Below are 229,270 nucleotides of genomic sequence, written 5' to 3'. Positions count from 1 at the left end.
CCCTGTACCCGTCGGCCACAGTGGGCTACGTGGTCGACCCGAACGGCACCACCGGTACGGTCGCCGACCCGTGCGCCGGCACCCGCGTGGTCCGGGGCAGCCTCACCCTCGGCGGCACCACCGTCGACACCGCCGCCACCTACCGGGTGACGGTGAACAACTTCCTGGCCGGCGGAGGCGACGGCTTCAGCGCCCTCACCGGCGGCACGAACCTGGTCACCGGCCAGATCGACCTGGACGCCTTGGTCGACTACCTGACCGCTCAGTCGCCGGTCTCCGCACCGACGCTGGACCGGATCCGCACCACCGCCGAGGTCCCCGCCGCCTGACGGCCGACCCCGCGACATCGGGCCCCGGAGCACCAGCTCCGGGGCCCGACCCGTCCCAGCCCTCGCGAGGCCGCGCTTCTGCTTACCTGCGCCCGCTCCGCCCGTCTGCCCGCCCGCTCCGCCCGTCTGCCCGCCCGCGCCGCCTTCGCGCGCTGCCCGCCCGCGCCGCCTTCGGGCGCTGCTCGCGCCGCCCGGGCGCTGCTCGCGCCGCCCGGGCGCTGCTCGCGCCGCCCGGGCGCTGCCCACGCCGCCCCCGCGCCGCGCGGCCCGCGCCACCCGCGCACGCCCCTTTAGGCAAGATCGCGCTCGAACATGGATGTAGTGGCATCGGTGCGGCGGGATACCACTACATCCAGGATTGAGCGCGATCTTGGTCCGCGACAGAATTCTGGCGGGTTCGATCAGGTAGATCTGCGCAACTTCTCCGATGTTGCTGTCTCCCGCGCGCCCGAGGCACCAACTTCCGGGAAGTTGTGCGCCTCATGGTGCGGGGTGCGGGGTGCGGCGGGGCGGAGCGGGGTGCTTGGTGAGGGCGGGCGGGGTATGTCGCGGGCGGTGCGACGACGCCGACGGAGGGGGCGGTGAGGGTCAGGCGGGGGCGGGCGTGGGGGTGGGGGATGCCGGGTTGGTCGTCGCGAGACCGTCCTGCTCCGTGGTGAGCAGCCGGCGCAGGGAGAGCGCGACCAGCGAGGCGACCAGGCAGCCGCCGACCACCGTCGCCACCCAGACCATGCCGTTGGCGGCGCCGATGAGTGGGCCGGCGGTCACTGGGCCGATCACACCGCTGATTCCGAAGATCATCGAACTCATGGCGTTGTACCGGCCGCGCAGCTCGTCGGTGGCCAGCGCGTTGGTCAGTGCGGGCATCACCGGGGACAGCATCGTCTCGCCGAAGCCGAAGATCGCCGAGCAGAGCACCACGCACAGGGCGGCCAGCACGGCGTTCTCGGCACTGACCAGGCCGGCCACGCCGAGGACCAGCCAGGCGGCGGCGAACACCGCTCCGACCACGGCCAACGCCCGGGTGCGGCTGCGCCCCTCGATCCGGCGGATGACCACCAGTTGCGCGAGCACGATCATCACCGTGTTGGCCGCGAGTGCCCAGGCCACCACCCGGGGGTTCACCTCCGCCACGCGCACCGCGTACGCGGCGAAGCCCACCTCCACCTGCGCGTAGCCGCAGGTGGTGAGGATCAGACCGAAGATCACCAGTCGTCGGAACGGGCGGTCGCGGAGCACCGTCAGGTAGCCGCCGGGCGACGGTTCGTCGACGCCTCGACGTTTGCCGAGTCGGTGGCCCACCCCGGGCAGGGTGAGCAGGATCAGCGCCGGCATCAGGTATGTCACCGCGTCCAGCAGGTAGATAGCCTGGAAGGTGCCGGGCCGGGCGGTGTCGACGATCGCGCCGGAGGTCATGCCACCGATGCCGATGCCGAGGTTGAGCAGGGCGAAGTTCAGCCCGAAGACGCGTTGCCGTTCATCGTCGTCGGTCAGCGACGCGAGGATGGTGTTCTGCCCGGACCAGATCGCCGAGCTGCCGATGGCGATCACCGTCATTACCAGTAGGGCCGAGCCGGTCGAGTGGACCAGCGCCAGCGAGCCGGTGCCGATCGCCTCGATCAGCAGGCAGGGCACCACCACCCAGCGGGCGCCGACCCGGTCGATCAGCGTCCCGCCCAGCGGCGACAGGGCCAGGGTGACCACGCCGTACCAGCCGATGACGAGCCCGGCGCGGGTGTCGGTGAGCCCGCGCACGTCGGTCAGGTAGATGAACAGGAACGGCAGGGTCAGACCCCGCCCGATCGCCGACAGCAGTGTGCCGAGGAGGATCCGGCGAGCTTCCGAACGGCGGGGCAGGACACGACGCAGCATGCCGGCATTCTGTTAGGTGGGTCCGACGCCGCGCGAACCGTTTTGGCCACGACTCGCGTTCACCGGGACCGGTCGGTGACCAATCCCACGTTGATCCACTTGCCGTGATCGCGGTCGGTCGGTGTCCGTCGGGTCTGCGATGCTGGCGCGATGACCGGCACCTGGCGACATCTGCCCGCTACCGCCCGCGCCATCGCGTTGACCGCGACGACGGCCGTCGCCGCCGCCCAGGCACGCGACGGTCAGGCGTACGACGAGGCGGTCGGCGGTCTCGCCGCGGACGAGCGTTCCGGCCTGGTGCTCGGCGCCGTGGTCCGGTTGCTGCTGGAGGAGAGCCATCCGGACGGGTTGACCGGCGACGACATCCGCCAGGTGTTGACCCGCTGCGTACAGGAGTCGACGCGGTGGCGAACGGACGTCGACCCGCACGTGGTGCTCGTCCTGCTGGCCGGCGCGTTGGGCGTGTACGACCCCGACAGCGACGAGTCACCGCCGGACGCTTCGGCGCTGGCCCGCCACGCTCCGCTGCTGGTGGCCGACCTGTTGACGGCGACCAGCGTGCCGTTGGACGACTACCTGGCCGCCGCGTTCGCGGAGATCGAGCGCACCGAACGGCAGGACTGACGAACGGGGGCGGCCACATCGATGTGTGGCCGCCCCCGTATTTGGGTGGGTCAGGAGGCGGAGGCCGCCACCTCGAAGGAGTACCAGTTGGGGTAGTCGCTGATCGTGCCGTCGCCGCGTACGGCGTAGACGGTCAGGTCCATGTACCCGGTGGCGGTCGGCGTCCAGGTGATCGTGGCCCGGCCGTTCGCGTCGGCCGGCACCTCGGTCGGCTCGGCACCGTTGAAGCTGTACTGGTAGGCCGTGGTGTCCGTCCAGCCCGGCGGTGGGGAGAAGGTGAAGGTGCCCTCGATCCCCACTCCGCCGACAGCTGAACCGTCCGGCGAGGAGTAGACGTCGGACTTCACCCCGGGGCCGGGATAGAAGGACGTGGACCAGTTGCCCTCCGGCGAGACGAACCCGTTGTCACTGCGGCTGCGCACCGTGAGGTGGTGTCCGTTCGGGTTCGTGGCGACGAAGCTGAAGAAGGCCGTGCCCTCCTCTTGGGCGTCCAGGGTCTCCGGCGTTCCCCCGTCCAGGGTGACCTCGTAGTCGCGGACACCTGTGACGCCAGGGGCCGGGACGAACTTCAGGAGAATTTCCTGCCCCCACTCGGGCGTACCGGTCTCCACCCTCACCTCGGGCTCGACCCGCGGCACCAGAGTGCGGTACTCGACGGTCTCGGAGACGTTGCCCGCGAGGTCGATCGTGCGGACGCTCAACTGCTGCGGCCCGGAGCCGATCAGATCGATCGTCACGGTCGCCGCACCGCCGGGGGTGTTCGCCCGAACCGATCCTGACTGGTCCAACGGGTGGGTGCACTCCAACTGGCCGTACTCGCCACTGGCCGAGCAGCCGTGGCCGCCCAGGCTGCGCCACGAGTATTCGAAACCGGCGACGTCCTTGTCGCCGTTCCCGGAGAAGGTGAAGACCGGCGACACGCCGGTCGGCCCCGCCTCGCCCGTGCTGTCCTGCGGATAGTTGGCCGAGGTGATGGTGGGCTCGACGGGAGCGGTGCGGTCGTGGGTGAAGAAGCACTTCTTCGACCAGGGCGAGTAGTCCGCGCCGTCGGTCACCCGGGCCTGCCAGACGTAGGTCTTGCCGTCGGCGAGCGTGCCCTCGGGCAGGTCGACCCGGTTGGCTCGGCCGGTGAGGCCGTGCTCACCGGTGAACACCTGGCGAGCGTCCGGGTTGGCCTTCGGCCAGATGACGACCTCGGTCTTGACCGCGCGCTCGTCGTACTCGTCGGCGTCGCTGCCGACCGCCTCCAGGATGCCGGCGAACCCGCCGATGCGCGGATACGGCGTCAGTTGGGTGCAGGGCAGACCCCCGTTGTACAGGTGGGCGTTGTCAATCTGCGGCACCGAGTTGAACTCGACGTTCAGGTCGACGCTGCGGTACGGGTGCAGCCCTCGGCTGTAGGACGCGTCGCTCTCGTACTGCTCCGGCACCCGGATCTCGAAGGTGATGTGACGCTGCCGGTGTGCCACCGCATCCTGCACCGCGGCGCCCACGTCGACCGTGATGGTGGCTCCGGGGCAGAACTGCACCGGAGTGAGGACCTCGCCGAGCTTGGCGAGCGGTTCAGGTGCTCGGTTCCAGGTCGGCGTCGTGGTGACCGGCTTCGTACGCCAGATCTCGACGGCACGCTTGCTGCAGTCGGCGACGGTGCGTTCCTCGACGAACACCGTGCCGCCGTAGATCTTCTTGCCTTCGTAGGCGGCGAGGTCGAAGGTGGCGTACACCCGCGAGGTGTGGCTCTTGCCCTTGTCGTCCTGCCAGGTGCCGAGCGGGACGTTGGTGTTGCTGTCCACCGGGTATGCCTTCTTCGGCGTCGCCGAGTCGGTCCACCCCACCTGGACCGACGGCGGACCGTCCAAGTGGGGTGCTGCGGTGGCGGCGTTCGCGGTGGAGATGAGAGTGAGCCCGCTGACGCCAAGCGTCAGCGCGAGTGCGCTCACGATGCCACGGCGCGGCCTGGATCTGATCACAGTGGATTGCCCTCCCCGTTCTCACCCGCCGATTGGGCGAATGATCAACCGCATCAGATCGTGCATGAAGCCAGGTGGCAACCACCTTTCGGCCGGCTTGGGGTCCGGTCGAAAGGATCCATGATCTTCGGGTGATGCCGGGTCAGGCGGGAACGGCGACCCGCCGCGCCACGACCTCCAGGTACTCCGCCGGGATGCGGACCGTGCCAGGTCGCGCTACGGGATGCGGTCGCCGTTGGGGACCTGGAGCCGCTGCGCACCGTGGATATGCCGGAGGGCACATCCATGAGTCGGATGTGCCCTCTTGCCTCTGGTCGGGGTGGCCGGATTCGAACCGACGACCTCTTCGTCCCGAACGAAGCGCGCTACCAAGCTGCGCCACACCCCGAGGCGTGCCGACAAATAGTAGCCCACCCGCCCCGATGGTCAAACTCGGTACCCCCACCGCCCGGACCCTGCCCACAAGAGCCAAGATCCGCACAACTTCCGGGATGTTGCTGCCTCACGACGCGCCGAGGCAGCAACATCCCCGATGGTGCGCGAATCTCGAAGCGGCGGCGAAGCGGCAGGGCGGCAGCGCGGGCGTAGCGGTCAGCGGGGGATGAGGGTCAGGATGCTGGCCTCCGGGGGGCAGGCGAAGCGGATCGGGGCGGTCGGGTGGGTGCCGAGGCCGGCGGAGACGTGCAGCCAGGAGTCCGAGCCCGGCCACCGGTGCAGGCCGCGCGCCATCGAGCGGGGCAGGCCGCAGTTGGTCACGAGCGCCCCGTAGCCCGGTACGCAGACCTGACCACCGTGGGTGTGCCCGGCCAGCAGCAGCCCGAAGCCGTCCGCCGCCATCTGGTCGAGCACCCGTGGCTCGGGTGAGTGCGTCACCGCGATGGAGAGGTCCGCCGAGGACGACACCGCGCCGGCTACGGAGGGGTAGTCGTCCCGGTCGATGTGCGGGTCGTCGACGCCGACCAGGTCGAGCTGTCGACCGCCGGCCTTCAGCATGGTCCGGGCGTTGTTGAGGTCCACCCAGCCGGCGCCGGTGAAGACCTGACGCAACTCCTCGTACGGCAGCTCGACGCCCTCGGTGTACTCCCGGTCGGGCAGGAAGTAGGTGAAGGGGTTCTTCAGCACCGGCCCGGTGTAGTCGTTGGAGCCGAACACGAACGCGCCCGGGTAGTCCAGCAGTGGTTGCAGGGCCCGGAGCACCCCGGGCACCGCGCCAGGGTGCGCCATGTTGTCGCCGGTGACCACCACCAGGTCGGGGTCGAGGGCGGCCAGCGATGCCACCCAGCGCTGCTTGCGCGCCTGGTCGGGCATCATGTGCAGGTCCGACAGGTGCAGCACGCGCAGCGGCTCCGCGTCGGCCGGGAGCACCGGCACGTCGTACCGCCGCAGGGTGAACATGTTGCGCTCGACGAGCGACGCGTACGCGAGGGTGGCCGCGCCGATCGTGGCGGTTCCGGCGGCGAGCCGGAATAGTGTGCGCTTTCGCATGGCGTTCAGGGTAGTTTGACCGTCCATGAGCACGCTGAAGGACCGCCTCACTGCCGACATGCGTACCGCGCTCAAGGCGCGCGACGAGCTGACCACCTCCACGCTGCGGATGGCCCTGGCCGCCGTCGGCACCGCCGAGGTCGCCGGCAAGGCCAAGCGCGAGCTCACCGATGACGAGGTGCTCGCGGTGCTGACCAAGGAAGCGAAGAAGCGTCGCGAGGCGGCCACCGCCTTCGCCGACGCCGGGCGCGCCGAGCAGGCCGCGAAGGAGAGCGCCGAGGGCGAGGTGTTGGACCGCTACCTGCCCAAGCAGCTCTCGGACGCCGAGCTGACCGAGCTGGTGTCGGGGGCGCTCGCCGCGGGCGGCTTCACCGGCAAGTCCCAGATGGGCCCGGCGATGAAGGCGGCCCAGGCCGCGGTGGCCGGCCAGGCCGAGGGTGGTCGGGTGGCCGCCGAGGTACGCCGACAGCTCGGTCTCTGACCCGGCAGGGTCAGCGGGGCGGCACGACGTGTCGCAGCCACCCGCCGGTCCCGACAGACGAAACGGGCGGGCACCCACTGAAGGGTGCCCGCCCGTTGTGTCCTACCCGTCGGTTCAGCCGCCGGGGCGACCACCGGGTCGGCCCCCGGGCGGGCCGCCGGGCAGACCGCCCGGATTGCCGTCGGTGTTGCCCGGCGTGCCGCCGCCGCCACTGCTGACCTCGATGGTGACCACACCACCCTTGATCGTCCGTCCGTCCGGGCTGGTGCCGGCCGCTTCACCCGCCTTGCAGGAGGACGGCACCTTGGCGCTGGAGACGACCGGCTCGAAGCCGGCACCCTTGAGCCGGGACTTCGCGGTTTCCACCGAAACGCACTTCACGTCGGGGATGCTGCGCTGGTCACCCTGGGAGATCTTCTGACCCGGCGCGTCGAAGTCGATCTTCGGCTTGCCCTTCATCGCGTCCCGCAGCGTCTCCCAGACCGGCGGGTTGATGCCGTCCTTCTCCGCGTGCTTCATCTTCACGTTGGTCTGCGGCCAGTCCGGGTCGGCCATGATGCCGGCGACGGAGTACTGCTTGGTCATCGCGACCAGCGCGGCGGTCTTCTCCGAGTCGGTGGTACCGGACTTGCCGGCCACCGGGTAACCGACGTCGCCGCGCACGTTTCCGGCGGTCGCCCCCGCGCACCGGGAGGACGACGACTTGTCACCGAGCGGGCACCGGGCCGCGTCCACGGCGGCGCGGGCCACCTCGGTGCTGAACCGCTTCTCGCAGCGCGGGTTGGCGATGTCCAGCTTGTTGCCCTCCGGGTCGCGGATCTCCTGCACCGGGATCGGTTCGCAGTACTTGCCGTCCGCGGCCAGGGTGGCGTAGGCGTTGGCCAGGTCCAGCGGGGTGGTCTGCGAGACGCCCAGGGTGAACGCACCCCACTGGTGCGCGCCCTTCTCCAGGGTCAGATCTTCCTCGGACCGGAAGTTGATGCCCAGCCGCTTGGCGGCCTTGACCACGTTCTCCGCGCCAACCTGCTGTTGGAGCGGCACGAAGTAGGTGTTCACCGACCGACCGAACGCGGTCCACATGTTGTGCGGGCCGGCCATGCTCTCGGTCGAGTTGGTGGGGCAGTAGAAACTGGTCCCCGGGCAGGCCGCCGGACCAGGGCGGATGATGTATTCCGACTTGAACTGCTTCGGCGCGTTCATCGAGTAGCTGAGCGGGATGCCCTTTTCCAGCGCCGCGACGATGGTGAACATCTTGAACGTCGACCCGGCCTGGTAGCCGGTGATGCCGTCACCACCGGTGAGCAGCGGGTTGACAGTCGCCGGGTAGTTGCCCCGAATCTTCTTCTTGCTCTTCGCGGGATCGCTGGAGATCTTGTTCTTCGGGTTCTTCGGGTCGTCGAGCTTGAACTGCCGGTTGACCGCGAGCGCCCGCACCCGGCCGGTGCCCGGCTCGACGACCGCGACCATCGCGGCTTCCTTGCTGTTGATGCTCTTGGCCTTACGGACCGCCTTGTCCGCGGCGCGCTGCGCCTGGACGTCGATCGAGGTCACGACGGTGTAGCCACCGCTCTTGAGCCGGCGCTCCCGGTCGTACCTGGTCGAACCGAACGTCTCCTGATCCATCCACCAGCGGTAGAAGTAGTCGCAGAAGAAGCCCCACTCGTTGACGTTGGCGGCGACGCAGCCGTTCGGGGTGCGCTTGTCCTTCACCACCAGCTTGGCCGCCTTGGCGGCGTCCGCCTCCTGCTGGGTGATGGCCTTGATGTCGACCATGTTCTGGATGACGTAGTCGCGGCGGTCCAGCGCGAGCGGGTAGCCGAGTTCGGTGGTCGGGTCGTTCGTCGTGGGCGCCTTGACCATGCCGGCCAGCAACGCCGCTTCCTCGATCTTCAGCTTGCTCGGCGGCTTACCGAAGTAGACCTGGCTGGCGGCGTAGATGCCGTACGCGCCGTTGCCGAACGAGGCGAGGTTGAGATAGCGGGTGAGGATCTCGTCCTTGGAGAATTCCTTGTCGACCTGGAGGGCCAACCGCATCTCGCGCAGCTTGCGGGCGCTGGTGTCCTCGGTCGCCGCGACGACGTCCGCCGGGTGGGTGGCCGAGTACGCGATGGCCAGCCGGACGTACTGCATGGTCAGCGTCGAGGCGCCCTGTCGGCCGGAGCCTTCGCTCTGGTTGTTGACGAACGCCCGGGCGACACCGTTGATGTCGACGCCGTTGTGCTTGTAGAAGTCATGGTCCTCGGCCGCGATGATGGCCTTCTGCATGAACGGCGAGATGTCGGCGAGCTTGACGTCCCGTCGGTTCTCGTCGTACATCGTCGCGAGCGGTGTCTTGCCGTCCGATGCCATCAGGTAGCTGATCTGTGGCGCGCGGGCCACCGTCAGCTCCGTGGGCAGGGCACCGAACGTCTCGGCGCCGGCCTTCGCGGCCAGGCCGGACATCGCTACCGCGGGGAAGGCCGCCGCAGCGACCACCACGCCGGCCAGCAGGCCACACACGAGTAGCGATGCGGCGTTGGTCAGCACATTGTGGTCACGTTTCCGCATCCAGGTCACCTCGACAGGGTACGCGAGTAGGGAACGAGGGGCGCTGGGGCGTTCTTTCCCCATTTCCTGCGCGCGCTGCCCTCGTTGTGCTAAACGCACGACCCCCGCTACTTGGTTGCGTGTGACCTGGCGTGAGTCTCCTCCGATTCAGTGAGGCGGCGCAGCGTTATCGCTGACCTCGGCGGGGTAACCGGCGGTCGAAGGCCCGGGAAGCCGGGACTGTCCGAAATGATGGATTTCGCCGACAACGTTGCGTAATCAGTCGACTACAGAGCATGATGGGGGCGGCGACAGCGCCAGATGTCGTCCGCGCCGCCTTGGGGAAGGCAGGCCGGGCGATCGGGGGGAATTGCCGGCTGACGTGCATCGACGAGGTCGGTAGGTACTGCAAGGGGGGACGTGTACACATGGGCATGATCACTGACTGGCCGTCACTGGCGGCATGTCAGAACGGGGACCCGGACGCGTTGTTCGTACAGGGCGCCGAACAGAACGTGGCGAAGCGGATCTGCCGGAGCTGCCCTGTTCGGTACGAGTGCCTGGCCGACGCCCTGGACAACCGGATCGAGTTCGGTGTGTGGGGCGGCATGACCGAACGCGAACGGCGGGCGCTGCTGCGTCGTCACCCCCAGGTGACGAGCTGGCGCAAGATGTTCGAGGCCGCGATGAAGAAGAACAGCAAGGACAAGGCCGGCAAGGACAAGATTCTCGTCAGCGCGGCCAACTGACGCCGGTCACGACCGGCTGATCGCCGCGCCGATCGTCCGTAGCCCGTCGACGTCGTGCACGTCGGCGGGCTGCGCCGTGACCGAAACCGCCGGCACGGCCGGGAAGGCCTCCGTGAAGCGCGCGGCGACCTGCTGCTCGCGTACCGCCTGGCGAGCCAAGGCCGCGTGCGCCCGCAACACGTCGGCGGTGGCCTCATGCCCACCCAGCTGGGTCAGCCGCTCGGCGGCGACCTGGCTCTGCTCGGCGTCCAGCGCCGGGACCGCCGGGCGGTGCACCCGGTTGAGCACCAGGCCGGCCAGCGGCATCCGCTCGTCGCGCAGCCGGCCCGCGAAGTAGGCGGCCTCCCGGACCGCGTCCGGCTCCGGCGTCGCGACCAGCAGAAAGGCCGTCTCCCGCGCCTGCAGGATGCGGTACGTCTGCTCGGCACGCTGCCGGAAACCACCGAACATCGAATCAAGTGCCGCCACGAAGCCGGACAGGTCGGTTAGCAGCTGTGCGCCGAGCACCTTCTGCACCACCTTTGAGAACATCCCGAACGAGGCCGTGACCAGGCTGAACATGCTCCGCCCGCCGCTGCGCGCCGGAGCCAGCAGCAGTCGCAGCATCCGGCCGTCGAGGAAACGGGAGAGCCGAGCCGGCGCATCCAGGAAGTCCAGTGCCGAGCGGGACGGTGGGGTGTCCACCACGATCAGGTCCCACTCGCCCCGGGCGTGCAACTGACCCAGCTTCTCCATCGCCATGTATTCCTGCGTGCCGGCGAAGGTCGAGCTCATCGCCTGGTAGAACGGGTTCGCGAAGATCTCCGCGGCCTTCGTCGGGTCGGTGTGCTGCAACACCACGTCGTCGAAGGTGCGCTTCATGTCCAGCATCATGGCGTGCAACTCGCCGCCGCTGCTCTCGACGTCGATCCCCTTGACCTGGCGAGGGGTGTTGTCCAGCTCGGTCAGGCCCAGCGACTGGGCCAGCCGGCGGGCCGGGTCGATGGTGAGCACCACAGTGCGTCGCCCGTGGTGCTCGGCGGCCCGCAGCGCCAGCGCCGCGGCCGTGGTCGTCTTTCCCACTCCGCCGGCACCGCAGCACACGACGATCCGCACGCCTGGGTCGGCGAGGATCTGGTCGACGTCCAGCTGCGGCGCCGCGTCTTCGGAAGGCACCAATCGAGCGTATCGGGCCGGCGGGTCCGCGCGCCCGTGCTGCGCTCAGGTGTGAGTCATTCGGCGCGGACGAGGGCCTGGGCCAGCGTCGCGAGCCCCGCGCGATCCACCCCGTCGGGCAGCAACGGCAGCTCGATCATCGGCAGCCCCAACTCCACCAGGTCGGCGCGGAGCGAATCTTCCAGTTCGCGCCGGATGAGCTGGTCGCGCGCCTCGTCGTGTAACCCGGCCACGATGTCCCGATCGGCCGGCAGCCCGGCCGCGACCAGCCCGCGCTTTAACTCGGCGGCGGTGACCGCCGCTCCGGCGGGCAGCGGCGGTCGGACTCCGTTGACGAGCACCTTTCCGACGCCGAAGCCGAGGGCGGTCAGGTCGGCGATCGCGTCGACCGTCTCCTGGATCGGCATCTCCTCCAGCAGCGTGACCACGTGCACCGCTGTCATCGGGGACCGCAGCAACGCGGCGACCCCCTCGCTCTGGGTCTTGATCGGGCCCACCTTGGCCAGCCGGGCCGTCTCCGCCGTCACGTTGAGGAACCGGCCGATCCGCCCGGTCGGCGGGGCGTCCAGCACCACCGCGTCGTACGCGCGCCGCTGCCCGGTCGTGCGGGTGGTGGCCTCCTTCACCTTGCCGGTGAGGAGGACGTCCCGCAGGCCGGGCGCGATGGTGGTGGCGAAGTCGATGGCACCGAGCTTGCGCAGCGCCCGGCCCGCCGCGCCCAGTTTGTAGAACATGTCCAGGTACTCGAGCAACGCCTCCTCGGCGTCCACGGCGAGCGCGCGCACCTCACCGCCGTCCGGCGCGTCGGCGAGGTGGCGTTCCTCGTAGGGCAGCGGCTCGATGCCGAACAGTTGGGCGATGCCCTGCCGCCCCTCGACCTCGACCAGCAGGGTGCGCCGGCCGCCGGTGGCGAGCGCCATGGCCAGCGCCGCCGCCACGCTGGTCTTACCGGTGCCGCCCTTGCCGGTCACCACGTGGAGACGGGCGGGCCACCCGGTACCGGCCGGGTCGATCGGACGCTCAGCTGCACACACCCGTCGAGCCTATCCAGGCTGGGCGGTCAGGCGACCTCGCAGACCCACCAACCCGTCTTCTGCACCACGGTGAAGCGCAACTCCTGGTCGGCCACCTTCTCGTCGGCGGTGGTCATGGTGAGCCGGGTGGAGACGGTGGCCCGTTCCCCGGTCTGGTTGTCCACCTTCGGGGTGGTCCACCGGAAGCGCGGGTTCTGGTAGGTGGAGGCGTACTTCTCCACCTCGGCCACCTTCGCGGCGATCTTGTCGTCGTCGCGGGAAGCGGCGCAGACGTGACCGGCCGCCTTGGTCGCGTCGCGATCCTTGTAGACCGCGGTCAGGAACTCGTCGACGGCGACCGCCGGCTCCTTGGCGCCCTCGCCGGTCTCGGCATCGCGCAGGGTCAGGAAGGCCACCACGCCACCCCCGACGCAGAGCACCATGATCACGACCAGGGCGATCGCCGCGATCAGCAGACCGCGCTTCTTCTTCGGCGCGGGCGTGCCCTGGTAGGGCGGATAGGACGGCGGGGCCGGGGGGATCGACGAGGAGTTCGGGGCACCCGGCTGCGTCGGTGCGGCCGCCGAGGAGGGGCCGCCAGGCCCGTCCGGCTGCCCGGCGCCGCCCAGTTGCCCGGGGAAGGCGGGCTGGCTCGGGCCGCCGATCTGCCCGGGGAGGGCCGGCTGCCCGGCGCCGCTGGGTTGCCCCGGGAAGGCCGGCTGGCCGGGGCCGCTGGGCTGCCCGGGGAAGGCCGGTGAGGTGGGGGCGGCGGGGAGTGCCGGCTGGGCGGGGGAGGCGGGGAGGGCGAGCTGCCCGGGCGGCGGAGCGGGGGTCGGCTGGCTGGGGATGGTCGGCGCGCCGGGCTGACCGGCGGGATCCGGGTGGGCCGGCGGGTGAGCGGGTGTGCCGGCCTGGTCGCCGCTGGGCGGGTGGGTCATGTCGTTCCCCCAGGGGTGCGGCGCCCGCCGCCACCCCTGGCGCCGAGCGTGATCGAGCGGGCGGCCGGGCGCTGCGCGACCGTCCGACCGGAAGGGTAGCGGTCGATGACCGGATCGGTGTCGCCCCTGCCTGTCGAGTGGGCCGGCGATCCGGTGAGCGGTACCCGCGCCGGTTTCGGTGTCGGGCCTCCGACCTGCGGTGTGTCGCATATGTGACTGTTGATGACCTCTTGTGCGCGTCCTGTTGGCGGGACCGCGGCCACAGACCTACCTTCGTCCCCGTGCGGGGGCCGGAACGGACGAATGGGTCCGGGCCGGAAGCATGGTCCGAGAGGTACGACCGGAGGCAGTGCATGCGCGACGCGGACAACATTCCTCGCACCCAGTTCCCGACGAACGAGCGGCCCCGCCGGGTCGGGTCCGTGGTCGAGGCCGGCGGGCAGGTCACCAACCAGCCGATCAACGAACGGTCGTACCGCCGGATGCCGGAGCAGGCGGAGACAGCCCGGGTGCCGAGCCAGCCCGCCGAGCGGACCCGCGAGGACGACGAGCCGGGCTTCGTCATCCACCTGCCGATCCGGGTGCCGAATCTGGCGGCGGCGACAGTGCTGGCCGGACGGGTCGCGGTGTCCCTGGGCTTCCTGCCCGAGTTGGACGCCGGCGAGACCACCGTCTCCAACGCCGACGATCAGAACAACCGGCACCGGGTCTTCTGTGACCTGCTGCTGCCCGACCGGTCCCGCTGCCCCCAGGGGTACGAGCACGAAGGGTGCTGCGGGGAGCTGCCGGCCGCGCCGGAGCAGCGTCCCGTACCTCGTCCGGCCAGCGGACCGTAGGCTGTCCCTCGAACAATTCCGCACCGAGAGGGAGCCCTTCAGCGATGCAGAAGTGGGAATACTCCACGGTCCCGCTGCTGGTCCACGCGACCAAGCAGATCCTCGACAACTGGGGCGAGGACGGGTGGGAGCTCGTCGCCGTGGTCCCCGGCCCGAACCCGGACCAACTGGTCGCCTACCTGAAGCGGCCCAAGGCGTGAGCAACGGTCCGCACGCGAAGCTCGCCGAGCTGGGTCTCGAACTGCCCGAGGTCGTGCCGCCGGTGGCCAGTTACGTCCCGGCCGTGCAGTCCGGGCAGCACGTGTACGTTTCCGGCCAGTTGCCGATGGCCGAGGGCAAGTTGCTGGCGACCGGCAAGGTCGGCGCCGGGATCTCCGCCGAGCAGGCGAAGGATCTGGCACAGCGGTGCGGGCTCAACGCGCTGGCCGCTGTCGACTCGCTGGTCGGCCTGGAGAACGTGGTCAAGGTGGTCAAGGTGACCGGGTTCGTGGCCTCCGCGCCCGGCTTCACCGGTCAGCCCGCCGTGATCAACGGTGCCTCGGATCTCTTCGGCACCGTCTTCGGGGAGGCCGGCCGGCACGCGCGCAGCGCGGTGGGCGTGGCCGAGTTGCCCCTGGACGCCCCGGTGGAGATCGAGCTGATCGTCGAGGTCGCCTGAGCCAACCGCGATCTTGCACTTGCTGTCGCGACGAAAGCCGTGAAGAGGCATAAATCAGCAGCAGCAAGTGCAAGATCGTGGGGTGTGGCGAGCGGGGTCGTACGATCGCAGCCATGAGCGGGCACGTGACGGGGGCGGTGGCGGCGCTTGCCGACGAGTTGCCCCGCTGGGTTTCACTGCTGCGTGCGCCGAACCCGGGGCCGATGACCCTCGACGGCACCAACACCTGGGTGCTGCGCGCCCCGGCGGCCGAGTCCGGCATCGTGGTCGACCCGGGGCCGGCGGACGAGGGGCACCTGACCCGGATCGCCGAGCACGGCCCGGTCGGGCTGATCCTGATCACCCACGGCCACCCCGACCACACCGAGGGCGCGGCCCGGCTGAGTGAGCTGCTCGGCGGCGTGCACGTACTCGCCGCCAACCCGGCGCACACCATCGGTGGCGAGCCGCTGACCGAGCCGGGCGAGCACGTCGGCGGCTTCGGTCTGCACATCAGGCTGTTGCAGACCCCAGGGCACACCGCCGACTCGATCTGCTTCCTGGTCGAGCACGGCGACGAGCGGGTGGTGCTCACCGGTGACACCATCCTCGGCCGGGGCACCACCGTGGTCGCCCATCCAGACGGTCACCTCGGTGACTATCTGAGCAGCCTGGAACTGCTGTCCGCGTACCGCGGAATCCCGGCGCTGCCGGGACACGGCCCGGCGCTGGCCGACTGCGCCGCCGCCGCCGACTTCTACCTCGCGCACCGCCGGGCCCGGCTCGACCAGGTCCGGGCGGCGGTCGCCGCCGGCGCCCACACCCCCGCCGACGTGGTGGCGACGGTCTACGCGGACGTGGACCGCTCACTCTGGTGGGCAGCCGTTTGGTCGGTTCGGGCCCAGTTGGAGTATCTGGGCGTCGACACCGGGGAATCCGCGCCCGGGGTCAGTGGGTTGGAGCACATGTGACCTGCCCCGTGTGTGGAACCGTTGCCGTTCCCGGCGCGCGGTTCTGCCACAACTGTGGCGCCGCGCTGCCGGCCGCTGCCACGTTGCCGGCGGCCGAGCGCCGGGTGGTGACAGTGCTCTTCGGCGACCTCTCCGAGTTCACCTCCTGGTCGGAGGATCTCGACCCGGAACGCGTCGGCGCCGTCACCGACCGGGTGCTCGCCGCCCTCGCCGGTGCCGTGAAGACGTTCGGCGGGCACGTCGACAAGCTGACCGGTGACGGCATCATGGCGGTCTTCGGTGCCCCGGTCGCGCACGAGGACGACGCCGAACGCGCCGTCCGGGCCGCCCTGTCCATGCAACGGGCCGTCCGCCGGGTGCTCGACGACGAGCGGGGCGGCGGCGCGCCGCTCGGGCTGCGGGTCGGGTTGAACACCGGCGACGTCATCGCGGGCATCCAGGCCGCGATCGAATACACGGTCATCGGCGACACTGTGAACACAGCGGCCCGGCTCGCCGACGCCGCCGCCGTCGGGGCCGTCTACGCCGGTGGACGCACTGCTGCGGCCACCAGGCACGTCTCCTCCTGGCGGGCGCTGCGCCCGCTGCGGCTCAAGGGCAAGCGTGAGCCGGTCGAGGCGTACGAGCTGCTGGGTCTGCTGGACGCGCCGGGCACCCGCTCGGGGCTCGGCGACGAGGCGCCGTACGTCGGCCGGGAGACGGAGATCGGCCGGGTCGCCGGCCGGCTCGCCGAGGTGATCGACCAGGGCGACCCGCGGGTGCTGTTGATGACCGCCGAGGCGGGCATCGGCAAGTCCCGGTTCGCCGCCGAGGTGGAACGCCTCGCCGCCGGTTACGACGTCGGTGCCGGCCGGTACGCGGCGCACACGGGGGCCCGGGTGCTCTCGGTGCGCTGTGCGGCGTTCGGGGAGCGGCGACGGCTCGCGCCCCTGGCCGATCTGGTGCGGGCCGCCGTCGGTCTGCCCAGCGACGCGTCCACCGCGTTGACCCGCCCGTCGGTCGAGGAGCGGCTGCGCCGGCTCGGGCAGCGGCTCGCCCGCTCCGGTTCCGAGACACCACCGATCGCCACGGAGCAGCTGCTCGCACTGCTCGGCTACGCCGAACTTCCGGCGCACACCGGTGGCGACAGCGGCGAGTGGGGCGGCTCGGGCACTCCGGCCGCGGACGCCGAGGTGGTGCCGAACGCGGTCGCCGACCTGCTCAGTGGGCTCGCCTCGGAGGCGCCGCTGGTGATCGTGGTGGACGACCTGCACGATGCCACCGCCGAGACGATCAGTGCCCTCGGGTTGACCCTGTCCAAGCTCACCGGCCCGGTGCTGGTGCTGCTGCTCGGCCGCCCCGAGTTGGTGCGTACCGCTGGGGCGCTGACCCGGGTCGCGGACGCCGAGGTGCACTCGCTACCACCGCTGCGCGGTGCCGACGCGGCCCGGCTGCTCACGAGTTACCTCAGCGGCGGCAAGCTGCCGCAGGCCGACACCGACCGGTTGCTCGCCACCGCGCAGGGCAATCCGTTCTACCTGGCTGAGCTGGTGACCCTGCTTATCGAACGGGGCGCGCTGACCACGGAATCGGTCCGTGCCGCCGCTGACCGTGCAGGCTCCGGCGATCGGGACCAGAGCGGGGCGAGCGGCTGGCGGTTGGTGCCGGGGTCGCTGGGCAGCCGGCTGCTCTCCCGGGACCTCGCCGCCGTGCTCGCGGCCCGGATCGACGCGTTGCCGCCGGACGCCCGGTCGGTGCTGCGTGACGCGGCGGTCACCGGCGACACGGTGCCGACCGGCGCGCTGGAGGCGATGCGGGAGCAGCGCGGTGGCCGCGACGGCAGGCCGTCGGCAGTGGTCGCCGTCGAGCTCGACCGGGCGGTCGAGGAGTTGCTGCAACGCCGCATGCTGCACCGTTCGCGTACCGGCTACTCGTTCGCGACGCCGCTCATGCGGGAGGCCGCGTACGCCGGGGTGAGCAAGGCCGAGTTGGCCGAGCGGCACGCCGCGCTGGCCCGGTGGGCGGCACCGGCGGACGAGGCCACCGTCAGCACTGTCGGCGGGTTCACCGACGAGGCCCGGGACGACTTCGTGGCGATGCACGTCGAGCGGGCCGCCACCCTCGCCGATGCGGTGAAGCTGCGCCCGGACGCGCCGGCCCGTGCGGTGGTTCCGCTCGGCGTGGCCGCGCTCGGACGGGCCGCCCGCCGGTCGCTCGCCGCCGGTGAGCCGGCCATGGCCGTCGAGTACGCCGAGCGCGCCACCGAACTGGCCCGCGACGGGGTGCCGGCAGCCGACCGGGTGGTGCACGCGCGGGCGTTGCTCCAGGTCGGCCGGGTCTCCGACGCGTTGGCGTACGCCGAGAAGATCGCCGCGAACGCGGGAGACGAGGTCACCCGGGTCAGTGCTCTCCTGCTGGCGGGGCAGGCCCAGGAGACCCTCGGCGATCAGGGCCGGGCGGTGACCGCCTGGCAGGAGGCGTTGCAGGTGGCCACCGAGGGTCGACTGCCCACGCAACGTGCCACGGCGATGCGCCGGCTCGGCATGGCCGACTTCGTGGCGGGGCGGCTGAGTCAGGCGAGCAGCCGGTTGGCGGCCGCGTACCAAGTCAGCCTCGGTGCGCAGGACCGACGCGGGCAGGCGTGGTCCCTGCAGAACCTGGCCTGGGTGACCACCACCCGGGGTGACTTCGCCGGGACCGACGCGGTGCTCGGCCGGGCCGCCCGACTCTTCGCCGAGCTGAAGGACCCGTACGGGCGGGCCTGGCTGCGCGGCACCACGGCGTTCGCCCGGCTGCTCGCCGGCCGGCTGCGCGAGGCGTGTCGGATGGCGCAGGTGTTCCTGCCGTTCGGCGAGCGGGTCGGTGAGGCGTGGGCCGTGGGCACGCTGCGGGCGGTGGCGGCGTTCGCCACTGCCGAGCTGGGGGACCTGGCCGAGGCGGACCGGGAGGCCCGGCGGGCGTACCGGGAGTTCGCCGCCGCGTCCGACGACTGGGGGCGCGGGTTCGCCCTGGTGGTCCGGGCGGTGGTGGCGCGCGGCCTGGGCGAGCCGGAGCACGCGGCGGACCTGCTCACCGACGCCCTGGCGTACGCGGAGCGCACCTCGCATCCGCTGCTCACCGGAATGGCCGGCACGCTGCGCGGCTTCGTCGCGTTGGACATGGGCGACTGCGAGACGGCCGAGCGGGTGGCCCGCGCGGTGCTGACCGCCGTGGAGCCGCACAACCCGCAGGCCCCGGCGCAGGTGGCGCCCCGGGTGTTGCTGGCGACGGCCCGTCTCGCCGCCGGCGACTCGGCGACAGCGGTCGGGCTGCTCGCCCCGGTGGCCACGGCCGCCGCGAACGCGCCCTCGCTGCTCTTCTCCCGCCGTCAGACGATGGCTCAGTACGCTGCGGCGCTGCTCGCCTACGGTCAGCGGGAGCAGGCGTTGGACTGGGCTCGTCGGGCGGTAACCGCGCCGGCCGAGGACGTGCGTAGCCAGGTGATCGCGGCGAGTGTGCTGGCCGAGGCGTTGGCTGCCTGCGGTCGTCCGGCGGAGGCGCTGTCCTGTGCGCAGGAGGCGGTCCGCCTGGCGTACGCCACCGAGCAGCGCAGCGAACGGGCCGCAGCCGACGCCCTGCAAACCCGCCTGTCCGCCCTGGTCTGACCCCCGCCCACTGCTGTTGATCAAGAGGTTTCGGTCAGATTCCGGGCCGCCGGTGACCGCAAGCTCTTGATCAACGCGACCCCGGCGGTGCCGGGTTCTGCCGGTTCTGGGGATGTGGTGGTCGGGGGGAGCGGCTAGCGTGTCACCACCGCGTAAGGGTCCACAGTGGTGACCCTCGCCGTGCCTGGGAGGCCCTTCATGAAGCTGCCGCGATCCATCGCGGGCTGGACCATCGCGGTCTTCGGCGTGTTGGCGCTGGTGATGGGCGCGGTCGGGCTTCTCTGGCCGGAGGCGCAGTTGCGCATGCTCGGGTTCGAGGTGCCGGCGACGCGGGCCGTCGGTGATCACACCGGGACGTTCCTGCTGGCGTCCTCGATGGCGGCCTTCAACATGGGCGTCTACTACCTGCTGGCCACCGTGACCGAGTGGCGGGCGTTCTACCGGTTCACGGTGGTCTTCCGGCTGGTCACGTTCACCGTGTTCACCATCGCGGTGCTCGCCGACATAGCTCCCGACCGGTTCTTCGGGGTGGCGGCGTGGGAAGGGCTGGGCGCCGTGGCCACCGCCGTCGGTCTGCGTCTGGATGCCCGGCGGGGCATCCCGGCCGGCGGGGTCGGATCGTCCGAGGGTGCCGGGACGACTGCGGTCGCCGAGGAGGGTACCGGTCCCGCCGGTGCGGCTCCGGCGGACGCGGTGCGCTGAGCCATCGGTCGGGTTGGGTATTTTCGAGCGGTGACCGACACCCCGACCGGCGGCATGCCAGGGCCGATCGTGCCCGGCCTGACTGATTTGCGGGTCTTTGCCCGGGGCGGGTACGCGACCGTCTACCAGGCCACCCAGATCTCCGTGGGTCGCGAGGTCGCCGTCAAAGTGGAGAACCGGACGCTGGACAGCGAGCGCGATCAGGCCCGTTTCCTGCGCGAGGCGCGGGCGGCCGGTCGCATGTCGTCCCACCCGCACGTGGTGGACCTCTTCGACGTGGGGGTCACCGTCGATCAGCACCCCTACCTGATCATGGAGCTCTGCGACGGCTCGTACGCCGAACGGATGCGCACCTCACCGCTCGGCCCGGTCGAGGCCCGCGACCTCGGCATCAAGATCGCGGACGCGCTGGCCCACTCGCACGCCGCCGGGGTGCTGCATCGGGACGTGAAACCAGCGAACATCCTGTACTCGCACTTCAACTCGGCGGTTCTCGCCGACTTCGGGCTCGCCGTCCTCGCCGAGCACCGGGACGCCTCGGTCACCCTGGAGGTGCTCACCCCGGCGTACGCGCCGCCGGAGATGTTCAGCCACAGCCCGCCGTCGCCGGCCGTCGACGTGTACGCGCTCTGCGCCACCCTCTACGCGGTGATGCACGGCCGGCCGCCGCGCTGGCAGTCCGAGCGCAACCCGAGCCTGGTCACCGTGCTGGAGATGTTCAACCAGCCGCTCCCCGCGCTGCCCGGAGTGCCCGACGAGCTGATCGACGTGCTGCGCGTCGGCATGGCCAACGATCCGGGTGAGCGTCCCTCCGCCCTGGAGTTGCACGACCTGCTCAACAACCTGCCATTCGGCTCGCCGGCGGCACCCGTCAGCGGTGCTCCGGTCAGCGGTGCCGCCACGCTCTCCGGCCCGTACGCGGCCAGCCAGCCGGTGCCCCGATCGCCCATTGAGGACACTCAACGGGCGGACCCCACCGGTCGGCGTTGGCGGCGCTGGCTCTTCGGCGGCGCCGGGGTGCTCGCGCTCGCCGCCTCCGCGACCGCCGGTGCCTGGGTCGCCGATCGGGCACCGCCAGCCACCCCGTACCCGTCAGCCACCCAGATCGCCGCACCGGCGACCGGTCCGCTGCCCGGCTGCTCCACCGGCACTGGTGCTCCCACCGCCCTGCCCGAGGGTGCCCGGTGCCTGCCCGAGCTGGAATGCTTCGGCCCGATGCGGATCCGCGGCAGCCGCGCCGAGGCGGCTCGGCTGTCCTGCGCCGGCCGACACACCTGGGAGACGTACGCCGAGGGCATCCTGCCGGTGTCGCTGGTCGGCGCCGACTACGACGAGGTGACCGCCGCCGAGCCGGTGCGGCAGGTGTGCAGCGCCACGACGTTCCGGTTGACCACCGGGATCGGCGAGGCGACCGGCTGGCACCTGGAGGTGCTGCCGCCGATCGACGGCAGCATCGACCGGACCTACCGGTGTCTGGCGGGGCGCGGCGTGGACGCGCTCACCGCGCCCACGCTCACCGGCCGCTGAGCCCGTCCGAGCCGCGTCGGCGGTCACGCACCGCACGCAACGCGTCCCTGGGGTCGAGGGCATCGAGGGTGTCCGCGTCGATCCCGTACGGCATCAGCTCGGGCGGCCCGATGGGCGCCGACCGGTCCGCCGGCTCCGGATCGTCGACCTGACGGGCGGCCGAGACCGCGACCCCGGCGACCATGGTCATTAGCACGCAGAGCAGCGCGAGAACCACGCCGAGGAGGTCCTGTCGGCGCCACACGACCAGCATGACCAGCGGCGCAAGGGCTCCCAGCGCCGCGAGCACCGCCACCGTGCGCGCATCGGGTCTGGACAATCGACTCACGTGTCCAGCATGTCGCGACCTGGCCGGCTGTCAACCGCAGAGCCGACCGCCGCGCCGATCGACGTCGATCCGAGCCGTCCCTTCGACAGGGTCTACCGCGCGCACACGGATTGGACAAGAACCGCTACTCTCGGTGTTCCGCAGGCCCTTCCGGTAGCGAGGTCGCCCATGAACTCAGGCAGTTCGCAGTCCCGGCTCCGCTCGATCGCGTCGACGCTGGCGGTCGCCCTCACTCTCGTGCTCGCCGCCGCGGCCGGCTGCGACAGTCGGGAAGAGCCGGACCTGCCCTCCGTGCAGGAAAAGATGCGCGAGACGCACATCTACGGTCAGTCGAAGCTGCGGATCGGTGTCGCCACCAACGAGCCGCTGATGGGTGAGTTGCGAAACGGCCAGCACGTCGGGTTCGACGTCGAGATCGCCCGGTACATCGCGGCCTCCCTCGGCTACGAGGGGGACCAGCGGCTGGAGTTCGTGTCGGTCGCGACCGAGGACCGCATCCCGTCGCTGCAAGGTGGCACCGTCGACCTGGTCGTGTCCAGCTTCTCCATGACCGAGGACCGTAAGCAGTTGGTCAGCTTCGCCGGGCCGTACTTCGTCACCACGCAGGAGGTGATGGTGCCGACCCGACTGAAGGACAGGATCCGCACCATCGAGGATCTGCGCGACCCGGCGTACAAGGTGTGCACCAGCGGCGGCTCCACCACCGAGGCCGAGTTGGAGAAGCACCAGGTCAGGACATTCGTGGTCAAGGACGTCGGTGACTGCGTCGACGGCATCCGAAAGGGGCGGTACGACGCGGTCAGCTCCGACGAGTCGATCCTCGCCGGTTTCCTGGCCAGCTTCCCGAAGGAGTTCGAGATCGTGGACATGCCGTTCGGCACCAGCGAGTTGCTGGGCATCGGCGTGCCGATCGGTGATCCCGCGCTGCGCGACCTGGTCGCGTTCTTCCTGCAGAAGAGCTACGTACAGGGCCGCGACGGAGACGCCAGCCCCTGGCAGACCGCGTACAACCGGACCCTGGGCCCCTGGCTGAAGGCCGACAAGCGTCAGCCGCAGCCGCTGGAGGTGCCGAAGCTTGTCGACTTCGACGACAAGGCGCCCGCGAAGTGAGCGCGGCGCCGACCGCCACCGGCGGCGACGGGCCGGTCCCGCCGCCCCGCACGTCGGTGCCCGGCGGTGACGCGTCGCCGATCGACGATACGGCCGCAGCGCCGCCGGCCGCCGATCGTCCGGTGTCCGGCGCGGATGGTGACGTTGCCTGGCCGGCCGCGGTGCCGGTCGCCGAACCGGCCGTGCCGATCGTCGCCGCGATTGAGCCGGGGCGGGTCCGCTGGGATCCGGCGGAGCGGCGTGCCCGCGCCAGCCAGTCGTTCTGGACGGCGGTGGTGGGCGTGCCGGCGATCTTCTCGGTGCTCCGCCTCGGCGTGGAGGCCGGCGGGGAGCTCCAGACCACCCTGCTGCTGGTGGCCAACGTCGGGCCGGTGAACCTGCTCGCCGGCTTCCTGACCACGGCGGCGCGGCTGCTCTCCACCGGGCTGGTCGCCGTCTTCGCGCTCGGCGCGGTACTGGCCGTCAGCGCGGACCGGCTTCCGCCCGGCACCCGTCGTCGTCCGCTCTTCGCCCGCTGGGCCGACATCACCCCGGCCTGGGTGGTGCTGGCCAGCTTCCTGCTCGCCCTGATCACCTGGCCGTTGCTCTATCTGCCGTTGCTGCTGCCGGCGTTCGTGGCTGCGTTCCAACTGAGCCCGGCGCGGCTGCACGCGCGGGTCGCGCCTCGGTTGCTGCTGATCGGCGCGTTGCTCGCCGGGTACGGCTGGCTGATGCTGCCGACGATGCGCGACGCGATGCGGCAGGGCGACGAGTGGCTGGTGCTGGCGCTCATCGTGGTGCCCCCGCTGCTCGCGCTCTTCGTCGCGGGGCCGCTGCCGGGCCTGGTGATCCGGCCGCTGGCGTCGGTGACCGAGGTGGCGGTGCTCGCCACCCTGGTCTGGGCGGCGGTGCCGGTGATCACCACACCGGTGTTGCCGCTGACCGTCACCACGGTGGGCGCGGAGAGTGGGCCCACCGAGGACGTTCGCGGGCACGTGGTCACCACCGACGACGTCAACATGGTGATCCTTCAGGAACGGGGCGGTGTCCGGTACGTTCCGGTCGGTCTGGTCCGCGCCCAGGTGCTCTGCCCGAGCGAGGAGGAGCTGCCCCGCCACCAACTGCGCATTCACGACTTCCACGTCGAGGATTCGCTGTTGGAGGGCATGGGGCGTCGGGTCCGCCCGGTCCACCGCATCGACGCCGCCTGCCGCACCCCGGCCTGACGCTCGGCCCGCCCCTCCCCGGCGCGGCGATCTTGCAGTTGCTGTCCCGACGTAGCGGGCATTCCGCGCGTATCGGCGACCGAAAGTGCAAGATCGGCGCGAGCGGGGCGCAGCCGCGGCAGCCCAGCGCGCCGTCAGTACGACTTCTCCTGGCCGAGGACATGTTGGGCCACGAAATTGAGGATCATCTCGCGGCTGACCGGGGCGATCCGGCCGGCCCGGACCGCGCCGAGCAGGGTCGCCACCCCGTACTCGGTGGTCATCCCGGCCCCGCCGAGCACCTGTACGGCGGTGTCCACGGCGAGCGCGGCTGCCTCCCCGGCCGCGTACTTGGCCATGTTGCCGGCCACCCCGGCCTCCAGGTCGCGGCCGGCGTCGTACAGGGTGGCCGCCTTCTGGATCATGAGGCGGGCCAGCTCCACCTGCACAGCCGCATGGGCCAGCGGATGCGACACCCCCTGGTGCGAGCCGATGCTCCGACCACCCCAGACCTTGCGGGTGGCGGTGTACTCACTGGCCCGCTCGATGGCGTACCGACCGGTGCCGGCGCCCATCGCGGCCACCGTGATCCGTTCCGGGTTGAGCCCGGCGAAGAGCGCCGGCAGCCCGGCGTCCAACGACTCCCCGAGCAGCGCGTCGGCGGGCAACCGCACGTCGTCCAGGTAGAGCAGGAACTGGTTCTCCGGAGACACGATCTCCATGTCCAGTTTGGACCGGGTCAGCCCGGGCGCGTCGGTCGGCACCAGGAACAGCGCTGGCTTCAACTTGCCGGTGGAGGAATCCTCGGTACGGGCCACCACCAGCACGTGACCGGCCTCGTCGACCCCGGAGATGTAGCACTTGCGGCCGTTGAGCAGCCAACCGTCGCCGTCGCGGCGAGCCACGGTGCCGAGCCGGTGGAAGTTGGAACCGGCCTCCGGCTCGGTGATCGCGAAAACGATCTTCTGGGAGCCGTCGGCGAGGCCCGGCAGGTGCCGCTTGCGCTGCTCCTCGGTGCCGTGCCGACTGAGCACTGTCGCCGCGATGGCGGGGGAGACCACCAGCAGCAGCAGCGGGCAACCCGCCGCCGCCAACTCCTCGCAGACGATGGCCAGCTCGGTGATGCCGCCGCCTCCGCCGCCGTACTCGGTGGGGATGTTGACCCCCAGGTAGCCGAGCCGTCCGGCCTCGGCCCAGAGTTCGGTGGTGTGCTCCCCCGATTTCGCTTTCGCTACAAAATAGGAGTGACCGTAGCGGCGGCCCAACGCCCGCACGGCGTCGCGCAACTGGTCCTGCTCGGGGGTGAGGTCGAAGGTCATCGGGGGTCCTTTTCGTCGACAACGGCCAACACGGCGCCCGTCTGCACCTGACCGCCGGTTGGCACCGGCAACTCGGCGACCACGCCGTCGATCGGGGCGAGCACGGGATGTTCCAGCTTCATCGCTTCCAGCGTGAGCAGCGGATCGCCGGCCGAGACCCGCTGGCCGACCTCGACGTGCACCCGGGTCACCACGCCGGGCAGCGGCGCGAGCAGCGACCCGGCCGCCACCGCCGTGGTGGGCAGCGGGAGGCGCGGCAGCTCGGTCAGGCTCGCCGCCCCGTCCGGGCCGTCCACGAACACATCCGCCCCCACCCGGTGTACGCGGTACGCGCGGCGGACCCCGTCGACGTCGAGCACCGCCCGGTCCGCTGTGGCCTCGACCAGCGCCACCGTCGGTCGCCCGGTCGGCTCCTCCTCCGCCGACGTGCTGGACCAGTCGGCCAGCCGGCCGACCCGGTCCAGCCGGTAGCGGATCTCGATCTCGTCGCCGTCCGGCCCGAGGAAGCGGGTGGTCTGGGGAACGGCGGGCACGTTGCGCCAGCCGGAGGGGAGCCCGGAGAGCACCGGTGCGGTCGCCCGGCGCTGGGCGGCCGTGGCCAGCGCCGCGGCGAGGGCGGTGACCGGCAGCCGGTCGGCGGGCAGCAGCGGAGTGAAGACCTCCGGGTGCCGGTCCAGGAAACCCGTGTCGATCTCCACGGCGGCGAACGCGGGGCTGCGCAGCACCCGGACCAGCAGATCCCGGTTGGTGGTCACCCCGTGCAGCTCGGCCCGGGCCAACGCGCTGGCCAGCAGCCGGGTCGCCTCCGCGCGGGTACGACCCCAGGCCACCAACTTCGCGAGCATCGAGTCGTAGTGCACCCCGACCACCGAGCCGGCCAGCACACCCGAGTCGAGCCGCAGGCCCGGCCCGGCCAGCCCGCCGAACTCGGTCGCCACAGCGCCGACGCTGAACCGGTGCAGGGTCCCGGTGGCCGGCCGCCAACCCGCCGCCGCGTCCTCGGCGCAGAGGCGCACCTCGATCGCGTGCCCGGTGGTCGCCGGCAGGGCCGCCGGCAAGGGCTCACCCTCGGCGACGAGCAGTTGCAGACCCACCAGGTCCAGTCCGGTGCACAACTCGGTGACCGGGTGCTCGACCTGAAGGCGGGTGTTCATCTCCAGGAAGAAGAACTCACCGCCCGGGGCGAGCAGGAACTCCACAGTGCCCGCGCCCAGGTAGGCGACAGCGCGCCCGGCGGCCACCGCCGCCTCGTGCAACGCCGTCCGCACCCGGTCCGGCACCACCGCCGGCGCCTCCTCGACGATCTTCTGGTGCCGCCGCTGGATCGAGCACTCCCGGTCGCCGAGAGCCACCACCCGACCGTGGGCGTCACCGAAGATCTGCACCTCGACGTGCCGGCCGCGCTCGACGTACCGCTCGATGAAGACAGTGCCGTCGCCGAACGCGGCAGCCGCCTCGCGGCCCGCGGAGGCCACGGCCTCGGTCAGTTCGTCAGCGGTCCGGACGATCCGCATGCCCCGGCCACCACCGCCGGCGGACGCCTTCACCAGCACCGGGAAGTCGCTGATCCCGTCGGTGTCGGTCCAGCTCGGCAGCATCGGCACGCCCGCTTCGGCGAGCAGCGCCTTCGCCGCCAGTTTGTCGCCCATCGCGGCGATCACCTTGGCCGGCGGGCCGACCCAGGTCAGACCGGCATCGGTCACCGCCGCCGCGAACTCGGCGTTCTCGGCGAGGAACCCGTAGCCGGGGTGGACGGCGTCCGCGCCGCTGCGCCGGGCCGCCTCCAGGATCACATCGACCCGCAGGTACGTCTCGGCCGGCGAACTCCCCGGCAGGCGTACGGCCTGGTCGGCCTCGGCCACGAACGGCGCGTCGGCGTCCGCGTCCGAGTGCACGGCAACGGTCTGCACGCCCAGTGCGCGGCAGGTGGCGAAGACCCGACGGGCGATCTCGCCCCGGTTGGCCACGAGCAGTCTGTTGATCATGAGTGGCCCCTCTACATCCGGAAGACGCCGAAACCGTCGGCACCCTTCACCGGTCCGTTGTGGATCGCCGATAGGCAGAGCCCGAGGACGGTCCGGGTGTCCCGGGGGTCGATCACCCCGTCGTCGTAGAGCCGGCCGGAGAGGAAGAGCGCGCCCGACTGCGACTCGATCTGCTGCTCGACCATCAAACGCATCGCCGCGTCGGAATCCTCGTCGTAGTCGCGCCCTCGTGCGGCAGCCGCCTGCCGGGCCACGATCGACAGCACCCCCGCGAGCTGCGCCGGGCCCATCACCGCCGACTTAGCGTTCGGCCAGGTGAACAGGAACCTCGGTTCGTACGCGCGGCCGCACATGCCGTAGTTGCCGGCGCCGTAGGAGGCGCCCATGTTCACCGTCAGGTGCGGCACCGTCGAGTTCGACACCGCGTTGACCATCAACGCGCCGTGCTTGATGATGCCGCGCTGCTCGTACTCGGTGCCGACCATGTAGCCGGTGGTGTTCTGCAAGAAGATCAACGGGGTGTCCGAGGCGTTCGCGAGCTGGATGAACTGGGCCGCCTTCTGCGCCTCCGCGCTGAACAGCACCCCCCGGGCGTTCGCCAGCACCCCCACCGGATATCCGTGCAGCTCGCCCCAACCGGTGACCAGCGCGTCCCCGTACGCCGGCTTGAACTCGTCGAAGTCGCTGCCGTCGAGGACCCGGGCCAGCACCTCCCGGGGGTCGAACGGCACCTTCAGGTCGGCGCTGGTGATGCCGAGCAGTTCCTCCGGGTCGTACTTCGGCGGCTGTGGCACCGCCGTCCGCGGTGACGGGCCCCGCTTGCGCCAGTTCAACCGGCGGACGCACTGCCGGGCCAGCCGGATGCCGTCCCGCTCGTCGACGGCCAGGTAGTCGGCGAGCCCGGACGTGCCGGCGTGCATCGCCGCGCCACCCAGCGACTCGTCGTCGGTGACCTCGCCGGTCGCCATCTTCACCAGCGGCGGACCGGCCAGGTAGACCTGTGACCGGTCCCGAATCATGATCACGTGGTCGGACATCCCCGGCACGTACGCGCCACCGGCCGTGGCGTTGCCGAAGACCACGCTGACAGTGGGGATACCGGCCGCCGAGAGCCGGGTGAGGTCACGGAACACCCGACCGCCGGGAATGAAGATCTCCGCCTGGGTGGGCAGGTCCGCCCCGGCCGACTCCACCAGATTGACCATGGGCAGCCGGTTGGCCAGGGCGATCTCGCCGGCCCGCCGGGTCTTCGCCAGCGACCACGGGTTGACAGCGCCGCCGCGCACCGTCGGGTCGTTGGCAACGATCAGGCACTCCACGCCCTCGACGACCCCGATGCCGGTGACCACGCTCGCCCCGACCGGGAAGTCCGAGCCGTACGCGGCTACCGGCGACAACTCCAGGAACGGGCTGTCGGCATCCACCAGCAGCTCGATCCGCTCCCGGGGGAGCAGCTTGCCGCGAGCGTGGTGCCGGGTCACGTACTTCTCGCCGCCACCCGCTCGCGCCTGGTCCAGCGCGGCGTCCAACTCGGTCAAGCGCTCCAGCAACGCCGCCCGGTTCGCCAGGTACGAGGGCGCCGACGGGTCGACCGTGCTGTCCAGGATGGTCACAGGCCCATGCCTTTCGCGATGATCTCGTTCATGATCTCGGTGGTGCCGCCGCCGATGCCGAGGATCCGTGCGTCGCGGTAGTGCCGCTCCACCTCGGCGTCGCGCAGGTAGCCGAACCCGCCGTGCAGCTGCAACGCCTGGTCGACGACGTGGTCGCAGGCGGCCACCGCCACGTTCTTCGCCATCGCCACCTCGGTCACCACCGGCTCGCCGGCCGCCACCCGACCCGCGACCCCGTGCACGTACGACCGGGCTGCCTCGGCCCGGGTGTGCATCTCGGCCAACCGGTACCGGATCAGCTGCCGGCTGGCCAGCGGACGCCCGAAGGTCTCCCGGTCCCGGCACCAGCGCACCGCCAACTCGACGCAGCGCTGCGCTGTCGCGTACGCCTGGGTCGCCAGCGACAGCCGTTCCGCGGCGAAGTGCTGCATGATCGCCAGGAAGCCGGTGTTCTCCGCGCCGATCCGGTTGGCGACCGGCACCCGCACGTCAGCGAAGGACAGCTCGGCGGTGTCCGAGCAGTGCCAGCCCAGCTTCTCCAACCGGCGTCCCACTGTGAACCCGGGTGACCCCTTGTCGATGACCAGCAGGGTGAGCTCACCGCTGCCGGGGAAGTCGGTACACACCGCGGTGGTCACGAAGTCGGCCCGGTGCCCGCTGGTGATGTACGTCTTCGACCCGTTCACCACGTAGTGGTCGCCGTCGCGGCGGGCGGTGGTGCGGATGCCGGCCACGTCCGAACCGCCGTCCGGCTCGGTGATGGCCAGCGCGCCGATCATCGTGCCGGACAGGGTGGGCCGTACGTACCGCTCGATCAGGCTGTCGTCGGCCGGGGACGCGGTGCCGCCGAGCCGGCCGCCCAGCGAGCCACCGGTGCGGGCACCGGCCGCCGCGACCATGTGCGGCAACGCGATCCCGTGCGTGAACAGGGCCGCCACCAGCCCCGACGAGCCGCCGGAGCGGATCAGCTCCTCGGTCACGATGATCGAGTCGAGCAGGTCCCCACCGCTGCCACCCACCGACTCCGGAAAGCCGATGCCGAGCAGGCCGAGCTTCGCGGCGGTCGCGTGCAGCGCCCGGGGCACCTCGCCGGCCCGCTCCCAGTCGTCCAGGTTCGGCAACACCTCCCGGGTCACGAACGCCCGGGTCAGCTCGCGTAGTTGCCGGCGCTCCGGGGTGTCCACGATGCTCATCGGGATGCCCCCGTCGGAAGGTCCGCCGGCAGGTCGACGACCCGGGCGCGCAGCAGCTCGCCGAGCGCCTTGGCCTGCGGGTCGAACCGGGTGGACGCGGCCACCCCGGCACCGAGCAGGCCCTCGATCACGAAGTTGACAGCCCGCAGGTTCGACAGCTCGTAGCGCCGCACCGACAGCGGGGCGGTCTCCGGCACCAGCTCGGCCAGCCGGTCGACTGTCAACCAGGTCCGCAGCCACGCGTACCCGGCGTCGGAACGCGCCCAGACACCGAGGTTGACGTCCCCGGCCTTGTCCCCGGAGCGTGCGCCGACCACCTCGCCGAGCGCCCCGCGTCGGGTCGGGCCGTCGATGGCCGCCTCGCCACCCGGGGCCGATTCGTCCGGCGAGGTGGGGGAAGTGCGGGTCGGTGGGGCGATCGGCACCCGCTCGCCACCGGGTAGCACAGCGACGTGCGCCACCGCGTCCTGCGGCACCGCGTCGGCGGTGAAGACGCCGTACGGTGTCGCGTCACCGGGCAGGGTGGTCAGCGTGCAGCCCGGGTACGAGGCCAGGGCCAACTCCACAGCGGCGGCCGAGAACGCCCGCCCGGCCCGCGCCTTGTCGCCGTCGCGCAGGTGTACGTGCAGCAGGGCGCTGGCCGCCTCGGTGTCGACGGCGTCCGGATGGTCGGTGCGAGCGAGGGTGAACTCCAGCCCGTCCTTGCCCACCGCCTCCTCGACCTGCGCCCGGACCAGGGCCGCCTTCTCCTCGATCTGCAGACCGCACAGGACGAACGTCATCGAGTTGCGGAAGCCGCCGAGGTTGTTGACTCCCACCTTCAGCGTGGGCGGGGGCGGGGTTCCCCGGACGCCGGAGACCCGGACCCGGTCCGCCCCGTCGGGGTGCAGCGTCACAGTGTCCAGTCGGGTGACCACGTCCGGCCCGAGGTACGACGGCCCGCCGATCTCGTAGAGCAGTTGGGCGGTGACGGTTTCCACTGTGACCGCGCCACCGGTGCCCTGATGCTTGGTGAGCACCGACGAGCCGTCGGGGTGCACCTCGGCGATCGGGAACCCGGGCCGGTGGCCGCCGTCGGGCAGCTCGGTGAAGAAGCTGAAGTTGCCGCCGGTGACCTGCGCGCCGCACTCGACGAGGTGCCCCGCGACGGTGGCCCCGGCCAGCTCGTCGAGGTCGTCGCGGCCCCACCCGTACCGGGCGATGGCCGGGCCGACCACCAGCGACGCGTCGGTGACCCGGCCGGTGACCACAACGTCCGCGCCCGCGTCGAGACAGGCGGCGATCCCGAACGCGCCGAGGTAGGCGTTCGCGCTCAACGCGTCCGGTCGCTGGATCCTGTCGCCCTCGACGTACCCGACCTGGGCCGGTAGCCCGAGCCGGTCGGCGAGCTTCCCGATGGCGGCGGCCAGGCCGGCCGGGTTCAGCCCGCCGGCGTTCGTCACGATCCGCACCCCACGGTCGAGGGCGGTGCCGAGGCAGGTCTCCAGTTGCCGCAGGAACGTCTTCGCGTAGCCCAGGTCGGGGTCGCGCACACGGTCCCGGGCCAGGATCAGCATGGTCAACTCAGCGAGGTAGTCGCCGGTCAGCACATCCAGCTCACCGCCGTCGAGCATCTCCCGCCAGGCGGTGAACCGGTCGCCGTAGAAGCCGGAGGCGTTGCCGATGCGGATCATCCCCGTACCCCGATCCCCCCGGCCGGCTGCCGGCCGTCACCCGGCGGCCCGGCGAAGGCCTGAGCCACGTCGAGCCATTCGTCGGCGACCGGCCCGGTGGCGACCAGAGCGAGGTCCGCGCGGTGCCGGCGTTGGGTGACCAGCAGGCAGAAGTCCCGAGCCGGGCCGGTGACCCGGTCGGCGGCGTCCGCCGGACCCCAGCTCCAGGTGTCGCCGCCGGGCCCGACCAGCTCGACCCGGACCGGCGCCGCCGGTGCCTCCCGGCCGTGCGCGGCGAAACCGTGCCCGAGGGTACGCACGCCCAGGTGCGCCACGTGCCGGAGTCGGTCGCTGTCGGGGCGGACCACGCCGAGGGCGTCGGCCACGTCCGCGCCGTGCGCCCAGGTCTCCATGATCCGGGCGGTGGCCATCGAGGTGGCCGACATCCGGGTGCCGTACCAGGGCAGTTTGCCGCCGGCCGGAACGGCGGCCAGTGCGTCGACGAGCGCGGTTCGCCCGGCCCGCCAACGGGCCAGCAGTTCGGCCGGCGGGGCGAGGAATTCCTCGGCGCCGACGTCGACGAGTCGGGTCACGTCCGGCGCGGTGGTGACCGTCGCGTAGAACGCCTCGGGATCGGTCGCGGCCAACAGTGCGACGTGGTCGGTCCAGGCGAGGTGGGCGATCTGATGCCCGATGCTCCAGCCCGGCGCGGGGGTCGGCCTCGCCCAGTCGACCACGGGCAGTGGCACCACCAGGGCGTCCAGCTGGGCGGACTCGTCGGCCAGGTCGGTGAGCAGGTCGCTGAGGTCGACCATGGTGCCTCCGGTCGGTGGTGGCCGGTGCGGCCGGCGGTCAGGGCGTGAGCAGGGTGGCGAGCTGGCGCTTCCAGGTGGTCAACAGGGCGGCCCGGCGGGCGGAGTCGTCGCTGAGCAGGTTGGCCACCCCGAGCCCACGGAGCAGGTCGAGCGTGGCCTGCACCGCTTCGCGGACACCGGGTCGGCGCTCGTCGACACCGAGGAGGGCGACGGTGAGCCGGTGCATCTCCCGCCCGACCGTCGCCTCCAGCGGCACCAGGGCGTCCCGCAGCTCCCGATCGGTGCGGGCGGCGACCCAGAGCTCAAGCGCGGCCACGAACAGCGGCCCGGTGAACGCTACGGCGAGCAGGTCGACGACCCGGTCCAACCGCTGCGGGCCAGCCGGCAGCGCCTCGGCCTCGGTGCGCAACTCGTCGGCCCGGCGCTCAGCCAGATGGGCCACGGCGGCCGTCACCAGCGCCGCCTTCGTCGGGTAGTGGTGCAGCTGTGCCCCACGCGAGACACCGGCCCGCGCCGCGACGACGGTGGTCGTGGTGCCGGACCAGCCGTGCTCGATGAGGCAGTCGACGGTCGCCTCCAGCAGTCGGGCCTGGGTGGCGCGGCTGCGTTCCTGCTGGGGGACACGCGTCGATGCGGTGGGCACGGGAACAGCCTGCTGCCTACGAAACAAACAGTCAAGACTGACTTTTTTGTGGCCCTGCCGGGGTCGGTACGGGCCCTCGCCTGAACCTGGCCCCCGCTCGCTGACCCCGACGCGCGGTGCCCGCTGCACTCGCGGTGCCCGCGGGGGTTCCGCGGACCCGCTGAAGGCTCGCTATGGAGCTGATGCCGTAAACGAATCACCCGTCGACCTGATCAGTCGATCGGATCCTGATGTCGCAAACGATTCAGCTCCAAAGGGACCCCGACCCACGGTCCTCGGCTGCCACCCCGCCTGCCACCCTCCCGCCTGCCACCCCCCACCTGCCACCCTCGGCCGCCACCCAGGGGTTGCCGGCTCAGCGGCCGTCGCGGGGGCCGAAGACGGTCAGCGCGTCTGCGTCGCTGTGCTGGGAGCGCAGGTACTCGTCGGCCCAGGCTGCAGCGTCGGGGAAGGCCGACTCGGCCGCCACCCGGGCGCAGGCCGCGTCCACGTCGAAGGCGGTGCGGCGTAGCTGGACGCCCGGCCCGAGCAGCGCCCACCACGCGCCCGCGCCCCCGTACGGCATGCCGATGCTGCCCGGATTGACCACCAGGCGCCGATCGACCAGCCGGGTGAAGGGCATGTGCGTGTGTCCGCAGACCACCGTGGAGACCTCGGCGGGAAGACCGTCGAACACCTCCGCCCAGCGCGCCATCCGGGAGTCGACGAGCACGACCTCCTCGTCGTCGCGGGGCGTCGCGTGGCAGAACAGCGTCCGCCCGAGGCCGTCGATGTCCAGCGTCGCCGTCGTCGGAAGTGCGGCGAGCCGGGCCACCTGGTCGTCGCGTAGCTGCCCGGCGGCCCAGTTCGACACCTCGATCGACGCCGGGCGACCGGCCCGGGCCTCGACCAGCTCGCGCTCGCAGTTGCCGCCGACCCAGCACACCCGGTCACCCAGATCGGCGAGCACGTCCAGCACCTCGACCGGTTGCGGGCCGGCGGCGATGTCACCGGTGAGCACGATCAGATCGGCGGCGGCCACGTCCGGCTCGGCCAGGACGGCCTCCAGCGCCGGCAGGACGCCGTGGATGTCGGAGAGCACCGCAACACGATTCACCATGGGCCCACCATCACCGCTGACATCCATCGAGGCCAGCGATTCTGCGCCAGGCAGACGGCAGACGTCCCCGCCTGCGGCCGGTGACGGCAGGCGGGGACGCGTTGTACTGCTCAGACGCGGGCGCGGCGGGCCAGGCGCTCCGGGTCCAGGATGATGATGCTCTTGCCGTCCAACCGCAGCCACCCGCGCGACGCGAAGTCGGCCAGCGCCTTGTTGACGGTCTCCCGGGAGGCGCCGACGAGCTGGGCGATCTCCTCCTGGGTGAGGTCGTGGGTCACCCGCAGAACGCCGCCGTCGCGGGTGCCGAAGCGGCCCGCCATCTGGAGCAGGTTCTTGGCGACCCGGCCCGGCACGTCCGTGAAGATCAGGTCGGCGAGCGAGTCGTTGGTCCGACGCAGCCGCCGGGCGAGCACCCGCAGCAGCTGCTCGGCGATCTCCGGGCGGTTGTTGAGCCACGGCCGCAGCGCCTGCTTACGCAGCCGCACCAGCCGGGTGTCGGTCACCGCGGTGGCGGTCGCCGTACGCGGACCCGGGTCGAAGAGCGACAGCTCACCGACCATGTCCGACGGCCCCATCACCGCGATGAGGTTCTGCCGGCCGTCCGCTGCGCGGCGACCAACCTTGATCTTCCCGGACAGCAGGATGTAGAGGCTGTCACCGGGCTCGCCCTCATTGAAGACGATCTCGCCCTTGCGGACCTCGATCGTCTCCATCTCCTTGGCAAGCGCCTCGGCAGCTTCCGGGTCAACACCCTGGAAGATCCCGCTGCGGGCCAGTACCTCGTCCATTGCGCACCTCCGGTTGCGCGTGCCGTCCGTCGGCCGGGGCCGCCGTCCGCTGATCCCCTCGCGCGCCGCCAAGTCTAGGCGCACGTGAGCACGAATCAGAGGTCGCCCCTGGAATCTTGATCGGTGGGCGTAACCTGCCCGACGTGCTGAGCGAGCCGACTCTGACCAGCCGCGCCGAGGACGGGCGGAACGTCCCGCTGCTCGTCTGGCGTGCGGACGTGCCCCTACGGGCGGCCAGCAGTGCCCCGCTGGGCGGTGGCATCGGCGTCCGGAGGTGGGTGTTGAACGCGACGGTCCCGATGTCGTACGACCGGGAGGACCCCGCCGCGCACCTGGCCTCGCTCGCCGCCGAGCTGACCCTCGACGGGCCCGGGATCGGTCTGCTGACCGGCGTCGATGTGGCCGAGGTGGTGGCGCGTAGCGACGCCGGGGTGCGGGCCTGGGCGACGGTCGGGCTCGGTACGCCGGTGCCCGCTGCCGCGCCGCCGGCCGCGCTCAGCCCACGCGTCGGCACCGTCAACATCGTGGTGTACGTGCCGGCACGACTCGCCGACTCCGCGCTGGTCAACGCGGTGTCCACCGCGACCGAGGCGAAGACCCAGGCGATCGCCGAGCTGGGGTTGCCGGGGACCGGCACGCCCACCGACGCGGTCACGGTGCTCTGCCCGGTGGACGGGCCGGAGGCCGCGTACGGCGGGCCACGCTCCACCTGGGGCGCCCCGCTCGCCCGAGCGGTGCACGCGGCGGTGCTCGCCGGTGGTTCCCGGCCGGTCGTGCCGTGGTCCGACCAGCTCAGGGGCGCAAAGTCCAACCGATCGGCTGTCGTTGGCGCGTTTAACGACCGGTAGGGTCGCGGGCGATGTACGCTCCCGCCCCCCTCGCGTCCCGCCCGCGCCGCCGCGTCGCCCTCGGCCTCGCCGCGCTGCTGGCCGCCCTCCTCGTGGCCGGCTGTGCCGACCCCGGTGGTGAGGCACCCGTCTGGCAGCCCGGCGCGGGAGGTGGTGGCACCGGCGCGCCGGTCTCCACGACCGGCCCGAAGGCAACCGGGCCCGCGTCGTCCGGTCAGGGTGGCGCGATCTCGCTCTCCGCCACCGGCGACATCATCATGGGCAACGCGCCCAGTCGGCTGCCCGCCGCCGGCGGTAAGGGCTTCTTCAACTCGGTCACCGACGCGCTCAAGGCCGACCTGGTGATGGGCAACCTGGAGGAGCCGCTGACGGTCGACACGGGCACCGGCAAGTGCGGGGCGAACTCCACCCGCTGCTTCCAGTTCCGCGCCCCGCCGGAGTACGCCGCCCACCTGCGTGACGCCGGCTTCGACGTGCTCAACCAGGCCAACAACCATGGCTACGACTACGGGCCCAAGGGCTACGAGAACACCCAGAAGGCGCTGAAGAAGTACGACCTGGAGCACACCGGCGCGCCGAACGAGATCACCGTGGTGGAGGTCAAGGGCGTCAAGGTCGCCGTCGCCGGCTTCTCGTCGTACGTCTGGTCCAACAGCCTCGTCGACATCGACAAGGCCAAGGCGGTGGTCGCCAAGGCCGCCACCATGGCCGACCTGGTCGTGGTGCAGGTGCACATGGGTGGCGAGGGTGTCGACAAGACCCGGGTGAAGCCGGGCACCGAGATGTTCCTGGGCGAGAACCGGGGCGACCCGGTGAAGTTCTCGCACGCGATGATCGACGCTGGCGCCGACCTGATCGTCGGGCACGGCCCGCACGTGTTGCGCGGGATGGAGTTCTACAAGGGGCGCCTGATCGCGTACAGCCTGGGCAACTTCGCCGGCGGCGGCAACTCGCTGAGCAACGACGGTCGCCTCGGCTGGGGCGGGGTGCTGAAGGTGTCGCTCAAGCCGGACGGCAGCTGGGCCGGCGGCTCGTTCACCTCCACGTACATGAACTCCTCCGGCAAGCCGACCATGGACCCGGACGACCGGGGCCTGGGCCTGGTCACCGAGTTGAGTCGCGCCGACTTCCCGAAGGGCGGCGCTCGCCTCGACGGGCAGGGGAAGATCACGGCGCCGAGCGCCGGCTGACCCGACGGGGAACGTCTGGGGTGCGACGTAGGCTGACCGTCGTGACCAGTAGCCCTCCCGGTGCCAGCGAGACCGATCTCGGGCGCAAACGCCGTGCTCGCAAGATCGGTCGGGTGCTGGCCGAGACACATCCCGACGCGCATTGTGAGCTGGACCACTCCAACGCCCTGGAGTTGGCCGTCGCCACGATCCTGTCCGCCCAGTGCACGGACAAGAAGGTCAACGAGGTCACCCCGAAGCTCTTCGCCCGCTACCCGAGCGCTGCCGCGTACGCCGGCGCCGACCGGGGCGAGATGGAGGAGTTGATCAGGCCCACCGGCTTCTACCGCAACAAGACCGACTCACTGCTCAAGCTCGGTCAGGCCCTTCTCGACCGGTACGACGGCAGGGTCCCGGGGCGGCTCGTCGACCTGGTGACGCTCCCGGGCATCGGCCGCAAGACCGCCAACGTGATTCTGGGCAACGCCTTCGACGTCCCGGGCATCACCGTCGACACGCACTTCCAGCGGCTGGTCCACCGGTGGCGGCTGACCACCGAGACCGACCCGGTCAAGATCGAGCACGCGATCGGCGCGCTGTACGACAAGCGCGACTGGACCATGCTCTCGCACCGGATCATCTTCCACGGGCGACGGGTCTGCCACGCCCGCAAGCCGGCCTGCGGCGCCTGCACGCTCGCGAAGCTCTGCCCCTCGTACGGCACCGGCCCGACCGAGCCGGCCGCCGCCGCGAAGCTGCTCAAGGGCCCTCGGGCGCGCGACCTCGCGGTGGCTGCCGGGGTCGACCCGGATCTGGTGCCCGCGCAGGCGGTCGCTGCGGAGGTGCCGTGAACCGCCGCCTCGCCCTCGCCGTCCTGCCGCTGCTGCTGGCGGTCACCGGTTGCACCAGCGGCACTGCCGACGACGAGCCAGCCCCCCGCCCGGCCGCCGCTGAGCGACCGTCGCCGTTCCGGGACTGTTCGACGCTGAGCACGGCACCCACGGCACCGTCGCCCGGCTCCGGCACGGCGACCCCGGCAACGGCGGTTCCGCCGTCGCCCGGCGCGAGTGCGACGGCCTCCGGTACGCCTGACACGACGGCCCGCGCCGCTGGTGGGTCGGCGCTGCCGGAGCTGACGCTCGCCTGCTTCACCGGCGGTGCTCCCGTCGCCCTCCGGAACGTGGCCGGGCCGGCGGTGATCAACGTGTGGGCCTCCTGGTGCCCGCCGTGCCGCAAGGAGCTGCCCGCCTTCCAACGCCTCAGCGAGCGGGCCACCGGTCAGCTCCAGGTGATCGGGGTCAACAGTCGGGACAGCCGGGGCGGCGCCCAGTCCATCGGTGAGGACTTCGGCGTCCGATTCCCGATCCTGGTGGACCAGGGCGAGGCGCTGCAGCGCGAGCTGAAGCGCAACGCCATTCCGCTGACCCTCTTCGTCGACGGCGACGGTCAGGTCCGGCACATCGACGCCAGCGGCGCTCTCGACGACACCAAGCTCGCCGAGCTGGTCCGCCAGCACCTCGGCCTGGCGGTGCCGGCGTGACCCGTCGGCCACCCGGGTGGATCGATCCGTTGCTGACCCGGCTGGGCACCGCCCGCGCCGAGGACTTCACCCGGCTGACCACGCCGACCGAGGGCGGTCGGGAGAGCGCCGTGCTGGTGCTGCTCGGCGAGCAGCCCGGCGCGGGTCCCGACGTGCTGGTCCTGCAACGCGCCGCCACCCTGCGCAACCATGCCGGCCAGCCCGCCTTTCCCGGGGGTGCGGCCGACCCGGAGGACGCCGACGTCCGCGCCACCGCCCTGCGTGAGGCGAACGAGGAGGTCGGCCTCGACCCGGCCAGCGTGACAGTGCTGGCCGAGCTGCCGAAACTGTGGATTCCGGTCAGCGACTTCGTGGTAACGCCGGTGCTGGCCTGGTGGCACGACCCGCACCCGGTGCACCCACGGGAGCCGGCCGAGGTGGCACACGTCGCCCGCCTGCCGGTCAGCGAACTGGTCGACCCGGCCAACCGACTGCGGGTCCGGCACCCGAGCGGCTGGATCGGGCCGGCGTTCTCGGCGCGCGGAATGCTCGTCTGGGGTTTCACCGCCGGGGTGCTCGCCACCCTGCTCGAAATGGGCGGCTGGGCCCGCCCGTGGTCGCAGGACCGGGTGGTGGAGCTTCCGTCGACCCGGGCGACACCGGCCCCGTCCGCCGGCACCGACGAGGCTGACGAGACCGCCCTGCGCTGACCGCGCGGTCACCATCCGCAAGCGATGGTCATCCGGCGGGCACACTCCCCGTACGCTTGACCCGTGTCCGTCGTGGATCTCGTCCTGCTGCTGCTCATGCTCGTGTTCGCGATCAGCGGATACCGCCAGGGTTTCGTCATCGGTGTCACGTCGTTGTCCGGCTTCTTCCTGGGTCTGCTGCTGGGTCTCCAGCTCGGGCCGCTGTTCGCCAGACAGTTCGTGGACGCCGGCACCCGTGTGCTGATCTCGCTGGTGGCCATCTTCGGGCTGGCAGTGGTCGGGCAGGCACTCGCCGGTTGGCTCGGCTCGCACCTGCGCAAGACGATCACCAGTGACGTGGGCAAACGGGCCGACGACGTCGGTGGGGCGCTCGTCTCGCTGTTCGCGGTGCTCCTGCTCGCCTGGCTGGTCGCCGTGCCGCTCGGCTCGTCCTCGGTGCCCTGGCTCGCCGCCTCGGTCCGCAACAGTGCGTTGATCACGGTGGTCAACCAGATCCTGCCGGAGCAAGCCCACCAGCTGTCCACGGCGCTGGAGGACACCGTCGACACCGACGGGTTCCCGGATGTCTTCGGTGACCTCGCGCCCACCCGGGCCCGGCAGGTCGACCCGCCCGACCCGGCACTGGCCGGCTCGCAGGTGGTGGTCAGCGGTCGGCAGTCGGTCGTTAAGGTGCTCGGCTCCGCGCCCAGCTGCTCACGCCGGATCGAGGGTTCCGGCTTCGTGTACGCGGACGACCGGGTGATGACCAACGCGCACGTGGTGGCCGGCACCCGGTCGGTCGCCGTGGAACTGGGCGGCGAGCGGTACGACGGCAAGGTGGTGGTCTACGACCCGAGCCGGGATCTGGCGGTGCTGCTCGTGCCCGGGCTGCCCGGGCCGTCCCTGCGGTTCGCCGCCGGCAACGCGGGCAGTGGCTCCGACGCGATAGTGCTCGGCTTCCCGCTCGACGGCCCGTACAACGCGCAGTCGGCGCGGGTCCGGGACGTCGACCGGATCAAGGGCCCGGACATCTACTCGTCCAACGAGGTGACCCGGGAGATCTACACGATCCGGGCGCTGGTCCGCAGCGGCAACTCGGGGGGCCCGCTGCTCTCCGCCAACGGCCTGGTGCTCGGTGTGATCTTCGCGGCGGCGTCCGACGACCCGAACACCGGCTTCGCCGTGACGGCGGCCGAGGCCCGCCCGGTGGCGTTGGCCGGTGCCGAACGCAACAGGCAGGTCGGCACCGGCGAGTGCACCTGAGCGTCGCCGCGGGGTCGGCTCAGCCTCGAGCCGGGGCGGGACGCCCGACGGCCGGTAGCTTCGCCCGGCCCCACCGCAGCCCCCGGTCCAGCACGGCACGGGCCATGATCGCGACGCACGTGCCGCCGTTGACGAAGGACGCCACCACGTCGCTCGGGTGGTGCATGCCCCGGTACATCCGGGTCAGCGCCACGCCCAGCGGCACCATCAGCAGCAGCGTCCACCAGGCGACCTTCGCGCCGGTGCTCCGTGCCCGCAGCGCCAGCAGCACCGCGATGCCGACGTAGAGCGCCACCGCCGCCGAGGTGTGCCCGGACGGGAAGCTCGACGTGGGTGGCGAGACGTCCATGTGCTCCACCGCCGGACGCCGCCGGTCGATCGCCAGCGTGGTCAGGAGGAACACCAGCGCCTGGGCGGTCACCGCCGCGCACAGGAACAGCGGCTCGCGCCAGCGCTTCAGCCAGAGCCGTAGCGCCAACGCCACCAGCACGGTGACCACGACGATCATCTGGGTGCTGGCCAGCGTGCTGAACACCAGTGAGACGTTGTTCCAGCCGCCGGTGCGGTCGGCGGCCAACTCTCGGTTCACCGCGTCCTCGACGGTGAACGGCCAGGTACGGGCGAACACCCGGGTGACCAGCACCCCGAGCAGCACCATGAGCCCCAGCAGGAGGGACACCGGCAGCAGCACCCGCCGGAGGATCTGGACCACGGTCTCGGACATGGGTCGCCCAGTACCCGGCCGAGCTCGTCGTCACTCCTCAGGCAGCTCCCGGGTGCCGCTCGACCTCGGGAGCAACGCCGTCGCGGGTCGGCCGGACCGGCCGAAGACCGGTGTGTGCCCGCCAACTGGTGAACGCGGCGGTGGTGGCAGCGACCACCGCCACACCGAGCAACCATCCACCCACCACGTCACTGGTGAAGTGCACGCCCAGCGTCACCCTGCTCAGCCCGGTCACCACTGTGAGCAGGACCGCTGCCACCCAGAGCGCGGCCCGCGCCACCCCGCGCCCGGCGTAGGGCAGGAGCACCAGCAGCAGCACCCCGGCGGCCAGGGTGGCGTTCAGCGCGTGTCCGGAGGGGAACGAGTAGCCGGCGGCCCGGGCCACCGGGTCCAGCAACTCCGGCCGGTCCCGGCCGACCAGCAACTTGAGCAGCGGACCGACCAACCCGCCGACGACCATTGTGGTGGCCGCCCAGATTGCCAGCCGGCGGGCTCCCCGGCGCAGCAACCAGACCACCAGGAGCAGGACCACGGCGCGCAGTGGCATCGGTGCGAACACCTCGGTCCAGCCTCGCATCAGCGCGACCCAGGCCGGGTGATCCTGGGCGTAGTCGTGCAGCGCGTCGGTGACCGCTGTGTCCAGCCGGTGCAGCGGCGCCCAGGCGCCGAGAACCAGCAGGGTGAGCAGCGCGAACGGCACCAGCACCAGGAACGCCGCGACCGCGGCGAGAGTGAGCCGCAGACCCAGCGCATGGTCCGGGTCGAATCGGCGGCGTCGCCAGGACGGCTGGCCGGTGGCAGCGAGGGTGGGCGTCCGGTGCGTACTCATGGGTCCGTTCTACCCGGCCGGGCAGCCGCTCAGGCCTACCGGGCGGTCGCGATCAACGGGTCCGCTGACGCAACCGGCGCACCATCAGGGCCGCACCGGCGACCAGAGCGACGAGGAGCACGACAGTGATCCACAGCTGCTCCGGCGCGGACGTGTCCTGACCGCCCGCCGCCCGCGCCGTCCAGCGACTCTGCTGACCGGATGCGGCGAGACCGAGTGGATCGGCGCCCGCTCCGGCCACCGGATCGTCATCGACCGAGCCGGGCGCCGGACCGAAACCGGTCACGCCCGGCGACGTCTGGTCGTCCAACGGGTTGGCGGTCACCGGCGGCACCTGAGCGGTCAACGCGGCGACCGGGTCGATCACCCCGTACCCGAAGCGGTCGTCCCGCCCGGTCGGGCCCAGGTCCCGGGCGGTGGCCAACAACCGGTTGACCACCTCACCCGCGGGCATCTGCGGATAGCGGGACCGGACCAGCGCTGCGGTCGCCGCCACCAGTGGCGCGGCGAAGCTGGTGCCCTGCACCCGCCAGTACCCGCTCGGAGGCTTGGCGCCGACCAGGCCGCTGGCGGGAGCGGTGAGCACCGTCGCCCGGCCGGTGATCGAGCCGGACCACAGGTTGTCGCTGCTGCGTTCGAGACCGGACACGGCGATCACACCCGGCTCCCGAGCCGGGTACCACACCTTGGTGCTGGTGGAGGTGGCCAGGTTGCCGGTGCAGGCGACCACGACCACGTCCCGGACGAACGCGTAGTCCAGGGCGGCGGCCAGGGCCGGGCTGTCACCACTGCCGCCCAGCGACAGGTTGATCACACGGGCGCCGTTGTCGACGGCCCAGCGGACCCCCTGGGCGACGATCAGCGCGTCGTCGTAACGGTTCTCCTCGTCCAGCACACGGACCGGCAGGATCCGGGCGTCCGGTGCGAGGCCGACCACGCCCCGCTTGTCGTCGTTGCGCCCGGCGATCAGGCCGGCGACGGTGGTGCCGTGACCCACCGGATCCGGGCCCGGCGCACCACCGGGGCCGACCAGGTCCTTGCCAGGAAGCACCTGACCAACCAGGTCGGGGTGGTTGCCGTCCACTCCGGAGTCGACCACCGCCACTGTCACGCCCCGGCCGGTCGAGTTGCGCCACGCCGTTTCGGCCTGCAACTCGTCGAGCTGCCACTGCTCGTCGCGGACCTGGTCGGTGCGGGCGACGGCGTCACCGGGGGCGAACGCCATCGGCGCGCCGGCGAGTTGTCCACCGTTCGTGGGCGCGGCGACCGGCACGACTGCCGCGGTCGGGGCCGCGACGGCAAGCGCCGCGGCCACGCCGAGCAGCGCCCGGCTGGTCGCTCGTCGGGCCGCCGACGGACCGCTGTGCCGCACCCCAGTCACATACCCAGCCATTCATCCCGACGGAACCATGACGCTCGGAGATTACCGGTTTCCCCACCCGTCACGGGAAGAACCGGCGAGTCAGGTCATTGCGGCGGCAGTTGTGCCAACTGAACGAGGCGTACGCCCTCCCGTCGGGTGACCAGCCGACCACGCCCCGGCGGCAGCGGTCCGGGACGCACCGACCCGACGAGTGCGCCCTCCTCGGGGCTGCCCGCCATCACCAGGCCGGCCGTGGACAGCTCCCGCAGGCGCTGCACGATCGGCTCGTACTGGGCCCGGCTCGCCCCACCGGACCGGCGGGCCAGCACCAGGTGCAGCCCGATGTCCCGGGCGTGCGGCAGATGCTCCTCCAGTGCGCGCAACGGGTTCGCCGGCCCCGCCGCCACCAGGTCGTAGTCGTCCACCAGCACGAACAGCTCAGGCCCGGACCACCAGGACCGGTCCCGCAACTGCTGCGGGGTGACCTCCGGCCCGGGAGCCCGCCGTTCCAGGTACCCGGCGGCCGACTCGACCAGGTCGGCGGTGTGAGCCGCCGCGGTGCCGTACCCGATCAGGTGTGGCGTCTCGATGGCACCGAGCAGGCTGCGCCGGTAGTCGACGAGGATCACCCGGGCCTGCTCGGGAGTGAACCGGGTGATGATCGACGTGGCCAGCGCGCGCAGGAACGACGACTTGCCGCACTCCGAGTCCCCGAAGACCACGAAGTGCGGCTCGGTGGCGAAGTCGAGCGACACCGGGCGCAGGTCCGCCTCCGCGATCCCGATCGGCAGCCGCAGCCCGGTCGTCGAGGTGAGGTCCAGATCGGCGTACGGCAGCACCGGCGGGAGCAGCCGCACCCGGGGTGCCCGAGCACCCGCCCACCCGTCGGCGGCCCTCTTGACCAGGTCGGCGGTGTCTGCGCCGGCGGTACCGAGCTGCGGCAGCGCGGTGAGGAAGTGCAGGCCCTCAGCGGTCACCCCTCGGCCGGAGCGCTCCGGCACGTTCGCGGCCGCACGCCGGGCCACCAACGAGTCGGCCGGGTCACCGAGGCGCAGCTCCAGCCGGGAGCCGAACAGGTCCCGGATCGCCGGGCGGAAATCCAACCATCGCAGCCCGGTGGCGACCACGTGCAGCCCGTACGACAGGCCCCGGGTGGCCAGGTCGGTGACGAGGGGCTCCAGGTCGTCGTACTCGCCGCGGATGGTGGTCCACCCGTCGATCACCAGGAACACGTCGCCGTACGGGTCGGTGCCCGGCTGGCCCACGGTCCCCGCCGCCGCTCGACGCTGCCGGTACGCGGCCATCGACTCCACGCCCAGCTCGGCGAAGCGGCGTTCCCGGTCGACCAGCAGGGTGGTCATCTCGCCGACGGTGCGTCGTACGGCGGTCGGGTCGGCGCGGCCGGTCACCCCGCCGACGTGCGGAAGGTCGCGCAGCGCGGCCAACCCGCCGCCGCCGAAGTCGAGACAGTAGACCTGCACCTCGGCCGGTGTGTGGGTGAGCGCCAGCGCGCAGATCAGCGTGCGCAGGGCGGTGGACTTGCCGCTCTGCGGCGCGCCGACCACCGCGACGTGGCCGGCAGCACCGTCCAGCGCCAGCCAGAGCAGGTCCCGACGCTGCTCCAATGGTTTGTCCACCACCGCCATCGGCACGCCGAGTGCCCCGTGCAACTCAGGGTTGCCCACGGTCAGCCCGCGTTTCGGGTGCACCTCGACCGGACCGAGCAGCTCGTCCAGGGCGGGCGGTTGGCCGAGCGGCGGAAGCCAGACCTGGTGCGCCGGCGGGCCCTGCCCGACGAGCCGGTCCACCAGCAGGTCGAGCAGCGTCCTGGTGCCCTCCTCCTCCGCCACGACGGGCAGGGCCGGGGTCGCCGGCTCGGGCACCGGTACGACGTGGGTGGTGAAGGTGAGCAGCCGCGCGCCTCCCTCGGTGGCGACGCCGCCCGGCGCGGCCCGACGGCGGACGGCACCGGAGACGTACGCGGCCTTGAAGCGGGCCAGCGGGTCGGTGCCGGCCCGCAGGTAGCCGTGGCCCGGTGAGCGGGGCAGCTCGTGCGCGTCCGCCACGCCGAGCACCGTCCGGGACTCCAGCGCCGAGAAGGTGCGCAACCCGATCCGGTACGAGAGGTGGGTGTCCAACCCACGGAGCCGGCCCTCCTCCAGGCGCTGGCTGGCGAGCAGCAGGTGCACGCCGAGCGACCGGCCCAGTCGGCCGATCTGCACGAACAGGTCGATGAAGTCGGGCTTGGCGGAGAGCAGCTCCGAGAATTCGTCGCAGATCAGCAGCAACGACGGCAGCGGGGCGAGAGGGCTGCCGGCCGCCCTGGCGCGCTCGTAGTCGCGCACGCTGGCGAAGTTTCCGGCCCGCCGCAGCAACTCCTGGCGGCGGACCAACTCCCCGTTGATCGCGTCCACCATGCGATCGACGAGGGGCAACGCGTCGGCCAGGTTGGTGATCACGGCCGCGGTGTGCGGCAGCCGGTCGAACGAGGTGAAGGTGGCGCCACCCTTGAAGTCGACGAGCACGAAGTTGAGCTGCTCGGAGCTGTGCGTGGCGGCGAGCCCCAGCACCAGCGTGCGCAGCAGCTCGGACTTGCCGGAGCCGGTCGCCCCGATGAGCAGACCGTGCGGGCCCATGCCGTCCTGGGCGGACTCCTTGAGGTCCAGCTCGATGGCCCCGCCGTCCGCGCCCACACCGATCGGCACCCGCAACCGGTCCCGTGCCGAGCGCGGCAACCAGCCCTGTTCCGCGCTGAAGCTCTCCGGGTCACCGAGGCCGAGCAGCTCGGGGAGGCCCAGGTCGGCCTGGAGTGGGGAGTCCGGCCCGCGGGCCGCGCCGGCGAGCCGCAGCGGTGCCAACCGTCGGGCGACCGCCTCGGCGTCGGCCAGGTCCAACTGGTCGGCGGTGCCCACCTCGGCGTGCCCGTCGGACGAGCGCGAGTGCAGCCGCCGGCCGTGCAACTCCAGCAGCAGCGCGTACCGGTCCAGCAGTCGGGGCGGCGGGGTGTCCAGGTCCAGCACGGTGACGGCGTCGATGCCGCCGTCGCCGGTCAGGTCACTGGCACCGGTCAGGTCGCCGCCGTCGAGGACCACCACCACGTGCTGGCCGTCGGTGGCCGGGCCGGCCGGGCTGAACCGGGACCGGGTGGCCAGGACGTCGGCCAGCAGCGACTCCAACTCGGCGGCCGAGCTGGTGACCAGGCGTACCGGGCCGAGCGCGTCGGCGCGGCCGGGATGGTGGGCGTGCGGAAGCCACTTCACCCACTCCCAGCAGGCGCGGCGCTCCGGCCCGGCGCAGACCGCGACGAGCAGCTCGTCGGGGGCGTGGAAGACGGCCAACTGGGTCAGCACGGCCCGGACCAGCGCCTGCGCCGCCGGGTCGCCGGTGGGTGGCCCGCCGGTGGTCGGGGTGGTCGCGGCCCGGCCACGGGCGGCGGATCGCACGTGCACCCGGGCGAAGCTGCGCAGCGACAGCGCCACCGGCAGGTCCGGCACCACCGAGTACGCGTCCAGGAAGCGGCGCAGCGCGCCGGCGGTCATCGGCTCGAGCTCCTCCAGTGGCCGGGTGACCGGTGGGACCAGCGGGGTGGCCAGGGTCTGCGGCCCGACGGCGACCCGCACGACAGCGAAATCGGGGTCGGCGGGGCGCCGTTCCCAGACCCGGTGGCTGTCCACCGTCGACCAGAGCCGGCCCGGATCCGGGTGCCGGTAGTAGAGCCCGGCCCGTTGCTGGCCCGCGGTGCGCCGTACCCGCCGCCGCAGTGTGGCCAGGTGGCGCAGGTACTCCCTGCGGGCGGCCATCATCTCGGACTTCTTCGGGGTGCCGGAGGCGCTGCCCCAGGACGTCACCAGCATCGCCAACGAGGAGAGCCCGAACATGCCGCCCACCACGTACGAGTAGGCCCCGCCGCCCCGGCCGAACATCATCGCCATCGCCACGGTGCCGCCGAGCATGGGCAGCAGCATGAGCAGTTGCTGCCACCGCCCGCCGGTCACCACGGGGATCTCCGGTGGCGCGTCGACCGACAGCTCACCGCCGGGAATCTCCGGCGCTGGTCGGCGCGGTGGGCGCTTGATGACGACGGTGGACACTCGGCCTCCTGACAGCGCTGGGTAACCCGAGCCTGGCTCATGGTAGGTAAAGTCCTGTCGTCCGCGCAGCCTCCGATCCCAGTCGATATGGAGACCAGTCGATGACTACCGGGCTGGCACGCGTCACCATCAGCGCGCCGCAACGACGGGTGGACGTCGCCCTGCCGGAGCAGGTGCCCCTGGCTGAGCTGCTGCCCGACGTGCTCCGGCACGCCGGTGTCGGGCTCGCCGACGACGGCGAGCAGCACGGCGGTTGGGTCCTCCGCCGCACCGACGGGGCGCTGCTGGTGACCGCACAGGCGCTGCTGCCGCAGGGGGTCCGCGACGGTGAGGTGCTGCACCTCGTGCCGGCCCGCGCACACTGGCCCGAGTTGGAGTACGACGACGTCATCGAGGCCATCGCCGACGGTGCTCGCCGCCGCGGCGGCGCCTGGTCGCCGACCGCCACCCGGGCAGCCGGCCTGGCGGGTGCCGCCGTACCGCTCGCGGTCGGACTGCTCGCGCTGCTCGCCGGCGGTCCGACGCAACGGGCCGGCTGGCTGGCGGCCGCCGCGGTGGCGCTGGTGCTCACCGTGGCCGGCACGGTGGCCTCCCGTGCCAACGGCGACGGCACCGCCGGGGCGACGCTCGGCGGCTACGCGCTGCCGTACGCGTTCACGGCCGGTGCCCTGGCCGTCGGCTCCGGTGATCCGGTCGGGCCGATCGGGCCGGCCCGCTGGGTGGGCGCTCCCGAACTGCTGGCCGGCTCGGTCGCGCTGCTGCTGGTGGCGTTGATCGGTCTCCTCGGAGTGGCCAGTCGGCTGCGGGTCTTCGTGGCCGGCGTCACTGTCGGCCTGATCGGCGCGGGGGCCGCGCTCGGTGGGCTGCTGACGACCACTGCCGGTACGGCGGCGGTGCTGCTCAGCGCACTGGTCTTCGCCGTCGGCGTCATCCCGCTGCTGGCCATCCGGCTGGGCAAGCTGCCACTGCCGCCGATCACCCTGCCGGCCGCAACCCCCGCCGAGGAGCCGGAGCGGGTCCGGGATCTGCCGGACCGGGGCCGGGTGCTCGCGGCGGTGATCCGCACCGAGGAGATGCTCACCGGGATGCTCATCGGCCACGCGCTGCTGGTGGTGGCCACAGCGGTCGTCCTCGTGGTCGCCGGTGGCACGGCGGGCCGGGTGCTGGTGGCGGTCACCTCGGCTGTGCTGCTGCTGCGGTCGCGGCTGTTCGTGGCGCTGCGACACCGGGTGCCGACGGTGCTCGCCGGGCTGGCCGGCTACGCGGCGCTGGGTGCCGTGCTGGTCGGTCGGGCCGACGAGACGGGGCGACTGGTGCTGGTTCTGGGCGGGGCGGCGCTGGCCCTGGTGGCGGTCGCCAGCGGCACCGGGTACGCCCGCCGGCCGGTCTCGCCGTACCTCGGAAGGGTCGCGGACCTCACCGACACGGCCCTGGTGGTCGCCGTGGTGCCGATCGCCTGCGCGGTGCTCGACCTGTACGACAGGGCCCGAGGGTTGCTCGGTTGAGCGACCCTCGGGCCCTGTGCGTCAGCGGTCGTCAGTGCATGGACTCGCCGCGCGCCTCGGCGTCGCGGGCCCGCTTGTAGGAGGCGTGGATCTCGGCCTCGGCCTCGGTGCGGCCGACCCAGGTCGCGCCCTCCACCGACTTGCCGGGCTCCAGGTCCTTGTAGACCTCGAAGAAGTGCTGAATCTCCAGGCGGTCGAACTCGCCCAGGTGGTGGATGTCGCGCAGGTGCTCCTGGCGAGGGTCCTCGTAGGGCACGCAGAGGACCTTGTCGTCCCCACCCTTCTCGTCGGTCATCCGGAACATGCCGATGGTGCGGCAGCGGATCAGACAGCCCGGGAAGGTCGGCTCGGGGACCAGCACGAGGGCGTCCAGCGGGTCGCCGTCCTCGCCCAGGGTGCCCTCGATGAACCCGTAGTCGGCCGGGTACTGGGTGGAGGTGAAGAGGGTGCGGTCCAACCGGATCCGGCCGGTCTTGTGGTCCACCTCGTACTTGTTCCGGTGACCTTTGGGGATCTCAACCGTCACGTCGAAATCCATCTGCACGCTCCCTCGTCTGCCCACGCTGGCTAACGGAACCACTGGCGGCCCTCCGGACAGGTGAATGCCCACCCGCCGACTCCGGCCGCCGCATAGTCTTCGGACCGAAGTAGTGTCACCCAAGCCGATTTTCGCTGGGGGAGGAGGGGGTCGTGGGGAGGGAAGATTCACACTACCGCCCGCATGGGGGCTCCGCGCACGGTACCGGACGATCCGGCTCCGGCAGTGCCAAGGGGCGGGTCCCGGTGCCGGAGGCGCACCTCCCACGGCCTCCCGAGGTAACGACCCCGGCACCGGAGACGGTGCCCGAGCGGCCCCCGCCGCTGCCCTGGCGCCCACCGGTCGGGCCGGCATCGCCCGCTCCGAACGCGGGTCGGTTCCCGGTAGCCGGCGGTGACCAACCGGTGAGCGGCCCGCCACACGGCAGTGCCACGGTCCCGGTGAGCCCTGCGCCGCTCAGCCCGTCGTTCGGTCCTGGGCCGACCGCCCCCGACCAAGGTGAGGTCCCCCCGGTGGGGCCGCCGATCTCCGCGTTGCCGGCACCCGCCGACGCCGCGCCAGCGCCCGCACCCGCCGCGCCGCGCCGCCGGAGGCGGCTGCCCCTGGTGCTGGCCGCCGCGCTCCTGCTGGTGCTCGCCAGCGTCGGAGTCGTGATCACCCGTCCCGGCCCGATCGCCGGATGGCTGGGCGACGACGCCGGGTCCGGGCCGAACGCGGTCGGCGTGACTCCGGAACCCGCCCCGTCGGACGTGCTGGGCGGCCCGGATTCGAACGCCCCGGTGCCCACCCCGGACGGGGTTCGGGCCGTGCTCGATCCACTGGTCGGCGTCGCCGCCCTGGGTGACCGGGTGAACGTCTCGGTCGCCGACGTGATCACCGGTCAGACGTTGTTCGCCAAGGGGGCGGACGACGGCACAGTGCCCGCCTCGGTGACGAAGCTGGCGACCGCGGTGACAGTGCTGGCGGCCCGGGGGCCGGGCTACCGGATTCCCACCCGTGCCGTGGCCGGCGCGAAGGCCGGCGAGGTGGTGATCATCGGGGGTGGTGACCCGACCCTCGCGATCAACAAGAAGGGTTACTACCCGGGCGCGGCGCGCCTCGACGATCTGGCCGCCCAGGTGCGTACCGCGCTCGGCGGCACGCCCCCGACCAGTGTCACGGTCGACGGTTCGGTCTACTCCGGCCCGGTCTACGGCCCCGGCTGGGACGACGACATCCCCACCGGCGGTTCGGGGGGCGCGGTGACCGCGCTGATGACCGACGGCGCGCGTACCGACCCGGGCGTCGAGCACGGGTCCGCCCCGCGGTTCGCCGAGCCGGACCTGGCCGCCGGCAAGGCGTTCGCCCGGTTGCTCGGGGTTCCGACCGACTCCGTGAAGCGGGGCACGGCCCCGCCCCAGGCGGCGGCCGGTGCCAGCCCGGCACCGGGCACCGAACTGGGCGTGGTGCAGTCCCCGCCGCTGATCAGGCTGGTCGACGTCATGATCAGCGAGAGTGACAACCTGGTGGCCGAGGCGCTCGCCCGGCAGGTCGCGTTGGCCCGCGGTCAACCCGCCTCGTTCGACGGCGGCGCCGCCGCCATGGACGCCGAGGTGGCGGAGCTGGGCCTGCCCGCCGACGAGATCAGCGTCTCCGACGGCAGCGGCCTGTCCCGGCTCAACCGGATCAGCCCGTCGCTGCTGACCGATCTGATCCGTTTGGCCGCCAGTCCGGACCATCCGGAGCTGGCCGGCGTCTTCGGTGGTCTCCCGGTGGGCGGTTGGTCCGGGACCCTGAACGAGCGCTACCGCACCGCCGCGGGCACCGCCGCGGGCGCGGGCAGCGTCCGGGCCAAGACCGGCACACTGACCGGCGTGCACTCCGTCGCGGGCCTGGTCACCACCGCCGACGGCCGGCTGTTGACCTTCGCGGTGCTCACCGACAAGGTCCCGGGGGACCGGGACACCGCCCAGCCGGCACTGGACCGGATCGCCGCCGCGCTGGCCGGTTGCGGCTGCGGCTGACCGTCGCCAAATCGGGGGCGACGCGGTCGCCATCGGCGTCGATCGAGGGCACGAGCCCGGGCCGGGGTGTCGCGGCACGGGTACGGTGGGTTCATGGCGCAGTTCGTGGACTGGGATCTGGCCGCCGCCACCGCGGGGGCGTTGAGCAAGTCTGGCCCCCGCGTGTCGTACGCGGAAGCCACCGACGTGGTCGGCGACCTGCGTCGGCTGACCGACGAGGCGGCCGGGCACGTGGCCGACTACACGGGGTTGCGGGCGCAGGTGTCGCATCCGCCGGTCCGGGTGGTCGACCGCCGAGACTGGGCCGCGACCAACATCGCCGGTCTCCGCGAGGTGATCACACCGCTGGTGAGTCGGCTCTCCGGCGACAAGCAACCGGGCGCGTTGACCGAGGCGATCGGGTCCCGGCTCACCGGGGTGCAGGCCGGGACGGTGCTGGCCTACCTCTCCGGCCGGGTGCTCGGGCAGTACGAGGTCTTCTCGGCCGACCCGGGCCAGCTGCTGCTGGTCGCACCGAACATCGTCGAGGTGGAGCGCAAGCTCGGCGCCGACCCTCGGGACTTCCGGCTGTGGGTGTGTCTGCACGAGGTCACCCACCGCACCCAGTTCACGGCCGTGCCGTGGATGCGGGCCTATTTCCTCGGCGAGGTGCAGGCGTTCGTCGACGCCTCGTCCAGCGGAAGCGAGCACCTGGTCGAGCGGTTGCGGCGCGGGGTGGCCACGCTGTCCGACGCGGTCCGTGATCCGGAGAGCCGCACCAGCGTGCTGGACATCGTGCAGACCCCGGCGCAGCGGGCCGTACTGGACCGGCTCACCGCGTTGATGACCCTGCTGGAGGGGCACGCCGAGTTCGTGATGGACGGCGTCGGCCCGCAGGTGATCCCGAGCGTGGAGCGGATCCGGGCGTCGTTCAACCGACGCCGGGAGGCGGGCAACCCGCTGGAGAAGGCGATCCGCCGGCTGCTCGGCGTGGACGTCAAGATGCGCCAGTACGCCGAGGGCCGCAAGTTCGTGCACGGGGTGGTGGAACGCGTCGGCATGGACGGCTTCAACTCGATCTTCAACTCGCCGCTGACCCTGCCTCGGCTGTCGGAGTTGGGTGACCCGGACGCCTGGGTCGCCCGCGTGCACGGCCCCGCCGGCACCATCCCGGCCGCTGGCTGACCACCCGCCGGTGGCCGCGCTCGCTCCGCCGGTGGCCGCGATCCGGGTGGCGGTCCGCCGCGCCCTGACCGGTCTGCCGTCCGGCGGGCCGGTGCTGGTCGCCTGCTCCGGTGGTGCCGACTCGCTCGCGCTCGCGGCGGCCACCGCCTTCGTGGCGCCACGGCTGGGCCGCGCCGCGGGGCTCGTCACCGTCGACCACGGCTTGCAGGACGGCTCCGCGGAGCGCGCCGAGGCGGTGGCCACCTGGGGACGAGGGGTCGGGTTCGTGTCGACGACTGTGGTCCGGGTGGAGGTGGCCGGGCGTCCCGGCGGGCCGGAGGCGGCCGCCCGCGAGGCCCGCTACCAGGCGCTGACCGAGGCGGCCCGGCAACAGAACGCCGTCGCGGTGCTCACCGGGCACACCCGTGACGACCAGGCGGAGACGGTGCTGCTCGCGCTCGCCCGGGGCGCCGGCCCGCGAGGGCTGGCTGGAATGCCCGCCCGCCGCGATCTGGGCGGGGTGCCACTGCTGCGTCCGCTGCTGGAAATCGGTCGGGACCAGACCCGCGCCGCCTGCGCCGTCCTCGGGCTGAGCCCGTGGCAGGACCCGCACAACAGCGACCCGTCGTACGCCCGGTCGAGGGTGCGGGGCGACCTTCTGCCGGCGCTGGTGCGGGCGCTCGGGCCAGGTGTTGTGGACAACCTGGCGCGTACCGCCCGGCTGGTGGCCGCCGACAACGCCGCGCTCGACGAGTTGGCGGGAACGGCTCTGGCGGCGGCCCGGTGCCCCGACGGAGGGCTGTCCGTGCCGGCGCTGCTCGGCCTGGTTCCCGCCGTACGCGGCCGGGTGCTGCACTCCTGGGCCCGCGAGTTGGGCGCGCTGCCCGGTGCCCTGTCGCACCGGCACGTGGCCGCTCTGGACGCCCTGGTGACCGATTGGCACGGTCAGGGCCCGACCGACCTGCCCGGCGGTGTACGGGTGCTCCGCCGCGACGGCCGGCTGGCATCGGTGCGCCCCGCCTGACCTGCCGGCCGGTCTCAGCCGCTGAGTGCCCGGTCCCGGAAGGTGGTCCGGTAACTGTGTGGGGTGGCACCGACCCGGCGACTGAAGTGGTGACGCAACGCGGCCGCGTCGCCGAAGCCGGACTGGTCGGCGACCGCCTCCACGCTCAACGGGGTCTCCTCGAGCAGCCGCCGGGCGAGCAGCACCCGCTGGTTGGTGAGCCAGTCGTGTGGGGTGGTGCCGGTCTCGGCGCGGAACCGGCGGGCGAACGTGCGGGGCGCCATGCCGGCGCGGGCGGCCAACTCCTCCACGGTGATCGTCCGGTCCAGGTGGCCCATCAGCCACTCCAGCACCGGTTCGAGGGTGGGTGCCTCGGGCGCCTTCGGGATGGGCGCCTCGACGTACTGGGACTGGCCGCCGTCGCGGTGCGGTGGGACCACCATCCGCCGGGCCAGCCGGGTCGCGGTGGCCGAGCCGTGCTCCTGGCGGATCAGGTGCAGGCACGCGTCGATGCCGGCCGCCGTGCCCGCGCTGGTGAGCAACCGACCGTCCTGGACGTAGAGCGAGTTGCACCGCACCCGGGCGCGCGGGTGCCGGCGTTGCAGCTCGTCGACGTACCGCCAGTGGGTCGTGCACTCACGGTCGTCGAGCAGCCCGGCCTCGCCGAGCAGGAAGGCTCCGGAGCAGACGCTGAACAGGTGCGCTCCGCGGGCGTCGGCCCGGCGGAGCGCGTCGAGTACCGGGCCGGGGACCGTGGTGCCCTGGCTGTGCGCGGGGATGGCCACCAAATCGGCCTCGTCGACCGGGCCGAGGTCGGCGTGTGGGGTGAGGTGGAAGCCGGACGAGGTACGCACGGGAGCGCCGTCCGGGCTGCACACCTGGAAGCGGTAGGCGGGGAAACCGTCGGCTGTCCGGTCGGTGCCGAACACCTCGGCGAGCACGCCGAGCTCGAAGGGAGCGACCTGGTCGAGGGCGAGGACGGCAACGGACCGCAGCATGTGACGAGGGTAACCCGACAGGTGGCAGTAAATCGATGACCACTGGCATTCCTGCCACTGTCCGATCGCTTCGCGAGGTCGCAGACTTGTCTCAGTCCGGTGCGCACCGGCGGCGAAACCGACAGCAATCATGCGAAAGCGAGCGCCGCCATGGAGTTCCTGTTCATCCTCCTGTTCCTCGTCCTCCTCGCCGCCGCCTCGGCGGCAGGCCTCACCGTCGACAGCCACGATTCGGCCGACTGGAAGCCGAGCGACGATGGCCGCCGCTGGCGGTCACGCACCAACTGATGTGATTAGCGTTGTTTGCGCAGAAAATCCTCGGCGGGACCGCGCCAAAAGGTGCGGCCCCGCCGACGGAGTCCATCCGACGTACGGCAGGCTAGGAGTCATGGCTGACGGCTCCTGGTACGACGCCGACATCGACCACGTGATCATCTCCGAGGCGCAGATCCGCGAGAAGACGGCGGAGCTGGCCAAGCAGGTCTCCGCCGACTACTCCCACGTGGGCGACGGGCTTCTGCTGGTGTGCGTACTCAAGGGCGCGGTGATGTTCATGGCGGACTTCGCCCGGGCGCTGGGCCGCAACGGCCCGCCGGCCGAGCTCGACTTCATGGCCATCTCGTCCTACGGCCAGGGCACCACCTCCTCCGGGGTGGTCCGCATCCTCAAGGATCTGGACCGGGACATCGCCGGTCGGCACGTGATCGTCGTCGAGGACATCGTCGACTCCGGGCTCACGCTCTCCTGGCTGCTGCGCTACCTCGAGTCGCGCTCGGCGGCGAGCGTCGAGGTGGTCGCCCTGTTCCGCAAGCCGGACGCCGTGAAGGTGCCGGTACCGGTGAAGTACGTCGGCTTCGACATCCCCACCGAGTTCGTGGTCGGTTACGGCCTCGACTTCGCCGAGCGCTACCGGGAGCTGCCGTACGTCGGGGTGCTCAAGCCCGAGGTCTACGCCCGCTCCTGACGCCGGGCCGACCCGTCGCGACGGCCCGCGGGTCGACATGAGCCCGACTTGTATCGGCATCCATCAAGCCGACGTTCAGCGCGCTCTCAGCTGATGCGGTTACCGTGTAGCACGGTGGCCCGGAGGTTCCTCCGCGCTCGACCCACTCGATCGCGTGACCGGGCGCTCGGGTGGCCGAGCCGGACTCCCCGCCACGCCGGCTTCCACCCGGACTCGCCGTACGTTGGCTGCGGGGCTGGTGGGCCTGCCCACGGTGCGTGTCGTCGATGTCGAAGGCACGTCAAGTGCGGAGGCTCGCAGGTTCGCTGCTGGCGTACACGGTCTTTTGATGGTGCACGAGTGCGGGGCTCGCAAGCTCACTCCTCGCGTACACGGTGTACCGTCGAATGACCGCGGCGCGGTAGTTTTCGCGCCTCGGGGTCGAGTCGGCCCGCACGGCGGCTCCGGCCGCCGCTCAACGCGGCGACACCATCAGACGGTCAGGACGTCGATCAGGAGGATGCGGGCGCCCCGGCGCTCGACAACAGTATGGAACGTACGCGTTTCTTCCGCCGACCGGTGGTCTGGATCATCCTGGTCATCCTCGGCGCCGTTGTGCTCAGTCAGCTGTTCACCAGTGGTCCCAGCTACCACCGCGTGGACACTTCCGTTGCGCTCGATCAACTGCACACCGCCAAGATCAACAAGGTGGTCTTCCAGGACAAGGAGCAGACGCTCCAGCTGGACCTGGCCCAGAAGACCAAGTTCGGCAAGACCGAGACCAACAAGATCGAGGCCCAGTTCCCGTACCAGGCCGGCGACCAGATCTGGAACGAGGTGCTGGACGCCAAGGCGAACAACCGGGTCACCGGCCCGGCCGACGCCAAGGTCTCCTCGGACAGCATCTGGGTGAGCCTGCTGGTCAACCTGCTGCCGATCGCGCTGCTCGTGCTCCTGCTGCTGTTCTTCATGTCGCAGATGCAGGGCGGCGGCTCCCGGGTGCTCAACTTCGGCAAGTCCAAGGCCAAGATGATCACCAAGGACACTCCGAAGACGACCTTCGCGGACGTCGCGGGTGCCGAGGAGGCCGTCGAAGAGCTGTACGAGATCAAGGACTTCCTGCAGAACCCGGCCAAGTACCAGGCCCTCGGCGCCAAGATCCCGAAGGGCGTGCTGCTGTTCGGCCCGCCCGGCACCGGCAAGACGCTGCTGGCCCGCGCGGTCGCCGGCGAGGCCGGCGTGCCCTTCTACTCCATCTCCGGCTCCGACTTCGTGGAGATGTTCGTCGGTGTCGGCGCCAGCCGGGTCCGTGACCTGTTCGAGCAGGCCAAGACGAACGCCCCGGCGATCGTCTTCGTCGACGAGATCGACGCCGTCGGCCGGCACCGTGGCGCCGGCATGGGCGGCGGCCACGACGAGCGGGAGCAGACGCTCAACCAGCTGCTCGTCGAGATGGACGGCTTCGACACCAAGGGCGGGGTCATCCTGATCGCGGCCACCAACCGGCCGGACATCCTCGACCCGGCGCTGCTGCGCCCGGGCCGGTTCGACCGGCAGATCCCGGTGGACGCCCCCGACATGGAGGGCCGCAAGGCCATCCTGCGGGTGCACGCCAAGGGCAAGCCGTTCACGCCCGACGTCGACCTCGACGCGGTGGCCCGTCGCACGCCGGGCTTCAGCGGCGCCGACCTGGCCAACGTGATCAACGAGTCGGCCCTGCTCACCGCTCGCAAGGAGCAGCGGGCGATCACCAACGACTCGTTGGAAGAGTCGATCGACCGGGTGGTCGCCGGTCCGCAGCGGCGGACCCGCGTCATGAGCGACAACGAGAAGAAGATCACCGCGTACCACGAGGGTGGCCACGCGTTGGTCGCCTGGGCGCTGCCGCACGCCGCGCCGGTGCACAAGGTGACGATCCTGTCCCGTGGCCGCTCGCTGGGCCACACCCTGGTGCTCCCCACCGAAGACAAGTACACGCAGACCCGCGCCGAAATGATCGACACCCTGGCGTACGCGCTGGGCGGTCGCGCCGCCGAGGAACTGGTCTTCCACGAGCCGACCACCGGTGCCGGCAATGACATCGAGAAGGCCACCCAACTGGCCCGCGCGATGATCACCCAGTACGGCATGAGCTCCAAGCTCGGCGCGATCAAGTACGGCACCAGCGGGGACGAGCCGTTCCTCGGCCGCAACATGGGCCACGAGCGGGACTACTCGGACTCGGTGGCCGCCGAGATCGACGGCGAGATGCGGGCACTGGTCGAGCTGGCGCACGACGAGGCCTGGGAGATCCTGGTGGAATACCGGGACGTCCTGGACAACATCGTGCTCGAGCTGATGGAGAAGGAAACCCTCTCCACTGCCGACATGGCGCGGATCTGCTCCCGGGTGGTCAAGCGCCCGCCGCTGGCGCCGTACAACGGCTTCGGCAAGCGCCAGCCCTCCACCGAGCCGCCCGTGCTCACCCCTTCGGAGAAGGACAAGCTCAAGGCGCAGGCCCAGGCCGACGGCGCGCAGGCGTCGGTCGGGGGCGTGGCGCCGTCCAACAACTCGGACGGCACGCACTGAGCAACGACCCGACGGCCAGCTCCCCACACCGGGAGCTGGCCGTCTCCGCGACCGAACCCGACGGCGACGACGAGCTGGACTACGTGGCCGCGCGGCTGATCAGCGGCAAGCTGACCGGCCGGCCCGTCGAAGACGCTGTCGACCTCGGCCGGATCGAGAAGGCCGTCCGCGAGATCCTGATCGCGGTCGGCGAGGACCCGGACCGCGACGGACTCCAGCAGACCCCGGCCCGGGTCGCCCGCGCGTACGCCGAACTCTTCGCCGGCCTGCGGGTCGACCCGGCCCAGGTGCTCAGCACCACCTTCGAGGCCAACCACGAAGAGCTGGTCATCGTCCGGGACATCGACGTGATGAGCCTCTGTGAGCACCACCTGCTGCCCTTCCGCGGCAGCGCGCACATCGGCTACATCCCGGGCCCCGACGGGCGGATCACCGGCCTGTCCAAGTTGGCCCGACTCGTCGAGGTCTTCGCCCGTCGTCCGCAGGTGCAGGAACGGCTCACCTCGCAGGTCGCCGACCTGCTGATGAGCAAACTCGCGCCACGCGGCGTCGTCGTCGTGCTCGAATGCGAACACATGTGCATGGCGATGCGCGGCATCCAGAAGTCCGGTGCCAAGACCATCACGTCGGCCGTACGCGGCATCCTGCAGTCCGACTCCAAGTCGCGGGCCGAGGCGATGGCGCTGATCATCCCCCGCTGAGATCCCGTCGCACCACGGCCGGCCGACACCCAACCGGGACGGCCGGCCGTCGCGTTTCCGCTGGGTGTTTGTCAGCCAGCGAGCAGGGCCAGCAGCAGGCCGGCCGTGGCCAGCACCGCCGGCACCAGGCACACCAACGCGCCGAAACGCACCGTACGGTCCAGCCGCTCGGTGGGGCTGACCCGGAACAACCGGCCGATGCCGATCCAACCGGCGACGAACGCGACCGCCGGCATCGGCAGCCCGCAGATCAACGCCGCCACGGTGGCCGGTCCCACCCCCGTCGCCGCCAGAACCACGACCTGGATCAGCGGCACCAACAGCGCGAACGGCCCGTACACCAGGAGGTTGCGCGCCCTCGCGGGCCAAGACCCCGGCCGGAACCGGCGGCGCGCGGCCAGCGCCCCGTCCGCCGCCTCGGCCCAGCCACGCGCGGTCCGTAGCGCCGCCAACACGGCCGCCGGGCCACCCGCCATCGACCGGGCCGCCTCCGTCAGCTCCGGCGGTGACGGCACCAGGGAGATCGCCGGTACGCCCAAATCGCGCAACCGTTCCTGCTGACTCGCCAGCCCGGTACGGAGCACCGTCAACTCCTCCCGGGCGGCCTCCGCCGAGCGGGCCTGCTCACCGGCGGCGGCAGCCGCACCCCGGCGTACCCCGTCCAGCTGGCGAGCGGCCGCTAGATACTCCGTCCAGGCATTGCCGGGCTCGACCGCCCGCGGCGTGGCGTCCCCGGCCGCCGCGGCTGCCCGCTGACGCCCCGGCCCGGTCACCGTCGCGATCGAATCCACCTCGACACCCTCCACGTGCGCCACCCGATCAGCCGGCCACGTCGGCGAACGGCACCAGGACCGTGCCGCGCTCGTCCGGGCCGTCCCAGAGCACCGCCCGGTCGGGGCGCACCTGCCACTCGACCGGCCGACCGAAGACCGCCGTGAGCTGCGCGACCGGCACGTCCAGCACGGCCACCGCCGCCAGCTTGTCGACCTCACCCGCCGGCTCGAACAACGCGGCGAACGGCGGCACCGCCCGCCACCAGCCCAGCAGATGTCGCCCCGCCGGCGGCCCGTCCCGTAGAAGCGACCGCAGCCGGTCCAGCGGCAGCTCCCGGGGACCCGGCCGGTCCAGCCCGAAGACCACCAGATACGTCGGCAGGTCGTCGGCCGCGTCCGCGAGCAGCGTCGGCAGATCCACCAGATCCGCCGAATGGCGGGCCGCCAGATCGGCCGTCAACGCCTCCGCCAGGACCCGGGCCCCGGGATCCGGTGCCGCCACCAGGAAGCGGGCACTGCCCGGCGCGTGGTGAGCCGACGTGCTCCGCGCCGCCGTCGCCAACAGCCCACCCGCCGCGGTGCCCGACCCCAACACCGCGAGGTTGCGCCCAGCCGCCGGCCCCAACGGCACGGCGACCGTCGAGCGGGCCACGTCCACCGCCCGGCCCAACAGGGCGGCCGGCCCGTGAGCCTGTCCCGCCAGGGCCGCCCGGTGGCGCGGATCATTGCCCAGCAGCGGGCGGGCGTAACCCGCGAAGACCACCGGCGGCACCGATCCCGCCGGACGGGCCTCCCACAACTCGTGCCGCAGCTTCTCCACGACCTCCGGATGATCCTGCGGGTCCGGGTGACGGATCAACCGCTCGTGACCCCGGATCGCGCCCCGTGGGCCGCCGAGCCCGCCGGCCGTGTTCACCACCGCGCTGCCCACCGGCAGACCGGCCGCCGAGTCGTTGGTCGGCTCCAACACCGGACTGCCACCCGGCAGCGCCACCCGCACCGGGAACTGCCCGAGCACCGAATCTCGATGACCAGCATCCGCGCGCGCACTCAGCCCCAACTCGCCAGCACCCGCCAGGACCAGATGCACGCCGTACGCCCGACCCGCCCGGGCCAGCCCGTCCAACTGGGCGGCCACCTCGGCGGCCAGCCGGTCCCGCTCGGCGAAGAGCACCGGCACATTGTCCACCACACAGACGATCCGGGGCAGCGGCTGGTGCTGACGCAGCTCCGCGAAGCGTTGCCCCCCGGCCCGAGCACCCGCCTCCGTGCGGCGCTGCACCTCGGCCGTCAACTCGTCCAGCAGATCCCGGACGTACTCCCGGTCGGCGGCCATCGCCGCCGCGCGCACCTGCGGAACCCACGACCGGTCCCGCTCGGTCTGCAGGAACTCCACGAAGGACTCGCCGTCGCCGAGATCCGCCAGGTAGAACGCCACGTCGTCCGGGCCGTACCGGGCGGCCAGGCCGAGCAACGCGGTGGTCAGGAACGCCGCCCGGCCCGCCGCGGACCGGCCGCTCACCAGCCAGTGCGGGGTCAACTCGGTGAAGCCCAACGGCACCGACCGGCCCCCGGCATCGCCGACGGTCGTGGTCAACCCGTCGGCCGAGTCCGATTCCCACAGTCGCTCACCCGTCGGCGGCAGCAGCGCACCCAACGCCAACCGGGAACCCGCCTCCACCTGCTCGGCGAGCCGCCGACAAACCGCGTCGACCAGCTCGGCCGGCGGGTCCGACTCGACGAAGACCGGCGAGTTCAAACCGCCCGGCGGATCAGCGCCCGGCCCGGCGAACGACGCCCCCGGCGGATCGCCGAGCAGCGCGTACGCATTCCGCAACGCCAGCGCAGTGGTGTGCGGCAGCGGTGCCCGGGCCGAGTACGGGCCGGCGGGCGGCCAACCCGCCACCACCAGGTGCAGCCCAGCAGCCGGCCCCTGCTCGGCCAACGTCTCGATGCGCGCCAGATCGGTCGGGCCTGTCGACTCCGGAAGCGCGGCCACCACCAGCAACAGCGTCCGATCGTGGCGGCGTCGCCCACTCGCCCCCGGCGTCACCCACTGCTCCGCCTCGGTCAGCACCGCGCGCAGACCCACCACGTCCACCGCCGGTGGCGGCAACAGGCCAGCATCAGCGAGTGCCCCGAACGGCGTCAGCACAGCCCCGGTGGCATCCACAGCGCGAATCAGCAGGGCACCCGCCGGAGCCGCACCCAACAACCGCAGAAGTACGGCCCGGAGCAACCCCGCAACCCGTGGCTCCCGTGCGTCAGCGTCCACGCTGAGGTGACCGGTGCCGACAAGTGGCACCAACGCGGGGAAACGAGCATCGTCCAACGGTGCCGCAGTACCTACCCGAACGAACGGCGGCGGACCATCACCGGCCGGCGAGTCCACGGTGAGTGAGTCCAGTGCAGCGCCCGACCAGCCCGGCGCCAGCAAGGCCGCAGCCGTCCGCAACCGGTCGGCCACCTCGTACTGGCGACGCTGATCGGCCGGAGCCGGCCGCGTCTCGTCCAGGATCCCGGCAGCCGCGGTCGCGACGGCCGACGCCCGACGGTGCAGGGCTGCGGCGCGGTTTGTGCGAGCCTTCTGACCGGCCACCGCGTCCACCCCCTCTACCCGAGGTTGGCAACCCCTCCCCGAGCAGAGACGGTATCCCAGCCGACGGTCCTCCTCCGGGAGGTGCCTCGGCGCTGCGCCGGTGTTGTCGTGGATCTCACCGGTGGGGGGGTCCGTCACGATCCGCTGGATCTGAGGCATTGGCTCCGGAGCGTCCAGCCGATAACTTCAGGAGGTGGAATCAGTGCAGCCCCCCGCCGGTTCCCAGGTCTCCCGCGTACCGGCCCAGCGGACACCGTCCGAGCAGCTGCCGCCCGCCCCGGCAACGCCGGCACCGCAGCCGCCACGCCGCCGAATGCGGACGGTGCTCACGGTTGTCGCTGGCGTGCTCGCCCTGCTCTGCCTCGGAGGGGTCGCCACCGCCGTGGTCTGGTACAACCGCGCCTCGACACCCGACCGCAGCACCCCGGACGTCGCGGTGATCAATTACCTTCAGGCGACGCTCGTCTCCCGCGACCCAAACCGAGCGGGGTTGTTCACCTGTGAGGGCGCAGTCCCCTCGGTCGATGAGTTCGCTGCGGACGTTGCCGGACGTGAGCGGGAACTTGGCGTCTCTTTTTCAATCAACATCGAAGACGTTGCCGTTACTGAGACTGCCGGCGCCGACGCCACCGTTGTCGCTGTCATTCGGCGGAGTGCCGCAATTGACGGAATTCATCAGAGCTTGACAGACACGTGGCGGTTCGAGTTGAACGACCGGGACGGCTGGCGTGTTTGTGCTGGCTCCCGGATTAGTTGACTTTCATTCAATCCACAGGAGATGCACCGGCACCTCCAGGGTGGTGGGTGACTGACCGCGCCAGGCCCAGCGGTACCACTCCACCTCGGGTGTGACTCGCACGCAGATGTCCCCTTCGGCACCCGAGTAGGTCTCGGTGACCGCTCGAAGGTCACGGTGCTCCAGGCCGCCCTCGACGTGCACCACCCGCCGACCGGTGACCGCGTCCGCTTCGAAGACCGGCGTGGGGGTCCGGTGTGCCGGGCCGTCCAGCGAGACCAACCGGATGCCCGTGTCCCGGGCGTCGTCCACTGCCGGCCGGCTGCCGACCGTCTCCACCCAGACCCGCTCCACGGGCACCAACGGCGCGAACACCTCGACCTGGTCGGCTTCGGCCCGGTACCACTCGTGCTCGGGGATCACCGGCACGTAGGTCCGGGCGCTCTGCACGACCCGGTCGTCCGCGCGCAGGTCCCCGCGCCAACCCATCCCGGGCAACCCGACCAGCACCCGTCGGCCGCGTAGCTCGACCCGCTCAGTCGCGGGGACGATGGTCAGCGGTCTCGGCGGCTGCGGTGCCCAGTCCGGCTGGTCGGCGAAGGGGTCAGGTAGCGGCCCGGTCATACAGGTGCTGGCCTCACTCAGCGGCGCGCAGCGGGGCACCCCGCTCGCGCATGAACGGGACCGGGTTCACCGCGCCAGACGCGTTACGGTCGTTGCGCAGGTGCACCTCGAAGTGCAGGTGCGGGCCGGAGGAGTTGCCACTGCTGCCGACCTTGCCGATCACCTGACCGGCCGTCACGATCTGATCCTTCTTGACGAAGGGCTGAACCACCATGTGGCAGTACCGGGTGATGTAGCCGCCGGCGTGCAGCAGGTCGACGAACCAGCCGCAGCCCCCCTTGCCGGGAAATCCGTCGACGTTGCAGTCTTCTCGGCCGCGATCGTCCTCGTCGCAGGTGGAGACCAACACCCGACCAGTCGCTGCGGCGCGGATCTCGGTGCCCTTGGCCGCGCCGATGTCGACTCCGTTGTGGCGGGGTCGGCTGGCGGTGCGGAAACCGGAGCCGACTCCGCCGGGGATCGGCGCGGTCCAGCCGGAGGCGGCGATCTGACCGCGTTCGGCCGCGTTGCACACCGCCTTGCCGTTGATCTCCACGGTGCGGGCGGCCCCGCCGGCCAGTGCGTCCACGATCCGGCTGGCTACCTCTTCGTGCTTGGCGTACGCGTCCGGGTAAGCGCTGACCTGGACCCGCTGCGCGACCACGGTCAGTGGTCGTTGTTGCCAGCTCCCTACCTTCACCAGCTTCTCGTAGAACTTGCGGGCCGCGTAGGCGGGGTTCAACCGCTCGGCGACACTGCCCCACCCCGGCCGCTGCTGGAACAGGCCCAGCGAGTCGTGGTCCGCGCCAACGCCCTCGTGTGGCAGGGCCAGGGATTCGGGTACGCCGCTGTTGGCGAGGTTGCGCAGGGCGGACTCCTGCATCGCGGTGGCGAGGGCGACCACCCAGCCTCGCGAGGGCACGCCCATGTCCTGGCCGACCTTGATGATGATCGCGGCATTGCGGACCTGTGTGTCGCCGTACTGGGCGAATCGCGGCAGCTTGCCCGCGATGTTCACCGCTCGGACCGGCCCGCACTCCATGCCTGCCATGGTGTCGCCGTTCTCGGCGTCGTCGCCTCCGAGCCCGGTGAGGAAGAACGCCGCGGTGCCGCCGGTGCAGCAGAGCAGAAGCAGCATCCCGGTGAGCACCGCGGCGACCACACCGAGCCGGAGGGGGCCCCGGCGGGTTCTGGCATTACCAACGTCGCTCATGGCCGCTCCCAGTCCAGAACGTCGACCAGCCAACCGCCATCGGAGGTAACCAGCTCCAACCGGAGCCCGCCGGCATCAAGGGGTAGCAGCAACTCGACGAACGTCTCGGTCCGCTCTCGCATGGTTGGAGGACCGGTGACCTTCTCGGCCGGCACGCTCTCGGGCTCGGCACCGGTCAACTTCTCCCTCAGCGCCGGCGTGGAAAGTGGCCGCAGACCAGCCTGCCACTCTTCGGTGGTCATCCCGGGACTGCCCAGCCATGCCTTGGCGAAGCGGTCGGCGGTCTGTTCGGGCGTGCGGGCGCCGGGCGACGTCACGGGTGACGGTGGAGGCGCGCTGTTGAGCAGACCGTCGTCGCCGGCCGTCGGGTCCACCGTGATGATCGGCCCATCCGGACGGCTGCTCAACCCATCGGCTGAGTCACCCGGGCTGGAGATCAGCCTGGCCGCCCCGAGCACACCGACGACCACCACCCCGATCACGAGCGCAACGCCCAGCCGGGACCGCAGCGCCCGGGTGAAGAGAAATTCCAGTGCCCGTCGCATCGCCGTCACCTCGCCTCTGAGCGCACCCGAGGTCCGGTGCGATCCGGTACACGCTCTGTGGAGCCTGGGCGGTAGACCACGAACGACGGGTTCTCAGCCGGAACATCCGGCTCGGTCCAGGTCGCCGGCTGTCGGCGTCGGGGCTGCGGGGCGGTTGGGCGGCTCCGACCCCTGCCCTCCTCCGCCGGCGCCTCATCGGGCCGCTCTCGGCCGTCCGGGCGCGCCGTGTCTGCGCGCCGGCCCTCGGCCGCAGCCGTCGGTACCGGAGCCGGATCCTCCCGCCGCGCCTCCGGGCGTAGTCGGGTCTGTTCCGCGGTGGGGGACCGTCGACGTCCGCCCACCGGCTCGGCGGTGCCGCCCGGCTCGGCCACGTCCAGCCGAGCGGCGGTCCGCATGTCGCGGAAGAACCGGCGGTGCCAGGACCCGGCCGAACTGACCGCTTCGCTGCTGTCCTTGCCACCGAGTTGCGTGATCCGCCGGTACGGCCGCAGCAGCAGCCACCCGACCACCCCGCAGAGCCAGACCAGCACCACCTGGAGCCAACCCGGCATGGTGGGGGTGCTCATGATCAGGTCGACGGCGAACAGGTAGATGGCTGCCCCGGTACCGAAGATGGCGATGTTGAACAGCGCGGCGACCACGGCGTTCGCCAATCGCCGCAGGCCGGAGCTGGCTGGCCGTAGTAGACCGATGGTGCCCAGGATGGGTGCCGCGATCACCGCCCAACGGAAGATCAGGAAACCCAGCAGGACCAGTAGCGACGCGGTCAGGTCGAACATCGCAAAGAGCAGAGCCGCGAGCACGGCGATGAAACCAGCGCCGACCCGATCCATATCGCGAACACCCTGGAGATATTCGTACGCCTCTGGGTCCTCGGCCTTGATCTGCTGCGCCACCCGGGCCCACTGCTGCTGCTTGGCCTTGATCGTCGCTTCTCGGGCCGCCGAGCTGGCGCGCATTGACTTGGCTTCGCCCCACGTCAAAGATTTTGCATCGTAAAGCGCGGGGCCGTATTTGAGCGCAGTCTCGCTTTCTGCCGAACCTAATACGCCCCGGAGCCAATTCCGGTACAGCATTGTCTCGGTAGCGGTGTCGCTGGCTCGGACGGCGGGGGTTCGCAGGTCCTTGCAACGGTCAGGATCGATGCAGCGCCCAGGGTCCGGCTCCTTCGCCTGCGGCCCAACGGCGTCATGCACCACTCCCAGGCTGGTGACAAGTGCGCCGTCGGCGATGTTCGCTGACTTGACCGGCCACGCAGCCAGCGCCGTGACCGCGACCATCACCAGCAGCGCCCAGCCTGCAGTGGTCATCGCGTTGCTCATGTCTGACTGTCGGGACCGCCAGAGTAGATAGAGCCCCACCACACACAGGGTGACGATCCCGAAGACGCTGAACACCTTCTGGTACACGGCCTTGGTCGCCTGTTCGACAAGCGGGTCGGCCCATCCCCACATCGAACCGGGGTCCCAGGCGCGCTCTCTGAGCGCATTAGATGCACCAATGATCGCTGTTGCGGCCATGAACTCGCCATTGGCGATCGTCGTGGTGAACTTGTAGTCCGGGTGGAGCACGCTTGAGGCGCAGCCACCGTCGATGTCATAGGTGTTATAGCTGTAGCCGCCGTAGCCATAGAGGCTGTACCGACCAGCTACTCCGTTCGTGGCTTCCGTCGGTGGTGCGGCGGCGAACCAGCCGGCGAGCCCGGAGTCCGGCGTACCCGGGGTTGGTGCGTTGCGACAAGTGACCTGGTCTTCGCTGACCGCTTGTAGCTTTGCCACGCAGGCGCGGAAGTCGGCTTGCCATTCGGCGGTCGTGCAGAGGTCGGCGCGGGCCTGGGCGGTGGGCGGTGCGGCGGCTGCGGCCTCCGCGCCGATCAGCGGCCAGGTGAGGGTAGCCCCGGCCAGTACGCCAAGGGCGAGCAGGAACGACGCGATCCTTGCCCAGGCCCTAGCCATGTCACGCCTCCAGATCCGGCAGGGGGATGCTCGGTAGGACTCCGGCCGCCGCGGCGATCGCGGCTGGCGTCGTGTCGAGGTGGTCCAGCAGTCCTTCGACGTACGAGACGTCGACTCGGACCTTCTGCACCCGTCCGTCCACGTCGCGCATCACGAACTCGCGGAAGCCGAGCCGGCTGGACGAGCTGGCGTCGGCGGCGGAGAGCGAGGCGAGGGTGGCTTCGTACCCGTCGTTGACCGGCACCCGCAGCAGTCGTAGCGCTTCGGAGGCGATCTCGGCGTCCTCGGCGATGCGGCCGACGAAGACGGTGGAGACGAGGTTCTGCACGTCGAGGCCGAGGATGTCGCGGGGGTTCTGGGAGGCGACCAGTGCGGCCAGGTTCCACTTGCGGGAGTCGCGGGCGAGTCGGACCAGGAAGGAGCGCCCGGACCGCCAGCCTTCCATGAAGTGTGCCTCGTCGAGGCCGACGAGTTTGCGGGATGACATCGAGCCGCCGTAGCAGCGCCGGACGGCGAGCCGGTGCGCGGTGTGCAGCATCGGCAGGGCCAGTGCTTCCTCGGCTGACCAGTACTCGCGTTCGATCTTGAGGTCGGGCAACCGTAGCCCGGCCATGGTGATCACGGTGAGTGCGGCGTCGGCACCGAGCAGCCCTTCCGGCGGTCGGCCGAAGAAGAGCATGGCCAGGGGCATCTCGGCGGTGTCCAGCAGGAGGTTGGCCAGTTCCTTGCCGGCGTCGTCGTCGAGCCGTCCGAGGCAGCTCACCACGTCGTCCAGGGTGGAGGTCTCCTCGGCGGGGACCTGGCGGACCGCGTGTCGGAAGAGGGTGGCGGTCGACGCCTCCCTGGCCACCTGCGGCGGGACGAGCATCATGCAGATGTCCTGGACCAGCATCCGCCGCTCGGCCCGGGCGTTGGAGACGGCGATCTCGAACTCGCGGTCGCCGGCGGCCCCGCTGCCGAACTCGGAGCGCAGCGGCGTCGGGATCAGCGAGTAGGGCGCCAGGGTGCCGTGTTCCGAGCCGGTCAGGTTCAACACCCGGGAGTACGGCCGCAGCTCGGGCATCGCGCAGAGGCGGGCCAGCGGGCCGGACGGGTCGAGCAGGGTCACCTGGACACCTCGGCGGGCGGCCAGGTAGCCCAGGGCGCCGAGCAGGGTGGACTTACCACCGCCTGGTTCGGCGACGAAGACCGCGAGCCCGGAGCGTTCCCGGACCTCCATGGGGAAGTGCAGGTCGAGGAAGACCGGGCGGCGGCAGGTGCCGGCGGTACGGCCGATCAGGTCGCCCCGCCGGTCGCCCACGTTGGACGCGGCCTGGGGCAGCGCGGCGGCGAGCAACGGCACCGGCATGCGACGCACGTAGCCGGTGTTGGCGATCGGCTCGCCGGGGATGAACTCGCGGGCCAGCCAGTCCTGGTTCTTAGGGTGCTGCAGCGAGATGCGCAGCTCCCGGGAGTAGAGCTGGATGAGCCGGCGGGCCCGCTCCAGGCATTCCTCCCTGGTCCGGCCGCCGACCGCGATCCGGTGCCAGCCGTGCGCACGGGCCGAGTCGACCGGGAGACCGGTGGTCATCTCGTCGCCGATCACCAGGGCGCGCTTGGCCAGCCGTTCCAGCTCCGGCGGGGCGTCGATGCCGTGTTCGGCGTAGTCGAGCTGTTGCGAGCGGATCATCCGCAGCCGGTGTTCCAGGTTACGGAAGGAGTCGCCGGAGCCGAGGATGTCGACGCGGGTGGAGATCTCCATCGGCCAGGGCAGCCGCTCGTGGAAGTGCAGCCAGGGCTCGTGCCGTTCCGGGATCTCCAGCGGCTCCATCCGGCCGACGGCGAGCACGGCCACGTGCCGCTCCTCGCCGGTCATCCGGTTGACCAGCTTGACCGTCGAGCCGTACGGGGTGCGGTAGCGCTCGACCTGCTCGGTCATGGCGAGCAGGTCGCCGCGCTCCCAGCGCCCGTCGGTGACGGGGGAGAGGGTGCTCGGCGGGGACATGCACAGCGCCACCGAGCGGTAGAGCAGCCATTCCAGCTCCTGGGCGGTGACCCGTCGGCCGCGCATGCCGAATGCCCCGAGCACCTCGTCGAACTGTTCCACGGTGCGGCCGAGCTTGCGGCGCTCGCCATCGGCGGTGCCTCGCCCGAAGGTGCGCAGCAGCCGCTCGGTGAGCGAGTCGCCGAGGGACCGCCGGGCGAAGGTGACACCGAGGTAGGTCTGACCCTCGGCGTGGTTGACCGCCATGAGGTGGCGTTGGGCGGCGACGAGGTGGTCGGCCCAGCCGGTGGTGCCGGGAACGTCGGGCAGCGGCGCCGCCGTGTGCGTGTCGATGGTGCGAGCCCACTCGTCGGCGGGGAACGGCCGGGTGGTGCGGCGCAGGTGCAGTCGGAAGCCGGCCAGGCCGGCGTACTGCTCGGAGATCGCCGACAGCAGCGCCTCGCGTTCGGCGTCCGGCCGGAACGCCCAGCGGACCTCGGGCAGCCAGTACCAGGCGGTGACGGTGTTCGGTGTGAAGGTGAGGTGGCCGGCGATCTCGGTGATGGCCAGTTCGACCGACGGATCCCGATCCCCGAATTTGATCTTCGGAGCGCGAACCCGGGTCGGCTTGATCGGTCGGTCCGGTCGGCTCGCCGTGCGCTGTCGAGGTGCGGCGACCTCCTTACCGGGGGCTGCGGTGCCGGTGCTCCTGGGTCGATCCGGGTCGGTGGCCCGACGCGCGGTGCGCTCGAGAGCTGGCCGATTCGCAGATGTGATCATCCCCGGCTGCTCCGGCGGAGCCGTGGACCGGCTGGCGGCCGTCGGCTGGGGCTGCGCCTGAGCCGCCGGTCGGGCCGCTGGCGCCGCTGGGGGGCGGCCACTCGGCGCGGTGCTGGCAGGTCGGCGGGCGGAGCCGGCGGTCGCGGACGGACCGCCGGCGGCCGGATCGGGCTCATCGGACGGACGCCCCATCGGCCGTCGATCCCCGGCCTGATGCGGCACCCGGGACTCGCTGACCGGGTGGCCGCCCCCGTGCCGAGGGTCGACGGGTGCGCCACTGTTGTCGGCGGGGGTCCACGGTGGCTCGAGCTCGGGAACCGCGCGAGCGGGTGCCGGGCCGGCGGTTGGTGGCGGCTGATGCGGGATCGCCGGCTGCTCGCGGGTGCTCGGGCCGGCCGTGACGGCTCGCGGCGTGCCGGGTCGCCCTCCGCCGCCGAAGAGGTCCAGGAAGGGGGAGTCGATGTCGGCGTTCTCGCCGGCCGACACGGCGGTGGGCTCGGCGGGTGGCGTCCGGCGGGGAACCGGCCGGGGTGCCTGGAACACGCCGACAGCACCGTGGCCGGGTGACGTCACCAGCGCGGGGTCGAGGGCGACCTCGTCCTCGTCCTCGATGTAGTCGAACGAGTGCGCACGGTGACCGACCGGTGCGCCAGGGCGGCTGGCCGGTGAGCCCGGCGTGGAGGAGCGGCTCATGCGATCGCCTCGGCGGCTGTCGGCAGACCCATGCCCGCGTCCTGCGACGGGCCGTTCGACATACGTCCGGTCATGCCAGTTCCTCCCGAATCCTGATCCGGCTGCCGACCAGGCGCGGATCGCGCTGCTCGACCGCCGGCTCCCGGGTGCGTCGCCAGTCGGTCAGTGCGGTGCGGATGACCACCCGCGCCGGCCGATCGGGGTCGACGTGCCGGAAGATGAACGACGTGGTCACGATGGCGAGCGCGATCTCCCACGCGGGGAAGAGCTCGACCGTCAACGTGAACAGCCAGTGGATGAACATGTAGAGGGGGACCAGCAACATGAAGAGCCCGTACTGGGCGTAGGGCAGGTGGACCGGAAGGGTGTAACCGGGCGGCCCGAGGTAGACCAGGCGGGCCCGGTAGATGTCGTCGTCGGTGCGCAGCCGCATCTGGTGAACGCGCCTATTCGAAGATCAGGTCGATCAGGTAATCGCCGACGAAGAAGAGTGTTGCCGCGCCCGCGATGAAGGCGAGCCCGACGATGGCGATCGCGGAGCTGGTCAGCACCTTGGAGATCTCGCCTCGGCTGGCACGGCCGATGAAGATGACGCCCAGGACGGCGAGCAGGATCGGCGCGATCTTGCTGGCGAAGAAGGTGACGACACCGCTGGTGTCGATCCCCTTCGGTGCCGGCTCCGCGAGTGGAGTCGACGCCAGGGTGGAGAGCGCGTGGGCGACGCCGGACGACGCCGTCTCCATGAGCTCGTAGGCGATCACTGGAACCTCCCCATAGCGCGGCCGGCGATGCCGCGGCGGTGCAATAGGCAAGCCTGGCGGGAAAAGTGCTCCACAGGGCATGGCGTTCTTGACCCTGTGTTCGTTACTCACCACGGAGGGTGGCGAGGTTTGGGCGGATTTTCCCCGCTTCGGCCCTCCCTCCAAGCTTCGCCATCTCGATGCTGGCCAATTCCAAAGCGTACGGGCCGCCCCGGATTGCGACAAGCCGCGAAGGGACTGCCCGATACTGCCCGGATGACCGATCGTACACCTGTTCCAATCGGCACGTCAGGGGTAGTGGTGCGGGGCCCACCCGGGTCGCTGGGTGCCGCCGCCGCGACCGGTACCGTCTAGTCGTGACCGATCTGGTGCGGGCTTCGGGCCCGGTGGTGATGGGCGTCCTCAACGTCACACCGGACTCCTTCTCCGACGGCGGACGGTACGCCGACCTGGACGCCGCCGTCGGACACGGCGTCCGTCTGCGGGACGCCGGAGCGCACCTGGTCGACATCGGTGGCGAGTCGACCCGTCCGGGCGCCGCGCGGATCGACGCCGAGACCGAGGCCGAGCGGGTGTTGCCGGTCATTCGCGAGCTGACCGCCGCCGGTGTGGCGGTCAGCGTCGACACCAGCCGCGCGCGGGTCGCGGAGGCCGCCCTGGCCGCCGGCGCGGCGGTGGTCAACGACGTCTCCGGTGGCCTGGCCGACCCGGACATGGCCCGGGTGGTCCGCGACGCGCACTGCCCCTGGGTGCTGATGCACTGGCGTGGGCACTCCCGTGCCATGCGCGATCTGGCCACCTACACGGACGTGGTGGCCGACGTCCGGGCCGAGCTGTCCCAACGGATCGACACGGCGCTGGCCGCCGGGGTGGCCGCCGACCGACTCATCGTCGACCCCGGGCTCGGCTTCGCCAAGACGGCCGCGCACAACTGGGAGCTCAGTGCCCGCCTGCCGGAGTTGCTGGATCTCGGCTACCCGCTGCTCTTCGGGGCGAGCCGCAAGTCGTACCTCGGTGGGTTGCTCGCCGCCGCGGACGGTACGCCGCGGCCGACCGCCCAGCGGGAGGCGGCCACCGTGGCCACCAGTGTGCTGGCGGTCGCCGCGGGCGCCTGGGGCGTACGCGTGCACGACGTGCGGGCCACCGCCGACGCGCTCGCCGTCTGGGCGGCGACCGGCAGCCCCCGCCTGGCCGTGCCGCCGCACGACAGGACGTTGACGCAACACAATCACGAGCATGGGGTACGGCGATGACGACGGACCGGATCCAGCTGACCGGCCTGCGGGCGCGCGGCCGGCACGGGGTGTACGACTTCGAGCGCGTTCAGGGGCAGGACTTCGTGGTCGACGCCGTCCTGGAGCTGGACCTCGGCCCGGCCGCCGCCAGTGACGACGTTGCCGCCACGGTGCACTACGGCGAGCTGGCCGAACGCCTGGTCGCGGTGGTGACCGGCGAGCCGGTCAACCTGATCGAGACCCTGGCGGACCGGCTCCTCGCGGTCTGCCTGGCAGACGTTCGGGTCGACGCCGCGACGGTCACAGTGCACAAGCCCGAGGCGCCGGTGCCGCACACCTTCACCGACGTGGCCGTCACCATGACCCGGGCGCGTACCCGGTGACCCGGGCGATTCTCTCGCTCGGCAGCAACCTGGGCGACCGCCTGGAGCACCTGCGTACGGCCGTCACCACCCTCGGCGACGCGGTGCTCGTGCTCTCCGGGGTGTACGAGACTCCACCGTGGGGCGACACCGATCAGCCCGCGTACCTCAACGCGGTGGTGCTCGTGCAGGACGAGAGCGCGACCCCCCGCGACTGGCTGGAACGGGCCCGCGACGCGGAGCGCGCGGCCGGCCGGGTCCGGGACCCGCAGCGGCGGTTCGGGCCGCGCACCCTGGACGTGGACGTGATCGCGGTCTGGGGCGACGACGACGAGCCGGTGCTCAGCGACGAGGAGGAGCTGACCCTGCCGCACCCCCGGGCGCACCTGCGCGCCTTCGTGCTGCGTCCGTGGATCGACATCCAGCCGTACGGACGGCTGCCCGGTCACGGCTGGCTGACCGACCTGCTGACCACCGGCCCTGCGGCGGACGGGGCGTTGGAACTGCGTCCCCGGCCGGAGTTGGCGTTAGAGTCGACGGCATGACCGAGCGGAACCGGCCGGCATGACGCAGGCGAAGCCCCCACCCCGCGGGTCGGGCCCGGACGGGTCGCGGATGGGCCCCACCCGGATCTCGACCCTGGTCGTGGCCGGCCTGGCTGCGGCGGCGGTGGCCTGGCTGCTGATCAGCACCCTCTACTACAGCGGGATTCCCCGGCTGCCCTGGCTGCCGGTGGTGACGCTGGCCGGGCTCGCCGTGCTGGAGGCGTACGCCGCGATCAACACCCGGGGCCGGATCGAGCGCAAGCCGGGTCGGGAGCCGGTCAATCCGCTGCTGGTCGCCCGCTTCGTGGTGCTGGCCAAGGCGTCGGCGCTGGCCGCCGCGATCTTCGCGGGCTTCTACGCGGGGCTCACCGGCTGGCTCTTCGTGGAGACCACCCGCGCCGCCCTGGACGATCGACCGGCCGCCGGCGGAGGCCTGCTCGCCTCGCTGGCACTGGTCGGTGCCGCGCTCTGGTTGGAGCGCTCCTGCCGGGTGCCGGAACGCCCGGACGACGAGCGCGAGCAGGACCCCCGGGAGAGCCGCCCCGGCCAGCGCTGAGCAGGGGGTTACGCCCGGCTGCGGTCGCGGGTACGGTGCCTGCGATCGGAGAGCAAGGGCCGCCCAGGGTCCGTCCGTGCGCCGGACTGGGGACGGTCGGCCACTGGGGAGGCGGCGTCATGGGTTACGAAGCAGCGGGCCGGGACCGGTCGGCCGAACCCTCTTCCGGGGTGCCGGCCGCCGTTCTGGACAACGTCTTCGACGATCCCACCCACGGTGAGCCCGGCCGGGATCGGATCGGCGTACACCTGGGGTGGGAGCTGCTGCTGTTGGCCGGGCTGGCCGCCGTGAGTTGGCTGCTCTGGCGGGAGGATCCGGCCGCGGTGCGCGACGAGAACCTGCGCACGCTCCTGATCGACGCGGTCGGGCTGGGGTTGCTCGCCCTGGCCGCAGGGTTGAGTCTGCGGACTGCCGCGCCGAACCTGGCCGTCGGCCCGATCGCGGTGGCCGCCGCCCTGCACTACGCCGAGCAGGGTGACCGGGGTCTGCCGGCGTCGCTCGGCCCGGCCGTGGCGGTCGCCGCGGTGGGCGGGCTGGCGCTGGCGCTGGCCGTGGTGGTGCTGCACGTGCCGGGCTGGGCGGCCAGCCTGGCCGGTGCCGCCGCCGTGGTGGTGTACATCGAACGCCGATCGGCGCCCGTGCTGGTGCAGGGCGACTACGACCCCAGCGGCAGCGCCGGTTACCTGTTCGCCGGGTTCGCCGCGGTGGCCGTCCTGGGTGGGCTGTTCGGCGCGATCCGGGCGATCCGTCGGCTCGTCGGCCGATACCGACCGATCGCCGATCCGGCCCGTCGGCGGGGCGCGGTCGCCGCCGTGGTGACCGCCGCCGCGCTTGTCGTCTCCACCGTGCTGGCCGCTCTGGCCGGCATGCTGCTCGCCGCCAACGACCCCGGGCCGGTGGCGCCCACCTCGGGGCTGGACTGGACGGTGCTGGCCGTCGGCGTGGCCCTGCTCGCCGGCACCAGCGCGTACGGCCGCCGGGGCGGTGTGTTCGGCACACTGTTGGCGGTCGGCCTGGTCACCGTCTTCCAGGTGTACGCGTCGGAGCGCGGCTGGACGCTGAGCAACTGGGTGGTCGGTGGGGCCGCGCTCGGCGTCGGGTTGCTGGCGACCCGGCTGGTCGAGACGCTCGGGCGGCCCCGACCGGGCAGGCTAGAGCGGCCCGAGCCGGTCAGTGACGGCACGATCAGCTCGGGCTGGACCACGCCCCAGCCGCAGTCCGTCGACAACTGGCCTCCCACGCTGCCGACCCAGGCCGCGCCACAGCCGATCGACCCGTGGCGGGATCCGCGGTGGGAGGACGGCCCACGACGGTGGGACACCGACGAGCGGTGAGCCGCGTCGCGTCCGCCGAGCCGGAGCTGATCTCGACCGTTAGGCTCGGCGACATGACCGACTCACCTGCCGCCGCCCCGGGCGGAACCTCGTTCGAGGAGCTTGACGCGCTGTCCACCGAGGAGCTGCGGGAGCGGGCGTTCGCCCTCGCCCGGGAGCGTCGGGACGTGAAGTTCTACTGGTCGGTGCTGCGCCACCTGCCGAACGCGGACGAGGCAACGGTGCTGGACGGCGCCCCGAACTCGATCGGCCCGACGATCGACGAGGCCAACGCGCTGTGGCGGGAGCTGACCGGTCACGGCTACGAGGAGTCGGCGCCGCTGCTGCGGGCCGCCTTCATCGACTACCTGATGAAGCACTGAGCCGCTCGGGGCAGCCCAGGTCCGCCCGAGCCACCGGTTCGGGGCCTGGGCGCATCGCGTCGCTCGTGCACCGTTCCGGCCCGGTCAGCCGCTACGGCACGGCCGCCGGCACCGGCGCGCTCGCCGTGTTGCTGCTGGTCGGCATCTGCGGCAGCCCGGCGTACACCGGCTGGGCCGTCACAGTGACCGACCCGGAGTCGGCCGGGGCCTTCTACGCGCGCCTGCTCGCCTGGCCGGCCTGGAGGCTCGACGCGGACGGGCAGGCCGGCGGGTTGTTCGCCGCCGACCTGCGAGCCGTGCTGCTGGTGGTCCTCGCCGTGGCGCTGCTCTACCTGTTGCCCGCCGCCCAGGTCGCCCGGGTGCCCGGCCCGGTCAGCCAGTTCTTCTCCGGCTGGGCCGCGTACGTGCTGGCTGGCGGGTTGGCCGCGGTGTTGGCGGCGCTGCTGGGCCCGGCACCGTCACTGCTGGGGGCCCTTCAGGACGCCAGCACCGGTGCCGGTTACGGCTTCCTCACCGGTTGGATCATCGGCATCGCCAGCCTCGGCGGTCGCGCCTGACCCCGCCTCGACCGTCGCCCTGACCACACCGAGGTGTGGCCAGGCGCGACGGTCGTACGTGCGCCGGGGCAGGTCAGCTGGTCGGGCGGCCGAGGTCGAGGAGGCGCTGCCGGCTGAGCGCGCCCACCGGCCGGCCGGCGTCGGTCACGAGGAGCCGGTCCCGGCCCGAGGTGAGCAGGACCGCCAACGCGTCGTACGCCGAGCCGTCCACGGAGACGGTGGGCAGGTCCGGTGCGGCGTCCTCGGGCACCGGCTCCAGCGCCTCCCGGTCGAGCGGGGTGACCGCCAACCGGCGGATGCCCCGGTCGGCGCCGACGAACTCGCGTACGAACGCGGTGGCGGGTGCGCCGAGCAGCGCGGCCGGGGTGTCGTACTGCTCCAGGTGCCCGCCCTCGGAGAGGACCGCGATCCGGTCACCGAGTCGGACGGCCTCGTCGAGGTCGTGGGTGACCAGCACGATCGTCTTGCGCACCTCGGCCTGGAGGCGCAGGAACTCCTCCTGGAGGCGGGCCCGGACGATCGGGTCGACGGCCGAGAACGGCTCGTCCATCAACAGCACCACCGGATCGGCGGCGAGCGCCCGGGCCACCCCGACCCGCTGCCGCTGGCCACCCGACAGCTCGTGCGGGTAGCGACCGCCGAACTCGGCCGGGTCCAGGCCGACCAGGTCGAGCAACTCGTCGACCCGGGCCCGGGTCTGGCTCTTGGGCCAGCGGAGCAGGCCCGGCACGGTGGCCACGTTGGCCCGCACGGTCTGGTGTGGAAAGAGGCCGACGTTCTGGATCACGTATCCGATTCGACGGCGCAGCCGAACGGGGTCGACGTTCGTGACGTCCTCGTCGCCGAGCGTGATGCGACCGGCGGTCGGCTCGATCAGGCGATTGATCATCCGCAGCACGGTCGACTTGCCGCAGCCGGACGGGCCGATCAGCACCACCAGCTCGCCGGCCCGGACCTCCAGGCTGAGGTCCCGGACAGCTTCGGTGCCGTTCGGGTAGCGCTTCTGGATGCCGTCCAGGGAGATCGATGCCGCGCGAGGGGATTGGGTCACGTCGGCAGCCTCCGGGGTAACGTCCACGTATGTCCTTCCGCCTGAGCTACCGGGCCGACCCGGGTAACCCCTGGTTCTCCTGGCAGTACGTGCGGGACAACTCTGACACGATCCTCGCCGCGGTGCGCGAACACGCCTCCCTCACCGGGCGAGCGGTGTTGATCGCGGTGTTGATCGCCCTGCCGTTGTCCGTGTTGGCGTACTGGGTCCGTCCGCTCGCCGGTCCGATCCTCGCCGTCAGCGGGGTGGTCTACACCATCCCGTCGTTGGCGCTCTTCGCGTTCATCGCCCCCTACCTGGGCACCGGTGCGACCACGGTGCTGGTCGGGCTGGTCCTCTACGCGCTGCTGCTGATCGTGCGCAACGTGGTGGCCGGTCTCAACCAGGTGCCCCCGGAGGTTCGCGAGGCCGCCGAGGGCATGGGATACGGCCGCTGGAGGCGGCTGTTCCGGATCGACCTCCCGCTGGCGTTGCCGGGCATCGTGACCGGCGTACGGCTGGCGACCGTCTCGACGGTGGCGTTGGTCACGGTCGGGGTGCTGGTCGGCCACGGCGGGCTCGGGCAGCTCATCTTCGCGGGCTTCCAGAACAACCTCTACAAGGCCGAGATCATGACCGCCACGCTGCTCTGCGTGGCCCTCGCGCTCGTGTTGGACCTTCTGCTCGTCCTGGTCGCCCGGCTGGTGACCCCCTGGTCCGCCCGGAGGGCACGGTGACCGTCGCGGCGAATCCGATCGGCCAGGCCATCACCTGGATCAACGACCCGTTGAACTGGACCAACCCGGGCGGCCTGCTGGACCGGCTCGGTGAGCACCTGACCATCTCGGCCCTGGCGGTGGCGCTTGGCTGCCTGGTGGCCTGGCCGTTGGGGCTCTGGTTGGGGCACCTCGGCCGAGGTGGCGGCCTGGTGGTGCTGGTGTCCAACGCCACCCTGGCCATCCCCACCCTGGCGCTGCTCACCATCCTGCCGGTGGTCTTCGCCAGCGGCTTCGGGCAGACGCCGGTCGTGCTGGCGCTCGCCGTCTTCGCCGTGCCGCCGCTGCTGGCCAACGCGTACACCGGGGTGCGGCAGGTCGACCCGGAGGCCCGCGACGCGGCCCGGGGAATGGGCCTGTCCGGTGGGCAGTTGCTGCGCCGCGTCGAGTTGCCGCTCGCGGTGCCCTACCTGGCGGCCGGTTTCCGGACCGCCGCGGTCCAGGTGATCGCGACCGCCGCGCTTGCCTCGTTCGTCAACGGCGGCGGCCTCGGCCAGATCATCCGGACCGGCTTCGGGAGCGGTATCGCGGCCGGCGGCGGTCAGATCGTCGCGGGCGGTGTGCTGGTGGCCGGGCTCGCGCTGCTGGCCGAGGTGGTCCTCGGCGGGGTCGAACGCCTGGTCACTCCCCGTCCGCTGCGGCGCGGACGGCAACGGACGGGTCGGCCCCGGCCGGCGGACGCCACCGGAAGTGCCTGACCCGTCCGGGTGAACCCCGCGTCAAGCCAACTACCTGCGTTCGTCTGATCGGTGACGATGAGGTGACGAAGTCCATCCCGAGTTGTCGGTCGGTTGCGGAGCATGTTGGGTGGACATTCGCGGGCGGCCAACAGTCAGGATCGCCCGTCGGACACGCGGCCGGCCCGGGACGGGCCGCGCCGGGACACGGAAGGCGGGCACATGCGCGCACGTACACGCTTGGCGATCGGGGCGGTCAGCGCCGTCGCCGGGGCAGCACTGCTCACCGGCTGCGGTGATGCCGGCTCGTCCGGCACCGACGCACCCCAGACCAGCGCCTCCGGCGCCGGGTGCGCCCCGGTCGCCGGCCAGCAGCTCATCGCTCTGCAGGACGACAAGAAGCTCCAGAACTCCGACAACGTCATCCCGGCGGTCAACAGCAAGGCGGCCAACCCGCAGCTGATCGCCGCACTGGACAAGGTCTCCGCAGCACTCGACACCCCGAAGCTGATCCAGCTCAACAAGGCCGTCAACGAGGACCGCAAGACCCCCAAGGTGGCGGCCGAGGAGTTCGCCAGTGCGAACAACCTCACCGCGGGCATCGCCAAGGGCCCGGGTGGCGACATCACTGTGGGCGCCGGTAACTTCGCCGAGAGTCAGATCCTCGGCGAGCTGTACCGGATCGCGCTCAGCGCCGCCGGCTACCAGGTCAAGGTGCAGCAGATCGGCAACCGCGAGTTGTACGAGCCGGCGCTGCAGAAGGGTGAGATCCAGGTCGTCCCGGAGTACGCGGCGACCATGGCCGAGTTCCTCAACGCCAAGGAAAAGGGCGGCACTCCTCCGCCGATCTCCTCGCCCGACATCAACACCACGCTCACCGCGCTCAGGGCTCAGGGCGACAAGGTTGGCATCACCTTCGGCACCCCGGCGGCCGCGCAGGACCAGAACGCCTTCGCCGTCACCCAGGCGTTCGCCGACAAGTACGGCGTACGGACCCTCTCCGAGCTGGCCGCGAAGTGCTCCGGCAGTGCGACGGTGCTGGGTGGCCCGCCGGAGTGCGAGCAGCAGCGTGCGTTCTGCCTGCCGGGTCTGCAGAAGACGTACGGGCTGTCGGTGGGCAAGTTCTCCTCGCTGGACCAGGGCGGGCCGCTGACCAAGAGCGGTCTGCGCGACGGCTCGATCAGTGTGGGCCTGATCTTCTCCTCGGACAGCGTGTTCGCCACCAGCTGAGCCCTCGCCGGGCGTGCTGAGGACGCCCCCGCCCCGGACCGGGCGGGGGCGTCCGCGCGTCCCGGGACCCCGTTCCCTCCGGCGAAGCTCGTCGGTAGGCTGCACATCCATGCCAGCCCCGGCCACCTCTGACGCTCGGCGTCAACCACCGCTGCTGACCATGCTCTTCTGGGCGGGCGTCGCTCTCGCGCCGGTGGCGGCGCTGATCCTGCTGGTGGCCGACGGCAATGGCCCGTTGCGTTTCGCCGCGGTGCTCGCCATCCTCGCGGTGGTGCTGATCGGCCTCTCCATCGCGTTGCGGCCCGACGGCGAGGGCGCTTCGGCCCGCAGCGACGAGTTGCTGGCCGAGATCGAGGAGCTGCGTCGGGAGTTGCGCGGCGAGATCGTGGCCGCCGCCCAGCGCGGTAACCAGGCACTCGACCAGGCGCAACGGGCCCAGGAGGGGATCGCCGCAGTACGCCGCCGTCTCGACGCCAGTGGTGCCGCCCTCGCCGGTGCCGCCCCCTCCGTCGAGCCGGCGGGTGCCGGACGGGCCCGGGTCGCCGCCGTCGAGCCGCCGGTGGACGCCACGCCGGTGGCCCGTAACCGGGCCGACGCGCCGGCCGGCCGCGCCCGGGTTTCCGGCCCCGACGACGCGCCCCGCTGGGGGCGCGCCGGGCACCCGGACGACGACGAGCCGGCGTACGCCCGGGAGGCCCCCGAGCAGCCCGCTGCCGGTATGTACGGCGGGGAACGACCGGCCGCCACCGCGTACGGCTCAGCTCGCCCCCGGGAGCACGACCGCCCCGAGGCGGCACACCGGCCGGGTGGCGTGGTCCGGCACACCGAGACCGTTCACGTCACCACCCGACACACGGTGGTGGACGGCGGCCCGGCCGAGCCGGCCGGGCGTTACGGCGGCGGGTACGCCGGTCAGTGGACTCCACCCGCGCAGGAGTGGACCCGGGGCGGCGACGCCGATCAGCCCCCTCGGCCCGCCGGCCGGGCGAGGCACGAGCCGGAGCAGCACCCCCGAGCCGGGTACGGCGACGAGGCGGGCTGGACGGGCCGCCGCGACGAACCGGAGTGGACGGATCGGCGCGACGCGTACGCCCAGCCCGACGAGCCAGCCCCGCCGGCCCGGTCACACCGCAGCCCGGAGAGGCCGGCGGCGGAATCCTGGGACAGCCCGGACGATCGGGGCTGGTCGGAGCAGCGCGACCGGGCGGGCGCCCCGGCGCCGCAGGCCGGGCCGCCGTTGCGGGCCGACGACACCGGCGAGTACTGGTCTCAGCTGCGGGCCGGTGACCGGTGGGCTGCCGTCCGCGACGACGAGAACGGTCGGGAGCTGCGCGTCGGCGAACGTCGGGCCGAGGTGCACGCCGACGCCAGCGGCACCGAGTACCGGGTGGCCGACCGCTGGGCCGCCGTCCGTCACGAGGAGCCGCGCCGTCACGACGACGCCGGCCGCTACGAGGAGCCGCGCCGTCACGAGGACGCCGGCCGCTACGAGGACGCCGGCCGCTATGAAGACGCCGGCCGCTACGAGGACGCCGGCCGGTATGAGGAACCGCGCCGCCACGACGGTGGTCGGCGGGCCGAGCCGGAAAGGCCGGCGCTGCCGGTGGGCGGTGTGCCGATGCCGGACGAGTGGCGCCCACCGCGCCAACGCGGCCAGCAGGCGGAACCCGCGCCCGAACGGACCGGCCGGCGGCGGGTCGACGAGCGTTACGGCTACCCGCCGCAGGACGACGTGCCGCGTGCCGGGGGCGCGCCGCCCACCGACCGCTGGCGGTGACCGGTCAGGCGGCTCGCGTCACTTGTCGATGTCGCCGACCACGAAGAACATCGAGCCGAGGATCGCGATCAGGTCGGGGACCAGGCAGCCGGGAAGCAGGGTGGCCAACGCCTGCACGTTCGCGTACGAGGCGGTGCGCAACTTCAACCGCCACGGTGTCTTCTCACCCCGCGACACCAGGTAGTAGCCGTTGATGCCGAGCGGGTTCTCCGTCCAGGCGTACGTGTGCCCCTCCGGCGCCTTGAGCACCTTCGGCAGCCGGGTGTTGATCGGCCCGGTCAGCCGGTCCACCCGGTCGAGGCACTGCTCGGCGAGGTCCAGTGACGCGTACACCTGGTCGAGCAGTACCTCGAAGCGGGCGTGGCAGTCGCCGGCGGTCTTGGTGACCACCGGCACGTCCAGCTCGTCGTACGCCAGGTAGGGGTCGTCGCGGCGCAGGTCCAGGTCGAGCCCGGACGCGCGGGCCACCGGCCCGGACGCGCCGAACGCGGCGGCGTCCGCGGCGGACAGCACGCCCACGCCGACGGTGCGGGCCAGGAAGATCTCGTTACGCCGGATCAGGTGGTCCAGGTCGGGCAACCGGCGGCGTACCTCGCCGATCGCCGCGCGGGCCCGCCCGGTCCACCCGTACGGGACCTCCTCCTTGAGGCCACCCACCCGGTTGAACATGTAGTGGATCCGGCCACCGGAAACCTCCTCCATCACCGCCTGGATGGTCTCGCGTTCCCGGAAGGCGTAGAAGATCGGCGTGATCGCCCCGATCTCCAACGGGTACGAGCCGAGGAACATCAGGTGGTTCAGCACCCGGTTCAGCTCCGCCAGGGCCATTCGCAGCCAGGTGGCCCGCTCCGGCACCTCCATGCCCATCAGGCGTTCCACAGCGAGCACCACGCCCAGCTCGTTGGAGAACGCCGAGAGCCAGTCGTGCCGGTTGGCCAGCACGATGATCTGCCGGTAGTCACGCACCTCGAAGAGCTTCTCCGCGCCCCGGTGCATGTAACCGACGATCGGTTCACAGGCGACCACCCGCTCGCCGTCGAGCACCAGCTTCAACCGCAGCACGCCGTGTGTGGAGGGGTGCTGCGGACCGATGTTCAGCACCATGTCGGTGCCGAGTTGCTGATCACCGGTGCCGGGGATCAGCCCGGCCCCGGTGCCGACGGTCAGTTCACGGAGGTCCCCGGCGTCGGTGGTCATGCCCGTCATCGTGCCACGGCCGACCCGAGCGGGATGCCGACCGGCTGGCGCAACCACCAGTGCCCGCCGAGCCCGGCCGGGTCGGTCAGCTCGGCCACCGCCGACGCGGCGGCCAGCGTCCGCACGTAGCCGACCGGGTCGGTGCCGGCCAGGCTGAGCGGTGGTCGCCCGCCGTCGGCCCCGAGCGCCCGCAGCGCCTCCCGCTGCAGGACCAGGGAGTACGCGCACCGGGCGACCACCGCACCAGCGGAGGCGACCGAGTCCATGGCCACGTGCGCTGTGACGTCACTCGACCCGTCGGGCACCGGAGGCACCTGCCGCCCACCCCGGTACCCGGTCAACGTCCCGTCCACAGGTCGGTCGCCGATCAGGTGACCGTAGTCGACTGCCACCGCCAGCCCTCGGCTGATCTTTCGCACCGCCTCGGCCCAGGCCTCATCTCTGCTGCGGCCGATCTCGGCTCGTAGGTAGTCACTGTGGGGGGTTGCCCCGAAACCCGACTCGCTGTCGCTTGTCGCGCCCGTCCAGGTCACCTCCGGATTCGGCGCACGGTCCGTACTGGGCAGGCTCGTGGGGCTGAGCCACCACTTTGTGAGCCAATCAAGATCGTCGAGGCTGACCACATCACCGATCGATTCGGCACCGCTCTCCGGGTCGACCAGCACGTATCGCCAGCCATCTTCGGAATGCACAGCCACGTCGAGGGGGACGTTGTCCAGCCACTCGGTGGCGAGCAGCACTCCCGTGATCCCGGTAGGGATCTCGGACGTCCAGTTGATCTCCTTGGGCAGGTTCTCCGGGCGGGGCGCGTACTCGACGGCTGTGAAGCGGACGCGTTCGGCGAGCGACGGGGGGACGGCGGCCAACGACGGCCCGTCGGGTGCCGGGCGGGCGGAGGTCGTGGAAGTCAGGGTTTCCGGGGAGCCCGACCACGCAGCGATCAAGCGTGACCGCCCGGAGTGGGCGGGCTCCCCGGAAACCCCCACCGCGAGCCCGGTGGGATCGTGAGCGAGCCCGGCGAGAGTCCGTAGCAGCTCGCCCCGCCCCGCCCCCACGTCGACCACGTCGAACCGCGCCGGGTGCCCGAGGGCTGCGTCGACCTGGGTGAGCAGGCGCAGCAGCGCGGTGGCGAAGGCCGGGGAGGCGTGCACGCTGGTGCGGAAGTGGTCGGCCGGGCCGGTGCCGGCGACGAAGAAGCCGCCCGGCCCGTAGAGGGCTTGGCCCATCGCGTCTCGCCAGGCGATCGACATCAGTTCACTCCGAATGCAGCGGGCGCGGCGCACGGTGATCAGGTGATGAAAAGTAGGTCAGAAACGCTCCGGTTACCTACTTTTCAGCACTTGATCATGGGTGCGGGGGGAACGCGCTGGTCTGGGCGGTCGGGGACGGTGGTGAAGGGCACTTGAGGTGGTGGTGAAGGTTTTCACACATGCTTGTCCGGGTTCGGTGGGCCGGGCGCATACTTGCGATCGACCGGTACCCCTTCTCGAGGACTGGATCGTCGTCATGAGCGCACCGTTGCGCCCGCGTCCGGCCGCCCCGCACGGGCCCGCCGTTCTCGGTGCCTCCGCCACTCCCGCCACCTCCCGTCTGCTCACCGTCGGTGTCGTTGGCGCCGGTCGGGTCGGTGCCGTGCTGGGTGCCGCGCTCGCCGCCGCCGGGCACCGGGTGGTCGCCGTCTCCGGCAGCTCCGGAGCCAGCCGCGCCCGCCTCGCGCTGCTGTTGCCCGAGGTGCCCCGTCGCCCGGTCACCGCCGTGGCCCACGCCGCCGCCGACCTGCTGCTTCTCGCGGTGCCGGACGACAGGCTGGCCGGTGTGGTGACCGACCTCGCCGAGCGGGGCGCGCTGCACCCGGGCCAGATCGTCGCGCACACCTCGGGGGCGCACGGCCTGGCCGTGCTCGGGCCGGCCGTCGCGGCCGGCGCCCGGCCACTCGCTCTGCACCCCGCGATGACCTTCACCGGTACGCCGGACGACCTGGCCCGGCTGGACGGCATCTCCTACGGGGTGACCGCCCCGGCGGAGCTGCGCCCGCTGGCTGCCCGACTGGTCGCCGACCTCGGTGGCGTGCCCGAGTGGGTGGCCGAGTCGGACCGACCGCTCTACCACGCCGCGCTGGCCCACGGCGCGAACCACCTGGTGACCCTTGTCAACGAGGCGACCGACCGGTTGCGGGACGCCGGGGTGGCCCGGCCGGAGAAGGTGCTCGCCCCGCTGCTGCGGGCCGCCCTGGAGAATGCGCTGCGGCTCGGTGACGACGCGTTGACCGGTCCGGTCTCCCGTGGCGACGCGGGCACCGTGCAGCGGCACCTGGCCCGGTTGGCGGTCACCGCACCGGAATCCGTCCCCGCGTATCTGGCGTTGGCCCGTCGTACCGCCGACCGGGCGATCGCCGCTGGCCGGTTGCGGCCGGTGGACGCACAGTCGCTGCTCGGCGTACTGGCCGACAGCGGTCGGGAGGTGGCCGCATGACCCAGGTGGTGCACACGCGCGCCGAGTTGGCCGAGGGCCGGGCCGGGCTGAAGGGCACTGTCGGGGTGGTGATGACCATGGGCGCGCTGCACTCCGGGCACGAGACGTTGCTGCGCGCGGCCCGGGAACAGGCCGACCACGTGCTGGTAACGGTCTTCGTGAACCCGTTGCAGTTCGGGCCGAACGAGGACTTCGACCGCTACCCGCGCACCCTTGAGGCCGATCTGGAGGTGTGCCGGCGGGCGGGCGCCGATCTGGTCTTCGCCCCGTCGGTGGCGGACATGTACCCGGATGGTCAGCCCCGCGTACGCCTCGATCCGGGCCAGCTCGGCGCCGAGCTGGAGGGGGCGAGTCGCCCCGGCTTCTTTCACGGGGTGCTCACTGTGGTGCTGAAGCTGCTTCAGCTCACCCGACCGGACCTGGCGTTCTTCGGCGAGAAGGACTACCAGCAGCTCACCCTGGTCCGGCGGATGGCCCGCGACCTGGACGTGCCGGTCGAGGTGGTCGGCGTGCCGACCGTTCGGGAGCCGGATGGGCTGGCTCTCTCCAGCCGCAACCGTTACCTGAGTGAGCCGGAGCGGGCCGCCGCGCTGAGTCTGTCCGCCGCGCTGCGGGCCGGCGCGCAGGCCGCCGACGACGGTCTGGACGCGGGGGCGGTACTGACCGCCGCGCATGCCGCGTTCGGTTCCGGTACGCCCGGTGCCCGCCTCGACTACCTGGTGCTCACCGATCCCGAGTTGGAACCGGGGCCGGTGGCTGGGCCGGCCCGGCTGGTGATCGCCGCCTGGGTGGGCGCCACCCGGTTGATCGACAACGCGGCGATCCACCTCGCCCCGCGCCCCTGACCCGGCCGCACCACCCCCACCGATAACCGCGAAAGGCCACTGAAGATGTTGCGGACCATGCTCAAGTCGAAGATCCACCGAGCCACGGTGACCCAGGCCGACCTGCACTACGTCGGTTCGGTGACCGTGGACGAGGATCTGCTCGACGCCGCCGACCTGCTCCCCGGCGAGCAGGTGGCGATCGTGGACATCACCAACGGCGCCCGGCTGGAGACGTACGTGATCCCGGGCGAGCGGGGCAGCGGCGTGGTCGGCATCAACGGCGCCGCCGCGCACCTGGTGCACCCCGGTGACCTGGTCATCCTGATCTCGTATGGGCAGATGGACGACGCCGAGGCCCGGACGTACCGGCCACGGGTCGTGCACGTCGACGCCGACAACCGGGTGATCGAGTTGGGTACCGACCCGGCTGCGGCGGCGCCTGGAACGGCCGGTGGCCCGGTGCCCAGCCCGTTGGCCGTGTCCGGAGTCTGATCCCCCGTACCGTGATTCCGGTCTGTTACCGGAAGGTCAATCCCGGTTACCCTGGGCACGCTGGCGGAAGCCGGTCGGTGGCTGGGGGAGGCCGCGATGAGCCGTGCCATGACGACCCTGTTCGCCGCTGCCGTGACGGCAGTGCTGCTGGTGGGCTGCGCCGGGTCCGGCGGCCTGGACGGTGATCTGACCGACGACTGGGCGGCGTTGCCGGCGCCGTCGGCGTTCACCCCGGCCGCCGGTGTGTGTCATGCCGCCGACTTCACCGATGTGGTCAGCCTGGCCAGTTATGAGCCGGTGGACTGCGCCGGGCCGCACCGTTTGGAGACGGTGCACGTCGGGGCTTTCCCGGCCGAGCGGGCGGCCGCTCCGGCGGGTGGTTCGGCCGAGCTGCGGGGTGCGTTCGCCGAGTGCGACAGCCGGGCGACCCGCTACGTGGGTGACGAATGGCGGTCCGGCCGGCTGCGGCTGTCGGTGGCGCTGCCCAACGGGCCGGGCTGGGCGGCGGGTTCCCGGTGGTTCCGCTGCGACCTCACCGAGCTGACCACCGTCGAGGCGGCGGCGACCGTGGTGGTCCGGTCGGGCAGTCTGCGGGACGCGTTGAAGGGGCCCACCGGGCTGCGCCTCGGTTGCCAGCAGACCCGCGGTGGAGCCGGCCGGGGTGTGCAGACGCTGACCCCGGTGGAGTGCGCTAAAAAGCACGACGCCGAGTTCGTCGGGGTGTGGCGCGCACCGGACCTGGCGTACCCGACCCGGGACGCCGACTGGCTGCCGCTCTACACGGGTTGTCGTAGCGTCCTGGCCCGGTACGCGGGCGTGCCCGACGACGCCACGTTGCGCTTCCGCAGCGGTGTGGTGGTCCGTCCGCCGGGGGCGGGGCGGTGGAAGGTCGGTGATCGGGGCGTCCGCTGCTATCTGTGGCTCAGCGACCGTACGGTGACCGCCTCGCTGAAGGGCGCGGGCCCGGCTGGTCTGCCGGTCCGGACGAAGTGACCGCGGCCTGACGGTCGGCGCGGCGAGGCGCGGGACGGACGGGGTCGCCCAAAACACTCGTCCCGCCCCCGCCGCCCAGGGCGAGGATGGTTCGGGTTGACTGGGGGGATGGACCTTCCGACCGTCGACCTGCCTGCCCTGCCCGCGCTGCTGGCCGCGCCCGCGCCCGGCTGGGTGGAGACCACCGACGTGATCGTGGTGGGTTCCGGCGTGGCCGGGTTGACCGCTGCGCTGCACCTGCGGGAGGCCGGTCTGCACGTCACGGTGGTCACCAAGGTCAACATTGACGACGGCTCGACCCGGTGGGCGCAGGGTGGCATCGCCGCCGTGCTCGACCCGGCCGACACCCCGGCGGCGCATGCCCGGGACACCGAGGTAGCCGGGGTCGGGCTGTGCGACCCGGCGGCGGTCCGGGTGCTGGTCGAGGAGGGCCCGACCCGACTCCGTGAGTTGATCCGGATCGGCGCCGAGTTCGATCGGCACCCGGACGGCTCGCTGATGCTGACCCGCGAGGGCGGGCACCGGGCGGACCGGATCGTGCACGCCGGCGGCGACGCCACCGGCGCGGAGGTGCAGCGGGCCCTGCATGCCGCGGTGCAGCGCGACCCGTGGATCCGGCTGGTCGAGCACGCCCTCGTGCTGGATCTCCTGCGCGCGCCGGGCGACGGTCCGGACGGGCTCGGCCCGGCCTGCGGGATCACCCTGCACGTGCTGGGTGAGGGCAGCGAGGACGGCGTCGGCGCGCTGCTGGCCCGTGCCGTCGTGCTCGCCACCGGTGGCATGGGGCAGATCTTCTCGGCCACCACCAACCCGGCGGTCTCCACGGGGGACGGGGTGGCGCTGGCGCTGCGGGCCGGCGCGGCCGTGACCGACGTGGAGTTCGTCCAGTTCCACCCGACTGCCCTGATCACCCCGTCCGGCGCGGGGGTGCCCGGGGCGGGGCACGCGCAGCAGCCGCTGGTATCGGAGGCGTTGCGTGGCGAGGGCGCGTACCTGGTGGACGGGGACGGCAAGAGGTTCATGGTGGGCCAGCACGAGTTGGCTGAGCTGGCACCCCGGGACGTGGTGGCCAAGGGCATCCACCGGGTGCTGCTGGCCACCGGCGCGGACCACGTCTTCCTCGACGCACGGCACCTGGGCGGCGACTTCCTGGCCGGTCGGTTCCCCACCATCGTGGCGTCCTGCCTGGCGATCGGCGTCGACCCGGCGACCGATCTGATCCCGGTGGCGCCGGCCGCCCACTACGCCTCCGGCGGGGTCCGGACCGACCTGCGCGGCCGTACCTCCATCCCGGGCCTCTACGCCTGCGGCGAGGTGGCCTGCACGGGTGTGCACGGCGCGAACCGGCTGGCCAGCAACTCGCTGCTGGAGGGTCTGGTCTTCTCCCGGCGGATCGCCGAGGACATCGCGGCCGGCCTGCCCGAGCAGGCCCAGCCGGCGGAGACCGGCGCGTGGCGTGGCGGAACGGGTTGGGTGCTGCCCGCGGAGGTGACGCCGACCCTGCAACGGGCGATGACCCGGGGGGCGGGGGTGCTCCGATCCGCGGCGACGTTGGCCGGGACGGCCGGCACGTTGACCGACCTGGGCGTGGCCCGGGGCCGGCCGCGTACCGCCGACTGGGAGGCGACGAACCTGCTCACCGTGGCGTCGACGCTGGTTGCCGCCGCGTACGCCCGTGGTGAGACCCGGGGCTGCCACTGGCGGGAGGACTTCCCGACGGCCGACGAACGGTGGCTGGGCCATCTGGTCGGCGCGGTCGGGGCGCAGGGCCGGGTGACGCAACAGTGGGAGGGAAACTCGTGATCGAGTCGACGGAGACGGCGTTGCGGGCGGCGGGGTTGGATCCGGCGCACGTACGTCAGGTGATCGAGGGCGCGCTGGTGGAGGATCTGGGCCCGGATTTCCTGGACGTCACAAGCGTGGCGACCATTCCGGCGGATCAGACCGACACCGCCGACCTGGTGGCCCGCGCGGACGGGGTGTTGGCCGGTATGGCGGTGGCCGCTGCCGTGTTCGAGCTGGTGGGCGAGGTGACGGGCTTCGGTCGTACCGTCGAGGTGTCGGTGCTGGCCCGCGACGGCGAGCGGGTGGCCCGCGGCGACGTGCTGGCGACGGTGACGGGTCCGACCCGGCTGCTGCTGACGGCCGAGCGGACGGCGCTCAACCTGCTCTGCCGGATGTCCGGGGTGGCCACCCACACCCGCGCCTGGGCGGACGCGCTGGCCGGTTCGAAGGCGATGGTGCTGGACACCCGAAAGACGACGCCGGGCCTGCGGGCGCTGGAGAAGTACGCGGTGCGGGCCGGCGGCGGCACCAACAAGCGGATGGGCCTCTACGACGTCGCCATGATCAAGGACAACCACAAGCTGGCGGCCGGGGGCATCACCGCTGCCTTCCGGCGGGTCCGGGAGGCTTTCCCGGAGGTGCCGGTGCAGGTCGAGGTGACCACCGTCGACGAGGCGGTGGAGGCGGTGGAGGCCGGGGCGGACTTCCTGCTCTGCGACAACATGACGCCGGAGGTGCTGGCCGGGGCGGTGGCCGCGGTGGGTGACCGGGCGGAGTTGGAGGCGACCGGCGGGCTGACCCTGGAGGTGGCCGGCCGGTACGCGGCCACCGGCGTGGACTTCCTCTCGGTGGGCGCGCTGACGCACTCGTCGCCGATCCTGGACATCGCGCTGGACCTGCGCAGCGAGTAGTTGTCTAGGCTGCGTGCGTGCTGCTCTGCATCGACATCGGAAACACCAACACCGTGCTGGCGACCTTCGACGGCGACAAGCTGGTGCACTCCTGGCGGATCAAGACCGATGCCCGCTCGACGGCGGACGAGCTGGGCCTGATGTTCCGGGGTCTGCTCGCCGGGGACAACGTCGAGATCACCGGTGTGGCCGCCTGCTCCACGGTGCCGGCCGCGCTGCGGTCGTTGCGCACCATGCTCGGCCGCTACTACGCGGAGGTGCCGAGTGTCGTCGTCGAGCCGGGCGTGCGGACCGGCGTGCAGTTGGCGATCGACAACCCCAAGGAGGTGGGCTCCGACCGGGTGGTGAACACCCTGGCGGCGTACACCCTCTACGGCGGTCCGTCGATCGTTGTGGACTTCGGCACGACCACCAACTTCGACGTGATCAGCGAGCGTGGTGAGTTCCTCGGCGGCGCGTTCGCCCCGGGCATCGAGATCTCCTTCGACGCGCTGGCCGCCCGGGCCGCGCAACTACGCAAGGTCGAGGCCACCAAGCCTCGCTCGGTGATCGGCAAGAACACCGTGGAGTGCCTCCAGGCCGGCCTGTACTTCGGCTTCGCCGGGCAGGTGGACCGGATCGTCGAGCGGATGACCGAGGAGCTGGGCGAGGTGCGGGCGGTGATCGCCACCGGCGGCCTCGCCTCTCTGGTGATCAACGAGTGTCGCAGCATCACCCACCACGAGCCGATGATCACGCTGATCGGTCTGCGGATGGTCTACGACCGCAACACCTGACCCCGGCCGCCGCCGGGCCGGCCTCCGTGCGGGGGTCAGGGCCGCCGGGCGCGCAGCACCAGCGTCCGGTACGGCAGTTCGATGGTGTCCCGCCCCGCCAGGGCGGGATGCGTGTCCAGGAGGTCGCTCAGTTCCCGCTCGACCCGCCGTTGATCGTCGGTGGAGGCGGTGAGCCAGTACGAGCGGGTGCGGACCATGCCGAGCAGCTCGTCCGGCGTGAGCGTGGTGCGGTGCGTGAACTCGCGCTTCTCGACGGCGCCGAACGCGGTGCCGAAGTCGGGGCGCTCTCCGAAGACCTGACTGGTCGACTTGTCCCCGAAGTGCGCGATGCGACCCAGCTCGGCCACCCAGTCGACGCTGCCGTCCCGAATGTTCCAGATGGGGGCGAAGGTGCCGCCGGGGCGGAGCACCCGGGCGATCTCGGCGTGCGCGGGCCCCCGGTCGAACCAGTGGTACGCCGTCCCCACCAGCACCGCGTCCACCGTCGCGTCGGGCAGCGGCATGGCCTCGGCGCTGCCCGCCAGCGCCGTCGTGCCCGGGGTGCTGGCCGCGAACTGCGCCCGCATCCCCGGATCGGGCTCGACCGGTACGACCTCGTGACCCAGGGCCAGCACAGCGCGGGTCAGGATGCCGGTGCCCGCCGCGAGATCGACCACCCGGGCTTCGCTCAGCCCGTCGAGCGCCCAGCGGACCGCGGCCTCGGGATAGCGTGGCCGAAACCGGTCGTAATCACTCGCGGCGACACCGAACGACAGGGCGTGAGTGTGATCGACCATGACGGGCAGGTTATCCCGTAACGGCCTCAGGCGCGCTTGAGTACGCTCGGCCCTGACCCCCTGTATCTCCGTGACGAGGAAGCGTGCCGTGACCGAGCAGAACCCCGTGCCAGTGGACCCCGCCGACGACCTTCCCGAGCAGATGAAGGTCCGCCGGGAGAAGCGGGACCGGATGCTCGCCGAGGGCGTCGAGCCCTACCCGGTCGGCTTCCCCCGCACGACGACCCTGGCGCAGGTCCGGGCGGCCTACGCCGACCTGCCCACCGACACCGCGACCGGCGACCAGGTCGCTGTCACCGGCCGGGTGATCTTCGTACGCAACACGGGCAAGCTCTGCTTCGCCACCCTCCGGGACGGCGACGGCACCGAGTTGCAGGCGATGCTCTCACTGGACCGGGTCGGGCCGGAGCGGCTGGAGGCGTGGAAGCGCCTCGTCGACCTCGGCGACCACGTCGGCGTCACCGGCGAGGTGATCACCAGCCGTCGGGGTGAGCTGTCGGTGTTGGCCCAGCAATGGGAAATGACCGCCAAGGCGCTGCGACCGTTGCCGGTGGCCCACAAGCCCCTCTCCGAGGAGGCACGCGTCCGGCAGCGTTATGTCGACCTGATTGTCCGGCCGCAGGCACGGGAGATGGTGCGCACCCGGGCAGCCGCGGTGCGCAGTCTGCGCGATTCACTGCACGGGCAGGGCTTCATCGAGGTGGAAACGCCGATGTTGCAACTGCTGCATGGCGGCGCGACGGCCCGACCGTTCGTGACCCACAGCAATGCGTTGAACACCGATCTGTATCTGCGAATCGCTCCCGAACTGTTTCTCAAGCGCGCTGTGGTCGGCGGCGTCGACCGCGTCTTCGAGATCAACCGCAACTTCCGTAATGAGGGTGTCGACTCTTCGCACTCGCCGGAGTTCGCGATGCTGGAGACGTACCAGGCGTACGGCGACTACAACACGATCGGCGAGCTGACCCGTAATCTCGTGCAACAGGCCGCCATCGCGGTGAGCGGTTCGACGGTGGTGACCCACGCCGACGGGCGGGAGTTCGACCTGGGTGGCGAGTGGCGGTCGGTGACACTCTTCGGCGTGCTTTCCGAAGCACTCGGCGAGGAGGTCACGGTCCGCACCGACCGGACCCGTCTGGTGGAGTACGCGGACAAGGTGGGATTGGCGGTCGACCCGAAGTGGGGGCCGGGCAAGCTGGCCGAGGAACTGTTCGAGGAACTGGTCGTTCCCAGCCTTGAGGCACCCACCTTCGTGCGGGACTACCCGGAGGAGACCAGCCCGCTCACCCGGGGCCACCGCAGCGAGCCGGGTCTGGCCGAGAAGTGGGACCTCTTCGTGCTCGGTTTCGAGCTGGGCACCGGGTATTCCGAGTTGGTCGACCCGATCGTGCAGCGGGAGCGGCTGGTGGCCCAGGCGCAGCTCGCGGCTCGCGGCGACGACGAGGCGATGCGTCTCGACGAGGACTTTCTTCGGGCGATGGAGTATGGAATGCCGCCGGCCGGCGGTATGGGAATGGGAATCGACCGCCTCTTGATGGCCCTGACCGGCCTCGGAATTCGGGAAACGATCCTCTTCCCGTTGGTCCGCCCGGAGTAGTCCCGTCCGCTCGTACGCCGAGCCGTAACCGGAGCCTATTGACGCGACGAGCAGCGCGGGGGTTATTGTGCTCTCGTTAGCAGGAGCACCCTGCTCGAAAGGAATGTGGGACGTGGCCAAGCAGATCATTCACAAGCTGGTCGATGACCTGGACGGCGGGGACGCGGACGAGACCGTCAAGTTCGCCCTCGACGGCGTTCAGTACGAGATCGACCTGTCGAGCGCCAACGCCGCGAAATTGCGCGATGCATTTGCGTCGTACGTGGGTGCCGGCACCAAGGTCGGCCGCGGCGGTGTCGTGATCGGTGGGCGGGCTGCCCGCGGTCGGGGTGGCGCGACCGCCGATCGGGAACAGAACAAGGCGATCCGGGAGTGGGCCAAGAAGGCCGGCAAGGACATCTCGGACCGGGGTCGTATCCCGCAGGAGATCGTGGACGAGTTCCACGCGAAGCGCTGATCAGTCAGCAGCTTGGTGGCGAGCCGCCACCTCAGGCGACACCGACGCCGGGCCGGAGGAGTCCTCCGGGCCGGCGTCGCCGTATCCGGACGGCGTCGTCGTGCCCGTTCGGGGCCGGGAAGCATTCCGAGCCCACCTGCGTTGTCCACAACCAGTGGAACAGCTGTCCACAGCCTGTGGACAACCTTCCCCAAGGGCCGGCGCGGCGCTCGTCTCGACCGCCGGTCCGCCCTCCGGGGCCTCCCGGAGCGCTTCGGGACCCCGGATCGGGCTTCCGTCGAGTCAGTCGGATTTCGCTCTGCGCGTAGCGACAGGGCTACCGGAACACCTCCTGAGCGCGGACGGTTGTTCAAAACGACGTGGAACCGACCCAGAGCAGAGACACACGACCTCAGCGGAGTCGGTCAGCGACGATAGAGTAAGGAGGCACGGACGCCCGTCCTGGACGTTCGTGCACCGGCCCCGCCAAGATCTTGACCATCAAGGCGCACGGCACGTGAGGAGCACGAGGGCATGTTCGAGCGGTTCACCGACCGAGCGCGACGGGTTGTCGTCCTGGCCCAAGAAGAGGCCCGGATGCTCAACCACAACTACATCGGTACGGAACACATCCTGCTGGGCCTGATCCACGAAGGTGAAGGCGTCGCGGCAAAGGCCCTGGAGAGCCTCGGCATCTCCCTGGAGGGCGTCCGCCAGCAGGTCGAGGAGATCATCGGCCAGGGCCAGCAGGCGCCGAGCGGGCACATCCCGTTCACGCCGCGGGCCAAGAAGGTGCTGGAGCTGTCGCTGCGCGAGGCGCTGCAGCTCGGCCACAACTACATCGGCACCGAGCACATCCTGCTCGGGCTGATCCGTGAGGGCGAGGGCGTCGCCGCCCAGGTGCTGGTCAAGCTCGGCGCCGACCTCAACCGGGTCCGCCAGCAGGTGATCCAGCTGCTCTCCGGCTACCAGGGCAAGGAGCCTGCCGCGGCGGGCGCCGCGCCGGGTGAGGCCGCGCCGTCGACCAGCCTGGTGCTGGACCAGTTCGGCCGCAACCTGACCCAGGCCGCCCGCGAGGGCAAGCTCGACCCGGTCATCGGGCGCGAGAAGGAAATCGAGCGGGTCATGCAGGTGCTCTCCCGCCGTACCAAGAACAACCCGGTCCTGATCGGTGAGCCCGGCGTCGGTAAGACCGCCGTGGTGGAGGGCCTGTCCCAGAAGATCATCAAGGGCGAGGTGCCCGAGACCCTCAAGGACAAGCAGCTCTACACGCTCGACCTGGGCGCGCTCGTCGCCGGTTCCCGCTACCGCGGTGACTTCGAGGAGCGCCTCAAGAAGGTGCTCAAGGAGATCCGCACCCGCGGCGACATCATCCTGTTCATCGACGAGATCCACACCCTGGTGGGTGCGGGTGCCGCCGAGGGCGCGATCGACGCCGCGAGCATCCTCAAGCCGATGCTGGCCCGTGGTGAGCTGCAGACCATCGGTGCCACCACGCTCGACGAGTACCGCAAGCACCTGGAGAAGGACGCCGCTCTCGAGCGCCGCTTCCAGCCGATCCAGGTGGGTGAGCCGTCGCTGGCCCACACCATCGAGATCCTCAAGGGCCTGCGGGACCGCTACGAGGCTCACCACCGCGTCTCGATCACGGACGCCGCCCTCGTGGCTGCCGCGACTCTGGCCGACCGGTACATCTCCGACCGCTTCCTCCCGGACAAGGCGATCGACCTGATCGACGAGGCCGGTGCCCGGATGCGGATCCGTCGGATGACCGCGCCGCCAGACCTGCGTGACTTCGACGAGCGCATCGCCCAGGTGCGTCGCGACAAGGAGTCCGCGATCGACGCGCAGGACTTCGAGCGCGCCGCCCAGCTGCGCGACAAGGAGAAGCAGCTCCTCGGCCAGAAGGCTCAGCGGGAGAAGGAGTGGAAGGCCGGTGACCTGGACGTCGTCAGCGAGGTCGACGACGAGCAGATCGCCGAGGTTCTCGGCAACTGGACCGGCATCCCGGTCTACAAGCTGACCGAGGAGGAGACCTCGCGCCTGCTGCGCATGGAGGACGAGCTGCACAAGCGCGTCATCGGCCAGGAGGACGCGGTCAAGGCGGTCTCGAAGGCGATCCGGCGTACCCGGGCCGGCCTGAAGGACCCGAAGCGCCCGTCGGGCTCGTTCATCTTCGCCGGCCCGTCCGGTGTCGGTAAGACCGAGCTGTCCAAGGCGCTCGCCGAGTTCCTCTTCGGCAGCGAGGACGCCCTCATCCAGCTGGACATGTCCGAGTTCCACGACCGTTACACGGTCTCCCGGCTCGTGGGTGCCCCTCCCGGCTACGTCGGCTACGACGAGGGCGGGCAGCTGACCGAGAAGGTGCGGCGTCGGCCGTTCTCGGTGGTCCTCTTCGACGAGATCGAGAAGGCCCACCCGGACGTGTTCAACACGCTCCTGCAGATCCTCGAAGACGGTCGGCTCACCGACGGTCAGGGTCGGATCGTGGACTTCAAGAACACGGTCATCATCCTGACCACCAACCTGGGCACCCGTGACGTCGCCAAGGCGGTGTCGCTGGGCTTCCAGCAGTCGGAGGACTCCGAGTCCACCTACGACCGGATGAAGCAGAAGGTCAACGACGAGCTCAAGCAGCACTTCCGGCCTGAGTTCCTCAACCGGATCGACGACACCATCGTCTTCCACCAGCTGCGTCAGACCGAGATCCTCTCGATCGTGGACATCATGATCCAGCGGATCGAGGGCCAGCTGCGGAACAAGGACATGGGTCTGGAGCTGACCGACAACGCCAAGAAGTACCTGGCCGCGAAGGGCTTCGACCCGGTGCTCGGTGCCCGTCCGCTTCGTCGCACGATCCAGCGCGACATCGAGGACAACCTCTCCGAGCGGATCCTGTTCAACGAGCTGACCCCGGGTCAGATCGTCGTGGTGGACTGCGAGGGCGACCCGGACGACATCGACAAGTCCAAGCTCGTCTTCCGGGGCTCGGAAAAGCCGATCGAAGTTCCGGACGCCGTCCCGGCCGACCTCGGTGGCACTGCCGCTGGCACCGCCGCCGCAGGCGTGGACGAGTAACACAACCAGCAAGGGGCGGGGCCCCGGTGGCGCAAGCCACCGGGGCCCCGCCTTTTCGTGCCCCCACACCGCCCCGCCGCCGTCCCCGCTCGCGCCCTCCCGGCCCGCCTCCAGGTCGCTCACGCCCTGTCGGCCAGCCGTGCGGCCGTGCGGCGGTGCCCGCCGTGCCCGCCGTCCCCGCCGTGCTGCCGTGCCGCGGTGCCCGCCGTGCCCGCCGTGCTGCCGTGCCGCGGTGCCGGACACACCCTGCTGTCTGCATGCGGGCGCTCGCAGGCTGCCGCGCCCGGCAAGGTCCTCACAACATCAGGGAAGGTGCTGCCTCCGGACGCCGCGAGGCAGCACCTTCCCTGACGTTGTGGGGCGTGATGGTGAGCTGCCGGCGGCCTCGTTCCCCGTGAAGGCCTCGGCTGCCAAGATCGCGCAGCAACCTGGATGTAGTGGCATCCGGTGCGCCCGACACCACTACATCCAGGATCGAGCACGATCTTGAGGTGAAAGGCGCGGATCGCGGCCTTTGCGTGCCGGGTGGGCCGAGCGAGCGTGCGGGCCGGGCGTGCGGGCCGGGCGGGCGTGCGGGCCGAGCGGGCGTGCGGGCCGGGCGTGCGGGCCGGGCGGGCGTGCGGGCCGGGCGGGCGTGCGGGCCGGGCGTGCGGGCCGGGCGGGCGTGCGGGTCGGGTGTGCGGGCCGGGCGGGCGTGTGGGTCGGGTGTGCAGGCGGTCGCGCGGCCCATGGGTTGGCGCGCAGGATGCGCCCGTGGAAGGTCAGGTGGTGAGGTCTGCTGTTGGCAGGGACGGGCCGTCACCGGCCAGGCGGAAGGAGTCGGTGCCGGCGGGTTCGACCAGCCCGTCCTGCACCAGCCCGGCTAGGGCGCGGGCGCGTTGCACGTCGTCGGTCCAGACCTGGTCCAACCGCTGGTGTGGGACCGGCCCGGTGCTGTCCCGGAGCACTCCGAGCAACAGACCGCGGACCTGTCGGTCGGTGCCCGCGTACCGCTGGGGTCGGCGGGTCGGCCCGGCCGGCGCCTCCTGGCCGGACGCCCGCCAGGCGCAGACCGACTCGACGGGGCAGGCGGTGCAGCGCGGTGACCGGGCCGTGCAGATCACTGCGCCCAGTTCCATGAACGCGGCGCTGGCCAGTGCTGCCGCGGCCGGTTCGGTCGGTAGCAGCTCTTCGGTGGCGACGAGGTCCGCTGGCCGGGTGACGGGCCCGGCGTCCGGTTCGCCGGCTACCGCCCGGCACACCACCCGCCGTACGTTGGTGTCGACGACCGGGTGCCGCTGCCCGTATGCGAAGGCCGCCACCGCCCGAGCGGTGTACGTGCCGACGCCGGGCAGCGCGAGCAGTTGCTCCAGCCGGTCCGGCACCTGTCCGCCGTGCCGGTCGACAATCGCGACCGCGCATTCGCGTAGCCGGACCGCCCGGCGGGGGTAGCCGAGGCGTCCCCACATCCGGATCGCCTCGGCCGGGGTGTCCGCCGCCAACGCGGCCGGGTCGGGCCAGCGGGCCAGCCAGGCCTGCCAGGCCGGCACCACCCGGACCACCGGTGTCTGCTGGAGCATGACCTCGCTGACCAGGATGGCCCACGGGGTGACGCCGGGCTCGCGCCACGGCAGGTCACGGGCGTGCTGCTGGAACCACCGGCTGACCAGGGTTGCGAAGTCGGGTTGAGTCATGGCGTCGTCGATGATGTCACGCCCGGCGTTCCCGTTGGGTGGGCGGCTCGGGCGGGGTGCCACGTCCTCGTTCGGCGGGCGGGGGAGAATGCGCGGATGAACGAGCTCGCGATCACCGTCATCGGTCGGGACCGGCCGGGCATCGTGGCCGACGTCGCGGAGGTGCTGGCCCGACTGGGCGCGAACCTCACCGACAGCACGATGACGCGGCTGCGGGGGTATTTCGCGATGACCCTCATCTGCACCGGCCCGGCCGCCGCCGAGGTCGAGGCCGCACTGGCGTCGCTGGCCGCCGAGGGCCAGCTGCTGGCGACGGTACGCGCGGTCACCCCGGACGGCGATGTTCCTCCGGTGGGTGAGCCGTACGTGATGGCGGTGCACGGTTCGGACCGGATGGGGATCGTCGCGGCGATGACGCGGGTGCTGGTGGACGCCGGGGGGAATGTCACCGACCTGAGTACCCGGTTGACCGGTGCGCTCTACGTGGTCCTGGCGGAGGTCGAGTTGCCGGCCGGTGTGGCGGAGACTCTGCTCGACCGGCTGCACCGGACGGCTGCCGAGCTGGGCGTGGAGGTCACCCTCCGCCCGGCGGACCCGGACCTGTTGTGACCGGCGAGGAGCGTGGGCCGGAGGTCGGCCTGGGGGAGTGGACTCCGGAGTCACTGGACGTGCCGGGCGAGGTGCGGGTGGTGGTGTCCGCCCCGCATCCGGTGCTGAGTCGGGCCGCGGACGAGGTCGACCCCACGGCAAAGGAGACGGTCCAACTCGCGGCCGACCTGATCGCCACGATGAAGGTCTCGCCGGGCTGCGTGGGGTTGGCCGCGCCGCAGGTCGGGGTGGGCGCTCGGGTTTTCGCCGTCGACGTGACCGGGCACCCCAAGGCGGTGACGGTGCACGGCACCTTCGTGTTGTGCAACGCGCGTGTGGTCGAGGCGACGCGGTGGAAGCCGGGCCGGGAGGGCTGCATGTCGGTGCCGGACCTGACCGGTGACGTGAAGCGGGCCAGCCGGCTGGTGGTGGAGGGTGATCTGCCGGGCAGCGGCGAGCCGGTCCGGCTGGTGACCGACGGCTTCGAGGCTCGGGCGTTGCAGCACGAGATCGACCACTGTGCGGGGCTGCTCTTCCTGGACCGGGTGGCCGGTGCGCACGCGGTCTATCAGCGCAAGGTCTACCTGTGACGGGGTGGCGGACCGTCCGCAGTGGAGGGTGGCGCGGGTGCCTCGGAGTGGCTCCGGCGCGTCGCGCCGCACTGCCGGGTACGGCGCGGCTACGGTGGAGGGCATCATGCGTCTGACGGTCGGCCCCCTGGCACCCGCCGTGTACTGGCGGCGTCGCGCCGTCGTACTCGGAGCGGGGTTCCTGTTCCTGATTGTCCTGCTCTACTCCTGTACCGGTTCGGGTCGTTCCGGCGACAGGGATCCGAAGGCGGGAGGGTCGCCGTCGGCGACGTCCGCCGCGACGTCAGGCCCCGCCGGGCCGGTGCTGACACCGCAGACCGGCGCTCCGTCGTCGTCCGCGTCCGCTGATTCGGGCGCGACGAGTCCGAGCCCGGCGATCACCAGCAACACACCTCCGCTGGGCGCGGCGGCCGGTTCGGAGGACGACGGCACCTGCACCGACGGCGAGATCAGCGTGGTCTCGTCGGCGAGCCCGACCTCGGTGCAGCGGGGCGCGGTGGTCGAGCTGCAACTGAGGATCAAGAACACGTCGGACCGGACGTGCAGTCGCAACGTCGGCGCCGACCTCCAGGAGATCTTCATCAAGTCCGGGGCCGAGAAGGTCTGGTCGTCGGACACCTGCGGCAAGGTCGAGGGCTCGGACGTGCAGTCCTTCACGCCGAATTTCGAGCGCTCCTACCAGGTGCCCTGGAACGGGCGGGACACCAGCCGTTGTGACGGCGCGCTGGCCGGAGGACCGTTCCCGCCGGTCGGGTCGTACCAGGTGTTCGCCCGGGTCGGCACTAAGCTCAGCGACCCGGTGAAGCTCACCGTCACCGGCTGAGCCGGGTCAGACGTAACGTTCCAGGATGGATGCCTCGGCTAGCCGAGACAGCCCCTCACGGACGCCGCGGGCCCGGGCGTCGCCGACCCCCTCGACGGCTTGCAGGTCCTCCACTGTCGCGCCGAGCAGACGCTGGAGGCTGCCGAAGTGCAGCACCAGGCGATCGACCACTGCCACCGGCAGCCGGGGCACCTTGGCCAGCAGTCGGAAGCCACGCGGGCTGACCGCGGCGTCGAGCGCGTCGGACGCGGCCGGGTAGCCGATGGCCTTGGCCACCGACACCAGGTCGATCAGCTCGGTGGCACCGAGCAGGTCCAGCTCGACGAGAGCCTCGTCCAGGGTGCGCGACTTGCGGCCGACGGGGAGGTAGTCCCGGATGACCAGCGTCCGGTCGGCGTCGACGCCGGCCATCAGCTCGTCGAGTTGCAGGGCGAGCAGGCGGCCGTCGGTGCCCAGCTCCACCACGTAGCCGGCGATCTCGTCGGCGATCCGGCGAACCATCTCCAGCCGCTGCACCACTGCCACCGCGTCCCGCACGGTGACCAGATCCTCGATCTCCAGGGCGGAGAGCGTGCCGGAGACCTCGTCCAGCCGGAGCTTGTAGCGCTCCAGGGTGGCGAGCGCCTGGTTGGCGCGGGAGAGGATGGCCGCCGAGTCGTCGAGCACGTGCCGTTGGCCGTTGACGTAGAGGCTGATGATCCGCATGGACTGGCTGACCGAGATGACCGGGTAGCCGGTCTGGCGGGCCACCCGCTCGGCGGTGCGGTGCCGGGTGCCGGACTCTTCGGTCGGGATGGACGGGTCGGGCATCAGGTGCACTGCCGCCCGGACGATCCTGGTGCCGTCGCTGGAGAGCACGACAGCGCCGTCCATCTTGCACAGCTCGCGCACCCGGGTCGCGGAGAACTCCACGTCCAGCGGGAAGCCGCCGGTGCAGAGGCCCTCGACCACCTTGTCGTAGCCCAGCACGATGAGCGCGCCCGTGCGACCCCGCAGGATGCGCTCCAGACCGTCGCGCAGCGCGGTGCCCGGGGCCATCAGGGCGAGATTGGCCCGTAGCGGATCTCCGGCGCTCCCGGCGGCCCCCGCAGTCACGCTCACGCTGATCGGGCGGGCGGGCGAGCCCACGGCGCCGGTGCGGGCCTGGGGCGGCGCGCCGGCTGGCTTGGTGGTATCGCGGTCGATCGGCACGGGCACAGTCTACGGACTGCCGTGCGGTGGGTGCTGTCGTGGTTACTGTGATGTGTCACGATGCCGCCCTTTCCAACGTTTCCCGCTTGCGACGTGCTGTCCGGTTTCGCCGCCCTCGTCGGCACGGTGGGTCACTCGGCGGACGCGCGAGCCGCATGGTGCAGCGCCGAACGGACGTCGGTGACCTCGGTCACCCGCATCTGCTCGGGGCCGGCGCCGGTGCTGGTCGGGCCGCAGCCGGGCGGCACCAGAGCCACCTTGAACCCCAGCCGGGCGGCCTCGGCCAGCCGGCGCGGCACCGCCCCGACCCGGCGCACCTCGCCGGTCAGCCCCACCTCACCGATCGCCACCAGGTGCGGCGCGATCGCCAGGTTGAGCCCGCCGGAGGCGACCGCCAGAGCCACCGCCAGGTCGGCGGCCGGCTCCACCACCCGGATCCCGCCCACCGTGGCGGCGAAGACCTCCCGGTCGTGCAGGGTCAGCCGTTCGGTGCGCCGTTGCAGCACCGCGAGCACCATCGCCAGTCGCGCCGAGTCGAGACCGGAGACGGTGCGTCGGGGAGAGCCCGCCACTGTCGCGCCGATCAACGCCTGCACCTCGGTGACCAGGGCCCGCCGCCCCTCCATGGCCACCGTCACGCAGGTGCCCGGGACCGGTTCCGCGTAGCGGGTCAGAAACAGCCCGGACGGGTCGGCCAGGCTGCTGATGCCGCCCTCGTGCATCTCGAAACAGCCGACCTCGTCGGCCGCGCCGAACCTGTTCTTCACGCCGCGCACCAGGCGCAGCGACGAATGCTTGTCGCCCTCGAAGTGCAGCACCACATCGACCAGGTGCTCCAGCACCCGAGGCCCGGCCACCTGGCCGTCCTTGGTGACGTGCCCGACCAGCACGGTGGCGATGCCCCGCTCCTTGGCGACCGAGACCAGCGCGGCGGTGACCGCGCGGACCTGGGTCACCCCACCGGGCACACCCTCGGTGCCGGTGGTCGAGATGGTCTGCACCGAGTCGAGCACCAACAGGCCCGGCTTGACCGCGTCGAGGTGACCGAGCACCGAGCCGAGGTCGCTCTCCGCGGCGAGGTAGAGCCGCTCGTGCAGGGTGCCCATCCGCTCGGCGCGCAGACGCACCTGACTGACCGACTCTTCGCCGCTGACCACCAGCGAGGGGCTGCCGGCGCCGACCGCCCACTGCTGCGCCACATCGAGAAGGAGGGTCGACTTGCCCACGCCGGGCTCGCCGGCGAGCAGCACCACGGCACCCGGGACCAGGCCGCCACCGAGCACCCGGTCGAGCTCGCTCACCCCGGTGGGCACCGCGCGGGCCGGAGCGGCGCTGATGGTGGCGATCGGTCGGGCCGGCTCGGACGGCATCCGGGAGCTGACCACCCGACCGGAGACCGTCGGGCCGGTCACCGTGTGCTCGACCACGGCCCCCCACTCGCCGCACTCCGGGCAGCGCCCCACCCACTTGGGCGGCTGGTGCCCGCAGGCGTCGCACTGGTAGGCCGGGCGCGGCTCGCGGGCGGCGGACCGACCCCGGGGGGCACCGGCCGTGCCGCCACGCGGAGGTGTCGATCGGGAGGTGGTCACATCAGGACGCTAGCCCTCGCGTACGACGAAAACACCCCGGCGTGGTAGTCACCACGCCGGGGCGTTCGTCGATGTGCGGGTCGGTCACTCGTGGGTCGTGCCGCCCTCGTTGCCCTCGTAGCCACCCTCGCGCTCGATGATCGGCGACGGAGGGGCCGCCGGGGTGAGCGGCACCGCGATCGGCGCCTGCCCGGTGACCGTGTTGCCGTTGCCGAAGTCGAAGGTCACGACGACGTTCTGGCCGGAGCGCAGCGCCTCGGTCAGGCCGATCAGCCGGAGCTGTGTGGTGGCCTCGGAGTTGAACTGGATGTAGCTCAGCGGCGCCAGCTCGATCCGGGCCGGCTGACCCGGGGCGGCGGGGCTGGCCGAACCGGACGCCCGCGCCGACTCCGGGGCGGACGGGGTGGCCGAGGACGATCCGGTCTCGGAGGGCGTCGCCGACGGGCTCGGCGAACCGGACGTCGAGTTCGACGGGCTGGCCGAACTGGACGGCGACGGGCTCATGGAGGCGGACTCCGAGGCGGACGGCGACGGGCTCGCCGAGCCGCCGCTGATCACCACCTCGCGGGCGCTCTCCGTGGTGACGGTGACCGTCACGGTTTCCTTGGAGTCGTTGTAGATCACAGCGCCGAGCCCCGCGTCCTGCCCGGCCTTGTAACCCTCGGTGCCCGGGTAGTCCACGAGCAGGCCCCGCACGGAGAAGGAACCGTTGTTGGTCGTGAGGTTGACGCCCTGGACCGACGGCTCCTTCAACGCGGTCTCGGCGATCTGACCGGTGCCGCATCCCGAAGCCAGCAGGCTGGCCGCCGCAATCCCGGACAGCAACAGGGCCGCCCGCCGGGATCCCCTGATCGAGCGCGTCACGTCGGTCCTCCTCGTCACAATCCCCACCCGGGCCGTACGCCGGGCACGGTGGCCATACCCGCGCAGACCGCGCTCCAGGGTAGTTGGGACTGATCGAGGCCCGCACGCGGACCCGGCAATGCCACCTGCCCGGGTGGCGTTCACACCACCCGACCGCTCGCTACCAGCAGAACCACGTCGATGAGGGCCACCAGCATCACCGCCCGGAAGGCCGCCACCGGCCGCCGGCCCGTCCGGATCGCCGAGCGTCCGGCGTACCAGCTCAGTGGCGGCACCACGGCGGCCGTGCCGACCGCCGCCCAGCCGATCGCCGACGGCGGCCCGGGCGGCCCGAGAACCAGCGTCGCGGTCGCCGCGAGGAGGAGACCCGCCGCGGCCACCCGGCTGCCGGCGGCACCGAGCCGGTGGGGCAGGCCGCGCACGCCGGTGAGGGCGTCGTCGGCAAGGTCGGGCAGCACGTTGGCGAAGTGGGCGCCGGCGCCCAGGCAGGCCGCCGCCGTCACCAGCCAGACCGGCGGGGACGACTGGCCGGGCAGCGCCAGCACCACGAAGGCGGGCAGCGCACCGAACGACACGGCGTAGGGCAGCACCGAGAACGCGGTCGCCTTGAGCGGCCAGTCGTAGAGCAGGGCCGAGACCAGGGCGAGCGTCAGCCAGAAGGCCGCCACCGGGTTCGTGGTCAGCGCCAGCAGCGGGCAGGCCACCGCGGCCACCGCGGCGGCCCAGGCCGTGACGCGCCGACCGACCGCACCACTGGCGACCGGTTTGTCGGTACGCCCCACAGTGGCGTCCCGCTCGGCGTCCAGCGCGTCGTTGGTCCACCCGACGGCGAGCTGGCTGGCCAGTACGGCGAGCACCACCGAGACGATTCCGGTCGGCCGGTGGCCCACTCCCCAGGCCAGCAGACCGGCCACCGTGGTCACCGCTGCGGCCGGTTCCGGATGGCTTGCCCTGACCAGCCCTAACACCCTCGACGACATAAGGGAAGTCTGGTCGTTACCGAGCAGTCGTGCCACGCTCGGTTCCATGCGAGACGTGGCTGCGGCCGGGGCGTCCACCGGTCGGAGGGTGCTGCCGCGAAACGATCCGCGTCAGTACGACGACCTGGCCGGTGAGTGGTGGCGGCCGGACGGCGCGTTCGCGATGCTGCACTGGCTGGCTGAGGCCCGCGCCGCGCTGGTGCCGCCGGCCACCCGTCCGGGCGCGTTGCTCGTCGACCTGGGTTGCGGCGCCGGCCTGCTCGCGCCGCACCTGGCGGGCAAGGGCTACCGCCACGTCGGGGTGGATCTGACCCGCTCGGCACTCGTCCAGGCGGCCGAGCACGGGGTGCGGGTGGTCCAGGGTGACGCCACGGCGGTGCCGCTGCCTGACGGCTGCGCCGACGTGGTCTCGGCCGGTGAGTTGCTGGAGCACGTGCCGGCCTGGCCGCGCGCGGTGGCCGAGGCGTGTCGGCTGCTGCGCCCGGGCGGCGTGCTGGTGCTGGACACCCTCAACGACACGGCGCTGGCCCGGCTCGTCGCGGTCCGGATCGCCGAGCGCCTGCCGACGGTGCCCCGCGGCATCCACGATCCACAGTTGTTCGTGGACGCGCGGGCGCTGGTGGCCGAGTGCGCCCGCCACGGTGTCGGCCTGAGTCTGCGGGGCATCCGTCCGCAGGTCGGCGGCATGCTCGGCTGGCTGCTGCGCCGCGCTCGCGCGAGCCGAACGGCCGGTCCGGTGTCCGCCGGCCGCGCGCCGCGCATCGTGGCGACCCGCTCCACCGCAGTGCTGTACCAGGGCCGGGGGGTCCGCAAAGGATAGTCGGGCCGTGGCGGGGTATGGAACGCCGAGGAGGAACGAGATGACGGTGCACGCGCTTGAGGCAGCACGCCGGTTGGCGCCGCGGTTCGCCGCGCGGGCGGCCGAGCACGACCGGGACGGTTCCTTCCCCGTGGACGACTTCGCCGACCTGCGCGAGGCCGGCCTGTTCGGGCTGATGGTGCCCCGGGCGCTCGGCGGTCTGGGCGCCACCTTCGCCGAGTACGCAGCGGTGGCCACTGAGCTTGCCCGGGGTAACGGTGCGACCGCCCTGGTGTTCAACATGCACGCTTCGGTGACCGGCGCGCTGGGCGCTGTCACCGAGGAGTTGGCCGAGGCGCTGGGCGTACCCGACGAGGCGCTGGCCGCCCGCGACCGGCTGCTCAGCGCGGCGGCGCAGGGCTCCTGGTACGCGGTCGCGATGAGCGAGCGGGGCGCGGGTGCCCGGCTGTCCCAGCTGACCACTGCGTACGAGCCGACGGACGGGGGCTGGCACCTCAAGGGCAGCAAGACCTTCTGCTCCGGGGCCGGGCACGCGGACGGCTACCTGGTGGCGGCGCGCAGCGCGGCCGACCAGTCGGTGGTGTCGCAGTTCCTGGTGCCGGCTGGCGACGGGCTGACCGTGGAGCCGACCTGGGACTCGCTCGGCATGCGCGCCACCTCCTCCCACGACCTGCACCTGGACGTCACGGTGCCCGCCGACCGGCTGCTCGGCGGGGTGGAGGGGCTTGCGCTGGTGGTCGCGCAGCTGATGCCGCACTGGTTGGTGGCCAGCTATGCGGCCGTCTACGTGGGGGTCGCCCGCGCGGCGATCGACGCGGCGGCCGAGCACCTGAACGCCCGCAACCTGGCCGGTCTGCCGGCGGTGCGGGCCAGGCTGGGTCGGGCGGACGCGGCGACGGCCGCCGCGCAACTGGTGGTTGCCGAGGCGGCCCGCCGGGTGGACGAGGCGCCCGGTGACGAGGAGACCAACCGTTGGGTGTGGCGGGCGAAGCTGCTTGCCGGCACCACGGCCGCCGAGGTGGCGGCGTCGGTGCTGGAGGCGGCGGGCACCTCGGCCACCCGCCGTGGTCATCCGCTGGAGCGGCTCTACCGCGACGCCCGATGCGGCTCGCTGCACCCGGCCACGTCTGATGTCTGCGCCGACTGGCTCGGCATCGCCGCGCTGGGCGGCGACCCGGATCGTGACGGATCGGCACCACGTTGGTGAGCCCGCGCCACCGGGCTCGCGCGAAGGAAGGACCAGCCGACGTGGCTGGTGGGACGGCCAGGGGGAGGACAGCATCTGACGAGAGGTGGGGATCGTGTCCGTACCAGTGATCGCGGGGCTCGGGACAGCGCAGCCGCCGTCCGCTTCGCAGGGCGAGTTGTGGGAGGGCTTCTTCTCCCGGCACTTCTCCGGCACCACCCGGTCGTTGGCCCAGCGAATCTTCGCCAACTCGGGGGTGACCCGGCGGCAGGCCGCGGTCAATCCGCTGCTGGAGGACGTCTCGGACTGGCCGACCGAGCGCCGGATGCGCCGCTACCAGGTGGAGGCGCTGCCGTTGGGCAAGGAGGCGGTGGGTCGGGCGTTGACCGCTGCCGGGCTGAGCGCCGGCGACATCGGGCTGTTCATCGTCTGCTCCTGCACCGGGTACGCCACCCCGGGGCTGGACATCCTGCTCGCCCGGGACCTGGGCATGGCCCCGGAAACCCAACGGATGTTCATCGGCCACATGGGCTGTTACGCGGCGTTGCCGGGGCTCGGCGCGGCGAGTGACTTCGTCACCGCCCGGGGGCGTCCGGCGCTGCTGCTGTGCGCGGAGCTGACGAGCCTGCACATCCAGCCGTCCAGCGCCCGGGTGGACACCCAGCAGATCGTCTCCCACGCGCTGTTCTCGGACGCCGCGGTCGCCGCGGTGGTCGTGCCGGGCGGCTCGGGGTACGCGGTGCGCGAGGTCACCGCCGTCACCGACACCTCGACGGCTGACCACATGACCTGGGACGTCACCGACGCCGGCTTCCGGATGGGGTTGTCGCCGAAGGTGCCGCAGGTGCTGTCGAGGCACGTCCGGGGGCTGGTCGACGATCTGCTGGCCCGGCACGGCGTCACCAGCTCCGAGGTGGACGGTTGGGCCGTGCACCCGGGCGGGCCGAGGATCCTCAACGTCGTGGAACGGGAGTTGGCGCTGCCACCGCTGGGGCTGGCGGCGTCCCGGGCGACGCTCGACGAGCACGGCAACTGCTCGTCGCCGACCGTCCTGCTGATCCTGGACCGGTTGGCTCGGGCGACACCGGCGGCTCGGCGCATCGTCATGTTGGCCTTCGGTCCCGGCCTAACCCTGTACGCCGCCCTGCTCGATCGACAGGGCTGAACCTCGTCGGGCTGGCCGGTACGCTCGGGAGGTGGATGTGACGGCGGACGACCGGCTGCGCTCGGTGGTGCTGTTCGGTGCCGCGGCGGCCGCCCTGGTCGTGGGCGGCTGGTGGTGGCACTCGGCCGCGCCCTCGTCGACGGCCGGGACGGCTGCCTCTGCCACGGCGACGCCGAGCGCCGAGGCGAGCGTCAGCACCCCTCTGGAACGTCTCATCGCGGCTGAGGAGCCCGAAGAGCGGATCACGGCGCGGATGGACCCGGACACCGGCGCGGTCATCCGGGTGGAGAGCAGTCCGCATGCGGTGATCGACCCGGCGACGGGCTCGATCACCGACATCGAGGGCGATCCGGCGCTGCTCTTCCCCTCGGGTGACCTGCCCCCGTTCAACGAGACCGTCTGGCGGGAGCAGCGGGAGCTCGCTGCCGGCCAGGAAGTGACCCGGCAGGCCAACGACAGCGGTGCCCGCTACCTGCTCCAGTACCGGTGCACCCGGCCCGGCACGCTGGCGCTCACGAGCGACGAGGCCAAGATCAACGGTCAGCTACGGATCGACTGCGACGGCACGATCGCCAACGCCGAGGTGCTGCCCTTTGGCGGGCCGTTCCGGTTGTCGCTGTCGGCCGGCGACCGGCCCGTCGACATCCAGGCGCAACTCGTCGTGCTGTCCGGGTAGGCGCGGCCGGCTCAGGCGGCCAGGGCGTTCAGGTCGCTCCGGTAGGAGTCGCTGGTGCCCACCTCGGGCAGCACCCGGGTCACGATGCCGGCCCGGTCGACGAGCAGGGCGGTGGCGGTGCCGGAGCGGGCCGGCTGGCCCAGGAACGAACGCAGGCCCCCGGCGGGGTCGGCCAGGGCGCGAGCCTGCCGCTCGATGGTGGGCCCGGCTGGCACCGTCCGCCCTCCGCTGACGGTGATTACGGAGACGCCGGCGGGAGCGGCCGCCAGGGCGTCGGTGACCCGGTCCGGGCAGGGGCAGGCGTCCAACAGGATGATCATGGCGGGTAGCAGGCCGCGCAGTGGCACGGGCTCGTCGTCCGCGCCGACCAGGTCCAGTGCGGGCAGCGCCCGGCCGGCGAGGGTCGCGGGTGGCGAGTAGGGGGCCGGGGTCGGCCGGTCGGCTCCGCGGTTGGCGCGTGGCCAGGTGACCGCCAGTAGGCCGGCCAGCGTGGTGAGGACCGCCACCAACAGGACCGCCAGCGGTAGGCCCAGGGCCCGGTAACCGCCCGGGAGGCCGTCGGCCCGGCGCAGCTCACGGCGGATCTGAGCGGCCTCGGCGGCCAGCGCGGAGGCGTCGTCGGGAACCACCACGCGGCCCCATTCGGGCGGTAGGCCGGGCAGGCCGTCGGCTGGCCCGTGACCCTCTGCGTCCGGCTTGCCCATCGGACCCCCTGGAAGCGTCTCGAGAGCTGAGTGCGGCTCGGTCTCCAGGGTCGCGCACCAGGGGCTCCTCGCGCTACATCTGGGCGCGGTCCTGCTGGCCGGGCTACCATGGGAGGAGCGCATAGCCCTTGATCTCGACGTTCTGTTCACCCGTACCGGCCAGTCATTTGTTCGTTACGGAGCGTGTTCGAACCATCGGTTTGACCGCCTGTCAAGCTGAAGCAAGACCTCTCACAGGGCCCCTGAGCTGCGCCAATGGTCAGGACATCGGAGAGACATCAGTGCCTGACCGTGTTACTCTAGACACAGCGAAAGGGGTTTCGAACCTATGGTTTTCAGTGTCGGCGAGACCGTTGTTTACCCCCACCACGGGGCCGCACTCATCGAGGCAATCGAGACTCGGGTCATCAAGGGCGAGCCTAAGAAATACCTCGTCCTGAGGGTCGCGCAGGGTGACCTGACGGTCCGGGTGCCGGCCGAGAACGCCGAGATCGTGGGTGTGCGCGAGGTGGTCGGCGAAGAAGGCCTCGGTAAGGTCTTCGACGTTCTGCGGGCTCCGCACACCGAGGAGCCGACCAACTGGTCGCGGCGTTACAAGGCCAATCTGGAAAAGCTGGCTTCCGGCAACCCGCTGAAGGTCGCCGAGGTCGTGCGTGACCTGTGGCGCCGGGAGCGGGAGCGGGGCCTGTCTGCGGGCGAGAAGCGGATGCTCGCCAAGGCCCGCGACATTCTCGTCGGCGAGGTCGCGCTGGCCGAGAAGAGCACCAAGGACGAGGCGGAGACGCTGCTCGACAAGGTCCTCACCGAGGCCTAGTCCGCACAGCATCGTCGTACCCACTTCGTAGTGAAGAAACCACCGAGGACCGCGACGTGACCGCGCAGCTCAATCCGCGCGGTGACGTCGCGGTCCTCGTGCCTGCGGCGGGTGCCGGCGTACGGCTCGGCCCCGGCCGACCCAAGGCGCTGCGTCTGCTCGCCGGTGAACCGCTGTTGGTGCACGCCGTGCGTCGACTGGCCGCCGCGCCGTCGGTGCACACCATCGTGGTGGCCGCGCCGGCCGCCGAGGTGCAGGCCGTCCGCGAGCTGTTGGCCCCGGTCGCCCCGGTGACCGTGGTGCCCGGTGGTGCCGAACGGCAGGCGTCTGTGACCGCCGCGCTGGCCGCGGTGCCCCCCGGTCCGACGATCGTCCTGGTGCACGATGCCGCCCGGGCGCTCACCCCGCCTGAGCTGGTCGAATCCGTCGCGGCGGCGGTACGAGGCGGGTGCGACGCGGTGATCCCGGTCCTGCCGGTCGTCGACACGATCAAGGAAGTCGGTGCCGACGAGGTGGTGCTCGGCACCGTCGACCGTTCCGCACTGCGGGCGGTGCAGACCCCGCAGGGTTTCCGTCGGGTCGTGCTCAGCGCCGCCCACGCCGCCGCCGGTGACTCCCTCACCGACGACGCCGGGCTGGTCGAGAAGCAGGGCGTCGCGGTGAGCTGCGTGCCCGGCTCGGAGTACGCACTGAAAATCACCCGGCCGTTCGACCTGGCTCTGGCCGAGCATCTGCTTGCCTCGGCCGGTTGACGCGTACCCTCTGATCATGATCGTTCCCCGGGTGGCCATCGGCACCGACGTGCACGCGTTCGAGCCGGGACGACCGTGCTGGGTGGCCGGGCTGTTCTGGCCCGATCAGGACGGCCTCGCCGGGCACTCCGACGCCGACGTGGCCGCGCACGCCGCCTGCAACGCCCTGCTCTCCGCCGCCGGTCTCGGTGATCTCGGTTCCGCCTTCGGGGTGGGCCAGCCGGAGTGGGCCGGCGCGTCCGGGGTGGCTCTGCTGACCGAGACGGCCCGTCGGGTGCGCGCCGCCGGCCTGGAGATCGGCAACGTGTCCGTGCAGGTCATCGGCAACCGTCCCAAGATCGGCCGGCGCCGCGAGGAGGCGCAGGAGGTGCTCTCCGCCGCGGTCGGCGCCCCGGTCACCGTCTCGGCGGCGACCACCGACGGGCTCGGCTTCGCCGGCCGTGAGGAGGGGTTGACCGGGGTCGCGGTGGCCCTGGTGTACGACGCGCCGGCCGCCTAAGCTCGCCGCGATGTCCAGCGACCCTGCCCCCGACCAGTCCGCCGCCGACGGCTACGTCCAGCGGGCCCAACTCCTCGCCGAACTCGGCCGCTACGACGAGGCGGCCGGGGAGCTGGCCTACGGGTTGGCCCTCCAGCCGGATGACGTCGACGCGCTCACCATGCTGGCCCGGGTGCACCTGGCCGCCGACCGCCCGACCGAGGCGCTCACCGCCGCCGACACGGCCCTGGCAGCCGCACCGGAGGCCCTGCCACCGCTGGTCGCCAGAGGCATGGCCCTGTCCGACCTGGAGCGCTACGGCGAGTCGGCGGCCACCGCCGACCGGATCCTCACCCTCGGCCCGGCCGACGCGTACGCCCAGCGGAGCGCGGCGGCGATCCTGGCCGGCGCCCGCAACGGTCAGCCGGCGCTGAACGCGGCCTGGCGCGGTGTCGAGTTGGCTCCGCAGGAGCCGCAGGCGCACCTGGTGCTCAGCCTGGTCGCCGCCCGCCTGGACCTGTTCGACCTGGCCGAGCGGGCCTACCGGGAGGCGCTGCGGCTCGACCCGCGGATCGGCGAGGCCGGCCACGACGTGGGTGTCATGCGGCTGGAGCAGCGCCGCTGGTCGGAGGCGTTGGAGCACGTCGCCGAGGCGGTGACGGTCAGCCCGAGGCGGATCGACTCGCCACGAACCCTCGCGTACGGGCTGCACCGCCTGGTCCTCTACGGCGCGGGCTGGTCGCTGGTGGCGGCGGTGCTGGTCGCGTTCGCGGCGTCGGCGAACGACGGGTTCTCCCGCGTCCTGGCGGTGCTCGCCGCGCTCACCGGCGGGATCATCGTCTGGCAGCTCGCGGCCCGGCTGCCCGGGCTGACCCGGTCCGTCCTGCCCGCCCTGTTGCACTCGGACCGGGCGATGGCCCTGGCCGTCTACGCCGTGGCCGCCGCGCCGCTGCTGCTGCTGGTGTACGCCGTGGTCGGCTCCCCGTGGCCGCTGGTGCTGGCCATCGCCACCACAGCGGTAGCCGAGTTCGCCGTCTTCACCCGAACCGCCATCCGGTAACCACCAAAGCGTCGGGCCGCGCCCGCCAGGATGATCCACAAGCGTCGTTCAGCTCGACCGGCCCAGGGTTTCGCCGGAGCCCGACCGCGTCGGGATCAAGCCTGACCGCCCAGAGCGGGCGGGCTCCGGCGAAACCCCCAACGGCGACTAAACAGAACGCGCCCAGGTCCAGGCGTACCCCTCGTCTTCGCAGGAGCTGGCGGCGTCGCAGAGGTCCAGCGGGCGGAAGGTGTCGACCATGACGGCCAGCTCGTCGAAGTAGTCCGCGCCGATGGAGCGCTCGGCGGCTCCCGGCTGGGGGCCGTGGGTGAAGCCGGACGGGTGCAGGGAGATCGAGCCCTGCTCGATGCCGGAGCCGCGCCGCGCCTCGTAGTTGCCCCCGGTGTAGAAGAGCATCTCGTCGGAGTCGACGTTGTGGTGGTTGTACGGCACCGGGATCGACTGTGGGTGATAGTCGACCTTGCGGGGCACGAACGAGCAGATGACGAAGTTGGGCCCCTGGAAGGTCTGGTGCACCGGCGGGGGCTGGTGGATGCGGCCGGTGATCGGCTCGAAGTCGTGGATGGAGAACGCCCACGGGTAGAGGTGCCCGTCCCAGCCGACCACGTCGAACGGGTGGTTGGCGTAGACGTAACGGGTCCAGCCGCGCCGGTGCCGGACCAGCACCTCGACCTCCTCGCCGTCGACGAGCAGCGGGGCGTCGGGACCGCGGACGTCCCGCTCGCAGTACGGCGAGTGCTCCAGGAACTGGCCGCGTACGGAGAGGTACCGCTTGGGCGGGCCGATGTGCCCCGACGCCTCGACGGCGAGCAGTCGGACGGGTTGGTCGCCGGTGGGCACCAGCCGGTGGATGGTCGAGGTGGGGATGACGACGTAGTCGCCGGCGACCGCGTCCAGCACGCCGAACGGGGACTCGACCCGCAGGGTGCCCGACTCGACGTAGAGGCAGTGGTCGCCGGTGGCGTCGCGGAACAGCGGTGAGGGTCGGTCGGCGAGGACGTAACCGATCCGTACGTCGTCGTTGGCGAGCAGGTACTGCCGGCCGAGGATGGGGTCGGAACCGCCGGTGTCCAGTTTGTGGGTGCGCAGGTGGCGGGGCTTGAGCGGCAGGTTCGGCGCCCGGGTGAAGGTGGGCGGGGTGAACTCGTCGGCGGCCAGGATCGCGGTTGGCGCGTGCCGGTGGTAAGCAGGGACGAGTCGGAGGAGAAGCCCTCCTGGCCCATCAGCTCCTCGGCGTAGAGGCTGCCGTCGGGCTGCCGGAACTGGGTGTGGCGCTTGCGCGGCACCTCGCCGACGCTGCGGTAGTACGGCATCTCGCCTCCCGATATTTCCCGTTCACCGGCCGAAGGCGTCCGATAATCGGACGCTGTTGTCCGTTCCTCGTAGCGTCCCGTACATTCTTGTTCCGTGTCAACGCAGGTGCCAGCACTCCTCCACGGCCTGGTGGACGACGCCGCCGTCTTCCCACCGGGCAGCGCCGCGCTGCACGACGCCCTGGTCGCCCACCGCCAGCACCGCACCTCCTGGTACGCCGACCTGGTCGGCCCACTGCTGATCCCCGCCTCGGACGTGGCCTCCGGTGAGCTGACCGGTCTCGTCGACCCGGGCGAGGGCCTGGTGGTCGGGGTGATCGGCGACACCGGGATCGGGAACCTGCCGTTCGCGCTGTCGTTCCTCGCCCCCGACGGCGTCACGGCGCGGCAGGTCGAGGTGGCGGTTGCCAAGCGCGGCGAGGACCCGCTGCCCGGCATCGCCGAGTTGCTGCGGCTGACCGACGCGCTACCGGGCGTGGAAACCGTCTACGCCGAACTGCCGCTGACCTTCGGGCTGATGGGCGCACTGGACGCGCTCGTCTCCGCCCGGGCCGACGGGGTGCCGATCGCGGCCAAGTTCCGCACCGGCGGCCTGGCCGCCGAACTCTTCCCCACCCCGACCGAGCTGGCCACCGTGATCTGCGCCTGCCGGGACCGGGGCCTGCCGTTCAAGCTCACCGCCGGGCTGCACCAGGCGATCCGACACCTCGACCCGGAGACCGGGTTCACCCACCACGGCTACGCCAACGTGCTGGCCGCGACCCTGGCCGCCGCGGAGGGTGACGGTGTGCGTTCGGTCGCCGAGCTGCTCACCGTGGTCGACCCGCGCCCCCTGGTGGAGCGCACGACGGCACGGCTGGACGGGCCTCGCCCCCTGTGGGTGGGCTTCGGCTCGTGCAGCATCCTGGAACCACTGACCGATCTGATCCGGCTTGGGCTGGTGAACGGGGGCTACGACGCATGACCTGGGTGACCGGCGCCGACGGTTCGCCGTACGGGGTGACGAACCTGCCGTACGGGGTGTTCCGGCAGGACGGGGGTCCTTCGCGGATCGGCGTACGGATCGGGTCCTGGGTCTTCGACCTCGCGGCGGCGGAGGCCGCCGAGCTGGTGCTGGCCGCCGGTACGCTGTGCCGGCCCGTGCTCAACGACTTCATGGCTCTGGGTCGTCCGCAGTGGACGGCGGTACGGCAGCGGATCACCGAGCTGCTGACCGACCCGGCGCACCGGGGCGCGGTGGAGCCGCTGCTGGTGCCCCTCGACGACGTGGAGCTGCTGCTCCCCATCGAGGTGGCCGACTACGTCGACTTCTACTCCTCCGAGCACCACGCGTCGAACGTCGGGCAGATCTTCCGCCCCGGCCAGCCGCCGCTGCTGCCCAACTGGAAGCACCTGCCGATCGGCTACCACGGGCGGGCCGGCACGGTGGTCGTCTCCGGCACGCCGGTGACCCGGCCGACCGGGCAGCGGGCCTCCGCCGAGGGCCCGGTCACCGGTCCATCGGTACGCCTCGACATCGAGGCCGAGGTGGGATTCGTGGTGGGCGTACCGAGCGCGTTGGGCGATCGGGTTTCCGTCGACGACTTCGCCGAGCACGTCTTCGGTGTGGTGCTGGTCAACGACTGGTCGGCCCGGGACATCCAGGCCTGGGAGTACCAGCCGCTCGGCCCGTTTCTCGGCAAGTCGTTCGCCACCTCGGTCTCGGCCTGGGTGACGCCGCTGGACGCCCTGGGCAACGCCAACGTGGCGGCCCCCGACCAGGACCCGCCGGTGGTGGACTATCTGCGGGACGTGCCGCACCTGGGCCTGGACCTGCGCCTGTCGGTCGAGTGGAACGGCGACCAGGTCAGCGAGCCTCCGTTCGCCACCATGTACTGGACCCCCGCCCAGCAGTTGGCGCACCTCACCGTCAACGGGGCTTCGCTGCGCACCGGTGACCTGTACGCCTCCGGGACCGTCTCCGGCCCCCAACGAGGACAGGTCGGGTCCTTCCTGGAACTGACCTGGGGCGGGGCCGAGCCGGTCACCGTGGGTGGCGAGAGCCGTACCTTCCTCGACGACGGCGACACGGTGACCATCACCGCTACGGCGCCCGGCCCGGACGGCACCACAATCGCCCTCGGCGAGGTGTCCGGCACGGTTCGTCCGGCCCGTTGAAGCCAGCACCGCGGTACAGCCCAGCAGCGGCTTTTCTCTGCTGAGTCGGATTACTGCGACCCCTCCGGAGCGCTCTGACCATCTGGTCTTCGAGTCGTCTCGTTCACGGGACTCTTGATCGCACAGCGGGTGCGATCAAGAGCCCTCGTTGCGCCGTTGGTCACGCGGATCAAGTGGTCCCACACGGGCCGGGCCCAATGCCCGTCCACAGCGGTGGGACAATCCCGACGCACACGGAGGTAACGACTATGCACGATCTTGCGGGCGCGGTCTGGCGTACCAGTAGCCGCTCAAATGACCAGGGACTCTGCGTGGAAGTGGCGGACAACCTGGTCGACGTCCACGGTCTGGTCGGGGTCCGCGACTCCAAGGACCAGGCCGGTCCCACACTCGCGGTCAGCCCGCCGGGGTGGACAGCGTTCATCGGCGCGATTCGGGCCGGTCGCTTCGAGCGCTGACCGGCGCTTCGGCGCCGGTCGACGACGACCGGTGCCGAAGCGACCGCCCAATCGGACAGCGTGGCCCCCGGGGGGTGAAAATTCCGCTCCGGGGGCCCCGTCCGGCCCTCACTCCGCGTACCGTCGGGGACACGGGAGGGTGGCATGTCGACGGTGGCGATTACCGGGATCATCGAGGCGCACGCTGTCGATGTCTGGCGTCTGCTGACCGACCTGTCCGGCCGTGCGGCCCGGCTGACCGCAGCCGGCCCGATCGAGGTGCTCACCCCGGGTTCGTTCGGGCCGGGCACCTCCTGGCGCGAGGAACGGGTCCAGCCGGGCGGCGCCACGCTGACCGAGGAGTTCCTGGTGGTCGAGGCGCTCGCACCGCAGCGACTGGTGCTCTGCTCCTCCGGCACCGGCGCCGACTACCGCATCACCTGGAGCCTGCGGCCGGTCCGCCGCCGCCGTCGGGGTTGCACCGCGGTCACAGTGACCCACGAGGCGGTGCCGACCGCTCCGTACGGTCGGGTGGTGGCGCTGCTGCTCGGCGGGCTGGCCGCGCGGGCGGTCGAGGCGGCGCTCTGGCGTGATCTCGCCGACCTCGCCGTCGCGGCCGGTGCTGCCGGCTCCGTCGAAGCCGCCTGAGCGCCAGGCGGTCAGCTCTCGGGCCGTGACCTGAACGGGGTCCGGCCCTCTCCGCTGGGTAGGGTGCCGGGCGGAGGTGCGGCATGAGGTTCCCGAGAGGCCGGCGACGGCTCGCGATCGCGGTCGCGGCGCTGCTCGCGACGGCAGCCGTCGCGGTCATCGTCCACCGGGTCCTCGCACCGGCAGAGGTGAGCACTGTGGCGCGGGCCGATTATCCGGCCCCGGCCCGACCGGCCGCCGGAGTGATCGGTCGGTTGCCGGTCGCCCCGTTGATCGTCGACGGGAGACTGCGGGTGTACGCCGCACACCGCCAGGTCTACGCCGACCGACCGGTCGACGGGCGGTACCGGACCAGCCCGTACTGGTCGTACCGGCGCTGGCCGGCGGAGCTGACCGGGGTGGTCGCCAGCGGTCGTACCGTCGTCAGCCGTTGGTCCGACGGGCAGCTCGTCGCACTCGACGCCCGGACCGGCGGGGTGCTCTGGCGAGCCGACGGCCCGGAGCCTGTCGAGAGCACGGTGCCGGTACGTCGTACCTGGGCGGCGACCGTCTGGGATGCGCCCGGGCTCCAGCTCACCGACCTGCCCGACGGGCGGATCGTGCTGGTGGTGACCGGGGATGCCCAGGCGCGCGGGGTGGAGCTGAGCGGCGGTCGGGAGCTGTGGCGGGTCGAGTTGCCCGGCCAGTGCCGCAGCGATGTCGGCACCAGCGCCACCGGGCTGCTGATCGGTCTGGACACCTGCGCCGGGGCGGCCACTGTCGAGTTCCGGGACGTGGCCACGGGCGAGGTACGGGAGCGTTGGCGACCGCCGGGTGCCCCGGACGGGTTTGTGGTGACGCCACTCGGCTGTCGTACCGGCGGCTCGGACTGTCTGGGGTTGCGGACCGCCGGGCCGGGTGACGAGGGCGGCCGGGGCTGGTTGTTGACTGCCGGCTCGCCGGTCGCCGCTCCCGCGTTGGATCCGGCCGGCGTCGCGCTGGTCGGTGAGCAGTCCGTCGCCGTGCTCGACGGTGTCGTCGTGGGTCGATCGGCGGGTACGGGCACCGAGCTGTGGCGGTCCGCGGGCCTGGACGGGGCTCGGGTGCTGGCGGGGCAGCCTGGCCGGGTGCACCTGCTGACCGAGGCGAACGATCTGGTGACGCTGGATCCGGTGACCGGTAGGCAGTTGTCCCGATTCGCGCTCAACGTTGGGTCGGACGGGACCGGTTGGGCGCCCGGGGCGGTGACTGCCGAGGACGGCTTCGTCGCGATCGAGCGGCTCCGAAGGCCGGTCGACCCCACCGGCGATGACCGGCGCTACTTCTACACCGGCGAGACGGTGATCCTGGCCGCCACCTGATCGTGGTGTCTTCCGGCTCGGAACACCGAACAATTCCATTCCCTTTGTCGTGAAAGGGTACGTTTTTCACGGTTCAGGTTTCCGGTGGAAGGGGTCGGCGCATGGCCAGGACAGCAGCCAACTACCTCGTGGGCGGGGCGCTCGCCGCCACCGCGTGCCTGGCGTTGGCGGTGTCGCCGGTGCTGGCCGCCGACCCCGCCTCGGCGCAGGGGTTCGGCGTCGTCCGGGCCGAGCCGTCGGCGGACACGGGCGTCACCTTCGAGATCCTGCCGGCGTCGCCGACACCGCCTCCGACTCAGCCGCCGCCCACGTCCACACCGACGGCACCGCCCCAGCCCACACCGAGTCACGGCGGTGAGTTGCCGGTCACCGGGTCGGGCGGGTCGGCGCTGCTCCTCACCGTCCTGGGCGCAGCCCTGATCGTCGCCGGTTGGTTCGCCGCCCGCCGCAACAGGCTGAGCTGACGGGCCGGCCGTAGCCGGCCGAGCTGACGGCCGGCCGGAGACGGTGGTCGGGCTTGCTCAGGCCAGCGCGGCCTCGGCCGCAGCCAGGAACGCGTCGTTCTCGGCCGGGGTGCCGATGGTGACCCGGACCCCGTCCCCGGCGAACGGCCGCACGATCACCCCGCGCGCCTCGCACGCCTTGCCGAACGCCACGGCCCGCTCGCCCAGCGGCAGCCAGACGAAGTTGGCCTGGCTCGTCGGCACCTCGGGCACGAACTTGCGCAGCGCCTCGGTGACCCGGTCCCGATCGGCGACGACCAGGGCGCAGCGGCGCTCCATCTCCGCCACCTGGGTCAGCGCGGCGAGCGCCCCGGCCTGGGCTGCCGTGCTGCTGGAGAACGGGGTCGCCACCTTGCGGATGGCGGCGGCCACCACCGGCTGGGCAACGAGCCACCCCATCCGCAGCCCGGCGAGCCCCCACGCCTTCGACAGCGTGCGCAGCACCGCCACGTTCGGCCGGTCCAGGTAGTCGAGACCGTCCGGCACCTCCGCGTCGGTGACGAACTCCCGGTACGCCTCGTCGATGACCACCAGCACGTCGTCCGGCACCGCGTCGAGGAACCGGTCCAGTTCGGCGCGGCGCACCGCCGTACCGGTGGGGTTGTTCGGGTTGCAGACGAAGATCACCCGGGTCCGGTCGGTCACCGCCGCCGCCATCGCCGCCAGGTCATGCCCGTGCCCGGCGTCGTTGGGCACCCGGACGCTGGTCGCGCCGCTGGTCGCCACGATGATCGGGTACGCCTCGAAGGACCGCCACGAGTAGAGCACCTCGTCGCCGGGCAGGCAGGTGGCACGCACCAGGTGCTCGGCCAGCGCCACCGAACCGCAGCCGGTGGCGATCCGGTCGGCGTCCACCCCGTACCGCTGGGCCAGCGCGTCGCGCAGCGCGACCACGCCCATGTCCGGGTAGCGGTGCGAGGTGGTGATGGCCTCGGTGACCGCCTCCACGACGCCGGGCAGCGGACCGTACGGCACCTCGTTGCTGGCCAACTTGATGGCCTCCGGCAGGCCCAACTCGCGGGCCAGGTCGGCGGGGCTGCGCCCCGGCACGTAGCTGGGCAGCGCGTCCAGGTCGACGCGGGTCAGCCGCAGCGCCGGCTGGTGACGTCCGGAGTCGGTCATGGGGTGTCTCCCGGGGGCTGGTTACGGTCGTTCGAGGGGGCGGTGTCGGTGTGTTGAGGGACTTCGACGACCACCGTCTGTGCGCGCTTGTCGTGCAGCGCCTGGCGCAGGGGGTGGTCGAAGAGGGGGGAGAGGGCGTCGACCAGTTGCAGCACCAGGCCGAGCCCGGCGCAGTACCAGAGCAGTGTCGGCAGGCCCATCGTGCTCCAGCGGCTCAGCGCCCGGCGGAAGCCCAGCGGCTGGTCGGCGGCCATCGGCACCGCCCGGATCCGCATGACCCGCTTGCCGACTGTCTGCCCGCCGGAGGCCATCGTCGGCACCTCGTACGCCAGCCAGAGCGCGGTGGCGATCAGCAGGATCGCCACCAGCAGAGAATTCGCCTGCTCACTGGGGAGCGGCAGGCCGTCGGCGGAGGTGTCGCCACGCGAGGCGCGCCGGAAGACCTCCTGCCAGTACGGCGCCCACTCCTGCGCCCAGCGCCAGACGAACCAGCCGTTGACAACCACGTTCAGTGCGAGGACGAGACCGAAGTCGATCAGCCGGGCGACCAACCTACGGCCGTAGCCGGCCAACCTGAAGCCGTGCGGTCGCGGTTCCGGCGGACGTCCGGGCCAGCCGGGGTGACCGGCCGGGGGTGCCCAGCCGGGAGGGGCGCCCGGTGGTGCCCAGCCCGACGGACCGCCCTGCGGGCCCCAGCCGGGAGGGCCGGCCTGTGGTCCCCATCCCGGGCCGTGCCCCGGTTGCGGGCCGTACCCAGGAGGTGGTCCCTGCTGGGACGACCAGCCCGGCGCGCCGGTCGCCGATTCGGGGGTCGTCGACGCCGCCGGCGCGGCCGGGGTGACCGGCGCGGGCGGCGGCTCGGCCGGCGGCGGACCGTCCGGCGGAGTCGCGTCGACGGGAATGGGCGCACCGAGCCAACCCTCGCCGTCCCAGTAACGCCGGGTCTCGGTGTCGGCGGGGTCGACGTACCAACCAGGTTGCACGCTCACGCCGTCGCTCCGCTTCGCTTCGCGACGGCGCGAGGCGCCACGTTACTGAGCCTGCTGGTTCGCTCGCTGCGCTCGCTCACTGGGACACCTTAACGACGGCTGTTCCCTCGAACTCGGCACGGCGGTACTGCGGGGCGTACCCCTGGGGGTTTGGTCCGGGCGGCGGCGCGAAGCCGCCGGCGGTGGGTCGGGGCCCACCGGCCGGCGGCGTCGGGTACGACGGAGGTTGCGTCACGCTCGCAAGTGTTACAGGTTGCCGCGGGCTTCCTGCTCCCGCTCGATCGCCTGGAAGAGCGCCTTGAAGTTGCCCTTGCCGAAGCCCAGCGAGCCGTGCCGCTCGATCAGCTCGAAGAAGACAGTCGGACGGTCCTGCACCGGCTTGGTGAAGATCTGGAGCAGGTAGCCGTCCTCGTCCCGGTCGACCAGGATCTTGCGGGCCTTCAGTTCCTCGATCGGTACCCGCACCTTGCCGATCCGCTCACGCAGCTCAGGGTCGTCGTAGTACGAGTCCGGGGTGTCCAGGAACTCCAGGCCGGCAGCGCGCATCGCGTCGACGCTGGCAAGGATGTCGTTGGTGGCGACGGCGATGTGCTGCGCGCCCGGACCCTGGTAGAACTCCAGGTACTCGTCGATCTGGGACTTCTTGCGGGCGATCGCCGGCTCGTTGAGCGGGAACTTCACCTTGCGGGTGCCGTTCGCCACGACCTTGCTCATCAGCGCCGAGTAGTCGGTGGCGATGTCGTCGCCGACGAACTCCGCCATGTTGGAGAAGCCCATCACCCGCTTGTAGAACTCGACCCACTCGTCCATCCGGCCCAGCTCCACGTTGCCGACCACGTGGTCGACGGCCTGGAAGAAGCGCTTCGGCTGGATGCCGGCGTCGATCATCGGCTGCCGGTCCACGATCGGGCCCCGGGCCACGAAGCCGGGCAGGAACGGGCCGGTGTAGCGGGACCGGTCGACCAGCGTGTGCCGGGTGTCGCCGTACGCGGCGATGGCGGCCATCCGGACGGTGCCGTGCTCGTCGGTCACGTCGTGCGGCTCGACGACGCTGGCGGCGCCCTGCGCGATGGCGTGCGCGTACGCGGCGTCCACGTTCGGGACCTCCAGCGCGATGTCGCTGATCCCGTCGCTGTGCCGGGCCACGTGCTCGGCGCCCTCGGCGTCCGGGCGCACCGCGCCGGTCAGCACGAACCGGGCCGAGCCGCTGGTCAGCACGTACTGGGCGTGGTCCCGGTAGCCCTGCTCGGGGCCGCGGTACGCCACGCAGGTCATGCCGAAGGCGGTGGAGTAGTAGTGGGCGGCCTGCTTGGCGTTGCCGACCAGGAAGTGCACGTGGTCGAGGCCCCGGACCGGGAACGGGTCGTGGCTGATGTCGTGGTCGACAGCGCCGACGAGCCGGTCGACGTCGACGTCCTCGGTCGACTTGGGTCGGTCGATCGCCTGGGTCATGGTGGGCTCCCTCGCGTACCGGCCGGCCTTGTGGGCCGCCGTGGTCGGTTCTTGAGGCGAGGATCGCTGCCCCGGCATCGAGTGGGCAACTGTCGGCAGAAATGCTGGTCAGGTTGCGCATTCGGTATGGTCGTCACTTATGAATGGTGAGCAGAATGTACAGCTCGACGCGCTCGACGTGCGCTTGATCGAACTGCTCGCCGAGGAGCCGCGCATCGGGGTGCTGGAGTGCTCCCGGCGGCTCGGGGTGGCCCGGGGCACCGTGCAGGCGAGGCTGGGCAAGCTCGTCGAGCGGCAGGTCATCAAGGGCTTCGGCCCCGAGATCGCGCCGGCCGCGATCGGGTTCGGGGTGACCAGCTTCGTCACCCTGGAAATCACTCAGCGGCACGGTCACGACCCGGTCACCGCTCACCTCGCCGCCATCCCCGAGGTGCTGGAGGCGCACACCATCACCGGCTCCAGCGACCTGCTCTGCCGGATCGTGGCCCGGTCCAACACCGACCTGCAACGGGTCATCGACCAGATCGTCTCGTCCGCCGGCATCACCCGCGCCTCGACGATCATCGCGCTGGCCGAGCAGATCCCCTACCGCACCCTTCCGCTGGTGCGCAGCGCTGTTCGGCTGGACGGAAGGGCGCTGTAACACCTCCGAGCGTAGAAAGCGCGGCGACACGGCGGCGCGGGCGTACGGAAGATCCGTGATCGTGGCTACGGTGTGCGGGTGGCGAAGGGGAGCGTGCGCGGTGGGCTGCTGCTCGGCCTCGCCGTGGTCGTCGCGCTCGCCGCGACCGGCGTGTGGAACCCGTTCCCCGGCCTGTGGGACTGGGTGGACCGCAGCGAACCCATCTCCGAGCCCGACGTGGTCTGGCAGCAACGGGTCGGCGGCACTCCGCGCAGCGTGACCATCGCCGGCGACGCCGTGGTGGTCGAGCAGCGCACCCGGGTCGAGGCCCGCAGCCTGGCCACCGGGGCTCAGCTCTGGGAGCGCAAGGCGGACTGGGCGGCGGTCGCCGGTGGTGACCGGGATCCGGTCGTGGCCGTGGGCAAGCTCCTGGTCAAGGGGTACGAGCTGCTCGACCCGACGACCGGGGTTACCCGTCGGCGTGACGATGACGCGGTGGCCGTCTGGACGTACCGCAACCTGCTCCTCGACGCCAGCTGCACGGACGCCACCGACTGCACCCTGAGCGCCTGGGACCCGCGTGGCACGACGCCGCTCTGGACGGCCTTCCTGCCCGGGGTGCACAGCGGCCTGCTCGCCGACAACCCGGGTCTGCGCGGCACCCGCCGGCTCACCTCCACCCGGATCGACGACGGTGTGGCCGGGGCGGAAGCCGCGCCGCCGCTGCTGGGCTTCCCGGTCGACGGTCGGGTCCACGTGGTCGACACCGCCACCGGCCGGGTGCTGCAGAACGTCGAGCCCGGCCGGGAGGAGCGGCTCTCCGTGGTGGGCGGCCGGCTGCTGCGCATCTCCGCCCGATCCCAGGACGGCACCTGCTACTTCGCCATCTCCGCCCGGGACTCGGCGACCGGGCAGGAGGCCTGGCAGCGGGCCGGCATCAACCTGCGCACCGCCGACTCCGCCGGCTGCGTGCAACGCGAGGACCCGCAGGGTGCGCGCAACGTGCTGATCGGCGTCGCCCCGGACGGCCGCGAGACCGTCATCGACGGGTACGACGGCCGGCTGCTCTGGGTCGGTGAGCCGGGCACCAAGCTGATCGCGGTGGACGACCGTTCGGCGGTGTTCCGGGCCGCCGACAAACGCTCGGTCATCGCCCGTGAGCTGGGCACCGAGAAGGTGCTCTGGACGCGGCAGGCCAGCGGCAAGGCCGGGGCCGCGCTCACCCCGTACGCGGCGGTGGTGGCCGACGAGAAGCCGTCCCGGCTGGCGGCACTGGACCCGCGCACCGGCCGGGAGTTGGCCGTTCTGCGCACCTCGGCGAACGCCCTCGCCGTCGGATCACAGGGAATGATCATCGGCGAGGGGCGGGAGATCGGGTACGTCCGCTTCGGCGCGTCCGGAAGCTCGCCCGCCCGACCTCCCGACGACGGTGGGAATCCCGGGCCGGGCGGCCCCGGCCCCGGCGGGCCGGACGACGGCGACTGCGGGCCGAAGGGGGAACTCTGCCCCGAACCGGGTGGCGGCAAGGACGGCTGAGCGGGCCGTCCGCCTCATGATGCGGATGGCGGTGAGGCCCGGCACGCCCGGTGGATGAGAGCGGCGTCCCAGGACCCGCCCGGCGGGTGGGAGTGATCGACCGGTCTGCCCTAGGCTTGCCGCTCATGAGCAGTGCCGCCGCATTCTCGTACGCCCCTCTGCTGCCGACCGGTCCCGACCAGACGGACTATCGCCTGGTCACCGACGAGGGCGTGGACGTCGTACACGGCCCGGGAGGCCGTCGGTTCCTCACTGTGGAACCGGCAGCGCTCACCGCGCTGACCGCCGAGGCGATGCACGACATCGCGCACTTCCTGCGCCCCGCGCACCTGGCGCAGCTCCGGGCGATCATCGACGACCCGGCCGCCTCGCCGAACGACAGGTTCGTCGCGCTGGACCTGCTGCGTAACGCCAACATCGCCGCCGGCGGTGTCCTGCCCATGTGTCAGGACACCGGCACCGCCATCGTGATGGGCAAACGCGGTCGGCACGTGCTGACCGACGGTGCCGACGCGGAGGCCATCTCCCGGGGCGTCTACCAGGCGTACACCAAGCTCAATCTGCGCTACTCCCAGCTCGCCCCGCTGACCATGTGGGACGAGCGGAACACCGGCAGCAACCTGCCCGCCCAGGTGGACCTGTACGCCGAGGACCCGGACGGGCACCCCGACGCGTACAAGTTCCTGTTCATGGCCAAGGGCGGTGGCTCGGCCAACAAGTCCTACCTCTACCAGGAGACGAAGGCGCTGCTCAATCCGACGCGGATGATGCAGTTCCTGGAGGAGAAGCTGCGGCTGATCGGCACCGCGGCCTGCCCGCCGTACCACCTGGCCATCGTCATCGGCGGCACCTCCGCCGAGTACGCGCTGAAGACCGCGAAGTACGCCAGCGCCAAGTATCTCGACGCGCTGCCGACCGCCGGCTCGATGAGCGCGCACGGCTTCCGCGACCTGGAGCTGGAGGCGGAGGTGCTGGAGCTGACCCGCAACTTCGGCATCGGCGCGCAGTTCGGTGGGCGGTACTTCTGCCACGACGTACGGGTGGTCCGGTTGCCCCGGCACGGGGCGTCCTGTCCGGTGGCGATCGCCGTCTCCTGCTCGGCGGACCGCCAGGCCGTCGCCAAGATCACCCCGTCGGGTGTGTGGCTGGAGCGGCTCGAAACCGACCCGGCGCGGTTCCTGCCCGACGTCACCGACGATGCGCTCGACGCCGAGCTGGTCGTCCGGGTCGACCTGAACCGGCCGATGGACGAGATCCGCGCCGAGCTGTCGAAGTACCCGGTGAAGACGCGCCTCTCGCTCTCCGGGCCGCTCGTGGTCGCCCGGGACATCGCCCACGCCAAGATCGCCGAGCGGTTGGACGCCGGGGAGCCGATGCCGCAGTACCTGCGTGACCACGCGGTCTACTACGCCGGCCCGGCGAAGACCCCCGAGGGGTACGCGTCCGGCTCGTTCGGCCCGACCACCGCCGGCCGGATGGACGCCTACGTGGAGAAGTTCCAGGCCGCCGGCGGCTCCCAGGTGATGCTGGCCAAGGGCAACCGGTCGGGTCAGGTGACCCGCTCCTGCCGGCAGCACGGCGGCTTCTACCTCGGCTCGATCGGCGGCCCCGCAGCCCGCCTCGCCCAGGACTGCATCAAGCACGTCGAGGTCCTCGAATACGCGGAGCTGGGCATGGAGGCGGTCTGGAAGATCGAGGTGGAGGACTTCCCCGCCTTCATCGTGGTCGACGACAAGGGCAACGACTTCTTCGCCGAGGTCACCAAGCCGGTGCTCACCGTCGGCCGCCGCTGACCCGACAGGCACGCGAACGGGCGCCGGGCGAACTCGCCCGGCGCCCGTCCTGTCGTCCGTGCTCTGCCGACATCGGTACGCCCGCCCCGCTGGGGTGGGACGGGCGCACCGCCCCCGTCGGATGCCGTCACCGACAACCTGTAAGGAGTGTGCTGCGCACCGCTGTCGATCCGCTCTCACATCGCTATCGCCTGGCCGAGGCGATCCGTCACCACCGGACTACTCTGCTGGCAGTTGCATCACCGACGCGGGAGAGCAGATGCGGTTCGGGATCCTGGGGCCCCTGCGGGTGGGCGGTGGCGAGTCCACTGTCACCGCCGGACGCGACCGGATCGTGCTCGCCATGCTTCTGTTGCGGGCCGGCCGGCTCGTGCCGGTCGACGAACTGGTCGACGCGGTGTGGGAGAACCGCCCGCCGGCCACCGCGCGGGCGCAGTTGCAGACCTGCGTGTCGCGGTTGCGTCGCCGGTTCACCGAACTAGAGCTGGCACCGGACCTCATCGTCACCGACCCGGCGGGGTACGGGGTGCGTACGGCACCGACCGACCTGGACGCCGAGGTCTTCACCAGGGGTGTGGAGGCGGCGCGAGCCGCCGCCACGGCCGGTCGCCTGGTCGACGCGCGTGCCGAATTCCGCGCCGCCCTGGCGTTGTGGCGCGGGCCGGCGCTGGGTGGAATCCCGAGCCGGAGCGTCCGCCGCCGTGCCCAGGCACTCGACGAGCAGCGTCTCACCGCCCTGGAGGAGTGCGTCGACGTCGAGCTGCGCCTCGGTCAGGCAGCCGAGATCGTCGAGGAGCTGGCGGAGAGCGTCGACCGGTACCCGTTGCGGGAGCGGCTGCGCGGCCAACTGATGCTGGCACTGTCCGCGGTCGGGCGGCAGGCCGACGCGCTCGCGGTCTACCGGGAGGGCCGGCGGCTCTACGCCGACGACCTGGGCATCGAGCCGGGCACCGAGTTGCAGGAGCTGCACCAGCGGGTGCTCGCCGGTGACCTGGCCCTAGCCGGTCGGGAAGCGCGGCCGACCGCTCCGGTCCGCTCGCTGCCCCGGGCGATCGGCGACTTCACCGGCAGACAGCAGACGTTGGCCCGCCTGGTCAAGGAGGTGGAGGCCGGCGCCCGGATCCAGCTCATCGACGGCATGGCGGGCAGCGGCAAGACCACCCTCGCGGTGCATCTCGCCACCGCTCTCGCAGACGACTACCCGGACGCCCAGCTCTACATCGACCTGCACGGGCACAGCGAGCGCACTCCGTTGACGCCGGCCGCGGCGGTCGCCACGCTCCTGCGGCAGCTCGGTGTGCCCGCCGAGAGGGTGCCGACGAGCCAGGACGACCGGTTGGCGCTTTGGCGTAGCCAGCTTGCCGGTCGACGTGCCCTGCTGGTACTCGACAACGCGGCGACCGCCGATCAGGTGACGCCGCTGCTGCCTAACGGCTCGCACTGCCTGATCCTGATCACCAGCCGTCGCCGGCTGGTCGGGGTGGACGAGGGACGGCCGTCGTCGCTGCCTGTGCTCGACACCGACGAGGGGGTCGAATTGCTCGGGCGGGTCGTCGGCGCGGCCCGGGTGGCGGCGGAGCCGGAGGCGGCCACCGAGGTCGTCCGACGCTGCGGACACCTGCCGCTGGCCATCCGGCTGGCCGGTGCCCGACTGGCACACCGACCCCATTGGCGAATCGCCGACCTGGCCGAGCGGCTGACCAGCCGACCAGATCCGTTGGCCGAGTTCGACGTGGGCGAGCGGTCGGTCGGCCGCGCCTTCGCACTGTCGTACGCCCAGGTGACCCCGGTCGCGCAGCGCGCGTTCCGGTTGTTGGGCCTACACCCGGGGGTACGGTTCGACAGCTCGGTCACCGCCGTACTGGCCGAGCTGTCCCTACCCGAGGCCCAGGACCTGCTGGACGAGTTGGTCGACGCGCACCTGGTGGAGGAGGCGGAGCCGGGCCGGTACCGGTTGCACGACCTGGTCCGGGAGTACGCGCGGACGCTGGTGGCCGAGCCGGAGCGGACGGTCGAGCGACGGGGCGGCATCGAGCGTCTGCTCGATCACCACCTGCACGTCGCCACGGCGATCGCCCGCGAGAGGGAACTCTCCGCGCTCCGCTCGCTGATCGTGGTGGGGGAGCCGCTCCGCCCTGACCTGGTCATGCTCGTCGCCGAGCAGGGTCGAGCCTGGCTCGACGAGAACCTGGCCGCATGGACAGCCCTGGTCCGGTTGGCGGAGACCGAGGGGTTTCCCCGCTACTGCTGGCAGTTGGCGAGAGCCTGCTGGCACGCCCAGTTCGAGAGCGGTCGCCTGGATGAACTGATTGAGACACACAGCATCGGCCTGCGCGCCGCCGAGAAGTTGGGTGACGACAGGGCGGTGGGGATGACGCTCAACTATCTCGCCTCGGCCCATTACCGGCTGGGTGATTTCCCCACGGCGATCCGGGTGATGGAGAGGTCACTCGACATCTTCCGCCGCCTGGGTCTGCAATACGAATATCGCAACACTCTGGGCAACCTGGGCACCGCGTACGCGGCCAACTTTCAGTTCCGCCGGGCTCGCGAGTCCTACGACTCTGCTCGGGCGCTGGCGACGCGGATGCGCGACACGACGGCGCTGGCGAACGAACTCAACAACCTGACGATCACCCTGCTGTTCTGGGGACGGCACGACGAGGCGCTGCGCACCGCTCGGCGGCACCTGGGGATGGCCCGCGAGGTTGGCGACACGCGGCGACTCGGCAATGCCCTCGGGCACCTCGGGATGGTCCGACATCGGATGGGCGACGTGGTGCCTGCCGCACGGTTGTTGCGGGTGGCGCTGCGTTTCAAGCGTCAGATGGGCGCCCGGTTCGGTGAGGGTGAGGTGCTCAACGAGATCGGGATGATGGAACGGGAGGCCGGCCGTCCGGAAGGGGCCGCTGACCTGCACCGTGCAGCGCTGGTCGCGATGACCGAGGCGGGGGATCGCGTCGGCCAGTGCGGCTCGCGCAACCTGCTGGCCCGAGCCATCCTGGATCAGGGGGATGTGAGCAGCGCCCTCGACCTGCATCGTCGGGTTCTCGTCGACGCTACCGGGCTGGGTTCCCTACACGAGCAGGGTCGGGCGCTGGAGGGCATCGGCCGCTGTTTGCTGGCGACCGACCCGGCGGCGGCGCGGGCGCACCTGACCCGCGCGCTGGCGCTGTTCCGGCAGATCGAGTCGCCGGACCAGCACGAGGTGGAACGGCTGCTCACCGAGTTGGGCTGACGGATCATCTGCGAGTCGGCCACGGGCGCGGCAGGATGGGACGCGTGACGACTCCAGAGGCGACCGGTTACCGCATCGAACGCGACTCGATGGGCGAGGTGGAGGTGCCCGCCGAGGCGCTGTGGCGGGCGCAGACCCAGCGTGCGGTGCAGAACTTCCCCATCTCCGGCCGGGGCCTCGAACCGGCCCAGATCAAGGCCCTCGCCCAGATCAAGGGCGCGGCGGCCGAGGTCAACGGTGAACTGGGCGTGATCGACGCCAACGTGGCCGCCGCGATCGCCGCCGCGGCCGCGCACGTGGCCGACGGTGGTTACGACGACCAGTTCCCTGTCGACGTGTTCCAGACCGGCTCGGGAACCTCGTCGAACATGAACACCAACGAGGTGATCGCGACTCTGGCCACCCGGGAGCTGGGCTCACCGGTGCACCCGAACGACCACGTCAACGCCTCCCAGTCGAGCAACGACGTCTTCCCGTCCTCGATCCACCTGGCGGCCACCCAGTTCATCGTCGAAGACCTGCTGCCGTCGCTGGCGCACCTGGCGGACGCGCTGGAGGCCAAGGCCGCCGAGTTCGAGACGGTGGTCAAGGCCGGGCGTACCCACCTGATGGACGCCACCCCGGTCACTCTCGGCCAGGAGTTCGGTGGGTACGCCGCCCAGGTCCGCTACGGGATCGAACGGCTGGAGGGTGCGCTGCCCCGGCTGGCCGAGCTGCCGTTGGGCGGCACCGCCGTGGGGACCGGGATCAACACCCCGCTCGGCTTCGCCGCCGCCGTGATCGACAAGCTGCGTGAGTCGACCGGGTTGCCGCTGAGCGAGGCGCGCAACCACTTCGAGGCGCAGGGCGCCCGGGACGCGCTGGTGGAAACCTCGGGTCAACTGCGGACCCTGGCGGTCGGCCTCTACAAGATCGCCAATGACATCCGCTGGATGGGCTCCGGCCCCCGTGCCGGCCTGCGCGAGCTGCGCATCCCGGACCTCCAGCCCGGCTCGTCGATCATGCCGGGCAAGGTCAACCCGGTGGTCGCCGAGGCGATGCGGCAGGTCTGCGCTCAGGTGATCGGCAACGACGCGGCAGTCGGGTTCGCCGGCTCACAGGGCGACTTCGAGCTGAACGTGATGCTCCCGGTGATGGGTCGCAACCTGCTGGAGTCGATCCGCTTGCTCTCCGCGGTGAGCCGACTCTTCGCCGACCGCCTGGTGGTCGGCCTGGTCGCGGACGCCGAGGTCTGTCTGGCGTACGCCGAGGGCTCACCGTCGATCGTCACCCCACTCAACCGCTACCTGGGGTACGACGAGGCCGCGTCGATCGCCAAGGAGGCGCTGGCCAAGCAGACCTCCATCCGCGAGGTGGTCATCTCCCGGGGCCACGTCGACTCCGGCAAGCTCACCGAGACCCAGCTTGACGAGACGTTGGACCTGCTCCGGATGACCCACCCCTGACCCGTCCTGGCCTGCTCAGTACAGGTGCCGTGGCCTCGCCCAGCCGAGGAAGCGGGTGAAGAGCGCGGCGGGATCGGGGCCGTCGTGCGGGTTGAGTCGATACAGGTCGGCGGCCGCCTCGTGCAGGACCGTGCACAGGTAGATGCTCAGTCCGATCCGGTCGTGCGCGTACTCCCGGCGGAGGGTGAGTCGGGCGACCGAGCACGGCCAGGGCGCGGCGCAGACTCGGCAGAGCCAGAGCGGGCGCAGGGCCAGGTGCGGCCGGCACGGCGTCGTCGCGGGGTTGTCCGGAGCAGTCCGGCGCATGCGGTGGCCTTCCTTTCGAGCTGAATCGTTTGTGGCATCACCCCGCTGCCCGCTGCCCGGGCCGGGCTGCTCCAAGATCGCGCTCGATCCTGGATGTAGTGGCCTCCGCTCGCCAGGACCCCACTGTTTCCACGATCGAGCACGATCTTGCGTGGTGGGTCGGGTGGGCGTGGTCGAGGTCGGGGCGTGGGCGCGCCCGGCGACGGCGCGCCCGGCAGTGCGCCCGGCGACGGCGCGCCCGGCAGTGCGCCCGGGGGCAGTGCGCCTGGCGACGGCCCGCCCGGCGACGGCCCGCCCGGGGCCACCGGGCTACCGGGCTCGGCAGAGCGAGTCGCCCTCCGGGGACGTCTTGGGCGGATCCTTTGGACCTGACTCGTTTGTGGCATCACCTTCGCTTGTCCTGGCTGGTGCGCTCCGGCCGTGGCTCACTCCGGTGCGGGCTGTCGCGGAGGTGGGACCGCCCGGCACGGGGGAGCGGGCGGTCCCGTGCGGCGCCGGCAGATCCCGGGGGACGGGGAGCGGTGCCGCGCTTCACAGTGTGGTGATCAGGCGACTACGGTCGGAAGGGTTTGGCCGCGTCGTCATAGTCGCCCTGTTTCGGGTGGCACCGCCGCTGGCGGCCGGCTGGAGATGATCGTCGGCGGGGTGGAGGGCGGGCACGGCATGGCCGATGGACAGATGACGGCGGCGGCGTTCCTGATCGCGGAGCTGCGCCGGGCGCGGGCTCGGCGTGGCTGGAGTCAGGACGAGCTGGCCAAGGCGGTCAACTACTCGGCGTCGATGGTCAGCGCCGTCGAGTTGGGCCAGCAGCCGCCTACCGCCAAGTACCTGGAACTCGTCGACCGTGCCCTGGACACCGGCGGCCTCTTCGGCCGCATGTCCACCGAACTGGTCAGCCTGGACAAGGCTCAGGTCTGGCTGCGCGGCTGGCGTGCGATCCTCGCGGAGGCGCGGGAGCTGCGATGGTTCGACCCGCTACATGTCCCTGGGCTGCTGCAGACCGAAGGCTATGCCCGTGCCATCTTCGAGTCGGACCGACTGCTCGATGCCGATGAGGTCGAGCGTCGACTGACGGACCGGATGGACAGTCAGCAGGTTCTTTACGGAGATCACCCCCCGCACGTAGTCGCGGTGCTCGACGAGTCGGTGCTGAGGCGACGCGTCGGCGGCCGGAAGGTCATGTGCGAGCAGTCTCTGCACCTGGCGCGCCTGGCGACCGAGCATCCGCGGGTTCAGCTCCATGTGGTGCCCCGCTCGGCCGAGGAGTACCCCGGCCTGAACGGACCATTCATCCTTGCCACCGTGGCCGACCATAGCGATCTTGCCTACCTTGGTGGCCAAATCGGCGGCCAAGAACTCGATCGGCCTGCGGATCTGTTGCGTCTACAACGGACCTGGGAAGCTACCCTCGGGCAGGCATTGCCACCGCAGGAGTCGATCGAGTTGCTGAGGGAAGTGGCCGAGTCGTGGAGTTGACCCGAGCCCGGTGGCGTAAGAGCAGCCGGAGTGGTTCCAACGACCAGTGCGTCGAGGTGGCGACGAATCTCGGGGAGGTGGTCGGGGTGCGCGACAGTAAGGACTCGGACGGGCCCGTGCTCGTTGTCGACGCGTACTCCTGGCGACTCTTCGTGGGCGCGCCCCCGCGCTGACCCGACCGCCTCGCCCGCGGCGGCGGCCGGGGAAAAGGGCTCGACGGGGGTCCTGGGCGGGACGGATGATCCGGGCTGTGGGTGACGATGGCGTGGGTGTGCCGGCGAGGACCGAGCGGCTGCGGTTGCGGCGGCTGACCGTTGCCGACGTGGACGCGCTGGTCGAGTTGGACAGCGACCCCGAGGTGATGCGTTTTCTCACCGGTGGCGTCGCGACCCCGCCGGCGACCGTGCGGGACGAGCAGTTGCCGAGGCTGCTGGCTCAGTACGACAGGTATCCCGGGCTGGGTCGGTGGGCGGCGCACGATCGGGAGTCCGGCGAGTTCCTGGGTTGGTTCGCGTTGAACCCGTCGGCGGACGGGACGGAGGCCGAGTTGGGCTATCGGCTGCGTCGCCCGACGTGGGGGCGGGGGCTGGCCACCGAGGGGGCGCGGGCGCTGGTGCGGTACGCCTTCGACACCGTCGGGGTGCGCCGGGTCTGGGCCGAGACGATGACTGTGAACGAACGCTCCCGGCGGGTGATGGTGAAGGCCGGGTTGCACTACGTGCGGACCTTCCACCTCCAGTGGGATCACCCGATTCCGGGCACCGAGCAGGGCGAGGTGGAGTACGAGGTGCGGGCCGAGGAGTGGGCGACCACCGGTCAGGAGCGGCCGGCGGCCCGGCGGGCGCGGTAGGCGGTCACCGCGGCGCGGTTGCCGCAGCCGGCCTCGCAGAACCGCCGGGAGCGGTTGCGGGACAGGTCGACGACGACGTTGTCGCAGTCCGGGTATTCGCAGATCCGTAAACGGCTCAGCTCGCCACTACGGACCAGGTCGGCCATCGCCATGGCGGCCTCGACCGCGATCCGGGTGGCCAGCGGCGCGTCGCGGGGAACGGCGTGCAGGTGGTACGGCTCGTCGTCGTGCTCGATGAGCTGAGGCAGCGCCTTGTGTTCCAGCAGCAGGCCGTTGATCACAGCGACGATCTCGGGTGGTTCGGCGTGCCAGATGCGGCGCAGTTGGGGCCGCAGCTCCCGTACGGCGTGCAGCTCGGCCTCGGTGTGCTCGTGCCGGCCGCTGTAGGAGTGGCGGACGAAGAACGCGTCCAGCGCCGCGATGTCGGGCAGCAGCTCACCGTCTCGACCTGCGGTGTTGACCAGCGCCGCGGCGGCGATCAGCGAACATTCGGTGTCATGAGCGAATAGCAACTTGACTCCTGTCACGGCTTCCGCCTAGCGTCATCAGCACAAGGATAGTTTGCTCATGACACGGTGCCCATCCGGAGGAGCGCGACATGCACCCACGATCTGCTGCCGGCATCGGGCTGGCGCTGCTCGCCGCAGTCACCTTCGCCACCTCCGGCACCTTCGCGCGGTCGCTCATCGAGGCCGGCTGGTCAGCCGAGTCCGCGGTGATCGCCCGCGTCGGCGTGGCCGCCCTGGTACTGGCGATCCCCGCCCTGCTGTCGCTGCGGGGCAAATGGGACGTGCTGCGAAGCAACGCCGCGACCGTCGGGCTGTTCGGGCTCCTCGGGGTAGCGGTGGCCCAGGTGTGCTACTTCAACGCCGTGCGCTACCTGCCGGTCGGTGTCGCGCTGCTGCTGGAATACCTGGGCATCATCCTCGTCGTGATCTGGATGTGGCTGCGGCACGGGCAGCCGCCCCGCCGGCTCACCATCGCCGGGTCGGTGGCCGCGCTGGCCGGACTCGCGTTCGTGCTCGACCTCGCCGGCACCTCCGACTTCCACCCGGTGGGCGTGCTCTGGGGGCTGGGCGCGGCATTCGGCCTGGCCGGATACTTCGTGCTCGCCGGCCGCGTCGACCCCCGGCTGCCCTCAGTCGCCATGGCCAGCGGTGGGATGGCCGTCGGTGCCGCCGTGCTGTTGCTCATCGGGCTGACCGGCCTGCTGCCGTTGCACGCCACCTTCGGTGAGGTCACCTTCGCCGGGCAGCCCACCAGCTGGCTGGTGCCCATCGCCGGGCTGTCGCTGGTGGCCGCCGTCATCGCGTACCTCGCCGGCATCGCCGGCACCCGGATCCTCGGGCCCCGCCTGTCGTCGTTCGTCGGGCTGACCGAGGTGCTCTTCGCAGTGCTGATCGCCTGGCTGTTCCTGAACGAGCTGCCCACCGGCTGGCAGTTGTTCGGCGGTGCGCTGATCGTCGCCGGTGTCGCCCTGGTACGCCTCGACGAGCTGCGGGGATCGCCCTCGACGCCTGCGCCGGTCACACCCGAGCCCGAGCTGGCGCTTGACGGTCGGTGACCTCGGCGGGTGGTGGTTCACTGTCGGTGACTAGCGCTGCCGGTGGCTTCCGCTGACGGTGAGAGGGTGGGTGTCGTGCTGACCACTGTGGTGTTCGACGCTGACGAAACGCTTCTGGACCTGCGTCCGGCGGTCACGGCGGGCTGGTGGCGGTCCTCGACGAGATGCGACGACGGACATCGGCGGCGGCCGGGGTGACGCTCGCCGAACTGGAGTCGGACTGGGGCGCGGTCTTCGGCGAGCTGAAGGCCGCCCCGGTGGCGGAGATCCGGCGCGCCGCACTGGCCCGTTCGCTGGCCCGCGCCGCGCTGGTCCACCACCTGGACGAGATCACGGAGCTCTTCTTCGCCCAGCGCTTCGCCCTCACCCGACCGTTTCCCGACGTAACACCGGCGCTGGCCACGCTGCGCGGCCGGTACACGCTGGGCTTCGCCACCAACGGCAACAGCCGCGCCGAACGGTGCGGACTCACGGGCGAGTTCGCCTTCGAGCTGTACGCGCACGAGAACGGCCTGCCCAAGAAGCCGGCCCCGGAGTTCTACGCCGCGGTGGTCGCGGCGGCCGGGATGCCAGCCGGACAGATCGTGTACGTCGGCGACTCCTGGGAGCACGACGTGGTGGCGCCTCGCCGGGCCGGCCTGCGGTCGGTGTGGCTGAACCGACTCGGCCTGCCTCGCCCGCCCGGCTGCCCACCCGATGCCGAAGTTTCCGGCATGGCCGAGCTGCCGGCCGCGCTCGCCAAACTGGCTGTGGACGCGGTAGGCGTGTAGGTCGAGCCGGCCGGCGCAAATTTCTGTGCGGCCTGTGTCTGTGCGGCCTGTCTGTACGGGCTGTGTCGGTGCGGCCTGTGTCGGTGCGGCCGCTCTGTTCGGGCTGTGTCGGTGCGGCCTCTCCGTGCGGCCGGGTGCGGCCCGAACTGGCTTGATTCACGGCCATAACGGGCGTCCATCTGGCGCGATGCGGATCGGTGTTGTGTGATGGCTGGCACGTCCCTCAACGAGAGGATCCGATGTGGTGAGCAAGCGCTTCACCGCCCGTACGGTCGCGACCGCGGCTGTGCTGGCACTTACGGCTACGGGGTTGGGTGTGCCGGCCAACGCCGCGCCGAGCGATTCCCGGACCTTCACCGTCGTCGCCGAGGATGGTGTCGCCACCGACACGGCCGTCGCCGCGATCCGGGCGGCTGGCGGCACTGTGGTGTCCAGGTCCGATGAGGTCGGCATGTTCCAGGTCAGCAGCGACCGGGCCGACTTCGCGGCCAGGGCGACCGCCGCGCCAACGCTGATCGGTGCCGCCGAGCAGAAGGCCATCGGCCGCAAGCCGAAGCTGGACCGGGTCGAGCAGGAGCACCTGCTGGCCGCTGCCGGTGCTCGTGCCGGTGCTGCCGGTGCTGCCGAGAAGGGTGCCAAGCTCGATCCGCTCGACGACAAGCTCTGGGGCCTGGAGATGATCCGGGCCGACAAGGCCCGCAAGATCGAGCCGGGCGACCGTCGGGTGACCGTCGGCGTACTGGACACCGGCGTCGACGCCAGCAACCCGGACATCGCGCCGAACTTCAACTGGTCGCTGTCGCGAAACTTCGCGCCCGACCTGACCGACGTGGACGGCCCCTGCGAGGTGCCGAGCTGCCTCGACCCGGTCGGCACCGACGACGGCGGGCACGGCACCCACGTGGCCGGCACCATCGGCGCCGCGGCCAACGGCTTCGGACTCTCCGGCGTCGCCCCGAACGTCTCGCTGGTGGAGCTCAAGGGTGGCCAGGACTCCGGCTACTTCTTCCTCGACCCGGTCGTCAACGCTCTGGTCTACGCCGGCCGCTCCGGGATCGACGTGGTCAACATGTCGTTCTATGTCGACCCGTGGCTCTACAACTGCACCGCCAACCCGGCCGATTCCCCGGAGGACCAGGCCGAGCAGCGGGCCATCATCAAGGCGATGAAGCGGGCGCTGGTCTTCGCGCACAACAAGGGCGTGACCCTCGTCGGTGCGCTCGGCAACAACAACGAGGACCTGGGTGCACCGCGCACCGATGTCTCGAGCCCCGACTACGGCGCCGACCCGTACCCCCGACCGATCGACAACGAGAGCTGCTGGGACCTCCCCACCGAGGGCCCGCACGTGATCGGCGTGTCGTCGGTCGGCCCGTCCGGCAAGAAGTCGGACTTCTCCAACTACGGCACCGAGCAGATCTCGGTCGCCGCGCCGGGAGGCTGGTTCCGGGACGGCTTCGGCACCGACACCTTCCGTACCGATGCCAACATGATTCTCTCCTCGTACCCGAAGCACGTGCTTCAGGAGGAAGAATCGGTCGACGCCGACGGCAACATCGTCCCCGGCTTCGAGAATTCGGTCTTCAAGCAGTGCAAGGCCAACGGTGAGTGCGGCTACTACACGTACCTCCAGGGCACCTCGATGGCGTCCCCGCACGCCGCCGGTGTCGCCGCGCTGATCGTCAGCCGGTACGGCAAGGCGCAGGGTCGGAATGGTTTCGGGATGTCGCCGGACCAGGTCGAGCAGCACCTCTACCGCACGGCCGCCGAGCACGCGTGCCCGGAGCCGCGCCTGCAGCAGTACCGCAATGAGGGCCGGGACGAGACCTACGACGCGTACTGCGCCGGTGGGGTCAACTTCAACGGCTTCTACGGCTACGGGATCGTCGACGCCTACGCGGCGGTGAAGACCCCGCTCAAGCCGAACGCCCGCCCGTAGCGCACATCGCACTGCGGTGGCCCAACCGCCACCGTCCTCCGGGGCCCGGTCGACACGTCGTCGACCGGGCCTCGGGTCGTCCATCCCTCCGGTCACGGGCCGTCGCCCGACGAGTGACCATGATCGACTCGGTTTGCATGAATGCGCGGTGTTGGTGGATGAAGGATGGCGCGGTTTCCAGGAACCCGAGTTGATCCTGGTCATCTGGACGATCCCTGGCGCCAGCCTCGGCTGACCAGCGCGTCGCGTATCTCTCGAAGCACCGCTGGGAATTCACCGTGCAGCCGTCGACTGGTCACGTGCAGAACCAGCCAACCCGCGGTGACAAGCTGGTTGAGCCGACGGCGATCGCGGTGCAGTTGCTCCACGCCGGAGTGCCACTTTCCGTCGTACTCCACCGCCACCCGATATTGCGGCCAGGCCAGATCGGGATGCAGAACAAGTCCGGTGGGCAGGCGCACCGGATGTTGAACCGCCGGGCGCGGCAGCCCACCCAGCACCAACCGGACGCGCAGGTGCGATTCGGGCGGAGACTCGGCTCCAGCGTCGGCCAGGTCGAACACCCAGCGCGCTCGTCGCGCACCGGGGCGGTCAGCGTTGCGGGCAGCCATGGTGTCGAGCGCGTCGCGGTCGGTAAGCCCCTGACCGAGCAGCGAGTCGACGATGGCGACTGCCCGGATCGGGTCGAGCCAGACAGCCGTCTCCCAGGCGGCCCGCCCGGGATCTGATCGGGGGATGGGGAGGTCCCGCTCCCTGGTCCCGGGCGGACTGGCCGTCGCCCACCCATCGCCCCGGTCGGCCACCACCAAGCCCTCTGCTCCGACGGACACCGCGGCCGGGCGGGACAGCTGCCGTGCTGGGCGTGGTGACCTGACGCCGGCAGGCGGGCGGCCCACTCCCGTAGGTCGCGTTGCATCACGTGGACTTCCCGCGCTCGGCGGTCGTCCTGCGACCGGCATTCGTCCTGCGTCTGGTGGTCGTCCTGCGTCTGGCGGTCGTCCTGCGTCTGGCGGTCGTCCTGCGTCTGGCCGGTTTCCTGGGGTCGACGGACAGCTCGCCTCTGGCTGTCGACCTGCCTCTGGCTGTCGACCTGCGTCTGGTGGTCGTCTTGTGCCTGCCGGTCGTCGCGTGGTTGACGCCGTCGGCGCAGCGGTCTCGCTCGCCGTGAGCGGGGTGATGGCGTTGACGTGCACGCGGAGGCCACGCTGTGGGCCGATCCGCAGCGGTCGGGGCACGAGGACGTGGACGTCGTCGGTGAAGCTCGCGGCATGTTGGACGCCGTGCAGGTAGGCGGCAGACGGGCCGCCGACCACCACGCCGGGCGGCAGCCGGAGGAGGGCGGCGCGACACGCGAGGGCGTGGTCCCGATCCAACCGCGCATCGGCGTAGATGTCGTGGCGCAACCGCACCCAGGCAGAGTTGCGCAACTGATGTTCGGTGAGCAGGCCGTCCCGGACAGCGTCGGAGCCGCGGAAGACCTGCCAGGTCAGGGCATCGGGGCGATGCGGACGTGGGGGCATGCCACGCAGCCTGCCGACCACCGACCGGCCACCGAAACCCCTGTGGACAAGCGGGCCCGCGGGTGCCGCCGGCCCTGTGGACAACGACCAATCCGCCAGCCAACCGTGCTATGGCACCGGCCAGTGCGGCCGACCAATCAGACATTCGAGCCGCCGACGGGCGGTGATCCACTCGCGTTCCTGAAAGTCGGGCGGTCGCTGGCTCTAGGACACCGCGACTTCCGTGAACCCGAGTTGATCAAGCCGGGGCGGCGTGTGGCGGGGCGGCGTGCGGCGGGGCGGTGAGGGCGTGCGGCGGTCAGGGGTCAGGTGAGGGCGGTGGCGATCGCGCGGGCGGCGGCCAGGACCTCAGGGCCGATGGAGTCGACGTCCAGCGGGGCGAGCGCGACCACTCCGACGCTGGCTTCCAGGCCGGGTACGCCGAGCACCGGTGCGGCCACCCCGTACGCTCCGGCCTGCAATTCTCCGCTGCTACTCAGGGGCTCGGCCGACCCGGCGCGACCGGCAAGGATCGCCCGTCCGGCCGCCCCCCGCTCCAGTGGGTGTCGTGCCCCGGCCCGGTACGCGACGTGGAACGACGTCCAGCTCGGCTCGACCACGGCCAGCGCGACGCCCTCGCCACCTTCGACGACGGTCAGGTGTGCGGTCGCGCCGGTCTGCTCGGCGAGGCGGCGTAGCGCGGGCAGCGCACCCTCGGCGAGCAGCGGCTGGGCCCGTCGGGCCAGATGCAGCAACCCGGCACCGAGGCGCAGCCGACCGTCTCCGTCGCGACGCAGCATGCCGTGCCCGGCCAGCGCAGTGACCAGGCGGTAGACGGCGGCCCGGCCGATGCCGAGCCGATTCGCGGCCTCGGTGACGGTCAAACCGCCGGAGACGTCGGCCACCAGGTGCAGCAGCCGTAACCCCCGGTCCAGCGTCTGCGACGTCTCCCCGCCCCGCCCCGGAACCGCGTCGGTCGGCCGCACGCCAGCCTCGGTCCGCCCGTGGGCCGGGTCGGCCGGGCGCACGCCAGGCTCGAGGGCCGGGTCGGCGGGGGTGGTGGGGTTGGCTGGCGGGTCACCGGAGCCACCGGAGCGTGCGGTCGCATCCACGCCTGGCAGCGTACGACCCGGCACCGGCGGACCCGGACAGGCACGGACAGCTACCCTTGTACGGTGACGCTACGCCTGTATGACACTGCCACCCGATCGGTGCGGGACTTCGTCCCGCGGGAAGCCGGCAAGGTGGGGGTCTACCTGTGTGGTCTCACCCTTCAGGCTCCGCCGCACATCGGTCACCTTCGCTCCGGCGTCAACTATGACGTCCTGCGCCGTTGGCTGTTGGCCGCCGGCTACGAGGTCACCTTCATTCGCAACCTGACCGACATCGACGACAAGATCCTGGTCAAGGCCGGCGAGCAGGGTCGTCCGTTCTGGTCGATCGCGTACGCCAACGAGCTGCTGCTCGCCGAGTCGTACCGGTCGTTGAACGTGCTGGCGCCCACCTACGAGCCGCGCGCCACCGGGCACATTCCGGAGATGCACGAGCTGATCACGAAGTTGATCGCCGACGGGCACGCGTACCCGGCGAGTGACGGCTCCGGCGACGTCTACTTCGACGTGGCGTCCTGGCCGGCGTACGGGTCGCTGTCGGGTCAGTCTCCGGACGCCATGCAGTCCGCTGGGGACGCCCCGGATCGGGGCAAGCGGGATCCGCGCGACTTCGCGCTGTGGAAGGGTGCCAAACCGGACGAGCCGGCGGACGCGTACTGGCCTTCACTGTGGGGTCTGGGCCGTCCGGGCTGGCACATCGAGTGCTCGGCGATGTGCTGGCGCTATCTCGGCCCGGAGTTCGACATCCACGGGGGTGGCCTGGATCTGACGTTCCCGCACCACGAGAACGAGATCGCCCAGTCCCAGGCGGCCGGGTTGCCGTTCGCCCGCTACTGGGTGCACCACGGGCTGCTGAGCATCGGCGGAGCCAAGATGGGCAAGTCCGCCGGCAACGCGCTGGGCCTGGCGTACGTGGACTCGCTCGGGGTGCGGCCGGTGGAGCTGCGCTACTACTACGCCGCCGCGCACTACCGTTCGGTGATCGACTACTCGGAGGATTCGCTGCGTGACGCGGCCACCGCGTACCGGCGGATCGAGGGTTTCGTGCAGCGGGCCGCCGAGCGGGTCGGTGCCGGGCAGCTCGGTGAGCTGCCCGCCGGCTTCGTCGCCGCGATGGACGACGACCTCAACACGTCCGCCGCGTTGGCCGTGCTGCAACAGCACATTCGGGACGGCAACACCGCGCTGAGCGTCGGCGACGATGTGACCGTCCGCACCACTCTGGCCGTGGTGCGGGCAATGCTGGATATTCTCGGGATCGACCCCCTCGACCCGGCCTGGACCGGCGGCGGCCGATCGGACGATCTTCGTGCCGTGGTGGACTCTCTGATCGCGCTGGCCCTGGAGCAGCGTGCGCAGGCGCGGGGCCGCAAGGACTGGGCTGCCGCGGACGCCGTGCGTGACCAGCTCAAGCTGGCCGGCGTGGTGGTCGAGGACACCCCCCAGGGCCCCCGTTGGACTATTGGAGAGCAGGACTGATGGCCGGCAACTCGCAGCGCCGTGGCCGGCGACTGACGTCGAAGGCAGGCGCCCCCAAGGGCACCGGCGGCAAGAACAAGGACTCGTTGGCCGGGCGGGGTCGCACCCTGCCCGCGGACGAGCGACCGTGGCACAAGGGCTACTCGGGCACCGAGAAGCTGCCCCAGCGCACCGCCTGGAAGCAGGACAAGGAGCGCCGCGCGGCGGCCGAGGAGGGGCGCGCACCCAAGATCGGTCAGCCCGGCTCCAAGGACACCACCTGGGGTAGGGGCGGCGGTCGGGGCGTACCGGTGGGCCGGGGTGCTGCCACCGGCGGACGGGGCGGCAAGCCCACCGGCCGGTCCGGCCCCCGGGTCGCGCCGGGGCGCAAGTCCAACCCGTCCAAGGACACCCCGGAGCTGTTGGTCGGGCGTAACCCGGTGCTGGAGGCGCTGCGCGCCAACGTGCCGGCGACGGCGCTCTACACGGCCCAGGGCATCGACATGGACGACCGGGTCAACGAGATCCTCCGGACCGCCGCCGACCGGGGCATCGCCAACCTGGAGATCAGCCGCGCCGAGTTGGACCGGATGACCGGCGGGGTGCTGCACCAGGGCGTCGGCCTGCAGGTGCCGCCCTTCGCGTACCAGCCGTTCGAGGACATGGTCGCCGCTGCCCTGGAGCAGCAGGCCCCGCTGCTGGTGGCGCTGGACGGTGTCACCGACCCGCGCAACCTGGGCGCCGTGATCCGGTCGGCTGCCGCGTTCGGCGCGCAGGGTGTCTTCGTACCCGAGCGTCGTGCCGCCGGGATCACCGCGACCGCCTGGCGGACCAGCGCCGGCGCGGCCGCGCGGGTGCCGGTCGCGCAGGTGACCAACCTGACCCGGTCGCTGAAGGCGTGCCGGGACGCCGGCTTCATGGTCGTCGGCCTGGACGCCGACGGCGACACCGATCTCTACAACCTGGAGGCCGCGGTCGGTCCGCTGGTGGTGGTGGTCGGTTCCGAGGGGCGCGGTCTTTCCCGCCTGGTCGGGGAGACCTGCGACCTGACCGTCAGCATCCCGATGATCTCCGAGGTCGAGTCGCTCAACGCCAGTGTGGCGGCGGCGGTCGCCCTGGCCGAGGTCGCCCGCCGGCGCTCCGTCGAGCTGTAGCGCACGTCGACCGAAGGCCCCCTCCCGCCGAGCGCGGGCGGGGGCCTTCGTCGTCGGGCGCCCAGGCAGGCTGAAGAACCGTTTTCGGTACGACGAAGGGGCGGCCCGCCGAAGCGGACCGCCCCTGTCGGTACGGCGTTACGTCAGATCCGGCCACCGGTGGCGGCGTGGAAGACGTGGCTGCGACCGGCAACCGGCTTGACGAACACGGTGTCGCCCATGTTCGGCATGTTGCGCCGGTCGGTGCGGACGACGAAGCGCTCCGAGTTGCCACCCAGCGCGGCGTGACCGTAGACGTTGGCGTCCGAGCCGAGGTCCTCGACCAGCTCGACAACCACCGGCATGCCGCCCTCGGTCGGGCTGACCAGCTCGCAGTCCTCCGGACGGAAGCCCACGGTGACCTTGCCGTCGCCACCCTCGGCGCGGGCCGCCTCGACCTGCTCGCGGGTCAGCGGGATCTGCAGCTCGGCGAACTCGGCGCCCCGCTCGTTCAGCGGAACGGTCTTGATGTTCATGGCGGGCGAGCCCATGAAGCCGGCGACGAACACGTTGGCCGGGGTGTCGTAGAGCGCCCGCGGGGTGTCCACCTGCTGGAGAACACCGTCGAGCAGCACCGCGACCCGGTGACCCATGGTCATGGCCTCGACCTGGTCGTGCGTGACGTAGACAGTGGTGACGCCCAGCTTGGCCTGCAGGGACGCGATCTGGGTACGGGTCTGCACGCGGAGCTTGGCGTCGAGGTTCGACAGCGGCTCGTCCATGAGGAAGACCTGCGGCTCGCGGACGATCGCCCGGCCCATCGCGACACGCTGACGCTGACCACCGGAGAGCGCCTTCGGCTTACGGCTGAGGTACTCCTCCAGTTGGAGCAGCCCGGCCGCCTCCTTGACCCGCCGGTCGATCTCCGACTTGGAGGTCTTGCGGAGCTTGAGGGCGAACGCCATGTTCTCGTACACCGTCATGTGCGGGTAGAGGGCGTAGTTCTGGAAGACCATCGCGATGTCGCGGGCCTTCGGGGGAAGGTGAGTGACGTCACGCTGGTCGATGTAGATCGAACCGGCGTCCACGTCCTCCAGGCCGGCGAGCATCCGCAGGCTGGTGGACTTACCGCAACCGGAGGGGCCGACCAGGACGAGGAACTCCCCGTCGCCGATCTCGAGGTCCAGCTCGTTGACGGCGGGACGCTCTTGGCCCGGGTAGACCCGGGATGCCTTGGAATAGGTGACCGTAGCCATGGTGAAGCGCTTCCTTTCACCGGCAGGAACGTGCCGGACGATCCGAGTGAAGGAGCAACCGGCACGTGTCCGTGCCGGTCATCGGACGGCGCTCAGTCGCGGGGGCGCCCGGTCGTCATCCGTGTGTGAACCGTAAACGCGTTTCCCCGTGCTGCCAAGGCGGGGGCCGCCCCGCTCACCAGTCGGGCTACGCATTCCGGTCACTCGGGCACGGTCAGACATCAATCGACGCCGTCGCCAACGAGTCTGCGTCGGCTTGTTGACGATTCCCGTGCTCGGGAGGCCTCGCGATCGGGATTACCGGAGATCAGTCGCTATGCTGACCTCGACGCGCGCGCCCCTGTAGCTCAGCTGGCCAGAGCACTCGCCTTGTAAGCGAGATGTCGCCGGTTCGATCCCGGCCGGGGGCTCCAATTACATCAGACCTTTCCGATCGGCGCTGGTGTGCCTCTGCCGGTTGCCCCCGAGGGGCAACCGAACTTCGACCAAGCTCGCTGTCGTGAGGCCGGCAATGAGATTCATCAGCCTTGTGCGACTTCTTTGGGCAGCGCTGCGTCAAGAGCCTGAAGGCGGCGCGGCTGATATCCGCTGAGACCGGCGGCAGTCGATGGCTTGAGCTGTGCCTCCGGCACAACACGGTGCCCGGCGGTAACCTGGGCCGGAGCAGCGCGGAGCGGGTCGGGGGCAGATGAGTCGGGCGGTGGAGGAGTCGAACCGGGCGATGCTGCGCGCCCGGGACGCGATGGACCGGGCGTACGCCGAGCCGCTGGACATCCCCGTGTTGGCCCGGATCGCGCACGTCTCGCAGGCGCACTTCATCCGTACCTTCCGGGCCACCTTCGGTGAGACCCCGCACCGCTACCTGCAACGCCGCCGGGTGGAGCGGGCGATGTCGTTGCTGCTGGAGACCGACCGGGACGTGACGGACATCTGTTACGCCGTCGGCTTCGGCAGCCTGGGCACGTTCAGCCGGACGTTCCGGCAGATCGTCGGGGAGTCGCCCTCGGATTTCCGGCGTCAGCGCGTCGCGCCGGCCAACGTGCCGTCGTGCTTCACCAAAGCCTGGACCCGACCAAGCAGTTTTGGATAAGCAGCAGGTCAGGGGCTACCTCTAGCGTCATGGGCATGACGATGAACGCGATCAGCCGCTCCCAGATCTACGTCCTCGACCAGGACGCCGCGCTTGACTTCTACGTCAACAAGCTCGGCATGGAGGTCAACACCGACCAGGACCTCGGCTTCATGCGGTGGCTCACTGTCAACCTGCCCGGCGACCCGGAGCGCGAGATCCTGTTGGAGAAGCCCGGCCCGCCCGCACTGGACCCGGCCACCGCCGAGCAGGTCCGGGAGCTGCTCACCAAGGGTGCCCTCGGCGGGTACCTCTTCATGACCACTGACGACGCCCGCAAGACGCACGAGGACCTTGTGGCGAAGGGCGTCGAGATCACGGACGAGCCGACCGAGCGCCCGTACGGGATCGACTTCGGCATCCGGGACCCGTTCGGCAACCGGATCCGCATCGGCCAGATGTTCCCCCGGGCGTAGCGGGCGTGCGGTCAGCCGGGCTGCGGCGTTAGGACCGGGAGGTACGGGGTCGAACTCGTACCTCCCGGTGTGTTGAGGTGGGGATCATGGTGACCCGACTGCTGTACCTGGCCCGACACGCCGAGCAGGATCTCTCCGAGCCGAGTGGGCCGGACGCCGGCGAACCGGATACCGGCCTGTCGGAGCGCGGCCGGCGGCAGGCCACCCTGCTGGGCGAACGCCTGGGGGCCCGACGGTTCGCCGCCGTCCACCACGGGCCGCTGCGCCGGGCCGCGCAGACCGCCGAGCTGGTCGCCAAGTCGCTGCCCGATGTCCCGGTGTACGAGACGGAGCTGGCCGGCGACCACCTCCCACACGACACGGACCCGGCTGGGCTGCCGCCCGCGTACGCCGAGTTCCTGACACAGTTCTCGGCGGCCGAGCGGGCCGACGGGCCGCGAGTGACGGCGGACGCGGTGCGCCGGTTCGCCGGTCCGGTGGCCGAGGGTCCCGTCGGCGGCGAACCGGTCCGCGAGCTGGTCGTGACGCACAGTTTCCTGATCGCCTGGCTGGTGCGGCACGCCCTCGACGCGCCGGAGTGGCGCTGGCTGGGCTTGAACGCGCACAACGCGGGGCTGACCGTCATCCGCTACAGCGCGGCCGGGCCGCCGAATCTGATCACCGTCAACGACGTGGCCCACCTGCCGCCGGAGCTGCGGGGCACCGGCCTGCCCCCGGACTATCTGACGTAGGACGCGGTGGTCCGCAGCAGCAGCTTGACCACCGCCTGGGTGGCAGGCGGTGGCGGCCCGTCGGTCGGGCAGTCGACGTACGCGGTGTCGTTGCTGGCCACGGTGAGGCGGTAGTTCATCACGTCCGCGCAGTTGGTCGCGGTGGTGGGTCGCTGCGCCTCGCTGGCGAGCCGGGGGTCGGCGGTCAGGCCCGCGAGGGTGGCCTGGTCGGCTGGTGAGAGCCGGCCGTTGCGCCGACTGCCGGCCCGGTCCGTCACGGTCCACCTACCGTCCGGCTCGACGGCGATGGAGTCACCGCGCCCGGCGAAGCCACCGGAGATTCGCAGCGTCACTCGGGGGGCCGCACCGCTGGCTTCGGCGCTGACCGTGGGTGCGGCGGTCGGGGGCGGAGCGCCGGTGGTCGGAGCGGGCAGGTTCGTGCCGGGGCTGTTCGGCGGCTGGTCAGGGTTGCTACCGGCCCGGTCAGCGCTGGTGCAGCCGGCCAGGAGGGCGGCCAGTAGCGCGATCGTGACGCCGGTGATCGGGGCGGGTCTCATGGTCGTCGGACGCGTGGTTCAGGGTGTTGGTTCCCTCGTCAAGACCCATCATCCGTTCGGCCATTGCCGATGTCTGGAAGCAGTCGAGGGCTTTTCTCTTCACGCATGTATCGCTATATCTACATGTGTGACTACCCCCGTCACACTCTTCTCCTTCCAGGAGGGCACGTGAAACGACCTCTTGCCGCAGTCAGCGCAGCGCTGCTCACCAGCGGCCTGCTGACCTGCGTCGTCACCACGGCGCACGCGGCTCCGCCCAACTCGCCGGACGCCTCCGCCGTGGCCCGAGCGGCAACCGTCCTACAGACGAACCCCGGCGCGGTCCAGGGTTCGAGCGCCGAGTCCTACCAGGTGCACAGCACCAAGGTTGACCCCAGTGGCGCCGCGCACACCCGCTACACCCGGACCTACCAGGGCCTGCGGGTGTACGGCGGCGACTTCGTCATCCACACCGCGCCAAACGGTACGTACGCCGGCAGTTCGGTCGGGCTGGCCGCCCCGCTGACCCTCGCCACCTCGGCCAGGACCACCGCGGCAGCCGCGAAGAAGGCCGCCAGCTCCCGGTTCGCCGGTAAGGCCGAGACGGTGGGCACGCCGGAACTGTTCGTGGACGCCAGTTCCGGACAGGGTCGGTTGGCCTGGGAGACCGTGGTCAGCGGATGGCAGCCCGACGGGCAGACCCCGTCCCGGCTGCACGTGATCACCGATGCCACCACGGGTGCGGCCGTCGGTGCGTTCGACGAGATCGAGTCGGTGACCGGCACGGGCAACAGCCTCTACTCGGGCACGGTGAGCATCGACACGACGCTCTCCGGCAGCACCTACCAGCTTGTCGATCCCTCGCACGGCAACGGGTCGACCTGCGACATGAACAACGGCACGTCGAGCTGCACCACCTTCACCGACGCGGACAACACCTGGGGCACCGGGGCCACCTCCAGCCGGCAGTCAGCAGGCGTGGACGCCCACTTCGGCGCCGCCAAGACGTTCGACTACTTCAAGAACACCCACGCCCGCAACGGCATCTTCGGCAACGGCACCGGCGTGCCGAGCCGGGTGCACTACGGCAACAACTACGTGAACGCCTTCTGGGACGGCTCCCGGATGACGTACGGCGACGGCTCGGGCAACTCCCGCCCGCTTGTCGCGCTCGACGTGGCCGCGCACGAAATGAGCCACGGCGTGACTGAGAACGTGGTTCCCGGTGGTCTGACCTACTCCGGCGAGTCCGGTGGTCTGAACGAGGCGACAAGCGACATCTTCGGCAACATGGTCGAGTTCTACGCCAACACCACTGCCGACCCGGGCGACTACCAGGTCGGCGAGAAGATCAACATCAATGGCAACGGGACACCGCTGCGCTACATGTACAACCCGTCGCTTGACGGCTCCTCGGACAGCTGCTGGTCCACCAGCACGAAGAACAAGGACGTGCACTACTCGTCCGGCGTCGCCAACCACTTCTACTTCAACCTCGCCGAGGGAACCGGGGCCACCGCGTACGGCACCTCACCCGTCTGCGGTTCCGCCCCCGCCGTGACCGGCATCGGCCGCGCCAAGGCCGAGAAGATCTGGTTCCGGGCGCTCGACGTCTACTTCACCTCGAACACGGCGTACGTCAGCTCCAGCAACCCGGCGAACACCGCCCGCGCCTACAGCCTGCGGGCGGCCACCGACCTGTACGGCAGCTGCTCCACCGAGTACAAGGCCGTGCAGTCCGCGTGGACCGCGGTGAACGTGGCCGGCAACGACACGCCCTGTTCGACCGGCAACGACTTCTCCGTGGCGCTGTCGCCGACCGCAGGCTCGGTGAACCCGGGCAGCTCGGTCTCCACCACCGTGTCGACCGCCACCACCAGTGGCTCGGCGCAGACGGTGACGTTCTCCGCGTCCGGCCTGCCCAGCGGGGCGAGCGCCGCGTTCAGCCCCGCCTCGGTGACCTCGGGCGGCTCGTCCACCCTCACCATCAGCACGTCGGCGAGCACGCCGCCGGGCACCTACTCGGTCACCGTGAACGGAGCGGGCGCGGTCACCCGCAGCGCCACCTACACGTTGACCGTGAACGGCACCGGCGGCGGCTGCACCGCCCCGGGGCAGAAGCTGGCCAACCCGGGCTTCGAGTCCGGCGCGACCGGCTGGTCGGCCAGCTCCGGGGTGATCACCAGCTCCAGCAGCCAGGCAGCCCGCACCGGGTCCTGGAAGGCGTGGCTGAACGGGTACGGCACCAGCCGTACCGACACCCTCGCCCAGTCGGTGAGCCTGCCGACCGGCTGCTCGTCGTACACGCTCAGCTTCTGGCTGCACATCGACTCGGCCGAGACCACCACAAGCGTCGCGTACGACACGCTGCGCGTGCAGGTGCTGAACTCGGGCGGAACGGTGCTGGCCACGCTGGCGACCTACTCGAACCTGAACAAGGCCACCGGCTACAGCCAGAAGTCCTTCTCGCTGGCGTCGTACGCCGGTCAGACCGTCAGTCTGAAGTTCACGGGCGTGGAGGACTCCTCGCTCCAGACGTCGTTCGTGGTCGACGACACCGCGATCAACGTGTCCTGACCTGACGGCCCACGCGCGGGCCCGACGGCCACCCCTCACGGTGGTCGTCGGGCCCGCGTCGTTATGGTCGCGGCAGCGGGGCGATGACGCTGGCGGGCAGAGCGGCGGCGCCGCACAGGTGACGCTGGGAAGGGGCATACGTGTCGGACGCGGAGTTGACAGTCGAGGTGACCGGGCCGGTCGCCACCGTCGTCATCAGCAACCCGGCCCGGCGCAACGCCATGACCGCGGCCATGTGGCGTCAGCTCCCCGAACTGCTCGACCGGCTGGAGCCCGACCCCGACGTACGGGCGTTGGTGCTCACCGGCGCAGGCGATGCCTTCTGCGCGGGTGCGGACCTCGGTGACCTGGCCGAGTTGCTGGACGCCGGTGACGCCAGCATCGCGGTCGCCGCCGAGGAACGGCTGGCCCGGTTCGCCAAGCCGACGATCGCGGCCATCCGGGGTGCCTGCGTCGGCGGTGGGGCACAGCTCGCAGTTGCCTGCGACCTGCGGATCGCCGCGGACGACGCCCGTTTCGGCGTACCGCCGGCCCGGCTCGGGCTTGTCTATCCGGCGCCGACGACACGCCGGCTGGCCCGGCTCGTCGGCCCGTCCGCCGCCAAGCACCTCCTGTTCACCGCCGAACTGGTCGACGCCGAGCGCGCCCTGCGGATCGGCCTGGTCGACGAGGTGCTGCCAGCCGACCGGCTCGCCGCGCGGGTGGACGAGCTGACCGCGACGATCGCCCTGCGGTCTCCGCTGAGCATCGCCGCCGCCAAGGAGATCATCGACAATCGCGCCGAGCCCGCCCGGATCGCCTGGTGGCACCGGAAGGTGACGACGACCGGCGAGGCCCGGGAAGGGGTCGCGGCGGTGACCGAGCGGCGTACGCCCCGCTTCGCCTGGCAGCCACCGACCGACGCCTGACCCGGCAGGGTTTCGGCCGCCGCCGTCGATGGGTAGATCCCGCTCCACACGGTGATCGGGGGACCACTATGGACGCGACAGCGATGAATCCGGACCGGAACGACCGTCGACTTCGTCTGATACTCGGTTTCGTGCTGCTGCCCGCCGTGGTCGGCGCGCTCGCGGTCGGTGTCGCGATGGGTGGCCAGAACACCGGCATCTTCGACGGTGACCCGCCGGGCTGGGCCAGCAACCTGGGACTCGTCCTGGTGATCCTCGGAGTCATCGTCGAGGTGGCCGCAGTCGTCCGGGCCGTACGCACCGGCCGCTACCGGGCCGCCCGGCGGTCGCCATTGTTGGCGCTGAGTTGGTCGCATCGCCGACGGCTGGCGCGCCAGGTTCGACACGGCAAGCCCGAGGCGGACGAAGACCCGGCCCTCCTCGTCGAGACCGCCCGACAGTTCGCCGGCCAGCGCTGGTTCGTGCTGCTGGTCGCCGGGTTGGCGATGACGAGCGTCGGTCAGGCGTTCCTCGCGTTCGCACCATTCTTCGCGGTGATCGGTGGGTTGCTGCTGGTGATCTGGGCGGTGCTGATCGTGTCGGTCGTCCGAAACGCCCGCCGGGGCGAGGCGTTCCTGCGCGCCCATCCGGATCTGCGCGGACGGTAGCCGCAACCCGCTCCCACCCATCGCAACACCTCGATCCCGGGTATCCCGGACTCAGGCCGGTACGGCAGGCTGTCCGTCGTGCAGCGTGATCAGTTGCTTGCGGGCCGCTACCGGCTCCTCGAGCGCCTCGGCAGTGGCGGCATGTCGGCGGTGCATCGGGCGTACGACGAGGTGCTCGAACGCGACGTGGCGGTGAAGGTGCTGGTCGCCGCGGACACCAACGCCCGGCAGCGGATCCGGGGCGAGGCCAAGGCCGCGGCCCGGCTGTCGCACCCGCACGTCACCAGCGTCTACGACTACGGCGAGTCGGTGGTGGACGGTGCCGAGGTCCCGTTCGTGGTGATGGAATTGCTCGGCGGTCACACCCTGGAGCGCCGGTTGGTGGTCGGGCCGTTGCCCCCGCGCGCCGGTCTGCGGGTGTGTGCCGAGGTGGCTTCGGCGCTCGCCGCAGCGCACGACCAGGGATTGGTGCACCGCGACATCAAGCCGGCCAACGTGATGCTCACGCCGACCGGTGCGAAGGTGCTCGACTTCGGCATCGCGGCAGCCGCCGGCGCGCCGGAGATCGACTTTGAGGGACGGCTGATGGGCACGCCGGCGTACCTGGCGCCGGAGCGGTTGCAGGCTGGCGAGGTGCGGCCGGCCAGCGACGTGTACGCCCTCGGCCTGCTGCTGTACCGGGTGCTCACCGGCCGGTTGCCGTGGCCCGCCGAGGCGCAGACCCGGATGGTCCGCGCGCACACGCCCGTCGAACCGGACCCGCTGCCCGCCCTCGACGGCGTGCCGCCCGAGGTGCACCGCCTCTACCGCTGGTGCCTGGCCGCCGACCCCGCCGATCGGCCACCGGCCACCGACGCGGCCCGCATACTGCTCGCCGCTGCCAGCGGGGCCGCCCCCGAGGCAGCTGCCGTCGCCGCCCAACCGGCGGCCGACGTCGCCAAGCAGACCAGCCCTGCCAGCACCGAACAGACCAGCACCGAACAGACCAGCACCGAGCAGGCCGGCACCGAGCAGGCCGGCACCGAGCAGACCAGCATCGGGCCGACCAGAGCCAGGCCGGCGGGTGCCGGAACGACGGGTGATTCGGCGGTGCGGATGAGGCGCGGGCCGTGGCGTCGGGGGCGAGCCATTCTGACCGTCGGCGGAGCCGTGATCGCCGCCGTGGCGCTCGCCGGGTCGCTCGGTGACTTCAGCAATCGACAGGGACAGAGCGCCGCGCCGACCGGCAGCGGCCCCGGCACCACCACGGTGGGGATGCCGCGCACCGAGGACCCGACCGACGCGGCCGATGCCGGACCGGCCGTCGTACCGACGACCAGGAGAGGCTCGCCCGCCACCCGGACCAGCTCTCCGGCCGGTCCGGGCGTGACAGCGGTCCCGGGCCCGACGACCACCACCGCCGGACCGCCCCCGGCCGCGCCGACCCCGACACCTGGCGTCGGCGTACCGGTCGACGCGCTCGGCGGGACGGTCACCGCCCGCTGCGTGGGGAAGTCGGTCGAGGTGCTCAGCGTGGCGCCCGCACCCGGTTTCCGAGCCGAGGGGTACGACCCGGGGCCGGCAAAGCAGATCGTGGTCGAGCTGACCTCCCCGGAGCACCGCAGCGAGATCAGGGTTCAGTGCCCCAACGGCCAGTTGAGGCCGAAGGTCAAGGAACGCGCCGCCTGATCGGGGGCCGGCGGGTGCCGCGCCCGGGTCGTACCCGGGACGCGGCCCCCCGTTCCCGCCGGCCGGTCCGTCACCGCCCAGCCAACGCCGCCCAGCCCGGGTTCACCGGCTCCCGGCGCAGCGGCATGCCCGCCTCCGCCGGCGTCCGGTCCCCCTTGCGCTGGTTGCAGGCGTAGCAGGCGGCGGTGGTGTTCCGCCAGGTGTTCCGGCCGCCGCGCGAGCGGGGCAGGATGTGGTCGATGGTGGAGGCCGGGCCGCCGCAGTACGCGCAGCACCTGTCGTCGCGGCGCAGCACACCGGCCCGCGACCAGGCCGGCCCGGAGTTGAACCTCCACCGGGTGACGACGAAGCGGACCAGCCGCACCACCCGGGGCATCGGGAAGACCCCGATCACCCGGTCCGGCTCGGCCTCGTGGATCTCGGCCACCCGGTGGCAGAGCATGCGGACGGCGTGTTGGACGGTGACCCGGTGCAGCGGGCCGAGGTCGGCGTTGATGACGAGGACGGCATCCACCGGGACTCCTTTCCAGATGGTGACGGACAGCAGGAAGCCGCCCGGTCCGGCTGTCGGACGGGGCGGCTCAGCGCGTCAGGACACGCGTCAGTCGGGCCGGCCCGCCCGGGGACCTTCCGCTCGGTAACCGTCACCGGGCAGCGTCGACAGCACGATGCTGATGTGCCACATCGTCATGAGCTGCTCCCGCGGTAGTGGTTGACCTTGCGCGCTCACGGTAGGTCGACCCGGGAGACACGGGCAACGTATTTCGATCGGCCGGCCCCGTCGGGACGCCGCTGGCGGCGGGTGCGGGGAACCGCTCTGGCCGAGACCTGGGCGGTGGTCAGCGGTCGGTTCAGCCGCAGAGCCATCCGTGTGGTGAGTTCGCTGTCCAGCAGCGGTCGGTTGACCTCACCGGCGACGGACAGCGCGGGCCCGGAGACCGACCGCCAGATCGCGGCCAGCCCTGCGCCGAGACCCACCAGGGCCACTGTGGCCCGGGTGGTCGGTGAGCCGGCGGCCGCGGCGGCACTCACCCCGACCACCGCGAAGAGCACGAGCAGCAGGGGTACGAGCACCGGCCAGAAGATGCCTCGGGCCGCCTGCGCCACCAGTCGCCGGTCTCGGATGATCAGGTTCCGGGCGATCACCGCGTAGTCCTCCTCGTCGAGCAGGTCGCGCGGGTGCAGGCCGCCGGTGAGCACGTCACGCCAGAGGTCACCTTGGCCGCGCAGCGCCCGGCTCAGCGTGGCGGGCGTCGGCTCGGTCGGGTCCCCGTGGCCGGCGCGGTCGACGGCGCTCGCCCAGGCGGCCAGCGAGCGGCGCACCACAGCGGCCGAGTACGGCGGCAGCACGCTGGCCAACTCGTCCAGCCACCGGCTGATCTGGACCTGCCGGCCGCCGAACTGCCGCAGCAACTGCGTGACGTCGCCGGCCCGGACGGTGTCGGCCACTGACCGGCCCAGTCGGTAGGCGAGCCCGACCCGGTGGTTGGCGGCCATCGCCCAGCGCAGCACCTCCACGTTGAGGTCGTCGAGGGCGAGCAGCAGCGGCACCGGGTCGGCGGGGTCGGGCTGGCCCAGGTCGGGGAGCAGGGCTCGGGCGGCCGACGTGTCGGGTACCGGCCCGGTGTGCCGGGTGAGGTCGGCGATCTGGGCCAGGGCGACGTCCACCCCGTCGAGGTACATCCGCATCCGACGGTGGGCGGACATCTCGGTGAGGTTGGAGAGTTTGGCCGGCGGTACGGCCGGGCGGGCCTCGACGAAGGCGTTGGGCTCCGCGTGCTGCCCGTGGTGGTAGGCGTCCGCCATCCACCAGCCCAGCCGGAGCGCGGTGACGATGCAGGCGCGCTCGTCGCGGATCAGCGGGTACGCGTCGTCGCGGCCGATCTCGTCCGTCGACGAGCCGTTCTCCGCGCCGGCGCGGTGCAGTGGTGACATCTCCCGCTGCCCTCCCGCCCGGCCGATCGACGGTTGATCATTCGAGCGTACGGCAGCGTGGCGTGGCTTATGTCATGTTTTGTCGATTTGGCTTCGTGCGGCCGGCCAGCAGGCCGCGCGGTCGGATCGAGCGCACCGGCTCGGCCGCGCCACCCTCGGCGCGCAGGATGTGGTTCGCGGCGATGATCCCGGTCGCGGCCGAGCGTTCCATCAACGCGCTCGGGAAGTCCGTGGCGATGCCGTCGCCCGCCAGGTAGAGGCCGATCGCGTCGGTGCGTACCCCCGGTCGCCACGCGTGGCTGCCCGGCGTGAAAGCCGGCGCCTGCGCCTCCACCCGGGCCCGCAGCTCGCGAACCCGCAGGTCGCCGGCCTCCGGCCAGAGCGCGACCAGCTCGCGGCGCATCCGCTCGGCCAGCTCATCGGCCGGCACGCCAGGCTCGCAGGCGTACGCGTGCAGCTCGACGACGGAGCCGCCGGTCTGCTGCGCCCAGCGCCGCGACTCGTTCTCCAGCCGGTGGTAGAGCGTCACCGAGTCCAGAGTGGGCTGCCGGGACACGCCGCTGAACACCGCCCGTTCGGCGGACACGTCCCCGTCACACCAGTACCGCGCCACCGCGTACGGCGGGCCGGGGGTGCCGAAGGCCGGCATCCGTGCCGCCAGCTCGGGTGCCTGCTCGGCCAGGTCCGGAGAGGCCGCCACCAGCGCGGCGAGCGCAGGCGGGTCGACGGCGAGCACGACGTGACCCGCCGGATGGCTGCCGCCGTCGGTGGTCGTCACCCGCCACCCCTCGGCGTCGCGGTGCACCCCGGTGGCGGCGCAGCCGGTGAGGACCCGGCCGCCGTGCTTCTCCACGTGCCGGGTCAGCGGCTCCCAGATCGCCGTGGCGTAGTCCTCGTCGGGGCAGTCGAAGGCCAGCCCCTCCGGGTTGCCGAGCAGATAGAAGTGGAACTGGGCGACCATCTCGGCGGCCGACATCTCCGCCTCATGGTTGAAGAACGAGTGCGAGAAGACCTCGAACAGCATCGCCCGAGCCCGGTCCGGCAGCCGCAGCGACGCCAGCAACTCGTCGGCTGTGGTGTCGTCCAGGTCCGCGTAGGTGCGCACCGGGTCATAGCTGAGCAGCGGCAGCGCCGCGTCCCGGTCCATCAGTCGCAGGTCGGCCAGGCGCAGGCTGGGGCTGCGCAGCAGCAGCGCCAGCAGGTTCGCCGGTGGCGCGGGCGGCAACCTGCCGAACTCCTCGGTCGGCCACTGCTCGCTGAGAATCGGGTAGCCCGGAATCGGCTTGAGGAAACCCAGGTCATTGTCGATCCGGCGAAGGATGGACCGCCAGTTGTAGTACTGCCGGAAGAACGCGTGGAAGCCGTGCTCGTTCTGCTGGCTGCCGTCGGCGAGCGCCTCCGGCCAGGCACCCAGCCGACCACCGAGGGTGGGTGCCGCCTCCAGCACCGTGACCGCCACACCCCGCTCGGCCAACACCACCGCCGCCGACATCCCGGCGATGCCGCCACCCACCACCAGCGCCGTGGTCGGTCGCGGCACCCGGTCGGCGCCACCGCCGCCCGGGTCCACCTGGTGCTGCCGTACGCCGATCAGCCGACCTACCACTTGCGACAGCGCCATGGGCCCAGTCTGCCCCACCTCGGCTCAGTCGGCTGGCAAGCAACGGCGGGGACGGTCGGAGGCCGGCCAGACGTACTCCAGGTTCTCCGGCACGTCGTCGCCGAACAGCGGGCGGTAGTGCGCCGGGTCCTTGCGCAGCAGCGACGAGCGGTGACTGAGGTGCAGGTCGTCGCGGCCCAGCCACGGTGGCAGCTCACCCGCCCGGGCCAGCTCGTCCTGGGTGCGTACGACGCCCGCCCCGCAGGCGTCGGCGAGGTCGACGGTCATGGTGGTGGCGCAGGTGTCGGCCCGCCCCGGTTCGGTCCAGACCGCGCACATGTCCAGCCCGTAGCGGACGAGCGCCTCCTCGTACCCGGCCCACATCTTCACGGCCGGGTGGTTGCGCCAGCCGTACCCGGGTCGGGTGAGCCCGCGCAGCACCTGGATGGCCTCCACCCGCTGCTTGCCGAGCCGCTTCTGGTCCAGCGTGCGGGCGCTGGCCAGGAAGCCCGGGTACGGGAGGAACGTCTGCATGCCGCTGCTCTACCCGTCGCCGGGGCGGACATACCTGGCCGCGGAATGATCCGGACGGGGTCGCCCAGGGTGGCAGTGCTGATTACGATCCGGGCATGGCGGAGCCGTGGCGGGACCGGGCGCGACGGGCGGTCGAGTGGAACTGGCGAGTGCGGTCCGTCGGTGATCCGCGCCCGCACTACGTGATCTGTGGCAGGGACGCGCTCGCCTACTACGTGGCCCGGGCGATGCTCGAATCCGAGCTGCCGGTCGGTGGGGCCCGGGTGACAGTCGTGGTGCCGGAGCGTTACCGCAGCAACGGGCCGGACGTGGCCGGGCTGCGCGGGGTCCGGGTGGTCCGCTCGGACCGGCTGGATGTGGCCACCTTCGAGGCCGCCGGTCTGGCCGGCGCGACCGGGCTGGCCCTGTTGCACCAGGACGACGTGGGCAACCTGCACGCCGCGCTCTGCGCCCAGGCCGTCGACCAGCGGGTCCGCCAGGTGCTGCGGATGTTCAACGGCACCCTCGCCGACGGTGTGCGCAAGCTGCTCAAGGCCCCGGTCGAGGTGCTCTCCGACGCCGAGATGGCCGCGCCGGCCTTCGTGGCCGCCGCGCTCAACGAGGTCGACCCGAGTTCCTTCCAACATCGGGACAAGACGCTGCGGGTGGCGCGTCGGGCCGACGTCCGACCGCAGGACGTGGTCTGCGCGTTGGCGCACCTGAGCGAGGCGCGGGGGGTGGAGCTGCTGCCGGCCGAGCAGGCCGGGGCCGACCTGGTGCTGGCCGAGGCGACCGGTCAGCCGCCGGGCACCGAGGTCGCCGCCCGTCGGCTGGTCCGGGCCCGCCGCCGGCGTCGCCCGGTCACTGTGGTGCTGGGAGCGGTACGCGGCTTCGCCACCCGCAAGATCGGCATCGCGGTGATGCTGGTGCTCGCGGTGATCGCTGTGCTCGGGGCCCTGATCTCCCGCGCCGAGGACGTGTCGCCGTTGGAGGCGCTGTACCTGACGCTGGTCACCACGCTCAGCGGGGCCGACCCGGACACTGCCAAGGCGGCGGACGCGCAGATCATGCAGGTGGTGCTCAACCTGGCCGGGTTGGCGCTGATCCCACTGATCACCGCCGTCGTGGTGGACGGCATCGTCAACGCCCGACTGGCCCTGCACACCGGCCGCCTGCAACCCGCGCGGGTCGGGCACGTGGTGGTGATCGGTCTGGGCAACGTCGGCACCCGGGTGATGGCGCAGCTACGCGAGTACGACGTCGAGGTGGTGGCCATCGACAAGGATCCGGAGCCGCGCGGTGCCGCCCTGGCCCGCCAACTGGAGGTGCCGCTGATTGTCGGCGACGCCGCGTTGCCGGAGACACTCGCCTCCGCCTCGGTGGCCGACTGTCAGGCGCTGGTGGTGGCGTCCACCGACGACGTGGCCAACCTGGAAGCGGCCCTCGCCGCCCGCGACCTCCGCGCCGACCTGCGGGTGGTGCTGCGGCTCTTCGACGGTGACTTCGCCGAACGGGTGGAGGAGACCTTCGCGCTCGGGGTGTCCCGCTCGGTCTCCTACCTGGCCGCCCCGGCCTTCATCGGGGCGCTCACCGAACGCGCCGTGATCAGCACCATCCCGGTCGACCGGCACGCGCTCCCGGTCGCCGAGGTGCCGGTCGCTGCCGGCTCCGAGTTGGACGGTCGACCGCTGGACGCGGTCAACCGGGACGGGCAGGTCCGGTTGATCGCCCGCACCCCGGCCGGCGGCGCCAGGACCATCTGGTGGAAGGACCTCGACCCCCGCCAGGTGATCTTCGCCGGCGATCGGCTGACCGTCGTCGCCCGGCGGCGCGGGCTGGACTGGCTGACGCGCCAGTGCGCCCCGCCAACCCACCCGGAGCCGGTCACCCGACCTGGCGGGTCGGTCCACGGCGGAGTGCACACCCCAGCGACGGCGTCTCCCTCCGTGCCGGGGCAGACGGGCCCGGGGGTCGGCGCGGCACATCCCGTCCCTCCGAGTGGCGATGTGCCCGCGACGACCAACGGTGTCCAACCCGACGAACGTGAGCTGACCCGCCGGCATGACGGGGTCGGCGAGGTGAGCTGACAGCACCCGACGCAGCCGGAACCGGCCGGCACTGAGCGACAATCCATGGCATGCGTTTCCGCATCCTGGGTCCGACCCAGGTCGTGCTGGCCGACGGGCGAGAGGTGCCCGTGGGCGGGCCTCGGCTGCGCGCCCTGCTGGCGCTCCTCCTGCTCGACGCGGGTCGGGTCGTCTCCGCCGACCGACTGATCGACGGCTTATACGGCGAGCACCCGCCCCGAGGTGCGGCGAACGCGCTTCAATCCCAGGTGTCGCGACTGCGCCAGGCCCTGCCCGCCGGGCACGACCCGGTCGAGTTCCACCCGGCCGGTTACCGCCTGGCGGTGGATCCCGACGACGTCGACGCGTACCGCTTCGAACGGCTCGCCGAGGCGGGACGCCGCGCGCTCGTCGACGGCGACTGGCCCCGCGCGGCGGCGGTGCTGCGCGAGGCGCTGGAGCTGTGGCGTGGTCCCGCCCTGGCCGATGCCATCGACGCAGCCGGCGTGCCCGCCCAGGCCGCCCGGCTGGACGAGCTGCGGTTGGCCGCCATCGAGGATCGGGTCGAGGCGGACCTGGCGTTGGGCGCACCGAGCGCCCTGATCGCGGAGCTGCGGGAGGTGGTCGTCGCGCATCCCCTGCGGGAGCGCTCGCGGGGCCAGCTCATGCGTGCCCTGGCGGCACTGGGTCGGCCGGCGGAGGCGCTGGCCGAGTTCGAGGACGCCCGGCACACGCTGGCCGAGCAGCTCGGCGTCGACCCGTCGGCGGAGCTGGCCGCCGTTCACCTGGCGGTGCTGCGCGGGGCGGAACGCGGATCGGCCGAACCGGTGCTGCCGAGTCAACTCACCACCTTCGTCGGGCGCGAGGAGGAGCTCAAGCGCGTCGGCGACCTGCTCGGAGAGCGGCGGCTGGTCACCCTCACCGGTCCCGGGGGCGCGGGCAAGACGCGCCTGGCGATCGAGGCCGCGAGCCGGGTCGACGGGGAGGTCCGTTTCGTCGAGCTGGCCGGGCTGGCCGACGGTTCTGATGTTCCGCAGGCGGTGCTGAGCGCGCTCGGCCTGCGTGACGCGGGCCTGCGTGCACCGGCCGAACCGGGCTGGCAGACCACCGACCGGTTGGTCGAGGCGCTGGCCGAGCGGCGGCTGCTGCTGGTGCTCGACAACTGCGAGCACGTCCTCGTCGACGCGGCCCGGCTGGCGGCCCGGCTGCTGAGCGCGTGCCCGGCGTTGCGCGTCCTGGCCACCAGTCGGGAGCCGCTGGGGTTGGCCGGTGAGGCGCTGTGCCCGCTGTCCGGGCTCAGCCTGCCACCGCTCGGGGCGTCCGCGCCGGACGCCGACGACTACGCGGCGGTTGGTCTCTTCGCCCAACGGGCCGCCGACGTCGCGCCCGACTTCACCGTCACGCCGGCCAACGTCGAGGTGGTGCTGCGGATCTGCCGCAGCCTGGACGGCCTGCCGCTGGCGATCGAGTTGGCCGCCGCGCGGCTGCGGGCGTTGCCCGTCGCCGAGGTGGCCGCCCGTCTCGACGACCGGTTCCGGCTGTTGTCGACGGGCAACCGGGCCGCGTCGCCGCGACACCGCACCCTGCGGGCCGTGGTCGAGTGGAGTTGGGATCTGCTCGACGACGCCGAACGCCACGTGGCCCGACGGCTGACCGTCTTCGCCGGTGGAGCCACGCTGGAGGCGGCCGAGCGGGTCTGTGGCCTGCCCACCGCCGAGTTCGTCGACGCGCTCACCGGTCTGGTCGACAAGTCCTTCGTGGAGATGACGGGTGGCCGGTACCGGATGCTCGAAACGGTGCGGGCCTTCTGCGCCGAGCGTCTCGCCGAGGCCGGCGAGGCCGACCAACTGCGTCGCGCGCACACCGCGTACTTCCTGGAGTTCGCCTGGACCGCCAGCGACCACCTCCGGTGCGCGGAGCAACTGCACTGGCTGCGACTGCTGGACGCCGAACGGGACAACCTGCACGCGGCGTTGCGTCGGGCCACCGCGGCCGGCGACGCGTCCGACGCGGCCGGAATGGTCGCGGCCCTGTCGTTCTACTGGTGGCTGCGCGGCATGCGCGGGGAAGGGGCGCGGCTCGCCGCGGACGTCCTCGAACTGCTCGGCACCGAGGCGTCACCGGGGATGGCTGAGGAGTTCGCCCTCTGCGTCTACAACGCCTCACTCGCAGGCGTCGGCCACCTGCCGACCGTCGGGACGCAGTCGTCGGTGATCCGCAGCCTCGACCGGGCGCCCCGACAACCGTTCCTGCTGTACCTGTCGGGGATCTCGACCGGGCCGCCGTCCGGCGGCGCCGAGGATGTCGACGAGCTGATGAGGGAGTTGCGGCGGCTGGTCGGCTCGGACCCGTGGATCAACGCCCTCGGCGCGATGGGCGGCGGCGCGGCCCTGATGTGGAGCGACCAGCGGGACCGGGCCAGGATGGCGCTGACCACAGCGCTCGACGGCTTCCGCGGCACCGGGGACCGGTGGGGCACCATGATCACGCTCGGTGCGCTCGGCGAACTGGCCGCCTGGCAGGGCGATGCGGAGACCGCTGGCGCCCACATGGACGAGGCCATGGGGTTGGTCGAGGCACTCGGGTCGGCTGTCGACCAGGCCGACATGCTGCGTACCCGGGGCGAGATAAGGCTGCGCGCCGGTGACCTCGCGGCGGCGCACGACGACTTCGCCGGTGCGCTGCTCCTCGCGCGGCGCAGCGGCGCGCCCGAGTTCGTGGCCAGTGCCCGGCTCGGTCTCGCCCAGGTGGCCCGGGTACGCGGGGACCTGGCCGCCGCGAGGCGGTTCTGCGAGGAGGCGTTGGCCGGTGGGCTCACCGGCTGGTACGTCGGCGAGGCCGCCCGCGCGGAGATCGTTCTCGTCCTGAAGGAGATCACCGAGGCGGAGAAGGCCGGTGCGCCGCCGTCAGCGGGCGGTGCGTGACCGGTCAGCGTCGGGCCGCACCGTGGGGGCATGACGACATTCGAGGTGGTCGCCGAGGGTCTGGGCAAGCGGTACGGCCCGACCAGGGCGCTCGACACGTTCGACCTGACCGTGCCGCCCGGCACGGTCCACGGTCTGCTGGGACCGAACGGCGCGGGCAAGACGACTGCCGTACGGATCCTCACCACGCTGCTGCGCTTCGACACGGGTAGGGCCACAGTGGCCGGGTACGACGTGCTGCGCCAGCCGGACGAGGTGCGCGCCCGGATCGGGCTGACCGGGCAGTACGCAGCGGTCGACGAGATCCTCAGCGGCCGGCAGAACCTGGAGCTGTTCGGCCGGCTGTTCCGGCTCGGCCGACGGGAGGCCCGCCGACGCGCCGATGAGCTGCTGGAACGGTTCGGGCTGGACGAGGCGGCGAGCCGGTCCGCCGGTGAGTACTCGGGCGGGATGCGTCGCCGGTTGGACCTCGCCGCCAGTCTGATCCGTACGCCGCGGGTGTTGTTCCTGGACGAGCCGACGACCGGCCTGGACCCGCGCAGCCGCAACCAGGTGTGGGACCTGGTCCGAGGTCTGGTGGCGGACGGGACCACCGTCCTGCTCACCACGCAGTACCTGGAGGAGGCCGATCAGCTCGCCGACCGGATCTCGGTGATCGACGCCGGTCGGGTGGTGGCCGAGGGATCACCGGACCAACTGAAGGCGATGACCGGCGGCGACCGGATCGAGGTGGTGGTCCGCGACGCGGCCGAGCTGAGTCAGGCGGCCCGCCTCGTCGCGCGGATCTGCGGCGCGGAGCCCGAACTCGACCCGGAGGTGCGACGGCTCAGCGTGCCGGTGGTCGATCGCGTCGCCGGCCTGGTCGACGTGGTTCGCGCGCTGGACGACGCCGGCATCGCGGTCGAGGACATCGGCCTGCGGCGGGCGACGTTGGACGAGGCGTTCCTGCACCTGACCGGGCACCGGCCGGATGAGGCCCGCGAGCCGGTCGGGGCCGGACGAAAGGTGGGGATGGCATGACCACGGCGATCGTCGACGGTTGGACGATGACCAGGCGGAACATGACCCACGTGGTTCGCGCGCCGGAGGAGCTGATCCTCTACTTCTCGCTGCCGATCATGTTCGTGCTGGTCTTCGGGTACGTGTTCGGCAGCGGCATGCAGGTGCCGGGTGGCGGCGACTACCGCGAGTTCCTGCTGCCCGGGGTCTTCGTGATGACGATGCTCTACGGGTTGGGGGCCACAGCGACCGGCGTGGCGCTGGACCTCAGCCGGGGTGTGGTCGACCGGTTCCGGTCGATGCCGATGGCACGGTCCGCCCTGATGACCGGTCGCAGCGCCGCCGACCTGCTGCGTGCCCTGCTGGAGATGTCCACCCTCCTGGTGTGTGGCCTGCTCGTCGGATGGCAGTGGCGCGAGGGTGTGGGCAGGGCGTTGCTCGCCGTCGGGCTCCTCCTGCTGCTGCGAGTCGCCATCACCTGGATGGGGATCTACCTGGCGCTTCTGGTCCGCAACCCGGACACCGTCGGCGTCATCGTCTTTCCGGCGGCGTTTCCGCTGACCGCGATCTCCAACGTCTTCGTGTCGCCCGAGCTGATGCCCCCGGTCATCGGGACGATCTCGGAGTGGAACCCGTTGTCGGCCACCGTCGCGGCGATCCGCGAACTGTTCGGCAACCCGGGCCTGGGTGGTGACTCCTGGCCGGCGGAGCACGCGATGCTGTTGGCGGTGCTGTGGCCGGTGCTGCTGATCGCGACGTTCGCCCCGCTGGCCGTGCGCCGCTACCAACGGTTGAGCCGCTGACTCCGGCCGTCTGCCCAGGTCAGCGGAGGGCCCGCAGGGCGTGGAGGGCGGCACCGACGGCGAGCACACCGAAGCCGGCCAGAACGCTGCTCAGCGGCAGGTTGACCGCGAGCAGCAGGCACCCGACCAGCCCGAGAACGGCGAGCACCCGGACCGGCAACCACCGGTCCGGGTCCCGCCCCAGGGTGAGCGCAGACGCGTTGGTGATCGCGTAGTAGACCAGCACCGTGCAGCTGGAGAAGCCGATCGCATCGCGTACGTCGCCGAGCAGCACCACCACGATCACCACGGCGGCAACCGCCAGCTCGGCGCGGTGCGGCACCTGGTGTACCGGGTGCACCGCGGCCAACGCACCGGGTAGGTCACGGCGGCGGGCCATGGCGAGGGTGGTCCGACCGACCCCGGCGACCAGGGACAGCAGCACCCCGACGACCGCGATGGTGGCACCGGCGCGGACCACCCATGCCAGGCCGGGCAGCCCGGCGGCGGTCACCACGTCGACCAGGGGCGCGGCGGATCCGGCCAGCCGGTCGGCGCCGAGCACGCCGAGGGTGACCGCCGCCAGCACCAGGTAGATCACGAGCACCACCCCGAGCGCCAGCGGCACCGCGCGCGGAATGGTCCGCTGCGGGTCGCGGACCTCCTCGCCGAGCGTGGCGATCCGGGCGTACCCAGCGAAGGCGAAGAACAGCAACCCGGCGGCGGTGAGCACGCCCCGCGCCGAGCCGCCGGGCTCGCCGAGCCGGCCCAGATGCACCGGCCCACCGACCAGGCCGACCACGGTGACCACTGCCAGCACCGCCAGCACCAGCGCGACCAACGCCCTGGTCACGGTGGCGGTCTTGCCGATGCCGCGCAGGTTCACGGCGGTCACCGCGAGCACCGCACCGACGGCTACCAGTCGGGCCTGGCCCGGCCAGAGGTACGCCCCGACGGTCAACGCCATCGCCGCGCAGCTCGCCGTCTTGCCGACCACGAAGCCCCAACCGGCCAGGAACCCGGCGAACGGCCCGAGGCGCTCCCGACCGTAGACGTAGGTGCCGCCGGACTCCGGGTACCGGGCCGCCAGCCGCGCCGAACTGGTCGCGTTGCAGAAGGCCACGAAGCCGGCCAGCCCCAGCGCGGGCAGCAGGCCGGCACCGCCGGCCGCTGCCACCGCCGGGCCGAAGACCACGAAGACGCCCGCGCCCAGCATCGAGCCCAACCCGATGACAACCGCATCGGGTACGCCGAGCCGCCGCGCCAGTTGATCCACCGATCAGAACCTAGGGGTACGAGGTGAACGGCCGGTCCCACGCGCGTAACCGGCCGGGGAGCGGCAGATCGTCCCAGGGCACCCGGTGCAGCAGCCGGTCCAGGAGCAGGCCCAGCAGCAGCCCGGCGACCGAGTCGGTCAGCCAGTGCCAGCCGAGGTAGGTGGTGGTGGTGAGGACGACCAGCGGCGGTACGACGCGGATCACGGTGACGAGCCGGCTCGGGAGTTGCCGGCCGAATGTGCGGGCCAGTGGGGCGAGCAGCAGCGCGATGACCCCGTACCAGACGATCGCGTTGGCGACGTGGCCCGACGGGTAGGACTGGGCGAACCGCACCGGCAGGTCGTCGTGGAAGAGCGGCAGGGTCTGCTCGGGTGTCAGGAACGGCTCCTTGACGCTGGCGCTCGGTGCCGCCCGCGCGGTCCAGACCTTCAGCGGACCGATCGTGAAGGTGGTGATCACGAACCCGACCACCGGCAGCAGGATCGGCCTCACCGACCGCAGCCGGACGGCCAGCAGCACGCCCAGCCCGACGCCGATCAGGGTCAGCGGGGTGCCCTGACCGAGGAAGTTCAGCACCCGGGCGACCCAGTACGCGGCGGCCGGTCGGTGCCCGTCGGCCCAGTCGGCGACCGCCCGGTCCAATCCGAAGAGCTGGTCGGCGGCGAGCGCCACCGTCAACCCGACCAGACCGACCAGCAGGAGCGCGTCGAACCACCAGCCGGCCGGGCGAACGGGCCGTAGCCGCAGGTCACGTCGTACCGCTGTGGGTTTGAGCACGCGACCACGCTACCGGCCCGGCGCGAGGCCGGGGTGTGCGGCGCTGTGGGCCCAACCACGATCAGAGGCGGATGAGGGGGACGACCAGTCATGCTTGTGCCGTGCGGATCACGTCTGCCCTCGTGGACCCGGCGCTGCTCGACCTGCCCTGGTCGACACCGCTGGAGGAGTGGCCTGCCCAGCACCTGGTGGCGCTGCCGCAGGGCATCTCCCGGCACATCGTCCGTTTCGTCCGGTTGGGTGACTACGTGTACGCGTTCAAGGAGACCCGCGAGCGGATCGCCGAGCGGGAGTACGACCTGCTCCGGGCCCTGGAGCGGATCGACTTCCCCTCCGTCGAGGCGGTCGCGGTCGTCGCCGACCGGCAGACCGAGGACGGGGAGCCGCTCGAATCGGTGCTGATCACCCGGCACCTGCAGTTCTCGCTGCCGTACCGGGCGCTCTTCTCGCACACCCTCCGCCCGGAGACGATGAGCCGACTGCTCGACGCGCTCGCCGCCCTGATCGTGCGGATGCACCTGACCGGCTTCTTCTGGGGCGACTGCTCGCTGTCCAACACGCTGTTCCGGCGGGACGCGGGTGCCTTCGCGGCCTATCTGGTGGACGCGGAGACAGGTGCTCTGCACAACACGCTCTCCAACGGTCAGCGCGGTGAGGACCTGGAGATCGCCCGGGTGAACATCTTCGGTGAGGCGCTGGACCTGCAGGCCGCCGGCCTGCTGCACGAGTCCATCGACCCGGAGGTGGTGTGCGAGGAGGTCGTGCAGCGCTACGAGCGGCTCTGGCACGAGATCACCTATGAGCAGGCGATCGAGCGGGAGGCCCGGCGCGACATCGAGGGCCGGATCCGCCGCCTCAACGAGCTGGGTTTCGACGTCGCCGAGGTGGCCATGTCATCCATCGACGGTGGGCGTTTCCTGGTTCGGCCGAAGGTCGTCGATGCCGGCTACCACACCCGGCGGCTACTGCGCCTGACCGGGCTGGACGCCGAGGAGAACCAGGCCCGCAAGCTGCTCAACGACCTGGACGCCTACCGTGCCGAGAGCGACCTGATCGACGAGCAGCAGGCGGCCCACCGATGGCTCACCGAGGTCTTCGAGCCGGTGGTCCGGGCCGTTCCCGCGCACCTGCGCCGCAAGCTGGAACCGCAGGAACTGTTCGCCCAGATCATCGAGCACAAGTGGCTGCTCTCCGAGCAGGCCGGCCGGGACGTCGGGATGCGCCACGCGGTCCAGTCGTACCTGTCCGATGTGCTGGTCCACCGCCCTGACGAGCAGGCCGTCCTCGGCGTGGAAGTCCCGAGCCTCAACTAAGGCACCAGCCCGGTTGTCCGCGGCCCGTTGTCGTCGGCTCAAGGACCAGACCTGTCTAGCCGCTGCCTTTGGAGCTGATGTCGTAAACGATTCAGCTCTAAAGGCTCTCTAGGTGCACTGTCGGGCCGGCCACAGGTGGGCAGCCCGCGGCCATGTGCCGACACCGAGCGCCGCGTCACTCCACCCAGGAGCCTGCGCGCAGCACCCGCACCACGTTGAGGTCGTCGTCGAGCACCACCAGGTCGGCGCGGAGGCCCACCTGGAGGGACCCGACCCGGTCACCCAGGCCGATGGCCCGCGCCGGGGTGGTGGCCACCATCCGTGCGGCGTCGGCGATCGGGATTCCGGCGTTCACGGCGTGCCGCAGCGCGGCGTCCATGGTCAGCGTGCTGCCGGCGATCGCGCCGTCGCGGGCGAGTCGGGCCACCCCGTCGGCGACGGTGACGGCCTGGCCGCCGAGTTCGTACTCGCCGTCGGGCATCCCGGCGGCGGCCATCGCGTCGGTGATCAGCGCGGCGCGGTCCGGGCCGGCGGTCGCGGTGACGAAGGTCAGCATGCCGTCGTGCAGGTGGATCCCGTCGGCGACCAGCTCGCAGATCACGGTGGGCGCGTCGAGCAGGGCCACCACCGGCCCCGGCTCACGGTGGTGCACCGGCCGCATGCCGTTGAACAGGTGGGTGCCGACGCTGGCGCCGGCGGCGACCGCGGCGCGGGTCTGCTCGTACGTGGCGTCGGTGTGACCCACTGCCGCCACCACCCGCTGCGCGGTGAGCAGCTTGATCGCCTCCAGCGCGCCGTCGCGCTCCGGGGCGAGGGTGACCATCCGGACGGCGCCCCGGCCCAGCTCGATCAGCTCGGTCAGCTCGTCGGTCGACGGGTCGCGCAGGTACTCCGGGTTCTGCGCGCCGCAGCGGGTGGCCGACAGGTACGGCCCCTCGAAGTGGACTCCCGCCAACACGCCCTCCTCGACCAACGGGGCGAACGCCTCGGTGGCCGTCCGCATCAGCGGAAAGGGCGAGCTGACCAGGCTGGCCAGCAGCGTGGTGGTGCCGTGGGCGAGGTGGAAGTCGGCCGCCGCGCGGGCCTCGTCGGCGTCCCCGGTGGTGAAGGTGTGCCCGCCACCGCCGTGCGTGTGCATGTCCACGAAGCCGGGCACGATCCAGTGCCCGTCGCGCACCGACGGATACTCGGCCACCGCTGTGATCCGATCGCCGTCCCACTCGACGCAGCCCTGTCGGACGACTCCGGTCGGGGTCACCACTCGGCCGTTCACCCGTACGGTCATCGCTTCTCCTGATGGTCACGGACACCCACGGCGTCCAGGGCGAGCAGGGCGGCACCGAGGCAACCGGCCTCGTCGCCGAGGGCTGCCGCGACCAGTTGCGGCTCCCGGTGGAAGGTCATCCGTTCGTGCAGCGCCGCCCGCAGCGGGGTCAGCAGCCGCTCCCCGGCCTGGGCCAGGCCGCCGCCGAGCACGATCGTCGCCACGTCGAACAGCGCCTGCCCGCTGGCGAGACCATCGGCGAGCGCTTCGACCGCCTCCTGCCAGACCTGGCCGGCGAGCGGTTCGCCGGCCGCCGCCCGGTCGGCCACCTCGGCCGCGGTCACTTGGGTGTCGGCGGTGTCGCCGGCGAGTTCGGCGTAGCGGCGGCCGATCGCAGAAGCCGACGCGACCGCCTCCAGGCAGCCGGGGCGGCCGCAGCCGCAGCGCGGGCCGTCGGGCCGGACCAGGATGTGGCCGATCTCCCCGGCGGCGCCGTGGGCCCCCACCGCGGCCGTGCCGTCGACGACGTGCGCAGCGGCGATGCCGGTGCCGATGGCCACGAACAGCACGTGCCCGGTGCCGCGTCCGGCGCCGAGCCGGGCCTCGGCGAGACCACCGACACGCACGTCGTGGCCGAGCGCCGTCGGCAGGCCGAGCCGCTGCACGGTCAGGTCCCGCAGGGGTACGTCCCGGAAGCCCACGTTCGCCGACCAGACCGCGACGCCGCGTGCCTCGTCCACCACCCCGGGCACGGCGATGCCCACCGCGATCGGGGTGAGCCCGTCGGCGCGGGCCTTCTCGGCCAGCCCACCGGCCACGTCGAGGATGGTGCCGACCACGGCGGCCGGGCCGCGTGCGGCGTCGGTGGGGTGCCGTTCGGTGCTCACCACGACGCCGTCCGGTCGGACCAGGGCGCATTTCATGCCGGTGCCGCCGACGTCCAGCGCAACGACCACGCGGTCGTCGCTCACGCCAACACCACGGACCGGGTCAGGTGGCGGGGCGCGTCCGGGTCGAGGCCCCGGCTGGTGGCCAGCGCGACCGCGAAGCGTTGGGCCAGGATCAGGTCGGCCATCGGGTCGACCGGGGTACGGCCGGCAGACCAACTGCCCAACACCGTGCGCCAGCCGTGCGTACGGCTGTGCACGAAGGCCGCGCCGGTGGCGGCCACATCCTCGGGCAGCCCGTCGGGCAGCTCACCGAACGCCCAGACCAGCCGGCCCGGCGCGGCGACCGAGATGGGACCGTGCCGGTAGTCCATCGCCGGGTACGCCTCGGCCCAGAAGGTGGCCGCCTCGCGGCACTTCAGCGCCGCCTCCTGGGCCAGCCCGACCGTCCATCCCCGACCGAGGAAGGTGACCTGCTCGATGGTGGCCGGGTCGATCGGCAGCGGTGATCGCACCGCCACCTCGGCGTCGGCGGCGAGCGCTGTCACCGGGTCGCCGAGCTGGGCCCGGAGCAGGGCCAGCGCGGTGGTCGCGAAGCGGGTCTGCACGACCGACCGTTCGTCGGCGAAGGGCAGGGCGACGGTGGCGGTTGCCAGCTCGACAGCCGGGGACGCCGGGTCGCCGACGATCACAGTGGTGGGTGTCTGTCCGCGCAGCGCGGCGAGCAGCTCCAGCACCTCGGTGGTGGTGCCGGAACGGGTGATCGCGATCAGCCGGTCGTAGCGGCGGCCGGCGGGGAACTCGGACGCCTGGAACGCGTCGGTCTCACCCTGGCCGGCCTGCTCGCGGCGGGCCGCGTACGCCATCGCCATGAACCACGACGTGCCGCAACCGACGACGGCGACCCGCTCCCCGGGGCGCGGCAGGTCACCGCGCACGACCTCGGCCAGCCGGGCCGCCTCCCGCCAGCAGTCGGGTTGGCTCGCGATCTCCGCGTCCACGTACGCCATGGGAAACTCCTCGCAGGGCCGATCGGTGCGCAATACGGCTCGTTAGACCCGCATTTCGCGCGTCATTCTGCGCGAACGCGGGTGACCATGGCAACCGGCCGGCCGATCGCGCAGGTCAGTCTTTTGCGCCAGCCTAGTTTCGCGCACTAGTGTGCACGCAATCAATCACCGTCCGTGCAGTTGCTGGGAGGGCCCCCGCGGTGGACCGGTACGCCAGATGGAACGCCCTGCTCGAAATGCTGACCGACAACGGCCGGGTCAGCGTCGAGGCGGCAGCCGAGCGGCTGGACGTCTCCCAGGCCACCATCCGGCGTGACTTCGACCAGCTCGCGCAGCAACAAATGATCACGAGGACCCGGGGCGGCGCGGTCGCCAACGGCGTGTCGTACGACCTGCCGCTGCGCTACAAGACAGCCAAGCACTCGGCCGAGAAGCAGCGGATCGGGGCCGCCGCCGCCGCGCTCGTCACGCCGGGCACCGTGGTCGGCCTGAACGGCGGCACCACCAGCACCGAGGTGGCGAGGGCGCTCGCCGTCCGACCGGATCTGAACACCAGCGCCGAGGGTGCCCAGCTCACCGTGGTGACGAACGCGCTGAACATCGCCAACGAGCTGCTGGTCCGGTCCCGGATGAAGGTCGTGGTGGCCGGCGGTGTGGTGCGGCCGAAGTCGTTCGAACTGGTCGGCCCGCTGGGCGGGGCGTTGCTGCGCGAGGTCACCCTGGACGTCGCCCTGCTCGGCGTGGACGCGATCGACCCGCAGCTCGGCGCCGCCGCCCACCACGAGGGGGAGGCGGCGATGAACAACCTGATGGTGGCCCGCGCCAAGCGCGTAGTGATCATCGCGGACTCGTCCAAGCTGGGCGGTCACGCCTTCGCCCGGATCTGCCCGGTCGAGCGGGTGGAGACGCTGGTGACCGACTCCGGTGCCGCGCCGGAGGTGGTGGACGCGTTCCGCGCTGCCGGCGTACACGTCATCTGCGCCTGAGGCGTCACGCTCCGTCGATGAATTAGCCTGATCGGCGCGTCGATGCATACCGGGTATTGCGCGCTTCTGCATACCGCGTATGGTGTCGGCTGTCACGCCCACCCATCGGGGGAGGTGCAGCTTGCCAGCTGTCCTGGAGATCGAAGGTCTACGTAAGACGTACAAGAGTCGTCGACGCGGCACCCGCAACGCGCTCGACGGCTTCGACATGCGGGTCGACGCGGGGCAGGTGCACGGCTTCCTGGGTCCCAACGGGTCCGGCAAGACCACCACGCTGCGTACCCTGCTCGGCCTGATCCGACCCGACGGCGGCCGGATGGCGCTGCTCGGGCACGAGGTTCCCGACGCGCTGCCCGCGGTCGCCGGCCAGGTCGGCGCGATCGTGGAGAGCCCGCAGTTCTTCCCGCACTTCACGGCCCGGGACACGCTGTCCCTGCTCGCCGGTGCGGGCGAGGTGCCGGCCGTCCGCGTCGACGAGGTCCTGGAACTCGTCGGGCTGCGCGACCGGGCCGGCGAGCGGGTCAAGACGTACTCGTTGGGCATGAAGCAGCGGCTCGCCGTTGCCTCGGCCCTGCTGAAGAACCCGAAGCTGCTCATCCTCGACGAGCCCGCCAACGGCCTCGACCCGGGCGGCATCCGGGAGATGCGCACGCTGATGCGCACCCTCGCCGAGTCCGGAATGACAGTGGTGCTGTCCAGCCACATCCTCGGTGAGATCCAGCTGATCTGCGACTCGGTCACCATCATCTCGCTGGGCCGGCGGGTCGCGTTCGGTCCCGTCGACGAGGTGCTCGCGCAGCACTCGTCCGGTGCGGTCCGGATCCGGCTGGAGGCGGTCAGTGACCTGCCGGTTGCCGCCGAGGCGCTGACCCAGGCGGGAATCCGGGTCACCGGTCACCCGGACCACCTGATGCTGACCGGCGTCGACAAGCCGGCTTCGGTGACGCGGCTGCTCGCCGAGAAGAACCTCTACGTCAGCGAGTTGGCGCCGATCGCCGTCGATCTGGAGAGCGTCTTCCTCGAACTGACCGCCACCGCGCCGGTACCCGGTCAGCACCGGCAGGTCGACGAGTCCACGAAGGTTGGCGGGTCGGGTCAGCCCGGTCCCGCCGGGGGAGGGTGGGGCGCGTGAGCCTCTTTCGTACGGAGCTGCGCCGGCTCACCAAGCGGCGCTTCACCCGCTACTCGACGCTGCTCGGCCTGCTGGTGCTGGTCGCGGTGGTGGTCGGGGTGTTCTTCACCAACCAGAAGATCGACGCCGGTCAGCTTGCTCGGGCCGAACGTCAGGCCGACCAGCAGTACCAGGAGCAGGTGCGCTGGAGCGAGCAGGAGCGCGCGGAGTGCGAGAAGGCCAAGACGGCCGGTACGTCGACTGACGGCCGCTACCCGGACGACTGCTCGGTGATCACCGCCCCGTCCCGGGACCAGATCCAGGCCGACTGGTTCCTGCCCTCGACGTTCGACTTCAAGAAGACGTTCGACGAGACGCTGATCCCGTTCGCGGCGATCCTCGCCCTGGTCGGGTTCGTCATCGGCGCGTCCTTCGTCGGTGCCGAGTGGAGCACCGGCGGCATGATGAACCTGCTGCTCTGGCGGCCGAAGCGGCTCACCGTACTGCTCACCAAGCTGGCTGCGCTGCTCACCGGCATCCTGGCGGTGACGCTCCCGGCGGCGGTGCTGTGGTTTGCCGGGTTCTGGGCGGTCGCCACGTTCCGGGGCAGCACCGAGAAGATGACCTCCGGGGTCTGGCAGTCGTTCCTGCTGACCAGTCTGCGCGGAGTGGCGCTGGTGCTGGTGCTCACCACCATCGGTTTCGCCCTCGCCTCGCTGGGGCGGCACACCGCGATGGCCCTCGGTGGCGTGGTGGCGGTGATGGTCGTCGGCCAGTTCGGTCTGGGCATCCTGCTGGGAATGGCGGGCGTGCGGTTCGCCGAGGCCTGGCTGCTGCCCACGTACATCCTGGCCTGGATGACGAAGACGGTCACCCTGCAGGACTGGAACTCCTGCAACGCGACCTACTACGGGGAGTGCAAGCCGGCCACCATGGACATCACGTGGCAGCAGTCCTCGGTCCTGCTCTCGGTCTCGGTACTGGTGATCCTCGGGGCGGCGCTCTGGACGATGCGCCGCCGCGACATCACCTGATCGGCCCGAAGTGACGCGGCGCGGCCGGCCCGGCCGTCGGGGTTCCCGGCGGTACGGACGGGCCGCGCCGCCTGCTGCGTCCCTGGTCGCCGCTGACTAGGCTGAACGACATGTCCGCCGACCCCTCCCCGGCCGCCCCCGAGCCGTCCACCGACGCTCGTCCGGGTGAGTCTGCGGGTGCTGCCGGGCCGACCGTCCCGAACCCCCGACCGGCGCCGTCCATCGAGACCGCCGACGCGGCGCAGCCCGCTGGTCCGGCGGCGGGGCTGACCGAGCGGGAGCGGGCCATCCTCGCCTTCGAGCAGCAGTGGTGGCGGCACGCCGGTGCCAAGGAGCAGGCCGTCCGGGACACCTTCGGAATCTCGTCGACCCGGTACTACCAGCTGCTCAACGGCCTGCTGGACAATCCGGCAGCCCTGGCTGCCGACCCGGTGCTGATCAGCCGCCTCCGCCGCCTGCGCTCCTCCCGAGCCCGCAACCGCCGCCGCTAACCCCCGACCCGCCCTCGCCCCCTGCCCCGGCGATCTTGCACTTCCTGTCGTTGGTTTGCGGCCCTTGGGGTTTTTGTCGGGGCAGAAAGTGCAAGATCGCGGAGGTGGTCGGCGGGCCGGGGCGGGCCTGTTGCGGTCGCATGGCGGGTGGCCCGGCGGGTACGCGGGAGGCGTTCAGGGGTCGCACGCGACCTCGGGCACAGGGAGGGAGCGAGGTATGACGGCAACGAACCAGAGCGGCAAAGGACAGCAGGGAGAGACGCATGCGGCCGTCGACGACCTTCGACAGCGCTGACCCGTTCGGTGTGCCGGGGCCAGCGTCGGTGATGCGGGTGCGCTCCGCGTCCGCGCCAGCCCCGGGCCGCCCGGTCAACGAGGACCTGGTCTTCCGGTTCGGCCCGCTGGTCGGTGTCCTGGACGGCGCGACGGTGCCGGACGGCTTCGAGACCGGCTGCGTGCACGGGCCCGAGTGGTACGTCCGGCACCTGGCGGCCCGGATCGGCGTCGCCGAGGCGGTGCGCCCGGCGGCCCGGCTGACGAGCAACCTGGCGGCGGCCATCCTCGCCGTACGCGCCGACCACGGCGGGCAGTGCGACCTCGACCACCCGGGCACCCCGTCCAGCACGGTCTGCCTCCTGCGGGACTGTGGCGACCAGGTGGACTACCTGGTGCTCTGCGACAGCCCGCTGGTCCTCGACGTCGGCGGGCAGGTCAGCGTGGTCACCGACAACCGGTTGGACGCGGCGATGGCGGAGCTGCGGGAGACAGTGGCCGTCGTGCCGGGCGGTGCGGCGGACCCGGTCACCCGGTTCCGGCACGCCGTGAGCGTGCAGCGGGAGCGGATGAACCGTACCCACGGCTACTGGGTGGCGGCCTCCGACCCGGACGCTGCCTTCCATGCTGTCACCGGGACCGCGCCCCGGCGCGGTCCCGGGGCGCTACGGCGGGCGGCGCTGCTCAGCGACGGCGCGTCCAGTGCGGTGGAGCAGTTCGCGCTGACCGACTGGGCAGGTCTGCTCGACCTGCTGAGCGCCGACGGTCCGGGGGCGTTGATCGACCGGGTGCGCAACGCCGAGCGCGACCACCCCGACCGACTGCGCCGACACAAGTCCAGCGACGACGCCTCGGCGGTGTTCTGCGAGTTCGGGTAGGCGTTTTGGGCGTGTGACACCCGGTCGGGTGACAACAGAGCGTGATGTGGAACACCACTGCCGCCCGACCGGCCGGTACCGCTGTCCGGACCGCCAGTGGATGGCCAATGGGGTGGACTTCGGCCGATGAGGGCGGCAGACTGCGGCACGTGGCGGGTGCGGTCCGGCTGGAGCCGGTGGACGAGAGCAACCTGGAGCCGTTGCTCTCCGTAGCGGCTGCGGAGGCGGAGCCGGGTGACGTGATGCCCCCGGTCGAGGCACCCGCGGGCTGGTCGCTCGCCCGTCGCGAGGCGTTCCGCGAGTTCCACCGGGCGAGCTTCGGCGGGCTGGACGGCCCGACCGGTTCGCAGATGTACGCCATCCTCGTCGGCGGCGAGGTGATGGGCATGGTCCGGATGACGCGCTGTGACGAGCCCGGCACTGTGGAGACCGGAATGTGGCTCGGGCGCTCGGCCCGGGGGCAGGGGATCGGTGCGGCCGCCCTGCGGGAGCTGCTGAACGCCGCCGCGCGGGCTGGTATGCAAGCGGTCGTCGCCGAGACGACCCCGGACAACATCGGCGCGGTCGCGGTCCTGCGGAAGTGTGGCGCGAAACTGCGCGAGGACGACGGCAAGGTACGCGGCGAGATCTGCCTCGACTCGACGCCGCCCGCCTTCTGAGCTGGCCGTCGGGCCGGCGACGACCACGACGGGTCGCCGCCGACCGCCTGGGTCAGGCCGGCAGGAATGTGACGTACTAGGAACGTCTCCCGCGTTGCAAAAGGTTGTGCCGGCCTGATCACTCCCGGTTGGCGGCATAGTCGGCGAGCCACTTGACCTGGACCGGGTCCAGCGACGGTCGTACCCGGGTCCGTGCGGTCGACACGTGCCCGGCGGTGACCGTGGCGGCGGCGAGCGACTCCCGCATCGCAGCGAGCGCCGCCTCGCGGATCAGCGCCGCGCAGTCCGCGGCGGAGAAGCCGGTCAGCTCGTCGCCGAGAGCGGGCAGGTCGACGTCCGGTGCCAGCGGCACCTGCCGGGACGCGGCCCGCAGGATCTCCGCGCGGGCGGGCCCGTCCGGCGGTGGCACGTAGACCAGCCGCTCCAGCCGGCCCGGCCGCAGCAGCGCCGGGTCGACCAGGTCCGGCCGGTTCGTCGCACCGACCACCACCACGTTGCGCAGCGTCTCCACCCCGTCCAACTCGGTGAGCAGGGCGGCGACCACCCGGTCCGTGGTGCCCCCGTCGGTGGCCTGGCCACGTACCGGGGCCAGCGCGTCCACCTCGTCCAGGAAGATCAGTGTGGGGGCCGCCTCCCGGGCCCGACGGAACAGTTCGCGGACCGCGCGTTCGCTCTCACCGACCCACTTGGAGAGCAGTTCGGCCCCCTTGACCGACAGCACGTTGGCCCGCCCCGACCCGGCCAGCGCGGTGACCAGGTAGGTCTTGCCGCAGCCCGGTGGCCCGTAGAGCAGCACACCGCGCGGCGGCTGCACGCCGAGCCGGGCGAAGGTGTCCGGGTAGGTCAGCGGCCACAGCACCGACTCGGTCAGCGTCTGCTTGACCTCGTCCAGGCCACCCACGTCGTCCAGGGTCACCGAGGCCAGATCCAGTGTGGAAGCCGCCATCGTGGTGGGCCGGACCACCTCCCGGGCGGCGGTGAAATCGGCCATCGACACCGTCGGCGTCTCGGCGGACTTCTGCCGCAGCGCCGCGCGTACCCCGGCCTCCCGGACCAGCGCGGCCAGGTCCGCCGCGACGAACCCGGGGGTACGCGCGCCCACCTCGTCCAGCCGGACGTCGTCGGCCAGCGGCACCTGCCGGGTCAGCACGGTGAGCTGTTCGCGGCGCAGTGCCTGATCCGGGAGCGGGACACTGATCCGCAGCGACAGCAGGTCCGGCGCGCGCAGCGCGGGGTCGACCGCCTCCGGACGGCCGGTGGTGCAGACCACCGCGACGCCGGCGCGGATGCTCTCCGCGAGCACCTGCCGGAACACCGTCGCCACCGGACCCGGATCGTCGGCCGGCGCGAGCGCCTCGACGTCGGTGACCAGCAGTACCGCCGGCCCTTCCGCCCTTGCCGCCGATGCCGCGACGCGCAACCGCTCCGCGGCGGCCTGACTGGCCAGGGCGGCCACCTCCGGCGCCCAGAGCGGGTGGACGCGGGCACCAACCCGGGCGGCCACGGCCCGGACCAGCGCCGACTTCCCGGAGCCCGCCGGACCCACGAGCAACACCCCCAACGAGATGGTGGTGCCGAGCCGACCCAGCACCTCCCGGTGGTGGAAGCCGAGGTCCAGCAGCTCGGTCAGCTCCTCGGCCTGGGCCCGCAGCCCGGGCAGCTCGTCCACGTCGGGCGCGTCGTCCGCCGCAACGGCGTCGGCGCTCGCAACCGGCCGGGTCGACGCGGCGCCGGCCGGGGGAGGCCCGCCGTGGGTCGTCGCACCGTGCTCCCAGGCAACCGCGGTGCCCATGGTGACCAGCGCGCCGGCCGCCGGCTCCACCTCGACCACGCTGAGCAGCGTGCTGGTCCAGGCGAAACCGACGGTGTTGGCGAGGCTACGTCGCGCCGCCTCGACCAGGCTGCGGACCGAGGCGTCCGGCAGTACGTCCTGCGGCAGCAGCGACACGTCGTCCCCGGCGGTGAGCACCTTGCCCAGCAGGGCGAGCCGGAGCATCTCCGGGCTGACCGCCGCGACGACCCCCACCGGCCCGGCCAGGACGACCCGGCTCGCCGGGACCAACGGCACCGGGCTCACCCGCACCTGACCCCCGTCGCGCAGACCCAGGTTGCCCAATATCAGGTCGTCGGCGTACAGCAGGGCGCTGCTCGCGCCCGGCCCGGCCGCCGCCGCGATCCCGGCGGTCTCCCGGCGGCCGACAAGGCGGACCGGGTCGCCGGGGCGCAGCCCCAGCGCTGTCAGTGCCTCCGGGTGCAGGCGCACGATGCCGCGTCGGGCGTCCAGCGCCGCCGGCCGCAGGCTCGCCGTCAAGGTCAGGTCGGGTTGCGCCACTGCCCGACCGTAGCCGCCGGCAGCCAGCCCCGCCGGTCAGCGCCGCGGATCCAGCTCGTCCAGCAGTGTCGGGTCGCTTCGGATCAGCTCGGCCAACCGGGCCGCCGGGTCCGGCGTCAACCCGTCCGGGCCGGGCGCCCAGGCGGGCACCGTCCGGCCGGAGAGCGGCCAGACCGGCGGGGGTTCCACCGGAGTCGGCGGGGGAACCGGTCCGACAGTGACGGCAGGGCCGTCCCAGGAGACCCGCATCGGGTACGTCCGACCGGCGTGCTCCACCTGCACCGTCACCGCCACCCCTGGGTAGGCCCCGACGACCTGGCGGACCGCCTCGGCCACCTCCTCGACCGGGCCCCAGCCGGCCACCTCGTTCGGCGTCTCCACCCCCGCGTGCCGGCCCGGCCGGGCGTTACGGGTGTCGCCGCCGAGGCCGGGCGGGCCCGACGGTGCGGTGGTGTCGTCACGGTCGGCGGCCCGACGGCGCGACGCCTCCACACGTCGGGCCATCCGGGCCAGCGTCTCGTCCAGGTCGCCCCTCACCAGATCACCTCTTCCCGCCACGGCCGGAGCTGGTCGGCTCAGGCCCTCCTGTCCCGGGTAGCGCGGTCCAACGCGCGGTCCAGGACGACAAGTAGTGCGTCCCGCACCGAGAGCCGGTCGCGGGCATCGAACTGCACCAGGGGCACATGATCACCGATGGCCAGCGCCCAACGGATCTCGCCGAGTTCCAGGGCCAGTCGCCCGTCGAAGGCGTTGACCCCGACGACGAACGGCAGACCGGCCCGCTCGAAGAAGTCGATGGCCGGGAAGCAGTCGTCCAGCCGGGCGCTGTCCACCACCACCAGCGCGCCGAGCGCTCCCCGGGCCAGGTCGTCCCACATGAAGCCGAACCGGGTCTGCCCCGGCGTGCCGAACAGGTAGAGCTTCAGACTGCGGTCGATCGTCACGCAGCCGAAATCCATCGCCACAGTGGTGGTGGTCTTCGTGGACCGGGCACCCGGGTCGTCCACCCCGATCCCGGCGGTGGTCATCTCGGCCTCGGTGGTCAGGGGCGCGATCTCGGAGATCGCACCCACCGTGGTGGTCTTGCCCACCCGAACCCGCCGGCGACCAGGATCTTGACCGGGATCGGCGGTGCGGCCGGCTTACCTGTCGAAGGGCCGGACCCCGCACCGGACGGGGGCCGGTACGGGGGCGGTGCGGTCGGCGGTGGGCCGGCCCGCCCGACTATCGGCCCGGTGCCCGGGGACATGCCGTAACGGGCGGCGGCGCTGTTCGCGGCGACCCCGCCGAGCGGGGCGACCGGCCATTCAGGAGATCGCACGGAGTCCATCAATCACTCGCAGGATGAGATCGGGGTCGACAGCGTCGTCGGTGTCGGTCACGTGCACGTCCAGGTGCCCGGCGGCGCGTAGATCGCCGACCAGGACCCGCGTCACGCCGAAGTGCAGTCGGGCGCGGGCCGAGATCTCGGCCACCGAGATCGGCTCGGCGCAGAGCGCGATGATGGTCTGAAGTTCCGGTGCCAGCAGCGCGCCCGGTGGGCCGGCCCACCAGCCGCTGTCCATGCGGGCGGTCACCTGGGTCTCCAACCCGATCGCCGGGTCGGCACCCGCGACCCGTCCGGAGGTGAGCACGAACGGACGGGGACCGCTCGGTTGGTCCGCGTCCGGCTCCGGCTCCGGCAGCGCCGGTGTCGCCGCCGCGCCCACCCCGGTCGGGGGTGACGTGCGCAGGTACGGCCGGATCCGAACTCTCGGGTCCGGATCCGGATCCTCACCGGCGACGTCGGGGGTCACTGCTGAACGGCGTTCTTCAACTCGACGATCAGTCGCGGGGTCAGGGCGCCACCGGCCCGCCCGGCGAAGAGCGTCATCTCGTACGCGACGGTGCCCAGATTCGCCGAGCGGTCGGCGACCACCCCGAGCACGGAACCGCTGCTGATCGCGCTGATCAGCAGGTAGCCGTCGGCCATGTCGACGATCACCCGGTTCAGGCCGCCGAGGGCGTACCAACTGGCGGCCCCACCGGCGAGGCTGGTCATCCCGGACACGACGGCGGCCAACCGCTCCGCGTTGGACCGATCCTTGATCGCCGACATGGCCATCAGCAGGCCGTCCGAGGAGACCGCGATCGCCTCCAGGACCCCGGCGGTGCTGGAGGTGAAGGAGTCCAGCAGCCAGTTGAACGTACGGGCCTCCGGGCTGAGGTCCCCATTGGCGCTGGGCTGACTCTGTTCGACGTTGTCGTGCAGGAAGGGGCTGGTCACCGTGATGATCCTTCTTCGTTCCGGTGGTCGGGGCTGACTTCGCGGAGAGCGCGGGCGACGCCCGCCTCGAACTCGCTGATGAGGTCGCGGACCTCGGCCGGGTCACCGAGGTCGGTGCTGGGCGGCTGGCAGACCGGGATGGCGGTGAGGTTCGCTCCCGGCACCCGTCGGCTCAACAGGGGCCGCTCCGGTGCGGCATCGGTCGAGCCACCACCACGCGGCACCATGGGGCCGGCGCCTCCCGGGGTGCTGGGCAGGTCGACGGTCGGCCCCAAGTCCACCACGGCCGCCCCGACGCCGGCCGACGGGTCGCCGGCCGTCCGCGCCGACGCGCGGTCGACGCCCGGTGCCACGTGCAGCTCGGCGCGGCGCACGCCGGCTTGGAAGGCCTCGACCAGCGCGCGGGCGGCGGCGGGGTCAGCGCCGGTGGCGTCCACCGGCCGGGTCGCCGGGGCGGTGGCGTGCAGCGTGGCGCCGGGCACCCGCTGCCGCACCCGTGGCCCACCCGGCTTGCTCACCGGCTCCGGGTCCGGGGGTTCCGGGGCGGCCTGCTCCGGCTGGCCCCGACCGAACGCGTTCCAGGACGGGCCTGCGTCCAGGCTGAGGGTGGCCCGGCTCAGCAGGTCCGAGTCGAAGCGGGCCGGCGCGGCAACGGCCACCGCGCTGGGCCGTGCTTCGTGCTCGGGGTTGGGCGTCGCCGTCGTACGCCGGTCCCGACCCGGCACGACGGCGCGGGCCACAAGGGCTCCGGCGCGGTCGGCGCGGCGCAGCACCAGCGACGTCGACGGGATCTCCAGCTGTGCGGTCACGCCTCCGCCGCCGGTGGCGGCCAGGGCGACCTGCCAGCCGTGCCGACGGGCCAACCGACCCACCACGAAGAGGCCGAGCACCTCGGTCGGGGCCAGGTCGAGACGTTCCCGGCGGGTCAACCGGGCGTTCTCCTCAGCCAGGCGTTGCTCGCTCATGCCGATGCCGTGGTCCACCACTGTGAGACGTACGCCGAGGCCGGACGTCTCGGCGGCTACCAGAACCCGGGTGTGCGGCGGGGAGAAGACGGTGGCGTTCTCCATGAGCTCGGCCAGCGTCAGGACGAGGTCACCGACCACCGCCGGCGCGGCCGAGACGCCCGCCGGGACCTGCACATCCACCCGGGTGTAGTCCTCGATCTCACCGAGCGCCAACCGGACCACGTCGGCCAGCGGCACCGGCGCGGTGTGCGCGTCGGCCCCGGCCGAGCCGGAGAGCACCACGAGGCTGCCGGCGTTCCGCCGCAACCGGCTGGAGATGTGGTCGAGTCGGTACAGGTGCTCCAGGCGGCCCGGGTCGGCCTCCTGATGCTCCAGCCGGTCGATCAGCGCGATCTGCCGACCCACCAGGTTCTGGGTACGCCGTCCGACGTGGCCGAACATCTGCGCCACGTTGCGCCGACCGGCGACCTGCCGCTCGACCAACTGCGCGGCGGTGTTCTGCACCCGGTCGAAGGCCCGCGCCAGGTCGCCGATCTCGTCGTTGGCGCGGATGTCCACCGGCTCCAGCCGGACCGCCTGGTGTCTCTCCACCTCGTCGTCGGTGACCCGGACCAGTTCCGCCTCGGCGACCCGGGCGACCCGGTCGGCCGAGCGGGTGAGTCGGGTCAGCGGTCGGGCCACCGTCCGCGCGACCGCCACGCTGAGCAGCACCACCAGCGTCAGGATCAACGCCGCCGCGGCAGCGACCAGGTACGCGGCGGTCAGCGCGCGCCGCTGCTCGGCCGTCACCTCGGCGAGCACGTCGGCGATCAGCTTCTTCTCGACGAACTGACCGAGCCGGATCATCGTGCGGACGGCCGGGAAGAGCGCCTCCATCGGCACGGGACGGACAGCGGCGGCCGGATCCCGGGCGCTCCTGACCAGGAAGTCGGGGCTGGTACGCGCAGCCACGGCGGCGTCGTTGAGCTGGGCGACCTTGAGCTGTTCGGGCGTGATCAGGCTGCGGAAGCGCGAGTTGTCGACCATGAGCGCGGCGATGCACGCCACGTACCCGGCAGTGGTGTCCGGGGTGCCGATCGCCTTGACCAGCAGGCTGAGGGTGGCGCAGGTGCCCAGGCCCTCGTCGGAGCGGAGCAGCCCGTCGAGGGCGAGCACCTGACGGCCCGGCAACGTGTCGGTGTCCACCCCGACCACCAGCCGCAGCGACTCGATGATCCCCTTGTTGACCGGGCCGAACGCGTCCATCACCTGCATCGGCTTGGCGGCCCCGGCCAGGACGGCGGTGCGCAGCTCGACGAGGCGGGACACGCCGTCGAGGGCACGGTCGACCTGCTCGGTCAGCGCGTCGCTCCGCGCCGCCCGCAGGTCGGCCACCCGGTCGTCCACGTCCGCGGACTTACGGACCAGCTCACCGCGCTCGACCCGGCCGAGCAGGAAGCCGACGGAGAGGATGCGTTCCTGCTGGAGGTCCTGGACCAGGCTGCCGACCCGGCTGGCGAGCCGGACCCGTTCGGCGGTGTCGCCGGCCCGCTGTGCGGCGGCGACCCGGTCGAGCATCACCGGCACGGCCAGGCCGACCATGCTGAGCAGCGGAATCACCACGAGCAGCGCGAGCTTGCCGCGGATCCGGAGCCTACCGAGCAGCATCGAATGCCCCCCACTGTGCGGTCTCCGGGTCACGGGTCGCGCCGACCGGTTGCAGCGCACGTGCCTCGTCGGCGGGCGGTTGCCACAGGTCGCGCTGCGGCGGGGTGTCGGGACTCTCCGCGTGGGTCGCGGCCAGGGCGGCCCGCCGTTGTGCCCGGCGACCGGCGGCGACCAGCAACGCGGCGAGCCAGCCCAGCAGCAGGACGGCGACGACACCCGCCCCGGCGGTCAGCCAGCGGTCCCGGTCGAGCCGATCGATGCGCTCGGCCAGCAGGGAGTCCAGTTCGCTGAGGATGACCGGCTGAAGCTGGCGGGCGGAGCGGTGCGAGCTGAGCGCGGCGGCACTCAACTGGCCCGGGTCGACCACGCCGGTGTCCTTGGCCGGCAGGGAGTACCCGGCGAGCGCCTCCACCGAACGCTGGTAGGTGTCCAGTGGGGTCAGCACGTTGGCACCGAGGTCGGTGCTCTCCGAACCGTCCACTGCCGAGCGCAGGTTGTCGACGAGGTCCGCGGCGGGGGTCAGGGCGGACACCCGCAGGCCGGTCAGCTCCAGCAGGCCGCGCGGTTGCTCGGCGGCGGGCCGCCGGGCGACAAGCGTGGACAGGTCGGCCAGCCGACCGGCGCCGATCACCGCCTCGGGAAGCTCCTGGCCGGCGCTGTCCTGGAGGAAGAACGAGTCGGCCACGGGGTCACGGACCAGCCCGGAACTCTCCCGGACCTTCCGGTGCAGGGCCAGCAGCAGGTCGGAGACCTCACCGTACGCGGTGTAGGCGGCCTCGGGGTCGGTGGCGCTGCGGCCGCGCAGCGCCTCCAGCTTGGCCCGTACGCCGGCCCAGCGTTCCTGGCTGAGCAGCTCCTTGCCGATGCGGGCGTCCACGGCGGCGGCCTTCTCGACGGCCTCGTTCAACGCGTCCCGGGCGACGGGGCGACCGTTCACCGCGTTGGACTGTGCCTCCACGAGGGCGTCGGTGACCGCCGCCAGCGCGGTGAGGTACTGCACGCCGAGCCGTTCCCGGGCGGCGAGGTCCCGGTCGTCGGTGATCTGCCGCCAGTTCGACGTGACGAGCAGGCCCAACGGTGCCAGCAGTGCTCCGATGAGCAGCAGGGGCAGCAGCCGGCCCAGCGTGGACGGCCGTCGACGGGCCCGCGGCGCGGGGACTGTCATGTGTGTCTCCTCCGGCGTGGGGCGCTGATCGGCGCGGCGTCGGGCTGGCCGACAAGTCCCGTGCACCGGACCGGAAAACTAATCGAACCGCCGCCGGGTCAGACCTCACTCGGGGAGTCAGGTTCGCGTCACTTCGAGTCATGTCACCATTTGTCCGCGTTACCGCCACGCTCCGTGTCCGCTGTGGGTGTGACATGGAGGGATCGAGGTGGATATCTGCGTAAGATCGGAATTCACGGGATCCGAACTCAACTCACTGTGCCGCGTCGGACGGTGCGCGCTCGCACCCCGCCGGGCACCGATCGGGGCAACCGGACGGACGTACGGCGGATCTCAGCCAACGCTCAGGCTGTGGGCCGTACCGTGTGCCGCATGACATCGCCGTCGCCGGCCGCGTGGTTCCGGCGTGCCCTGCCCACCCGCCGCCGTGCGATCGCCGCCGCGGTGGTCGTCGTGCTGTTGGCCGCCGCAGTGACCTGGGCGGTGTGGCCGCAGGGACCGGGCGTACGCACCGAGAGCGCGATGCTCACCGTCCGCTCCGGACCGTCCGGTGACGAACCGGTGAGCCTGGACACCACCCTCTACCTGCCGGACGACGCCTCGTCCGGTCAAAAGGTGCCGGCGGTGCTGCTGGCGCACGGGTTTGGCGGCACGAAGGAGTCGGTGCGCTCCGACGCGGAGGAGTTCGCCGGGCGCGGCTACGCGGTGCTCACCTGGACCGCGCGGGGTTTCGGCCGCAGCGGCGGTGAGATCCACCTGGACAACCCGGACTACGAGGTACGCGACGCCGAGCGGCTGCTGGACTGGCTGGCCGCCCGGCCGGAGGTGCGCACCGACGCGGCCGGCGACCCGTTGGTCGGTGTGGTCGGCGGCTCGTACGGCGGTGGGTTGGCGTTGCTGTTGGCCGCCCAGGACCGTCGGGTCGACGCGATCGTGCCCATGATCACTTGGAACGACCTGTCCCGCGCGTTCCTGCCGGAGAGCACCGGCGGAGCGCCGACCGAGGGCGTGTTCAAGAAGGGCTGGGCCGGCCTCTTCTTCGGCGGTGGCGGCAACGTGGGCTCCGGCCCGGCCGGGCTCTCCGGAGCGGTCGCCGCCCAGCCACAGGGCGCACCGGCGTCGGCTGGCCCGCCCAGCCCCGGGCCGGGGGCCGGCCCCGGCACCGGTCCCGGTGGCGCCCCGGCGGGTGCCGCCGACCCGTCCTGCGGTCGGTTCGCCGCCGACGTCTGCGCCGCGTACCTCCGGATCGCCACCACCGGCCGCGCCGACCAGGCCGCCGTGGACCTGCTGCGCCGCTCCAGCCCGGCCGGTGTGCTGGACCGGATCAAGGCCCCCACCCTGCTGGTGCAGGGCGAGGCGGACACCCTCTTCCCGCTCGGTGAGGCGGACGCGAACGCGCGGGGAATCGCCGCCGCCGGCACCCCGGTACGGGTCGCCTGGTTCACCGGCGGACACGACGGTGGCAGCGGACCCAGCTCGGACGAGAACCGGGTGAAGTTCCTGACCGTCCAGTGGCTCGACCACTACGTGAAGGGCGAGGGGGACGCGCCCGGCGACGACTTCACCTGGTCGCGGATCGCCGGCTTCGACGCGCTCGACAGGGGTCTCGTCGCCACCGGATTCCGCCGCGCCGACTACCCGGGCCTCGCCGGCAACGCCCGCCGGGAGGTGACGGTCGCCGGCCCGGCGCAGCCGATCGCGAACCCGCCGAACGGCAACCCGGCCGCCATCTCCTCGATTCCGTTCGCGGGCGGGCTCGCCTCGCTGCTGGACGGCGTGGCCGGTGACGTGCCCGGCCAGCACGCCCAGTTCGAGTCCACCCCGCTGACCGAGGCCGTGGACGTGGCCGGTGCGCCCACCGTCACCCTGCGGGCGGCGTCGCCGACCGGCGAGGCGGTGCTCTTCGTGAAGCTCTACGACGTCGACAAGGACGGGGCGGCCACCCTGCCGAACGGCCTGGTCGCCCCGATCCGGCTCACCGGCCTGCCACAGCAGGTGCAGGACGCCCGCCCGGTCACCGTGACGCTGCCCGGCATCGTCCGCCGGGTGGAGGCCGGGCACCGGCTGCGCCTGGTGGTGGCCACCTCCGACCAGGCGTACACCACGCCGGCCGCGCCGACCGTCTACACGGTTGCCGCGGACGGTGCGGTCAGCCTGCCGACGGTCAGCGGTGAGCCGATCCCCACCGCGGCGACGATCTGGCGCTGGGTGCTCGCGGGTCTGCTCGCCGCCATCGTGATCGGGCTCGTCGTGGTCGTCGCCCTGGTCCGCCGCCGGCACCGCCGCCAGGACCGCTCGGTGCACCCGGAGTACGCGGACACCCCGCTGGCCGTGCGCGCGCTGCGCAAGGAGTACGCGGACGGCTTCGTCGCCGTGTCGAACGTGGACTTCGAGGTGCACCCGGGTCAGGTCGTTGGTCTGCTCGGGCCGAACGGTGCCGGCAAGACCACCACCCTGCGGGTCCTGATGGGGCTGACCCAGCCGACCGCCGGGGAGATCTACGTCTTCGGTCGTCGGCTGGTGCCCGGCTCGCCGGTACTGTCCCGGATCGGGGCGCTGGTGGAGGGGCCGGGCTTCCTGCCGCACCTGTCGGGCCTGGACAACCTGAAGGCGTACTGGCGGGCCACCGGGCGGCCGTGGGAGGACGCGCAGTTCGACGCGGCGCTGGAGATCGCCGGGCTGGGTGATTCGGTGCACCGGAGGATCAAGAACTACAGCCACGGCATGCGCCAGCGGCTCGCGATCGCCCAGGCCATGCTCGGTCTCCCCGAACTGCTGGTGTTGGACGAGCCGACCGACGGGCTCGACCCGCCGCAGATCGCCGAGATGCGCCGGGTGCTCCAGCGGTACGCCACTGACGGCCGGGCGGTGCTGGTCTCCAGTCACCTGCTGGCCGAGGTGGAGCAGACGTGCACGCACGCGGTGGTGGTGAACAAGGGTCGGATCGTGGCGTCCGGGCCGGTGGAGGAGATCGTGGGCGAGTCGCCGAGCGTGCTCTTCGACGTCACCGACCCGGTGGCGGCGCGGGCGGTCCTGGACCGGCTGCACGGGGTCCGCGTGTTGCCGGAGAGCGACGGCCAACTGGTTGTCGACACCAACGGCACGGCCCGCAGCGAGGTGGTGGCGGAGCTGGTGCGCGCCGGCATCGGGGTGGACCGGGTGGTGCCCCGGCGGCGCCTGGAGGACGCGTTCCTCGCCCTGGTGGGCGAGAACTCTCGGGGAAGCGGTGACCGGTGATGGTTGTTACTGACGCGGGTGAGGCCCGTGGCTACCGGCCGTCGGCCACCCTGCCGCTGATGGCGGAGTTCCGCCGACAGGCGTCGCGGCGGCGGACCCAGCTGGCGCTCGGGTTCATGGTGTTGCTGCCGCTGATCATCCTGATCGCGTTCCAGTTCGACTCGGGCGGCGACGACGACAACGGCCGCAACGAGTTCGCCAGCCTGGTCGAGCTGGCCACCTCGGGCGGGCTCAATTTCACCCTGTTCTCGATCTTCGTGTCGGCGTCGTTCCTGCTGGTGGTGGTCGTCGCGCTGTTCTGCGGCGACACGGTGGCCAGTGAGGCGAGCTGGGGCAGCCTGCGGTATCTGCTGGCGATCCCGGTGCCCCGGGCGCGGTTGTTGACGGTGAAGCTGGTGGTCGCGCTCGCGTACTCGGGACTGGCCCTGCTGCTGTTGGCCGGCACCGCGTTGCTGGCCGGCACCCTGCGCTACGGCTGGTCGCCGCTACGCAGCACTGTCGCCGCCGAGCTGGAACCGACCGAGGGGTTGCTCCGGTTGCTGGCCGTGCTGGGCTACCTGGCGGTCGTCCTGCTCGTGGTGGCCGGTCTGGCGTTCCTGCTGTCGGTGATCACGGACGCCGCGCTGGGCGCGGTGGGTGGTGCGGTCCTGCTCTGGATCCTGTCCAGCATCCTGGACCAGATCACCGCCCTGGGCGCGCTGCGTGACTTCCTGCCGACCCACTTCAGCACCGCCTGGCTGGGTCTGCTGTCGACTCCAGTGCAGACCGACGATGTGGTGCGCGGTTGCATATCGGCGGTCAGCTACGCGACGCTCTTCTGGGGGCTGGCGTTCTGGCGCTTCACCCGCAAGGACATCACGTCGTAGCCTTCTTCCAGGCGCTGACGCCGATCCGGCCGGTGTTGCCGAGGTCGATCGGCCCGTCCGGGTCGACCTCCTCGGCCGGCTGCCCGGCGGCGGGCGCCACCGTCAGGAACTCGCCGTTGGTGGCGACCACTGTCGAGTCGGTGACCAGGTTGCGCCACAGCACCACGGCGGTGGCCCGCTCCCCGGCGAGGAGGGTGACCTGCCGGGGTGGTTGGTCGAAGCCCGAGGTGATCTCCTTGGCGCCGTTGACCATCCGCAGCATGACCGGCTCGCGCTCCTCGTCGAACACGTGCAGCACCGGGTACCCGTTGAGCTGGTAGGGGCGCTCGCCGCAGTTGACCAGTTCCAGACCGAGGGCGCGCAGGCCCATCGCGGCGTCCCCGCCGGTCGACCGGATCCGGACGCCGCTGGCCGGGCACCCGGCCGGCGGCGCGGTGCTGGCGGTCGGGCCCGCTTCCGACCTCGACGCGGCGGGCGGCGGTCCGCTCGGGTCCCCACCCTGGCCTTCATGGTCACGAGTGCAGCCGCCGAGCAGGAGAGTCGTCGCGACAGCCGCGGCGATGCGTCGCAGTGCTGCCGTGTCGCGAGCGATCATCCGTTGATCCTCGCCCATGGAGGGGTCTCGCTGGCGTCGGGCGTCGGACTGACCCGCCGAGGCCCGCGTCACGGTGCCAGGCAGGGTCCGTCGTGGTTGGTCGGGTGCCCGCATCGGCCGGTCCCGTCGAGCCTGCTGTCGCACCAGACCCGGGTACGCACCATCTGCCGGTCCTCCTCGCTGAGCGTCGTCTCGCCGAAGTCGATGGCAAGCACGTGGCCGAGGGAGTGGCGCAGCGCCATGGCCAGCGCCGCCGCGTCGTCGACCCGCCGCAGGGTGGTCGGCAGGTGGATGATCCAGTGCGGTTCGGTCACCGGGACCACCGGCTGTTCGGGGCCGTCGAGGTGTGCCGACAGTCGGTGTGCCGCGACTGCCACTGCCGCAGAGCCTGCCGGATGCGTTCACCCTCGGTGTTCGCGGTGGCGAGATCGCGGGTGAGCCGTTCCAGTTCGTCGGCGAGCAGGCCAAGGTAGGCGTACACCTGTGTGGGGTCGAGGCCGCGCCACCGGCGGACGCTGAAGGTGGCGGCGCGGACGTGCTGGGGGAGCAAGCGCCGCATGGTCTGGTAGATCACTACTGAAGCTCCTTTCCATCACCGTTGCGTGGGCGCGTGGGGCGTGGCGGCACCCCTGCCGAGACTGGGAACAGGCTTCCTGGCAGATCATGTGCACCGAGCCGGAGGGTCCTGCCGATCTTGCATTTTCGGTTGTCGATACAGGTGATATGCCCCATGTGTCGGGACAGAAAGTGCAAGATCGCGGAGACGTGGCACCCGGCCTTGTCGATCAAGGAGTTGTGGTGCCTGATCTGGTCATGTTGAGGGTGCTTTGTCACCCACCACAACTCCATGATCGACGAGGCGGTGTGGGGTGACGAACAGCTGCTCGGCCTGACGCAGCGCTGGTGACCTCCTTCGTTCGATGCTGGGGCTGGGCGGCACCGGGGTGGGCGGGGTCGGCCGGCACGACCGCGCCTGACGTACCGGCCGGAGCCCGGCACCCACCCCGGGCCCTCTCCTTCCCGCGGAGGTCCGCTGGCAGGCTTCAGGCGGTCGCGGCTTCCGCGCCGGACAACCCGCCGGTGTACGACGTGAGCGCGGCGACCGCCGCGGAGAGGCTCTCGGTCATCAGCCCGAGTTGGTCGGCGGCCCGGTGCCACTGCCCGGCTGCCGTCTCGGTCGCCGGGTCGCTGGGCCGGTCGTGCTGTTCGGGGCCGATCAGCTGCTGCCCAGCGGTGGTGATCCGGGCCGGGAGCGCACCGATCCGGGCGCGTGCGCCAGCCAACTGTTCCCGCACGGTGTCCAGCACCTCGACCAGAGCGCCGATGGTGGCCCGATCCTGGTGGTCAGCGTCGGCGCGGAGCAGGTGAACGCCGTCGCTGAGCTGCCGCTCGGCGTCGCCGGCCAGGTCGAGTGCGTCCTCGCCGCTGCGGCGCGCCAGCCGGATCGCCGGGTGGGCGCAACCCGCCCCGGTCCGTTCCAGCAGCACAGCAGCGGCGGCGACGGCGAGGTACGTCTCGCGCAGCTCGGCCGTCACCTGCTCCACGGACCAGATCGCGCTCGCCGCCGGCACTTTCATTTCGGTCCCTGAATTGGTCACGTCAAACCTCCTGCTCAAGGGCTGTGAAGACGCCGGGGCGGCGCACAGGTGCCGCCCCGGCGAACCGGGCGTACCCGGGGGTGAGTCGCCCTTGTTTTGCCGACGAGGGCCGCCTCGCACTCAACATATGATGCCTAGTATCAGGAGTGCAAGCCTTGAAACACCAAGAACTTGATGTCATAAGCGAAGAGTGGTCAGATGGTGGTGCCGACGAGGGAGTACCACCGTGTCTGTCACGCCGTTCTACGAGCGCATCGCTACCGAGATTCGCGATCGGATCAAGTCAGGCGACCTGAAGCCTGGCGACAAGCTGCCGTCCATCTCTGAACTGTGCGCCCACTACGGGGTCTCTACGCAGGTAATCCGGTCGGCCATGCTGACGCTGCGCGCCGAGGGTCTGGTCGAGGGGCATCAGGGTCGAGGCGTCTTCGTGCGTGACCGAGCCGACGGTCAGCGGTAGGCGTGCTGGCCAATCAGGGCAGTTGATCAGGGGTAACGGTGGGCGACAAGGTGCCTGAATAGCATCAAACCAGGCGCCGCAGTTCCATGATCGAGATGTCCGAGCCATCCTTCCCCGCGATCTTGCACTTGCTGTTGCGGCATTAGGGATCATTGCGCGCATATCGACAACCGAAAGTGCAAGATCGGCGCACGTGGGCGTTCTAGGAGTGACGAACCCGAGGGTCGGAAGTTCGCCGTGCCGTTGGCCCAGCAAACGATCGCCGACGAAATGGTGTTAAGCCCAGAAGCACCGTAGATCAGGTCAGATAGTGCGGAGATAACCGCGAAGGTTGTCCTTCGACAGGCGCAACAAAGTGCAGGCTTCCTCGACCGATCTGCGTGCACCGGTCAATTGCCCGTTGACCTGCTGCAAGACCGCCGGGCTCGCCCCCGTGAGTACCGTCATCAGCCAGGCGTGGTTGTTGCCGATCCGGTCTACCACTCCGCGCAGCGCATCATGATTGCGCTCGACCAGGGTGATGAGCTGTTCGATCTCCACGGCCAGGCCGCCGACGCTGACGTTCCCGCCGCTGCCTGCCAACCGTGCTCGGCGACGTTCTTTGATGGTGTCGAAGGCTGCGGTTACCGCTGCTTTGGCCATCGCTCCTGATGCTGCTCCCAGCACCAGCCCGGAGCCGGCCAGGACGGTTGGAGGCACCGCTACCCCTTGCTTGGCGACGGCCGTCGCCGCCGCGAGGCCGACCGCAGCCCCGCCCCACTCGCTGAGCTTTTCGATGAGTTTGCCGAGACCCTCTTTCGGAGCCTCATAGCGCAGGCTGCGAAGGTAGCCGTCCTGCCGGCGAGAGCCGTTGCGATAGCCGCGACGCCGGTAGCTCACAGCACTGCGACGGGGTCCAGGAACGCACACTGAGTCGCGATCATCATCGGCAGATTCATCGCCACCTCCCGCGCGACGTTCTCGGCGCTGAGGCCGATCGGAGCCTCGCCCTCGTTCAACTCCTCGTCGTCCGCCCTGGCGAAGTAGGAACAGGCATCCCAGAGGTTGGGGTGCACGAACGAGAATGCCCACATCACGTACGCGTCGTTCTGCACGGCGACCAGCGGGCGGTTGTGGTGACCCATCCGGTGAAAGTGAGGTTCCTCGGGCGTGGTGCCCATGCCTTCGGCGGTGGGGAACAGGCGGTATCGCCGGAACAGATCCTCCAGTGGGCCCTCCGGATCGAACTCCAGCAGCAGCCCCCGGCCGATCAGGCTGTCGACCAGGCGCTCGGCCTCCGGTTGCGGCGTCGGTGCGGTCAACAGCGTCTGGACCAGGGCCGCCCGATCGACACGGAGCTTGGAGTGCCCCTCCACGTCGAGAAACGCGGCACCGTAGACGCCCACCTCGTCTTCGCTGAGTTCGAGCATGTCGCTGCCGAGATGGATCTCCCACGACTCGGGCGTCGGATCGGCGGGGCGCACGTATCGGTGCTGCGGACCAAGGCTGAAGCCCACCGGGATGATGACGCGAGGCATGAATGATCCCTTCGGCGTTGCGAACGTCGCCGACCCTACCGAAATCCGTACTCTCAGTCAGCCCCGGAACAACCAGCAGTTACCTGCTGGCGTAGCGGCCAGGAGTAGGTGTGCCGCCTGAGGAAAGCGGCCTGAAGTTGATCAATCCAGACATGCCCGGGTACGTCCGGACCATGGTTCATGGCGACTACGCGGCCAGCGTCGCCGTCGAGGCGAGGCTCGACGCGGCTGGCTGGGATGGCTTCCCCCGCTTTCTCGCGGCTCTCTTTTTCCTCGCGGTTGATCGCCGTTTCGGCACGACAGCGGACCGAGCGGAGGTCATCATGTTCGTTGCTGAGCTGCGCGCAAGCCTTGGTGAGGGTGGCCCAGCCATCGACGTGGAAGCGGCCGAGGCGTTGATTCTCACCACCATCGACCCTTCGGGCGACTACTCGGCCAGCCAGGAGATGATCGGACGGATCCAGGCTGCGACCATCCAGAAGGTCCTGACCGACGACGATCTCACCGACGCGGAACTGGACGCGCTTCTGGCCGAGGCCGTGGAACTCGCGCAGAGAGACTGACGAGTGTTACGCCCGAAGCGCAGGCTGTGGCGGGGGAACCATCTTGTCGAGTTGTCGCTCAAGGCTGAGCGGGTCGTCAAAGAACTCGACATCGCTCACGGTTTGAAGCTCCGTCACGATCGCTGCCGGCCAGTCTCGCTTCGAGCCGGCCAAGGCGGCAATGCGGCGCTCCTTCGCGATCGTCGATAGTCCGAAGACGTGGTAGCAGTGTTCGGCTGCCTGGTCCGGGTCGCGCAAGCTGAGCGCTTGCACGTAAGCCGCTTTGCCGTCGTTGGCCACTCGCACCGTCACCGAGCGGGTGCGCCCGGACCCGAGCGGGATCGGCGCGTCACGTTGGAGGTTGCGAGTGCGACCAGCCCAGACGGTGACCCGATCGGCAACCCGATCAACAAACCTCATCCCCGCCTGCCGGGGTGCGAGCCACCGAAGCTGGTCGGCACGCAGTGATGCCTGTGCGACGGAGAGAATCAGGCGGCCCAGATCGTCCGCGGTGCCGAAGGTGGCAAGCTCACCGGGAACGGCATTAACCCCGTTTAGGCCAGCACCTCGGGTGATCTCTGCGAACGCCTCTGCTGCGCGATCGGCGAAGAGGTTGACCCCTGCCATCGCCAGCAGAGTGGCCGCCGTCGCGCGATCGCTGACCCGGAATCCGGTGCCCATCGGCTCGACCAGCACGCGCACGCCGTCGCCGTCGCCGTAGGCCAACGGCAGATCAACAAGCAGACCATCGCCGTACGGATGCGCGACAGTGTTGTCATTGGCGGCCCGCAGGACCGCGCCGATCACGGTCGTGGCGTCCATGATCATCCCCCTCACGGTTCTGACCAGCCGAAGTCGGTGCCGAACGTGATGAAGCATTCCGCAGCGAACGCTTCCAGGATCGCACGGTAGGTCCCGGGAGGCACCCGTGGTTGCAGCGGAACGATGGGGATGTCGTCGGGCTCGTAGGCGGACTCCTCGCCCCCGCCGGGCTCGACCCGGTGCTTGTGGGTGCCGGCGAACGGGCGGTGTGGCGTGTTGACGCACAGTCGGCGGGCCGAGAACGCCAGCCGGCCATCACCGGCGAGATACTGGAATGCTGGCTCGCTGGGCTTTAGCTCGTTGATTAGTACTCGGAGTCGGCATGGGGCGAGCGCGGGAATCGACGTGTCGACCCGGACCAAGCCCTCCCGTGTGACGTGGTTTCTCGTGGTCCAGGTGATGCGGCCAACGGTCACTGCTTGAGCCAGGGGCGACAACAGAGCGCCCAGGTGGCCAGCCGTCATTAGCTGAGACCTCTGCTGACTCACAACCTGGCCCTCTCGGCTTGCGCAGTTCTGGAAGAAATCAGCCGAGGACGTTCATGTAGTTGCGCGCGGCCTGCGAGCTGCCTTGGAGCAGGACCATCGCTTCGACGAGGCGTTGCTTGCTCTGCTCGCCACGCGCAATGGCCTCAGCGAGCGTCGGATGCCCGGTGCCAGCGGCCACCGCACGCAGCCGGGCCAGCGTCTGCTCGGTTGCCTCGATGGCCGCGCGGATCTGCTGCTGGGTGCTGTTGCCCTGCTCGGCGGCCTGGGCGAGCGCGGCTTTGACTTCCTCGATGCTCGCCATCTAGCCCCTCCGACTGACGGGCGAGGCAATCTCGCTCCGCGTGTTGGGCCGGACACTATCGGACACTGCCGTATCGCCGCTGCCCCGAGAGATCGTCACAGTCGGCAAGGTGACACCTTGCCGAAGACGCCGGGCGGCGGGTTCCCGGGATCAGCGGGTGCGTCGTAGCCTTACGGGCTCAGCCGAGACGTATCGAGATGGTGGGACAAGGCTTCGTGATCACTGGGGAACTGAAAAGCAAGGTCGACCGAATCTGGGACAGCTTCTGGTCGGGCGGCATCTCCAACCCGCTTGAGGTGATCGAGCAGATCACCTACCTGCTGTTCATCCGCCGATTGGACGACCTGCACACCCTCGCGCTCAACAAGGCGGCCCGGACCGGCACACCAATCGAACGACCCATCTTCCCGCCCGGCAGCGACGCCAAGGACAAGCCGTACGAGGAGTTGCGCTGGTCGCGGTTCAAGAACGTGGGCGCCGCCGCAATGTTCGTAACCGTCGGCGAGCATGTCTTCCCGTTCCTGCGCACGCTCGGCGGCGACGGCTCGACCTACTCCACCCACATGAAGGACGCCCGCTTCACCATCCCCAACGCTGCGCTGCTGTCCAGGGTCGTCGACATGCTCGACGGCATCCCGATGGAGGACCGCGACACTAAGGGCGACCTGTACGAGTACCTGCTCAGCAAGATCGCCACCGCTGGCCACAACGGACAATTCCGCACTCCCCGGCACATCATCCAGCTCATGGTGGAGATGGTCAGCCCCGGCCCGGACGACATCATCTGTGACCCGGCCTGCGGCAGTGCTGGCTTCCTCATGGAGGCCAGCGAGTACGTCCGCCGAGAGCACGCTTACCTGTTCCACGAGTCAAAGCGCAACGAGCACTTCCACCACGGGATGTTCCACGGCTTCGACTTCGACAGCACTATGCTGCGGGTCGGCAGCATGAACATGCTGCTGCACGGCGTGGAGAACCCGGTCATCGAACACCGTGACTCGCTCGCGCAGAGCGTCGCCGACGAGGCTGAGAAGTACTCAGTCATCCTGGCCAACCCGCCCTTCGCTGGCAGCATCGACTACGACAGCACCGCGAGGGACCTGACCCAGGTCGTCAAGACCAAGAAGACGGAACTGCTCTTCCTGATCCTGTTCTTGCGGCTGCTTAAGCCGGGCGGCCAGGCGGCGGTAATCGTGCCCGACGGGGTGCTCTTCGGGTCGAGCAAGGCGCACAAGGAAATCCGTCGCATGCTGGTGGACGACCACAAGCTCGACGCGGTGGTCAAGCTTCCCGGCGGCGTCTTCAAGCCGTACGCGGGCGTGTCGACGGCGATCCTCTTCTTCACCAGGACCAACAGCGGCGGCACCGACAACGTCTGGTTCTACGAGGTGACTGCCGACGGCTGGAGCCTGGACGACAAGCGAACCCCGCTGCTACCGGAAGGCAAGCTCGGTGTGCGACCGTCGGCCGACCTCACCGAAGCCGACCACGCCAAGAACAACCTGCCGGACGTGCTGGCACGCTGGGCGCAGCGCAACGATGGCGAGCTGAAGCGCGCGCGAACTGAGCAAAGCTTCTGCGTGCCGAAGGTCGACATCGTCGAACAGGACTACGACCTTAGCCTAAACCGCTACAAAGAGGTCGCGCACGAGGAGATCGAGCACCGCCCTCCATTGGAAATCCTCGCGGATATTGAACGCCTCGAATCCGAGATCCAGCAAGGTATGTCCGACCTGAAGGCGATGCTCGGATGAACGAGGCACGGGCTGTTCCTATCGGCGAGTTGGTAGAGATTGTCGGTGGGGGAACTCCAACCCGCAGTAATCCGGATTACTTCGGTGGGGATATTCCATGGGTTACACCGAAGGATATGAAGTCTTGGATCATTGACAACTCTCAGGTATGTATCACCAGGCTTGGTCTAAATGAGAGTGCTGCACGACTGGTTAAAGCAAACTCTATTCTTGTTGTTGTGCGGTCCGGTGTCTTGAAGCATACGCTGCCTGTTGGGTTGAATCGTGTGCCTGTTGCTGTTAATCAAGACATGAAGGCCCTAATCCCTTCAGATGCAGTCGATCCCGCTTATTTGGCTCGTTATATAAAAGCAAAGTCGCCCGAGATTCTCAGTTGGGTGAGAGCAACTACGGCAGACAACTTCCCTATCGATAAGCTTAGGGCGCTCAAGGTGCCGTTGCCGTCGATGAGTCAGCAACGGAGGGTTGTCGATGCTTTGGACCGAGTAGATGCGTTGCGCGCTAGTCGGCGCGAGGTCACGACCGCGCTCGGCGAGCTTGAGCGGTCCCTCTTCTTCGAAATGTTTGGTGATCCGGCATGGAATCCTAAGGCTTGGCCGATAGTGCGAATCGGCGATCTGATTGTTTCGGCAACCTATGGGACGAGCGAGAAAGCGTCACTGGTCGGTGAGCTGCCAATTTTGCGAATGGGGAACCTCACCTACGGTGGAGAATTGAATCTAGAGGACCTCAAGTATCTCGCCTCGGCGACGATTGGTGACCGCTACTTGGTAAGTGCGGGTGACGTATTGTTCAACCGAACTAACAGCGCCGAACTCGTCGGAAAATCCGCAATCTATCGGCGGCAGGAGCCAATGGGTTACGCTGGCTACCTCGTGCGATTGAGGGTCAACTCTCAAACCAACCCGGAATACTTGGCCGCTTATCTGAACACCCGCTACTGCAAGCAGGTGTTGCGCGGTATGGCGAAGAGCATCGTTGGCATGGCGAACATCAACGCCAAGGAAGTGCAGAGCATCGCCATACCTCAGCCACCCTTGTCGCTGCAGGACGAATTTGCTGCCCGGGTGGCACAGATTGAGAGCCTGCGAGTGCCGCACAAGGCGAGCCTGGCCGAGCTTGACGCGCTCTTCGCGTCGCTTCAGGACAGAGCCTTTCGTGGGGAGCTTTGATGTGTGATGATCGAGGGCTGTCCACACGCCGGGAGGATCTTCGTCGATGAGCAACTTCGTGTTCCTGCGCGCCGAGTGGCCCGAGTTGTTCGCCGAGGCCGAACAGGCCGAGCTGAACGCTCTGGTCAATCCGCGTACGGCTTGCTTCTACGCTCGTCGCTGCCTGGAACACGCGGTGAAGTGGCTGTATCGCGCCGATCAGACCTTGCGGAAGCCGAACGATACTCGGCTCATCGGGCTGATCACCGAGCCGACGATGAAGAACCTGGTCGGGGCGACAATGACCGCCAAGATGCAGATCATTCGCATCAAGGGAAACTCGGCGGTGCACGACAAGGGGCAGGTGCCCGAGCCGGTTGGCCAGCAGGTTGTCCGGGACCTGTTCGACCTGACCTATTGGATTGCTCGTCGTTACACCCGGGACGCTGCCAACGTACCCCCGGATGCTCTTGTCTTTGACCCTGCGCTCGTGCCGCGCCCGGCGGACGTGCGGGAGCAGAGCCGCGCCGAGGTCCGCGCGTTGGACGAGCGGCTGGCCGCCCGGGATGCCGCCCTCGCCGCGGCGGAGGCCGACAATGCCGACCTGGACGCGAAGGTCGCCGCCCTGCGTGCGCAGATCGCGGCGGCCAAGGCCGCGAACGCGGCTCGGCCGGACGAGCACGACTACAACGAGCAGGAGACCCGCGACCGCTACATCGATGTGCTGCTCGCCGAGGCGGGTTGGCGGCTCGACCAGGCGCGGGATCGGGAGTTTCCGGTCATCGGCCTGCCGCACGGCTCGGGCAAGGGGCGGGTCGACTACGTGCTGTGGGGCGACGACGACAAGCCCCTCGCCCTGATCGAGGCGAAGCGCACCCGCCGGGACCCGCTCACCGGCCAGCAGCAGGCCAAAAGCTACGCCGACGCGCTCGAAGCGGCGTACGGGCAGCGGCCGGTCATCTTCTACACCAACGGCTACGAGACCTGGCTCTGGGACGACGCCTGCTATCCGCCCCGGCCGGTGCAGGGCTTCTACACCCGCGACGAGCTGCAACTACTCGTGCAGCGGCGCACCACCCGGCGGCGGCTCGCCGAGCTGACCATCGACGGCCAAATCGTCGAACGGCACTACCAGCAGCGGGCGATCCGGTTGATCTCCGAGGCCTTCGAAGTCGACTGGCAGCGCAAGGCGCTGGTGGTGATGGCAACCGGCGCGGGCAAGACCCGCACCGTCATCGCGTTGGTCGAGCTGCTAATGCGGGCCAACTGGGTCAAGCGGGTGCTGTTCCTGGCCGACCGGGTGGCCCTGGTCAACCAGGCCGCCAACGCGTTCGGCGCGCACCTGCCCGACGCGACCACCATCAACCTGACCGAGGACAAGGTCGGCGAAGGCCGGGTCTACGTCTCGACGTACCCGACCATGCTGGGGCTGATCAACCAGACCGACGGCGAGTTGCGCCGCTTCGGTCCGGGGCACTTCGACCTGATCGTCATCGACGAGGCGCACCGTTCGGTCTACCAGAAGTACCGAACGATCTTCTCCTACTTCGACGCGCTGCTCGTCGGGCTGACCGCTACCCCCAAGGACGAGGTCGACCGCAACACCTACGGCCTGTTCGACCTGGTCGACGGGGTCCCCACCGACGCGTACACCCTGGAGGAGGCCGTCGACGAGAGCTATCTGGTGCCGCCGCGGGTGGTCGCGGTCGACCTGCGGATCCAGCGCTCCGGCCTGCGGTACGACGAGTTGACCGAGCAGCAGAAGGACGACTGGGACGCCCTGGAGTGGGGCGACGACGTCGACGTGCCTGACGAGGTCAGCGCCGAGGCGGTGAACAAGTGGTTCTTCAACGCCGACACGGTGGACAAGGTCCTCCAATACCTGATGACCCGAGGTCACCGGGTGGCCGGTGGTGACCGGATCGGCAAGACGATCATCTTCGCGAAGAACAACGAGCATGCGAAGTTCATCGCCAAGCGCTTCGACGCCAACTACCCGCACTACCGGGGCGACTTCGCCAGGATCATCACGCACCGGGTGGAGCGCGCGCAGGGCCTGATCGACACCTTCTCGCTGCCCGACAAGCAGCCGCACATCGCCATCTCCGTCGACATGCTCGACACCGGCATCGACGTCCCCGACGTCGTCAATCTGGTGTTCTTCAAGATTGTGCGGTCCAAGACGAAGTTCGCCCAGATGCTCGGCCGGGGCACCCGCCTCCGGCCCGACCTGTATGCCCCCGGTATCCACAAGAAGGACTTCTTCGTCTTCGACTTCTGCGGCAACTTTGAGTACTTCAGCCAGGACCCGACCACCACCGAGGGCTCGCTCAGCCCGTCCCTCACCGAACGTATCTTCAAGGCAAAGGTCGAGCTGGTCAGCCAGCTTGACCAGCGCCGACCCGCTGACACCGCCGACAGCGACGCATCCGACGGTACGCAGAGCGAAGCGGGGCTGCGTTGGGACATTGCCCGGGACCTGCACGGTCGGATCCAGGGCATGCGCCTGGATAACGTCGTGGTGCGTCCGCAGCGCCGCCTCGTCGAGTACTACATCGACCTCGCCAACTGGCACCGGCTGTCGCCCGAGGCGTCCGCGCAACTCGTCGGTGGCCTCGCTGGTCTGCCCAGCGAAGTTCGCGACGACGGGGAGGAGGCCAAGCGCTTCGACCTGTTGATCCTGCGGATGCAGCTCGGCCTGCTGGTGCCCGACAGTCGGTTCAACCGGCACCGCACCGAGGTCCAGGAGATCGCCTCGGCGCTGCTGGAGCAGACCACCATCCCGATGATCCAGCAACGGGCCCAACTGCTCGACGAGGTGGCCGGCGACGAGTGGTGGCAGGACGTCACGCTGCCCATGCTGGAGCTGGCTCGGCGCCGGATGCGCGATCTGGTCCGGCTGGTGCCGAAGGCGCGTCGCACCCTCGTCTTCACCAACTTCGCCGACGAGATCGACCAGGAGGTCGAGCTGCCGCTCAGCGGGGTGACCGTCGGCACCGACCTGGAACGCTTCCGCGCGAAGATGCGCGTCTACCTGCGCACCCACGAAGATCACGTAGCCGTGCAGAAGCTGCGCCGCAACCGGCAACTCTCCGGCACCGACCTCGCCGAGCTGGAACGGATGCTCGGCGAGAGCGGCGTCGGCGACAAGCAGGACATCGATCAGGCCCGGCGATCCTCGGAGGGACTGGGCCTTTTCATCCGCTCACTGGTCGGGCTGGACCGCGATGCGGCCCGGGACGCGTTCAGCGAGTTCCTCGTCGACCGTGCCCTCAACGCCGCCCAACTCGACTTCATCAACCTGATCGTCAACGATTTGACGGTGAACGGTGTGATGGAGCCGGGGCGCCTCTACGAGTCCCCGTTCAACGGCGTCGCCCCGCGCGGGCCCGAGGCGCTCTTCTCCAACCCCGACGCCGACCGTTTGGTCTCGATCCTCCGCTCGATCAAAAACAACGCCAAGCCGGTCAGCGAGGTGGCATAGCGGGGCCGTAGCACCTCTGTGTGTTGATCCTGGCCCTGCACGCTCCCGCCGCCGGGGCGGCATCATCCCGGCCAGCCGGACGGTCTGCTGCCGCTGCCCGAAGGGCGTCCGTCTGACCACATCAATACCGCGTGTCGCCGCAGCCTCATCGACGCGTCCGGGTCGGGGTTGCGGGTGGTGCCGACGACCTCGCGGACGCAAAGTGCCACGGACCGCTCGCCGTTTAGCTGGCCAGCAACGCCGGTGCCGGGGAACCCGCGGGGCGTTGGCGCATGACCTCCGCGATCGTCGTTTCGCCGGAAAGCCCGAGGTCGCCCAGCGGTCTGGCGGCAGCATCAAGATCCGCGGCGTTGGTGAGATGGGATGACCAGAGAAGCTCGTCAGCCACGTTGCAGACCACCACTGCCGCGTCACCGGACGGATGAAGTTGTGTGGAGAGGCCGTGCAAAGTGTCCGAGGGCACTGCGGCGATGAAAAGGACCTCGCCCGTCCTGGTGCGTGGCGACGAGAGCAACTGCTCCCGCTGCTCTGCCACGGTGAGAGCGGCGCGTAGGCGCTGCGCGGTGGCGGAACGCTCGGTCCTGTGCCCGTCCTGACTCAGGCGGATGATGTAACTCGTTCCAGCCAAGTCGTACACGTCCTCCAAATGAGTCCGGATTCGCACTGGCAACGGGACGTCCGCGAAGCGGAGGATCTCCGGCAGGTCTGCGCGTAGTTGAAGCAGGCTGCTGCGTCCGCCCACCAGCCCCGGCACCTGAGGGCTGTAGAACGCCCAGTCCTCGTCGTCTGTGGCCGGGCTGATCACGATCAGATCAATGACGTCTTCACGCACTCTTCAGCACCTTCCTGGCTTCCTCGGGGGTGAGCCCGACCTGTTGTACCAGTATGACGCCGACTGCACGGGGTGAGACCGTGGATTTGTCGTGGAAGGCAAAGGTGATCGCCGGGCGGCCGCTGGCGACGAGGCGGCGGTGGGAGCCGGACTGCCGCTCGATGCGATAGCCAAGCTCGTTCATCAGCAATCTGAGCAAGGCTCGCGCCTTCAGTGATGGCCACTGGCTCCCCATGCACAGCAGTGTCCTCCATCCGAACGTGTCTCACCCGCACCGACACTGCCTATTCGTTGTGCCGCACTCGAGCGCAGGCGCGGCTTGTCTGCCTGGCTCGTCTACGCCGGCGGGCGCTGGGTGAGGACCGCGTCCAGCAGGCCGGGGTAGAGCTTGTCCAGCTCGTCCCGGCGGAGCCGGACCAGTCGGCTGGTGCCGGCCGCCCGGGTCCGGGTCAGCCCCGCCTCGCGCAGCACCTTGAGGTGGTGGCTGCGGGTCGCCTTGGAGACGCCGAAGTCGAAACTGCCGCACGCGGACTCGCCGCCCTCGGCGAGCGCCCGGACGATCTGCAGCCGCACGTCGTCGGCGAGTGCGGCCAGCACGTTGGTGACCGGTACGGCGGTCAGGTCGGGTTCGTGCGGCTCCATGTGACCAGTGTAACCCTTGTTCGACAACCATCGAACGACGCCCTATGGTCAGTGTCGTTGGTTCGACGATACTCGAACATTGGAGTTGCCGATGCGATCCCGCGCAACCGCGTACCCACTGGTCGCCGTGCTCGGCTGGGGCGTGATGTTCCCGATCCTGGCCAGCGCGCTTCACCGGGTCGACCCGCTCAACCTGACCACCGCGCGCTACCTGCTGGCCGCCGTCGTCCTGGTCGCCATCCTGCTGCTCCGCGAGGGTGCCGGCGCGCTCCGCCACGGAGGCCGGGCGCTGGAGGTGGTGGTGCTCGGAGTGGTCGGCTTCGCGGGCTTCAACCTGCTCACCAACCTGGCGCTCGAACACGCCGCCCCGCAGCAGATCTCCCTCTTCGTGGCCACGACCCCGGTGATCACCCAGCTGGTCCGCTGGGCTCGCGACGGCGTACGCCCGAAGCCGCTCCTGCTGGCCCTCTCCCTGGTGGCGCTCCTCGGCGTCGGTCTGGTGATCACGCGCGGGAGCCTGGACGGCCTCGGACAGTTCGGTCTCGGTGGCCTCATGATGATCGGCGCGGTGCTGGGTTGGGGCATCTACACCCACGGCGCCAGCCGGTTCGGCGAGTGGTCGCCGCTGCGCTTCACCACACTGACCGCGCTCGCCGGCACGGCCGCCATGCTCGTCCTGAGCATTGGCGCCGACGCCGTCGGCTGGCAGCACGCGCCGGCCGCCGCCGACCTCGTGGCGGTCGCCCCGCAACTGGCGTACGCCGTGCTGGTGGGCGCCGTGATCGCGGTCCTGGCCTGGAACACCGGCGTGCAGCGACTCGGTGCCGCCAACGCCGCGCTGTTCATGAACCTGGTCCCGGTGACCACCTTCGCGGTGCAGATCGCCCGCGGCTACCGCCCGGAGCCCGTCGAGCTGGTCGGGGCCTCCATCACGATCGCCGCCCTGATCGCCGCGAACCTCGCCGCCCGGCCCCGGGCCACGTCGCTGCCCCGGCCGAGCGCGGTGACGGACCCGATCGCGGTGACCGACCCCGTCGCGGTGAGTTTCCGCTGACCCAATACCTGGGATCAGTGGTAGCAGGGGCCGACAGCGTTGTCCTAGACTCGACGGCACAACTGAATACCTCATCCAGAGGGGCTGAGGGATACGGCCCGACGACGCCCCGGCAACCACCCCGCGCGCTCACCGCTGAGCGACCCGCGGGGCAGGTGCCAATTCCGTCCCCGCCGCACCGTGCGATGCGGGGAAAGATGAGAGGACTCTCGACATGACGTCGACGCTCGTCGCCTCCGGCATCGACACCGCTGCCAGCCCCGCCCGCGCCCTGGTCTGCCGTGCCTGCTCGGCCCGCTACCCGCTCGCCGCCCAGCACGCCTGTTACGAGTGTTTCGGCCCGCTGGAAGTCGACTACGACACCGCCGCGCTGGCCACCGTCACCCGCGAGCAGATCGAGGCCGGCCCGAACAACATCTGGCGGTACGCCGCCCTGCTTCCCGCCGGTCAGGACCCGGCCACCCGGGTGACCCTCGACCCGGGCCTGACCCCACTGGTGGCGGCCCCGCACCTCGCCGCCGAGCTGGGCATCACCGCGCCGCTCTGGGTCAAGGACGACAGCGCCAACCCCACCCACTCGTTCAAGGACCGGGTCGTCTCGGTGGCGCTCACCGCCGCCAAGGCCCTCGGCTTCAGCCGGTTCGCCTGCGCGTCAACGGGCAACCTGGCCAACTCGGTGGCCGCCCACGCCGCCCGCGCCGGGGTGCCCTCGGTGGTCTTCATCCCCAGCGACCTGGAACAGGGCAAGGTCATCAACACCGCCGTCTACGGCGGCGAGCTGGTCGCCATCGACGGCTCGTACGACGACGTCAACCGGCTCTGCGGTGAGCTGGTGGAGACCGACGAGTTCGAGGACACCGCGTTCGTCAACGTGAACGTCCGGCCGTACTACGCGGAGGGCTCCAAGACCCTCGGCTACGAGGTGGCCGAGCAGCTCGGCTGGCGGATCCCGGCGCAGGTGGTCATCCCGATGGCCAGCGGCGAGCTGCTCACCAAGATTGACAAGGCGTTCTCCGAGCTGGTGGAGATCGGCCTGGTCGAGGCGCCCGCCGACGGCTGGAAGGTCTTCGGGGCGCAGTCCGCCGGCTGCAACCCGATCGCCGTCGCACTGCACGGCGAGACCGACACGATCGTCCCGGTCAAGCCCACCGGCATCGCCAAGTCACTCAACATCGGCGACCCGGCGGCCGGCCTCTACGCCCTGGAGGCGGTCCGCCGCACCGGCGGCTGGATGGAGTACGTCGACGACGACGAGATCCGCGCGGGCATCCGCGATCTGGCCCGTACCACCGGGGTCTTCGCGGAAACCGCCGGTGGGGTCACCGTGGCGGTGCTGCGCAAGCTGGTCGAGTCCGGTCGGCTCGACCCGACGGCCGAGACCGTCGTGTTCAACACCGGCGAGGGTCTGAAGACCATCGACGCGGTGGCCGGCCAGGTCGGGCCGACCCACCACATCAAGCCCTCGCTGCGCGCCGCCCGCGACGCCGGCCTCCTGGGCTGAACGGCCCGCCCGGCACCCGGGCCGAGTGGATCAATCGGTAACTGGGTTTTCGCTGTGAGTGTGGAAAACCCGCCGCTACGGACTTGACGGCAGGAACCGGACGGCGCAAGATGCTCCGTGCGGGAGGGCATTTCGCCGAAGACTTTTGAAGTTCTTGCGACCCAACGCCGGAGGCGTTGTGCGAGTGTCCCTCCCGACCACGTTCGATCGGGCCAGCGAGTAATTCGCTGGCCCGATCGCTTTTGTACGGTGCAGGCTCACCGGCATGAGCATCACCATCGCGTCGTTCGACGGCGCCGACCGGACGTCGGTCGACGAGGCGTACCGGATCGGGTCGGCGGCCAACGACGCCGATCTGCCGGACTTCCCGCCCTCCTGCCGTCGCCGCTTCGACGCGCTGTTCCACACGCCGATGCCCGGTACCCGGTCGCTCTGGGCGCTGGCCCGTCTGGACGGCGTGCCGGCCGGCTACCTCCAACTGGACCTGCCGCAGCTCGACAACACCGACAACGCCACCGCCGAGCTGGTGGTGCATCCGCAGCTGCGGCGGCGGGGCGTGGGCCGGGCCCTGCACGAGTACGGGCTGCGCCTGCTCCGCGAGCACGGCCGCAAGCGGGTGGTGGCGATGACCGTCTCCGCGCTGCCCGGCGGGCCGGCCCGAAGCGTGGCCGGTGACGCGTTCGCCGCCGCGACCGGAGCCCAGCCCGCTCTCGCCGAGGTCCGCCGACGGCTCGACGTCGGCGACATCGACCGGGTCGCGTTGCGGGCGGCGCTCGCCGAGGCACAACCCCGAGCCAAGGGCTATCACTCGGTCTGCTGGCAGGGCTCCACCCCGCAGGAGTACGTCGGCGACATCGCCTACCTGGACGGCCGGTTGCTGATGGACGCGCCCATGGGCGACGTGCAGTGGGAACCGGAGCAGGTGGACGCCGAGCGGATCCGCGGCAACGAACGGGCGCTGGACGCCCGGGGCCGGCGGCGCTACCACCTCGGGATGCGACACGAGGCGTCCGGCCGGCTGGTCGCCTGGACCCTGCTGGACGTGGGCGCTGCCGCCGACTGGCACGCGTTCCAGCAGATCACCATCGTCGACCCGGCCCACCGTGGGCACCGGCTCGGCCTCGTCGCCAAGGCGGAGAACCTGCACCACCTGCTGACCCACGAGCCGGCGGTACAGGTGATCGACACTTTCAACGCGGCCAGCAACAGCTACATGGTGTCGATCAACGAACAGCTCGGCTTCCGCCCGGTGGACCGGTGGACCGACTGGCAGCTCACCCTCTGACGGGTATCGGCGCTACTGCTCGCGGACGTGACTCAGGCATGGACCGCTGCCGGGCATTCGCGCTACTGCTCCCGGACGTGACTCAGGCATGATGGCGGGCATGACGGAGACCCCGCATCCCCTGTACGACAGGCACGCCGACACCCTCAACCGTGCGCTGACCGCGATCACGGAGCGGGGCTACTGGTCCGCCTATCCCGAATCCCCCAGCCCCCGGGTGTACGGCGAGACCGCCGCCGCCGACGGTAAGGCCGCCTTCGAGGCGTACCTCGGTGGTGACTTCCCGCTCGACCAGCCCGGCACGGGCGTTCGGGTCGCCACCGAGACGAGCCCGTTCGGGGTGGAGTTGGCGGTGCGTTACCCGCACGCCGGCCCCGGTGATCTGGTCGACGCCGCCTCCGCCGCGCTCCCGGCGTGGCGCGACGCCGGCCCGCAGGCCCGGGTGGGCGTCTGCCTGGAGATCCTCGACCGGCTGCACAAGCACATCTTCGAGCTGGCCAACGCTGTGCAGTTCACCAGCGGGCAGGCGTTCGTGATGGCCTTCCAGGCCGGTGGCGCGCACGCGCTGGACCGGGCGCTGGAGGCGTTGGCGTACGCGTACGCCGAGATGACCCGCCACCCGGGCAGGGCGGGCTGGGAGAAGGCCGCCGGCAAGGGTGACCCGCTGCGGATGACCAAGACGTTCCACGTGGTGCCGCGTGGGGTGGCGCTGGTGATCGGCTGCAACACCTTCCCGACCTGGAACTCGTACCCCGGGCTGTTCGCCTCGCTGGTCACCGGCAACCCGGTGATCGTCAAGCCGCACCCGCGCGCGGTGCTGCCGCTGGCCATCACCGTGAAGTACGCCCGGGAGGTGCTCGCCGAGGCCGGGTTCGACCCGAACCTGATCCTGCTGGCGGCCGAGGCGCCCGGTGAGAAGCTCGCCAGCGATCTGGCCCTGCACCAGGCCATCCGGATCGTCGACTTCACGGGCTCCACCGAGTACGGCGACTGGCTGGAGACGCACGCCCGGCAGGCATCGGTCTACACCGAGAAGGCCGGCCTGAACACCGTCGTCGTCGACTCCACCGACGACTTCGCCGGCATGTGCCGCAACCTGGGGTTCACGCTGACCCTCTACAGCGGGCAGATGTGCACCACCTCACAGAACATCCTCATCCCGGCCGGGGGCATCGAGACCGACCAGGGGCACAAGAGCTTCGACGAGGTGGCCGGCGGGATCGCCGCCGCCGTCGGCAAGCTCACCGCCGACCCGGCCCGGGGTGTGGAGCTGACCGGTGCCATCGTCAACGACGGGGTTCTGGAGCGGCTGGCCGAGGTGACCAAGGTCGGCGAGCCGGTGCTGGAGTCGCGGGCCGTGGCCCACCCGTCGTACCCCGACGCGGTGGTGCGTACGCCGACGATCGTGAAGCTGACCGCGGACGACTCGGAGACGTACGGCCGGGAATGGTTCGGGCCGATCTCGTTCGCCATCGCGACCGACTCGACCACGCACAGCCTGGAGCTGCTGCGCCGGACGGTCGGCGAGAAGGGCGCGCTCACCGCCGGTGTCTACTCGACCGACGAGGCAGTGCTGGACGCAACCGAGGCGGTGGCGGTCGAGGTCGGGGTGCACCTGTCCTGCAACCTCACCGGCGGTGTCTTCGTGAACCAGTCGGCGGCGTTCTCCGACTTCCACGGCAGTGGAGCCAACGCGGCGGCCAACTCGGCGCTGACCGACGGGGCTTACGTGGCGAACCGGTTCCGGATCGTGCAGTCGCGGCGGCATGTTTGATCTTTAGTTGCGGTGGGGGTTTCCGGGGCAGCCCGACCCGCTTCGGGCGGTCAGGCTTGATCCCTGCGCGGGTCGGGCTGCCCCGGAAACCCTGACGTGGACACGGTTGTCGCTTACGCTTCCGGTTTTTTGCAGGGCATCAGGGTGGTTCTGCCCTGGGATGAGTTCCTGGTTTTAGGCTGTTCGGCGCATCTGTAGCTCGGTCAGGGCTGGGATGTTCGGGTGGGGGACCCGTACCCCGGTGTCCTTGAAGCCCAGGCGCTGGTAGGCGCGGTAGGCGCGGTCGTTGCCGACCACCACCTCCAGCAGCAGTTCCGGCCGGCCGCAGGCCCGCGACCAGGCGGCCACCCCGTCGATCAGCTCGCCGAGCAGGCCACTACCGCGCCAGGTCGGCGTGACGTACACGGCGTAGATCACGGTCAGTCCCGGTTCGTTCGGGTGGGTCGTACCACCGGCGTGCCCGACCAGCCGACCGCCCGGGTCGGCGACGAACTGCGCGTTACCGGCACCGGCCGAGGTGTACGCGACCCGGGCGGCGAACTCGTTGTGCGGTCGGGCCGCCGCGTCCGCGAGGGTCTCCAGGAAGGCCAACGGCGCGTCGGCCAGCATCTCCAGGCGCAGCGCCCGCATCCGGGCGGCGTCCTCCGGCCGGACCCGGCGGATCTCCGCGAGCCGCACTGCCGGGGGGCCCATGTCGGTGGTCATGTCCGCATGCCTACCACAGGGCAGGGGCGGCGTTTCACGAGCTGGGCCCGATCGCCGTCATCGCGGGGCCGCCCGGCGACCGTCTTTCCATTTCGCAATGACGCGGGCGAATCCGGCGGCTCGGGAACCCGGCCGATCAGCGCCGTCGGTACGCCTCGGAGTGTGTCTGTTTTGTGGCCGTGCGCGGCCGTCAGTCCTCGTGTAGCGTGCGATTTCGGTCACCTTCTTCAATGGCGGTCGTCGATCGCTTAGTCGGTGGTCCGAGGCGTCCGGCCGTGCCGTGCGCCGAGTCAGGCAACGCCGGGCAGAGTGAGGGAAGTGCACAGTGGCACAGGGCTCCGTGAAGTGGTTCAACGCCGAAAAGGGCTACGGCTTCATCGCCGTCGACGGCGGGCAGGACGTTTTCGTCCACTTCTCCGCGATCGAGATGGACGGTTACAAGGCGCTGGACGACGGTCAGCGGGTCGAGTTCGAGATCACCCAGGGCCAGAAGGGCCCACAGGCAGAGCACGTACGCGTCATTGACTGAGTTTCCTGGCCGATCGGCCCCGTGAGTCGGGGCTGCGGCAGGGGCGCGCACCCGGGAAGATCGTGAACCGTTCCAGCCGATGCTGAGGAGCGTTCATGACCGACCAGCCACCCCCGCACACTCCGTCCTCCGGGTCGGGGGAGCCGGACCCGTCCTCGCCCGCCGGCAGCCCCGGCCACGCCGGCCCGCCGCCCGGCTGGGGGCCCGGCACGTCCCCGGCCGGCCCGGTCTCCGGCCCCGCCGGTCCGCCGCCCGGCTGGGATCCCGCCCAGGGTGCCTGGGGTGCGGCCCCGCCACCGCAGGGCTGGGCGTTCCCGCCCACCGGGGGCTACCCGCCCGGGTCGGGTCCCTACGGCGGCCAGCCGTGGTACCCGGGGCCGCCGGTCGGCTGGTACCCGCCCGGTTACGGGTCCGACCCGAACGACGCCCTGGTCACGCCACCCGGCGCGGGTATCGGCGGCTGGTTCAACCGGTGCGGGGGAGCGCTGCGCCGCGGCTGGCGGCAGTTGGTGCCGATCATGCTGCTCACCCAGGTGCTGCCCGCGGCGGTGCTCTCGGTGGTCTCCCTCGGGCTGGACCCGTCGGCGAAGTGGGCCGCCCAGGCCGGGTCGACGTCGACCCCCGCGCTGCCGGACAATTTCGTCGCCGAACTACTGAGCCTCCTGGTCCTGCTGCTCGGTGGCAGCCTCGTCGTCGGGTTGGTGCAGGCCGTCGGGTGGGCCGCCGGCACCTGGGTGATCACCCAGCAGGCGGCCGGTCAGCCGGCCAGCCTGGAGTCCGCGCTGCGCTACGGCCTGCGTCGGGCACTCGGGCTGTGGGCGTGGACCCTGCTGGTCAGTCTGCTCATCGGCGTCGGTGTCTGCTTCTGCGTGCTGCCGGGCATCTACCTGGCCTTCGCGTTGAGCATGGCCGGCCCGGTCTATCTCTTCGAACGGCACAACCCGATCGGTCGATCGTTCCGGATGTTCCACGACCGACTCGGCCTGCTGCTCGGACGGGTGGCCCTGGTGGCCGGGGCGGTGATCGTCGGCACGCTGATCCCCGGTGGCGTGGAAGGGATCGGCACCGGCGCGCTCGGAACGGACCCGTTCTCCTCGGCGGGTACCGCAGCCGGGGCGGTGGTGGTGATCGGGATCACCGCCGTGCTGGCCCTGCCGGCCCATCTCGCGCAGATGATCGGTCTGCTGGTGACGTACGTCGAGCAGCGTGCCCATGAGGCGCCGGTGAACAGCGCTGGACTGGCCGCGGAACTCGGCTGAGCGGCGGCATCGTGCTTGCACTCGGCAGGGGAGAGTGCTAAACAAGTCATTGGCACTCGCATACCGTGAGTGCCAACGGTCGGGACGGTGGGGCCAGGTTGTGCCGGTGTGGAGACACCGGGGCAGCACATGGCCGGTCGTCGCGGGCTATCCGGCCCGGCCGAAGGACGTCGTCGTCGCCAGGTGGCGACGTCCCTAGGTGCGCACACCAGGCGGCCCATCCGGGGCACACATCTCGGGTGGCCCGTGAGTGTCCAGGAGGACAACGCCGTATGGCCAAGATGATCGCTTTCGACGAAGAGGCTCGCCGCGGCCTCGAGCGGGGCATGAACCAGCTCGCCGACGCCGTAAAGGTGACCCTCGGCCCCAAGGGCCGCAACGTCGTGCTCGAGAAGAAGTGGGGTGCCCCCACCATCACCAACGATGGTGTGAGCATCGCCAAGGAGATCGAGCTCGAGGACCCGTACGAGAAGATCGGCGCTGAGCTGGTCAAGGAGGTCGCCAAGAAGACCGACGACGTTGCCGGTGACGGCACGACGACGGCGACCGTCCTGGCCCAGGCCCTGGTTCGCGAGGGCCTGCGCAACGTGGCCGCCGGCGCCAACCCGATGGCCCTGAAGCGGGGCATCGAGGCCGCGGTCGCGAGCGTCTCGGAGGAGCTGTCCAAGCTCGCCAAGGACGTCGAGACCAAGGAGCAGATCGCCTCCACCGCCTCCATCTCCGCTGGCGACAGCACCGTCGGCGAGATCATCGCCGAGGCGATGGACAAGGTCGGCAAGGAAGGCGTCATCACCGTCGAGGAGAGCAACACCTTCGGGCTGGAGCTGGAGCTCACCGAGGGTATGCGCTTCGACAAGGGCTACATCTCGGCCTACTTCATGACCGACCCGGAGCGTATGGAGGCCGTCTTCGACGACCCGTACATCCTGATCGCCAACAGCAAGATCTCGTCGGTGAAGGACCTGCTCCCGATCCTGGAGAAGGTCATGCAGTCGGGCAAGCCGCTGCTGATCATCGCCGAGGACCTGGAGGGCGAGGCCCTCGCCACCCTGGTGGTCAACAAGGTCCGTGGCACCTTCAAGTCGGTCGCCGTCAAGGCGCCGGGCTTCGGTGACCGCCGCAAGGCCATGCTGACCGACATCGCCATCCTCGCCGGTGGCCAGGTCATCAGCGAGGAGGTCGGCCTCAAGCTCGACGCCGCCAGCATCGACATGCTGGGCCGCGCCCGCAAGGTCGTGGTGACCAAGGACGAGACCACCATCGTCGACGGTGCCGGTGACGCCGAGCAGATCCAGGGCCGGGTCAACCAGATCCGGGCCGAGATCGACAAGAGCGACTCCGACTACGACCGCGAGAAGCTGCAGGAGCGGCTGGCCAAGCTGGCCGGCGGCGTCGCGGTCATCAAGGTCGGCGCGGCCACCGAGGTCGAGCTCAAGGAGCGCAAGCACCGCATCGAGGACGCCGTTCGCAACGCGAAGGCGGCCGTCGAGGAGGGCATCGTCCCGGGTGGTGGCGTCGCGCTGGTGCAGGCCGGCAAGACCGCCTTCGACAAGCTCGACCTGGTCGGCGACGAGGCGACCGGTGCGAACATCGTCAAGGTCGCGCTGGACGCCCCGCTGCGGCAGATCGCCGTCAACGCCGGCCTTGAGGGCGGCGTCGTGGTGGAGAAGGTCCGTAACCTCGAAGCGGGTCACGGTCTGAACGCCGCCAACGGCGAGTACGTCGACCTGCTGGCCGCGGGCATCATCGACCCGGCCAAGGTGACGCGTTCGGCGCTGCAGAACGCCGCTTCCATCGCGGCGCTCTTCCTCACCACCGAGGCTGTTGTCGCGGACAAGCCGGAGAAGACCCCGGCTGCCCCGGCTGGCCCGGGTGGCGGGGACATGGACTTCTGAGTCCAGTTCCGACACCGAACGGGGCGGGCCGCTGACGCGGTCCGCCCCGTTCGTCGTCAGGTCGGCAGTCGGCGCTGGTTGCGCCGCTTCTGTGCCCGGTTGTACGGCGGAAGCAACTGGATCGGCGCGTCCACCATCTCCTGCGACTCCTCGGCCGCCGGCGGCTCGCCGTCGGTGGTCATCTCGGCCAGTTGCTCGGCGTCGCCGTAGTCGAGCCGGTCGAACGGCAGTTGGCCGGGGAGTTCACCCACCGGCTTCCAGGTGATCGGCGGGCCGTCCTCGGTCTGGTTGTCATCCGTGGTCATGGCTGCCTCCTCTACCGAAACGGTAGGGGGCGTCGTTGGCCGATGCGGGCGAATGGATCTATGTCCTGTTTGCCCCGGTTATCCCCCGGACAGGGTCCGCCGATACAGGAAGAAGACCCGCTCGATCCGCGCACCCGCGCTGCCCGAGTAGAACGGCACCGGTCCTACCCAGCCGATCTGTGCCCGGTCCAGCCCCGCCGCCCGCTGGTCGCGCAGGCAGCGCCGCAACAGCACCCCACCGATGCCCGACCCCTCCGCGGCCGGTGCGGTGCCCATCGGCCCGAACCAACTCGGCCGGGACGACCCGTACGCGGCGAAGCCGAGCACCTCGCCGTCGCGCTCCGCCAGGTGGCAACCGGCGTCGGCGCGCCCCACCGAACCGGCCAGCTCGCCGTCCCACGTTCCGCCGAAGGTGGACCGGGCGAACGCGGTCAGCGCCGGAAGATCCGCCGGCTCCGCCCGGCGTACCGTGACACCCTGGTCGGCCAGCCGCCGCTCCGTGGCCTCGGTGGACCGCAGTGCCGGCGACCCGTCGTACGACAGGTCCGCGGTCATGTTCCACGCGGTCCGGTCCTGCTGGTAGCCGAGCGCGAGGGCGGCGCAGACCGCCGGCGTGTAGCGGACGTCGATTCCCGGCCACGCGTAGTACGGCGGGTTCCCGGCCAGCAGCACCTCGGTCGCCCCACGGTCGGCGAGCACCCGCTCGGCCCGCTGGAGCAGCGCCCGGCCGACGCCCCGACGCCGCTGATCCGCAAGGACCGCGACCAGGTCGACGTGCCCGATCCCCGGCTCGACCGACGACACCGAGCAGATCAGCACCCCCACCAGGTCCGCACCTCGGTACGCGCCCAGCCCGACCACGGGCCGGTCGGCGGCGGCGGCCCGGGTCCAGAGCACGTCCACGATGGAAGCCGCCTCGGCGGAGTCCTCGGGCAGGTCGAGCGCCTGCTGGCAGAGCTGTACGACGCTGGTGACCAGGTCGGCGGTCAGCTCGGTGACGGTGATCTCGGCGTCCATGGTCGCCGACCCTAGATCACCGGATGTCGAGCCGCACCCCCGCCCGTGGGGCGACGGTCACCCCTGGGCGGCGCGAACGGCGGCGTAGGCGTCGACCTGGCCGGCGCCGGTGACGTTCGCCGGAGCGCCGCAGGCGTCGGAGGGACTGTCGGAGCGATAGGTGGGCGTCACCTCCGTGGCGGTGTCCCGCAGGATCTGCCGGGTCCGGGTCACGTCGCCGACCAGCGCCGGATTCGCCGACCACATCAGGGCGACCACCCCGGCCACCTGCGGGGTCGCCATCGACGTGCCGTCCAGCTCGGCGTACGTGCCGCCCGGCATGGCCGACACCACACCCACCCCCGGTGCCAGCACGTCCGGTTTACCCGAGCCGCCCGGCACCGGCCCGCGCGAGGAGAACTCGGCGACGCGCCGCTGGGCGTCCACCGCGCCCACTGTCAGCACGTCCGGGTACGGGGCGGGCGGATCGTCGATCGACGCGCACCACGGGCCGGTGTTACCGGCCGCGACGACCACGAAGATCCCGGCGGCGTCGAGCGCGGCGGTGGCCGGCCGCAGAACGCGCTGGTCGCAACCCTCGATGGGCGGGCAGCCCCACGAGTTGGTCAGCACCTGCGGGGCGCGCTCCGGACGGCCGTCGGTGAACGGGTCGCCGCCGGCCGGGAAGGGCGCCATCATGAACTGGAGACAGTCCAGGTAGCGCGCGGGGCTGCCGAGGTTGCGGTCGAGGTTCACGCAGCCCACCCACTGCGCGTCCGGGGCCACCCCGATGCCGTCCCGCCCGACCGCGCTGCCCACCGTGTGGGTGCCGTGCCCGCCCTTGTCGGTTGGGCTCCGGGTGTCGTCCCACGGGTCGAACCAGGAGTCGTCCCCACCACGGAACCCGGCGCGTAGGGCTGGATGGCCGCCGTCCACCCCCGAGTCGGAGCTGCCGACCACGATGCCCGCGCCGGTGACCCGGAGTTGGGACCACACCCGGTCGGCGCCGATCTGACGGATGTTCCACTCCGGGCCGGTGGGCTTGGGCAGGGTGCCCCGGCTCTGCCCGGCCGGGGCCGGCAACGGTCGCAGGCGCTGGCTGACCAGCACCCGCGCCACCTCCGGTCGGCGGGCGAGCCAGGCCCGCACCGCCGGGCCGCCGTCCACCTCGACGGCGTTGACCAGGTAGTACGACACCGGATCGAGCCGCAACCGGTTCAACCCCCGGAGCAGGTAGCCCTGGCTCTGCTCGGCGGTCGTCACCAGCCGCCGGTAGACCTCCGCCGCGCGGGCGTCCCGTCCGGCCCGGCCCGGCGCGGCGGCCGGGAGACCGTTCAGGTCGGCCTGCGTACGCAGCACCACGAACAGCCGCTCGCCGTACAGGCCCGGCTGGCCGGGGCCGAGGTCGACCGCCCCGAACGCCACCAGCAGCACCACGGCCGCCACCGCGGCGACCCGCCTGCTCGGGGTGCGTGCCGTCGGCCGGGCGAGCAGCACCGCGTACCCGATGGCGACCAGGACCGCGACGGCGAGCCCGACGCCGGCGGCGGCTGCCACCCAGAACGGGATGTCCCGGGTGCCGACCAGCAGCAGGCTGATCTCTTCCGGGTCGGTGAAGGCCAGCGGGCCGAGCGCGGCCAGGCCCACGAGCCAGCCGGTCGCCGCTCGGCCGGCGCGCGCGGCCTCAGCCGGGTGGGCGGTGGGCCGCAAGGTCGCGGCCCAGAGCGCGGCCAGCGCGAAACCCACCGGCGGCAGGGTCAGCAGCGCGGGCAACTGCGCGCCGGACTGCCCGGTCCCGGCCGCGAGCAACAGCAGCGCCACCCCGGCGACCAGACCGCCGACCAGCACCAGCCGAGCGGGCCGGAGTGGTCGCCCAACCGCGAACCGGGCCCAGAAGGGGGCGTCCAGCAGAGTCGCGGCGAGCACCCCGAGCGCGGCGGCCGCCACCAGCGCGAGAACGGTCTCCAGGAGGCCGCCGAGCGCGCCCAGCCAGGCCCACGGCAGCAGCAGCGCCAACCCGGCGGCCACCGCGAGTAGCGGCACCGGGCCGGTACGGCGCACGCGCCGTCCGACCGACTCCGCGCCTCCGGTGGCCGCGGGCCGCGTGGCGTCGCTGTCTCCGGCGGCTTCGGGCCGTTCGGCGGCGCTGTCTCCGGCGGCTTCGGGCCGTTCGGCGGCGCTGTCTCCGGCGGCCTCGGGTGGCGTGGCGTCGCCGCCTGCGGTGGCCTCGGGCCGCGTGGTGTCGCGGCCTCCGGTGGGTGCCGGGCCGCCGACCGAGCCGACCAGTCCGGGGTACGCCGACCGGCGGGCCGACCAGCGCACGGCGAGCGCGCCGAGCGACGCGACGCCGGCCAGCGCGGCGAGGTACGCCTCATGGTGCACCGGTGGCACGGCCCGCAGCAGTGTGAGCACACCGAGCGCGATCGCCCCGATCAACCAGGCCCGCCCGGTGGCCCGGACCGCGCCCGACCGGGGCAGCATGGCCAGCAGGAGGGCGGGCGTGCCGGCCAGCACGACGGTGGCCAGGCCGAGCACCGGCCACAGCCAGCCGAGCCGGTCCCGTCCGAAGCCCAGCAGCACCTGATCGGTGAGCCAGCCTCCGGTCTGGGTGCCCACGGTGACCGCAACCGTCCAGCAGCCGACCAGCACGGCCGCGACCACCGGCCACGGGGGACTGCGGTAGCTGGGGCCCTGGTACGCAGGTTGACCTTGCATCCGAGAACCTTACGACTACGAGGAAGGGCTTCGACCCCACCGTCGGGTTCCGAGGCGTCGAGGAACCGTGCAGATCTTGGACAGTTTCCGTCACGCGATGACGGAAACTGTCCAAGATCTGCGATGGGTCGGCCGGGATCGGGTGGCGGGACGTGTCGAGCGCTCCGGGGCAGGTGGGCGCGGTGCGGGGCGGGCGGCGAATGTCGACACGGTGGCTCGGCGGTTACGGTGGACAGGTGCGCGACCCGAATGTCTCCCGATCCGTCGCCGGTCAGCTCTCACCGGTCCGCCGTGCGTCCGACCTGCGTCGACTGCGTGCCGAACGCTTCGACGTGCTGGTCATCGGGGGCGGGGTGACCGGAGCCGGTGCCGCCCTGGACGCTGCGTCCCGTGGCCTGAAGGTGGCGCTGGTCGAGGCACGTGACCTTGCCGCCGGGACCTCCAGCCGGTCCAGCAAACTCATCCACGGTGGCCTGCGGTATCTGGAGCAGTTGGAGTTCCACCTGGTCCACGAGGCGCTCACCGAGCGCGGCCTGCTGGCCACCCGGCTCGCGCCGCACCTGGTACGCCCGGTGCCGATCATGGTGCCGCTGCCGGCCGGCCGGGGCCTGCGGGACCTGCCGACCCGGGTCTTCCGGCGCTCGTACTACGGCGCCGGGGTGGCCGCGTACGACGCCTTCGCCGGGCTCTTCGGCGGGGGTCGGGGAATGCCCCTGCACCGTCACCTGACCCGGGAGGGCGCGCGGCGGATCTTCCCGAGTCTGCGGGCCGACGCGCTGGCCGGGGCGATCCGCTACTACGACGGGCAGGTCGACGACGCCCGGCTGGTTGTCACACTGGCCCGCACCGCTGCCAGCCTCGGCGCCACAGTGGTGAGCAGTGCCCGCGCCGTCGGGTTGATCCGGCAGGCCCGCGAGGTGACCGGCGTCCGCGTCCGGGACCTGGAGGTGCCACCGGGCTCGCCGGACGCGGAGTTCGAGGTGCAGGCCCGCACCGTCATCGCCGCCACCGGCGTGTGGAGCGACGACATGTCCCGGATGCTGAACGACGTCGGCCTGCGGCCCGGCATCCGGGTGCGCGCCTCCAAGGGGGTGCACCTGGTGGTGCCCCGTTCGGCGATCACCGGCGAGACGGGGCTCATCCTGCGTACGGCGAGTTCGGTGCTCTTCGTCATCCCGTGGGGCGGGCACTGGATCATCGGCACCACGGACACCGACTGGCGGCTGGACCGTTCCCACCCGGCCGCCTCGGCCCGCGACATCGACTACCTCCTCCAGCAGGTCAACACCGTGCTGGAACGGCCGCTGACCACCGCCGACATCGAGGGGGTGTACGCCGGGCTGCGCCCGCTGCTGGCCGGCGAGGCCGACTCGACCTCGAAGCTCTCCCGGGAGCACGCGGTCTTCGAGCCGATGCTCGGGCTGCTGCTGGTCGCCGGCGGCAAGTACACGACGTACCGGGTGATGGCGTCCGACGTGGTCGACCGGGCCGCTCGCCGACTCGGTGGCGCCCGCTCGTCGCGTACCGCCGACCTGCCGCTGCTCGGCGCCGACGGCTACCCGGCCATGTGGCGGGACCGGGCCGACCTGGCCCGCCGGCACGGCGTGCCGGTGGGCGTGGTGGAGCACCTGCTGGAGCGGTACGGCACCCTCACCCTGGACCTGCTGGCGCTCGTCGACGCCGATCCTCTGCTGGCGTCCCCGCTGGCCGGTGCTCCGGAGTATCTGGCGGCCGAGGTCGCGTACGCGGCGCGGGCCGAGGGCGCGCTGCACCTGGAGGACGTGCTGACCCGGCGGACCCGCATCTCGTTCGAGACCAGCCACCGGGGGCTGGAGTCGGCGGAGCACACCGCCGAGTTGATGGGGGCGGTGCTCGGTTGGGACGCGGCCACTCGGGCGCGCGAGGTCGAGCACTACCGGGTTCGGGTGGAGGCGGAGCGGCAGTCGCAGTTGATGCCGGACGACGCGACGGCGGACGCGGCCCGCCTCGGCGCTCCGGACGTCAGGGGTTACGCGGCCGACCGGGGCGACGACAACCAGGCGGAGCTGCGCTCGTCCGCTCGATGACGAATTGCGACGTTACCGATGGGTAACCATCGATACCGGCCCGGATGGTGGTTTCGGACGCTACCTACGGTGGGGTAGGTTTCCGCGCGTGCTAGCCCGCGCGCGCCCTCGTTTGCTCGTACCCTTGCTCGCCGTCGCGCTCGTCGGTGCCCTGACCGGGTGCTCCCTCTTCGACGGTGACAAGCCGAGCACCCCGGTGGCGCAACCGACCCCCGGCACGGCGGGTGGCGGCTCGCAGCTGGAGATCCCCACCACCGTCGCCGCCGGTCAGGTCAGCCTGCTCCAGCGGCTCGGCGAGGACGGGCCGATGCGCACCCTGAGCGTCGAACGGAACGGCGCGTGGCAGTGCGTCGACTGCGCCGGCGACGGCGTGACCTCCCGGGGCACCCTCGCACCGGAGCTGACCGAACGGCTCCAGGTGCTGCTCGCCAACCCGAAGCTGGCCGACGAGACCGATCAGGCCCGGCGGTACCGGACAACCTGCATCGACGCGCTGACGTCCAGCCTCATCACCTCGGCCGGGCTGATCACCTCGCAGGACTGCCCGGGCGAGGAGCTCACGCCGGTCGGAGGGGAGATCCTGCTGCTGCTCACCCAGGCGACCCCGGCCGAGGTCAAGGGCTGACCGCAACCGGTCAGAGCACCTTGCCCGGGTTGAGCAGACCGGCCGGGTCGAGCGCCGCCTTGATCGCCTGATGCACCCGGACACCGACCGGCCCGATCTCCCGGGCCAGCCAGTCCCGCTTGAGCAGCCCCACCCCGTGCTCGCCGGTGCACGTGCCGCCCAGGTCCAGGCCGAGCCGCATGATCTCGTCGAAGGCCCGCCGACCCCGCTCCACGCTCGCCGGGTCGGCCCGGTCGACAACGATGTTCGGGTGCATGTTGCCGTCTCCGGCGTGCCCCACCACGCCGATCGGCACCTCACACTCGGCCGCGATCCGGGCGACCCCGTCCAGGAGCGCGGCGAGCGCGCCGCGCGGCACCGCCACGTCGTCGATCACCAGACCGCCGATGCCGCCCGGGTAGGCGTCCGCCGCGAACTTCTCCATGGCCGGGTGGGCCAGCCGGCGAGCCTGGAGCAGCGCCGCCGCCTCCACCGCGTCGGTGGCCGCGTAGACCTCGTCGGCGCCGACGGACTCGCACACCTCCGCCAGCACGGCCAGGTCGTCCGCCGCCCGGGAGCCGGTGTCGGCGGCGGCCAGCAACAGGGCCTGCGCGTCGGTCCGCAACCCCATCGGTTGGTACGCCTCGATCGCCCGCAGGTGGGTCTGGTCCAGCAACTCCAGCAGGCTGGGGGTGAGCCCGCGAGCCGCGATCTCGGCCACCGCCGCGCCGGCCGTGGCGGTGGATCCGAAGACCGCCACCAGGGTCAGTGAGTCGGCCGGGGCGGGGCGCAGCGCCACGGTCACCTCGGTGATCACGCCGAGGGTGCCCTCCGAACCGACGAACAGTCGGGTCAGGTCGTAGCCGGCCACCCCCTTGGCCGTACGCCGGCCGGTGCGCAGCACCTCACCGGAGGCGAGCACCACCTCCAGGCCGAGCACGTACTCGGTGGTCACTCCGTACTTCACACAGCACATGCCGCCGGCGTTGGTGGCCACGTTGCCACCGATCGTGGACGACTCCCAGGAGCCGGGGTCCGGCGGGTACCAGAGGCCCTGTTTCGCCACCGCCCCGGCCAGGGCCGCGTTGACCACCCCCGGTTGGACCACAGCGATCCGGCTCACCGGGTCGATCTCCCGGATCGCGTTCATCGCGACGGTGCTGAGCACCACCGCGCCGTCCACCGCGTTCGCCGCGCCGGCCAGCCCGGTCCGTGCGCCCTGCGGCACCACCGGTACGCCGTGCCGCGCCGCCGCCTGGATCACGGCGACCACCTGCTCGGTGTCGCGCGGGCGGGTCACCACCAGCGGGACGCCGGCGGCGCACAGGTCGGCCTCGTCTCGCTGGTGCAGGCGCAGCAGGTCCGGGTCGGTGAGCACGGCGTCGTCACCGAGCGCGGCGCGCAGGTCGTCGAGGAGCGCGGTGGGGGCCATGCAGCCGAGGTTAGGGCGGTACCGGTCGATCATCAACATGATCGACTGGTCGGGTTAACGTGGCACCATGCTCTACCTGGACCGGCCCGCCTGGCCGTGGCGCGGTCGGCTCTGGTCGCACCTGATCAGTGACGTCTCGTACGCCGAGCTGCACGCCTTCGCCGAGACGCTCGGCGCGCCCCGGCGCGGCTTCGACCGGGACCACTACGACATCCCGGCGGACCGGTTCGCGGCGGCGGTGTGGCTCGGTGCCCAGGTGGTGCCGAGCCGGGAGCTGGTCCGGTTGCTCCGCGCCGCCGACCTGCGTCGGCCGAAGCACCTGGTCAACCCGCGTTCTCCGGTGCCGCGGTGAGGGTGGCCAGCTCGCGGCGCACATTGTCCCGGGCGGGCTCCTCCCACCGGCTCGCCAGCGGTGGCGAACGGAACAGCGCGGGCAGCGACAGCAGGCCGGTCAGCACGGCGGCCCGCCCAGCCCGGAAGGCCGGCTCCGGCACGTGGGCGTACTCCCGGCGGATCGCAGCCGCGTAACGCTCGTAGGTCGCCGGCGGCGCGGCCAGCACGGCCAGGTCCGCGTCGCAGAGCAGCACGCCGTCCCGGTCGCCCGGTGCCACCGCGTGCCCGGCGGTGAGCAGCACCAGCCGGCGCACCTCGGCCACCGTGGGCGCCGGCACCCCGAGCCCGGTGAGCACGCTCTCGGCCAGCGCGGCGCTGTCCCGTTCGTTGGCATCGCCGTCGGCGCGGGGGTCGTAGATCGCGTCGTGGAACCAGGCCGCCAGCCGGACCGCATCGGCCCGGGCGGCCAGGTCTGCGTGCTGGTCCACCACGTCGAGCACCGCCGTCAGGTGGGCCACCGTGTGGTAGTGCCGGTGCGGCTCCCGCCAGCGGGCGATCAACTGCTCGCCGGCCCTGGTGGTATCCGGGCCGGGCCTCGCGCCGGCACCCCGGGCCACCGCCCGCCACCGGTCCAACAGATCAACCACCGCCCGAGTCTGCCGCATCGGCCCGTGACGCGCGGGTAGGGAGGGTTCAGCGGGCCCACCACGGGTAGTCGCGCCCATGGCCGTGGCCCGGGACAAGCGACAGCCCATGGTGCGACGTACCGCGCTGCGCGACGGTTTGGTGGACATCGACGGCGCACGGATCGCCGAGGCCACCGAGCAACTGCGCCACCGCAGCCGGGCCACCCTGCACGATCGGCTGCACCGGGTACGGATGGCCGGCGGACTCGCGGTGCAGGCCGGGCTCGCCGCCGGGCTCGCGTACTTGATCTCGCACAAGGTGCTCGGCAATCCGCAACCGGTCTTCGCGCCGATCTCCGCGGTCGGCACCCTGGCCGCGTCGGTCGGTCAGCGGTTCCGCCGGACGGTGGAGCTGATCGTCGGGGTGGGGGTCGGGGTGGCCGTCGGCGACCTCCTGATCTATCTGCTCGGCACCGGGGCGTGGCAGCTCGGCCTGGTGGTCACCGTGGCGATCCTGCTCACCATCTTCGCCGGAGCGAGCGTGGCCATCGTCATCCAGGCGGCGGCCACGGCGGTGCTGATCGTGACGTTGAGCCCGTCGACCCAGAACCTGGAGATCCCCCGCTTCGTCGACGCGTTCCTCGGCGGTGGGATCGCGCTGCTGGTCACGGCGGTGCTGCTGCCACTGAACCCACTCCGGGTGATCAACCGGGCGGCCCGCCCCGCCCTGGACCTGCTCGCCGCCCAGCTCGACGCCACCGCCGACGGGCTGCGCAACCGGGACCGCGCCACCATCCAGGCGGCACTGGAGAGGCTGCGCAACAACAAGGAGGAGCTGGCCACGCTGGGCGAGGCGATCGAGGGGGCGAAGGAGACCGCCACCCTCTCCCCGGCCCGCTGGCACCGCCGCGACGAACTGACCCACTACGCCGAGGCGGCCGACCCGATCGACCGGGCGATGCGCAACAGCGGCACCCTGATCCGCCGATCCGTCACGCTGGTCGAGGACAAGGAACCGGTACCCGATCCGATGCCGGACGCGATCGGTCACCTCGCCGAGTCGGTCCGGCTGCTCAAGCACGAGTTCGCCGCCGGTGAGGAGCCGGAGGAGGCCCGGGAGCGGTCGCTGCGGGCGGTCAGCGAGGCCGGCCGGGCGTACGGCGCGGGGGTGGGGTTCTCGGGCAGCGTGGTGATCGCCCAGATCCGGACGACAGCGAGCGACCTGCTGGTCGCCACCGGCATCGAGCAGGAGGAGGCGAACCGGTGGATCCGCACCGCCTTCGGGGAGCAGGAGCGCCCGGTCGGTGAACCCGCCGAGCCCGGCGAGACGCCGAAGCCACCCACCGCCCCGCCGGTCGGCTGAGCGGAAACGACCGCCGGGCGGGCCTCAGGCCAGCTCGGCCAGGGCCGCGAGCAGCCGGTCCACCTCGGCGGCCGTGCTGCCCAACCCGATGCTGGCCCGCAGCGCGGTGGGCGGCAGGTCCCGCCGGCCGGTACGCCCCGCCGCCTCGCCGAGCAGCCGCCGGGCCAGCGGGTGGGCACAGAACAACCCGTCCCGTACGCCGATGTGGTGCTCGGCGGCCAGCCGGGTGGCCACCTCGGTGGAGTCCCAGCCGGCGACCACGAACGAGACGATGCCGACCCGGGGCGCGTCCGGGCCGAAGGTGCGCAGCTCGACGACGTGCGGCAGGGCGGCGAGGCCGGTCCGTAGCCGGGCCAGCAGGGTCTGCTCGTGGGCGGCCAGCGCGCCCCGGTCCGCCTCGTCGAGCGCCCGGCACACCGCCGCCAGCGCGACCGCTCCGAGCAGATTCGGGGTGCCGCCCTCGTGTCGGGCCGGGCCGGTCGCCCAGGTCACGTCGTGGGTGGCCGGCCCGACGTGGCTGGTGGCACCACCGCCGGCCAGGTAGGGCGGGGCGGCGTCCAGCCAGTCGGCGCGACCGATCAGCACGCCCGCGCCGAACGGCGCGTACAGCTTGTGGCCGGACACGGCCAGGTAGTCGACGTCGAGCGCGAGCAGGTCGACCGGGGCGTGCGGGGCGAGCTGTGCGGCGTCGAGCACGATCCGGGCACCGTGCCGGTGCGCCACCCGCGCCAGTTCGGCCACCGGCCACCGCTCACCCGTCACGTTGCTCGCACCGGTCACCGCTACCAGCACCGGCAACGCCGGGCTGCTGCCCCGGCGCAGCTCGGTGAGGGCGGCGGCGAGATCGCGAACCGCCCCGTCGGGGTCGCTGGGCACCGGCAGCCGCACCGACCCGCGCGGCCAGGGCAGCAGGTTGGCGTGGTGTTCGGAGGCGTTCGTGACCACGGTGGTGCCGGCCGGCACGGCCCGCGCCAGCAGGTTGAGCGCGTCGGTGGTGTTGCGGGTGAAGATCACGTGATCGTCGGCGCGAGCGCCGAAGAAGTCGCCGATCGTCTGCCGGGCCTGCTCGTACGCGAGGGTGCAGCGCCGCGACAGCGCTCCCGCTCCGCGATGCACGCTGGCGTACCAGGGCAGCAGCTCGGCCACCGCGTCGGCGGCGGCCCGCGCGCACGGCGCACTGGCCGCGTAGTCCAGGTTGATCTCGCCGGGCACGCCGAGGACGTCGAGCGACGCGGACGGCACGGTGGGCAGGCTGGGCAGCGAGGGTACGAGAGTGACGGACACGCCGGAACCTCCGGGGTCAGGGACCCCGGGTGCGACATCGGGACGGGGTCCGCGCTTGCCCAGCACACCGATCGGGCTGGGCCCGGTCATCACCCGGGGCACCCCACCGCGAACTCGACGAGGGTTGCCGGCCAGCAAGCCGGGGCTTGACGCTGGCGCTCGTGACCTGCCGGCAGCATAGCGGCTACCGATGCGACCGAACCAGCCGGCGGCGGATGGCTACGCTGACCGCATGGCCGACACCCCGCCCGGTTCACCGCTGCCGCCTGCGCCCGCCGCCCCGCCCGCGCCCGCCGGCCCTCCCATGGGTGAGACGCCGCGAATGCCGCTGCGCCGACTGGGCTGGCGGCGGTTCCTGGTGCTGGCCGGGGTGGTGCTGTTGATCGCGGCGTGCGCGGTCTTCATGGTCTTCACGCTCGGCCAGTCGCTCGGTGCGCAGGCCCTGCTGATCGGGGTGGTCGCCGCCATTCTGCCGGTGCCGGTGCTGGTCGGCTGCTTCCTCTGGCTGGACCGGTACGAACCGGAGCCGTTGAAGTATCTGATCTTCTGCTTCGCGTGGGGGGCGTTCGTCTCCACCGCCGCCTCACTCACCGTGAACGACTTCGCGGCCAACCGCTTCGCCGACTGGGGCCTGCCGTCGGCGCTCACCGGGGTGCTGGTGGCGCCGTTCATCGAAGAGCTGACCAAGGCGCTGGGCCCGATCCTGCTGCTGGTGTTCCGCCGCCGCGAGTGGTCGGGGATCACCGACGGCCTGGTCTACTGCGGGCTCGCCGCAGTCGGCTTCGCGATGGTGGAGAACATCCTCTACCTGGGTGGGTTGGGCTATGCGTCCGGCGCCGACCGGTACGGTCCGGCCACCGGCATCCAGCAGGTCATAGCGATCTTCATCCTGCGGATCCTGCTGTTCGGGTTCGCCCATCCCCTTTTCACCTCGATGACCGGTGTGGGGTTGGGCATCGCCTCCCGGACGGCGGACCGGCGCATCCGGGTGCTCGCCCCGATCGCCGGCCTGCTGCTGGCGATGATGCTGCACGGCACGTGGAACCTGCTGCCCACGCTGACCCAGGCCACCGGCGAGGCCATGATCATGCTGTACGGCTTCCTGGGCCTCATGGTGCCGGTCTTCTTCGGCACCGTGGGGCTGGCGCTGTGGCTGCGCGCCTGGGAGGGGCGACTCACCGAGCGGGTCCTGCCCGACTACGTACGCGCCGGCTGGCTCAGCCCGCCCGAGGTGGCCGCCCTGAGCAGTCTCGGTCGGCGGCACGCAGCCCGCAGTTGGGCGCGGCGGGTGGCCGGCGACGCCGGGGTGCGGGCGATGCGGGGCTACCAGTCCGCCGCCACCCGACTGGCCCTGCTGCGCGACGGGGCCCTGCGCGGCCTGGACCGCAAACCCGCCGACCAGGAGCGGACCGCCCGCGAGGAGCGGGAACTGCTGGACGCGATCACCGGATACCGGTCGTTCTTCGTGGGTCGGGACCCGCAGGCCCCGGCGGGGGTCTGGGACGGCAGCCGCTACCACCTGCGCTTCCCGGACGGCACCGAACGTGCGGTGGACGCGCCGGACGAGCCGGTGGTGCCGATCCCGGTGGTGCTGACTCCCGCCCCGGCTCCGATGGGTTACGCCCCGCCTGGCCGGCCCGGCCTGCGCCCGGCCTCCCCCTGGCCCCCAACGCACCCCTGACACCGCCGACAACCGCCCAACCAAAGCAGGGCAGACCCCGGCAAGCCCGGCCCTGCCCGCGCCCGCCCCTGCCCCGCCCTGCCCCCGCCGATCTTGCAGTTTCGGTCGTCGAAGAGCGTGGAATGCCCTCTATGCCGGGACAGTAAGTGCAAGATCGCGGGCCGGCTCCGGTCGATCATGGAGTCGTGGTGCCTGACTTGGTGCTACTTGTGGACTTTGTCCCAGCACCACAACTCCATGATCGGCGTGGCGTGGCGTGGCGTGGCATCGGCGTGGCGTGGCGTCGCTTCAGGTCATCAGCGAGGTGAGGAAGTCGCCGAGGCCCTGGAACATTGCGATCAGCGCGGCGCCGATCGCCCGGAACATCTGCGCGGCGCCGTCCGGCCGGAAGGCCATGAAGTAGATCAGGAACGCGACACTGCCCCAGGTCAAGAGCTTCTTCACGAATACCGGCATCGTCCCTCCCCAGGGCCACGGTCGCCGGATGGCTTCCCGTCGTGCGGCTGGGCAAACGGTGCGCGACGGGGCCTGGTGACCGGGGGAGGTGCGTCAGAGGTAGAGGCCGGTCGAGTCGTTCTCGATCCGCTCGGCGGCGACGGCGTGCACGTCCCGCTCCCGCAGCAGCACGTAACCGCGGCCGTGCAGCTCGACCTCGGAGCGCTCGTCCGGGTCGAAGAGCACCCGGTCGCCGGAGACGATGGCGCGCACGTTCGGCCCCACCCCGACCGCGGTGGCCCAGGCGAGGCGCTTGCCGACCGCTGCGGTCGCCGGAATGACGATGCCAGCGGTGGAGCGGCGTTCGCCCTCGCTGCCCTCCATCCGCACCAGCACGCGGTCGTGCAGCAGGCGGATCGGCAGGCCGGCGTCGAGATCGTTGTCGGCGGTCACGTCGCAGACGCTACCGTGTGGCCGACGGTGGTCGGCCGGTGGTTACGCCGGAGGTGGTCGGGGCATTGTGTGGTGGAACCGCCCTGCGGTGTCGCGAACGGACGTATGCTGTCCGACCTGTCGCCGTCGGCGGGCCGGGTTCTCTGCCAGGAGGTGCGCTTGAGCCGCTTCGAGCGGGTACGCGGGCGGCTTCGCCGCGCCTACCAGTCACGACAGGAGTCGGCGAGTGCCGACGAGGGCGTTCCGAGTGACGCGTTGAACGACGCGTCGGAGGCGGCCCGGGTGGCGTCGCCGGCCGTGCCGGGGCCGTCCGCGCCGCCGAGCGCCACTGTCTACGGCGCGGAACCTCCGGTGGACCTCCACAGCTCCACCTCCAGCCGGGACGACGCCGACGTTCCGCACGGGCTGCGGATCGCCGCCGCGTGGTGTTGGCGACTGATCGTGATCGGCGTGGTGGCCTGGGCGCTGCTGCGGATCGTCGGCACGGTCAAGATCGTGATCATTCCGCTGGCCATCGCGCTGCTGCTCTCCGCGCTGCTCGCCCCTGCGGTGGGCTGGCTGCTGCGGGTCCGGTTCCCCCGGTCGCTGGCGACGGCGGTGGTGCTGGTCGGCGGCCTGGCCGCGGTGATCGGCACGTTGACGCTGGTGGTCAACGAGTTCATCCGTGGCGTACCGGAGCTGAGCGAGAAGTCCTCGGAGGGCGTCCGGCAGATCCAGAACTGGCTGAAGACGGGCCCGCTGCACCTTTCCGACACTCAGCTCGACCGCTACATCGACGAGGCGCAGGCCTGGATCAACAACAACACGTCGAGGTTCACCAGCGGCGCGCTGAGCACCGCCGCGACGCTGGCCGAGGTCCTGACCGGCACGCTGCTGGTGCTCTTCGCGACGTTCTTCTTCCTGCGCGACGGCAACCGGATCTGGCGGTTCCTGGTCCGGCTGCTGCCGGTGGCCGCCCGGTGGAAAGTCGACGACGCCGGCCGCGCCTCCTGGCAGACGCTTGTCGCCTACGTCCGCGCGACAGTGCTTGTCGCCTTCATCGACGCGGTCGGCATCGGCATCTTCCTGGTCGCCTTCGACATCCCGTTCGCCTTCCCGCTGGCCGCGCTGGTCTTCCTCGGCGCGTTCATCCCGATCGTCGGTGCGGCGCTCTCCGGCGGCGTGGCGGTGCTGGTGGCCCTCGTCGACAGCGGCCCGGTCACCGCGTTGATCATCCTGGGCGCGGTGATCGGCGTGCAACAAATCGAGGGGCACGTGCTCCAGCCGCTGATCATGGGCCGAGCGGTTGCACTGCACCCGCTCGCGGTGATCATCGGTATCGCTGCGGGTGTCGTCCTCGCCGGCATCACCGGCGCGCTGGTCTCCGTGCCGCTCATCGCGGTGCTGAACACCGCGGTCCGCCGGCTCGCCGCCCGCAGGGTGCCGGACACCCCGCCCGACGCCGTGGTCGTCGCCTCCCAGGCCCCCTAGGTTCTGTCTCGCGGATCATGAATCTCGCTCGTTAGGCCTGTGTGGCACGAGGCGATCTGACGAACCATGAGTGGGCTGTGCTGGCGCCGCT

General features: G+C 71.5%; 205 protein-coding genes, 2 tRNA genes, 3 pseudogenes and 2 riboswitches (1 of these 212 cut by a window edge). Of the genes and pseudogenes, 119 read left to right on the top strand and 91 right to left on the bottom strand.

The annotated features are described in order from the left end of the window. Positions 1–329: the final stretch of a bifunctional metallophosphatase/5'-nucleotidase gene (locus ACIBEF_RS04675; protein ID WP_396791188.1), read on the top strand. 1,378 nt of this gene lie to the left of the window's left edge; 329 of the gene's 1,707 nt are visible here — the last part of the coding sequence; the start codon falls outside the window, past its left edge; the stop codon is at positions 327–329. Positions 330–917: 588 nt separating this feature from the next. Here ACIBEF_RS04675 and ACIBEF_RS04670 read toward each other — a convergent pair. Next, positions 918–2,201: an MFS transporter gene (locus ACIBEF_RS04670; RefSeq protein ID WP_396791187.1), complete on the bottom strand. Its 1,284-nt coding sequence runs from the start codon at positions 2,199–2,201 to the stop codon at positions 918–920. A gap of 150 nt (positions 2,202–2,351) precedes the next feature. Here ACIBEF_RS04670 and ACIBEF_RS04665 point away from each other — a divergent pair, with 150 nt between their 5' ends. Continuing rightward, entirely contained in the window at positions 2,352–2,825 is a 474-nt protein-coding gene (locus ACIBEF_RS04665) for a hypothetical protein (protein WP_387351939.1), read from the top strand. Positions 2,826–2,875: 50 nt separating this feature from the next. Here the strand turns inward: ACIBEF_RS04665 and ACIBEF_RS04660 are convergent, their stop codons facing one another. The 3 genes from ACIBEF_RS04660 to ACIBEF_RS04650 form a co-directional block, all read right to left on the bottom strand. Then, positions 2,876–4,765, bottom strand: a complete 1,890-nt coding sequence (locus tag ACIBEF_RS04660) for a hypothetical protein (protein WP_396791186.1) — start codon at positions 4,763–4,765, stop codon at positions 2,876–2,878. A 341-nt stretch (positions 4,766–5,106) separates the two neighbouring features. Next, positions 5,107–5,183, bottom strand: a tRNA-Pro gene (locus ACIBEF_RS04655). 203 nt (positions 5,184–5,386) lie between these two features. Then, a complete protein-coding gene (locus ACIBEF_RS04650; protein WP_396791184.1) occupies positions 5,387–6,280 on the bottom strand; it encodes a metallophosphoesterase in 894 nt (297 codons plus the stop codon). Between the two features lie 25 nt (positions 6,281–6,305). Between ACIBEF_RS04650 and ACIBEF_RS04645 the strand changes: the two genes are divergently transcribed. Continuing rightward, on the top strand, positions 6,306–6,761 hold the full coding sequence (locus ACIBEF_RS04645) for a GatB/YqeY domain-containing protein (RefSeq protein WP_355006005.1): 456 nt from the start codon (positions 6,306–6,308) through the stop codon (positions 6,759–6,761). Positions 6,762–6,875: 114 nt separating this feature from the next. Here ACIBEF_RS04645 and ACIBEF_RS04640 read toward each other — a convergent pair whose 3' ends face one another. Continuing rightward, positions 6,876–9,308: a transglycosylase domain-containing protein gene (locus ACIBEF_RS04640; protein ID WP_396791182.1), complete on the bottom strand. Its 2,433-nt coding sequence runs from the start codon at positions 9,306–9,308 to the stop codon at positions 6,876–6,878. Positions 9,309–9,715: 407 nt separating this feature from the next. Here ACIBEF_RS04640 and ACIBEF_RS04635 point away from each other — a divergent pair, with 407 nt between their 5' ends. Beyond that, complete coding sequence (locus tag ACIBEF_RS04635; protein ID WP_030328078.1) at positions 9,716–10,036, top strand: WhiB family transcriptional regulator; 321 nt, start codon at positions 9,716–9,718, stop codon at positions 10,034–10,036. Positions 10,037–10,042: 6 nt separating this feature from the next. Here the strand turns inward: ACIBEF_RS04635 and ACIBEF_RS04630 are convergent, their stop codons facing one another. The 3 genes from ACIBEF_RS04630 to ACIBEF_RS04620 are packed head-to-tail and all read right to left on the bottom strand — an operon-like array spanning position 10,043 to position 12,833. Beyond that, positions 10,043–11,194, bottom strand: coding sequence for an ArsA family ATPase (locus tag ACIBEF_RS04630; RefSeq protein WP_396791180.1), 1,152 nt, complete (start codon positions 11,192–11,194; stop codon positions 10,043–10,045). Between the two features lie 53 nt (positions 11,195–11,247). After that, the gene (locus tag ACIBEF_RS04625) at positions 11,248–12,225 is read right to left on the bottom strand and encodes an ArsA-related P-loop ATPase (protein ID WP_396791178.1); all 978 of its coding nucleotides are present in this window, start codon (positions 12,223–12,225) and stop codon (positions 11,248–11,250) included. Positions 12,226–12,251: 26 nt separating this feature from the next. Further along, on the bottom strand, positions 12,252–12,833 hold the full coding sequence (locus ACIBEF_RS04620) for a hypothetical protein (protein WP_396791280.1): 582 nt from the start codon (positions 12,831–12,833) through the stop codon (positions 12,252–12,254). 662 nt (positions 12,834–13,495) lie between these two features. Between ACIBEF_RS04620 and ACIBEF_RS04615 the strand changes: the two genes are divergently transcribed. The 7 genes from ACIBEF_RS04615 (at position 13,496) to ACIBEF_RS04585 (ending at position 21,438) form a co-directional block, all read left to right on the top strand. Further along, positions 13,496–13,978, top strand: a complete 483-nt coding sequence (locus tag ACIBEF_RS04615; RefSeq protein WP_396791176.1) for a hypothetical protein — start codon at positions 13,496–13,498, stop codon at positions 13,976–13,978. 44 nt (positions 13,979–14,022) lie between these two features. Then, positions 14,023–14,178, top strand: coding sequence for a DUF4177 domain-containing protein (locus tag ACIBEF_RS04610; RefSeq protein ID WP_007466198.1), 156 nt, complete (start codon positions 14,023–14,025; stop codon positions 14,176–14,178). After that, complete coding sequence (locus ACIBEF_RS04605) at positions 14,175–14,636, top strand: RidA family protein (protein ID WP_355006000.1); 462 nt, start codon at positions 14,175–14,177, stop codon at positions 14,634–14,636. The genes ACIBEF_RS04610 and ACIBEF_RS04605 overlap by 4 nt, the downstream gene beginning before the upstream one ends. Positions 14,637–14,749: 113 nt before the next feature. After that, positions 14,750–15,586 carry an MBL fold metallo-hydrolase gene (locus ACIBEF_RS04600; RefSeq protein ID WP_396791173.1) on the top strand — a complete coding sequence of 279 codons (837 nt, stop codon included), beginning with the start codon at positions 14,750–14,752 and terminating at the stop codon, positions 15,584–15,586. Next, positions 15,583–19,209, top strand: a complete 3,627-nt coding sequence (locus ACIBEF_RS04595) for an adenylate/guanylate cyclase domain-containing protein (RefSeq protein WP_396791171.1) — start codon at positions 15,583–15,585, stop codon at positions 19,207–19,209. The genes ACIBEF_RS04600 and ACIBEF_RS04595 overlap by 4 nt, the downstream gene beginning before the upstream one ends. A gap of 198 nt (positions 19,210–19,407) precedes the next feature. After that, entirely contained in the window at positions 19,408–19,911 is a 504-nt protein-coding gene (locus ACIBEF_RS04590) for a hypothetical protein (RefSeq protein ID WP_355005997.1), read from the top strand. 30 nt (positions 19,912–19,941) lie between these two features. After that, positions 19,942–21,438 (top strand): serine/threonine-protein kinase, encoded by a 1,497-nt coding sequence (locus ACIBEF_RS04585; RefSeq protein WP_396791169.1) that lies wholly within the window; start codon positions 19,942–19,944, stop codon positions 21,436–21,438. Here ACIBEF_RS04585 and ACIBEF_RS04580 read toward each other — a convergent pair. Next, entirely contained in the window at positions 21,425–21,766 is a 342-nt protein-coding gene (locus tag ACIBEF_RS04580) for a hypothetical protein (protein WP_396791167.1), read from the bottom strand. The two genes, ACIBEF_RS04585 and ACIBEF_RS04580, sit on opposite strands and share 14 nt — an antisense overlap. Before the next feature lie 168 nt (positions 21,767–21,934). Here ACIBEF_RS04580 and ACIBEF_RS04575 point away from each other — a divergent pair, with 168 nt between their 5' ends. Together ACIBEF_RS04575 and ACIBEF_RS04570 are read left to right on the top strand one after the other, a co-directional pair. Beyond that, on the top strand, positions 21,935–22,876 hold the full coding sequence (locus tag ACIBEF_RS04575; protein ID WP_396791165.1) for a transporter substrate-binding domain-containing protein: 942 nt from the start codon (positions 21,935–21,937) through the stop codon (positions 22,874–22,876). Then, on the top strand, positions 22,873–24,081 hold the full coding sequence (locus ACIBEF_RS04570; protein WP_396791163.1) for a hypothetical protein: 1,209 nt from the start codon (positions 22,873–22,875) through the stop codon (positions 24,079–24,081). The genes ACIBEF_RS04575 and ACIBEF_RS04570 overlap by 4 nt, the downstream gene beginning before the upstream one ends. 134 nt (positions 24,082–24,215) lie before the next feature. On the opposite strand, the gene ACIBEF_RS04565 is transcribed toward ACIBEF_RS04570, so the two are convergent. The 9 genes from ACIBEF_RS04565 to ACIBEF_RS04525 all read right to left on the bottom strand — a co-directional run bounded on the left by ACIBEF_RS04565 (position 24,216) and on the right by ACIBEF_RS04525 (position 35,167). Then, the gene (locus ACIBEF_RS04565; RefSeq protein ID WP_396791161.1) at positions 24,216–25,379 is read right to left on the bottom strand and encodes an acyl-CoA dehydrogenase family protein; all 1,164 of its coding nucleotides are present in this window, start codon (positions 25,377–25,379) and stop codon (positions 24,216–24,218) included. Next, on the bottom strand, positions 25,376–27,364 hold the full coding sequence (locus ACIBEF_RS04560) for a biotin carboxylase N-terminal domain-containing protein (RefSeq protein WP_396791159.1): 1,989 nt from the start codon (positions 27,362–27,364) through the stop codon (positions 25,376–25,378). The genes ACIBEF_RS04565 and ACIBEF_RS04560 overlap by 4 nt, the downstream gene beginning before the upstream one ends. Before the next feature lie 11 nt (positions 27,365–27,375). Then, positions 27,376–28,977, bottom strand: coding sequence for an acyl-CoA carboxylase subunit beta (locus tag ACIBEF_RS04555; protein WP_396791157.1), 1,602 nt, complete (start codon positions 28,975–28,977; stop codon positions 27,376–27,378). Beyond that, positions 28,974–30,170 carry an acyl-CoA dehydrogenase family protein gene (locus tag ACIBEF_RS04550; RefSeq protein ID WP_396791155.1) on the bottom strand — a complete coding sequence of 399 codons (1,197 nt, stop codon included), beginning with the start codon at positions 30,168–30,170 and terminating at the stop codon, positions 28,974–28,976. Before ACIBEF_RS04550 ends, ACIBEF_RS04555 begins: the two co-directional genes overlap by 4 nt. Then, entirely contained in the window at positions 30,167–31,843 is a 1,677-nt protein-coding gene (locus ACIBEF_RS04545; RefSeq protein ID WP_396791153.1) for an acyclic terpene utilization AtuA family protein, read from the bottom strand. Before ACIBEF_RS04545 ends, ACIBEF_RS04550 begins: the two co-directional genes overlap by 4 nt. Next, positions 31,840–32,637 (bottom strand): TIGR03084 family metal-binding protein, encoded by a 798-nt coding sequence (locus tag ACIBEF_RS04540; RefSeq protein WP_396791151.1) that lies wholly within the window; start codon positions 32,635–32,637, stop codon positions 31,840–31,842. Before ACIBEF_RS04540 ends, ACIBEF_RS04545 begins: the two co-directional genes overlap by 4 nt. A 37-nt stretch (positions 32,638–32,674) precedes the next feature. After that, positions 32,675–33,280: a TetR/AcrR family transcriptional regulator gene (locus ACIBEF_RS04535; protein WP_091403316.1), complete on the bottom strand. Its 606-nt coding sequence runs from the start codon at positions 33,278–33,280 to the stop codon at positions 32,675–32,677. Positions 33,281–33,635: 355 nt separating this feature from the next. Continuing rightward, positions 33,636–34,379, bottom strand: coding sequence for a metallophosphoesterase family protein (locus ACIBEF_RS04530; protein ID WP_396791148.1), 744 nt, complete (start codon positions 34,377–34,379; stop codon positions 33,636–33,638). A gap of 110 nt (positions 34,380–34,489) precedes the next feature. Then, positions 34,490–35,167, bottom strand: a complete 678-nt coding sequence (locus ACIBEF_RS04525; protein WP_007466162.1) for a Crp/Fnr family transcriptional regulator — start codon at positions 35,165–35,167, stop codon at positions 34,490–34,492. A gap of 143 nt (positions 35,168–35,310) precedes the next feature. Here ACIBEF_RS04525 and ACIBEF_RS04520 point away from each other — a divergent pair, with 143 nt between their 5' ends. From ACIBEF_RS04520 to ACIBEF_RS04495, 6 genes are all read left to right on the top strand, one after another. Next, positions 35,311–36,015 (top strand): adenosylcobinamide amidohydrolase, encoded by a 705-nt coding sequence (locus ACIBEF_RS04520; protein ID WP_396791146.1) that lies wholly within the window; start codon positions 35,311–35,313, stop codon positions 36,013–36,015. An 11-nt stretch (positions 36,016–36,026) separates the two neighbouring features. After that, entirely contained in the window at positions 36,027–37,205 is a 1,179-nt protein-coding gene (locus ACIBEF_RS04515; protein WP_396791144.1) for a CapA family protein, read from the top strand. 41 nt (positions 37,206–37,246) lie between these two features. After that, positions 37,247–38,035: an endonuclease III gene (gene nth / locus ACIBEF_RS04510; protein ID WP_357199155.1), complete on the top strand. Its 789-nt coding sequence runs from the start codon at positions 37,247–37,249 to the stop codon at positions 38,033–38,035. After that, positions 38,032–38,724 (top strand): redoxin family protein, encoded by a 693-nt coding sequence (locus tag ACIBEF_RS04505; protein WP_396791142.1) that lies wholly within the window; start codon positions 38,032–38,034, stop codon positions 38,722–38,724. The genes nth and ACIBEF_RS04505 overlap by 4 nt, the downstream gene beginning before the upstream one ends. After that, positions 38,721–39,413, top strand: a complete 693-nt coding sequence (locus ACIBEF_RS04500) for a CoA pyrophosphatase (RefSeq protein WP_357199150.1) — start codon at positions 38,721–38,723, stop codon at positions 39,411–39,413. Before ACIBEF_RS04505 ends, ACIBEF_RS04500 begins: the two co-directional genes overlap by 4 nt. Before the next feature lie 63 nt (positions 39,414–39,476). Continuing rightward, entirely contained in the window at positions 39,477–40,655 is a 1,179-nt protein-coding gene (locus tag ACIBEF_RS04495; protein WP_396791139.1) for a MarP family serine protease, read from the top strand. 19 nt (positions 40,656–40,674) lie between these two features. Here the strand turns inward: ACIBEF_RS04495 and ACIBEF_RS04490 are convergent, their stop codons facing one another. The 4 genes from ACIBEF_RS04490 to eccCa form a co-directional block, all read right to left on the bottom strand. Then, positions 40,675–41,379, bottom strand: coding sequence for a phosphatase PAP2 family protein (locus ACIBEF_RS04490; protein ID WP_396791137.1), 705 nt, complete (start codon positions 41,377–41,379; stop codon positions 40,675–40,677). Positions 41,380–41,416: 37 nt separating this feature from the next. After that, positions 41,417–42,208 carry a phosphatase PAP2 family protein gene (locus tag ACIBEF_RS04485; RefSeq protein WP_396791135.1) on the bottom strand — a complete coding sequence of 264 codons (792 nt, stop codon included), beginning with the start codon at positions 42,206–42,208 and terminating at the stop codon, positions 41,417–41,419. Between the two features lie 52 nt (positions 42,209–42,260). Further along, complete coding sequence (gene mycP, locus ACIBEF_RS04480) at positions 42,261–43,601, bottom strand: type VII secretion-associated serine protease mycosin (RefSeq protein ID WP_396791133.1); 1,341 nt, start codon at positions 43,599–43,601, stop codon at positions 42,261–42,263. 74 nt (positions 43,602–43,675) lie between these two features. Beyond that, positions 43,676–47,662, bottom strand: coding sequence for a type VII secretion protein EccCa (eccCa, locus tag ACIBEF_RS04475; RefSeq protein WP_396791131.1), 3,987 nt, complete (start codon positions 47,660–47,662; stop codon positions 43,676–43,678). Between the two features lie 101 nt (positions 47,663–47,763). On the opposite strand from eccCa, the gene eccD reads away from it, so the two are divergent. Next, complete coding sequence (gene eccD, locus ACIBEF_RS04470; RefSeq protein WP_396791129.1) at positions 47,764–49,167, top strand: type VII secretion integral membrane protein EccD; 1,404 nt, start codon at positions 47,764–47,766, stop codon at positions 49,165–49,167. Between the two features lie 31 nt (positions 49,168–49,198). On the opposite strand, the gene ACIBEF_RS04465 is transcribed toward eccD, so the two are convergent. Beyond that, positions 49,199–49,705, bottom strand: a complete 507-nt coding sequence (locus tag ACIBEF_RS04465) for an inorganic diphosphatase (RefSeq protein WP_099849144.1) — start codon at positions 49,703–49,705, stop codon at positions 49,199–49,201. Positions 49,706–50,229: 524 nt separating this feature from the next. On the opposite strand from ACIBEF_RS04465, the gene dacB reads away from it, so the two are divergent. The 3 genes from dacB to tilS all read left to right on the top strand — a co-directional run bounded on the left by dacB (position 50,230) and on the right by tilS (position 53,875). Then, positions 50,230–51,708, top strand: a complete 1,479-nt coding sequence (gene dacB / locus ACIBEF_RS04460; protein WP_396791278.1) for a D-alanyl-D-alanine carboxypeptidase/D-alanyl-D-alanine-endopeptidase — start codon at positions 50,230–50,232, stop codon at positions 51,706–51,708. A gap of 93 nt (positions 51,709–51,801) precedes the next feature. Continuing rightward, complete coding sequence (locus tag ACIBEF_RS04455; protein ID WP_396791126.1) at positions 51,802–52,872, top strand: zinc-dependent metalloprotease; 1,071 nt, start codon at positions 51,802–51,804, stop codon at positions 52,870–52,872. Positions 52,873–52,882: 10 nt separating this feature from the next. After that, positions 52,883–53,875, top strand: coding sequence for a tRNA lysidine(34) synthetase TilS (tilS, locus tag ACIBEF_RS04450; RefSeq protein WP_396791124.1), 993 nt, complete (start codon positions 52,883–52,885; stop codon positions 53,873–53,875). A gap of 14 nt (positions 53,876–53,889) precedes the next feature. Here the strand turns inward: tilS and ACIBEF_RS04445 are convergent, their stop codons facing one another. Continuing rightward, positions 53,890–54,852, bottom strand: coding sequence for a GlxA family transcriptional regulator (locus ACIBEF_RS04445; RefSeq protein WP_396791122.1), 963 nt, complete (start codon positions 54,850–54,852; stop codon positions 53,890–53,892). Between the two features lie 99 nt (positions 54,853–54,951). On the opposite strand from ACIBEF_RS04445, the gene ACIBEF_RS04440 reads away from it, so the two are divergent. The 4 genes from ACIBEF_RS04440 (at position 54,952) to folE (ending at position 59,064) form a co-directional block, all read left to right on the top strand. Then, a complete protein-coding gene (locus ACIBEF_RS04440) occupies positions 54,952–55,140 on the top strand; it encodes a hypothetical protein (protein ID WP_124860879.1) in 189 nt (62 codons plus the stop codon). A gap of 100 nt (positions 55,141–55,240) precedes the next feature. After that, positions 55,241–55,816 (top strand): hypoxanthine phosphoribosyltransferase, encoded by a 576-nt coding sequence (gene hpt, locus ACIBEF_RS04435; RefSeq protein WP_091403272.1) that lies wholly within the window; start codon positions 55,241–55,243, stop codon positions 55,814–55,816. Positions 55,817–56,344: 528 nt separating this feature from the next. Then, positions 56,345–58,363 carry an ATP-dependent zinc metalloprotease FtsH gene (ftsH, locus tag ACIBEF_RS04430; protein WP_396791119.1) on the top strand — a complete coding sequence of 673 codons (2,019 nt, stop codon included), beginning with the start codon at positions 56,345–56,347 and terminating at the stop codon, positions 58,361–58,363. 35 nt (positions 58,364–58,398) lie between these two features. Further along, positions 58,399–59,064 carry a GTP cyclohydrolase I FolE gene (gene folE / locus ACIBEF_RS04425; RefSeq protein WP_091403265.1) on the top strand — a complete coding sequence of 222 codons (666 nt, stop codon included), beginning with the start codon at positions 58,399–58,401 and terminating at the stop codon, positions 59,062–59,064. 71 nt (positions 59,065–59,135) lie between these two features. Here the strand turns inward: folE and ACIBEF_RS04420 are convergent, their stop codons facing one another. Together ACIBEF_RS04420 and ACIBEF_RS04415 are read right to left on the bottom strand one after the other, a co-directional pair. Continuing rightward, a complete protein-coding gene (locus ACIBEF_RS04420; protein ID WP_396791117.1) occupies positions 59,136–59,855 on the bottom strand; it encodes a hypothetical protein in 720 nt (239 codons plus the stop codon). Between the two features lie 28 nt (positions 59,856–59,883). After that, on the bottom strand, positions 59,884–62,445 hold the full coding sequence (locus tag ACIBEF_RS04415) for an FtsK/SpoIIIE domain-containing protein (RefSeq protein WP_396791115.1): 2,562 nt from the start codon (positions 62,443–62,445) through the stop codon (positions 59,884–59,886). Positions 62,446–62,749: 304 nt separating this feature from the next. Between ACIBEF_RS04415 and ACIBEF_RS04410 the strand changes: the two genes are divergently transcribed. Beyond that, entirely contained in the window at positions 62,750–63,193 is a 444-nt protein-coding gene (locus tag ACIBEF_RS04410; protein WP_396791113.1) for a hypothetical protein, read from the top strand. Positions 63,194–63,196: 3 nt separating this feature from the next. Here ACIBEF_RS04410 and ACIBEF_RS04405 read toward each other — a convergent pair whose 3' ends face one another. The 7 genes from ACIBEF_RS04405 to ACIBEF_RS04375 all read right to left on the bottom strand — a co-directional run bounded on the left by ACIBEF_RS04405 (position 63,197) and on the right by ACIBEF_RS04375 (position 71,685). Continuing rightward, positions 63,197–63,796 carry a hypothetical protein gene (locus ACIBEF_RS04405; RefSeq protein WP_396791111.1) on the bottom strand — a complete coding sequence of 200 codons (600 nt, stop codon included), beginning with the start codon at positions 63,794–63,796 and terminating at the stop codon, positions 63,197–63,199. A 13-nt stretch (positions 63,797–63,809) separates the two neighbouring features. Beyond that, positions 63,810–64,988, bottom strand: coding sequence for a M23 family metallopeptidase (locus tag ACIBEF_RS04400; RefSeq protein WP_396791109.1), 1,179 nt, complete (start codon positions 64,986–64,988; stop codon positions 63,810–63,812). Then, the gene (locus tag ACIBEF_RS04395; protein ID WP_396791107.1) at positions 64,985–65,542 is read right to left on the bottom strand and encodes a hypothetical protein; all 558 of its coding nucleotides are present in this window, start codon (positions 65,540–65,542) and stop codon (positions 64,985–64,987) included. The genes ACIBEF_RS04400 and ACIBEF_RS04395 overlap by 4 nt, the downstream gene beginning before the upstream one ends. Next, entirely contained in the window at positions 65,539–67,488 is a 1,950-nt protein-coding gene (locus tag ACIBEF_RS04390) for an MFS transporter (protein WP_396791105.1), read from the bottom strand. The genes ACIBEF_RS04395 and ACIBEF_RS04390 overlap by 4 nt, the downstream gene beginning before the upstream one ends. Before the next feature lies 1 nt (position 67,489). Next, positions 67,490–70,924 carry an ATP-binding protein gene (locus ACIBEF_RS04385; protein WP_396791103.1) on the bottom strand — a complete coding sequence of 1,145 codons (3,435 nt, stop codon included), beginning with the start codon at positions 70,922–70,924 and terminating at the stop codon, positions 67,490–67,492. A gap of 70 nt (positions 70,925–70,994) precedes the next feature. Then, complete coding sequence (locus tag ACIBEF_RS04380; RefSeq protein WP_053654782.1) at positions 70,995–71,357, bottom strand: hypothetical protein; 363 nt, start codon at positions 71,355–71,357, stop codon at positions 70,995–70,997. Positions 71,358–71,370: 13 nt separating this feature from the next. After that, positions 71,371–71,685 carry a hypothetical protein gene (locus tag ACIBEF_RS04375; RefSeq protein WP_396791101.1) on the bottom strand — a complete coding sequence of 105 codons (315 nt, stop codon included), beginning with the start codon at positions 71,683–71,685 and terminating at the stop codon, positions 71,371–71,373. 356 nt (positions 71,686–72,041) lie between these two features. Here ACIBEF_RS04375 and folP point away from each other — a divergent pair, with 356 nt between their 5' ends. The 7 genes from folP (at position 72,042) to ACIBEF_RS04340 (ending at position 76,636) form a co-directional block, all read left to right on the top strand. Beyond that, positions 72,042–72,938 carry a dihydropteroate synthase gene (folP, locus tag ACIBEF_RS04370; protein WP_396791099.1) on the top strand — a complete coding sequence of 299 codons (897 nt, stop codon included), beginning with the start codon at positions 72,042–72,044 and terminating at the stop codon, positions 72,936–72,938. Then, positions 72,935–73,303, top strand: coding sequence for a dihydroneopterin aldolase (gene folB, locus ACIBEF_RS04365; protein ID WP_396791097.1), 369 nt, complete (start codon positions 72,935–72,937; stop codon positions 73,301–73,303). The genes folP and folB overlap by 4 nt, the downstream gene beginning before the upstream one ends. Continuing rightward, complete coding sequence (gene folK, locus ACIBEF_RS04360) at positions 73,300–73,827, top strand: 2-amino-4-hydroxy-6-hydroxymethyldihydropteridine diphosphokinase (RefSeq protein ID WP_396791095.1); 528 nt, start codon at positions 73,300–73,302, stop codon at positions 73,825–73,827. Before folB ends, folK begins: the two co-directional genes overlap by 4 nt. Before the next feature lie 19 nt (positions 73,828–73,846). Next, positions 73,847–74,383: a DUF3180 domain-containing protein gene (locus ACIBEF_RS04355; protein WP_238667218.1), complete on the top strand. Its 537-nt coding sequence runs from the start codon at positions 73,847–73,849 to the stop codon at positions 74,381–74,383. Between the two features lie 119 nt (positions 74,384–74,502). Continuing rightward, positions 74,503–75,717 carry an ABC transporter permease gene (locus ACIBEF_RS04350; protein ID WP_396791092.1) on the top strand — a complete coding sequence of 405 codons (1,215 nt, stop codon included), beginning with the start codon at positions 74,503–74,505 and terminating at the stop codon, positions 75,715–75,717. Positions 75,718–75,770: 53 nt separating this feature from the next. Further along, positions 75,771–76,079, top strand: coding sequence for a hypothetical protein (locus ACIBEF_RS04345; RefSeq protein ID WP_396791090.1), 309 nt, complete (start codon positions 75,771–75,773; stop codon positions 76,077–76,079). Between the two features lie 65 nt (positions 76,080–76,144). After that, the gene (locus ACIBEF_RS04340; protein WP_396791088.1) at positions 76,145–76,636 is read left to right on the top strand and encodes a hypothetical protein; all 492 of its coding nucleotides are present in this window, start codon (positions 76,145–76,147) and stop codon (positions 76,634–76,636) included. A gap of 73 nt (positions 76,637–76,709) precedes the next feature. Here ACIBEF_RS04340 and ACIBEF_RS04335 read toward each other — a convergent pair whose 3' ends face one another. Beyond that, the gene (locus ACIBEF_RS04335) at positions 76,710–77,714 is read right to left on the bottom strand and encodes an ABC transporter ATP-binding protein (RefSeq protein WP_396791086.1); all 1,005 of its coding nucleotides are present in this window, start codon (positions 77,712–77,714) and stop codon (positions 76,710–76,712) included. A 2-nt stretch (positions 77,715–77,716) separates the two neighbouring features. Between ACIBEF_RS04335 and ACIBEF_RS04330 the strand changes: the two genes are divergently transcribed. From ACIBEF_RS04330 to ACIBEF_RS04315, 4 genes are all read left to right on the top strand, one after another. After that, the gene (locus ACIBEF_RS04330) at positions 77,717–78,403 is read left to right on the top strand and encodes an ABC transporter permease (protein WP_396791084.1); all 687 of its coding nucleotides are present in this window, start codon (positions 77,717–77,719) and stop codon (positions 78,401–78,403) included. Further along, positions 78,400–79,140, top strand: a complete 741-nt coding sequence (locus ACIBEF_RS04325; RefSeq protein WP_396791082.1) for an ABC transporter permease — start codon at positions 78,400–78,402, stop codon at positions 79,138–79,140. Before ACIBEF_RS04330 ends, ACIBEF_RS04325 begins: the two co-directional genes overlap by 4 nt. Positions 79,141–79,341: 201 nt before the next feature. Continuing rightward, positions 79,342–80,349, top strand: coding sequence for a glycine betaine ABC transporter substrate-binding protein (locus ACIBEF_RS04320; RefSeq protein ID WP_396791080.1), 1,008 nt, complete (start codon positions 79,342–79,344; stop codon positions 80,347–80,349). A gap of 109 nt (positions 80,350–80,458) precedes the next feature. Beyond that, positions 80,459–82,126, top strand: coding sequence for a hypothetical protein (locus ACIBEF_RS04315; RefSeq protein WP_396791078.1), 1,668 nt, complete (start codon positions 80,459–80,461; stop codon positions 82,124–82,126). 18 nt (positions 82,127–82,144) lie between these two features. Here the strand turns inward: ACIBEF_RS04315 and ACIBEF_RS04310 are convergent, their stop codons facing one another. Together ACIBEF_RS04310 and ACIBEF_RS04305 are read right to left on the bottom strand one after the other, a co-directional pair. Next, positions 82,145–83,332 (bottom strand): NADH-quinone oxidoreductase subunit D, encoded by a 1,188-nt coding sequence (locus ACIBEF_RS04310; protein ID WP_355005951.1) that lies wholly within the window; start codon positions 83,330–83,332, stop codon positions 82,145–82,147. Then, positions 83,329–84,573, bottom strand: coding sequence for an SAM-dependent methyltransferase (locus ACIBEF_RS04305; RefSeq protein ID WP_396791076.1), 1,245 nt, complete (start codon positions 84,571–84,573; stop codon positions 83,329–83,331). Before ACIBEF_RS04305 ends, ACIBEF_RS04310 begins: the two co-directional genes overlap by 4 nt. A 256-nt stretch (positions 84,574–84,829) precedes the next feature. On the opposite strand from ACIBEF_RS04305, the gene ACIBEF_RS04300 reads away from it, so the two are divergent. The 7 genes from ACIBEF_RS04300 (at position 84,830) to ACIBEF_RS04270 (ending at position 91,579) form a co-directional block, all read left to right on the top strand. Further along, entirely contained in the window at positions 84,830–85,795 is a 966-nt protein-coding gene (locus tag ACIBEF_RS04300) for a Rossmann-like and DUF2520 domain-containing protein (RefSeq protein ID WP_396791074.1), read from the top strand. Further along, the gene (gene panC, locus ACIBEF_RS04295; protein ID WP_396791072.1) at positions 85,792–86,640 is read left to right on the top strand and encodes a pantoate--beta-alanine ligase; all 849 of its coding nucleotides are present in this window, start codon (positions 85,792–85,794) and stop codon (positions 86,638–86,640) included. The genes ACIBEF_RS04300 and panC overlap by 4 nt, the downstream gene beginning before the upstream one ends. Before the next feature lie 45 nt (positions 86,641–86,685). After that, a complete protein-coding gene (gene panD / locus ACIBEF_RS04290; RefSeq protein WP_396791070.1) occupies positions 86,686–87,114 on the top strand; it encodes an aspartate 1-decarboxylase in 429 nt (142 codons plus the stop codon). Between the two features lie 96 nt (positions 87,115–87,210). Then, on the top strand, positions 87,211–88,107 hold the full coding sequence (locus ACIBEF_RS04285; RefSeq protein WP_396791068.1) for a septum formation family protein: 897 nt from the start codon (positions 87,211–87,213) through the stop codon (positions 88,105–88,107). Between the two features lie 108 nt (positions 88,108–88,215). Then, the gene (locus ACIBEF_RS04280; protein WP_396791066.1) at positions 88,216–89,910 is read left to right on the top strand and encodes an L-aspartate oxidase; all 1,695 of its coding nucleotides are present in this window, start codon (positions 88,216–88,218) and stop codon (positions 89,908–89,910) included. Then, positions 89,907–90,803: a carboxylating nicotinate-nucleotide diphosphorylase gene (gene nadC / locus ACIBEF_RS04275; RefSeq protein ID WP_355005944.1), complete on the top strand. Its 897-nt coding sequence runs from the start codon at positions 89,907–89,909 to the stop codon at positions 90,801–90,803. Before ACIBEF_RS04280 ends, nadC begins: the two co-directional genes overlap by 4 nt. A 17-nt stretch (positions 90,804–90,820) precedes the next feature. Further along, the gene (locus ACIBEF_RS04270; protein ID WP_396791063.1) at positions 90,821–91,579 is read left to right on the top strand and encodes a type III pantothenate kinase; all 759 of its coding nucleotides are present in this window, start codon (positions 90,821–90,823) and stop codon (positions 91,577–91,579) included. Positions 91,580–91,614: 35 nt separating this feature from the next. On the opposite strand, the gene ACIBEF_RS04265 is transcribed toward ACIBEF_RS04270, so the two are convergent. Beyond that, entirely contained in the window at positions 91,615–92,355 is a 741-nt protein-coding gene (locus tag ACIBEF_RS04265) for a class I SAM-dependent methyltransferase (RefSeq protein ID WP_396791061.1), read from the bottom strand. Positions 92,356–92,443: 88 nt separating this feature from the next. Between ACIBEF_RS04265 and lysS the strand changes: the two genes are divergently transcribed. The 3 genes from lysS (at position 92,444) to ACIBEF_RS04250 (ending at position 97,466) form a co-directional block, all read left to right on the top strand. Next, positions 92,444–93,952, top strand: coding sequence for a lysine--tRNA ligase (gene lysS / locus ACIBEF_RS04260; protein WP_396791059.1), 1,509 nt, complete (start codon positions 92,444–92,446; stop codon positions 93,950–93,952). Positions 93,953–94,064: 112 nt separating this feature from the next. Next, entirely contained in the window at positions 94,065–94,409 is a 345-nt protein-coding gene (locus tag ACIBEF_RS04255) for an Lsr2 family protein (RefSeq protein ID WP_036392792.1), read from the top strand. A gap of 513 nt (positions 94,410–94,922) precedes the next feature. Then, on the top strand, positions 94,923–97,466 hold the full coding sequence (locus tag ACIBEF_RS04250) for an ATP-dependent Clp protease ATP-binding subunit (protein WP_396791057.1): 2,544 nt from the start codon (positions 94,923–94,925) through the stop codon (positions 97,464–97,466). Between the two features lie 761 nt (positions 97,467–98,227). Here the strand turns inward: ACIBEF_RS04250 and ACIBEF_RS04245 are convergent. Continuing rightward, the gene (locus ACIBEF_RS04245; protein WP_393219359.1) at positions 98,228–99,139 is read right to left on the bottom strand and encodes an A/G-specific adenine glycosylase; all 912 of its coding nucleotides are present in this window, start codon (positions 99,137–99,139) and stop codon (positions 98,228–98,230) included. Between the two features lie 96 nt (positions 99,140–99,235). Between ACIBEF_RS04245 and ACIBEF_RS04240 the strand changes: the two genes are divergently transcribed. The 3 genes from ACIBEF_RS04240 to ACIBEF_RS04230 all read left to right on the top strand — a co-directional run bounded on the left by ACIBEF_RS04240 (position 99,236) and on the right by ACIBEF_RS04230 (position 101,140). Next, complete coding sequence (locus tag ACIBEF_RS04240; RefSeq protein ID WP_396791054.1) at positions 99,236–99,748, top strand: glycine cleavage system protein R; 513 nt, start codon at positions 99,236–99,238, stop codon at positions 99,746–99,748. Then, entirely contained in the window at positions 99,745–100,317 is a 573-nt protein-coding gene (locus tag ACIBEF_RS04235; protein WP_396791052.1) for a peptide deformylase, read from the top strand. The genes ACIBEF_RS04240 and ACIBEF_RS04235 overlap by 4 nt, the downstream gene beginning before the upstream one ends. A 106-nt stretch (positions 100,318–100,423) precedes the next feature. Further along, positions 100,424–101,140, top strand: a complete 717-nt coding sequence (locus ACIBEF_RS04230) for a hypothetical protein (protein WP_396791050.1) — start codon at positions 100,424–100,426, stop codon at positions 101,138–101,140. Positions 101,141–101,146: 6 nt separating this feature from the next. Here the strand turns inward: ACIBEF_RS04230 and disA are convergent, their stop codons facing one another. The 4 genes from disA to ACIBEF_RS04210 form a co-directional block, all read right to left on the bottom strand. Further along, entirely contained in the window at positions 101,147–102,331 is a 1,185-nt protein-coding gene (gene disA, locus ACIBEF_RS04225; RefSeq protein ID WP_030327921.1) for a DNA integrity scanning diadenylate cyclase DisA, read from the bottom strand. 131 nt (positions 102,332–102,462) lie between these two features. Then, a complete protein-coding gene (gene radA / locus ACIBEF_RS04220; protein WP_396791048.1) occupies positions 102,463–103,920 on the bottom strand; it encodes a DNA repair protein RadA in 1,458 nt (485 codons plus the stop codon). 84 nt (positions 103,921–104,004) lie between these two features. Beyond that, entirely contained in the window at positions 104,005–104,784 is a 780-nt protein-coding gene (locus ACIBEF_RS04215) for a hypothetical protein (protein WP_396791046.1), read from the bottom strand. 140 nt (positions 104,785–104,924) lie between these two features. Beyond that, positions 104,925–105,764 (bottom strand): UbiA family prenyltransferase, encoded by an 840-nt coding sequence (locus ACIBEF_RS04210; protein ID WP_396791044.1) that lies wholly within the window; start codon positions 105,762–105,764, stop codon positions 104,925–104,927. 46 nt (positions 105,765–105,810) lie between these two features. Between ACIBEF_RS04210 and ACIBEF_RS04205 the strand changes: the two genes are divergently transcribed. The 4 genes from ACIBEF_RS04205 to ACIBEF_RS04190 all read left to right on the top strand — a co-directional run bounded on the left by ACIBEF_RS04205 (position 105,811) and on the right by ACIBEF_RS04190 (position 109,611). Then, positions 105,811–106,584, top strand: coding sequence for a class I SAM-dependent methyltransferase (locus tag ACIBEF_RS04205; RefSeq protein ID WP_396791042.1), 774 nt, complete (start codon positions 105,811–105,813; stop codon positions 106,582–106,584). Between the two features lie 40 nt (positions 106,585–106,624). Then, positions 106,625–107,791, top strand: coding sequence for an acyl-CoA dehydrogenase family protein (locus ACIBEF_RS04200; protein WP_357206309.1), 1,167 nt, complete (start codon positions 106,625–106,627; stop codon positions 107,789–107,791). An 85-nt stretch (positions 107,792–107,876) separates the two neighbouring features. Beyond that, the gene (locus tag ACIBEF_RS04195) at positions 107,877–108,935 is read left to right on the top strand and encodes a type III polyketide synthase (RefSeq protein ID WP_396791040.1); all 1,059 of its coding nucleotides are present in this window, start codon (positions 107,877–107,879) and stop codon (positions 108,933–108,935) included. Positions 108,936–108,966: 31 nt separating this feature from the next. Continuing rightward, positions 108,967–109,611, top strand: a complete 645-nt coding sequence (locus ACIBEF_RS04190) for a hypothetical protein (RefSeq protein WP_396791038.1) — start codon at positions 108,967–108,969, stop codon at positions 109,609–109,611. A gap of 11 nt (positions 109,612–109,622) precedes the next feature. Here ACIBEF_RS04190 and ACIBEF_RS04185 read toward each other — a convergent pair whose 3' ends face one another. After that, positions 109,623–110,315, bottom strand: coding sequence for a hypothetical protein (locus ACIBEF_RS04185; RefSeq protein ID WP_396791036.1), 693 nt, complete (start codon positions 110,313–110,315; stop codon positions 109,623–109,625). A gap of 328 nt (positions 110,316–110,643) precedes the next feature. Here ACIBEF_RS04185 and ACIBEF_RS04180 point away from each other — a divergent pair, with 328 nt between their 5' ends. The 4 genes from ACIBEF_RS04180 to ACIBEF_RS04165 are packed head-to-tail and all read left to right on the top strand — an operon-like array spanning position 110,644 to position 113,419. Next, positions 110,644–111,129, top strand: a complete 486-nt coding sequence (locus ACIBEF_RS04180) for a CarD family transcriptional regulator (protein ID WP_203148040.1) — start codon at positions 110,644–110,646, stop codon at positions 111,127–111,129. Between the two features lie 56 nt (positions 111,130–111,185). Continuing rightward, positions 111,186–111,881 (top strand): 2-C-methyl-D-erythritol 4-phosphate cytidylyltransferase, encoded by a 696-nt coding sequence (gene ispD / locus ACIBEF_RS04175; RefSeq protein WP_396791033.1) that lies wholly within the window; start codon positions 111,186–111,188, stop codon positions 111,879–111,881. Positions 111,882–111,894: 13 nt separating this feature from the next. Next, positions 111,895–112,380: a 2-C-methyl-D-erythritol 2,4-cyclodiphosphate synthase gene (gene ispF, locus ACIBEF_RS04170; RefSeq protein WP_396791276.1), complete on the top strand. Its 486-nt coding sequence runs from the start codon at positions 111,895–111,897 to the stop codon at positions 112,378–112,380. Between the two features lie 10 nt (positions 112,381–112,390). Then, positions 112,391–113,419: a tetratricopeptide repeat protein gene (locus ACIBEF_RS04165; RefSeq protein ID WP_396791031.1), complete on the top strand. Its 1,029-nt coding sequence runs from the start codon at positions 112,391–112,393 to the stop codon at positions 113,417–113,419. A 147-nt stretch (positions 113,420–113,566) separates the two neighbouring features. On the opposite strand, the pseudogene ACIBEF_RS04160 reads toward ACIBEF_RS04165, so the two are convergent. Then, positions 113,567–114,732 (bottom strand): annotated as a pseudogene (locus ACIBEF_RS04160) (homogentisate 1,2-dioxygenase). A gap of 94 nt (positions 114,733–114,826) precedes the next feature. On the opposite strand from ACIBEF_RS04160, the gene ACIBEF_RS04155 reads away from it, so the two are divergent. The 6 genes from ACIBEF_RS04155 to ACIBEF_RS04130 all read left to right on the top strand — a co-directional run bounded on the left by ACIBEF_RS04155 (position 114,827) and on the right by ACIBEF_RS04130 (position 119,778). Then, positions 114,827–115,696, top strand: a complete 870-nt coding sequence (locus tag ACIBEF_RS04155; RefSeq protein ID WP_396791029.1) for a hypothetical protein — start codon at positions 114,827–114,829, stop codon at positions 115,694–115,696. Further along, positions 115,693–116,889, top strand: coding sequence for a fumarylacetoacetase (gene fahA / locus ACIBEF_RS04150; protein WP_396791027.1), 1,197 nt, complete (start codon positions 115,693–115,695; stop codon positions 116,887–116,889). The genes ACIBEF_RS04155 and fahA overlap by 4 nt, the downstream gene beginning before the upstream one ends. A gap of 248 nt (positions 116,890–117,137) precedes the next feature. Next, on the top strand, positions 117,138–117,347 hold the full coding sequence (locus ACIBEF_RS04145) for a DUF397 domain-containing protein (protein WP_030327888.1): 210 nt from the start codon (positions 117,138–117,140) through the stop codon (positions 117,345–117,347). A 144-nt stretch (positions 117,348–117,491) separates the two neighbouring features. After that, positions 117,492–117,974 carry an SRPBCC family protein gene (locus ACIBEF_RS04140; RefSeq protein ID WP_396791025.1) on the top strand — a complete coding sequence of 161 codons (483 nt, stop codon included), beginning with the start codon at positions 117,492–117,494 and terminating at the stop codon, positions 117,972–117,974. A gap of 83 nt (positions 117,975–118,057) precedes the next feature. Continuing rightward, the gene (locus tag ACIBEF_RS04135; RefSeq protein WP_396791023.1) at positions 118,058–119,314 is read left to right on the top strand and encodes a PQQ-binding-like beta-propeller repeat protein; all 1,257 of its coding nucleotides are present in this window, start codon (positions 118,058–118,060) and stop codon (positions 119,312–119,314) included. Positions 119,315–119,415: 101 nt separating this feature from the next. Beyond that, positions 119,416–119,778 carry an LPXTG cell wall anchor domain-containing protein gene (locus tag ACIBEF_RS04130; RefSeq protein WP_396791021.1) on the top strand — a complete coding sequence of 121 codons (363 nt, stop codon included), beginning with the start codon at positions 119,416–119,418 and terminating at the stop codon, positions 119,776–119,778. 57 nt (positions 119,779–119,835) lie between these two features. On the opposite strand, the gene hisC is transcribed toward ACIBEF_RS04130, so the two are convergent. The 4 genes from hisC to hppD form a co-directional block, all read right to left on the bottom strand. After that, complete coding sequence (gene hisC / locus ACIBEF_RS04125; protein ID WP_355005917.1) at positions 119,836–120,939, bottom strand: histidinol-phosphate transaminase; 1,104 nt, start codon at positions 120,937–120,939, stop codon at positions 119,836–119,838. Next, a complete protein-coding gene (locus ACIBEF_RS04120; RefSeq protein WP_396791018.1) occupies positions 120,936–121,928 on the bottom strand; it encodes an RDD family protein in 993 nt (330 codons plus the stop codon). The genes hisC and ACIBEF_RS04120 overlap by 4 nt, the downstream gene beginning before the upstream one ends. A gap of 76 nt (positions 121,929–122,004) precedes the next feature. Then, positions 122,005–122,163 (bottom strand): hypothetical protein, encoded by a 159-nt coding sequence (locus ACIBEF_RS04115; RefSeq protein ID WP_396791016.1) that lies wholly within the window; start codon positions 122,161–122,163, stop codon positions 122,005–122,007. 11 nt (positions 122,164–122,174) lie between these two features. Then, a complete protein-coding gene (gene hppD / locus ACIBEF_RS04110) occupies positions 122,175–123,380 on the bottom strand; it encodes a 4-hydroxyphenylpyruvate dioxygenase (RefSeq protein ID WP_357193834.1) in 1,206 nt (401 codons plus the stop codon). Between the two features lie 139 nt (positions 123,381–123,519). On the opposite strand from hppD, the gene ACIBEF_RS04105 reads away from it, so the two are divergent. The 5 genes from ACIBEF_RS04105 to ACIBEF_RS04085 all read left to right on the top strand — a co-directional run bounded on the left by ACIBEF_RS04105 (position 123,520) and on the right by ACIBEF_RS04085 (position 132,014). Next, a complete protein-coding gene (locus ACIBEF_RS04105; protein WP_396791014.1) occupies positions 123,520–124,023 on the top strand; it encodes an Lrp/AsnC family transcriptional regulator in 504 nt (167 codons plus the stop codon). Between the two features lie 78 nt (positions 124,024–124,101). Then, positions 124,102–125,538, top strand: a complete 1,437-nt coding sequence (locus ACIBEF_RS04100; RefSeq protein WP_396791012.1) for a PQQ-binding-like beta-propeller repeat protein — start codon at positions 124,102–124,104, stop codon at positions 125,536–125,538. Between the two features lie 125 nt (positions 125,539–125,663). After that, positions 125,664–127,331, top strand: a complete 1,668-nt coding sequence (locus ACIBEF_RS04095; protein WP_396791010.1) for a fumarate hydratase — start codon at positions 125,664–125,666, stop codon at positions 127,329–127,331. A gap of 259 nt (positions 127,332–127,590) precedes the next feature. Next, positions 127,591–130,569, top strand: a complete 2,979-nt coding sequence (locus ACIBEF_RS04090; protein ID WP_396791008.1) for a BTAD domain-containing putative transcriptional regulator — start codon at positions 127,591–127,593, stop codon at positions 130,567–130,569. 44 nt (positions 130,570–130,613) lie between these two features. Beyond that, positions 130,614–132,014: a class II fumarate hydratase gene (locus tag ACIBEF_RS04085; protein ID WP_396791006.1), complete on the top strand. Its 1,401-nt coding sequence runs from the start codon at positions 130,614–130,616 to the stop codon at positions 132,012–132,014. A 15-nt stretch (positions 132,015–132,029) separates the two neighbouring features. Here ACIBEF_RS04085 and ACIBEF_RS04080 read toward each other — a convergent pair whose 3' ends face one another. Next, positions 132,030–132,320 (bottom strand): hypothetical protein, encoded by a 291-nt coding sequence (locus ACIBEF_RS04080; protein WP_396791004.1) that lies wholly within the window; start codon positions 132,318–132,320, stop codon positions 132,030–132,032. A gap of 663 nt (positions 132,321–132,983) precedes the next feature. Between ACIBEF_RS04080 and ACIBEF_RS04075 the strand changes: the two genes are divergently transcribed. The 3 genes from ACIBEF_RS04075 to ACIBEF_RS04065 all read left to right on the top strand — a co-directional run bounded on the left by ACIBEF_RS04075 (position 132,984) and on the right by ACIBEF_RS04065 (position 134,646). Beyond that, entirely contained in the window at positions 132,984–133,796 is an 813-nt protein-coding gene (locus ACIBEF_RS04075) for a Scr1 family TA system antitoxin-like transcriptional regulator (protein ID WP_396791002.1), read from the top strand. Next, positions 133,787–133,969: a DUF397 domain-containing protein gene (locus ACIBEF_RS04070; RefSeq protein WP_210780859.1), complete on the top strand. Its 183-nt coding sequence runs from the start codon at positions 133,787–133,789 to the stop codon at positions 133,967–133,969. Before ACIBEF_RS04075 ends, ACIBEF_RS04070 begins: the two co-directional genes overlap by 10 nt. Positions 133,970–134,046: 77 nt before the next feature. Then, a complete protein-coding gene (locus ACIBEF_RS04065; protein ID WP_396790999.1) occupies positions 134,047–134,646 on the top strand; it encodes a GNAT family N-acetyltransferase in 600 nt (199 codons plus the stop codon). Here the strand turns inward: ACIBEF_RS04065 and ACIBEF_RS04060 are convergent. Further along, positions 134,613–135,158, bottom strand: a complete 546-nt coding sequence (locus ACIBEF_RS04060; RefSeq protein ID WP_396790997.1) for a CGNR zinc finger domain-containing protein — start codon at positions 135,156–135,158, stop codon at positions 134,613–134,615. The two genes, ACIBEF_RS04065 and ACIBEF_RS04060, sit on opposite strands and share 34 nt — an antisense overlap. An 86-nt stretch (positions 135,159–135,244) precedes the next feature. Here ACIBEF_RS04060 and ACIBEF_RS04055 point away from each other — a divergent pair, with 86 nt between their 5' ends. The 3 genes and pseudogenes from ACIBEF_RS04055 (at position 135,245) to ACIBEF_RS04045 (ending at position 138,919) form a co-directional block, all read left to right on the top strand. Continuing rightward, positions 135,245–136,210, top strand: a complete 966-nt coding sequence (locus ACIBEF_RS04055; protein WP_396790995.1) for an EamA family transporter — start codon at positions 135,245–135,247, stop codon at positions 136,208–136,210. A 75-nt stretch (positions 136,211–136,285) separates the two neighbouring features. After that, positions 136,286–136,980, top strand: a pseudogene (locus ACIBEF_RS04050) (HAD family hydrolase). 244 nt (positions 136,981–137,224) lie between these two features. Further along, a complete protein-coding gene (locus ACIBEF_RS04045; RefSeq protein WP_396790993.1) occupies positions 137,225–138,919 on the top strand; it encodes a S8 family serine peptidase in 1,695 nt (564 codons plus the stop codon). Positions 138,920–139,119: 200 nt separating this feature from the next. Here ACIBEF_RS04045 and ACIBEF_RS04040 read toward each other — a convergent pair whose 3' ends face one another. Then, a complete protein-coding gene (locus tag ACIBEF_RS04040) occupies positions 139,120–139,482 on the bottom strand; it encodes an endonuclease domain-containing protein (protein ID WP_396790991.1) in 363 nt (120 codons plus the stop codon). Between the two features lie 356 nt (positions 139,483–139,838). Between ACIBEF_RS04040 and ACIBEF_RS04035 the strand changes: the two genes are divergently transcribed. Then, positions 139,839–140,087, top strand: a complete 249-nt coding sequence (locus ACIBEF_RS04035; RefSeq protein ID WP_396790989.1) for a hypothetical protein — start codon at positions 139,839–139,841, stop codon at positions 140,085–140,087. Between the two features lie 657 nt (positions 140,088–140,744). On the opposite strand, the gene ACIBEF_RS04030 is transcribed toward ACIBEF_RS04035, so the two are convergent. Then, complete coding sequence (locus ACIBEF_RS04030; RefSeq protein WP_396791274.1) at positions 140,745–141,404, bottom strand: IclR family transcriptional regulator; 660 nt, start codon at positions 141,402–141,404, stop codon at positions 140,745–140,747. A gap of 189 nt (positions 141,405–141,593) precedes the next feature. Between ACIBEF_RS04030 and cysS the strand changes: the two genes are divergently transcribed. Both cysS and rlmB read left to right on the top strand, forming a co-directional pair. Continuing rightward, entirely contained in the window at positions 141,594–143,009 is a 1,416-nt protein-coding gene (cysS, locus tag ACIBEF_RS04025) for a cysteine--tRNA ligase (RefSeq protein ID WP_396790987.1), read from the top strand. Continuing rightward, positions 143,009–144,142, top strand: coding sequence for a 23S rRNA (guanosine(2251)-2'-O)-methyltransferase RlmB (gene rlmB / locus ACIBEF_RS04020; RefSeq protein ID WP_396790985.1), 1,134 nt, complete (start codon positions 143,009–143,011; stop codon positions 144,140–144,142). The genes cysS and rlmB overlap by 1 nt, the downstream gene beginning before the upstream one ends. 143 nt (positions 144,143–144,285) lie before the next feature. Here the strand turns inward: rlmB and ACIBEF_RS04015 are convergent, their stop codons facing one another. Continuing rightward, a complete protein-coding gene (locus tag ACIBEF_RS04015; RefSeq protein WP_091403085.1) occupies positions 144,286–145,377 on the bottom strand; it encodes an ABC transporter ATP-binding protein in 1,092 nt (363 codons plus the stop codon). 336 nt (positions 145,378–145,713) lie between these two features. Between ACIBEF_RS04015 and ACIBEF_RS04010 the strand changes: the two genes are divergently transcribed. The 4 genes from ACIBEF_RS04010 to ACIBEF_RS03995 all read left to right on the top strand — a co-directional run bounded on the left by ACIBEF_RS04010 (position 145,714) and on the right by ACIBEF_RS03995 (position 147,653). Then, a tRNA-Thr gene (locus ACIBEF_RS04010) sits at positions 145,714–145,790 on the top strand. 275 nt (positions 145,791–146,065) lie between these two features. Beyond that, entirely contained in the window at positions 146,066–146,467 is a 402-nt protein-coding gene (locus ACIBEF_RS04005; protein WP_396790983.1) for a helix-turn-helix domain-containing protein, read from the top strand. A 35-nt stretch (positions 146,468–146,502) separates the two neighbouring features. After that, positions 146,503–146,922 carry a VOC family protein gene (locus ACIBEF_RS04000; protein WP_088952055.1) on the top strand — a complete coding sequence of 140 codons (420 nt, stop codon included), beginning with the start codon at positions 146,503–146,505 and terminating at the stop codon, positions 146,920–146,922. 86 nt (positions 146,923–147,008) lie between these two features. Further along, complete coding sequence (locus ACIBEF_RS03995; protein WP_396790981.1) at positions 147,009–147,653, top strand: histidine phosphatase family protein; 645 nt, start codon at positions 147,009–147,011, stop codon at positions 147,651–147,653. Here the strand turns inward: ACIBEF_RS03995 and ACIBEF_RS03990 are convergent. Beyond that, the gene (locus tag ACIBEF_RS03990; RefSeq protein ID WP_396790979.1) at positions 147,641–148,189 is read right to left on the bottom strand and encodes a hypothetical protein; all 549 of its coding nucleotides are present in this window, start codon (positions 148,187–148,189) and stop codon (positions 147,641–147,643) included. The genes ACIBEF_RS03995 and ACIBEF_RS03990 overlap by 13 nt on opposite strands. Before the next feature lie 168 nt (positions 148,190–148,357). Here ACIBEF_RS03990 and ACIBEF_RS03985 point away from each other — a divergent pair, with 168 nt between their 5' ends. From ACIBEF_RS03985 to ACIBEF_RS03970, 4 genes are all read left to right on the top strand, one after another. After that, positions 148,358–150,745, top strand: a complete 2,388-nt coding sequence (locus ACIBEF_RS03985) for a M4 family metallopeptidase (RefSeq protein ID WP_396790977.1) — start codon at positions 148,358–148,360, stop codon at positions 150,743–150,745. A 140-nt stretch (positions 150,746–150,885) separates the two neighbouring features. After that, positions 150,886–151,653, top strand: a complete 768-nt coding sequence (locus ACIBEF_RS03980; RefSeq protein WP_396790975.1) for an enoyl-CoA hydratase/isomerase family protein — start codon at positions 150,886–150,888, stop codon at positions 151,651–151,653. A 131-nt stretch (positions 151,654–151,784) separates the two neighbouring features. Continuing rightward, the gene (locus ACIBEF_RS03975; protein ID WP_396790973.1) at positions 151,785–152,300 is read left to right on the top strand and encodes a hypothetical protein; all 516 of its coding nucleotides are present in this window, start codon (positions 151,785–151,787) and stop codon (positions 152,298–152,300) included. Between the two features lie 78 nt (positions 152,301–152,378). After that, complete coding sequence (locus ACIBEF_RS03970) at positions 152,379–153,968, top strand: protein kinase (RefSeq protein ID WP_396790971.1); 1,590 nt, start codon at positions 152,379–152,381, stop codon at positions 153,966–153,968. Positions 153,969–154,038: 70 nt separating this feature from the next. Here ACIBEF_RS03970 and ACIBEF_RS03965 read toward each other — a convergent pair whose 3' ends face one another. The 4 genes from ACIBEF_RS03965 to ACIBEF_RS03950 all read right to left on the bottom strand — a co-directional run bounded on the left by ACIBEF_RS03965 (position 154,039) and on the right by ACIBEF_RS03950 (position 158,037). Further along, a complete protein-coding gene (locus ACIBEF_RS03965) occupies positions 154,039–154,482 on the bottom strand; it encodes an HNH endonuclease (RefSeq protein WP_396790969.1) in 444 nt (147 codons plus the stop codon). 212 nt (positions 154,483–154,694) lie between these two features. After that, positions 154,695–155,903 (bottom strand): hypothetical protein, encoded by a 1,209-nt coding sequence (locus tag ACIBEF_RS03960; RefSeq protein ID WP_396790967.1) that lies wholly within the window; start codon positions 155,901–155,903, stop codon positions 154,695–154,697. A gap of 67 nt (positions 155,904–155,970) precedes the next feature. Continuing rightward, complete coding sequence (locus ACIBEF_RS03955) at positions 155,971–157,524, bottom strand: FAD-dependent oxidoreductase (protein WP_396790965.1); 1,554 nt, start codon at positions 157,522–157,524, stop codon at positions 155,971–155,973. 24 nt (positions 157,525–157,548) lie between these two features. Further along, positions 157,549–158,037 (bottom strand): MSMEG_6728 family protein, encoded by a 489-nt coding sequence (locus tag ACIBEF_RS03950; protein ID WP_396790963.1) that lies wholly within the window; start codon positions 158,035–158,037, stop codon positions 157,549–157,551. Between the two features lie 95 nt (positions 158,038–158,132). Between ACIBEF_RS03950 and ACIBEF_RS03945 the strand changes: the two genes are divergently transcribed. From ACIBEF_RS03945 to ACIBEF_RS03930, 4 genes are read left to right on the top strand one after another with little or no spacing between them, the layout of a single operon-like run. Beyond that, on the top strand, positions 158,133–160,103 hold the full coding sequence (locus ACIBEF_RS03945) for a potassium channel family protein (RefSeq protein ID WP_396790961.1): 1,971 nt from the start codon (positions 158,133–158,135) through the stop codon (positions 160,101–160,103). A 50-nt stretch (positions 160,104–160,153) separates the two neighbouring features. Continuing rightward, positions 160,154–163,006, top strand: a complete 2,853-nt coding sequence (locus ACIBEF_RS03940) for a BTAD domain-containing putative transcriptional regulator (protein WP_396790959.1) — start codon at positions 160,154–160,156, stop codon at positions 163,004–163,006. A 30-nt stretch (positions 163,007–163,036) separates the two neighbouring features. Continuing rightward, a complete protein-coding gene (locus tag ACIBEF_RS03935; protein WP_396790956.1) occupies positions 163,037–164,026 on the top strand; it encodes an ATP-binding cassette domain-containing protein in 990 nt (329 codons plus the stop codon). After that, a complete protein-coding gene (locus ACIBEF_RS03930; RefSeq protein WP_396790954.1) occupies positions 164,023–164,808 on the top strand; it encodes an ABC transporter permease in 786 nt (261 codons plus the stop codon). The genes ACIBEF_RS03935 and ACIBEF_RS03930 overlap by 4 nt, the downstream gene beginning before the upstream one ends. A gap of 19 nt (positions 164,809–164,827) precedes the next feature. On the opposite strand, the gene ACIBEF_RS03925 is transcribed toward ACIBEF_RS03930, so the two are convergent. Both ACIBEF_RS03925 and ACIBEF_RS03920 read right to left on the bottom strand, forming a co-directional pair. Then, the gene (locus ACIBEF_RS03925; protein WP_396790952.1) at positions 164,828–166,063 is read right to left on the bottom strand and encodes an APC family permease; all 1,236 of its coding nucleotides are present in this window, start codon (positions 166,061–166,063) and stop codon (positions 164,828–164,830) included. Positions 166,064–166,073: 10 nt separating this feature from the next. Further along, entirely contained in the window at positions 166,074–166,811 is a 738-nt protein-coding gene (locus tag ACIBEF_RS03920; RefSeq protein WP_396791272.1) for a phosphatase PAP2 family protein, read from the bottom strand. Between the two features lie 131 nt (positions 166,812–166,942). Here ACIBEF_RS03920 and ACIBEF_RS03915 point away from each other — a divergent pair, with 131 nt between their 5' ends. Beyond that, positions 166,943–168,154 (top strand): DUF4032 domain-containing protein, encoded by a 1,212-nt coding sequence (locus ACIBEF_RS03915; RefSeq protein WP_396790950.1) that lies wholly within the window; start codon positions 166,943–166,945, stop codon positions 168,152–168,154. A gap of 175 nt (positions 168,155–168,329) precedes the next feature. On the opposite strand, the gene nagA is transcribed toward ACIBEF_RS03915, so the two are convergent. From nagA to ACIBEF_RS03900, 3 genes are read right to left on the bottom strand one after another with little or no spacing between them, the layout of a single operon-like run. Continuing rightward, complete coding sequence (gene nagA / locus ACIBEF_RS03910) at positions 168,330–169,439, bottom strand: N-acetylglucosamine-6-phosphate deacetylase (RefSeq protein ID WP_396790948.1); 1,110 nt, start codon at positions 169,437–169,439, stop codon at positions 168,330–168,332. Further along, positions 169,436–170,389: an ROK family protein gene (locus ACIBEF_RS03905; RefSeq protein WP_396790946.1), complete on the bottom strand. Its 954-nt coding sequence runs from the start codon at positions 170,387–170,389 to the stop codon at positions 169,436–169,438. The genes nagA and ACIBEF_RS03905 overlap by 4 nt, the downstream gene beginning before the upstream one ends. Then, positions 170,386–171,315: a sugar isomerase gene (locus tag ACIBEF_RS03900; RefSeq protein ID WP_357193935.1), complete on the bottom strand. Its 930-nt coding sequence runs from the start codon at positions 171,313–171,315 to the stop codon at positions 170,386–170,388. Before ACIBEF_RS03900 ends, ACIBEF_RS03905 begins: the two co-directional genes overlap by 4 nt. Positions 171,316–171,515: 200 nt before the next feature. On the opposite strand from ACIBEF_RS03900, the gene ACIBEF_RS03895 reads away from it, so the two are divergent. From ACIBEF_RS03895 to ACIBEF_RS03870, 6 genes are all read left to right on the top strand, one after another. After that, entirely contained in the window at positions 171,516–172,301 is a 786-nt protein-coding gene (locus ACIBEF_RS03895; RefSeq protein WP_272613872.1) for a DeoR/GlpR family DNA-binding transcription regulator, read from the top strand. A 121-nt stretch (positions 172,302–172,422) separates the two neighbouring features. Further along, positions 172,423–173,433, top strand: a complete 1,011-nt coding sequence (locus ACIBEF_RS03890) for an ABC transporter ATP-binding protein (protein WP_396790943.1) — start codon at positions 172,423–172,425, stop codon at positions 173,431–173,433. Then, positions 173,430–174,446 (top strand): ABC transporter permease subunit, encoded by a 1,017-nt coding sequence (locus tag ACIBEF_RS03885; protein ID WP_396790941.1) that lies wholly within the window; start codon positions 173,430–173,432, stop codon positions 174,444–174,446. The genes ACIBEF_RS03890 and ACIBEF_RS03885 overlap by 4 nt, the downstream gene beginning before the upstream one ends. 110 nt (positions 174,447–174,556) lie before the next feature. Beyond that, a complete protein-coding gene (locus tag ACIBEF_RS03880) occupies positions 174,557–174,937 on the top strand; it encodes a DUF3263 domain-containing protein (RefSeq protein ID WP_396790939.1) in 381 nt (126 codons plus the stop codon). Positions 174,938–175,200: 263 nt separating this feature from the next. Beyond that, positions 175,201–176,088 carry a hypothetical protein gene (locus ACIBEF_RS03875; RefSeq protein WP_396790937.1) on the top strand — a complete coding sequence of 296 codons (888 nt, stop codon included), beginning with the start codon at positions 175,201–175,203 and terminating at the stop codon, positions 176,086–176,088. 149 nt (positions 176,089–176,237) lie between these two features. Then, the gene (locus ACIBEF_RS03870) at positions 176,238–176,747 is read left to right on the top strand and encodes a GNAT family N-acetyltransferase (protein ID WP_396790935.1); all 510 of its coding nucleotides are present in this window, start codon (positions 176,238–176,240) and stop codon (positions 176,745–176,747) included. A gap of 118 nt (positions 176,748–176,865) precedes the next feature. Here the strand turns inward: ACIBEF_RS03870 and ACIBEF_RS03865 are convergent, their stop codons facing one another. From ACIBEF_RS03865 to ACIBEF_RS03835, 7 genes and pseudogenes are all read right to left on the bottom strand, one after another. Further along, positions 176,866–179,079, bottom strand: a complete 2,214-nt coding sequence (locus ACIBEF_RS03865; RefSeq protein ID WP_396790933.1) for an AAA family ATPase — start codon at positions 179,077–179,079, stop codon at positions 176,866–176,868. A gap of 36 nt (positions 179,080–179,115) precedes the next feature. After that, positions 179,116–179,616: a hypothetical protein gene (locus ACIBEF_RS03860; RefSeq protein ID WP_396790931.1), complete on the bottom strand. Its 501-nt coding sequence runs from the start codon at positions 179,614–179,616 to the stop codon at positions 179,116–179,118. 38 nt (positions 179,617–179,654) lie between these two features. Continuing rightward, positions 179,655–180,409, bottom strand: a pseudogene (locus ACIBEF_RS03855) (GTP-binding protein). Further along, positions 180,387–180,875 (bottom strand): DUF742 domain-containing protein, encoded by a 489-nt coding sequence (locus ACIBEF_RS03850; RefSeq protein ID WP_355005865.1) that lies wholly within the window; start codon positions 180,873–180,875, stop codon positions 180,387–180,389. Before ACIBEF_RS03850 ends, ACIBEF_RS03855 begins: the two are co-directional and overlap by 23 nt. Continuing rightward, positions 180,872–181,345 (bottom strand): roadblock/LC7 domain-containing protein, encoded by a 474-nt coding sequence (locus ACIBEF_RS03845; RefSeq protein ID WP_355005864.1) that lies wholly within the window; start codon positions 181,343–181,345, stop codon positions 180,872–180,874. Before ACIBEF_RS03845 ends, ACIBEF_RS03850 begins: the two co-directional genes overlap by 4 nt. Continuing rightward, complete coding sequence (locus tag ACIBEF_RS03840) at positions 181,342–183,960, bottom strand: nitrate- and nitrite sensing domain-containing protein (RefSeq protein WP_396790928.1); 2,619 nt, start codon at positions 183,958–183,960, stop codon at positions 181,342–181,344. Before ACIBEF_RS03840 ends, ACIBEF_RS03845 begins: the two co-directional genes overlap by 4 nt. Then, positions 183,947–185,125, bottom strand: coding sequence for a hypothetical protein (locus ACIBEF_RS03835; RefSeq protein WP_396790926.1), 1,179 nt, complete (start codon positions 185,123–185,125; stop codon positions 183,947–183,949). Before ACIBEF_RS03835 ends, ACIBEF_RS03840 begins: the two co-directional genes overlap by 14 nt. A 372-nt stretch (positions 185,126–185,497) precedes the next feature. Here ACIBEF_RS03835 and ACIBEF_RS03830 point away from each other — a divergent pair, with 372 nt between their 5' ends. Next, a complete protein-coding gene (locus tag ACIBEF_RS03830; protein ID WP_396790924.1) occupies positions 185,498–188,362 on the top strand; it encodes an alpha/beta fold hydrolase in 2,865 nt (954 codons plus the stop codon). Next, positions 188,362–189,228, top strand: coding sequence for an ABC transporter permease subunit (locus ACIBEF_RS03825; protein WP_357222952.1), 867 nt, complete (start codon positions 188,362–188,364; stop codon positions 189,226–189,228). The genes ACIBEF_RS03830 and ACIBEF_RS03825 overlap by 1 nt, the downstream gene beginning before the upstream one ends. Here ACIBEF_RS03825 and ACIBEF_RS03820 read toward each other — a convergent pair. The 4 genes from ACIBEF_RS03820 to ACIBEF_RS03805 all read right to left on the bottom strand — a co-directional run bounded on the left by ACIBEF_RS03820 (position 189,218) and on the right by ACIBEF_RS03805 (position 191,421). Continuing rightward, positions 189,218–189,823 (bottom strand): DUF4232 domain-containing protein, encoded by a 606-nt coding sequence (locus tag ACIBEF_RS03820; protein WP_396790921.1) that lies wholly within the window; start codon positions 189,821–189,823, stop codon positions 189,218–189,220. The two genes, ACIBEF_RS03825 and ACIBEF_RS03820, sit on opposite strands and share 11 nt — an antisense overlap. Positions 189,824–189,891: 68 nt before the next feature. Next, positions 189,892–190,146: a hypothetical protein gene (locus ACIBEF_RS03815; RefSeq protein ID WP_396791271.1), complete on the bottom strand. Its 255-nt coding sequence runs from the start codon at positions 190,144–190,146 to the stop codon at positions 189,892–189,894. Continuing rightward, positions 190,134–190,382: a DivIVA domain-containing protein gene (locus ACIBEF_RS03810; RefSeq protein WP_396791269.1), complete on the bottom strand. Its 249-nt coding sequence runs from the start codon at positions 190,380–190,382 to the stop codon at positions 190,134–190,136. Before ACIBEF_RS03810 ends, ACIBEF_RS03815 begins: the two co-directional genes overlap by 13 nt. A 484-nt stretch (positions 190,383–190,866) precedes the next feature. After that, positions 190,867–191,421, bottom strand: coding sequence for a hypothetical protein (locus tag ACIBEF_RS03805; protein ID WP_396790919.1), 555 nt, complete (start codon positions 191,419–191,421; stop codon positions 190,867–190,869). A gap of 226 nt (positions 191,422–191,647) precedes the next feature. Between ACIBEF_RS03805 and ACIBEF_RS03800 the strand changes: the two genes are divergently transcribed. Further along, entirely contained in the window at positions 191,648–191,881 is a 234-nt protein-coding gene (locus ACIBEF_RS03800) for a winged helix-turn-helix domain-containing protein (RefSeq protein ID WP_130405124.1), read from the top strand. A 303-nt stretch (positions 191,882–192,184) separates the two neighbouring features. Here the strand turns inward: ACIBEF_RS03800 and ACIBEF_RS03795 are convergent, their stop codons facing one another. After that, positions 192,185–192,760, bottom strand: a complete 576-nt coding sequence (locus tag ACIBEF_RS03795; protein WP_396790917.1) for a hypothetical protein — start codon at positions 192,758–192,760, stop codon at positions 192,185–192,187. Then, positions 192,757–193,398 carry a hypothetical protein gene (locus tag ACIBEF_RS03790; protein WP_396790915.1) on the bottom strand — a complete coding sequence of 214 codons (642 nt, stop codon included), beginning with the start codon at positions 193,396–193,398 and terminating at the stop codon, positions 192,757–192,759. The genes ACIBEF_RS03795 and ACIBEF_RS03790 overlap by 4 nt, the downstream gene beginning before the upstream one ends. A 110-nt stretch (positions 193,399–193,508) precedes the next feature. On the opposite strand from ACIBEF_RS03790, the gene ACIBEF_RS03785 reads away from it, so the two are divergent. Beyond that, positions 193,509–193,961 carry a hypothetical protein gene (locus ACIBEF_RS03785; protein WP_396790913.1) on the top strand — a complete coding sequence of 151 codons (453 nt, stop codon included), beginning with the start codon at positions 193,509–193,511 and terminating at the stop codon, positions 193,959–193,961. A gap of 6 nt (positions 193,962–193,967) precedes the next feature. On the opposite strand, the gene ACIBEF_RS03780 is transcribed toward ACIBEF_RS03785, so the two are convergent. From ACIBEF_RS03780 to ACIBEF_RS03770, 3 genes are all read right to left on the bottom strand, one after another. Then, on the bottom strand, positions 193,968–194,768 hold the full coding sequence (locus tag ACIBEF_RS03780) for a hypothetical protein (protein WP_396790911.1): 801 nt from the start codon (positions 194,766–194,768) through the stop codon (positions 193,968–193,970). Positions 194,769–194,773: 5 nt separating this feature from the next. Beyond that, the gene (locus ACIBEF_RS03775; protein WP_396790909.1) at positions 194,774–195,178 is read right to left on the bottom strand and encodes a hypothetical protein; all 405 of its coding nucleotides are present in this window, start codon (positions 195,176–195,178) and stop codon (positions 194,774–194,776) included. A gap of 109 nt (positions 195,179–195,287) precedes the next feature. After that, complete coding sequence (locus tag ACIBEF_RS03770) at positions 195,288–195,551, bottom strand: hypothetical protein (RefSeq protein ID WP_396790907.1); 264 nt, start codon at positions 195,549–195,551, stop codon at positions 195,288–195,290. Between the two features lie 215 nt (positions 195,552–195,766). Here ACIBEF_RS03770 and ACIBEF_RS03765 point away from each other — a divergent pair, with 215 nt between their 5' ends. The 3 genes from ACIBEF_RS03765 to ACIBEF_RS03755 are packed head-to-tail and all read left to right on the top strand — an operon-like array spanning position 195,767 to position 201,940. Further along, entirely contained in the window at positions 195,767–197,305 is a 1,539-nt protein-coding gene (locus ACIBEF_RS03765) for an N-6 DNA methylase (RefSeq protein ID WP_396790905.1), read from the top strand. Then, positions 197,302–198,477: a restriction endonuclease subunit S gene (locus tag ACIBEF_RS03760; protein ID WP_396790903.1), complete on the top strand. Its 1,176-nt coding sequence runs from the start codon at positions 197,302–197,304 to the stop codon at positions 198,475–198,477. Before ACIBEF_RS03765 ends, ACIBEF_RS03760 begins: the two co-directional genes overlap by 4 nt. Positions 198,478–198,523: 46 nt before the next feature. After that, positions 198,524–201,940, top strand: coding sequence for a DEAD/DEAH box helicase family protein (locus ACIBEF_RS03755; protein WP_396790901.1), 3,417 nt, complete (start codon positions 198,524–198,526; stop codon positions 201,938–201,940). A 223-nt stretch (positions 201,941–202,163) separates the two neighbouring features. Here ACIBEF_RS03755 and ACIBEF_RS03750 read toward each other — a convergent pair whose 3' ends face one another. The 3 genes from ACIBEF_RS03750 to ACIBEF_RS03740 all read right to left on the bottom strand — a co-directional run bounded on the left by ACIBEF_RS03750 (position 202,164) and on the right by ACIBEF_RS03740 (position 203,414). Further along, positions 202,164–202,772 carry a hypothetical protein gene (locus ACIBEF_RS03750; RefSeq protein ID WP_396790899.1) on the bottom strand — a complete coding sequence of 203 codons (609 nt, stop codon included), beginning with the start codon at positions 202,770–202,772 and terminating at the stop codon, positions 202,164–202,166. After that, the gene (locus ACIBEF_RS03745; RefSeq protein ID WP_396790897.1) at positions 202,765–202,971 is read right to left on the bottom strand and encodes a type II toxin-antitoxin system HicA family toxin; all 207 of its coding nucleotides are present in this window, start codon (positions 202,969–202,971) and stop codon (positions 202,765–202,767) included. Before ACIBEF_RS03745 ends, ACIBEF_RS03750 begins: the two co-directional genes overlap by 8 nt. 137 nt (positions 202,972–203,108) lie before the next feature. Next, positions 203,109–203,414 carry a metalloregulator ArsR/SmtB family transcription factor gene (locus ACIBEF_RS03740; protein WP_355005850.1) on the bottom strand — a complete coding sequence of 102 codons (306 nt, stop codon included), beginning with the start codon at positions 203,412–203,414 and terminating at the stop codon, positions 203,109–203,111. 91 nt (positions 203,415–203,505) lie between these two features. Between ACIBEF_RS03740 and ACIBEF_RS03735 the strand changes: the two genes are divergently transcribed. From ACIBEF_RS03735 to paaN, 4 genes are all read left to right on the top strand, one after another. Beyond that, positions 203,506–204,468 (top strand): DMT family transporter, encoded by a 963-nt coding sequence (locus tag ACIBEF_RS03735; protein WP_396790894.1) that lies wholly within the window; start codon positions 203,506–203,508, stop codon positions 204,466–204,468. Positions 204,469–204,536: 68 nt separating this feature from the next. Then, positions 204,537–204,672: riboswitch (SAM riboswitch) on the top strand. Between the two features lie 10 nt (positions 204,673–204,682). Next, positions 204,683–205,969, top strand: a complete 1,287-nt coding sequence (thrC, locus tag ACIBEF_RS03730) for a threonine synthase (protein ID WP_396790892.1) — start codon at positions 204,683–204,685, stop codon at positions 205,967–205,969. A 265-nt stretch (positions 205,970–206,234) separates the two neighbouring features. After that, positions 206,235–207,254 (top strand): GNAT family N-acetyltransferase, encoded by a 1,020-nt coding sequence (locus ACIBEF_RS03725; RefSeq protein ID WP_396790890.1) that lies wholly within the window; start codon positions 206,235–206,237, stop codon positions 207,252–207,254. A gap of 100 nt (positions 207,255–207,354) precedes the next feature. Continuing rightward, on the top strand, positions 207,355–209,028 hold the full coding sequence (gene paaN, locus ACIBEF_RS03720) for a phenylacetic acid degradation protein PaaN (protein WP_396790888.1): 1,674 nt from the start codon (positions 207,355–207,357) through the stop codon (positions 209,026–209,028). A 174-nt stretch (positions 209,029–209,202) separates the two neighbouring features. Here paaN and ACIBEF_RS03715 read toward each other — a convergent pair whose 3' ends face one another. Then, on the bottom strand, positions 209,203–209,733 hold the full coding sequence (locus tag ACIBEF_RS03715; protein WP_357194005.1) for a GNAT family N-acetyltransferase: 531 nt from the start codon (positions 209,731–209,733) through the stop codon (positions 209,203–209,205). A 325-nt stretch (positions 209,734–210,058) separates the two neighbouring features. Between ACIBEF_RS03715 and ACIBEF_RS03710 the strand changes: the two genes are divergently transcribed. The 3 genes from ACIBEF_RS03710 to groL all read left to right on the top strand — a co-directional run bounded on the left by ACIBEF_RS03710 (position 210,059) and on the right by groL (position 213,416). Continuing rightward, positions 210,059–210,262: a cold-shock protein gene (locus ACIBEF_RS03710; RefSeq protein WP_355005844.1), complete on the top strand. Its 204-nt coding sequence runs from the start codon at positions 210,059–210,061 to the stop codon at positions 210,260–210,262. Between the two features lie 95 nt (positions 210,263–210,357). Next, entirely contained in the window at positions 210,358–211,521 is a 1,164-nt protein-coding gene (locus ACIBEF_RS03705) for a hypothetical protein (RefSeq protein WP_396790885.1), read from the top strand. Between the two features lie 272 nt (positions 211,522–211,793). Next, positions 211,794–213,416, top strand: coding sequence for a chaperonin GroEL (gene groL / locus ACIBEF_RS03700; RefSeq protein WP_396790883.1), 1,623 nt, complete (start codon positions 211,794–211,796; stop codon positions 213,414–213,416). A gap of 56 nt (positions 213,417–213,472) precedes the next feature. On the opposite strand, the gene ACIBEF_RS03695 is transcribed toward groL, so the two are convergent. From ACIBEF_RS03695 to ACIBEF_RS03685, 3 genes are all read right to left on the bottom strand, one after another. Continuing rightward, complete coding sequence (locus ACIBEF_RS03695) at positions 213,473–213,721, bottom strand: hypothetical protein (RefSeq protein WP_396790881.1); 249 nt, start codon at positions 213,719–213,721, stop codon at positions 213,473–213,475. A 78-nt stretch (positions 213,722–213,799) separates the two neighbouring features. Then, entirely contained in the window at positions 213,800–214,738 is a 939-nt protein-coding gene (locus tag ACIBEF_RS03690) for a GNAT family N-acetyltransferase (protein ID WP_396790879.1), read from the bottom strand. Positions 214,739–214,795: 57 nt separating this feature from the next. Next, positions 214,796–217,432, bottom strand: coding sequence for a S8 family serine peptidase (locus ACIBEF_RS03685; protein WP_396790877.1), 2,637 nt, complete (start codon positions 217,430–217,432; stop codon positions 214,796–214,798). 200 nt (positions 217,433–217,632) lie between these two features. Between ACIBEF_RS03685 and ACIBEF_RS03680 the strand changes: the two genes are divergently transcribed. Together ACIBEF_RS03680 and ACIBEF_RS03675 are read left to right on the top strand one after the other, a co-directional pair. Beyond that, positions 217,633–219,498: a glycerol-3-phosphate dehydrogenase/oxidase gene (locus ACIBEF_RS03680; protein WP_396791267.1), complete on the top strand. Its 1,866-nt coding sequence runs from the start codon at positions 217,633–217,635 to the stop codon at positions 219,496–219,498. A gap of 124 nt (positions 219,499–219,622) precedes the next feature. Further along, complete coding sequence (locus tag ACIBEF_RS03675) at positions 219,623–220,123, top strand: hypothetical protein (protein ID WP_396790875.1); 501 nt, start codon at positions 219,623–219,625, stop codon at positions 220,121–220,123. A gap of 10 nt (positions 220,124–220,133) precedes the next feature. Here the strand turns inward: ACIBEF_RS03675 and ACIBEF_RS03670 are convergent, their stop codons facing one another. Further along, positions 220,134–221,534 carry an FAD-binding oxidoreductase gene (locus ACIBEF_RS03670; protein ID WP_396790873.1) on the bottom strand — a complete coding sequence of 467 codons (1,401 nt, stop codon included), beginning with the start codon at positions 221,532–221,534 and terminating at the stop codon, positions 220,134–220,136. Positions 221,535–221,601: 67 nt separating this feature from the next. On the opposite strand from ACIBEF_RS03670, the gene ACIBEF_RS03665 reads away from it, so the two are divergent. Then, a complete protein-coding gene (locus tag ACIBEF_RS03665; RefSeq protein WP_396790871.1) occupies positions 221,602–221,886 on the top strand; it encodes a DUF4031 domain-containing protein in 285 nt (94 codons plus the stop codon). Here the strand turns inward: ACIBEF_RS03665 and ACIBEF_RS03660 are convergent. After that, positions 221,858–222,514 carry a metal-dependent phosphohydrolase gene (locus tag ACIBEF_RS03660; protein WP_396790869.1) on the bottom strand — a complete coding sequence of 219 codons (657 nt, stop codon included), beginning with the start codon at positions 222,512–222,514 and terminating at the stop codon, positions 221,858–221,860. The genes ACIBEF_RS03665 and ACIBEF_RS03660 overlap by 29 nt on opposite strands. A gap of 106 nt (positions 222,515–222,620) precedes the next feature. Between ACIBEF_RS03660 and ACIBEF_RS03655 the strand changes: the two genes are divergently transcribed. Then, on the top strand, positions 222,621–223,856 hold the full coding sequence (locus ACIBEF_RS03655) for an FUSC family protein (RefSeq protein ID WP_396790867.1): 1,236 nt from the start codon (positions 222,621–222,623) through the stop codon (positions 223,854–223,856). A 24-nt stretch (positions 223,857–223,880) separates the two neighbouring features. On the opposite strand, the gene ACIBEF_RS03650 is transcribed toward ACIBEF_RS03655, so the two are convergent. Beyond that, entirely contained in the window at positions 223,881–225,140 is a 1,260-nt protein-coding gene (locus tag ACIBEF_RS03650; protein WP_396790865.1) for an aminotransferase class V-fold PLP-dependent enzyme, read from the bottom strand. A gap of 46 nt (positions 225,141–225,186) precedes the next feature. Beyond that, positions 225,187–225,307: riboswitch (SAM riboswitch) on the bottom strand. 23 nt (positions 225,308–225,330) lie between these two features. On the opposite strand from ACIBEF_RS03650, the gene ACIBEF_RS03645 reads away from it, so the two are divergent. Beyond that, complete coding sequence (locus tag ACIBEF_RS03645; RefSeq protein ID WP_396790863.1) at positions 225,331–226,821, top strand: PrsW family intramembrane metalloprotease; 1,491 nt, start codon at positions 225,331–225,333, stop codon at positions 226,819–226,821. A 288-nt stretch (positions 226,822–227,109) separates the two neighbouring features. Here ACIBEF_RS03645 and ACIBEF_RS03640 read toward each other — a convergent pair whose 3' ends face one another. Together ACIBEF_RS03640 and ACIBEF_RS03635 are read right to left on the bottom strand one after the other, a co-directional pair. Next, a complete protein-coding gene (locus tag ACIBEF_RS03640; protein WP_167337262.1) occupies positions 227,110–227,277 on the bottom strand; it encodes a hypothetical protein in 168 nt (55 codons plus the stop codon). Between the two features lie 93 nt (positions 227,278–227,370). Next, positions 227,371–227,709: a co-chaperone GroES gene (locus tag ACIBEF_RS03635; protein WP_091402887.1), complete on the bottom strand. Its 339-nt coding sequence runs from the start codon at positions 227,707–227,709 to the stop codon at positions 227,371–227,373. Positions 227,710–227,862: 153 nt separating this feature from the next. Here ACIBEF_RS03635 and ACIBEF_RS03630 point away from each other — a divergent pair, with 153 nt between their 5' ends. Then, the gene (locus ACIBEF_RS03630; protein ID WP_396791265.1) at positions 227,863–229,179 is read left to right on the top strand and encodes an AI-2E family transporter; all 1,317 of its coding nucleotides are present in this window, start codon (positions 227,863–227,865) and stop codon (positions 229,177–229,179) included. Positions 229,180–229,270: the final 91 nt, after the last annotated feature.

The organism is Micromonospora sp. NPDC050795 (assembly GCF_044456785.1).
In the GTDB taxonomy this organism is placed as follows: domain Bacteria; phylum Actinomycetota; class Actinomycetes; order Mycobacteriales; family Micromonosporaceae; genus Micromonospora.
Note: the sequence above shows the minus strand (reverse complement) of the source record. Positions and strands in the feature narration are given on the sequence as shown.

Excerpts from the sequence above, each read along its gene's own strand:
- ACIBEF_RS04670 (WP_396791187.1), bottom strand. The coding sequence starts at position 2,201 with ATGCTGCGTCGTGTCCTGCCCCGCCGTTCGGAAGCTCGCCGGATCCTC.
- ACIBEF_RS04665 (WP_387351939.1), top strand. The coding sequence starts at position 2,352 with ATGACCGGCACCTGGCGACATCTGCCCGCTACCGCCCGCGCCATCGCG.
- ACIBEF_RS04650 (WP_396791184.1), bottom strand. The coding sequence starts at position 6,280 with ATGCGAAAGCGCACACTATTCCGGCTCGCCGCCGGAACCGCCACGATC.
- ACIBEF_RS04645 (WP_355006005.1), top strand. The coding sequence starts at position 6,306 with ATGAGCACGCTGAAGGACCGCCTCACTGCCGACATGCGTACCGCGCTC.
- ACIBEF_RS04640 (WP_396791182.1), bottom strand. The coding sequence starts at position 9,308 with ATGCGGAAACGTGACCACAATGTGCTGACCAACGCCGCATCGCTACTC.
- ACIBEF_RS04635 (WP_030328078.1), top strand. The coding sequence starts at position 9,716 with ATGGGCATGATCACTGACTGGCCGTCACTGGCGGCATGTCAGAACGGG.
- ACIBEF_RS04615 (WP_396791176.1), top strand. The coding sequence starts at position 13,496 with ATGCGCGACGCGGACAACATTCCTCGCACCCAGTTCCCGACGAACGAG.
- ACIBEF_RS04610 (WP_007466198.1), top strand. The coding sequence starts at position 14,023 with ATGCAGAAGTGGGAATACTCCACGGTCCCGCTGCTGGTCCACGCGACC.
- ACIBEF_RS04600 (WP_396791173.1), top strand. The coding sequence starts at position 14,750 with ATGAGCGGGCACGTGACGGGGGCGGTGGCGGCGCTTGCCGACGAGTTG.
- ACIBEF_RS04590 (WP_355005997.1), top strand. The coding sequence starts at position 19,408 with ATGAAGCTGCCGCGATCCATCGCGGGCTGGACCATCGCGGTCTTCGGC.
- ACIBEF_RS04575 (WP_396791165.1), top strand. The coding sequence starts at position 21,935 with ATGAACTCAGGCAGTTCGCAGTCCCGGCTCCGCTCGATCGCGTCGACG.
- ACIBEF_RS04565 (WP_396791161.1), bottom strand. The coding sequence starts at position 25,379 with ATGACCTTCGACCTCACCCCCGAGCAGGACCAGTTGCGCGACGCCGTG.
- ACIBEF_RS04560 (WP_396791159.1), bottom strand. The coding sequence starts at position 27,364 with ATGATCAACAGACTGCTCGTGGCCAACCGGGGCGAGATCGCCCGTCGG.
- ACIBEF_RS04550 (WP_396791155.1), bottom strand. The coding sequence starts at position 30,170 with ATGAGCATCGTGGACACCCCGGAGCGCCGGCAACTACGCGAGCTGACC.
- ACIBEF_RS04545 (WP_396791153.1), bottom strand. The coding sequence starts at position 31,843 with ATGATCCGCATCGGCAACGCCTCCGGCTTCTACGGCGACCGGTTCACC.
- ACIBEF_RS04540 (WP_396791151.1), bottom strand. The coding sequence starts at position 32,637 with ATGGTCGACCTCAGCGACCTGCTCACCGACCTGGCCGACGAGTCCGCC.
- ACIBEF_RS04530 (WP_396791148.1), bottom strand. The coding sequence starts at position 34,379 with ATGGTGAATCGTGTTGCGGTGCTCTCCGACATCCACGGCGTCCTGCCG.
- ACIBEF_RS04525 (WP_007466162.1), bottom strand. The coding sequence starts at position 35,167 with ATGGACGAGGTACTGGCCCGCAGCGGGATCTTCCAGGGTGTTGACCCG.
- ACIBEF_RS04515 (WP_396791144.1), top strand. The coding sequence starts at position 36,027 with ATGTACGCTCCCGCCCCCCTCGCGTCCCGCCCGCGCCGCCGCGTCGCC.
- ACIBEF_RS04490 (WP_396791137.1), bottom strand. The coding sequence starts at position 41,379 with ATGTCCGAGACCGTGGTCCAGATCCTCCGGCGGGTGCTGCTGCCGGTG.
- ACIBEF_RS04485 (WP_396791135.1), bottom strand. The coding sequence starts at position 42,208 with ATGAGTACGCACCGGACGCCCACCCTCGCTGCCACCGGCCAGCCGTCC.
- mycP (WP_396791133.1), bottom strand. The coding sequence starts at position 43,601 with ATGGCTGGGTATGTGACTGGGGTGCGGCACAGCGGTCCGTCGGCGGCC.
- eccD (WP_396791129.1), top strand. The coding sequence starts at position 47,764 with ATGACTACCGGGCTGGCACGCGTCACCATCAGCGCGCCGCAACGACGG.
- ACIBEF_RS04465 (WP_099849144.1), bottom strand. The coding sequence starts at position 49,705 with ATGGATTTCGACGTGACGGTTGAGATCCCCAAAGGTCACCGGAACAAG.
- ACIBEF_RS04455 (WP_396791126.1), top strand. The coding sequence starts at position 51,802 with ATGGCGCAGTTCGTGGACTGGGATCTGGCCGCCGCCACCGCGGGGGCG.
- ACIBEF_RS04445 (WP_396791122.1), bottom strand. The coding sequence starts at position 54,852 with ATGCTGCGGTCCGTTGCCGTCCTCGCCCTCGACCAGGTCGCTCCCTTC.
- hpt (WP_091403272.1), top strand. The coding sequence starts at position 55,241 with ATGGCTGACGGCTCCTGGTACGACGCCGACATCGACCACGTGATCATC.
- ftsH (WP_396791119.1), top strand. The coding sequence starts at position 56,345 with ATGGAACGTACGCGTTTCTTCCGCCGACCGGTGGTCTGGATCATCCTG.
- ACIBEF_RS04410 (WP_396791113.1), top strand. The coding sequence starts at position 62,750 with ATGCGGACGGTGCTCACGGTTGTCGCTGGCGTGCTCGCCCTGCTCTGC.
- ACIBEF_RS04405 (WP_396791111.1), bottom strand. The coding sequence starts at position 63,796 with ATGACCGGGCCGCTACCTGACCCCTTCGCCGACCAGCCGGACTGGGCA.
- ACIBEF_RS04400 (WP_396791109.1), bottom strand. The coding sequence starts at position 64,988 with ATGAGCGACGTTGGTAATGCCAGAACCCGCCGGGGCCCCCTCCGGCTC.
- ACIBEF_RS04390 (WP_396791105.1), bottom strand. The coding sequence starts at position 67,488 with ATGGCTAGGGCCTGGGCAAGGATCGCGTCGTTCCTGCTCGCCCTTGGC.
- ACIBEF_RS04385 (WP_396791103.1), bottom strand. The coding sequence starts at position 70,924 with ATGAGCCGCTCCTCCACGCCGGGCTCACCGGCCAGCCGCCCTGGCGCA.
- ACIBEF_RS04380 (WP_053654782.1), bottom strand. The coding sequence starts at position 71,357 with ATGCGGCTGCGCACCGACGACGACATCTACCGGGCCCGCCTGGTCTAC.
- folB (WP_396791097.1), top strand. The coding sequence starts at position 72,935 with ATGACGACGGACCGGATCCAGCTGACCGGCCTGCGGGCGCGCGGCCGG.
- ACIBEF_RS04355 (WP_238667218.1), top strand. The coding sequence starts at position 73,847 with ATGACGCAGGCGAAGCCCCCACCCCGCGGGTCGGGCCCGGACGGGTCG.
- ACIBEF_RS04350 (WP_396791092.1), top strand. The coding sequence starts at position 74,503 with ATGGGTTACGAAGCAGCGGGCCGGGACCGGTCGGCCGAACCCTCTTCC.
- ACIBEF_RS04345 (WP_396791090.1), top strand. The coding sequence starts at position 75,771 with ATGACCGACTCACCTGCCGCCGCCCCGGGCGGAACCTCGTTCGAGGAG.
- ACIBEF_RS04330 (WP_396791084.1), top strand. The coding sequence starts at position 77,717 with ATGTCCTTCCGCCTGAGCTACCGGGCCGACCCGGGTAACCCCTGGTTC.
- ACIBEF_RS04320 (WP_396791080.1), top strand. The coding sequence starts at position 79,342 with ATGCGCGCACGTACACGCTTGGCGATCGGGGCGGTCAGCGCCGTCGCC.
- ACIBEF_RS04315 (WP_396791078.1), top strand. The coding sequence starts at position 80,459 with ATGCCAGCCCCGGCCACCTCTGACGCTCGGCGTCAACCACCGCTGCTG.
- ACIBEF_RS04310 (WP_355005951.1), bottom strand. The coding sequence starts at position 83,332 with ATGACGGGCATGACCACCGACGCCGGGGACCTCCGTGAACTGACCGTC.
- ACIBEF_RS04305 (WP_396791076.1), bottom strand. The coding sequence starts at position 84,573 with ATGTCGATCGCCTGGCGAGACGCGATGGGCCAAGCCCTCTACGGGCCG.
- ACIBEF_RS04300 (WP_396791074.1), top strand. The coding sequence starts at position 84,830 with ATGAGCGCACCGTTGCGCCCGCGTCCGGCCGCCCCGCACGGGCCCGCC.
- panC (WP_396791072.1), top strand. The coding sequence starts at position 85,792 with ATGACCCAGGTGGTGCACACGCGCGCCGAGTTGGCCGAGGGCCGGGCC.
- panD (WP_396791070.1), top strand. The coding sequence starts at position 86,686 with ATGTTGCGGACCATGCTCAAGTCGAAGATCCACCGAGCCACGGTGACC.
- ACIBEF_RS04285 (WP_396791068.1), top strand. The coding sequence starts at position 87,211 with ATGAGCCGTGCCATGACGACCCTGTTCGCCGCTGCCGTGACGGCAGTG.
- ACIBEF_RS04280 (WP_396791066.1), top strand. The coding sequence starts at position 88,216 with ATGGACCTTCCGACCGTCGACCTGCCTGCCCTGCCCGCGCTGCTGGCC.
- ACIBEF_RS04265 (WP_396791061.1), bottom strand. The coding sequence starts at position 92,355 with ATGGTCGATCACACTCACGCCCTGTCGTTCGGTGTCGCCGCGAGTGAT.
- ACIBEF_RS04250 (WP_396791057.1), top strand. The coding sequence starts at position 94,923 with ATGTTCGAGCGGTTCACCGACCGAGCGCGACGGGTTGTCGTCCTGGCC.
- ACIBEF_RS04245 (WP_393219359.1), bottom strand. The coding sequence starts at position 99,139 with ATGACTCAACCCGACTTCGCAACCCTGGTCAGCCGGTGGTTCCAGCAG.
- ACIBEF_RS04240 (WP_396791054.1), top strand. The coding sequence starts at position 99,236 with ATGAACGAGCTCGCGATCACCGTCATCGGTCGGGACCGGCCGGGCATC.
- ACIBEF_RS04230 (WP_396791050.1), top strand. The coding sequence starts at position 100,424 with ATGCGTCTGACGGTCGGCCCCCTGGCACCCGCCGTGTACTGGCGGCGT.
- ACIBEF_RS04210 (WP_396791044.1), bottom strand. The coding sequence starts at position 105,764 with ATGTCGTCGAGGGTGTTAGGGCTGGTCAGGGCAAGCCATCCGGAACCG.
- ACIBEF_RS04205 (WP_396791042.1), top strand. The coding sequence starts at position 105,811 with ATGCGAGACGTGGCTGCGGCCGGGGCGTCCACCGGTCGGAGGGTGCTG.
- ACIBEF_RS04200 (WP_357206309.1), top strand. The coding sequence starts at position 106,625 with ATGACGGTGCACGCGCTTGAGGCAGCACGCCGGTTGGCGCCGCGGTTC.
- ACIBEF_RS04185 (WP_396791036.1), bottom strand. The coding sequence starts at position 110,315 with ATGGGCAAGCCGGACGCAGAGGGTCACGGGCCAGCCGACGGCCTGCCC.
- ACIBEF_RS04180 (WP_203148040.1), top strand. The coding sequence starts at position 110,644 with ATGGTTTTCAGTGTCGGCGAGACCGTTGTTTACCCCCACCACGGGGCC.
- ACIBEF_RS04165 (WP_396791031.1), top strand. The coding sequence starts at position 112,391 with ATGTCCAGCGACCCTGCCCCCGACCAGTCCGCCGCCGACGGCTACGTC.
- fahA (WP_396791027.1), top strand. The coding sequence starts at position 115,693 with ATGACCTGGGTGACCGGCGCCGACGGTTCGCCGTACGGGGTGACGAAC.
- ACIBEF_RS04145 (WP_030327888.1), top strand. The coding sequence starts at position 117,138 with ATGCACGATCTTGCGGGCGCGGTCTGGCGTACCAGTAGCCGCTCAAAT.
- ACIBEF_RS04140 (WP_396791025.1), top strand. The coding sequence starts at position 117,492 with ATGTCGACGGTGGCGATTACCGGGATCATCGAGGCGCACGCTGTCGAT.
- ACIBEF_RS04135 (WP_396791023.1), top strand. The coding sequence starts at position 118,058 with ATGAGGTTCCCGAGAGGCCGGCGACGGCTCGCGATCGCGGTCGCGGCG.
- ACIBEF_RS04130 (WP_396791021.1), top strand. The coding sequence starts at position 119,416 with ATGGCCAGGACAGCAGCCAACTACCTCGTGGGCGGGGCGCTCGCCGCC.
- hisC (WP_355005917.1), bottom strand. The coding sequence starts at position 120,939 with ATGACCGACTCCGGACGTCACCAGCCGGCGCTGCGGCTGACCCGCGTC.
- hppD (WP_357193834.1), bottom strand. The coding sequence starts at position 123,380 with ATGACCCAGGCGATCGACCGACCCAAGTCGACCGAGGACGTCGACGTC.
- ACIBEF_RS04105 (WP_396791014.1), top strand. The coding sequence starts at position 123,520 with ATGAATGGTGAGCAGAATGTACAGCTCGACGCGCTCGACGTGCGCTTG.
- ACIBEF_RS04095 (WP_396791010.1), top strand. The coding sequence starts at position 125,664 with ATGAGCAGTGCCGCCGCATTCTCGTACGCCCCTCTGCTGCCGACCGGT.
- ACIBEF_RS04090 (WP_396791008.1), top strand. The coding sequence starts at position 127,591 with ATGCGGTTCGGGATCCTGGGGCCCCTGCGGGTGGGCGGTGGCGAGTCC.
- ACIBEF_RS04080 (WP_396791004.1), bottom strand. The coding sequence starts at position 132,320 with ATGCGCCGGACTGCTCCGGACAACCCCGCGACGACGCCGTGCCGGCCG.
- ACIBEF_RS04075 (WP_396791002.1), top strand. The coding sequence starts at position 132,984 with ATGGCCGATGGACAGATGACGGCGGCGGCGTTCCTGATCGCGGAGCTG.
- ACIBEF_RS04055 (WP_396790995.1), top strand. The coding sequence starts at position 135,245 with ATGCACCCACGATCTGCTGCCGGCATCGGGCTGGCGCTGCTCGCCGCA.
- rlmB (WP_396790985.1), top strand. The coding sequence starts at position 143,009 with ATGGCCGGCAACTCGCAGCGCCGTGGCCGGCGACTGACGTCGAAGGCA.
- ACIBEF_RS04015 (WP_091403085.1), bottom strand. The coding sequence starts at position 145,377 with ATGGCTACGGTCACCTATTCCAAGGCATCCCGGGTCTACCCGGGCCAA.
- ACIBEF_RS04005 (WP_396790983.1), top strand. The coding sequence starts at position 146,066 with ATGAGTCGGGCGGTGGAGGAGTCGAACCGGGCGATGCTGCGCGCCCGG.
- ACIBEF_RS04000 (WP_088952055.1), top strand. The coding sequence starts at position 146,503 with ATGACGATGAACGCGATCAGCCGCTCCCAGATCTACGTCCTCGACCAG.
- ACIBEF_RS03995 (WP_396790981.1), top strand. The coding sequence starts at position 147,009 with ATGGTGACCCGACTGCTGTACCTGGCCCGACACGCCGAGCAGGATCTC.
- ACIBEF_RS03990 (WP_396790979.1), bottom strand. The coding sequence starts at position 148,189 with ATGAGACCCGCCCCGATCACCGGCGTCACGATCGCGCTACTGGCCGCC.
- ACIBEF_RS03960 (WP_396790967.1), bottom strand. The coding sequence starts at position 155,903 with ATGTCACCACTGCACCGCGCCGGCGCGGAGAACGGCTCGTCGACGGAC.
- ACIBEF_RS03955 (WP_396790965.1), bottom strand. The coding sequence starts at position 157,524 with ATGGCGCTGTCGCAAGTGGTAGGTCGGCTGATCGGCGTACGGCAGCAC.
- ACIBEF_RS03950 (WP_396790963.1), bottom strand. The coding sequence starts at position 158,037 with ATGCAGACGTTCCTCCCGTACCCGGGCTTCCTGGCCAGCGCCCGCACG.
- ACIBEF_RS03945 (WP_396790961.1), top strand. The coding sequence starts at position 158,133 with ATGGCGGAGCCGTGGCGGGACCGGGCGCGACGGGCGGTCGAGTGGAAC.
- ACIBEF_RS03940 (WP_396790959.1), top strand. The coding sequence starts at position 160,154 with ATGCGTTTCCGCATCCTGGGTCCGACCCAGGTCGTGCTGGCCGACGGG.
- ACIBEF_RS03935 (WP_396790956.1), top strand. The coding sequence starts at position 163,037 with ATGACGACATTCGAGGTGGTCGCCGAGGGTCTGGGCAAGCGGTACGGC.
- ACIBEF_RS03930 (WP_396790954.1), top strand. The coding sequence starts at position 164,023 with ATGACCACGGCGATCGTCGACGGTTGGACGATGACCAGGCGGAACATG.
- nagA (WP_396790948.1), bottom strand. The coding sequence starts at position 169,439 with ATGACCGTACGGGTGAACGGCCGAGTGGTGACCCCGACCGGAGTCGTC.
- ACIBEF_RS03900 (WP_357193935.1), bottom strand. The coding sequence starts at position 171,315 with ATGGCGTACGTGGACGCGGAGATCGCGAGCCAACCCGACTGCTGGCGG.
- ACIBEF_RS03880 (WP_396790939.1), top strand. The coding sequence starts at position 174,557 with ATGTCCGCCGACCCCTCCCCGGCCGCCCCCGAGCCGTCCACCGACGCT.
- ACIBEF_RS03875 (WP_396790937.1), top strand. The coding sequence starts at position 175,201 with ATGCGGCCGTCGACGACCTTCGACAGCGCTGACCCGTTCGGTGTGCCG.
- ACIBEF_RS03840 (WP_396790928.1), bottom strand. The coding sequence starts at position 183,960 with ATGCTGCTCGGTAGGCTCCGGATCCGCGGCAAGCTCGCGCTGCTCGTG.
- ACIBEF_RS03835 (WP_396790926.1), bottom strand. The coding sequence starts at position 185,125 with ATGACAGTCCCCGCGCCGCGGGCCCGTCGACGGCCGTCCACGCTGGGC.
- ACIBEF_RS03830 (WP_396790924.1), top strand. The coding sequence starts at position 185,498 with ATGACATCGCCGTCGCCGGCCGCGTGGTTCCGGCGTGCCCTGCCCACC.
- ACIBEF_RS03825 (WP_357222952.1), top strand. The coding sequence starts at position 188,362 with ATGGTTGTTACTGACGCGGGTGAGGCCCGTGGCTACCGGCCGTCGGCC.
- ACIBEF_RS03820 (WP_396790921.1), bottom strand. The coding sequence starts at position 189,823 with ATGATCGCTCGCGACACGGCAGCACTGCGACGCATCGCCGCGGCTGTC.
- ACIBEF_RS03810 (WP_396791269.1), bottom strand. The coding sequence starts at position 190,382 with ATGCGGCGCTTGCTCCCCCAGCACGTCCGCGCCGCCACCTTCAGCGTC.
- ACIBEF_RS03790 (WP_396790915.1), bottom strand. The coding sequence starts at position 193,398 with ATGCCTCGCGTCATCATCCCGGTGGGCTTCAGCCTTGGTCCGCAGCAC.
- ACIBEF_RS03780 (WP_396790911.1), bottom strand. The coding sequence starts at position 194,768 with ATGATCATGGACGCCACGACCGTGATCGGCGCGGTCCTGCGGGCCGCC.
- ACIBEF_RS03770 (WP_396790907.1), bottom strand. The coding sequence starts at position 195,551 with ATGGCGAGCATCGAGGAAGTCAAAGCCGCGCTCGCCCAGGCCGCCGAG.
- ACIBEF_RS03760 (WP_396790903.1), top strand. The coding sequence starts at position 197,302 with ATGAACGAGGCACGGGCTGTTCCTATCGGCGAGTTGGTAGAGATTGTC.
- ACIBEF_RS03755 (WP_396790901.1), top strand. The coding sequence starts at position 198,524 with ATGAGCAACTTCGTGTTCCTGCGCGCCGAGTGGCCCGAGTTGTTCGCC.
- ACIBEF_RS03740 (WP_355005850.1), bottom strand. The coding sequence starts at position 203,414 with ATGGAGCCGCACGAACCCGACCTGACCGCCGTACCGGTCACCAACGTG.
- ACIBEF_RS03735 (WP_396790894.1), top strand. The coding sequence starts at position 203,506 with ATGCGATCCCGCGCAACCGCGTACCCACTGGTCGCCGTGCTCGGCTGG.
- thrC (WP_396790892.1), top strand. The coding sequence starts at position 204,683 with ATGACGTCGACGCTCGTCGCCTCCGGCATCGACACCGCTGCCAGCCCC.
- ACIBEF_RS03725 (WP_396790890.1), top strand. The coding sequence starts at position 206,235 with ATGAGCATCACCATCGCGTCGTTCGACGGCGCCGACCGGACGTCGGTC.
- paaN (WP_396790888.1), top strand. The coding sequence starts at position 207,355 with ATGACGGAGACCCCGCATCCCCTGTACGACAGGCACGCCGACACCCTC.
- ACIBEF_RS03715 (WP_357194005.1), bottom strand. The coding sequence starts at position 209,733 with ATGACCACCGACATGGGCCCCCCGGCAGTGCGGCTCGCGGAGATCCGC.
- ACIBEF_RS03705 (WP_396790885.1), top strand. The coding sequence starts at position 210,358 with ATGACCGACCAGCCACCCCCGCACACTCCGTCCTCCGGGTCGGGGGAG.
- groL (WP_396790883.1), top strand. The coding sequence starts at position 211,794 with ATGGCCAAGATGATCGCTTTCGACGAAGAGGCTCGCCGCGGCCTCGAG.
- ACIBEF_RS03695 (WP_396790881.1), bottom strand. The coding sequence starts at position 213,721 with ATGACCACGGATGACAACCAGACCGAGGACGGCCCGCCGATCACCTGG.
- ACIBEF_RS03690 (WP_396790879.1), bottom strand. The coding sequence starts at position 214,738 with ATGGACGCCGAGATCACCGTCACCGAGCTGACCGCCGACCTGGTCACC.
- ACIBEF_RS03685 (WP_396790877.1), bottom strand. The coding sequence starts at position 217,432 with ATGCAAGGTCAACCTGCGTACCAGGGCCCCAGCTACCGCAGTCCCCCG.
- ACIBEF_RS03680 (WP_396791267.1), top strand. The coding sequence starts at position 217,633 with ATGTCGACACGGTGGCTCGGCGGTTACGGTGGACAGGTGCGCGACCCG.
- ACIBEF_RS03670 (WP_396790873.1), bottom strand. The coding sequence starts at position 221,534 with ATGGCCCCCACCGCGCTCCTCGACGACCTGCGCGCCGCGCTCGGTGAC.
- ACIBEF_RS03665 (WP_396790871.1), top strand. The coding sequence starts at position 221,602 with ATGCTCTACCTGGACCGGCCCGCCTGGCCGTGGCGCGGTCGGCTCTGG.
- ACIBEF_RS03655 (WP_396790867.1), top strand. The coding sequence starts at position 222,621 with ATGGTGCGACGTACCGCGCTGCGCGACGGTTTGGTGGACATCGACGGC.
- ACIBEF_RS03645 (WP_396790863.1), top strand. The coding sequence starts at position 225,331 with ATGCGACCGAACCAGCCGGCGGCGGATGGCTACGCTGACCGCATGGCC.
- ACIBEF_RS03640 (WP_167337262.1), bottom strand. The coding sequence starts at position 227,277 with ATGCCGGTATTCGTGAAGAAGCTCTTGACCTGGGGCAGTGTCGCGTTC.